This is a genomic window from Streptomyces sp. NPDC087844 (assembly GCF_044742785.1).
Classification (GTDB): Bacteria; Actinomycetota; Actinomycetes; order Streptomycetales; family Streptomycetaceae; genus Streptomyces.
Genome location: NZ_JBIUVD010000012.1, coordinates 1 through 230,686, shown reverse-complemented (window position 1 = coordinate 230,686; position 230,686 = coordinate 1). Strand labels below are relative to the sequence as shown.

Below are 230,686 nucleotides of genomic sequence, written 5' to 3'. Positions count from 1 at the left end.
CTGGTCGGTGACGCGGACGCGTACGGCACGCTGCGGGCGTTCACCGGTTCGGTGCCGCCGATCGCCCCGGAGCAGCTCGTGCTGCCGGCCGGCGCGGGTGCTCCCGTCCAGCTAGGCCCGTCCTCCCTGCCGGACGAGGCGATCATCTGCTCCTGCCACAACGTCACCAAGGGCGCGATCCGCGGCGCGGTGACCGAGCACTCGTGCACGACGGTCCCGGAAGTCAAGAAGTGCACCAAGGCCGGTACCGGGTGCGGCAGTTGCGTCAAGGTGCTCGGTCAGCTCGTCACCTCCGAGCTGGAGGCGAGCGGCGTCGAGGTCGACAAGGGCCTGTGCGGCTGCTTCTCCCAGACCCGCGAGGAGCTGTACGAGATCGTCCTCGCCCTGCGCATCTCCTCGTACCGGCAACTCCTCGACCGGTACGGCCGCGAGGACGCGCGGGGCGGCGACGGCTGCGAGGTCTGCAAGCCCACGGTCGGCTCGATCGTCGCGTCCCTCGCGCCCACGATCGGCGCCGAGAACTACGTCCTGGGCGGTGAGCAGGCCGCCCTCCAGGACACCAACGACCACTTCCTCGCGAACCTGCAGAAGAACGGCTCGTACTCGATCGTGCCGCGCATCCCCGGCGGCGAGATCACCCCCGAGAAGCTCATCGTGATCGGCGAGGTGGCGCGGGACTTCGGCCTCTACACGAAGATCACGGGCGGTCAGCGGATCGACATGTTCGGCGCGCGGGTCGAGCAACTGCCGTTGATCTGGTCCCGGTTGGTGGACGCGGGCTTCGAGTCCGGGCACGCGTACGGGAAGTCGTTGCGGACGGTCAAGTCGTGCGTGGGGCAGACCTGGTGCCGTTACGGCGTCCAGGACTCGGTGCGCATGGCCATCGACCTGGAGCTGCGCTACCGGGGCCTGCGGTCCCCGCACAAGCTCAAGTCGGCGGTGTCCGGGTGCGCCCGCGAGTGCGCCGAGGCCCAGTCGAAGGACTTCGGCATCATCGCCACCGCGGCGGGCTGGAACCTGTACGTGGGCGGCAACGGCGGCGCGACTCCGCGCCACGCGGACCTGCTCGCGCAGGACCTCTCGGACTCCGAACTGATCCGTCTCATCGACCGGTTCCTGATGTTCTACATCCGTACGGCCGACCGCCTTGAGCGCACCTCGACGTGGCTGGAGCGGCTTCCCGGCGGCCTTGACCACGTCCGCGACGTGGTCGTGGAGGACTCGCTGGGCATCTGCGAGGAGTTGGAGTCGCTGATGACCGCGCATGTCGCCGCCTACCGCGACGAGTGGGCCGAGACCATCAACGACCCGGAGAAGCTGTCCCGCTTCGTCTCGTTCGTGAACGCGCCGGACACGCCCGACCCGGTCGTCGGCTTCGTCCCGGAGCGCGACCAGATCAAGCCCGACCTGCCGCTGCTGACCATCGGCACCCGTCCCCTGGAAGGAAGCGCCCAGCGATGACGCTCGCACCGGAGACCACGACGCTCAGGGTCCAGCTGCGGCTGGCCGAACCGAACGACACGGCCGGGACCGCCGCTACGGCCGGTACGGCCGCCGCCGACGACTGGTTCGCGGTGTGCGACCTGTCCGTGCTGCTTCCCGGGCGGGGGGTGGCGGCGCTGCTGCCGGACGGGCGGCAGGTGGCGGTCTTCCTGGACCGTACGGGCCGCATGTACGCGATCGACAACCGCGATCCGTTCTCCGGGGCGGCCGTGCTGTCCCGCGGGCTGACCGGCTCCCACCAGGGGCGGCCGTTCGTGGCCTCGCCACTCCTGAAGCAGCGGTTCGACCTGGCGTCGGGGGTGTGCCTGGACGACGAGTCGGTGCGGGTGACGACGTACGAGGTACGGGCGCACTGAGGTTCTGACCTCAGTGCGGGTGGGGGGCCGTTCGCGCAGTTCCCCGCGCCCCTGAAGGGCCGGGGCCCGGGTTCGTCCCACGACTGCGGGCCGTGGGGGTTGCCCGCGCAGTTCCTCGCGCCCCTGCAAGCGGGGGTCCCGCTCGACCGACAACGTGCGGGTCGCATGTGGTTGCCCGCGCCGTTCCCCGCGCCCCTGAAAGCGGGGCTGCGCCCCTGCTTTCGTCTTTTGGGGGCGCGGGGAACTGCGCGGCCGACCCCCACCGGCCCGCAGAGGCCCGTAAGGGGCGCGGGGAACGGCGCAATCGGCCCCCATCGGCCCGCACGGCCCTCCGCGACGCCCGCCCGCCCGGCAGCCAGGGCCGGCCCCGTAAGGGGCGCGGGGAACTGCGCGGCCGACCCCCACCGGCCCGCAGAGGCACCCGCGCCGCAGGCAGCCCCTCCCGGTGGGCGGCGCGCCGCGCGTTGTGGTGGGACGCTCGGGCGTGACGCGCACACGTCACCACGCGGCCACGGCACGTCCACCCCGCACTTCTAAGCTGCCGACGTTGCGCGACCCCGTCCCCGACCGGCGGACGGGGCAGCCCCGGCACCCCTTGGAGCGACAGTGGAACGTCGTACTCTCCTGCGCGCGGCCGTACTCGGTGGTTCAACGGCCGTCCTCGGCGGAACCCTGTGGCGCGGCGCCGCGTACGCCGCGCCCGCCCAGCCCGGCACGGGCCCGTACGGGGCACTCGGCCCGGCGGACGCCAACGGCGTCAGGCTGCCGAGCGGCTTCACCAGCCGGGTGATCGCCAGGTCGGGCCAGACGGTCACCGGTACCGCGTACACCTGGCACAGCGCCCCCGACGGCGGGGCCTGTTACGCCGACGGTACGGGGTGGATCTATGTCTCCAACTCCGAGATCAACCCGTCCGGCGGTACGAGCGCGGTGAAGTTCTCGTCGGCGGGCACCATCACGGGCGCGTACCGCATCCTGTCCGGCACCCGGCAGAACTGCGCGGGCGGCAGGACGCCGTGGAACACCTGGCTCTCCTGCGAGGAGGTGTCGCTCGGATACGTCTACGAGACCGACCCGTGGGGTGTGAACGCCGCGGTGCGCCGGGACGCCATGGGGCGGTTCAAGCACGAGGCCGCGGCGGCCGACCCGGTGCGCGAGGTGGTGTACCTGACCGAGGACGAGACGAACGGCTGCCTCTACCGCTTCGTGCCGACGACCTGGGGCAGCCTCTCCGCCGGCACCCTCCAGGTCCTGGTCGCCGGAACGGCCACCTCGGGCTCCTTCACCTGGGCGAACGTGCCAGACCCGGACGGCTCCCCCACCACGACCCGTACGCAGGTCTCCGGGTCGAAGAAGTTCAACGGCGGCGAGGGCTGCCACTACGCCGACGACACGGTCTGGTTCACCACCAAGGGCGACAACCGCGTCTGGCAGCTCAACCTGAGCAGCAACACCTACGAACTGGCCTACGACGACTCGCTCGTCACCTCCGGCACCGCCCCGCTGACCGGCGTCGACAACGTCACCGGCACCGCATCCGGCGACCTGTTCGTCGCCGAGGACGGCGGCACCATGGAGATCTGCGTGATCACGCCCGACGACGTCATCGCCCCGTTCCTGCGCGTCGACGGCCAGTCCGCCTCGGAGCTCACCGGCCCCGCCTTCTCCCCCGACGGCACCCGCCTCTACTTCTCCAGCCAGCGCGGCACCAGCGGCAGCTCGTCCGGCGGCATCACGTACGAGGTGACGGGTCCGTTCCGCGCGTAACCCCGCCCCGAAGCTCCCGAGGCTTCATGGACGACGGGCCCGTGAGCGGAGGGCTGTGAGCGGAGAGCTACTGTCCGGTCACGTCACGTTCGCATCACGGGTCCGTCGATCCGCCGCAGCACCGTGAGCCCCTCCCATACTTTCGTCACCTCACATCCGACTGATCACCTTCGTGATCATGCATACGGATATCGACAGTTATCTGGGGACTCACCGTGAACCTGTTCCGCAAGTCCGCCTCCGCGGCCGTCGCCGCGCTGGCCCTGGCCGCCCTCTCCGTCACCACCGCCGAGGCCCACGACGGCCTGCACCCGTTCAAGAACTGCACCGAGGCGTACGAGAACGGGTACTCGAACATCGTCAGGGGCGACGACCACTACGGCGAGCACCTGGACCGCGACAAGGACGGCATCGGCTGCGACAAGCCGCCCGCCGGCTTCGTCCCCGCGAGCGACCAGGACAAGAACACGGACGGCGAGGGCGCGGCCGACAAGGGCGCGCGGGACGAGGGCACGGACACCGGACAGCGGAACCCCGACCTCGCGGAGACCGGGGGCAGCGGCGCCACCCCGTACATCGCGGCCGGCGGCGCGGCCGTCCTGCTGGCCGGGGGCGGCGTGCTGTTCACCCTGCGCAGGCGCCGCGACACCCGCTGACGCACGGGCCCACCGGCACACCGGCACACCACGGAGAGGCGGTACCCCCGCACAGGGTGCCGCCTCTCCGCTTTCGCGCACCGGGTCCGTCGGCCGCCGGTGAGGGTGGGTGACGGATGACGGGCCCGGAGCCCCGTGGACCGTGGTTCATGGCCCGTGGACCGTGGACCTAGCCGTGGACTGGACCTAGCGGTGGTCGCTGCCCGTCGAGGACGAGGCCGCCCGGCCCGCCTCAAGCCGCGCCACCGGGATGCGGAACGGCGAGCAGGAGACGTAGTCGAGTCCCACCTCGTGGAAGAAGTGGACCGACTCCGGGTCACCGCCGTGCTCACCGCAGACACCGAGCTTCAGGTCGGGCCGCGTCTCACGGCCGGCCTTCACCGCGTCGCGTACGAGTTTGCCGACGCCGTCCCGGTCGATCGTCTCGAACGGGGAGACCCCGAAGATGCCCTTCTCCAGGTAGGCCGTGAAGAAGCTGGCCTCCACGTCGTCCCGGCTGAAGCCCCACACCGTCTGGGTCAGGTCGTTCGTGCCGAAGGAGAAGAACTCGGCCGCCTCCGCGATCTGACCGGCGGTCAGCGCGGCCCGCGGTAGCTCGATCATCGTGCCGAGCGCCAGTTTGAGGTCCACACCGGTCTGTTCCCGCACCTCGGCGATGACCTGCTCGGCCTCGTCCCGGACGATCTCCAGCTCCTGGACCGTGCCCACGAGCGGGATCATGATCTCGGCGCGCGGGTCGCCCTTGGCGTTCTTGCGCTCGGCGGCGGCCTCCGCGATGGCCCGTACCTGCATGGTGAACAGGCCCGGGATGACAAGGCCGAGGCGTACGCCGCGCAGGCCGAGCATCGGGTTCTGCTCGTGCAGCCGGTGGACGGCCTGGAGCAGCCGCAGTTCGTTCTCGTGCGGGTCCTGGCGGGCCTCCGCGAGCGCCACCCGGACCGACAGCTCGGTGATGTCGGGCAGGAACTCGTGCAGCGGCGGGTCCAGGAGGCGGACGGTGACCGGCAGGCCGTCCATCGCCTCGAAGAGCTGCACGAAGTCCTGCTTCTGGAGCGGGAGAAGCCCCTTCAGCGACTCCTCGCGCTCGGCGTCCGTGTCCGCGAGGATCAGCCGCTCCACGAGCTCGCGCCGGTCGCCGAGGAACATGTGCTCGGTGCGGCACAGGCCGATGCCCTGGGCGCCGAAGCGGCGGGCGCGCAGCGCGTCCTCGGCGTTGTCCGCGTTGGCGCGCACCCGCAGGCGGCGCTTGCGGTCGGCGAAGGCCATGATCCGGTGGACGGCCTCGACCAGTTCGTCGGCGTCGTCGGCGCCCGCGTGCATCCGGCCCTCGAAGTACTCCACGACGGGGGACGGCACGACCGGGACCTCGCCCAGGTAGACCTTGCCGGTCGAGCCGTCGATGGAGATGACGTCACCCTCCTCCACCACGTGCCCGCCGGGGACGGTCATCCGGCGCCGCTTGGTGTCGACCTCCAGCTCCTCGGCGCCGCACACACAGGTCTTGCCCATGCCGCGCGCCACGACGGCCGCGTGGGAGGTCTTGCCGCCGCGCGAGGTGAGGATGCCCTCGGCCGCGATCATGCCGTCGAGGTCGTCGGGGTTCGTCTCCCGGCGGACCAGGATGACCTGCTCGCCGGAACGCGACCACTTGACGGCCGTGTACGAGTCGAAGACCGCCTTGCCGACCGCGGCGCCCGGCGAGGCGGCGATGCCCCGGCCGATCTGCGACACCTTCGCCTCGTCGTCGAAGCGCGGGAACATCAGCTGGGCGAGCTGGGCGCCGTTGACACGCTGCAGCGCCTCGGCCTCGTCGATGAGGCCCTGGTCGACGAGCTGGGTGGCGATACGGAAGGCGGCACCGGCCGTCCGCTTGCCGACGCGGGTCTGGAGCATCCACAGCTGCCCGCGCTCGATGGTGAACTCGATGTCGCACAGATCCCGGTAGTGGTTCTCCAGGGTCTTCATGATCTGCATGAGCTGGTCGTACGACGTCTTGTCGATCCGCTCCAGGTCGGCGAGCGCCACGGTGTTGCGGATGCCCGCGACGACGTCCTCGCCCTGCGCGTTCTGCAGGTAGTCGCCGTACACGCCCTGGTGCCCGGAGGCCGGGTCGCGGGTGAAGGCGACGCCCGTGCCCGAGTCGGGGCCGAGGTTTCCGAAGACCATGGAACAGACGTTGACGGCGGTGCCGAGGTCGTGCGGAATGCGCTCCTGGCGGCGGTAGAGCTTGGCCCGCTCGGTGTTCCAGGAGTCGAAGACCGCGTGGATGGCGAGGTCCATCTGCTCGCGCGGGTCCTGCGGGAAGTCCCGCCCGGCCTCGGTCTTGACGATCTTCTTGAACTTGGTGACAAGCTTCTTCAGGTCGGCCGCTTCGAGATCGGTGTCGACCGCGACCTTCTTGGCGTGCTTGGCCGCCTCCAGCGCGTCCTCGAACAGCTCGCCCTCGACGCCGAGGACGGTCTTGCCGAACATCTGGATGAGCCTGCGGTACGAGTCCCACGCGAAGCGGTCGTCCCCGGCCTGCTTGGCCAGGCCCTGCACGGACCTGTCGGAGAGGCCGATGTTCAGGACGGTGTCCATCATGCCGGGCATGGAGAACTTGGCGCCGGAGCGGACCGAGACGAGGAGGGGGTCGTCGGCCTGTCCGAGTTTCTTGCCCATCTTCGCTTCGAGGGCGTCGAGATGCGCACTCACCTCGTCACGCAGTGCCGCGGGCTCGTCGCCGCTGTCGAGGTAGGTCTTGCAGGCCTCGGTGGTGATGGTGAAGCCGGGAGGGACGGGAAGGCCCAGGTTGGTCATCTCGGCGAGGTTGGCACCCTTGCCGCCGAGGAGGTCCTTGAGTTCCTTGTTGCCTTCGGTGAAGTCATAAACGAACTTCACGCTCGCGCCGACGCTCTCGACGCTGCCGCCGACGCCGCTGTCGCCGTTCGCGGCTACGTGGGGATCTTTGTTTTCCGACACGGGTCTCGACTCCTCGACGACGCGGTGGCTGCCCTGACGACGGGGAACATACCCAGATCGAAGGCGTCTGGGTACGTCCACTTGCGTGTCATGCGGCTGTAACCAGGCGTCCGCCAGCAGATCGAAAGTCAAGGGATGGTAAGCCGATGCGGCATACAGCGTTCACTTCTTGAAGGAGTCGGCGCGCACAGCCTCGGCAATACGCTCACCTGAGCGGCCATCGGCACGTCTGAGTTCACGTCGTAAATGACTAAAGGGTGGCACTGAGTGCCACCCTTTGAGAAGTGCAGTCGCTCAAGATCCGCTCATCTGAGCGAAACCTCGATCAGGCGTGGCGAGAATCACGCCGTTTCCGGCGCCCGGATTTCACCATGCGGACGCGTTCCCCGACCGGAAACACCACCGTCACACCGCCTCGCGCGCACGCCTGTCGCCTCACACGCCCATGGCGAGCAGGCGCTCCTCGATCCGCTCGGGCGCGTACAGGTGCTCCACCACCAGCGCACCGGCTCCGACCAGGGCCGCCCGGTCGCCGAGCCGGGACGTGACCACCTCCAGGTGCGCGGTGGAGCGGGGCAGGGCCCGCTGGTAGAGCAGTTCGCGGACGCCGGTGAGGAAGGCGGTTCCGGCCAGATCCCCGGCGATCATCAGGACCCCGGGGTTGAGCAGGGTCACCACCGTGGCGAGGACGTCACCGACGTGCCGCCCCGCCTCCCGCGCGAACGCCGCCGCGCCGGGGTGCCCCGAGGTGAGCAGATCGCGCACGTCCGAACCCGACGCCGCCGGAACCCCCGCCTCCGCCAGTCTGCGCGCCACGGCGCCCCCGCTGGCGACGGCGGCGAGACAGCCGTACGACCCGCATCTGCACAGCGCGTCGGCGCCCTCCGGGACCCGGATGTGCCCGATGTCCCCGGCTCCGCCGTCGATGCCCCGGTAGATCGTGCCGCCGACGACCACGCCCGCGCCGATACCGGTGGAGACCTTCACCAGGACGAAGGCCGAGCAGTCGGGGTGGGCGGTGCGCTGCTCCCCGTACGCCATGAGGTTGGCGTCGTTGTCGACCAGGACCGGGACCGGTCCGGCGCCCGTGTGCTCGGTGAAGGCGCGGGTGAGGCGGCCTCGTATGTCGTAGCCGTCCCAGCCGGGCATGATCGGCGGCTGGACGACCCGGCCCGTGCCCGTGTCCACGGGGCCCGGTACGGCGAGCCCGATCCCGCACACCTCGGCCGCCCGGTGCCCGGCCTTCTCCAGCAGTTCCGCGAACCAGCGGCCCAGTTCGCCGAGGACCACGTCCGGGCCGTCCTCGACGAGCAGCGGCCCCGCGTGCTCGGCCAGCAGCTCACCGGTCAGGGACAGCACGGCGGCGCGGGCGTGCCGGGTGTCGAGGTCGGCGGCGAGGACGACGGCGTGGGAGTCGTCGAACTCCAGGCGGACCGAGGGGCGTCCGCCGAGCGGCGAGTCCACCGGGCCCGCGGCGCCCTCGCGCAGCCAGCCGGCCCTGAAGAGCCGGTCGAGGCGCTGTCCGACGGTGGCCCGGGACAACCCGGTGACCTGTTGCAACGCCCCGCGGGTGGTGGCGCGCCCGCTGCGCACCAGCTCCAGCAGGTCGCCGGAGCTGGCCTGACCGCCGATCCTCCCGGTCGCTCCGGCCTTCCCGGCCCTGGTCGCCATTGCGCTGCTCCTCTCTCCGGTCCCGGCCATGCGGACCGGCGGACCCCTTGCGTTCCTCAACTCTGCATTACATATTGGGTTCTGCGTGTTAAATAGACGTAACTCAACGGTGGTTACTGCCGAACTGATCGGCCGCATGTCTTCGGGGAGACCTGAGTGGACCGCACGACCCAGCTCACCGCCCGTCCTACCGCCCGTCCTCCCGCCCGCCGCACCGTGCACCATGGTCCCGGCCGGGCGGGAACCGCCGTATACGACCCGGCCGATCCGCTCGATCCGGTCCGCCCGGCGGAGTCGCTGCACGCCAGGGCGGCCCGGGTGCTGGCCAGCAACTGGACGGGCACGTCCACGGTGCCCTCGCGCAGCCTGTATCCGCACCAGTGGTCCTGGGACTCCGCGTTCGTCGCGATCGGGCTGCGGCACCTGTCGCCGCTGCGGGCCCAGACCGAGCTGGAGACGCTGCTCGACGCGCAGTGGGGCGACGGCCGGATCCCGCACATCGTGTTCAACCCCTCCGTCCCCCTCGACGCGTACTTCCCGAGCCCGGACTTCTGGCGCTCCTCGACCGCGGGGCGCACCGCGGGCGCCCCCGGCACCGTACAGACCTCGGGCATCGTGCAGCCACCGGTGCACGCGCTCGCCGTGTGGCTGGTGCACGCCGCCGACCCGGGGCTGTCCCGGTCGCGGTCCTTCCTGTCCCGGATGTACCCGCGCCTCGCGGCCTGGCACCGCTATCTGCTGCACCGCCGGGACCTGGGCGGCGGAGGCCTCGCCTCGGTGGTCCACCCCTGGGAGCAGGGCATGGACAACGCACCGAGCTGGGACGCGCCGCTGGCCCGTGTCACACCGGCACCGGCCCGCTCCTTCCGCCGCGCCGACCTGGACCACGGCGCCGCCGAGGACCGGCCGACCGACCTGGACTACGGCCGGTACGTACGGCTGGCGACGGACTACCGGGACGGTGGCTACGCGGACGGCGGTCGCGGGGATCACGGTCGCGGGGGCGGTGGTCGCGGGGGCGGCGGGCGTCCCGGGAGCGGTGCCGGTGAATTCGCCGTGGAGGACCCGGCGTTCAACGCGCTGCTGATCGCCTCCGAGCACGCGCTGGCGCGGATCGCCCGGGAGCTGGGCGCGACGGGCACCGCCCGCTCCGCGCGCGCGGAGCGGCTGACTGCGGCGCTGGTCGACCGGCTGTGGGATCCGGTGGAGGGCATGTTCTTCTGCCGGGACGTGCGCACGGACGAGCCGATCCCGGAGCGCGGCGTCTCCGGTCTCGTCCCGCTGATCCTGCCGACGCTGCCACGCGAGACGGCCGCGACGCTCGTACGGACCCTGCGCGGGCCGCACTTCGGGCTCGGCGACACGACTCGGCTCGTACCGAGTTACGACCTGACCGGGCACGCCTTCGACCCGCACCGGTACTGGCGGGGACCTGCCTGGTTCAACACCAACTGGCTGGTGGAGCGGGGGCTCCGGCTGCACGGGGAGCTCTCGCACGCGGCCGAGTTGCGCGGCGCGCTGCTGGAGACGGCGGACACGTCCGGGTTCGCCGAGTACGTGGACCCGTACACCGGTGAGGCCTGCGGGGCGCTCGGTTTCAGCTGGACCGCCGCGCTGACGCTGGACCTGCTGCACGGGACGACACCGAAGGCGGCGATCGGGACGCCCGAGGCGGCGAACGAGAAGGCCGACTCGGTGCGCGGCACGACCGAAGAGTTCGGCGCGGACGCGGAGTTCAGCGCGGACGCGGAGTTCAGCGCGGACGCGGAGTTCAGCGCGACGGAGAAGTTCGGTGAGGGTGCCTTGGGAGGGGACCTGCGATGACGGAGCGGCAGCATCTGCTCGTACACGGCGGGACGTTCGTCGCGGTGGGCGACGGCGGGGACATCAGCGGAGTACGCGGCGGGGGCGGCTCGCACTCCGCTCCCGACGGAATGTTCGTGCGCGACGCCCGGCATCTGAGCCGCTGGCAGCTGACCGTCGACGGCGCGGTGCCCGAGGCGCTGTCGCCGGTGACGGACGGCGACAGCGCCCGCTGCGTCCTCGTGCCGCGCGGCGGCCGGCAGGAGCCGCCCGCCCACACCGTCTTTCGCGAACAGGCCGTCACGGACGGCGCGTTCGTCGAGTCGCTGCGCATCGCCAGCAACCGCCCGGTGCCGACGACGGTCCGGATCGCGGTCACCGCCGACGCCGACTTCACGGACCAGTTCGAACTGCGCTCCGACCACCGGACGTACGCGAAGACCGGCGCCGTGCGCTCCCGCCAGATCCTCGACGACGGCGTGGAGTTCAGCTATCAGCGCGGCGAGTGGCGGTCCCTTACGACCGTCACCTGTGAGCCCGCGCCGGACGGCGTCGAGGAGACCGGCACGGGCGCGCGGCGCCTGGTGTGGGCCCTCGACCTCGAACCGCACGGCTCGGCCGAACTGGCCCTGCGGGTGGCGGCACGCCCGCACGGTATGCCGCCCCCGGAGGTGCCCCTCACCCCGGCCGCCGCGAACGACCGGCTCCTCGCGCTGGAGGGGGAGTTCGCGCAGGGCGTGCCCTTCCCGACCGGCTGGCCCGAACTGGCCGCGGCGTGCGCACGGGGCCTGGCCGACCTGGCCGTGCTCCAGGTACCGGCGACCGGGCCCGACGGGGAGGAACTGCGCGTCCCGGCGGCCGGAGTTCCCTGGTTCCTCACGCTGTTGGGCCGCGACGCGCTGCTCACGTCCCTGTTCGCGCTCCCCTACCGGCCCCAGCTGGCCGCCGCCACCCTGCCCGCGCTCGCCGCGGCCCAGGCCACCGAGGTCGGCGTGGGCACGGTGGCTCAGCCGGGCAAGATCGTGCACGAGGTGCGGCACGGGGAACTGGCCCACTTCGGGCAGGTGCCGTACGGCCGTTACTACGGCTCGGTCGACGCGACCCCGCTCTTTCTGGTCCTCCTCGGCGCGTACGTCGAGCAGACCGGTGACACGGCGCTGGCCCGCCGCCTGGAGCCCAACGCCCGTGCGGCGATCGGCTGGATGCTGGACCACGGCGGGCTGACCTCGCGCGGCTATCTCGTCTACCGCGCGGACGAGGGCGGCCTCGCCAACCAGAACTGGAAGGACTCCCCGGGCGCGATCTGCTCGGGCGACGGCAGCCGGCCTACCGGGCCCGTGATGGCCGCGGGCGCGCAGGGGTACGCGTACGACGCGCTGCGCCGTACCGCACAGCTCGCCAGGACGGTGTGGGACGACGAGGTGTACGCGGCGCTGCTCGAACAGGCCGCCGGGGATCTCCGGGACCGGTTCCAGCGGGACTTCTGGATGGCGGACCGCGCCTTCCCCGCGCTCGCGCTGGACGGCGACGGGAACCACGTCGACGCGCTGGCGTCCGACGCGGGGCATCTGCTGTGGTCCGGGCTGCTGGACAAGGAGTACGGGGAGCTGGTGGGGCGGCGCCTGCTGGAGCCGGACTTCTTCTCGGGATGGGGTGTACGGACGCTCGCCTCGGGCCAGCCCGCGTACCATCCGCTCTCCTACCACCGGGGTTCGGTGTGGCCGCACGACAACGCGCTGATCACACTGGGGCTGGCGCGGTACGGGCTGCATGACGAGGCGCGGACCGTCGCGCACGGGCTTGTCGATGCGGCGACTGTCGCGGGGCACCGTCTGCCGGAGGTGCTCGCCGGGTACGGGCGCGGCACGCACGCGGAGCCGGTGCCGTATCCGCACGCGTGCGTGCGGGAGTCGCGGTCTGCGGCCGCACCTTTGGCGTTGCTGACCGCCGTCGGGGGGGCTTGACGTTCCACTGGGGGGAGGGACGTTTTACTGGGGGCGTGATTTCGGGTGCGGGCCGGTGGGGGTGGGCCGCGCAGTTCCCCGCGCCCCTCAAAAGCGCGGCTGCGCCCCGGCTTTGAGGGGCGCGGGGAACGGCGCAGTCTTTCGTCTTTTAGGGGCGCGGGGAACAGCGCAATCTTCTGCCTTTTCAGGGGCGCGGGGAACGGCGCGGCCAACCCCCGCCGAACCGCACCCGCCGAGCGCCGCTCACCCCCCGGACGTGTCCGACTCCGCGTCCTCGCTCACACCCGCACAGTCATACGGATCCTTCAACCACCCGTCCGGCAGGACAACCCGGCCATTGCCGGACGTACGCCCACGCGGCCCGTCCGCCCCCACCGGCCAGGGCTGGTCGAGTTCCAACTCCTCCAGCCCCTCCGCCAGTTCACTCAGCGACGAAGTGACCGCAAGGCGCCGACGCATCTCGGAGCCGACCGCGAAACCCTTCAGATACCAGGCCACGTGCTTGCGGAAGTCGATCACCCCGCGCGCCTCGTCCCCGATCCACTCCCCCAGCAGGGTCGCGTGCCGCACCATGACGGCCGCCACCTCGCGAAGGGACGGCTGGGCGTACTGACCGCCCCGCCCCTCGAACGCGGCGACCAGATCAGCGAACAGCCACGGCCGCCCGAGGCACCCCCGGCCCACGACGACCCCGTCGCACCCGGTCTCCCGTACCATCCGCAGCGCGTCGTCGGCGGACCAGATGTCCCCGTTCCCGAGAACGGGAATCTCCGGCACATGCTCCTTCAGCCGCGCGATGGCATCCCAGTCGGCCGTCCCGCCGTAGTGCTGCGCGGCGGTGCGCCCGTGCAGCGCGATCGCCGTCACCCCTTCCTCGACCGCGATACGACCGGCGTCGAGGAAGGTGATGTGGTCGTCGTCGATGCCCTTGCGCATCTTCATGGTGACCGGCAGGTCCCCCGCCCCGGCCACCGCCTCACGCAGGATCGCCCGCAGCAGCGGCCGCTTGTACGGGAGGGCCGAGCCGCCGCCCTTGCGGGTCACCTTGGGGACCGGGCAGCCGAAGTTCAGGTCGATGTGGTCGGCGAGGCCCTCTTCCGCGATCATGCGGACGGCCTTGCCGACGGTCGCGGGGTCGACGCCGTACAGCTGGATCGAACGCGGGGTCTCCGACGCGTCGAAGCGGATGAGCTGCATCGTCTTCTCGTTGCGCTCGACCAGCGCCCGCGTGGTGATCATCTCGCTGACGAACAGCCCCTTGCCCCCGCTGAACTCCCTGCACAGTGTGCGGAACGGCGCGTTCGTGATGCCCGCCATGGGGGCGAGCACGACGGGCGGCCGGACGGTGTGCGGGCCGATCTGCAGAGCGGTGTTCACCGCGGACGTGAGCGTGGGCATGCCCCCATTGTCACGTACGCCGGGCCATGACGGTAGTCGTTAGTTAGGCACACTACCGACACGGGCGTAACCTGGTGGGCATGCCTGAGCTCAGTCCCCGCCGGCGCCAGCTGGTGCTCGCTATCTGCTGCATGAGTCTGCTGATCGTGAGCCTCGACAACACCGTCCTGAACGTCGCGCTGCCCTCCATGCAGAAGGATCTGCACGCGAGCCTGGCGGGCATGCAGTGGACGATCGACGCGTACACGCTGGTGCTCGCCGCGCTGCTGATGCTCGCGGGCTCGACCGCCGACCGCATCGGCCGCCGGAAGGTCTTCATGGCGGGTCTGGTCGTCTTCACCGTCGGCTCGGTCCTGTGCTCGCTCGCACCGAACCTCGAATCGCTCGTGGCCTTCCGCATGATCCAGGCGGTCGGCGGCTCCATGCTCAACCCGGTCGCCATGTCGATCATCACCAACACCTTCACGGACCCGCGCGAGCGTGCCCGCGCGATCGGCGTCTGGGGCGCGGTGGTCGGCATATCCATGGCCGCGGGCCCGCTGGTCGGCGGCCTCCTGGTGGACTCGGTCGGCTGGCGTTCGATCTTCTGGGTCAACCTGCCGGTGGGCCTGGCCGCGCTCCTGCTCACCCTGCGGTACGTGCCCGAGTCCCGCGCCCCGAAGGCCCGCCGCCCCGACCCGGTCGGCCAGCTCCTGGTGATCGCGCTGCTCGGCTCGCTGACGTACGCGATCATCGAGGCGCCCAGCTCGGGCGCCGGCAAGATCCTCGTCTTCGGCGGAATCGCCCTCGCCGCCCTCGTCACCCTCCTCTGGTACGAGCCGCGCCGTGACGAACCCCTCATCGACCTGCGTTTCTTCAGGTCCGCGCCGTTCAGCGGGGCCACGGTGGTGGCGGTCAGCGCGTTCGCGGCGCTGGGCGGTTTCCTCTTCCTCTCGACCCTCTACCTCCAGAACGTCCGGGGCCTGAGCGCGCTCGACGCGGGCCTGTGGATGCTTCCCATGGCGGCCATGACCTTCGTCTGCGCGCCGCTGTCCGGACGGCTGGTCGGCAACCGGGGGCCGCGGCTGTCCCTGCTCGTCGCGGGCACGGCGATGACGGTGAGCGGGGTGCTGTTCGCCGCGCTCGAGGCCGAGACGGCGAACGTGACGCTCGTCATCGGGTACGTGCTCTTCGGGCTCGGCTTCGGTTTCGTGAACGCGCCCATCACGAACACGGCGGTGTCCGGGATGCCCCGGGCGCAGGCCGGGGTGGCGGCGGCGGTGGCGTCCACCAGCCGTCAGATCGGGCAGACGCTGGGCGTCGCGGTGATCGGCGCGGTTCTGGCGTCGGGCGTCGGCACGTCGTCCTACCGGGGCGCGTTCGTCTCGGCGGCCCGCCCCGCCTGGTGGATCATCGCGGCCTGCGGCCTGTCGGTCCTGGTCGTCGGCGCGGTGTCGAGTGGGCGCTGGGCCCGCCGGACGGCCGAACGCACGGCGAACCGCCTGTCCGCCCCGGAGGTGCAGGAGTCGGCGAAGGCCGCGTGACCTCGCGGACCGGCGGGGGCAGATCGCGCCGTTCCCCGCGCCCCTCAACGACCGCGCCGTTCCCCATGAGACGCGCCCGCCGAGGAGACTCATCACCGGCACCAGGGCCGACTCCCCCAGGGTCGTCTCGCAGGGTCGTCTCGCAGGGGCAAGGGCAGCTTTTTTGGCCATGCCCGCACGCCAGCGCGCCCTGGCAGGCCCACAATGCGCGGAATGTGCACGGAACTCACCGGATACGCACCCCCGTTGATGTTGTTCTTGTTGCACACTCCTTAGCGCGCGCAAGCTGAGCGCGACCACCAGGAGGCGTCATGCTGCAGATCAACACCAGCAAAGTCAGCCGCTGGGATCAACACGGACGTGAGCACGTCGTACGGGTACAACGCACGGGCATGCAGCGGACGATCAGATGTGACACATGCGGCTGGCGCAAGCCGGCCCAGTTCCTGCCCTGGCTGAAGGCCGAGGAGCACCTGACAGAGGCCCACCAGGCAACAGTGGACCCGAGCTGAAGGTAAAAAATCGCGCCGTTCCCCGCGCCCCTGGAAAGGGGCGCGGGGAACGGCGCGATCTTCTGCCCACTAGCAGCCGATGAGCCGACTGGCCAGGTACCCCTCGATCTGGTCGAGCGAAACCCGCTCCTGCTTCATGGTGTCCCGCTCACGAACCGTGACCGCGTTGTCGTCGAGCGTGTCGAAGTCGACGGTCACACAGAACGGCGTACCGATCTCGTCCTGCCGCCGGTAACGGCGACCGATCGCCCCGGCGTCATCGAAGTCGATGTTCCAGTTCTGCCGCAGGGCGGTGGCGAGACCCTTCGCCTTCGGGGACAGCTCCGGGTTCCGCGACAGCGGCAGTACGGCCACCTTCACCGGCGCGAGCCGCGGGTCGAGGCGCAGGACCGTCCGCTTCTCCATCTTGCCCTTGGCGTTGGGCGCCTCGTCCTCGACGTACGCGTCGAGGAGGAACGCCAGCATCGCGCGGCCGACACCGGCCGCGGGCTCGATGACGTACGGGGTCCAGCGCTCGCCGGCCTCCTGGTCGAAGTAGGACAGGTCCTGGCCGGAGGCCTTGGAGTGCGCGGAGAGGTCGTAGTCCGTGCGGTTGGCGACGCCCTCCAGCTCACCCCACTCGTTGCCGCCGAACTGGAAGCGGTACTCGATGTCGGCGGTGCGCTTGGAGTAGTGCGAGAGCTTCTCGGCCGGGTGGTCGTACCAGCGCATGTTCTCCTCGCGCATACCCAGGCCGGTGTACCAGTTCCAGCGCTCCTGCATCCAGAACTCCTGCCACTTCTCGTCCTCGCCCGGCTTGACGAAGAACTCCATCTCCATCTGCTCGAACTCGCGGGTCCGGAAGATGAAGTTGCCGGGCGTGATCTCGTTGCGGAAGGACTTGCCCATCTGCGCGATGCCGAACGGCGGCTTGCGGCGCGAGGTCTGCTGGACCTGGGCGAAGTTGGTGAAGATGCCCTGCGCGGTCTCGGGGCGCAGGTAGGCGACGGAGCCGCTGTCCTGCGTGGGGCCGAGGTGCGTGGAGAGCAGGCCGGAGAACTGCTTGGGCTCGGTGAACGTGCCCTTGTTGCCGCAGTTGGGGCAGTTGAGGTCGGCGAGCCCGTTCTCGGGGAGGCGGTTGTGCTTGGCCTCGTACGCCTCCTCAAGGTGGTCGGCGCGGTACCGCTTGTGACACGAGGTGCACTCGGTGAGCGGGTCGGAGAACGTGGCGACGTGACCGGAGGCCACCCAGACCTCGGTCGCCAGGATCACGGACGAGTCGAGACCGACGACGTCCTCACGCGACGTCACCATGTAGCGCCACCACTGACGCTTGATGTTCTCCTTGAGCTCGACACCCAGCGGCCCGTAGTCCCAGGCGGCTCGCTGGCCGCCGTAGATCTCACTGCACGGATAGACGAAGCCACGGCGCTTGCTCAGGCTGACGATGGAGTCGATCTTGTCGGCGGCCACGGTGCTCTCTTCATTACGACGACGGGCGTTGAAGCGATTGCTTCACAGCGATTGCTTCAGAGCGAATGCTTCAGATTACCGGCGGCCCCGCCCCTCGGATCAAATCGGTTGGGGTGCGGGCCGGACGCCGGTCCTCCACTCACCGTCACACCCCACGCATACCGGGATGAAGTCCAGATCACAGGGCAGCTTATTGACAATCGTTTCCACATCAGCTGAAAATGACTGTCATGAACGTACGACGACGCCACATATCCGCCGGCGTGATCGCGGCGACCACCGCCCTCACCCTCGGCTCCCTCTCCGCCTGCTCGTCCGACTCCGACTCCGGCGCGGCCGACGGCGAGGGCGGCGGCAAGCTCGACGTCGTGGCGTCGTTCTACCCGCTGCAGTTCCTCGCCGAGGAGATAGGCGGGAGCCACGTCAGCGTGAGCACCCTGACCGAGCCCGGTCAGGAGCCGCACGACCTGGAGATCAGCGCCAAGCAGACCGCGCAGCTCCAGGAGTCGGACGTGGCTCTCTATCTGAAGGACCTCCAGCCCTCCGTCGACGAGGCGATAGCCCAGTCAGAGGTGAAGACGAAGGTCGACGCGGCCACCCTCACCAGCCTGGAGAAGCACGGTACCGAGGTCGGCGGCCACGCGGCCGAGCACGAGGACGAGCACGGCCACGAGGACGAGGAAGGTTCCGGCCTCGACCCGCACATCTGGCTCGACCCCGTGAAGTACGCCGAGGTCGCCGAGGGTGTGGGCAAGGCCTTCGAGAAGGCCGACCCGGACAACGCGGCGACGTACAAGAAGAACACCGCGGCGCTGGTGGAGAAGCTGGACGGACTCGGCACCCGCTTCGAGGACGGCCTCAAGAACACGAAGACCAAGGTCTTCATCACCACCCACGCGGCCTTCGGTTATCTCGCCGAGCGCTACGGCCTCACCGAGGAGGCCATCAACGGCCTGGACCCGGAGAACGAGCCCAGCGCCAACCGCGTCAAGGACCTTGAGAAGATGGCCAAGGCGGACGGCGTCTCGACGGTCTTCTACGAGACCCTCGTCAGCGACAAGACCGCCAAGACCATCGCCGCGGACGCGGACCTCAGGACCGATGTGCTCGACCCGATCGAGGGCATCACCGAGAAGTCCAGGGGCGACGACTACATCCAGGTCATGGACGCCAACCTCAAGGCGCTGCGGACGGCCCTGGGAGCGAAGTGACCGCGAAATGACAGCAATATGATCAGTCCCAGCCTCAGCAGTTCTCGGAGGACGTCGGCATGACGAACGAGCCCGGCACACCGGCCGCCACCCCGCGCCCGCCTGTCATCTCGCTGCGCGGTGTGACGGCCGAACTCGGCGCACGCCCCGTCCTGCGCGGCATCGACCTCACCGTGCACCGCGGTGAGGTCGTCGCGCTGCTCGGCGCCAACGGCTCCGGCAAGTCGACGGCCATCCGCACGATCATCGGCCAGGTCCCGGTCACGGGCGGCGAGATCGAGCTGTTCGGCACTCCCCGGCGCCGCTTCGGCGACTGGGCGCGCGTGGGCTACGTACCGCAGCGCACGACGGCCGCAGGCGGAGTACCGGCCACGGTGACCGAGGTGGTGTCCTCCGGGCGGCTGTCCCGCGCCCGCTTCGGCGTCCTGCGCAGGGCGGACCGCGAGGCCGTACGGCACGCCCTGGAGCTGGTGGGCCTCGCCGACCGTGCCAAGGACTCCGTGGACGCCCTCTCCGGCGGCCAGCACCAGCGCGTCCTCATCGCCCGCGCGCTGGCCTCCGTACCCGAACTGCTGATCATGGACGAGCCGATGGCGGGCGTGGACCTGGCGAGCCAGGAGGTCCTTGCCGCGACCTTGCGGGAGCAGGTCGCGGCAGGCACCTCCGTCCTCCTCGTGCTGCACGAGCTGGGCCCGCTGGAGCCGCTGATCGACCGCGCGGTCGTCCTGCGCGACGGCTGCGTGCTGCACGACGGCCCGCCCCCGCGGGCGCTCGGCCAGCACGCGCTGCCCGGCCACGACCACGTACACCCCCACGCGGCCCACGACGCCGAACCGATCCGCACAGGACTGCTGAGCTGACCGCCATGAACCTCGCCGCGAACCTCGAAATCCTCGATTACGCCTTCATGCAGCGGGCCCTGCTCGCCGCCGTCCTCGTCGGCATCACCGCACCCGCCGTCGGCATCTACCTGGTCCAGCGCCGCCAGGCCCTGCTGGGCGACGGCATCGGCCATGTCGCGATGACCGGTGTCGGCCTCGGTTTCCTGCTCTCCTGGTCCCCGGTCTGGATGGCGACGGCCGTCTCCGTGGTCGGCGCGGTCCTGATGGAACTGATCCGCTGGTACGGCAGGACGCGCGGCGACATCGCGCTGGCGATGCTCTTCTACGGGGGCATGGCGGGCGGTGTGATGTTCATCAACCTCGCGCCCGGCGGCTCCAACGCCAACCTGACCTCGTACCTCTTCGGCTCGCTCTCGACGGTGTCGGAGTCGGACGTGACGGCGATCTGCCTCCTGGCCGCCTTCGTGGTCCTCGTGACGGTCGGTCTGCGCAGGCAGCTGTTCGCGGTGAGCCAGGACGAGGAGTTCGCGCGGGTGACGGGGCTGCCCGTACGCGCCCTGAACCTGCTCACAGCGATCACGGCCGCCGTCACGGTCACGGTCGCCATGCGGGTCGTCGGCCTGCTGCTTGTCTCCGCGCTGATGGTGGTCCCGGTGGCCGCCGCGCAGCAGCTGAGCCGGAGTTTCGCCGCCACGTTCGCGATCTCGGTGGCGATCGGCGTCAGCGTGACGATCGGCGGCACGGTGACTTCTTACTACCAGGACGTACCGCCCGGCGCGACGATCGTGCTGCTGACCATCGGGGCGTTCATGCTGCTCACGGTGGCGGCGACGCCGCTGGCCAGGCGGCGTGCGCGGGCCGCCGCGCAGGTCGCGGCGGCCGAGGCGGGCGACCCGGCGGAGTGTGTCATTCCCGGCACACGCAACCCGACCGGAAAGGTCGGCGTCTGACCGGGCCCAGCTCGGGCTGGCACAATGGCCCGGCAAGCCGCAGACGCTTTGGAGGCAACGGTGACGACCGCTGGACCGCCCGTTCGGGGCCGTTCCACCCGCCAGCGTGCCGCCGTGGCGGCGGCGCTCGACGAGGTGGACGAGTTCCGTAGTGCGCAGGATCTGCACGACATGCTCAAGCACAAGGGCGATTCTGTCGGGCTCACCACGGTGTACCGCACGCTGCAGTCGCTCGCGGACGCGGGTGAGGTGGATGTGCTGCGCACGTCCGAGGGTGAGTCGGTGTACCGCCGCTGTGCGAGCGGGGACCATCACCATCACCTGGTGTGCCGGGTGTGCGGCAAGGCCGTGGAGGTGGAGGGACCGGCGGTGGAGAAGTGGGCCGAGGCCATCGCCGCGGAACACGGCTACGTGAACGTCGCCCACACGGTGGAGATCTTCGGCACCTGCGCGGAGTGCGCCGCGCGCGGCCAGGGGGTATGAACCTCGGCCTGAGGCCAACGATTGCGCAGTTCCCCGCGCCCCTAGGTTCTAGGGGCGCGGGGAACTGCGCAATCGTTGACGTCAGCCAGCGTCGGGCCGCCCCCGCATGTCCGCCTCCATCGCGAGAAGGTCCTCGTTCGGGACAGCCCCCCCGAACCGCCGGTCCCGCGACGCGTACTCCACGCACGCCCGCCACATGTCCCGCCGGTCGAAGTCCGGCCAGAGCACGTCCTGGAAGACCATCTCCGCGTAACTGGACTGCCAGATCAGGTAGTTGGACGTCCGCTGCTCCCCACTGGGGCGAAGGAACAGATCCACGTCAGGCATGTCCGGGTAGTACAAGTACTTCTGGATCGTCTTCTCGCTGACCTTCTCCGGGTCGAGCTTCCCCGCGGCGACATCCAGAGCCATCGCCTTCGCCGCGTCGGCCAGCTCCGCCCGCCCTCCGTAATTCACGCAGAAGTACAGGGTCATCGCGTCGTTGTCCTGCGTCTGCTCCTGCGCGACCTGCAGCTCCTGCACGACGGACTTCCACAGCTTGGGCATCCGCCCGACCCACCGGATCCGGATGCCGAGGTCGTTCATCTCGTCGCGCCGGCGCCGGATGACGTCCTTGTTGAAGTTCATGAGGAAGCGGACCTCCTCGGGCGACCGCTTCCAGTTCTCCGTGGAGAAGGCGTACAGGGACAGGTTCTTGACGCCCAGCTCCAGGCAGCCCTTCAGGACGTCCATGACGACGCCCTCCCCGACCCGGTGCCCCTCGGTACGCGGCAGACCGCGCTCCTTGGCCCAGCGCCCGTTCCCGTCCATCACGCACGCCACGTGGTTCGGGATCAGCTCGCCGGGAAGCCTGGGCGCGCGGGCACCGGACGGGTGCGGCTCCGGCGTCTTGTACTCGCGGCGCTGGCGCCCCAGGATCCCGCGTACCACCATCTGCTTCTCGTCTCCTCAGATCTCGTACAGCCGGTTGTTACCGCTTCTGCTGCCGCTCACGTGCTTTTCTCGACGTACCGCAGCGAGCGCAGTCCGCGCTCCAGGTGCCAGTGCAGGTAGGCCGACACCAGGCCGCTGCCCTCCCTGACGTACCGCGGCTCGCACGCGTCCGCGAGCGCCCAGTCCCCCGTCAGCAGCGCGCCGAGCAGTTCGAGGGCCCCCGCCGAGGGTACGACGCTGCCGGGCACCCGGCAGTCGACGCAGACGGAACCTCCCGCGGCGACCGAGAAGAAGCGATTCGGTCCGGACATGCCGCATTTCGCGCAGTCGTTGAAGCTGGGCGCGTACCCGTTCACGGCGAGGGAGCGCAGCAGGAACGCGTCGAGGATGAGGTGCGGCGCGTGCTCGCCCTGGGCGAGGGTGCGCAGCCCGCCCACGAGCAGCAGGTACTGCTGGACGGCGGGCTCGCCCTCGTGGTCCGTGAACCGCTCGGCCGTCTCCAGCATGGCCGTCCCGGCGGTGTAACGGGCGTAGTCGGTGACGATCCCGCCGCCGTACGGAGAGATCGTCTCGCTCTGGGTGCACAGCGGCAGCCCGCGTCCGATCAGCTCGCTCCCGCGCGCGAAGAACTGCACGTCGACGTGGGAGAAGGGTTCGAGCCGGGCTCCGAACTTCGACTTCGTCCGGCGCACCCCGCGGGCCACGGCCCGTACGCGCCCGTGACCGCGAGTGAGCAAGGTGATGATCCGGTCCGCCTCGCCCAGCTTCTGGGTGCGCAGCACGATGCCGTCGTCGCGGAACAGGCTCATGGCCCCATTCTCGCGTACGTTCGGGGCGCCCTTGCCGAAGGCCCCTTCAGGGGACCTCCCCACGACTGCGGGCGTTGGTGTACGCGGTCGCCGCGCTCAGCCGTTCCGCCATGGTGGCTCCCCGCACGGCGTCCGGCAGGCAGTCCCACTCCCGGCCGCCGCCGTACGGTCTCAGCTGTACGTACGGCCCCTCGTGGCCCATCACCCTGCCGACCCGCCCTGTTCTCGTATCGACGACGTACGAGCCGACCACCGGCTTCACCGGAGCACCGCCGCGAGTCGGGCCGCCGTCTCGACGGAACACCGGCCCAGTTCCACGAGGGGGCACGGCGACTCCCGCGCCAGAGTCGCCGGGTCGATCCGGAGTGTCGGCAACTTAATTCCTGCCGTTGCGAGTGCTTCACGCAATTCCTTCACCGTTTCCTCCGCTTGTTCGACGCAGGCCGTCGAGTGCAGCGCGTTGGTTTCTTGCTGGGCAGACCTCACGGTGTTCCCCTTCGCTTTGGTGTTTCACGCTTTTCGTCTACACCGTGACACCTGACACCTAGACTCCGGAAGACCCGCACACTCAGCAACACCGGTGCAGTACAGGGGGTTTTCCATGGCCAATGGTTCACGGCAAGCGGCTTGGGAGTTCTTCGGAACAGAGCTGAAGAGACACCGGGAGGAGGCGGGGCTGACGCAGGCGGAGTTGGGTTATCGCGTTTTTGTGTCGGGCGGCTACATCGGGCAATTCGAACAGGCAATTCGTAAACCGCAGTTGGATGTGGCGGCGCGTATCGACGAGGTCCTACAAACCGCCGGCTTTTTCGAGCGAACATGGCGAAAGCTGATCGATGACCGTCGGTACGCGGACTATTTCGCCGACGTGGTGGAGCTTGAGCGGACGGCGACGAAGATCTGCGAGTTCGCACCGACGCTGGTGCCGGGGTTGCTGCAGACGGCCACGTACACGCGAGCGGTGACGTTGGCCGGCAACCCGTTCGCCACTGACGCCCACATCCAGGAGAAGGTCACCGCTCGCATCGAGCGTGCGCAGATCCTGGCCAGCGCTGCCCGGCCCGCGTATTGGGTGATCCTGCACGAGCAGGTGCTGCGTATTCCGGTCGGCGGCGGGTCGAACATGGTCAAGCAGCTGGAACATATCGCGGGGCTCGCGCAGCAACGCAAGGTACTGGTGCAGGTGCTGCCGACCTCGGTTGGGGCGTACCCGTTGATGGGCCGCATGGTCAGGCTCTTCGAGTTCGAGGACGCGCCGCCAGCCGCCTATACAGAGGCCGTGTATTCGGGGAATCTGCTGGACGATCCGGCCCTGGTGAAGCGCGTGCAGGGGACATACGATCTGCTTAGGGCCGCCGCGCTGCCGCCGGAGGCGTCCCTGGCCCTGATCGCATCGGCGGCGGAGGACCACAGACGATGCGCGAGTTCGACTTGAGTAACACCCGCTGGCGCAAGAGCAGCTACAGCGACGACAACGGCGGCGAATGCGTCGAGGTCGCCTACGACTTCGTTGGCGCGGCCCGCTGGCGAAAAAGCACCCACAGCGACGACAACGGCGGCAGCTGCGTCGAAGTCGCGTACGACTTCGTCGGCGCCGCCCGCTGGCGCAAGAGCAGCTACAGCGACGACAACGGGGGCGACTGCGTCGAGGTAGCCGACGGAGTCCCCGGCATCGTCCCCGTCCGGGACAGCAAGGTCGCCGCGGGACCCGTCCTCCTCATCGGACCCCGCGCCTGGACGCAGTTCATCGGCACCGTGGCGGCCTGACGCCCGCACCACCCCCCTTCACTGAGCGGCGGCGCCCGGCGCGGGCGGGTCGGCCGCAGGCAGGACCGTCCGTGGCGCGGTGCTCGTGAACAGCCGGTGCCGCGGCAGGCTCTGGCGAGGCGGCCGGGTCATCGTGATCTGCCGGACGAGCTGCTGGAAGCACGCGAGGGCCGCCACGGCCGGCAGGACCGCCGCGGCGATGCCGGTGAACGTCCGGTCGGCCTGCGCCGCGCAGAGCGCCATCGCGACGGAGGAGAACAGCAGGACGACGACCCAGGAATGCGCGGCCCGGCGCTGGTGCAGTGCGGCGCGCAGAACGGAGAGCGAGGCCACCGTCCACGGCCCGTAGACCAGCAGGGGCCACCAGACGGCCGTGCCGCTCTGCGTGTCAAACGCGACGTGGCGCAGGGGGATGTAGGACACGATCCCGCCGAAGACGCTCACCATGGACACGACCGCTGCCGCCAACGCGGCGATCAGGAAGCTGACGGTCTGCAGCCAGGTGAAACGCACCTTGCGGACGCGTACTTTCCGATGCCCGGCAGGATGGGATCTGATGGCCGGCAGTTCGGCGGTGATGGTGGCCAGGTTGTCCATCGGGTCGCCGGTGAGAGCGACGCGGGGCTCGCTCTCACCGCGGGGCCGCGGCACGGTCATGGGCTGCTCCGGCACGACGGCGTCCTGACGGCGGTCCTGACGGCCGTCCTGACGGGCATCCTGACGGGCGTCCTGGACGGCGTCCTGGAGGAGGTAGGTCATCTCCTCGACCGGGTCCCAGGCCGAGTCGAGGGGGTCCGCGGGAGGGCCCGCGTGCCGCATGTCGACGGGACCGCGGTGCCGCCCGCCGCCGACCCCGGCCTGCCGTGCGGCGGGATAGTCGCCGGGCACGAAGAAGTCGGCGTAGTCGTCCATGGAGTGCCTGCCCCGGTCAGACACAGGCCACATTCCCGTTGGACTGCTCCTGGGCGCCCCATCGTCGGTCGAGGTCGTTCTGCGCCCTGCTCAGGCATTCCAGGAATTCACCCAGTAGTGGCTCGGTAACGAACAGTTCGACCGGTTTGCCCTCCCCGTGCAGAGTGCCCCGGGCGCCGGGGGCCGAATAGGCGGCGGCAGGGGTGAAGATGTACCGCCCCATCACCACTGCAGGGGTTCCCATGGCGTTTCCCAGCATCATGCGGACCGCGGGGGACGTGTCGACCGGCTTTACTTTCTTCATACGTCACTAACGCCGTAATCCTTACTCGGGTGCGCGGCAAAGGAGTGAGCATAAAGCCACCAAAATCATTGACGGAGCATTTGTAATTCAGACTCCACACTGCCCGAAGAAAAGGTTTTGTTACTGGATATATAAACTCCGTCGATCGCGTTCTCGTCGAACATCCGACTGATGACGGTTCGGGGCAGGGTCGTTGATGAGTCAAGTACCGGACTGAGTACCCGTACCTATGACGGCTGCGCTGTTCGACTCTGGTGGGACCGGCTCGCGTACCCCAGCATCGGGTGCTCCTACATCGAGAGAGGTCCCTATGGGCTGTGCCCCGCTCCAACTCCGTACCGCGACGCCGGACGACCTTGAGTGGATCTTCGAAGCGCGTCACCGGGTGTACGCACAGGAACTGGGTCAGCACGCGGTGGACCCGACGGGGCGGCTCAGCGACGGGCTCGACGGGGACAACGTCTACCTCGTCGCGGCCAGAGGGCCCGATCGCATGGGTTTCGTGAGCGTCACTCCGCCCTGGCTGGGGCGTTACGCGCTGGACAAGTACCTGACCCGTGACGAGCTGCCGGTGTTGAACGACGACGACCTGTTCGAGGTACGCATCCTCACCGTCGAACCGCGCTGGCGGGCCACCGCGGCGGCCCCTTTGCTGATGCACGCGGCGCTCCGCTGGATCGCCGCCCGTGGCGGCCGCAAGGTCGTGGCGATGGGCCGCACCGACCTGCTCGACATGTACCTGGCCGTCGGCCTGCGCCGGGCCGGCCGTACCGTCCGCAGTGGTGCCGTGACGTTCGAGGTCCTGACCGGTCGCGTGACCGAGCTGACGCAGCGCGCGATGAGCCGGTACGGCACCACGCTGGAGCGGCTGCGGTCCGAGGTCGACTGGCGACTCGACATGGCGTTCGCGCCCCGACCGGACGGCTGCGAACACGGTGGCGCCTCGTTCACCGCCATCGGCACGGATTTCCGTACATTGCACCGGCGCCGGCAGGTCGTGGCCGCCGATGTGCTGGACGCCTGGTTCCCACCGGCCCCCGGAGTGCGTGCGGTGCTCGCGGAGGACCCGGCCTGGATGGCCCGTACTTCGCCGCCGACCGGTGCCGAGGGCCTGCTTTCGGAGATCTCCGCGGCCCGTGCGCTGCCCACGGAGACACTCGCGCTCGGCGCGGGTTCATCCGACCTGATCTTCAGAGCGTTCGGCCACTGGTTGACCCCGGAGAGCAGGGTGCTTCTGACCGATCCCTGCTATGGCGAGTACGCCCATGTCACGGAGCGGGTGATCGGGTGCCGGGTGGACCGCTTCCGGTTGCGCCGCGAGGAGAACTGGCGGATCGATCCGGGCCGGCTGTCCGCCGCCGTCGAATCCGGCCGGTACGACCTCGTGGTGATCGTCAATCCGAACAACCCGACGGGACGCCACGTCCGGGCCGCGGAGCTGCGCTCGCTGGTCGCCGCCGCGCCTTCCCGCACTCGCTGGTGGGTGGACGAGGCGTACCTGGGCTATGCGGGGCCGTCCGAGTCACTCGCCGGCCTGGCTGCGACGAGCGAGCGCGTGGTCGTCTGCACCTCACTGTCCAAGATGTACGCGCTGTCCGGCATGCGGGCCGCGTACCTGGTGGCCGAGCCGGACGTGGCGGCGCGGTTGCGCCGACGGACACCGCCCTGGCCGGTCAGTCTGCCCGCACAGCTGGCCGCCGTGGCAGCCCTGCGCGACCCGGCCTACTACGAGGACCGCTGGTCGCGTACCCACGTACTGCGGAGCGAACTCGCGGCCGCCCTTGCGGAACTGGATCCAGAGGTGGAGGTCGAGGAAGCCGTGGCGAACTTCCTCACCCTCACCTTGCCGCCGGGTGGGCCGAGTGCCGCGCGACTGGTGACCGAGTGCCGGCGCCACGACGTCTACCTGCGTGACCTGTCGCCGCTGTCACCCCTGTATCAGGGGCGTGCCGTGCGCATCGCGGTGAAGGACACCGCTGAGAACGCACGGATCGTCGCCGCGTGCCGGGCCGCCCTGGCGGTACTGCGGCCGGGCCCGGCCCCGGTTCGGTCGACGCGTGCGAGCGTGCACGCCCGATGATCACGGTGGCCTCCCTGGCTCCCCACCTCGGGGGCGCACTGGTGCTGAGCGGTGTCGCGGTGATCGCGTCCCGGCGCCGCGAGCTGCTGATCCGATGGTGTGCGTGGGCGATCGGGGTGCCCCTGGTCACCGCCGCGTTCTGGTGGGGGCGCCCGGGCGCCGCTGCCGCCGCCGTCGTGGTCGGGGTGATCGCGGCGATGGAGTTCGGCGAGCTGATGCGGCTGGGCCGGCCGGACCGCCTGGTGCTGGCCATGGGGGTCACCGGGGTGGTGCTGACCGTCTGGTTGTCGCCCGGCCAGGTGCTCCGGGTGCTCGCCGTCTCGGCGCTCGCGCTGGCCGTGGTGCCGCTCCTGAGCGGTGACGTCGACCATGGCGGACGTCGGCTGGGCGCCGGCCTGCTCGGGCTGGCCTGGCTGAGCGTCCTGGCCGGACTCGTGCCCCTCGGAGCGAGCGGGCTGGCGCTGTTCGTGGCGGTGTCGGTCGCCGACATCGTGGCGTACTTCACCGGTCAGAGGTTCGGCGGGCCACCACTGTCGCCCCTGTCGCCGGCCAAGCGCTGGAGCGGGACCTTGGCCGGAGCCGCCGCCGGGTTGGCCGCGCTCGCCCTGCTGTCCGCACTGAGCTGGCCGATGGCGGTTGCGGTGGCGGTCGGGGGCCCGGTCGGCGACCTTCTCGAATCCATGATCAAGAGGGGTGTGCAGGCGAAGGACTCCGGCCGGTGGCTCGCTGGATCCGGTGGCCTGCTGGACCGGATCGACTCACTGCTCATCGCGCTGGCCGTCCTGCTGCTCCTGCGCTGACCCTGCGCTGACTCTTGCCGGACCGGCCCGGCCTGAATGGCCGTCCGGGTTGCGGGCGTTGTGCCGCCGAGCGCTGCAGAGCAGCCGCCGAGCAGCCGCATGGCTCCGGTCAAGACGGTCCCCGAACCGACTGGCGAAGCAGCTCCGACGTCCCTCCTGTTCACTCCCCGAACTTGCGTACGTACGTGCGCTGCCACGGTGTCTCCGTGGCATGGCGGTCGTAGTTCCGTCGTACGAACTCCACGGCCTCGCCGGACGGCACCCCGTCCAGGACCGCAAGACAGGCCAGAGCCGCGCCCGTGCGTCCCCGGCCGCCGCGGCAGGCGACCTCGACTCGTTCGGCGGGGTCCGCGGCTCGTTCCCAGACCTCCGTCAGGATCCTCCGCGCCTGGCTCCGGTCGGCGGGCAGCCGGAAGTCGGGCCACTTCAACCACCGTGCCTCCCAGGGGACTTCCGGCGGCTCATGGCCGAGGAGGTAGACGCCGTACGTCGGACGCACCCACTCGGGATCCAGCTCCCCGCGCAGCCCTCGGCCCCGTACCAGCCGCCCGGACGGCAGCCGGAGCACTCCCGGCGCCCGCTCGTCCCACCCCGTGCTCATAGGCCCCTCCCGACTCCGTACGCGGACCTCGCCTCCGGCCCCGGGAAATGATCCGCCATCCCTCTCCGTTTCTCCACGGTGCCGGTGGTTTGGGCCGCCGGGCCCGGATGGCCCTCCGGCCTGCGTGCTCCCTTGACCACCCCCACGGCCCCTCTTATCGTCACGCTGCACCTATGACGTAGGACGTCGTATCTCCTATTTCTTGCTGGAGGAACCGTGCGCGACGCGACCCCCGCACCGGCGCCGCACCGTCGGTCGTTCCTGAAGTACACCGGCGCGCTCGGCGCCGCCGCCACGATCACCTCCACGCTCTCCGCCTGCTCCTCGGGCCCTGAGTCCACGAACGAGACGGGCGGCGAGGGCGAGGGCGCCGACCGGACGCTCACCGCGGTGATCGGCTACGGCAACGACCAGAGCTGGGACCCGCTGATGACGGCCTCGGCCTTCGCGATGGCCGGAAACCATCACATCTACGAGGGGCTGCTCGACACCGACCCGATCAGCCGTGAGCCGTACGCGGCGCTGGCGACCGCCGTTCCGGCGGATCTCGGGGCGACCACCTGGACGTTCACGCTGCGGGAGGGCGCGAAGTGGCACGACGGGCAGCCCGTCACCGCCGACGACGTGGTCTTCACCTACGGCCGCGTACTGGATCCGAGGACGACGACCCTCGCCAAGAACTTCTTCGCGTCCTGGTTGAAGGAGGTGAAGAAGGTCGACGGGAATTCCGTGGAACTCATTCTCAGATTCCCGTTCCCGGACGGGGTCCAGCGGCTCACCCTCGCGAAGATCATGCCTGAGCACGTGTTCGGCGAACCGGGTGCGCTGGACGAGGCGACGACGGGAAAGGCGGTCGGCTCGGGCCCTTACCGGCAGACCGCCCATCACCCGAAGTCCAACACCACCTTCGCCGCGTTCGCCGAGTACAACGGGCCGCGAAAGGCCGCGTTCAAGAAGATGAACTGGCTGACGATGGTGGACGCCGCGCCACGGGTGGCGAAGATCTCCGGTTCCAGCGCGGGAGCACAGATCTCGGACAACATCCCGTACGCCAATATCGCCCAGTTGGAGAAGGGCGGCCTGAAGGTCGAGGGCGGCGCGGGAATGAACCATCTGTTCCTCCTTTTCAACACCGCCCACACACCGTTCGACGACGTACGGGTGCGGCAGGCGCTGCATTACGCGATCGACAAGGAGAAGCTGATCCGGGCCGCGCTGCGCGGACACGGAAAGGCGGCCTCTTCGTTCCTCAACGAGGGCAATCCGACGTACCGCAGGGCGAAGCCCGTCTACGACTACGACCCGGACAAGGCCAAGGCGCTTCTGAAGGCCGCCGGGGTCAGCGGGCTGAAGGTCACGCTGATGGCGGTCAACGTGAGCTGGATCGTGGACTGCCTGCCCACGGTCAAGGCGTCCTGGGACGCGATCGGCGTCGAGACGACGCTCGAACCCCAGGAGACGGCCGCGCTCTTCACGAAGCTCGACCAGAAAAAGGACTTCCAGGTCGTCGCCGCCGCGTCCAACCCGAATCAGTTCGGACTCGACGCGGATCTGATCATGCATTACAACTACGGGCCCGGGAACACCTGGATGCGGTATGCGCGCTGGGAGGGGAGTTCCGTGGCCAAGGATCTCTTCAAGCGGATGGATGCGGCTACTAGGGAGCCGGATTCGGAGCGGAAGAAGACGATGACTCAGGACTACATCGATGTCGTCGCCGAGAACACGGTCATCTATCCGGTGGTGCACAACGAACTGATCACCGCGTGGGATTCCGGTGATCTTACGGGAGTTCGGGCGCAGCCTTATCCGGGGATAAACGTACTTCAGGCGAAGTGGGTTTAGGGGTTGTGTGGAGTCTGCGGGTCGGCTGTGGCTGGGCGCGCCTCGCGGCGGAGCCGCAGATCGACACAGCCCCGCGCCCCTGAAGCCGGCCGCTTGCGCATCAGCCGGATTCACAGGGACAGCCAGTTGGGGCGAGGAGAGGCAGAGTCTTGGTCGCGGTCGTTCGGATTCTGATGCGCCGGGTCGTGCTGCTTGTTCCGCTGATGCTCGGGATCATCATGTTCGTGTTCGTCGTGATGCGGTTCTCGGACAGCGATCCGGCGTCCGCGTACTTCCAGGGCGCGAACCCGACCGAGCGGCAGCTGCACGACTTCAGGGAGCGCAACGGGCTGCTGGACCCGTTTTTCGTGCGGTACTTCGACTTCGTCGGAGATCTGATCCGGGGTGACATGGGGGTCAGCGCGCTGACGCGGGCGCCGGTCGTCGACCAGGTCACCACCGCGCTGCCGCTCACCATGCAACTGACCTTCCTGGGCCTGGGCATCGCGGTGGTGCTGTCGCTGCTCGGCGGTGTCACGGCCGCAATCCACCGGGACCGCTTCCCCGACCAGCTGATCCGGGTCGTCTCGCTGACCGGGGTCGCGGCCCCCGGTTTCTGGCTGGCGCTGCTGATGATCCAGTACCTCGCCGTGGACGCGGGCTGGTTCCCGACCAGCGGATACGTCAATCCGGCCGACTCGTTCACCGGCTGGCTGAAGACCATGACGCTGCCCGCGCTGGCCCTGTCGCTGCCGGTCGCCGCCCAGCTCACCCGGATCGTCCGCACGGCCGTGGTGGAGGAGCTGGACCGGGACTACGTACGGACCGCGATCGGCAGCGGGCTGCCCCCGGTGGTCGTGGTCGGCCGGAACGTCCTGCGCAACGCCCTGATGAACCCGCTGACCGTGCTCGGTCTGCGCGTCGGCTACCTGCTCGGCGGTGCGGTCGTCATCGAGACGATCTTCAACCTGCCGGGGATGGGAAAGCTCATGATCGACGCCGTGAAGAACGGTGATCCGGCCGTCGTGCAGGGCGGCGTCCTCACGATCGCCTTCGGGTTCGTCGTCGTGAACCTCGTCATCGACATCCTCTATCTGCTGGTCAACCCGCGTCTGAGGAGTGCCGAGGCATGATGCTGATGTACCGGAAGCGGCTCACCGACGCCCTTTCCCTGCCCGGCCTCCGCCTCAGGGGGTTCACCCGGCTGCCCCTGATCTCCCGGATCGCCGTCGTCGTCATCGGGGTCGTCGTCCTCACGGCCCTGCTGGCCCCGCTGATCGCCCCGCACGACCCGCTCGAACAGTTCCCGCTGGTCGAGCGGGGGAACGGCGAGGGCGCCCCCTCGACCGAGCACTGGATGGGCCAGGACAGCCTGGGCCGGGACATCCTCAGCCGGCTGATGTACGGGGCCCGCTGGTCCCTCGCCATCGGCCTCGGCGCGACCGCGCTCGCGCTGGTCGTGGGCGCGGTCGTCGGCGCGGTCGCGGCGACCTCCCGCAAAGCGGTCGACGAGACGCTGATGCGCTGCCTGGACATCGTCATGGCCTTCCCGGGCATCGCGCTCGCGGCCGTCTTCGTCGCGGTGTTCGGCGGCGGCATCCCGATCCTCATCGGCGCGATCGCGTTCCTGTACATGCCGCCGATGGCCCGGGTCGTGCGGGCCAACGTGATGGCCCAGTACGGCGAGGACTACGTGACCGCCGAGCGGGTCATCGGGGCGCGTACCCCGCACATCGTGTGGCGGCACGTGGCCGTCAACTGCGCCGCCCCGGTCCTGGTCTTCTGCACGGTGCAGGTCGCCGAGGCGATCGTCTTCGAGGCGTCGCTGTCCTTCATCGGCGCGGGTGTGCGGCCACCGGACCCGTCCTGGGGCAGTGTCATCGCGGACGGCAAGAACATGGTGCTGACCGGCGGCTGGTGGGCGACCGTGTTCCCGGGCCTGCTGATGCTGGTCACCGTGCTGTCCCTGAACATCCTCTCCGAGGGCGTCTCGGACGCGTGGGCGGCGCCCGCGGCCCGCGATGTGCCCACACGGGAGGCGGAGGACCGGCTGGAGACGCCCGAACCCGGCAGCGGGAAGGTCCTGGAGCTGCCCGGCCTGACCGAGGCGGCCCAGCGGCTGCGCGGCCGGGCCCGCCCCCTGCCCCAGGGACAGCGACCGGTCCTCAGCGTCGAGAACCTGGCCATCGGCTTCGACGCCCGCCACGGGGGCGTGGACATCGTCGACGGCATCAGTTTCGACGTACAGCCCGGTGAAGTCCTCGGCCTGGTGGGCGAGTCCGGCTGCGGCAAGTCGCTGACCGCGCTCACGGTGATGGGCCTGGAGCCGAAGGGCGCGCGGGTCCGCGGACAGGTGCGTTTCAAGCAGCGGCAGTTGGTCGGTGAGCCGATGAGCGTACGGCGCAAGCTCCTCGGCCACGAGATGGCGATGATCTACCAGGACGCCCTGTCGTCGCTGAACCCGGCGATGTCGATCCGCTCCCAGCTCAAGCAGGTGATCCGAAGGGGCGGCACCCGCACGGCCACCGAGCTCCTCGAACTGGTCGGCCTGGACCCCGAGCGCACCCTGCGCAGCTACCCGCACGAGCTGTCCGGCGGCCAGCGCCAGCGCGTACTGATCGCGATGGCGCTCTCCCGCGGCCCCGGGCTGATCGTCGCCGACGAACCGACGACCGCCCTCGACGTCACCGTGCAGGCGCAGATCATGGAGCTGCTCCTGCGGCTGCGGACCGAGCTGGAATTCGCGCTCGTCCTCGTCTCGCACGACCTGGCGCTCGTCGCGGACGTCACCGACCGGGTGGTCGTGATGTACGGCGGCCAGATCGTCGAGTCGGGCGTGACGGCGGACCTGGTGGAGTCGCCGTCCCACCACTACACGCGCGGCCTCCTCGGCAGCGTCCTGTCCCTGGAGTCGGCGGCCGAACGGATGACGCAGATCAAGGGAGTCGTGCCGTCCCCGGCGGACTTCCCGGCGGGCTGCCGCTTCGCCGACCGCTGTCCGATGGCCACGGAGGTGTGCCGCACGACGGCTCCGCGCCTGGCGGGCCCGCCCGGCCACCACGAGGTGGCCTGCCACCATCCGGCGATCCCCCTGACGACGACCACGGCACCGACCACGACCTCGGCCGGCCCGGCCGAGCCGACGGAAGCGAGGCCGTGACATGAACGGTGGCACGAGCGGTGACATGAGCGGTGGCACGAGCGCACCGGCCGGCCCTCTCGTGGAGCTGAACGACGTGCACGTCGTCCACAGGGCGCGCACCGGCGGCCTGTTCTCCCGCGACCGGGTGTACGCCCTGACAGGCGCCGATCTCACCATCGCGCCCGGCGAGACGGTGGGCGTCGTCGGCGAGTCCGGCTGCGGCAAGTCGACGCTCGCGAAGGTCCTGGTGGGAGTGCAGAAGCCGACCTTCGGGACGGTGACCCTGCGGGGCGGTGACCTGTGGACGATGGCCCCGGCGCTGCGCCGGACGACGGTGGGCGCGGGCACCGGCATGATCTTCCAGGACCCGTCGACGGCCCTGAACCGCCGGCTGACGGTACGGCAGATCCTGCGCGACCCCCTGGACGTGCACAGCCGGGGCACGACCGCACAACGCGAAGACCGAGTACGCGAGTTGATGTCCCTGGTCGGACTCCCCAGGGCGCTGGCGGACGGCCTCCCCGGCCAACTCTCCGGCGGTCAGCGCCAACGGGTCGCCATCGCACGGGCGCTGGCCCTCGATCCGGACCTGGTGGTCGCCGACGAACCGACGAGCGCGCTGGACGTCTCGGTCCGCGCCCAGATCCTCAACCTCCTCCTCGACCTGAAGGAACGGCTCGGTCTGGCGCTGGTCTTCGTCTCGCACGACATCCAGACCGTACGGAGGATGAGCGACCGCGTCATCACGATGTACCTCGGCCGGATCGTCGAGGAGTCCCCGGCCGGCGAGGTGACCGACCGGTCCAGGCACCCGTACACCCGTGCCCTCTTCTCCGCGACGCCCGGTCTGCTGGACCCCATCGACCCGATCCCGCTCGTCGGCCCCGTCCCGTCGGCCACCCGCCCGCCGAGCGGCTGCCCCTTCCGGACGCGCTGCTGGAAGGCGGACGGGGTGTGCGCCGGGACGATGCCCGGCTTCTCGGCCGCGTCGACCCCCGGGCACCGCTTCCGCTGCCACCATCCTGTGGAGGACGGCCTGTCGACCCGGGACCTGGTCGCACAGGCACTCACCGCCGTACCGCAGGCCACGGCCATGGCCGACACTCGCGCCGACACCTTCGCCGACACCTTCACCGACAAGCAGAACAAGCAGAACAAGCAAGACAGTCGAGTCAGTCAAGCCAGTCGAGACAAGCAAGACAAGCAAGACAGACCAAGGGAGCCTTGATGACCCTTCCCGCCCCGCTGACCGGTGTCGTACCGCCCGTCTGCACGCCCCTGACACCGGACCGCGAGGTGGACGTCCCCTCACTGATCAGGCTGGTCGACCATCTACTGGAAGGCGGGGTGGACGGCCTGTTCGTCCTCGGAACGTCCTCCGAAGCCGCGTACTTGACGGACCGTCACCGGCGGCTGATCGTCGAGACGGTGGTCGGCCATGTGTCGGGCGGGGTGCCCGTCCTCGCCGGGGCCATCGACATGACGACCCCGCGCGTCCTCGACCACGTCCGGTACGTCACGGACGCGGGCGCGGACGCCGTGGTCGTGACGGCGCCCTTCTACACGCGCACCCATCCGGTGGAGATCGCCCGCCACTACCGTCTCGTCGCCGCCCGTTCGCCGGTGCCGGTCTTCGCGTACGACCTGCCGGTCGCCGTCCACTCCAAGCTGAGCGCGGAACTGGTCCTTGAGCTGGCGGCCGAGGGGACGCTGGCCGGGCTCAAGGACTCCAGCGGGGACGAGGGCGGGTTCCGGGCGGTCGTGACCGGAGCCCGGGCACACCCCGGCGTCACCGGCTTCAGCGTGCTGACCGGGTCCGAGCTGGTCGTCGACTCCGCGCTGGCGATGGGGGCGGACGGGGCGGTGCCGGGGCTCGCGAACGTCGACCCCGCCGGGTACGTGCGGCTGTACCGGCTGTGCCGGGAGGGGGAATGGGCGTTGGCGCGGGCCGAGCAGGAACGGCTGTGTTCGTTGTTCGGGATGGTTCGGGTGGGGGACGGGGGGCGGATGGGGAGTTCCTCGGCGGCGCTGGGCGCGTTCAAGGCGGCGCTGCGGTTGCGGGGGATCATCGCGTGCGCGGCTGTGGCGGAGCCGCAGGTGCCGCTGTCCGCGGAGGAGGTCGGAGGGGTGGGGAAGTTTTTGGCGGGGGCCGGATTGTTGTAGGGGGTTTCTCGCCCCCGCCTATCGCGCTGCGCGCTCGTCCTCAAACGCCGGACGGGCTGAATGCGTTTCAGCCCGTCCGGCGTTTGAGGACCGGGGGTTCGGGGGCGGAGCCCCCCGAGGAAAAGACCTACAACTCCCCCAACCCCACCCGCCGGAAGGCGATCGTCTCGTACGGACCCGCTGTACCCGTCTCGTACAGCACCCCCACCCGCCCCGCACCGAGCTGCACAAGGTCCGAGTACGCCGCCGGCAGCGAAGACAACGTCAGAGCCCTGCTGAAGCTCCCCCCACCGTCCCCGCTCCGCCACACGGCCATCGCCTGCCGAACCGTCGGCACGGACGGCCCTGAGAACAGCAGCGGAGCACCCGCACGGCCCCGAACCTGCAGCACACTCCCCTGCACGACGGGCACATCGGACAGCGAAGGCTGCACCCGGAAGGGCCGGTCGAGCGTGACACCCCCGTCACTGGAGTAGCTGTCGAGCCGGTTCCCCGCACTGCTCCCGTTCTGGTCCCGCGAGCTGACGTACAGCCGTCCGTCGGGCAGTTGCGCCACAGCGCTCTCGTTCGCGTTGTCGACCCCGTCGTACGAGTCGTCCACGAACCCGATCCGCCACGTCACCCCGCCGTCGTCGCTGTAGAGGGCGTGCGCCCGTAGTACTTGGGCTCCTGCCCGCTGTCGGTGGAGCCGTCCGGTGGCGCGGCCGAGTGGTTGGCGGGCACGACGAGCCGCCCGGCGTGGGGCCCCCGGGTCAGCGCCACCGCGTGCCCGGGTCCGGTGGCGTACCACCGCCATCCCGGCGGTTTCACGGCGGTGGTGACCTCCCGGGGCGCGCCGAAGCGACGCCCGTCGTCCCGGCTCGTCTGCACGAAGACCCGCCGGCTCTGCTCGGCCGTGACCTCGCCCCGCATTATCCGCGCCTCGGTCACAGCACCGCTGTTGTAGGACGTGAGGAGGACGACCTTCCCGGTACGGGGATCGACCACGGGCGCGGGGTTGCCGCGCGTGTCGCCCTCTCCCGCGGCGACCACGGTCAGCGGTCCCCACGTACAGCCGCCGTCGCCGGACCGCCTGAGGACGACATCGATGTCCCCGGTGTCCCCGGCGCCGTTGTGTCTGCCCTCGGCGAAGGCGAGCACCGTGCCGGCCCTGGTCATGACGGTCGCGGGGATGCGGTAGGTGTCGTAGCCGTTCTCCCCGGCCGCGAAGGGAACGGAGGAGACGCACCCCCTGACCGGCCGTTCCGCGGCGCTCGCCGCGTTCGCGGTCCCGGGGGACGCGAGCGCGGCGACGACAGCGGCGAGGGCGCTCGGACGGAGACAACTCTTCGAGAACACGGCTCACCCTTACTGAAGCACGAGACAGCGAGACGCAGGACAGAGGACATGGGACGTGGGATGTGCGGTGTCGGCGGTGAAACTAGTGCGCTTGGAAGGGCAGGGCAATGCCCCTGCACCGCTCAAGCCGCCGTTCAAGCCCCCGCTCAAGCCGCCGCTCAAGCCGCCCCGGGTATCACAAGCCCCGACTCGTACGCCACGATCACCAGTTGCGCACGGTCGCGCGCCCCCAACTTGCCCATGATCCGGCTGACATGGGTCTTGGCGGTCAGCGGGCTGAGCCCCAGTGCTTCGGCGATCGCGGTGTTGTTGAGCCCGCGCGCGACGAGGGCGAGCACCTGCCGCTCCCGTTCGGACAGCCCGTCGGGACCGCCCACCGCGGACGTCACCGCGTCGGGTGCGCGCAGGAAACGGGCGATGAGCCGTGCGGTCGGGCCCGGCGAGAGCAGGGACTCCCCCGCGGCCACGGTCCGGATGGCGTCGAGGAGTTCGGCCGGACGGATGTCCTTGACCAGGAAGCCGGACGCCCCGGCCCGCAGCGCGTCGACGATGTGCTCGTCGGTGTCGTACGTCGTCAGGACGAGCACCTTCACCCCCGCGAGATCCTCGTCGGCGGCGATGAGCCGGGTCGCCTCGATACCGTCCAGGTCGGGCATGCGGATGTCCATCACGACGAGGTCGGCCCGCGCGGAACGGGCCAGCTCCACCGCCTGCCGCCCGGTACCCGCCTCGGCGACGACCTCCATGTCCCTGGCCGACGCGACGAGCATCGCGAACGAGGCACGTACGAGGGTCTGGTCGTCGGCGAGCAGTACGCGGATCGTCATCGGGGCTCCTCCTGGTGCGGCGGAAGCGGTGGAAGCGGCAGCGCGGCGGTCACCTCGAAGCCCACCGTGGGGCCCGGTCCGGCGTCCAGTGTGCCGCCCACGCTACGGGCCCGCTCGCGCATCCCGACGAGTCCGAACCCCGGCGTGCCGTCGGCCGGCCGCAGCCCGTGGCAGCCCGCCCCGTCGTCCGTGACACGCACCCGCAGGGCCCCTTCCCCCGTCCGCAGCCCCACCCGGACGGTGAGGTCGTCCCGGCCGCCGTGGCGCACGGCGTTGGTGAGCGCCTCCTGCACGATCCGGTAGGCGGCGGCGCCCACGGAGGGCGGTACGCCGTCCGCGTGGACGTCCAGTTCGACCTCGGCCCCGGCCGTCCTGGCCGCGTCCGCGAGCGCGGCCAGCCCGTCGAGCCCGGGCAACGGCCCCCGCCCGCCCACGCTCGTCTCGTTCGCCCGCAGCACCTCCAGCGTCGTACGCAGCTCTCCCCTGGCCGTCCGGCAGGTCTCCGCGATGCCGTCGAGCGCCTGGGCGACGGCACCGCGGTCGAGCCGCTCGGGATCGACGGTGAGGACGTGGGCCGCCACCGACGTCTGCACGCCGATCAGGGTGATGCTGTGCGCGAGCAGATCGTGCAGGTCACGTGCGATCCGCAGGCGTTCCTCGGCGACGCGGCGCCGGGCCTCCTCCTCGCGGGTGCGTTCGGCGCGTTCGGCCCGCTCGACGATGGAGGCGACGTACTGGCGGTAGAAGCGGGCGTCGACGCCGAAGAACAGGACTGCGATGATCCAGCCGGAGATCCGCAGGAACTCCAGTGCCCCGTCCGGGTTGGTGAAGCTGTTGATGAGAAGCGTCGGGCCGAGGACGGCGACAGCGATGAGCAGCGTGCGGCGCACCGTGCCGGTCGCCGCGACCGTGTAGAGCGCCAGGAGGGTCGCGGGGATCGGTACGGCGTGCTGGAAGTCGAGGCCGTGGTACGGGGCGACACAGGCCGCCACCGCGAGCAGGACGAGCAGGGGACGGCCGCGCCGCCACACGAGCGGCACATGGGCGCCGAGCAGCAGGGTCCAGCCGAGCGGGCCGAGCGGGCGGCCGTCGCCGACGGACAGCGCGAGACCGGCGGCGAGCACGGCGACCCCGGCGGCGAGGAACGCGTCGTTGCGGGTGCGGTGCGGCGCGGTGAGCGGGTCGCGGTTGACGACCGCCATGAAGCGCTCGATCCGGCGAGGCCGCGCGTCACCTCGCACGGCTTCACCGCGCACGGCTTCACCGCGCACGGCTTCACCGCGCACGGCTTCACCGCGCACGGCTGTGGTCGCTCCCCGTTCCCGCACGGCTCCATCTTCCGGTATGGGGGCGCCCCTGCGGCAAGAAGCGGGAGAGGCGCCCGGTCGGACGGCACGTCTGGTCAGGGCGAGCCGACCCGTTCCGGCTGCCGGGGCGGTTCGGTCGGTTCGCCGGGTCCGGCCGGTCCGGGTTCGCGGGAGAGCGCGCCCGGCCACCACACCTTTCGCCGCAGGGCGACACTGGCGCTGGTCACCAGGTACGTCCGTACGAGGAAGGTGTCGAGGAGTACGCCGACGGCGATCACGAAGCCGAGTTCGACGAGTGGCACGAGCCCCATGTTCGTCAGCACGGCGAAGGTGGCGGCGAGGACCAGGCCCGCCGAGGCGATGACTCCGCCGGTGGTCCGCAGGGCGGTGAGCGCGGCGGCCACCGGTTCGGCCCCGGCGAGGGACTCCTCCCGCATCCGGTGCATGAGGAAGATGCCGTAGTCGACGCCGAGGGCGACGAGGAACACGAAGGACAGCAGCCCGAGCCCCGGGTCGGTTCCCTCGAAGCCGAGGACCGGCCCGAAGACCAGGCCGCCGATACCGAGGGCCGCGCCCCAGACGGCGACCACGGCGGCCACCAGGAGGAGCGGCGCGACGAGACTGCGCAGCAGTCCGAACAGGATGAGCAGCACGGAGACGAGGACGAGCGGTACGACGATCTTCGTGTCCCGGCTGTTGGTGTCCTCCAGGTCGATCTGCTGGGCACTGGCCCCGCCGACGTGGGACCCCTTCAACTCGTCGCGCAGGGCCCTGATGGTGGCGGTCTCCTGCGCCGACTGGGGTGCGTCCCGGGCGATGACGGAGATCTCCGTCCAGCCGTCTCCGGTACGGCCCTTCTCGGCGCTCTCCACGCCTCGCGTGTCCCGGATCGTCGTGAGCGCCCGGTCCGCGCGCCCCGCCGGGGTGATCACGTCGATGGGCTGGGTGCCGTGCCCGGGGTAGGCCCCGGCGAGGGTCTCCATGGCGGTGACGGCCTCCGGCTTGTCGACGAAGGAGTCCTCCTGCTTGACCGGTCCGGGGAGGTTGAGCGTGCCGAGGGCGAGTGCGCCGAGCAGGACCGCTCCGGTCGCGAGCACGGTCAGCGGCCTGCGTCCCGCGGAGCTGCCCATCACGGCGAAGAGGCTGCGGCGGCGCTGTTCGGGCTCGCTGCCGAAGGCGGGTACGAGCGGCCAGAACACACGCCGTCCCAGCAGTACGAGGACCGCGGGGAGCAGCGTCAGCATCGCGAGCAGCGCGCAGAGCACCCCGACTGTGCCGAGGGGGCCCATGCCCCGGCTGCTGTTGAGGTCGGCGGCGAGCAGGCACAGCAGGCCGACGGCGACGGTGCCCGAGGAGGCGAGTACGGCGGGCCCGCAGCCGCGCAGGGCGGTGGCCATGGCCTCGTACGGGCGCTCGATGCGCCGCAGCTCCTCGCGGTAGCGCGCGACGAGCAGCAGGGCGTAGTCGGTGCCCGCGCCGAACACGAGGATCGTCATGACGCCCGAGCTCTGGCCCGAGACGGTGGTCCCGAAGGCCTGGTGGAGCCCGTACGCGACGCCCATCGACAGATAGTCGGCGATCCCGGCGACGGCGAGCGGGACGAGCCACAGCACCGGGCTGCGGTAGATGAGGATGAGCAGGAGGGCGACGACGGCGACGGTCGTGTAGAGCAGGGGGCCGCCGAGTGCGTCGTAGACCTTGCCGGCGTCGGTGGCGAGCGCGCCGGTGCCGCCGACCTCCACGCTCAGGCCGTCCTCGTGGTCCTTGGCGTCCTTGGCGTCCTGGCCGTGGGCGATGTCCCGGACGTCCTCGACGAGTGCGTCGCGCAGTTTCTCGTCGGTGCCGGGTTCGTTGCTGACGAGCGGGTACATCAGGGTCGTCCCGTCGTCGGACGCGATCCCCTCGGGGACGCGGGCCCCGCCGACCAGTTCGTGCTTCTGGGCGATCTCCCCGACCTGTCCGGCCGCGACCTCGCGGTCGGCCGCGCTCAGGCCGCCCTCCCGGTGGTACACGAGCACCAGCTCGGTGCTCTCGCCGCCGGGCAGCCGTTCCTGGATCTTCGCCACCCGGGTCGAGTCGGCACTCGCCGGCAGGTAGTCGGTGACGCGGTCGTGCTGCACGTCGGTGAGCTTCGCCGCGAACGGTCCGGCCAGGGCGAGCAGGGCGATCCACAGCCCCAGCACCGCCCAGGGGACGGCTCGCGCGCGCCGCTTGCCCGTCGTGGTTGCTTTCCCTGCCCCCATGGACGATCTCCCTCTTGACGCTTCCGCTGCCGCTTCCGCTGCCCCTTCAGCCTTTCGGTACGGGGGGTGACATGCGTCGGACGGGAGGGGGAGCCTGCGGCTACTGCCGGGGGTGGTGGGGGGTCGGGATTACTCCCGCGGGAGTAGTGGCGGGCGGGTTCGTGGACGGGTGCGGCCCGGTGGGGGTGACCCGCGCCGTTCCCCGCGCCCCTCAGAAGCGGGGCTGCGCCCCACGCCCTTCAGGGGCGCGGGGAACGGCGCAGTCTTTTCGCGTTTCAGGGGCGCGGGGAACCGCGCGGAGTAGCGGTCAGGATGGTGTGCGGGCGGCTGTGAGCAGGCGTGTCACGTCGTCCGCGCAGATCGTGAGCGCCGCACCGACCGTCGTGAGCGCCTCCCGCTCAGCGGGCGTGTACGGCCCGTCCGCGAGGGCGATACGCGCGCCCTGGAGGAGGATCGCCTCTCGGCCGGCGGGGGCGAGGTGAGGCGCCAGCGGGTCCAGGGCCTCGTGCAGCTCTATGGACAGCCCCGGCCCGCACGGCTCGCCGAAGATCCGCCCGGTGTCGGCGGCGAGCGCCTCCACGAGCGCGGCCAGTTGCTCCTCCGTGCAGTCGTCGAAGCCCGCCGAGCGAACCGCACCCGCGGCCGTCTCCAGTGCCGTACGGGCGCACGTACCCCCCGCGGCGAGCACGGCGAGCGCGACCGTGTGGACGGCGTCACGGAGCATCGCCGAGAAGCGGGTGGTCGTCGGATGGTCGAGGACGTCCGCGCTGTAGTGGTTCCCGCAGGCCGCGCACTCGACGACGGGGCCGGTCTCGCCGCGCGGCATGACCGGGACACCGAGGCAGGTGAAGCGGCGGCGGCCGGTGAGGCGCTGGTAGTTGCGGTCGCCTCCGCAGCCAGGGCAGAAGAACTCGCCGTCGCCGACGGTGGTCCACGCGGTCCTGGTTCCGAGGATGCGCGAAACGCCCATGGCGCCGACACGGACAAACCGGCCGTTTCGTCCCCATCCTGGCAGCACGTTCGCACCTCCGTAACCCCACGGCAACATCGCCGCGTTGGCGTGATGTTAGCCACATTGTTGATGCGGAGTCAGTACCCCGGGGGAGGCCACTCGTCGACATGGCTGGATCAACGCAGTGGTCCCGCCCGCCTGTGAGGCGGACGGGACCACAGAAACGCAGGTGAACGGCCTTATCGTGTGGCGCGGTTGACGGCGGAGACGACAGCCTTCAGTGATGCGCGTGTCGTATTCGCGTCGATGCCGATTCCCCACAGGACCTTGTCGCCGATCGCGACCTCGATGTACGAGGCAGCCACCGCGGAGGCGCCCTCGCTCATCGTGTGCTCCTGGTAGTCCAGCAGGCGGGCGTCGACGCCGATGCCCTGCAGCGCGTGGAAGAACGCGGAGATCGGGCCGTTGCCGCTACCGACCAGGGTGGTCTCGGCGCCGTCCACCTCGGCCTCGACGGTGAGCGTGTCCACACCGTCCTTGTCCGTCGTGGACTGGCCGTTGCGGACCTGGACACGGCCCCAGGGGTTCTCCGGGTTCGGCAGGTACTCGTCCCGGAAGGCCGCCCAGATGTCCTTCGGGGTGACCTCGCCGCCCTCGGCGTCCGTCTTCGCCTGGATGATCCGCGAGAACTCGATCTGCATCCGGCGCGGCAGGTCCAGCTTGTGGTCGTTCTTCAGGACGTATGCGATACCGCCCTTGCCGGACTGCGAGTTGACCCGGATGACGGCCTCGTACGAGCGGCCGACGTCCTTGGGGTCGATCGGCAGGTACGGGACGGCCCACTCGATGTCGTCGACCGTGACGCCCTTGGCGGCGGCGTCGGCCTCCATCGCGTCGAAGCCCTTCTTGATGGCGTCCTGGTGGGAGCCGGAGAAGGAGGTGTAGACGAGGTCGCCGACGTACGGGTGGCGGGCGTGGACCTGCATCTGGTTGCAGTATTCGGCGGTGCGCCGGACCTCGTCGATGTTCGAGAAGTCGATCTGCGGGTCGACGCCCTGTCCGAACAGGTTCATGCCCAGGGTGACCAGGTCGACGTTGCCGGTGCGCTCGCCCTGGCCGAACAGGCAGCCCTCGATGCGGTCGGCGCCGGCCATCAGTGCCAGCTCGGCGGCGGCGACCGCCGTACCGCGGTCGTTGTGCGGGTGGACGGACAGGCAGACGTGCTCGCGGCGGGACAGGTTGCGCGACATCCACTCGAAGCGGTCCGCGTGCGTGGAGGGGGTGGAGCGCTCCACGGTGGCGGGCAGGTTCAGGATGATCTCGCGGTCCGGTCCTGGCTGCCAGACGTCCATGACGGCCTCGCAGACCTCCAGGGCGAAGTCCAGCTCGGTGTCGGTGAAGATCTCAGGGCTGTACTGGTACCCGAAGGTCGTCTCGGGGCCCAGCAGCTTCTCCGCGTACTCGACCACCAGACGGGTGCCGTCGACGGCGATCTGCTTGATGTCGTCCCTGGAGCCGCGGAAGACGACGCGGCGGAAGACCGGCGCGGTGGCGTTGTACAGGTGGACGTTGGCGCGCTTGGCGCCCTTCAGCGACTCGACGGTCCGCTCGATCAGGTCCTCGCGGGCCTGGGTCAGTACGGAGATCGTCACGTCGTCGGGGATCGCGCCCTCTTCCTCGATGATCGAGCGCACGAAGTCGAAGTCGGTCTGTCCCGAGGCCGGGAAACCGACCTCGATCTCCTTGTAGCCCATCGACACCAGCAGGTCGAACATCTCACGCTTGCGCGCGGGCGACATGGGGTCGATCAGGGCCTGGTTGCCGTCACGCAGGTCGGTGGAGAGCCAGCGGGGGGCGGTGGTGATCCGGTTGTCCGGCCACGTACGGTCGGGGATGTCGACCTGGTCGTACGGGCGGTACTTGTGGATCGGCATGGTGGTGGGCTGCTGGCGGTTCGCCATGATGCGTGGGCTCCTCTGGGTCCGTTCGATCCTCGGGACCGAGCGGATTCGGTCCTGAGGGACGGCCGACGGCGCAACGCCAGAACTCCGCGGGGAGGGGGTCGGCCTCGACTACAGGCCCTCGCCGCGGCAGCTAAGGAGAAGCAGCCCGAAACGCATGATGCTCCGCATGCTAGCGGAGCGACGCGGCGCCCGAGCCCCCGTATCACTATGCGGGACGCGACACCGCTCCCCCTGAGCGGCGGCACGGACGACAGCACAGGGCCACACACCCCAGGGACGCGGGGAACGGCGCAGTCTTGCTGCTGCTAGGGGCGCGGGGAACGGCGCAGTCTTGCCTTCAGGGGCGCGGGGAACGGCGCAGTCTTGCCTTCAGGGGCGCGGGGAACGGCGCAGTCTTTTCGCTTCTAGGGGCGCGGGGAACTGCGCGGCCAGCCGCGGCGGACCCGCACCCGCTCACCCACTCGCCCGTACACGAAACCGGACCCCCACACCCCCCTTATCCCCTCATTTCACCAATCATGGTTGCCCCTAGTGACAGTCACGTCACACAGTGCAATGGTGCCGAGCATGACGACACACGGGGGCCACGAGCCCGTCTTCTGCACCATCATTCCGCCCCACGTCCTCGACACCCTCTCCCGGGCGGAGGACCGAGCGCTCGCCGGCAAGGCCCGCCGCACCCTGGAGCGGGACGCCCAGGAGCGCACCCGCCGCCGACTGACGACAGTCCTCGGCGCACCCGCCCTCGCCCCGCCCGGCGGCGCCGCCGAGGACAAGCCCCACCGCACGATCTACGACGCGAAACACAAGCAGGACCTGCCCGGCAAGAAGGTGCGCGGCGAGGGCGACAAGCCCGGCAAGGACGCCACGGTCAACCGCGCCTACGCCGGCCTTGGCGCGACCTTCGACCTGTTCCTGAAGGCGTACAGGCGCAACTCGATCAACGGCGAGGGGCTGCCGCTGAACGCGACCGTGCACTTCGACGAGGAGTACAACAACGCCTTCTGGAACGGCGAGCAGATGGTGTTCGGCGACGGTGACGGCGAGATCTTCCTCGACTTCACCATCCCCGTCGACGTCATCGGCCACGAACTCACGCACGGCGTCACGCAGTACACGGCGAACCTCACGTACTTCGGCCAGCCGGGAGCGCTCAACGAGTCGATGTCCGACGTCTTCGGCTCGCTCATCAAGCAGTACACGCTCGGCCAGAGCGCCACCGAGGCCGACTGGCTGATCGGCACGGGCCTGCTCGCCCCGCGCGTCACGGGTACGGCCCTGCGCTCGCTGAAGGCCCCGGGCACGGCGTACGACGACGACGTGCTCGGCAAGGACCCGCAGCCCGCCACGATGGACGACTACGTCCGCACCGGCCGCGACAACGGCGGGGTGCACATCAACTCCGGCATCCCCAACCACGCCTTCTACCTGGCCGCGACCGCGCTGGGCGGGCAGGCCTGGGAGCGGGCCGGGAAGATCTGGTACAGCGTGCTGACCGGCGGCGAGCTGGACTCGAAGGCGAGCTTCTCGGACTTCGCGAAGCTGACCCTGGCCCAGGCACGCGCCCTGTTCGGCGAGGGCGAGGAACTGCAGGCCGTCAGCAAGGCGTGGGAACGGGTCGGGGTACCGACCGGGTGAGCGTGGCTCGGGCCCGCGATTCGTACTAGACAGGGACCCATGCGTATTCAGGTACGACGCACAGGCGGATTCGCGGGCATCGAGCGGCGTGCCGAGGTGAACACCTCGGGCCGCGCCGATGCCCAGGAATGGCACGCCCTGGCCGAGCAGGTGGTCGCCACCGGCCGGGGCACGCCCCCCACAGGCGTCCCGGACGGCTTCAGCTACCGGATCACGGTGGACGGAAAGACGGTCTACTGCGCGGACCCGCGTCTGACGGACGAGCAGCGAAAACTGATCTCAAGGGTCTTGAAGGAGGGCGCGTGAACACCCCGGCGGGACCAGTACGGGCCCGGTAACGACCGGTACGGGTCCAGTAACGGCCAGTTCGCGCAACGCCGTTGACTTCGCTCACCGCCGGTACAGATGATCGCGCGCATGGCGAACACGGTGAACGCGGCAGGCACGGCGAAGACGGCGGCGACGGCGGCGACCACGGACCCGATACCCCGGTTTCCCGCCGGGTTCCTCTGGGGGGTTTCCACCTCGGCCCATCAGATCGAGGGCGCGGCCGACCGCCGGGAGCGCTCCGTGTGGGACGCCTTCGAGGCCGAACCGGGCCATGTGAAGGACGGTTCGACGGCCGCGGTGGCCTGCGACCACTACCACCGCTACCCCGAGGACGTGGCGCTCCTGCGCGACCTCGGGGTGGACGCGTACCGCTTCTCCGTCTCCTGGCCGCGGGTGAACTCCCCCGGTGGCCTGGACTTCTACGACCGGCTGGTGGACGAGCTGTGCGCGGCGGGCGTACGCCCGGTCCCGACCCTCTTCCACTGGGACCTGCCGGTGTCACAGGCCGAGGCGGGCGGCTGGCTCGAACGGGACACGGCCGGACGGTTCGCCGAGTACGCCGCGCTGGTCGCCGCCCGCCTCGGCGACCGGATCAGCAAGTGGATCACTCTCAACGAGCCCGCCGAACACACCCTGCTGGGCCACGCCCTGGGAGCGCACGCGCCCGGCAAGCGGCTCCTCTTCGACGCGCTGCCCGCCGCCCACCACCAGTTGCTGGCCCACGGCCTCGCCGTACAGGCCCTGCGGGCGGCCGGGGTCACGGACGTCGGGATCGCCAACTCGCACGGCCCGACCTGGCCCGCCTCCCGGGAACCCGCGGATCTTGAGGCGGCCGGCTTCTACGACCTGCTCCTCAACCGGCTGTTCGCCGACCCGGTGCTGCTCGGGCAGTACCCGGAGGGCATCGGCGAACTGATGCCCGGTGACGCCGAGGACCTCGCGGCGGACCTGAAGATCATCGGACAGCCGGTCGACTGGTACGGGATCAACTACTACGCGCCGACGAGGGTGGGCGCGCCGCAGGGCTCGGAGATCGAGTTCGGCGGACTGACCATGCCCGCCGAACTCCCCTTCTCGGTACGGGAGATCGAGGGCTACCCGGTCACGGACTTCGGCTGGCCGGTGGTGCCGGAAGCGCTCACCGAACTGCTGGTGGACTTCCGCGGGCGGTACGGCGACCGGCTCCCGCCCGTCGTCATCACGGAGAACGGGTGTGCGTACGAGGGGCTCGACGACCAGGACCGGATCACGTACCTGGACGGCCACCTGCGGGCGCTGCACCGGGCGTCGGAGCAGGGGGTGGACGTCCGCGGGTACTTCGTGTGGTCGCTCCTCGACAACTTCGAGTGGGCCGAGGGGTACGCGCGCCGCTTCGGCCTGGTGCACGTCGACTTCGAGACCCTGGAGCGGACCTCGAAGGCGTCGTACCGCTGGTTGCGGGACGTACTGCGGGCGCAACGGACCGGGCCGCGGGTCCAGGGGTGACGGCGTCCGCGCACGGGCCCGCGCCCGACCTGGCGCTCTCCGAGCCCGTCGAGCGGGTGGGCCGGGGCTGGACGGCGACCCTCTCGCTCGCCAACTGGGCGATCTGGGTGGGCTGGTTCGGGCCGCTGCAGATCCTCCTCGCCTCCCAGGCGGAGGACTTCGCGCCCGGCACGGGCATGTCGAAGGAGGCCGTCCTGGCCTGGGTGACGGGCGCGGGCGCGGTGGTGTCGCTGCTCGTGAACCCGGTCTTCGGCGCGCTGTCCGACCGTACGACGTCCCGCTGGGGCCGCCGTACCCCGTGGATCGTGGCGGGTACGGCGGGCGGCGCGCTGTCGCTGCTGCTCCTCGGGACGGCGGGCGGCCCGTGGACCATGGCCCTCGGCTGGTGCCTGGCGCAGCTGACCCTGAACGCGGCCTGGGCCGCCGTGACGGCCGCCGTGCCGGACCGGGTGCCGCGGCGGCAGCGGGGCGCGGTGGGCGGCTGGTTGGGCGCCGCGCAGATCCTGGGCGTGGTCGGCGGGACGGGTCTGGCGACGCTGGCCGGAGGTGTCACGGCGGGCTACGCGGCCTGTGCGGCCTTCACCGTGCTGGGCGTCCTGCCGTACGTGCTGCGCCACCGGGACATCAGGCTGCCCCGCGCGGCCCGCCCGCCCTGGTCCTGGCGCGGCTTCCTGGGCTCCTTCTGGCTGAGCCCGCGCCGCCACCCGGACTTCGGCTGGGCCTGGCTGACGCGGTTCCTCGTCAATCTGAGCAACAGCATCTGCGTCCTGTATCTCCTCTACTACCTGCGGGACCGTCTGCATCACTCCGATCCCGAGCGGGGTGTCCTGATCCTGACGGCGGTGAACGCGGCGATGCTGCTCGCCACGGTCGTCGTCGCGGGGATGTGGTCGGACCGGGTGGGGCGCCGCAAACCGTTCGTGACCTGCTCGGGCGTCGTCATGGCGATCGCGGCCGGGGTGATCGCGGCCTGGCCGACGTGGACCGGCACGGTCGTCGCCGCGGTGCTCCTGGGCCTGGGCTTCGGCGTCTTCGCGTCGGTGGACTTCGCGCTGATGACCGACGTCCTCCCGGAGGCCCTGGACCGCGGCAAGGACCTCGGCGTGATCAACGCCGCCAACGCCGTTCCGCAGGTCGCCGCGCCGGTGCTGGCCGCACCGATCGTGACGTACCTGGGGGGCTACCGGGTGCTCTACGCGGTGGCGGCGGTGATCGGGTTGGCGGGGGCGGTCCTGGTGAACCGGATCAAGGGGGTGGAGTGACGGGGGCGCTGCCCCCGAACCCCCGGTCCTCAAACGCCGGACGGGCTGGAAATCCAGCCCGTCCGGCGTTTGAGGACGAGCGCGCAGCGCGATGCGGGGGTCTGGGGGCGGCAGCCCCCAGGGAAAGGGACGCCCTCAGAAACCGAGCTTGCGGAGCTGGCGAGGGTCCCTCTGCCAGTCCTTCGCGACCTTCACATGCAGGTCCAGGAAAACCGGCGTACCCAACAACGCCTCGATCTGCTTGCGCGACTTGATCCCGACTTCCTTCAGCCGCTTCCCCTTGGGACCGATGATGATCCCCTTCTGGCTGGGCCGCTCGATGTAGACGAACGCGTGGATGTCGAGCAGCGGCTTGTCGGCCGGCCGGTCCTCGCGCGGCAGCATCTCCTCGACGACGACGGCGATGGAGTGCGGCAGCTCGTCCCGCACCCCCTCCAGCGCGGCCTCCCGGATCAGCTCGGCCACCATGACCTGCTCGGGCTCGTCGGTGAGATCGCCCTCGGGGTAGAGGGCGGGGCCCTCGGGCAGCAGCGGGACCAGCAGGTTCGCCAGCAGGTCGACCTGCTGGTCGGCTACCGCCGACACCGGCACGATCTCGGCCCACTCGAAGCCCAGCTCCTTGCCGAGCTGGTCGACGGCGATGAGCTGCTCGGCAAGCGTCTTGCTGTCGACGAGGTCGGTCTTCGTGACGATCGCGATCTTCGGCGTCTTCTTGATGGACGCCAGTTCCTTCGCGATGAAGCGGTCGCCGGGACCGAGCTTCTCGTTCGCGGGCAGGCAGAACCCGATCACGTCGACCTCGGCCCACGTCGTGCGGACGATGTCGTTGAGCCGCTCGCCGAGGAGCGTGCGGGGTTTGTGCAGCCCCGGGGTGTCCACCAGGATCAACTGGGCGTCGGCCCGGTGCACGATGCCGCGTACCGTGTGCCGCGTGGTCTGCGGCTGGTTCGCGGTGATCGCGACCTTCTGGCCGACCAGAGCATTCGTGAGGGTGGACTTGCCCGCGTTGGGGCGGCCCACGAAGCAGGCGAAGCCGGCGCGGTGGGGTGCCCCCGAGGATTCCGGCGGCTCGGATGACTGGGTACGAACGCTCATGGCGCCCATTGTCCCTGATCGTCGGGGCCCCGCCGTACCAGGATTCCGGCCTCACCGCCGATCGACGGCCGGCCGGGCTCCCCGTGAGCTTCCGGAAACCCCCACGCAACACGAAACGTGACGGAAACACACCTGTACGCGACCGGAAACGCGGAGCCGTGACGCGCTGACGAGCTCCCACCAGCCAGCCCCCACCAGCCCCATCTGTTGGAGACCCCGTGACCCTGGCCGCCGCGTCGCTCGACACCGGTGACACCGCCTGGCTGCTAGGGGGTGTTTCAGAAGTCCCGCACAGCACCCACGACGCCCGGCACGCGGGCATGGCGGGCCTCGGCCCGGACAGTGTCCAGGGCACGGTTCCGACCCTTCTCTTCGCCACCTTCCAGCTGACCTTCGCGATCATCACGGCGGCGCTGGTCGGCGGTGCGGTCGCGGACCGCGCGAAGTTCGGGGCGTGGCTGGTATTCGTCCCACTGTGGGCGCTGCTCGTATACGTTCCGGTCGCCCACTGGGTGTGGGGTCCCGGCGGCTGGATCCTGAAGGACCTGGGCGCCCTGGACTTCGCGGGCGGGCTGCCCGTCGAGATCGTCTCGGGGGCCTCCGGACTGGCGTTGTGCCTGGTCCTGGGCTCGCGGCTCGGTTTCAAGAAAGACGCGATGCGCCCGCACAACCTACCGATGGTGATGCTGGGCGCGGGCCTGCTGCGGTTCGGCTGGTTCGGCTTCAACGCGGGTTCGGCGTCCGGCGCGGTCGCGGGACTGGTCGCCATCACCCCGTCCTGCGGTTCGGTCTCGCTGCTCGGCGCGCTGGTCATCGGCCTCGCCGCCGGTGTCGTCTGCTCGTACGCCGTGGGCTGGAAGTTCCGGTTCGGCTACGACGACTCGCTGGATGTCGTCGGCGTGCACCTGGTCGGCGGTGTCATCGGCACCCTGCTCATCGGGGTCTTCGCCACCGGGACCATGACCGGCGGCGCCGAGGGCCTGCTGTACGGCGGCGGGCTCGGGCAGCTCGGCAGGCAGCTGGTGGCGATCCTGACCGTCGGCGCGTACGCCTTCGCCGTCACGTACGGCGTCGCCGAGCTGATCGACAGGGTCGTCGGACTGCGGGCCGACGAGGAGCACGAGCAGACCGGCCTGGACCTTACGGTGCACGCCGGGACCGCTTACGATCACGGTGTCCTGGGCCATGGCGCCCCGGTCTCCGCCTCCGTCCTCCCCACCGCGCAGAAGGCCAGGCCCCAGGCATGAAGCTCATCACCGCGATCATCAAGCCGCACCGCCTCGACGAGGTGAAGACCGCTCTGCAGGAGATCGGCGTGCACGGGCTGACCGTCACGGAGGCCAGCGGGTACGGGCGTCAGCGCGGCCACACCGAGGTGTACCGCGGCGCCGAGTACCGCGTCGACCTCGTACCGAAGGTCCGTATCGAGGTCGTCGTCGGGGACGCGGACGCCGAGCCCGTCATCGAGGCGATCGTGAAGGCCGCGCAGACGGGGAAGATCGGCGACGGAAAGGTCTGGGCGGTTCCGGTGGAGACGGTGGTCCGGGTGCGGACGGGCGAGCGCGGCCCGGACGCTCTCTGATCCCGCCCTCACCCCTGCTTCTGCCTCTCCCCCTGCCCCTGACCCTGATCACCACCACCGCTGCCGCGATGCCCGCTCCCAGCACCACCGCGAGCAGCCACGGCAGGGCGAAGAACGACGTGCTCGCCGACTCGCGGGTGTCGCGCGCACTGGCGGTCAGCGTCACATCTCCCCAGTCGAGTTGGGGCGCGCCGCGCCACTTCGCGCTGAGCCGCACCCGCTGGCCGGGCAGCAGCTCGGAGGGGATTCCGGCCAGGTCGCGGGAGAGCAGCGTCCGGCCGAAGAGCCCTTCGGCCGTCAGCCGCACCTTGGGGTCCAGGGTGACGTTGCCGGTGTTGTGGAGGGTGTACGAGACGGTGGCGGTGCTGTCGCCTGCGCCGGGGAACAGGGGCTGGTGGTGGCTGACGCGGACCTTCTCCACGGCGACGGCCGGTACGGTCGGCCCGCCCACCCGCAGATAGATCCGGGCGCCGACGGCCCGCTGGACACCGACCTCGACCGCGCCCTCCCCCGTGTCGATCCGCTCGTCCAGGGCGACCAGGGCACCCGGATGATCACCGGGTTCGGCCGACTCGGGCACCCTCAGCGTGAACGGCACGGTGACCTTGCCGTGCGCGGGAACGGTCACCCGGTCCTCGGCGGGCTTCGCCCAGGCGCCCACACCCCGCTGCCTCTCCTGCCAGGTCCGCACGGCGAATCCGCCGTCCCTCGCCGTGTTGTACGCGTCGGCCGCGTAGAGCCGGAACGTCAGCGGCCGCCCGGTCCTGTTGGTGACGGCGACCTCGTCCTCGATGGTCGTGCCCGGGTCGGCGGAGAGATGGAAGTACGGCCGCGAGGCGAGTTCCGACGCGACGGGGAAGACCGACCAGCTGCCGTTGTCGGCGGCGCGCGCGGGTGTTCCGGCCAACGCGGGGAACAGCAACAGCGGCAGGAGGAACAACCGGCGGGGCAGCGGGACGGAGAAGAACGGCTTGCGCATGGGTGCGGACCCCCGGTGGCGGGCGGGACGGACGAGGAGGCCGGGCGGGTGCGCGCCCGACCTCCGGTCCCATTGACGGATACGGACATGCTGATGAGCCGTCGACCACGTCGACTACAGCGTCAGGTGAGCGTGAGCGTCAGCACGCCGGAGTACGAGCCGGGCGGGGTGAACGCCGGAACGTTCAGCGAGAGCCGGGCGTCGACGGTGAACTCACCGCCGGTGAGCGTGCCGTTGGGCGTGGACGCCAGCGTCGCGCCCGCGCTGCCGACCGAACCGGGCGAACCGGCCCGGCAGGTGCTGGGGCTGCCGGTCTTGGTGAGGCAGACCGGGGTCCAGCCCAGCTTGGCGGCGTCGATCTTCGCCCCCGCGGGGCCGGTGAAGTCGGTGACCTTGCCGGTCAGGGACCAGCCCGCGGGTCCGCCGCGGAAGTCCTTGACGGTCACCGTCTGCAGCGAGCCGCGGGAGAAGCCGCCCTTGCCGTAGTCGACGGCCGCGAGTTCGACGGTGTCGCCGGCCTGGGTCATGGACAACGTCCCCGCCTTGACCGAGGAGTTGAGCTGCTGGCTGTCGGCGGGCAGGGGCGTGTCGTCGATGACGACGTAGGCGGCGGGACCCGCGCCCTTGTCGTCGCTCCAGGCACTTCCCTCGTACGCCACCACTCCGGTGGTCGCCTTGTCGCTGACGGCCAGGCTGCCGCTGAAGGACCCCTGGGCGTTCGCGGTGACGGTCGCCTTGTCGGCCGTCTGGGCGGCACCGGCCCGTCCGGCGAGGGTGACCGCCGCGCCCGGAGCGAAGTTCGACCCTGTGACGGTCACGCTGTCACCGGGCTTACCGGAGGCCGCAGCGAGGCTGATGGCCCGGTTGTCGGTCTGGCCGCCACCGGTCGCGGTGATCGTCTCGGAGACGGGGGCGGGTGGGGTGCTGACCGTGCACGGGGTGTCCAGCTCCAGGAGGTAGCTGGTGTGGATGTTGTAGTCGCCGGGCGAGAGGGTGATCGCGCCGGGCGCGGTGACCGTGAAGGTGCCGGTCATCGAGAACGACGGGAAGGCGCCCTTCCCCGGGACCGGGTCGTTCTTCTTGGGACCCGCGACCGTGAGGTCACCGTTCTGCGCGCCGCCCAGGGTCACCTTGCCGGTGGGCGTCATGATGTCGGCGGGCAGGGCGATGTCGACGGGGTTGCTCGCGGCGGGCTTGACCACCGTGTACGTGACGGTGACCGTGTCACCCACCTTGGGTGCGGCCTTGTCCACGGTGATCTTGGCGGTGGTGGTGCCGTCGATCGGGGGAATGCCCGCGATGGGCGGCGGGACGCAGTGCGTGGCGAAGTCGACCTGCTGCGGATCCGCGTTCGCGGGGCAGGCGAACGCGCCTCCCGCGGTGACCGCGAGTGCGGCCGTTCCGAGAAGTGCCGTCCAACGACGGCGTCTTCGGGTTCCTGAACCCATGGGTGCCCCTCCTGTGGATGTGGGCGCTGTGCGCCGACAGGAGGTCATTGATGTGCGGGCCGTGCGAGAAGTCAATGGAACCCTGAAACATTAACTGATGACCCATCAGCTTCTGTCAACTTGCCACGCACACATGTGAGTTGGTGACAGAACAGCGGACGGACCGGTGCCGCCGCGCGCCGGGCGGCACCGGTCCGTACCGGGCCACTGCCCGTGGGGGGACTGTGCGCCTGACGCGGCTACGTTCCGGTGGTCACTCGAACACGAACGGACCGGGCGACTGGGGCCCGTCCGCCGTGCACGTGATGGTGATACCGAAGACCACCATCTGCAGGGAGCCGCCGAAGGCCTCCAGGCTGTCGCCGGCCGCGACGGTACCGGGCAGCGGGCCGACCGTGACGCCGTCACCGGCGGCGATCGCGGGGTTCTCGGTACCCGTGAAGACGGTCGTGCCGCCGCCCGCCTTCGCCAGGGTGAGGGTGGAGGCGATCGAGTCCTCGCCGAGCGCGAGCGGGGCGGTGATCTCGGAGGAGCTGACGGTGAGGGTGGCGGCGGTGCCGTCCTGGGTGGCCGTGAGGGTGGCCTCGCCACCGCCGTAGAGACCGCAGTCGGCGACGATCGTGGCGGTCTGGGGGACGACGGCCGCGGCGCCGGGGGCGAGCGCGAGACTGGCGGCGAGGGTGCCGGCGGCTAACGCCGCACCGATTCCGAGTCGCTTACAGATCATTGGATTCCCTTCCCTAGTACGGGAATTGCCGTGTGGGGACGGCCGACGGGCGTCTCGTCGACGACGAATCTGACGGTCCGTCGGAAGAGCTGGCGTCCATTGAGACGCGGGTACCTCACGATTGCAAGAGAAACGGTGGTGATTCTTCCACTCACCGTCCGGGCCCCTGCGCCCCCAACCGATGAAAGCCGGGGCGCGGCCCCGCTTTCAGGGGCGCGGGGAACGGCGCAGTCCTTCGGTCCTCAGGGGCGCGGGGAACGGCGCGGCCGGCCCCACCGGGCCCGCGGACGAAACCCCTCAGCCCGCGGTCACCACGGACCGCACCACCCCGTCCGTCCCCGCGACGAACACCGGTGTGGCGGCATCGCCAAGGTCCCGCACCGCCGCGAGGTCGTCGTCCGCCAAGGACAACGAGTCACCCACCACCGCCGCCGCTTCCAGCGACCGCGCCCCGGAGGCCACAGCCATCGCCACCGCGGTCCGCAGGGCGCTCAGCCGCAGCGAGGGCAGTGCGACGGTGCCCGCCACATACGTACGGCCGTTGTCGTCACGCACGGCCGCCCCCTCGGGCACGCCGTTGCGGGCCCGGGCCGCACGGGCCAGGGTGACGATCTTGCGGTCCTCGGGATCGAGCGCGGTGCTGTCGGTCATGCCCAGAGCATACGTACGACGGCTCAGGGCCGGTCCAGCCGCAGCCGCTCCGCCCGCGGCAGACCCGCCACCACCAGGTCGTACGAGTCCTCGACCAGTTCCCGCACGAGCCGGTCGGGCAGCGAGCCGTCCACGGTCACCGTGTTCCAGTGGCGCTTGTTCATGTGCCAGCCCGGGATGATCAGCCCCTCGTGCTCGCCGCGCAGCCGCACCGCGTCCTCGGGGTCGCACTTCAGGTTGACCGTCAGCGGATTGGCCCGCAGGGAGCTGAGCGCGAACATCTTCCCCAGCACCTTGAAGACCGAGATCTCCGGGTCGAAGGGGAACTCCTCCACGGCGGCGTTGAAGGACAGGCAGAACGTGCGCAGCTCCTGCGGGGTCACTCCGGCTTCTCCTCCGGGGCGTCGGAACCGGCGTCGGCCGGGACCACGGGCTCGACCAGCACCGTGACGATCTTGTTCCGGCGCCCCGCCGAGGTCTCGGCCGTCAGCAGCAGCTCACGGCCGTCGGGCAGTTCCACGACCGAGGACGCCCCGGCGATGGGCACGCGGCCGAGCGCCTTGGCGAGCAGTCCGCCGACCGTCTCCACGTCCTCGTCGTCGTACGCCTCGAAGCCGTACAGCTCACCGAGGTCACCGATGTCGAGCCGGGCGGTCACCCGGTAGCGGTCGTCGCCGAGGTCCTGCACGGGCGGCAGCTCACGGTCGTACTCGTCGGTGATCTCGCCGACGATCTCCTCAAGGATGTCCTCGATGGTGACGATGCCGGCCGTGCCGCCGTACTCGTCGATGACGACGGCCACGTGATTGCGGTCCTGCTGCATCTCGCGCAGCAGGTCACCGGCGTTCTTCGTGTCGGGGACGAACGCGGCGGGCCGCATGGCCGTGGACACCAGCTCGCTCTCCGCGTCCCGGCTGATGTGCGTCTTGCGGGCCAGGTCCTTCAGGTACACGATCCCGACGATGTCGTCCTCGCTCTCCCCGGTGACGGGCACGCGCGAGAAACCGGAGCGCAGGGCGAGGGTCAGCGCCTGCCGGATGGTCTTGTACCGCTCGATGACCACCAGGTCCGTACGCGGGACCATGACCTCACGGACCAGCGTGTCGCCCAGCTCGAAGACCGAGTGCACCATCCGGCGCTCCTCGTCCTCGATGAGCGACTCCTTCTCCGCCAGGTCGACCATCGCGCGCAGCTCGGCCTCGGAGGCGAAGGGCCCGCGCCTGAAACCCTTGCCGGGCGTCAGCGCGTTGCCGATGAGGATGAGCAGGGGCGGGATCGGCCCCATGATCCTGGCCAGCGGCAGCAGCACGTACGCGGACGCCGTGGCCGTGTTCAGGGGGTGCTGGCGGCCGATGGTGCGCGGCGAGACACCGACGGCGACGTACGAGACGAGGACCATCACCCCGATGGCGACGGCCAGCGCCTGCCAGGTCTCGGTGAACTCCTTCAGACAGGCGTAGGTGACGAGGGCGGCGGACGCCATCTCGCACGCGACGCGCACCAGCAGCGCCACGTTCAGATAGCGGGTCGGGTCCGCGGCGACCTGGGCGAGTTTGGCGCTGCCGCGGCGGCCGGACCGTACCGCCTCCTCGGCGCGGAAGCTGGAGACGCGCGCGAGACCGGCCTCCGCGCAGGCGGCGAGCCAGGCGACGACGACAAGGGCGATGGCGCCCAGGACGAGTTGCGGGCTCATGAGACGGTCGGAGCAGGGGAGGGGCCTTCGAGGCCCTTCTCCGCACGCCAGCCGTCCACGATGGCGGCCTGCAGACCGAACATCTCGGCCTTCTCGTCGGCTTCCTCATGGTCGTAACCGAGCAGGTGCAGCACCCCGTGGACGGTGAGGAGCTGGAGCTCCTCGTCCATGGAGTGCTGCGTCTCGGCGTCCTTGCCCTGCTGCTCGGCGACCTCCGGGCACAGCACGATGTCACCGAGCAGCCCCGGCGGCGGCTCGTCGTCGTCCTTGGTGGGCGGCCGCAGCTCGTCCATCGGGAACGACATGACATCGGTGGGACCCGGCAGGTCCATCCACTGGATGTGCAGCTGCTCCATGGCGTCGGTGTCCACCACGATCACCGACAGCTCGGAGAGCGGGTGGATACGCATCCTGGCGAGGGCGTAGCGGGCGATGTCGAGGATCGCCTGCTCGTCGACCTCGGTTCCGGACTCGTTGTTGACGTCGATCGACATGGTCGCGCTGGTCTACTTCCGTTTGGTACGGGCGCCCTTGTGGGTGCCGTTCTCCGTGTCGTTCTGGCTGTCGTACTTCTCGTACGCGTCGACGATACGGCCGACCAGCTTGTGCCGGACGACGTCCTGGGTGGTGAGCCGCGAGAAGTGGACGTCGTCGAGGCCCTCCAGGATGTCCTGGACCTGACGCAGACCGGACTTGGTGCCGCTCGGCAGGTCGACCTGCGTCACATCACCCGTGACCACGATCTTCGAATCGAAACCGAGCCGGGTGAGGAACATCTTCATCTGCTCGGCGCTGGTGTTCTGCGCCTCGTCCAGAATGATGAAGGCGTCGTTGAGAGTGTTGTGCGTGAGCAGGTAGTCCTGCGTCACGTACAACGAGTCCTCCGCCGCGACCTGGATGCAGACCGCTTCCTCACGGCCCGCAGGTTCGATGCTGTCGATGAAGCGCATCGGGCGTCCGCCGCCTCCTGCCGCCAGGTACTTGTCACGCTTGCGGGCGAGGCGGAAGGGTTCGATGCCTTCGGGGAGACGGATGTCGATGACGTGGGCGTCACGGTTGTGGCTGACATCACGGCCCCTGACCTTGCCGGGCTTGCGCCCTTCAGCGACGCGTCGGCGGGTGTACGCCACACCGCCCAACGACTGCACCAGAGCGATGACGTCATCGCGGAGCAGGATCGATGTCGTCGAGTACTGGATCCGGCACGTGCGGTCCGTCTGGGTGACGGGGCCACCGTCCGAATCGAGCAGGCCTTGAAGGACTGCCAGTCGTACTTCGGCGGAGTTGTTCAGGTAGTCGTCGGGGACGAACTTGGAGTGCGAACGGCTCCGCAGCAGATCCAGCTCGCGCAGGATCCGGGTCACCGGATTCTCAAGAGTGACCACGTCGCCAGGGCTCTTGATTCGGTTGAGGACGTAGTCGGGTCCGCCGCGGTGGCGTAGTACGACACCCGGAAGCGCGGCTTCCAGTGCCTCGGCCAGTTCCGGGTCCTCCGTCGCGAAGGAAGGCGTGGTGGAGCCTGTCAGGCAACCGTCGCCGAGAAGAAGCCCCAAAGCGTACGGATCCATAGGGATCTCGCGCTCGGGTAGGGAAACCGGAGCGGTGAGCATGGGCAACTCGTACCGACGGGCGTGCGCAGCGCGAAGGTTGCCGATCATCTCCTTCGTCTCCAGCACCCGCCACGGCTTGTCGCGGCGCTTGTCCGATGCGGTCCGGACGGTCCACAGGTGCTCGTCACAGCACAGGGTCCAGGAGCCGTCCTGGGCAGTGACGCGGTAGATGTCCTTCTCACCCTGCGGGTAGACGCCGAGGACCGGGGTCGGCTCGCCGTTCGAGCCGATGACCAGGTCACCGACTTCAAGGTCACCGATAGGGCGCCAGCCGTCGGGCGTCAGCACGTTCGTGAACACCGGTTGGCTGCGACCACGCATATACGCCAGCGGCGCCACCTCGATCGTGCCCGCCGCCATCAGGCGCGGGATCGAGTCCGGGTCGAGCATGTCGTGCAGGGCGTCGTACAGCGGGCGCAGATAGGGGTCGATCTTGTCGAAGAGCGTGCCGGGCAGGAAGCCGAGCCGCTCTCCGGCCTCCACCGCGGGGCGGGTCAGGATGATACGGCTGACCTGCTTGGCCTGCAGGGCCTGCACGGCCTTGGCCATGGCGAGGTAGGTCTTGCCCGTACCGGCGGGGCCGATGCCAAAGACGATGGTGTGCTTGTCGATGGCGTCGACGTACCGCTTCTGGTTGAGCGTCTTGGGGCGGATGGTGCGGCCCCGCGAGGACAGGATGTTCTGCGTGAGGACCTCGGCCGGGGTCTCCGGGCCGTCACCCTCCCCGTTCTCGCTCGCCCGCAGCATCGCGATCGAGCGTTCCACCGCGTCCTCCGTCATCGGCTGTCCGGTGCGCAGCACCAGCATCATCTCGTCGAACAGGCGTTGGACGAGGGCCACTTCCCGGGCGTCGCCGACGGCGCTGATCTCATTGCCCCGGACGTGTATGTCGGCCGCCGGGAAGGCCTTCTCGATCACGCGCAGGAGGGCGTCCCCGGATCCCAGAACGGTCACCATGGCGTGCGCCGCGGGGACGGTGAACTGTGCTCGGGACTGCCCCTGCGCGGGGGTGTGAGCTGTGGGTGTCTGAGTCATGGGCCGGCTCTGTAGGCCTGCTCATCCTCCTCGGTGAGACACGCTTGCCGGTACGGCAGCCTGGTGTCTCCAAGAGTACGTCGGGGCACCGACAACCCCGTAGGACTTTTCCACCGCACCTGTGGCCCCACGAGTGTCTCCTCACACGAATCAGGCGGATCAGGCGGATCAGGCGGATCTGCGGAATCCGATCGTCGGTACGGCCCTTCTCAGGGGCCAGGCCCGGGCGCTCTCCGGAAGCAGCGGTTCCAGGAAGGCGTACCGGCCGAGCGCCGCGGGGTCCTGGTGGTCGTAGGACTGCACGCGGCGCCACCAGGCGGCGATCTCCGACCAGCCGGGCGCGGACAGCGATCCCCCGAACTCCTGGACCGACAGGGCCGCGGTGAGGCCGGCGAAGGCGAGGCGGTCGGCGAGCGGCCAGCCGGCCAGCGTGCCCGTCACGAACCCCGCGACGAAGACGTCCCCGGCGCCGGTCGGATCCATCGCCTCGACCTCGATGGCCGGAACCTCCGCGGTCTCACCGGTCCGGCGGTCCACGGCGTACGCGCCCTCGGCACCCAGGGTGACGACGGCGAGCGGTACGTACTCGGTGAGCGCGTGCGCGGCGGCGCGGGGACACGAGGCGCCCGTGTACCGCATGGCCTCCTCGGCGTTCGGCAGGAACGCCTCGCAGTGCCGCAGGTCGGGGAGCCCGGCGAGGTCCCAGCGGCCCGTGTCGTCCCAGCCGACGTCGGCGAAGATCCGGGTGCCCCGCTTCGCCGCCCCGGCGATCCAGTGCGCGCTCGCACCCGGCGTCAGCGAGGCGACGGCCGCCCGCGCGCGGGGCGAGCAGTCGGGCGCGAGCTCCTCCGGGGGCGGCTCGTGGCCGTGGCTGACCATGGTCCGCTCTCCCTCGTACGCCATCGAGACGGTCACCGGGGAGTGCCAGCCGGGCGCGGTGCGGGACGCGGAGAGGTCGATGTGCTCGCCCTGCTCCAGGGCGTCCCAGCAGTACTCCCCGTAGTGGTCGTCCCCGAAGGCCGCCGCGAGTGAGGTCTTCAGGCCGAGCCTGGCCAGCGCGGTCGCCATGTTCGCGACGCCGCCGGGGCTTGAGCCCATGCCGCGGGCCCACGACTCGGTCCCGCGGACCGGGGCGGAGTCGAGCCCGGTGAAGATGATGTCGAGGAAGACGGTGCCGGTGAGATAGACGTCCCAGGGCGGGTCGTCGGAGCGGCGCAGTTCGGCGAGTGGGTCGAACTGGGCCTGTCGGTACGGTCCCTTCCCGTTGGACGCGGTCACGGTGCGCTCCCTGAGTGGTGCGGATTCAGGCCAGTGTGCACCAGACGCTCCGCTGAGGCCCTCAGGGTGACGTGTCAGCCGTGGGGGCAAACCCCCAGGGACGGGTAGGGGTGGCGGGGGCGAAGATACCGGGCGTCCCCGGTCACGGGAACTCGTACGCCTCCACCTCGGCGATGTACCGGGCCCGCCGCTCCTCGTCGTGTTCGAGGAACGACGCGACGAACGAGTTCCGGGCCAGTTCGCGCAGCCGCTCCGGAGAGAGCCCCAGCACCGTACGCACCGCGTCGAAGTTGTCCCCGGCGTACCCGCCGAAGTACGCGGGGTCGTCGGAGTTGACGGTGCACAGCAGTCCCGCGTCGAGCATCGCGGGCAGCGGGTGGTCCGCCAGCACGTCGACGGCCCTCAGCCGCACATTGGACAGGGGGCACAGCGTCAGCGGCACCCGGTCCCGCACCAGTCGGGCCACCAGCTCCGGGTCCTCCATGCAACGCAGTCCGTGGTCGATCCGCTCGGCCCCGAGGAGGTCGAGCGCCTCGGTGATGTACGCGGGCGGCCCCTCCTCGCCCGCGTGCGCGACCCGTCGCAGGCCGAGTGCGGCGGCGGCCTCGTACACCTCGCGGAACGTGGCCGGCGGGTGGCCGACCTCGGCCGAGTCGAGTCCGACGCCGACGATCGGGCCGCGCGGCGCCAGGTACGGCCTCGCGGCCTCCAGGGTCTCCAGCGCGGAGTCGGCGGACTCGTCCCGCAGGAAGCACATGATCAGCTGGGTGGAGATGCCGTGCGCGGCCTCGCCGCGGTCGAGCGCCCGCCCGAGCCCCTCCACCACGGTGCCGATCCCGACGCCCCGCGCGAGGTGCGCCTGCGGGTCGAAGAAGATCTCGGCGTGCCGCACCCCCTGGGCGGCGGCGCGCGCGAGATACGCGTCGGCGAGGTCGGCGAAGTCGTCCTCGGTCCGCAGCACGGCCATGAGCCCGTAGTACAGGTTCAGGAACGACTGCAGATCGGCGAACTCGTACGCCTTGCGCAGCTCGTCCGTGTCCGCGTACGGCAGCGTGATCCCGTTGCGGGCGGCGAGGGCGAACGCAAGCTCGGGCTCCAGTGTGCCTTCGATGTGCAGGTGCAGTTCAGCTTTGGGGATGGGCATCGAAGCATGGTACGGGTGTTTCACCGACGCTTCGGAACCGGCACTCTCAGCAGATCGTGCGCCACGGTCAGCTCTCCCTCGAACCCGGCGGCCCGCGCCTGCCGTTCGAATTCCCCCGGATCCGAGTACCGCTGGCTGAAGTGCGTGAGCACCAGATGCCGTACGCCCGCGTCCCGCGCCACGGTCGCCGCCTGCCCGGCGGTGAGGTGTCCGTGGTCGACGGCGAGCCGCACGTCCTCGTCCAGGAACGTCGACTCGATGACCAGCAGGTCGCAGCCCTCGGCGAGCGCGTACACCCCGTCGCACAGCCGGGTGTCCATGACGAACGCGAACCGCTGCCCGCGCCGCACCTCGCTGACGTCGCCGAGCAGGACGTCCCCGAGCACGCCCTCCCGCTGGATCCGCCCCACGTCGGGGCCCTTGATCCCGTGCGCGGCGAGCCGGTCGCCCAGCATCCGCCGCCCGTCGGGCTCGACGAGCCGGTAGCCGTACGACTCGACGGGATGGGAGAGCCTGCGGGCTTCGAGCGCGTACGTCTTCGAGGACGCGAGGACCCCGTCGGCGTCCACCGGCGCCTCGGTGAGCGCGACCGTCTCGCGGTAGGCGGTCGCGTACCGCAGCCGGTCGAAGAACTTCTGCCCGGAGCGCGGGTAGTGCGCGCTGATCTCGTGCGGCACCCGGTCGAGGTTGATCCGCTGGATCACCCCGGCCAGGCCCAGTGAGTGGTCGCCGTGGAAGTGCGTGACACAGATCCGGTGCAGGTCGTGCGCGGCCACCCCGGCACGCAGCATCTGCCGCTGCGTGCCCTCGCCGGGGTCGAAGAGGATGCCCTCGCCGTCCCAGCGCAGCAGGTAGCCGTTGTGGTTGCGGTGCCGGGTGGGAACCTGGCTGGCGGTCCCGAGGACCACCAATTCACGTACGGACACGTCGGATCGTCCGGTTTCTCGTTATCCGGGAGGCCACTGCAGACCGCGGCCGCCCAGCACATGGGCGTGCGCGTGGAAGACGGTCTGGCCCGCGCCGCTGCCGGTGTTGAAGACGAGGCGGTAGCTGTCGAGCTGCTCCTCGGCGGCGACCTCACCGGCCTCGCGCACGACGTCGGCGAGGATCGCCGGTTCGGCGGCGGCGAGGGAGGCGGCGTCCGGGTGGTGGACCTTCGGGATCACCAGGATGTGGGTGGGCGCCTGCGGGTTTATGTCCCGGAAGGCCAGAGTCGTCTCGGTCTCACGAACGACGGTCGCCGGAATCCTGCCCCCGACAATCTTGCAGAACAAGCAGTCGTCCTGCGGTTCCCCTGCCATTGCGCGGCCTCCTCAGCCCGAGTTGATCGATGCCCCGGCATGGTACCGACCGGGAGTGCCCCGTCAGGGGCGCGGGGAACGGCGCAGTCTTCTGCCTTTCGCCTTCAGGGGCGCGGGGAACGGCGCGACCAGCCCCCACACACCCGCGCCCGACGACCGCCCCCTCACGCCCCCGGCAACTCCGGAGCCGCCTTCGACGGGTTGTCGGCAAGTGCCTCCAGCGCGATCCGAACAGCCGCGTCGAGCTGGACATCCCGCCCGGCGGCATGATCGTGGGGCGCCTGGACGACCTCGACGTCCGGATCGACGCCGTGGTTCTCCACCCCCCACTCGTACCCCTCAAGCCAGAACGCGTACTTGGGCTGAGTGACCAGCGTCCCGTCGACCAGCCGGTACCGGCTGTCGATCCCGACGACCCCGCCCCACGTCCGCGTACCGACGACGGGCCCGATCCCCAGCGCCTTGATCGCCGCGTTCACGATGTCCCCGTCCGAGCCGGAGAACTCGTTGGCGACGGCCACGACGGGCCCGCGAGGCGCGTCCTCCGGATAACTGGTCGGCCGCATCCCCCGCGCGAGGTCCCAGCCGACGATGCGCCGGGCGAGCTTCTCGATGACCAGCTGGGAGGTGTGCCCGCCGCGGTTCTCGCGGACGTCCACGACTAGCCCCTCGCGCGCCACCTCGATCCGCAGATCGCGGTGGATCTGGGCCCAGCCGGGCGCCTGCATGTCGGGCACGTGCAGATACCCGAGCCGTCCGCCGGACTTCTCGTGCACGTAGGCACGCCGGTCGGCGACCCACGCGTGGTAGCGCAGCGGCTCCTCGTCGGACATCGGCACGACCACCGCGTGCCGCGGATCGCCGCCGCCCGCCGGGGAGACGGTCAGCTCGACGGGTTTGCCCGCCGTGCCGACGAGCAGCGGCCAGGGTCCCGCGACCGGGTCGACGGGCTGCCCGGAGACGGCCACGATCGCGTCGCCCGCGCGCACCGCGACACCGGGCGCGGCGAGCGGCGACTGCGCGTCGGGGTCGGAGGTCTCCGACGGCAGGATGCGGTCGATACGCCACAGCGGCGCCCCCTGCGGGCCGTCCTCGTGGCGGGAGATGTCGGCGCCGAGCAGCCCCTGCCGTTCCCCGTGCCCGAATCCGCCGCGCGGCATGACGTACGCGTGCGAGGTGCCGAGTTCCCCCTGCACCTCCCAGAGGAGGTCGACCAGGTCGTCGTGGGTGGCGACCCGTCCGAGGACGGGCCGGTAGCGGTCCAGTACGCCGTCCCAGTCGGTGCCGCCCAGGTCGGGGCGCCAGAAGTTGTCGCGCATGAGGCGGCCGGCCTCGTCGTACATCTGGCGCCACTCGGCGGCCGGGTCGACGCTCTGGCGGATGCGCGACAGGTCGACGGTGATGTTGGTGTCGCTGTCGTCGTCGTTCGAGGCGCGCCGGTCGCTCGGTACGACCTTCAGTTTGCCGTCGGTCCACAGCAGGATCCGCTTGCCGTCGCCGGTGACCATGAAGCCGTCGGCGTCCGAGGCGAGGTGCTCGATGCGCTGCTGGGCGAGGTCGTAGCGTTCCAGGTCGGTCTTGGGGTCCGGGTCGTCGGGGGTGGCTCGGGAGGCGCCCAGCACACCGCGCACGGGGTGCCGCAGCCACAGCAGTCCGTCCTTGGCGGCGCGCAGCCCGGTGTAGCGGGCGGCCTCGACGGGGAACGGCACGATGCGGTCGCCGAGCCCGTCGAGGTCGATCCGGGTGGCCGGGGAGCCCTCGCTGTCGGGCGTCTCGTCCTTGTCGGGCGCCTCGAAGGGCCGCCCGTGCCGCTGTGGCCCGAAGGGCGAGGGGGTGGTGGCGGCGAGGGTGATGAGGTGCGGCCGGGAGCCCCCGACGAAGGCGAGGTCGAAGACGTGCTCGTCGTAGACGGGGTCGAAGGACCGCGCGGACAGGAAGGCCAGATGCTTACCGTCGAGGGTGAACGCGGGCGCGTAGTCGCGGAAGCGCAGCGGTGTCGCCTCGGTCACCGACAGGTCGGCGGTGTTGGCGAGCTTGAGCTGGCGCAGCGGGCGCGGGCCGGGGTGCGACCACGCCAGCCAGGCGGAGTCGGGTGCGAAGACGAGCCCGGTGACCTCGCCGTCCTCGCTGCGGTCGACCTCACGGACCTCGCCGGTCTCGCGCTCGACGAGCAGCACGCGTCCGTCGTGCGAGGCGACCGCGGCCCGGCTGCCGTCGGGTGCCATCGCGAGTCCGAGGACGCGGCCGAGCTGTCCGGCGGCGAGCCTGCGCGGGGTCGCGCCGGTTGCCACGCCGGTCGCCGGGGCGAACTCCAGCGCGTCGTCGCCCTCCGCGTCGGTGACCCACACCACGTGCTCCTCGCCGTCGGCGCGGAAGGTGCGGGGCAGCCTGGCCCGTACGCCCTGTTCGGCGGCGAGCGCCCGGGCGGGTCCTGAGCGGTGGGTGACCCAGTGGACGGCTCCGCGCACGGCGACCGCGCTGCCGCGTCCGGTGTGGTCGGGGGCGGCGGCGCCGAACCAGCGGGCCGCGTTCACGGGATGGGGCTGCAGATCGACGCGCTGGCCGCCGAGCCGGATGTCGAGCCGGCGCGGCTCGGCCCCGTCGAGGTCGTCGAGGATCCACAGTTCACCGGCGGAGGCGTACACGACGCGGGTCCCGTCGGTGGAGGCGTGCCGGGCGTAGAAGCCCTCGATCCCGGTGTGCCGTCGCAGGTCCGATCCGTCGGCGAGGGACGAGTACACGGCTCCCACGCCTTCGTGGTCGGAGAGGAAGACGACTCGCTCCCCGACCCACGAGGGGTACTCAAGGTTCCCGTCGAGGTCGGCGTGCAGCCGTACGAACTCCCCGTTCTCCCCGTTCTCCCCGTTCTCCCCGTTCTCCCCCTCGCCCTCGCGGTCGATCCACAGCTTGCCCGCGGTACCGCCCCGGTAGCGCTTCCACCAGGCGGCCTCGCGGCCCATGGGCGCGGACAGCAGAACGACGCCGCCGGGCCCGTGGGCCACATCGCCGACGGGCCCGTACGGGAGGGTGGTCGCGGGTCCGCCGTCGAGCGGGATCGCGCGGGCCCAGCTGCGGCGCAGGCTCGCCTGGCCCTGTGTGCTGAGCGCGAGCACCTCCCCACCGGGGGTCCAGCCGCGCACCTGGGTCTTCCAACTGCCCCAGTAGGTGAGGCGTTTGGCGGGGCCTCCGTCGACGGGGGCGATATGCACCTCGGGGGCGCCGTCGCGGGTCGAGGTCCAGGCGACGGTCGCCCCGTCCGGGGAGATCCGTGGATGGTTCACGGGAACGTTGTCGGCACTGACCCGCCAGGCGCGGCCGCCGTCGAGCGGCGCCACCCAGACGTCGTCCTCGGCGGTGAAGGCGATCAACTCACCGTGCAGGTGCGGATACCGGAGGTACGCGGAGGTCGCGGCGGATGCGGATGCGGCGGATGCAGGCTGTGTCACCCGATCACCCTATGCAGCCGCCCCGGCGCGCGACCAGAGCTTTCGATCACTTCACCGGGCCGGGCGCTTCGTCGCATTGATCACTTTCCCGAGATGCAGGAGCAACTCGGGTTCGGATACACGGTCACGGTCCGGGTGACGGTGACGGTCGCCCCCGGCTGGTCGGGCGGCGGAGTCGTCCTGTTGTCGACGGGCGGCGTATCGGCCCGGCAGTTGCCGAGGACGTTCGCCCGGAACGCCTCCTTGCCGCCCACCGTGGCGGTGAGGTCGCCGCGTACGCAGGTGCCGTTGACCTCCTGTGTCACCTGGCCCTTGATGCTGATGTCCTGCCCGTCGCCGGTCTCGCCCACGCAGTCGACGGACGCCACGTCCCGCACGCTCGCCGAGGGCGTGGACGCGCTCTTCTCGCCGTACGAGGCGGTGCAGGTGAGCCACCGCACGTCGACGCCCCGCTCCTCCAGCTCGCTCGTGCCCTTCTGGTCGGTGGTGATCGCGACGGCCGCGGTGCTCAGGCCGTCGCCCGGTTCACACGCGACCAGCGCGAACACGGCCGAGACGGCGGCCAGGCCGATCGCCGGGCCGCGGTGCCGTATACGCCTCAGTGCGCCCATGCACGGCAGCGTGCCACTGGTCGCCCGCGCGCGGTAGACCCCATGCGGCCACGCGCACGCACTCGGGGCCCGGCCCCCGAACCCCCGCTGCGCAGTTCCCCTGTCTCAGCCCGTCCGGCGTTTGAGGACGAGCGCGAAGCGCGACAGGGGGTCTGGGGCGCAGCCCCAGGGACGGGACGGGTAGGGGCGGCGGGGGCGAGAGAAGCTACGACCAACGCCCCGTCCGCCCGAGCAGCAGCGCCACCGCCGCCGTCCCCGCCGTGGACGTCCGCAACACACTCCGCCCCAGCCGACAGGCCTCCGCCCCGGCCTGGGCGAAGGTCGCCAACTCCTCGGGGGACACGCCCCCTTCGGGCCCCACGACGAGCACGATCTCCCCCGCGACGGGCAGCTCGACCGTGGCGAGCGGCTCCCCCGGGTGTCCCCTGTCCTCGTGCAGCACCGCCGCGAACTCCGCTTTGGCGAGAAACGCGGCAACCTGCTTGGTCGTCATCGCGTCCGCGACCTCCGCGAACCGCGCCCGCCGCGACTGCTTGCCGGCCTCACGGGCGGTGGCCCGCCACTTCGCCAGCGCCTTCAGCCCGCGCTCGCCCTTCCACTGAGTGATGCAACGGGACGCCGCCCAGGGGACGATCGCGTCGACGCCGGTCTCCGACATGGTCTCGACGGCGAGTTCACCGCGATCACCTTTGGGCAGCGCCTGCACGACGGTGATACGGGGCGCGGGCACGGGCTCCTCACGTACCTCGTGGATCTCCGTCACGACGAGCCGGTCCTTGCCCTCGGCCGTCCTGACGACGCCTTCGGCCCAGCGGCCGAGCCCGTCGGTGAGCACCACGTCCTCGCCGGCCCGCAGCCGCTTCACGGACACGGCGTGCCGCCCCTCGGGCCCGTCGAGCACGAACTCGGGCCCGCCGGGCACCTCGTCCACCACGAACACCGGCGCGGTCATCGCCCGACGCCCCCGCCCTGCTCGGCCGACAACGCTGTCCTGGCCGCGGCGAGTTCGGCCGCGAGCACCTCCACCAGCTGCCCGGCGGGCAGTTCGCGGGCGAGCCGGTGCCCCTGCCCCGCCCACAGCGCCATGCCCTGCGCGTCCCCCGCCTTGGCCGCCGCCTTGCGCAGCGCGGAAGTGAGGTGGTGCACCTCGGGGTAGGCGGCGGGCGCGTACGGTCCGTGCTCGCGCATGAAGCGGTTCATCAGCCCTCGCGCGGGCCTGCCGGAGAACGCCCGCGTCAGCTGCGTACGGACGAAGAGGGGGTTGGTCAGCGCCTGCTTGTGCAGGGCGTTGGCGCCGGACTCGGGGGTGGCGAGGAAGGCCGTGCCCAGCTGGGCGGCGCTCGCGCCGGCTGCCAGCGCCGCGGCGATCTGGCTGCCGCGCATGATGCCGCCGGCCGCGATGATCGGGATCTGCACGGTCTCGCGGACCAGCGCGACGAGCGACAGCAGTCCGATGCCGGAGCCGTCCGCCTCCGGGTTGTCGCGGTGGGTGCCCTGGTGGCCGCCGGCCTCGACGCCCTGCACGATCACCGCGTCGGCGCCCGCCCACTGCACGGCCTGCGCCTCCTCGGCGGTGGTCGCGGTGACCAGGGTGAGCGTGCCGGCCCGGCTCAGGGAGTCCAGGACGTCGCGGGTGGGGCAGCCGAAGTGGAAGGAGACGACCGGCACCGGGTTGTCGAGGAGGACGGCGAGCTTGGCGTCGTAGCCGTCGTCGCGTCCGCTGTCGGGGTCGCCCAGTTCGGTCTCGTACCAGGAGGACTCACCGGCGAGCTGGTGGGCGTACACCTCGACGGCCGACCGGTCGGCGTACTCGGGCTGCGGCATGAAGAGGTTCACGCCGAACGGCCGGCTCGTGGCCCCGCGCAGCTGCTTGATGTCCTGGTACATGCCGTCGGCCGTCTTGTAGCCGGCGGCGAGGAAACCGAGCCCCCCGGCCTCGGACACGGCCGCGGCGAGCTGCGGCACGGAGACGCCGCCCGCCATCGGGGCCTGCACGATCGGGAGGGGGAAAAGATCGGTCAGCGCGGAGGACATGACGGCATGTTGTCACGTCCTCCGTACAAGTCCGAATCCGGCCGTCCGCCGGGCATAAGCCACAGGAATCATCCTGCGACCCGCCCGGCGGTCACCAGCGGTCCACCCGTCACGTACGGCCGTTGAAGGCGTCCTTCAGCCGGGAGAACAATCCCTGCTGGCCGGGCTGGAACTGCCCGGTGGGCCGCTCCTCGCCCCGCAGCACGGCCAGTTCGCGCAGCACGCGCTCCATCTCGGGATCGAGTTTCGTCGGCGTCATGACCTCGACGTGCACGATGAGGTCGCCGCGCCCGCCGCCCCGCAGATGGGTGATCCCGCGCCCGTGCTTCGGAATCGACTGCCCGGACTGCGTTCCGGGGCGGATGTCGACCTCTTCGAGCCCGTCGAGTGTCTCCAGCGGGACCTTGGTGCCGAGCGCCGCCGCGGTCATCGGGATGGTGACCGTGCAGTGCAGATCGTCGCCGCGCCGCTGGAACATGTTGTGCGGCAGCTCGTGGATCTCGACGTACAGGTCACCGGCGGGGCCGCCACCGGGGCCGACCTCGCCCTCGCCCGCGAGCTGGATCCGGGTGCCGTTGTCGACACCGGCCGGGATCTTCACCGTCAGGGTCCGGCGCGAGCGCACCCGTCCATCGCCGGCGCACTCGGGGCACGGCGTCGGAACGACCGTCCCGAAGCCCTGGCACTGCGGACACGGCCGGGACGTCATGACCTGGCCGAGGAAGGACCGCGTGACCTGGGACACCTCGCCGCGACCGCGGCACATGTCACAGGTCTGCGCGGAGGTGCCGGGCGCCGCGCCCTCACCGCTGCAGGTGGTGCAGACGACGGCCGTGTCGACCTGGATGTCCTTCGTCGTACCGAAGGCCGCCTCGTCGAGCTCTATCTCCAGCCGGATCATCGCGTCCTGGCCGCGCCGTGTGCGCGACCGGGGGCCACGCTGCGACGCCGTGCCGAAGAACGCGTCCATGATGTCCGAGAAGTTGCCGAAGCCACCGGCTCCGAAGCCTCCCGCGCCACCGCCGCCCGCCTGGGACAGCGGGTCGCCGCCGAGGTCGTAGACCTGCTTCTTCTGCGGGTCCGACAACACCTCGTACGCGGCGTTGATCTCCTTGAAGCGCTCTTGCGTCTTCGGATCGGGATTGACGTCCGGGTGCAGCTCGCGGGCGAGCCGCCGGAATGCCTTCTTGATCTCGTCCTGGGACGCGTCGCGGCGCACGCCGAGTACGGCGTAGTAGTCCGTGGCCACTTACGACTCCGCCAGGATCTGTCCTACGTACCGTGCCACCGCTCGTACCGCTCCCATCGTTCCGGGGTAATCCATGCGCGTCGGTCCGACCACGCCGAGTTTGGCGACTGCTTCGCCGCCCGAACCGTAGCCGACCGACACCACAGACGTGGAGTTGAGTCCCTCATGGGCGTTCTCGTGACCGATCCGTACGGCCATGCCCGAATCGTTGACCTCACCCAGGAGCTTGAGGAGCACGACCTGCTCCTCCAACGCTTCGAGCACCGGACGGATGGTGAGGGGAAAATCATGTCCGAAGCGCGTCAGATTGGCGGTGCCGCCGATCATCAGCCGCTCCTCGGTCTCCTCGACAAGAGTCTCCAGGAGGGTGGAGAGCACGGTCGCGACCGTCCCCCGGTCCTCCGACTCGAAGGCGTCGGGGAGATCCTGCACCAGTTGGGGCACATCCGCGAAACGGCGCCCCGTGATCCGGCTGTTGAGCCGCGCGCGCAGATCCGCCAGGGACGACTCCCCGAAGGGGGCCGGGCAGTCCACCATGCGCTGCTCGACCCGCCCGGTGTCCGTGATCAGTACGAGCATGACGCGGGCCGGGGCCAGCGCCAGAAGCTCCACGTGACGCACGGTCGAGCGGGTCAGTGACGGGTACTGGACGACGGCCACCTGCCGGGTGAGCTGCGCGAGGAGCCGCACGGTCCGTCCCACGACGTCGTCGAGGTCGACGGCGCCGTCCAGGAAGTGGTGGATCGCCCGCCGCTCGGGCGCGGTCATCGGCTTGACGCCCGCGAGCTTGTCGACGAAGAGGCGGTATCCCTTGTCCGTGGGGATGCGCCCCGCACTGGTGTGCGGCTGCGCGATGTACCCCTCGTCCTCCAGGACCGCCATGTCGTTACGGACGGTCGCCGGTGACACGCCCAGCCGGTGGCGCTCCGTGAGCGCCTTCGAGCCGACCGGCTCCTCCGTGCCCACGTAGTCCTGGACGATGGCGCGCAGCACTTCGAGCCTGCGTTCACTGAGCATCGCGCACACCTCCCGTGGTCTTCCGCGCGGTCATCGGTCGTCTTCGGTGGCCTCACCTGGCACTCAGCGCGCGCGAGTGCCAGCATCCCCGCGCCAAGTGTACGGCCGGTGGGTACGGGCCGGGCAAGGGCGGGCCTGCGAAGTCGTGACGCCGGACACATCGAACGGGCAACGTGTACGAGGGTGTCCCGCTCTGTCGGGAACATGCGGGCGCATCCGACAGCGTTAGCGTCGGCACATGAACGTGACATGGGAAGGGTCCGGGCACGACGGGTCCGGCTGGGAGAGGCTGTCCCCGTACGTGGGGCGTTGCCGGCTCCCTGTGTGGGACTGCACGACCGGGCTCGTGGTCGGCGAGGACGCGGCGCTCATGATCGACGCGGGATCGAGCGTGCGGGAGGGCGCGTGGCTGCGCACGCGCGCGCGACGGCTGCTCGGGGGCGGGCGCGTCACGCACCTCGCGCTCACGCATCCGCACTTCGACCATGTCTTCGGGGCGGCGGCGTTCGCGGGGGCCGAGGTGTTCGGCGCGGTGGGTGCCATGGAGGTCCCCCCGGTCGAGCGAAGCCGAGACTGGGGGAGGGTGCTCGGCGACGGCCGGGAGGAACTGCTCGCGGACGCCGTACGCAACGGCGCCGATCCGGCCGAGGCGGCCGAGGCGGCGGACGTTCTGGTGCGGCCCCGGCATCTCGTCTCCGGCGAGTGGACGCTCGACCTGGGCGGCGGCCCACGGGTCCTGCTGGCGAACGTGGGCCCCGGGCACACGGGCCACGACCTCGCGGTCCTGGTCGCCGGGCCCGGCTCCCCGGAGATCGTCTTCTGCGGCGACCTGGTCGAGGAGTCCGGCGAACCCCAGGCCGGGCCGGACGCCGTGCCCTCCCACTGGCCCGCGGCACTGGACCGCCTGCTGGCCCTCGGAGGCGAGGACGCGCTGTACGTACCCGGGCACGGGGCGGTGGTGGACGCGACCTTCGTACGGGCCCAACGGGACGCGCTGGCCCGGCGTTTCGACGTGCCGTGACCGGTGTTCGGGCCTGCCGAGGGGGTGTCGGTGCACCTGCCGGGACCGGGTTTCTCCTATCGTCATCCGAATGCGCCAGTACTCAACGGATCTGACCCCTCCGTGGAAGAAGCCCAAACCCGTGCCCGAGGTCGCGGCGGAGCCGGGACTCGTGGTCGAGGAGCCCGGAACGGGGTTCTGCGGTGCCGTGATCCGCTGCGAGGCGGGGACGGTCACGCTGGAGGACCGCTTCGGCAAGCACCGGGTGTTCCCGCTGGAACCGCGCGGCTTCCTGCTTGAGGGGCGCGTGGTGACCCTCGTACGCCCGTCCGCCACGCCGGTACGCCCCACGCGCACGGCGTCGGGGTCGGTCGCCGTGCCGGGCGCGCGGGCCCGGGTGGCCCGTGCCGGGCGCATCTACGTCGAGGGCCGCCACGACGCCGAACTGGTGGAGCGGGTGTGGGGCGACGACCTCCGCGTCGAGGGCGTCGTCGTCGAGTACCTGGAGGGCATCGACGACCTGCCCGCCATCGTCGACGAGTTCGCCCCCGGGCCGGACGCGCGGCTCGGGATCCTGGTGGACCACCTGGTCCCCGGCACGAAGGAGTCACGTATCGCGCAGGCCGTGACGAGCGAGTACGCGCTGGTCGTGGGCCATCCGTACATCGACGTCTGGGAGGCGGTGAAGCCGGCGTCCGTGGGCATTCCCGGCTGGCCCCGGGTACCGCGCGGCCAGGACTGGAAGACGGGCGTCTGCCGTTCGCTCGGATGGCCGGAGAACACGGGGGCGGCGTGGCAGCGGATTCTTGGCTCCGTGCGCTCCTATCGCGACCTGGAGCCGGAGCTTCTTGGCCGGGTGGAGGAACTGATCGACTTCGTCACGGCACCGGAGTAGAGGCGCACCTCGGGGGCGCTGCCCCCGAACCCCCGGTCCTCAAACGCCGGACGGGCTGAAGGATTCGCGGACCGTCCGCGACTCTTCAGCCCGTCCGGCGTTTGAGGACGAGCGCGACAGGGGGCGAGGGGGCGCAGCCCCCATGCGTGATGGGAACGGGTAGGGGCGGCGGGGGCGGAAAACCCTTCAGTCCACCAGATCCCGCACAATCCCGTCCGCCAACAACCGCCCCCGCAGGGTGAGCACAGCCCGCCCCTCCCCATAAGGACCGGCCTGAAGCAACCCCTCCCCCACCGCACGCGAAGCCGCCGCAAGCCCCTCCGGCCGCAGCAGCGACAACGGGCACCCCTCCACCAGCCGCAGCTCCAGCAGGATGCGCTCCACCCGCCGGTCCTCCCCCGACAGCAGCTCACGCCCCGCCCCGGGCGACCGCCCACCCGCCAGCGCCCCCGCGTAGGCCCCGGGATGCTTGACGTTCCACCACCGCACCCCGCCCACATGACTGTGGGCACCGGGCCCGGCCCCCCACCAGTCGGCCCCACGCCAGTACAGCTCGTTGTGGAGGCACCGCCCGGCTTCCGTGGTGGCCCAGTTGGAGACCTCGTACCAGGAGAAGCCCGCCCGCGACAGGCGATCCTCGGCCATCAGGTAGCGGTCCGCGTGGACGTCGTCGTCGGTCATCGGCACCTCGCCGCGCCGGATGCGCCGAGCGAGCTGCGTCCCCTCCTCGACGATCAGCGCGTACGCGGACACGTGGTCGGGCCCGGCGCCGATCGCCGCGTCGAGCGAGGCCCGCCAGTCGTCGTCGCTCTCGCCCGGCGTGCCGTAGATGAGGTCGAGGTTCACATGGTCGAAGCCGGCCGCACGGGCCTCGGCGACGCACGCCTCGGGCCGGCCGGGGGTGTGGGTGCGGTCGAGGATCTGCAGCACGTGCCGGCGCGCGCTCTGCATGCCGAAGGAGATCCGGTTGAACCCGCCGGCCCGGAGCGTGGCCAGGTACTCGGGTCCCACCGACTCCGGATTCGCCTCCGTGGTGATCTCCGCGTCGTCCGCGAGCCCGAACTCGTCCCGGACGGCCCCCAGCATCCGTACGAGATCGTCGGCGGCCAGCAGTGTGGGCGTACCGCCGCCGACGAAGACCGTGCGGACGGGCCGCGGGTCGTCGCCGAGGACCTTCCGGGCGAGGCGGACCTCGTCGATCAGGGTCGAGGCGTAGTTGTCACGGGAGGCCAGCACGCCCCCCGAGCCGCGCAGCTCCGTCGCCGTGTACGTGTTGAAGTCGCAGTAGCCGCAGCGCGTCGCGCAGTACGGGACGTGCAGGTAGAACCCGAGCGGGCGGTCGGCCGCGTCGGCCAGGGCGTGCGCGGGCAGCGCCCCGTCGTCGGGGACGGGCTCGCCGTCGGGGAGTGCGGAAGGCATGTCCTCCATTGTCCCGCACCCACGGACGTACCCGTACGCACGGTTGGGCGGCCCCGCCCGCCTACTCCGCCTGCAGCACCAGCAGCGCCAGGTCGTCCTCCGGCGGCTTTCCGCCGAACTCGTGCACGAGTCGCCGGATGCGCTCGGCGATCAGGGCGGCGTTCAGCCCCGCGCAGCCGGTGAGCGCGGCGGCGAGTCCGTCCTCGTCGTCGAACTGCCGGTGTCCGTTGCGCCGCTCCGTCACGCCGTCCGTGACGCACAGGATGCTGTCGCCCGGCCGCAGCTCGAAGGTCCCGCAGCGGTAGCTGGCGTCCTCGAAGACCCCGAGGAGGGTCTGCGGCTGGGCCACCTCGCGGACCTTCCCGGAGGGCTCCAGGAGCAGCGGCAGCGGGTGCCCGGCGGAGGCCATGGTGCAGCGCACCCCGCCCTCGACGGGGACGAGCTCGCCGTAGAGGAGGGAGAGAAATCGGTTCTGCGGGCCCTCGTCGGCGAGGCCCCGGCCGCCGGCCGCCACGAGGGCGCGGGCCGCCGCGTCCGCGGTCTCGGTGGCGTCGTCGAGGAGCAGCTGGTTGAGCCGGTCCAGGACGTCCGGCACCGCGTATCCCTCGCGGGCCAGCAGCCGCAGCCAGGGCCGGGCGAGGCCGATGACGACGGCCGCCTCGGGCCCTTTGCCCTGGACGTCGCCGAGGGCGAAGCACCAGCGTCCGTCGCCGGCGGGGAAGAGGTCGTAGAAGTCGCCGCTCGGTCCGCCCTTGTCGCAGGGCTCGTAGACGAGCGCGCTGCGCACGCCGGGGATCTCGGCGACCGCCCCGGGCAGCAGTCCGCGCTGCAGTACCCGGCTGATGGTGGCCTGGCGGGCGTACTGGCGGGCCGCTCCGATGGCCAGCGCGACACGGCGGCCGAGGTCCTCGACGAGTCCGGTGATCTCGTCGGGGAAGTGGTCCTGTCCGGCCCGTCCGATGACGAGGGTGCCGAGCGGTCTGCCACCCGCGATCAGCCGGAACGCGAGTGCCGATCCGTCCTCCGCCTTCGCGCCCAGGGCCTCGGCGGGCCAGGGCATCGGTACGGGCCCGGAGCGCGGCGACTCGGGCAGCTCGGGCGGGTCCTTCTCCAGGAACCGGCGCAGTTCCTCCATGCGGTTCTCGCTGCCGTGCCAGACGCGGGCGAGGCGTGGTCCGCCGACGAGGCCTCCGTCGGAGCGGCCCGGCGCCTCGTCCTCCAGCCACACCGCGCACCAGTCGGCGAGCCGCGGCACGACCAGCTGTCCGGTGAGGGCGGCGACCAGGTCCTCGTCGAGCTGTCCGCCGAGCAGGTCGGAGGCCTCGGCGAGGAAGGAGAGGGCGCCGCGGTTGAGCCAGTCCTGGTCCTGCACGGTGCGCCGGGGCGCGGGGGCAAGGATGTCGGCGGCCCGCTGCCTCCGCCGCAGCGCGTGCTCGCCCTCGTAGGCCTCCGCCGCCTCGGCGGTCGGGATCATCTCCGCGGGCAGTCGCGCCCACACGGTCTTCATGCCGGTGCGGTAGGTGATGCCCCAGGCGTCGGAGAGCGCGGAGACCAGCCGCAGACCACGGCCGTACTCGACGGCGTCGTACGGCCGCCCGGCACTGTCGTCGCGCACGACCCGCTCGGGATGATGGTCCGAGACCTCTATGACGAGGGCGCTCCGGCGGGCCACGTACGGCGACGCCTTCCGGTCCTCTGCGACGTCACCCGACGCTGCGCCTGGCAGAACACCTGCCACAAGCCCCGGCACGGCACCCACCACGGCTCCCCGCACACTGTCCGTCTCGGGGCCCGGCACGAGGTCCGGTACGAGCTCCGGTACGAGGTCCGGCGCGGTTCCCGACACAAGGTCCGGCGTGCGGCCCGGCTCGGTTCCCGGCGCACGGCCCGAATCGAGGGCCGACACAACCTCCGGCGAGGCACCCGGGACAAGGCCCGGCGCGACGCCAGGCGCGGTTCCCGGTGCACGGCCCGGCGCGGTTCCCGGCCCGGACCCCGGTACAGGGCCCGGCGCGCGGCCCGAAGCGGAAACCGGCACAACCTGCGGCGAGGCACCCGGGACAAGGCCCGGCGCGACGCCAGGCGCGGTTCCCGGTGCGCTGCTCGGTGCCGGGACCGGCCCGCTGTCCGGCACTGCACCGGGCGCCAGGCCCAGCACGTGGCCCGGTGCGGGGGCCGACGCGGCACCCGGCACGTGGCCCGGCGCGACACCCGATGCAGGGGTCGGCGCGGCACCCGATGCGGGGGCCCGTGCCGAGCCCGCCGCGGGAGCCGCGCCGCCCGGGACCCCCACCGCGCAGTCCTCCGTGCAGTTGTCGAGGCGGCACAGCAGTTCGACGTCCGTGCCGGCGTGCACGACGGCGTTCGTCACGAGCTCGCTGACGACCACCATCGCGTCACCGACGAGCTGTTCGGTGACCAACTCGGCGCCGGGCAGGTCGAGTTCGGCCCAGCCGGCCAGCGTCGCGCGGACGAACCTGCGAGCCGCACCCGGTGCGAGGGAGTTGCCCGGCAAGGACGTACGAGCCACCGTGTGTGGGCGCGCCGTGGCCCCGGCAGCACGGGACGCGGACTCCCGTTGCGTCGGAATGGCCCCCACAGTGCGGCTCCCTGAGCAGTTCGGACGAATACGCCCCAAGCAATGCAGACAGAGTGACAGACTGGCTACGCCCATAAGCACCGAGTTACCGAAGTGGGCCACCATGAGTGAGAACAGTGCTATGCATGTGCTCGGAGACGGACAGATCCGCGCTTCGGATCTGCGTCCCCTCCTGGCCGCCATGACGTCCGCCCGGGACGGCGACTTCAGCAAGGTGCCCGAGACGACGGGGCACGGCATCGTGGCCGAGCTGGGCATGGTGTTCAACCAGATCCTGGACCGCAGTACGCACTTCAACGCGGAGGCCCAGCGGGTCCGTCGTGAGATCGTGCGCCACGGCCGGCTGGACGAGCGGCTCGCCGCGAGCCCCGGCCAGGGCCACTGGACGACCCGGATCAATGACGTGAACCAGTTGCTCGACGCCCTGGTGGCACCGGCCGCCAACGCGACGCGCGTCCTGGACGCGGTGGCGGGCGGTGATCTGACCCAGCGCGTCGATCTGCACGACGGCAACCGTCAGCTCCGGGGCGATCTGCGGCGCCTGGGACGGGCCGTCAACAAGATGGTCGACCAGCTGTCCCTCTTCACGGGCGAGGTCACCCGGGTGGCGCGCGAGGTCGGCACCGAGGGCCGTCTGGGCGGCCGGGCCAAGGTGACCGGCCTGTCGGGCAGCTGGCGGGACGTGACCGAGGCGGTCAACACGATGGCGTCCCGGCTGACCGCTCAGGTCCGTGACATCGCCCTGGTGACCACGGCGGTGGCGCGCGGCGACCTGACCCGCACGGTGACGGTCGAGGCGACCGGTGAGCTGCTCGAACTGAAGCTGACCGTGAACACGATGGTCGACCAGCTCTCCGCCTTCGCCGACGAGGTCACCCGGGTGGCGCGCGAGGTCGGCACGATGGGCGAGCTGGGCGGCCGGGCCCAGGTCCGCGGCGTGTCGGGGGTGTGGAAGGACCTCACCGACAACGTCAACTTCATGGCTTCGAACCTGACCTCGCAGGTGCGCAACATCGCCCAGGTGACCACGGCCGTCGCCAACGGCGATCTGAGCCAGAAGATCACCGTCGGCGCCCAGGGCGAGATCCTGGAGCTGAAGAGCACCATCAACACCATGGTCGACCAGCTCTCCGCCTTCGCCGACGAGGTCACCCGCGTCGCCCGCGAGGTCGGTACCGAAGGCAACCTCGGCGGCCGGGCCCAGGTCCGCGGCGTCTCCGGCGTGTGGAAGGACCTCACCGACAACGTCAACTTCATGGCGGACAACCTCACCTCGCAGGTCCGCAACATCGCGCTCGTGTCGACCGCCGTGGCCCAGGGCGACCTCGGCAAGAAGATCACGGTCGAGGCGAAGGGCGAGATCCTGGAGCTGAAGTCGACGATCAACACGATGGTCGACCAGCTCTCCGCCTTCGCCGACGAGGTCACCCGCGTCGCCCGCGAGGTCGGCACCGAAGGCAACCTCGGCGGTCAGGCCCAGGTCCGCGGCGTGTCGGGGGTCTGGAAGGACCTCACCGACAACGTCAACTTCATGGCGCTGAACCTCACCTCGCAGGTCCGCAACATCGCCCAGGTGACCACGGCCGTCGCCAACGGCGACCTCTCCAAGAAGATCACTGTCGACGCGCGCGGCGAGATCCTGGAACTGAAGGACACCGTCAACACGATGGTGGAACAACTGCGCGCCTTCGCCGACGAGGTGACGAGGGTGGCCCGCGAGGTCGGCACCGACGGCCGCCTCGGCGGCCGGGCCCGTGTGCTGGGCGTCTCCGGTGTGTGGCGCGACCTCACCGACAACGTCAACTACATGGCGGACAACCTCACCTCGCAGGTCCGCAACATCGCGCAGGTCGCCACCGCGGTGGCCCAGGGCGACCTGTCGAAGAAGATCGACGTCGACGCGCGCGGCGAGATCCTGGAACTGAAGAGCACCATCAACACGATGGTGGACACGCTGTCGTCGTTCTCCTCCGAGGTCACCCGCGTGGCCCGCGAGGTGGGCTCCGAGGGGCAGCTCGGCGGTCAGGCGCGGGTCGAGGGTGTGTACGGCACCTGGAAGCGTCTGACGACGAACGTGAACGAGCTGGCGTCGAACCTCACCACCCAGGTCCGCGCGATCGCCGAGGTGGCGTCCGCGGTGGCCCAGGGCGACATGTCCCGCTCCATCACGGTGGAGACCCAGGGCGAGGTCGACGAGCTCAAGGACAACATCAACCTGATGGTGGCCAACCTCCGTGAGACCACTCGCGCCAAGGACTGGCTGGAGTCGAACCTCGCCCGCCTCGCCGCCCTCATGCAGGGCCACCGGGATCTGATGGAGGTCGCGGACCTGATCCTGCGCGAGCTGACCCCGCTGGTGAACGCGCAGTACGGCGCCTTCTTCCTGGCCGACCCGGAGATGGACAAGACGACCCTGCAGACGGCCATGCCCATCAAGGGACTCGCCTTCATCGCCGGATACGGGTCGGCGCAGAGCGCGACGGTCGACACGGTCAGCATGCCGGTGCACGGGCTCGTCCGGCAGGCCGCACGCGAAAGGAAGCGGATCCTGGTGGAGGAGGCCCCGCCGGACTACATCAAGATCAACAGTGGTCTGGGCGAAGCGGCCCCCGCGAGCGTCGTCATCATCCCGATCCCCTTCGAGGACAAGTTGCTCGGCGTGATCGAGCTCGCCTCGTTCTCCCGCTTCTCCGACGTCCACCTGGCGTTCTTCGACCAGTTCGTGAACACCATCGGGGTCGCGATCAACACCATCATCGCCAACTCCCGTACGGAGTCGCTGCTCGGCGAGTCCCAGCGGCTGGCGATCCAGCTGCAGGACCGCTCCGACGAACTCCAGTCTCAGCAGGCGGAGTTGCGCCGCTCGAACGCCGAGCTGGAGGAGAAGGCGGCACTGCTGGCGACGTCCTCACAGTACAAGTCGGAGTTCCTGGCGAACATGTCGCACGAGCTGCGCACGCCGCTCAACTCGCTGCTGATCCTCGCCCGGCTGCTCTCCGACAACCCGGACGGCCATCTCTCCGACCAGGAGGTGCAGTTCGCGGCGACGATCCACCGCTCGGGCTCGGACCTCCTCCAGCTCATCAACGACATCCTCGACCTCTCGAAGATCGAGGCCGGCCGGATGGACGTACGCCCCAAGAAGCTGCCGCTGATCAAGCTGCTCGACTACGTGCACGCCACGTTCCGCCCGCTCACCATCGACCGGGGCCTGGCCTTCGAGGTGGCGGTCGGCGAGGACGTACCGCGGGAGATGTTCTCGGACGAGCAGCGGCTCCAGCAGATCCTGCGCAACCTCCTGTCGAACGCGATCAAGTTCACCGCGTCGGGCCGGGTCGAGTTGCGCGTCAACCGCGTCCAGGCCCCCGAGCCCCACTTCACCCGGGACGCCAGCGACAACGTGATCGCGTTCACGGTCTCCGACACCGGTATCGGCATCGCGGCGGAGAAACTGCCGGTGATCTTCGAGGCGTTCCAGCAGGCCGACGGCACGACGAACCGCAAGTACGGCGGCACGGGCCTCGGCCTGTCCATCAGCCGGGAGATCGCCGGCCTGCTGGGCGGCCGCATCATCGCCGAGAGCGTGCCCGGCGAGGGTTCCACCTTCACCCTGTACGTGCCGGTCGTCAGCCCCGGCCACCTGCCGACCGGTCCCGACGCCGAGGACCAGGACGAGGACCCGACGCTGCCCGAGCAGTTGTCCACCGAACCCTTCACCGTCCACGACCAGGACGACAGCTGGCCGGCGCTCACCAAACTGGAGGCGTGGAAGGCGGGCCGTGCGGGCCAGGTCCTGCCGGGGCGGCGGGTGCTGATCGTGGACGACGACATCCGTAACGTCTTCGCGCTCACCCATGTACTGGGCCGGGTCGGAATGACCGTCCTGTACGCGGAGAACGGCCGCGAGGGCATCGAGGCCCTGGAGCGCAATCCCGACGTGGGACTCGTCCTGATGGACATCATGATGCCGGAGATGGATGGTTACGAGACCATCTCCGTCGTCCGACGCACTCCGCGCTGGGCCGGACTTCCCATCGTCGCCCTCACCGCCAAGGCGATGCCGGGCGACCGTGAGAAGTCCATCGCGCGCGGTGCGAACGACTACGTACCCAAGCCGGTGGACGTCGACCAGTTGCTGACCGTCGTCTGTGCCCTCCTGGACCCCGAGGGCGCGGACGACCAGGAGCAGGAGGGCTCCGCCACCACCGTCACCGGGGGGACCGGCACACCAGAGGAACCCGCCGTCCCGCCGACGACCGAATGAGGCAGGCAATCGATCACCATGATCACTGAGGCATCGACCGACGAGCGCGCCAGCATCCTCCTCGTGGACGACATGGAGGACAATCTGATCGCGCTGGAGGCCGTCCTGGGGTCCCTCAACGAGCCGCTCGTACGCGCCCGTTCGGGCGAGGAGGCGATGAAGGCTCTGCTGCGGCAGCGGTTCGCGGTCGTCCTGCTCGACATCCGTATGCCGGGCATGGACGGGTTCGAGACCGCCGCGAACATCAAGCGGCTCGACCAGACGAAGGACGTACCGATCATCTTCCTGACCGGCACGGACTCCGACGCGGGCTACGCGTTCCGCGGGTACGCCACCGGAGCCGCCGACTATCTCACCAAGCCGTTCGATCCCTGGGTGCTGCGCGCCAAGGTCACCGTCTTCCTCGATCTGCACCGCAAGAACCAGCAGCTGGAGCGGATGCTCGCCCACGAACAGGCACAGTTCGACGAACTCGCCCAGCGGCTGCACTCGATCGAGACCACCATGTCGGCCGACGGTCTCACCGACATGGCCGAACTGCGCCGGCACGTACGCCAGATGGAGGAGCTGCTGCGCGAGATGGGGAGGAGGCGGGGCCTGTGACCCCGCCCCGCCCCCGTCGCACCACAGCGGCGACTACGCCTCGCGCGTACCCGCGTACATCTCGTCGATCAGGTGCTGGTACTCACGCTCCACGACCGGGCGCTTGAGCTTGAGGCTCGGGGTCAGTTCGCCGTGCTCGATGTCGAGGTCGCGCGGGAGGAGCTTGAACTTCTTGATGGTCTGCCAACGCTGAAGACCCCCGTTGAGCGTCCTGACGTGCTCGTCGATCAGCTTGACCGTCGCGGGCGCGGCGACCACCTCGGCGTACGGCTTGCCGCCCAGGCCGTTGTCCGCGGCCCAGGCGAGGATCGACGGCTCGTCGAGGGCGATGAGCGCCGTGCAGAAGTTCCGGTCGGCGCCGTGCACGAGGATGTTGGAGACGTACGGGCAGACCGCCTTGAACTGGCCCTCGACCTCGGCGGGCGCGATGTACTTGCCGCCGGACGTCTTGATGAGGTCCTTCTTGCGGTCGGTGATGCGCAGATAGCCGTCCGGGGACAGCTCGCCGATGTCACCGGTGTGGAACCAGCCGTCGGACTCCAGGACCTCGGCGGTCTTCTCGGGCAGCCCCTGGTAGCCCTCCATGATGCCGGGGCCGCGCAGCAGGATCTCGCCGTCGTCCGCGATCCGCACCTCGGTGCCGGGCAGCGGCTTGCCGACCGTGCCCGTGCGGTACGCCTCACCGGGGTTCACGAAGGAGGCCGCGGACGACTCCGTGAGTCCGTAACCCTCCAGGATGTGGATGCCGGCGCCCGCGAAGAAGTAGCCGATGTCGGGCGCGAGGGCGGCGCTGCCGGAGACGCAGGCGCGGAGGTTGCCGCCGAAGGCCTCGCGGATCTTGGCGAAGACGAGCGTGTCCGCGACCTTGTGCTTGGCCGCGAGGCCGAAGGGCGCGGAGGCGACACCGGTACGGCGGAAGTTGTCCTGCGTGGCCTTGGCGTACTCGCGGGAGACCGCGGCCGCCCACTGGAAGATCTTGTACTTGGCGCCGCCGCCTGCCCTCGCCTTCGCCGCGACCCCGTTGTAGACCTTCTCGAAGATCCGCGGCACGGCGGCCATGTACGTCGGCTGCACGACCGGCAGATTCTCGATGATCTTGTCCACGCGGCCGTCGACGGCGGTGACGTGCCCGACCTCGATCTGGCCGGACGTGAGCACCTTGCCGAAGACATGGGCGAGCGGCAGCCACAGGTACTGGACGTCGTCCTTGCCGACCAGGCCGGTCGAGGCGATGGCCTTCGCCATGTACGACCAGTTGTCGTGCGGCAGCCGAACACCCTTGGGGCGGCCGGTGGTACCGGAGGTGTAGATGAGGGTCGCGAGCTGGTCCTTGGTGATCGCCCCGACCTTCTCCTTGATCAGGTCAGGGTTCTTCTCCAGGTACGCGGCACCGCGCTTCTCCAGCTCCGCGAGGCCGAGCACCCAGTCGCCCTCGTCGCCGGTGGCCTCGACGCCCGCTGAGTCGATCACGACGACATGGCTGAGGCCGGGGAGCTCGGCGCGCTTCTCACGCGCCTTGGCGAGCTGTTCCGCGTCCTCCGCGACCAGCACCTTGCTGTCGGAGTCGGAGAGGATGAACGCCGACTCGTCGGACTTGGTCGACGGGTACACGGTCGTCGTCGCCGCGCCGGCACACATGATGCCGAGGTCGACGAGGATCCACTCGACGCGGGTGGAGGAGGCGAGCGCGACGCGCTGCTCCGGCCGTACGCCCAGCTCGATCAGACCGGCCGCGATCGCGTAGACCCGCTCGGCCGCCTGAGCCCAGCTCAGCGACCTCCACTCGTCCGGCCCCTCGCCCGAGGCCGCCGGCACCGGGTAGCGGTACGCCTCGGCGTTCGGCGTGGCCGCCACGCGCTCCAGGAAGAGGGCCGCCACGGACGGCGGACGGTTCTCGATCAGGGTCTGTGTGTCGCTCACGACATCCTCCGGGGCCCGCGACAGTGCGTGACTGGCTCGTTGCGGTTAGCTCAGTTGCGGTCGTTGTTTAACTCGCGAGTAACGTCGAGTGGTGATCAGAGTAAAGCCCGCCCGCCCGGTGCGTAAGAGGCGGCGGCCTGTCACTTCCCACAGAGCGAGGGCGGAATACGGCAGTCCGTGGACGACGTGGGCCCGCCGCGCGACAGCACGACGGGCCCACGTTCTCGGGCTCGACCCGATGGTTGCTGACGGCTACTTCTTCCCCTTGCCGCTGCCGGCGTTCTCGTCACTGGACAGCACGGCGATGAAGGCCTCTTGCGGAACCTCCACAGAGCCCACCATCTTCATCCGCTTCTTGCCCTCCTTCTGCTTCTCAAGGAGCTTCCGCTTACGGGAGATGTCACCGCCGTAACACTTGGCGAGGACGTCCTTGCGGATGGCGCGGATGGTCTCGCGGGCGATGACCCGGGAGCCGATGGCCGCCTGGATGGGGATCTCGAACGCCTGGCGCGGGATGAGCTCGCGCAGCTTGGCGACGAGCCGCACTCCGTACGCGTACGCCGCGTCCTTGTGCGTGACGGCCGAGAAGGCGTCGACGCGGTCGCCGTGGAGCAGGATGTCGACCTTCACCAGCGAGGCGTCCTGCTCGCCGGTGGGCTCGTAGTCCAGGGAGGCGTAGCCGCGGGTCTTGGACTTCAGGTTGTCGAAGAAGTCGAAGACGATCTCGGCGAGGGGGAGCGTGTAGCGGATCTCGACGCGGTCCTCGGAGAGGTAGTCCATGCCGAGGAGGGTGCCGCGACGGGTCTGGCACAGCTCCATGATCGAACCGATGAACTCGCTGGGAGCGAGGACCGTGGCCCGGACGACCGGCTCGAAGACCTTGTCGATCTTGCCCTCGGGGAACTCGCTCGGGTTGGTGACCGTGTGCTCCTTCCCGTCCTCCATGATCACGCGGTAGACCACGTTGGGCGCGGTGGCGATGAGTTCGAGGTTGAACTCGCGCTCCAGGCGCTCACGGATGACGTCGAGGTGCAGCAGGCCGAGGAAGCCGACGCGGAAGCCGAAGCCGAGGGCCGCGGAGGTCTCGGGCTCGTAGACCAGGGCGGCGTCGTTGAGCTGGAGCTTGTCCAGCGCCTCACGGAGGTCGGGGTAGTCGGACCCGTCCAGCGGATACAGACCGGAGAAGACCATCGGCTTCGGGTCCTTGTACCCGCCGAGGGCCTGGGTGGCGCCCTTGTCCTTGCTGGTGATCGTGTCACCGACCTTGGACTGACGGACGTCCTTCACGCCGGTGATGATGTAGCCCACCTCGCCGACACCGATGCCGTCGGAGGGCGTCATCTCGGGGGACGAGACGCCGATCTCCAGCAGCTCGTGTGTGACGCCCGTCGACATCATCTTGATGCGCTCGCGCTTGTTGAGCTGGCCGTCGATGACACGGACGTAGGTGACCACGCCCCGGTACGAGTCGTAGACCGAGTCGAAGATCATCGCGCGGGCGGGCGCGTCCGCGGCACCGACCGGCGCCGGCACGTCCCTCACGACCCGGTCCAGGAGCGCGTCCACGCCGATGCCGGTCTTCGCCGAGACCCTGAGCACGTCCTCGGGCTGGCAGCCGATGAGATTGGCCAGCTCCTCGGAGAACTTCTCGGGCTGGGCGGCCGGCAGGTCGATCTTGTTCAGCACCGGGACGATGGTGAGCTCGTTCTCCATCGCCAGGTAGAGGTTGGCGAGGGTCTGGGCCTCGATGCCCTGGGCCGCGTCCACGAGCAGGACGGTGCCCTCACAGGCGGCGAGCGACCGCGAGACCTCATACGTGAAGTCGACGTGCCCGGGGGTGTCGATCATGTTGAGGATGTGGGTGTTGCCCGGATCCTCGGTCGGCGCCCAGGGCAGCCGCACCGCCTGGGACTTGATGGTGATGCCGCGCTCGCGCTCGATGTCCATGCGGTCGAGGTACTGGGCGCGCATCTGCCGCTGGTCGACCACCCCGGTCAGCTGGAGCATCCGGTCGGCGAGCGTGGACTTGCCGTGGTCGATGTGCGCGATGATGCAGAAGTTGCGGATCTGAGCCGGGGCGGTACGGCTCGGCTCGGGCACATTGTTAGGGATCGCGGGCACGCAGGGTCCTGTCTCTTGAGGCGCCTGTCGCCTCGGGTCGGATCGATACGTAGGTTCCATGGTCCCACGGGCGGCGAGGTGCGACCGGTTTGGGCCGTCAGCGGGGCGACTGCTAATCTGGGCAGCTGTGTCTCCTGCCCTCTCTGCAGGGGACACGCAGGACACGCAGGAAATTCAGAAGAGAAATCACCGGCGCGTGAGACCCACTGTCGTGAGACGTACCGTCTCGTGCGCCTGAACCTGAGAAGGCTCATTCGTGGCGAACATCAAGTCCCAGATCAAGCGGATCAAGACCAACGAGAAGGCTCGGCTGCGCAACAAGGCCGTCAAGTCTTCGCTGAAGACCGCGATCCGCAAGGCCCGCGAGGCCGCTGCCGCGGGTGACGTCGAGAAGGCCACGGCCGCGCAGCGCGAAGCCTCGCGCAAGCTGGACAAGGCCGTCTCCAAGGGCGTCATCCACAAGAACCAGGCCGCCAACAAGAAGTCGGCGCTTGCTTCGAAGGTCGCCTCCCTCCAGGGCTGAACCTCTGCCGAGTACTGGGCCACGGCCCCGCACTCACTTGATTCGAAGTGATTCGAAGTGATTCGAAGTGATTCGAACGCCGGAAGGACCTGAGCGGGCCCTCTCTCATCCGCTCCCGACCGGCACCCCGACTCGTACGCGACTGCGTTCGCCACGCGGGTACGAGTCCCCAGCATGAACCGGGCCCCGGCCCTCACCCTGAAAGGGGCGAGGGCCGGGTTCTGTGTTTTCGGCTGGTTACCTTTCAACCCGTCCGGCGTTCGAGAACAAGGCCTGCCCTTTCAGCCCGTCCAGCGCTTGAGGACAAGACCCGCCCTTTCAGCCTGTCCGGCGCTTGAGGACGAGGCCGTCCAGGCCGATGGGGGCCTGGGGGCGCAGCCCCCAGAACAGGGACGGAAACTACCCCCGCCGCATCCGCGCCGCACGAGCGACCGTGACGACCGCCTTCTCCAGCGCGTACTCAGGATCATCCCCACCCCCCTTCACCCCCGCATCGGCCTCGGCGACGGCCCGCAACGCGACAGCGACCCCGTCCGGCGTCCACCCCCGCATCTGCTGCCGAACCCGGTCGATCTTCCACGGCGGCATCCCCAGCTCCCGCGCCAGATCGGCCGGTCGCCCACCCCGCGCGGAGGAGAGCTTCCCGATGGCCCGCACCCCCTGCGCCAGCGCGCTGGTGATCAGGACGGGGGCGACCCCGGTCGACAGCGACCACCGCAGCGCCTCCAGCGCCTCGGCCGCCCGCCCCTCGACCGCCCGGTCCGCCACCGTGAAGCTGGAGGCCTCCGCCCTGCCGGTGTAGTACCGCCCGACGACAGCCTCGTCGATCGTCCCCTCGACGTCCGCGACCAGCTGGGTCGTCGCCGAGGCCAGCTCCCGCAGGTCGCTCCCGATCGAGTCGACGAGCGCCTGGCACGCCTCGGGCGTCGCGGACCGCCCCAGCGCCCGGAACTCGGCACGCACGAACGACAGCCGGTCCGCCGGTTTCGTCATCTTGGGGCACGTGATCTCGCGCGCCCCCGCCTTGCGCGCGGCGTCGAGCAGCCCCTTGCCCTTGGCACCACCCGCGTGCAGCAGCACGAGCGTGATCTCCTCGGCCGGAGCGCCCAGGTACGCCTTCACATCCTTGATCGTGTCCGCCGACAGATCCTGCGCGTTCCGCACCACGACGACCTTGCGCTCGGCGAAGAGCGACGGACTCGTCAGCTCGGCGAGCGTGCCCGGCTGCAGCTGGTCCGACGTGAGATCCCGTACGTCGGTGTCCGCGTCGGCGGCGCGCGCGGCGGCCACCACCTCCTGCACGGCACGGTCGAGCAGGAGGTCCTCCTGCCCCACGGCGATCGTGACGGGAGCGAGCGGGTTGTCTTGTGCAGAGTTCCTGGCCATCGCGCCCAGCATCCCACGCACCACCGACAACGGGCCCGCTACCACCGAAGGGCTGTGCCACCCCTACGGCACGCACTCCTACGGCTCCTCGCGCCAGCCGTCCCACTCCCTCACGAACTCGTCCAGCTCCCGCGCGTCCAGCCGCCCGTTCTCGTCGCGCAGCACGAGCAGCCACTGCGCGTCCTCGGCATCGTCCTCACCGGCCAGGGCGTCCCGTACGAGCTGGGGCTCCTCGTCCAGCGCGAACTGCTCACCGAGCGCCTCCGCCGCCTCCTGAGCGGCATCGCGGTCGGGCAGCACCAGTACATGTCTCACGTCGCTCACCCGGCCATTTTCCGGCACGGGGACAACGCCTCGAACCGGGGGCACCCAGCTACCCGCTACCGACAACCAGCGACCGAAGGCGACGCCGCGGGTCCGCCGCGGGTCCGCCCCGGATCCCGGCTCAGCCCTTGGGGACGATCTGTATGTCCAGGTCGACCGTGATGCTCGTCCCGACCATGGCGATGCCCCGCGCGAGCATCGACTGCCAGCTCACCGTGAAATCGTCGCGCCGCAACTCGGTGGTGGCCCGGCAGGCCGCCCGCACCTCGCCCTCCGTGCCGTTGCCGAACCCCAGATACTCCGTGTCGAGCGTGACCGTCCGCGTCACCCCGTGCAGCGACAGCGCCCCGGCGACCCCCCACCGACTGCCACCCCGGTGCGTGAACCGGTCGCTGTAGAACTCCACCGTCGGAAACCGGTCCACGTCCAGGAAGTCCGCCGACTTCAAATGCCCGTCCCGCGTCCTGACGTTGGTGTCGATCGACCCCGCGTCGATCACCACATGCATCGCCGACTGCTCCACGTTCTCGGCCACCCGCACGATCCCCGCGAAGGTGTTGAACCGTCCCCTCACCCGAGCCATCCCGATATGCCGGGCGGTGAAGCCGATCGAGGAGTGGGTCGGCTCGATCTCCCAGTCCCCCGGCGCCGGTAACGCGGGTGGTGGCGCGGGATTCAGTGTCACGTCGCCGAGCGCGGCCACCTCGTTCGCCGGCACGGTGACATTCGCCCGGTACGGAGCGTGCCCCTCGGCCGACACCGCGAGGCGGTACTCACCGGCCGGGACCGTCACCAGGAAGGACCCGAACGGATCCAGCCCTCCGCCGACCACTCTGCGCCCCGCGGCATCCGTGACCAGGAACTCCGCGTCCGGCACCGACTGGTTCGCCGGGTCCAGCACCCGGCAGCCGAGCACACCGGCGCCCTCCGGCAACGGCACCGAGGCGAGATTGCCCGCCTGCGCCCGGTTCGTACGGTTCCCCAGCCAGCTGCCGACCATCTGCGACCCACCCTCGCGTCAACGCACGCTGTGAACACACTCGTTGTTGGAGAGGTATTCGACCACCGATGCGACTTTCGAGGCAACAGGTGACTACATCGCAGGAAACCAGCGCATGTGCTGGTACTCCGCACGAGTATCCCGAATTGGCCGTTCCGTTTATGTTTTCCCCTCAGTCGCTGCTTTTCCAGGCGACCGGGACGCGCTCCAGCACGATTCCGAACCGCTTCCGGTACGCCTCAAGTACCTCCTCGTCCGAGGCCAGATCCGCCGTCGTCTTCCCGCCGTCGGGGTCCGTGACCGTGAGAGCGCGCCCGCTGAGCGTGACCCTCCCGCCGTCCTCCGTGACCCGCGAGCAGACCGGCGACTGCGTGAAGTGCGACGCCGGCGAGGTGCTGTGCCACCAGGCCCCGGCCACGAAGTCCCCGAGCACCCGCGGCCGTGTCTCCAGCCGGTACTGGGACCTGCCGTCCCGCACCACCTCCAGGTCCCCGAACTCCCCGGCGCTGCCCCGCACCCCGGCCGGATCCGCCCCGGCCACGATCACCCGGAACGCGCCCGCCGGATCCGCCTGCTCCCCCCGCTCCCCGAAGGCCAGCGGGTAGTGGCTGTGCGCCCCGAACCCGACGTCGGCCAGCCAGTCGCCCCCGTCCACCGTCCGCACCCGCAGCGCCAGATGGCCGTACGGAATCCCGAGCTGATCCTCCTCTCCGTAGACCCGTCCCGCGAGCAGCGTCACATCGAAGCCCAGCGCCTTGAGCAGCGCGCCGAACGTCCCGTTCAGTTCGTAGCAGAAGCCACCCCTGCGGGCGCCCACCAACTTGTCCAGGAGCGGTTTCTCCTCCAGCACGATCTCCTCACCGAGGTGGATCGACAGGTTCTCGAACGGCACGGTCAGCAGGTGTCGCAACTGCAGTTCACGGAGTACGTCGGCGGTGGGCCAGGCGGGGTGGGTGACGTCGATCCGGCGGAGGTAGGCATCGACCTGTGCGGGTTTCATACCCTCAGTCTCGCGTGATCAGCAGGTGATCGTCTCCTCCTCCCACGGTTACCGCCCCGTCCACATCGGTGCGCAGCACCTGCGCGCCCCCTGCTTCCAGTGCCGCCATCGTGCTCGGTGCCGGATGTCCATAGGGGTTGTCGGCGCCGCACGAGATGAGCGCGAGGCGTGGCGCCGCCCGTCGTATGAGGTCCGGATCCTGATAAGCCGAACCGTGATGAGCGACCTTGAGAACGTCCACGGCTGCCAGGCCGATCCCGGCCGGTGATCGCAACAGGGCCTGCTGAGCGGGTGGTTCGAGATCCCCGAGCATCAGCATCGTCAGCCCGGCCGAGCGGACGAGCAGGGTGACACTCGCGTCGTTCGGACCCTCAAGCTCAGGGCCCGGCTCCGGTCCCGGGACCGGCCCGGACCCCGGAGCCCGACTCGGCGGCGGCCACAGCACCTGCCAGTCGAGCCCGCCCGTACGGCGCCGCTCTCCCGCCACCGCCCGTGTCACCGGAATGCGCCGGACCGCAGCCTGCCGATGGACGGAATCGGCCTGGTCCAGTGGCTCCTCCAAGCCCGTCGTCTCGATCGCGCCCACCGAACGCCCGCGCAGCACGCCCGGCAGCCCCGCCACATGGTCCGCGTGAAAGTGGGTCAGCACGACGAGGGGGACGCGGGTGATACCGAGCGCCTTCAGACACCGGTCGACGAGTATCGGGTCGGGTCCCGCATCCACCACCACCCCGCTGCCGTCACCCGCCGCGAGCACTGTCGCGTCGCCTTGACCCACATCACACATCGCGAACCGCCAATCCGGCGGCGGCCACCCTGTGATCACCCGGGTGAGAGGCGGCGGCTGCACCATCACGAGCAGAAGCAGCACTCCGCAGGCGCCGCTCAGCCACGGATGCCGCAGAAGCCTGCGCCCGACGAACACGAGGGCGGCGATCGCACCGGCGAGCAGCAGTGCCCCCGTCCAGCTTCCCGGCCAGTCCATGCCTCCGCCCGGCAGGGCCGCACCCGCCCGGGCGATGTCCGCGATCCACCCGGCGGGCCAACTCGCGCACCACGCCAGCACTTTCGCGACCGGCATCGCCCAAGGAGCCGTGATCAGGGTCGCGAAGCCCAGCACCGTGGCCGGCGCGACCGCGAACTCCACGAGCAGATTGCACGGCACCGCCACCAGGCTGACCCGCGCCGAGAGGACGGCGACGACCGGCGCGCACACCGCCTGCGCGGCGCCCGCAGCCGCCAGCGCCTCGGCCGGCCTCGGTGGCACCCCGCGCCCGCGGAGCGCCGCACTCCACCGTGGGGCCAGCGTGAGCAGCGCGCCGGTGGCGAGCACGGAGAGCAGGAAGCCGTAACTCCGGGCCAGCCAGGGGTCGTACAGCACCAGCAGGAGCACCGCCGTGGCCAACGCCGGAATCAGTGATCTGCGGCGCCCGGTGGCGATGGCCAGCAGCGCGATCGATCCGCAGGCCGCGGCCCGCAGCACACTCGGGTCCGGCCGGCACACGATCACGAAGCCGAGTGTGAGCGCACCCCCGCACAGAGCGGTCGCCCGCAGCGGCAGACCGAGCCGGGGCGCCAGTCCACGGCGCTCGATCCGCTGGGCCCGGCCCGGCGGCCCGATGAGCAGGGCCAGCACGATCGTGAAGTTGGCCCCGCTGACAGCGAGGATGTGGGTGAGATCGGTCGCCCTGAACGCCTCGTCCAGCTCCGGTGAGAGCCGGGAGGTGTCCCCGACCACCAGTCCCGGCAGCAGCGCCCGCGCGTCCGGTTCCAGCCCGTCGGTCGCCTCCCGCAGCCTGCCCCGCAGCTCCCCGGCGAACCGCTGCGTGGCGGACGGTTGCCCGACCACCGCCGGTGGCCCGCTGCCGCGCACGCGGAGCACCGCCGCGATCCGGTCTCCGCCGCCGAGCGCGGGCGCGACCTGTGCGGTGACCCGCACCCGGGTGGAAGGCAGGAGGGAGAGCCAGGGCGAACCCGCTTTCCCACGGGCCACCCCCGGACCCGGCTCCGACCCCGGCCTCGCTACCTCCCCCAGCCCCGATCCCGGCCTCGCTCCCGCTCCCGGCTCCGACCTCGGCCTCCCTCCCGCTCCCGGACCCGCTTCCAGTCCCGCTCCCGCTCCTGCGTCCACGATCAGCAGCACCGGCGTACGGGTCCGTGCCACTGTCCCGTCCGGCCTCTCGACCCGCCTGACCTCGGCGTCGAGCAGGATCGCGGTCGGGGCGGCGTGGTTCCCCTTGATCCGGGGACGGGTGAGCCGTGGGTCCGAGGTGACCTCCACCTCGGCGGTCACCCGTTCGTACTGCCGCGCCGACTCCGGGATCGGGCCCCTGCGCAGATCCGCACCATGCAGCCCACCGGAGACAGCAGCGGCGGCGACACAGAGCAGCACGGCCGCCGCGGAGGCCTGCGACCAGGACGACCGGAGCAACCGAATCGGCCACAAGAACCAGATCTGCGGCTCCGGTGCCGGCACCGGCACCGACTGCCGCGGCCAGGCGTACCGGTGCAGACCGAAGCTGGCGATGACGTCCGGGCGGGCCCGCTGTCCGTGGTCGGCCAGGACCGGCGGCGCGCCCCGCACACGGGCGCGCCCCGCGAGCAGGAGTCGTCCGGCCATGGCCACGCAGAGCGCGGCCACGCCCGCGACCCATCCCGGCGGTGCGTCCAACGTCACCGCCGCCGTCGCCCAGGCCGCCAGCGCCGGTGGGACCAGACGCAGATCCGTCGGACCCTCCTGGCGAGGATGCGCGGCACCGAGCGGGCTGCCGGAGACCGCGTGCACGGCCGGCCGGTTCGTCGGGGTAGGGCCCCTCATGGCCGTACGAGATCGCGCAGGTCGGCGAAACGGCGGTCCCCGATTCCGTTCACCTCGCGAAGCTCGTCGACCGAACGGAAGCCGCCGTGCCGACCGCGGTACTCGATGATGTGCTGCGCCAGCACAGGGCCGACGCCGGGCAGCGTGTCCAGCTGTTCCGAAGTGGCCGTGTTGAGGGCGATCGGAGTGACCGGGGCGGGGGCGGCGCCACCGGGACCCGCGACACCCGAACCCCCCGCGGCTCCCGGGACTGCCGGCACTCCCGGTCCCACCGCCGACGGCACCCCGACCACCACCTGCTCACCGTCCACCAGGAACCGTGCGCGGTTGAGACCTTCGGTGTCCGTGCCCGGACGCACCCCGCCCGCGGCTTTCAGCGCGTCGGCGACCCGGGAACCGGCCGGCAGCCGATGGATACCCGGCTCGCGCACCTTGCCGCTGACGTCCACCACGAGTGCGGTGGGGACGGCGCCCGCGGGCGCCCGGGCGGCAGCGGAGGTTCCGGCCGGCGTCTTCTGCCCGGCCGCGCCCTCCGCCCCGTACGGAACCGCGGCCCGTACGATCTCCGGGGCCCGCACCGGCTGGGTCCGCCCCGACCAGAAGTGCTGTGCGGCGAGGACCGCCGCGACGACCAGCACCACAGCGAGCGCGGCCACGCTCCTGCGCTCAAGGCCGCACCGGGACTGGAGCCACAGCGGCATCCGCTCCCGGACGGCGAGCCCGGTCCGCCTCCGCCACGTGGGAGCGGACCGGGCCTCCCCCGCGACCCCGTCGGCGACCTCGTCGGCTTCCTCGTCGGCGACCCCGTCGGCTTCTTCAAGCGCTCCCACTCCCGCCCCGGGGCTCCGCCCCGCACCCGGCGGGGTGCGTGGTCGGCTGCCGGACGGTGGGGGCCCCTCGCGCGGTTCCTCGCGCCCGTGGAGGGCGCCGTCGCTCCGCTCCACCGGCGGCCCGTGCCGCAACTCCCCTCGCACCCTCCCCCGTTCAGGCGCGAAGAGTGTCTCCGCTCGCAGGCGCAGCGTCTCCGCCGAGGCCTCTCGGTGCCGGGACCTCCCGCGGTGGGGCCGGCGGCGGTGTCGCGTGCGAACGTCGGAGGCCGGGCCGCGGCCCGGTCCACTGGTGGCTGTCGTGGTCCGTGAAGCTGATCGAAGTGGCATGGGACGAGAATCGGGCACAGGAACCGATCCCCGATGATCTTGCTCAATTCCCGGGGATTACCACTCGGTTGTGGATAACTCCGTCACTCGCCAGGGTCCACGCAGCCACTCCGGGCCGTCGGCCCGCCCCCTCACCGAGGCGAGACGACCGCCCCCAGCAGACCCGGCCCCGTGTGCGCCCCGATCACCGCTCCGACCTCGCTCACATGCAGGTCGGCCAGCCCCGGGACCCGTACCCTCAGCCGCTCCGCGAGCGCCGATGCGCGGTCGGGGGCGGCGAGATGGTGGACGGCGATGTCGACCTGGGCGCTCCCGGCCCGGTCGGCCACTATCTCTTCGAGGCGGGCGATTGCCTTGGTGGCGGTTCGCACCTTCTCCCGGAGCTCGATGCGCCCGCCCTCCAGTTCGAGCAGCGGTTTGACGGCCAGCGCCGAGCCGAGCAACGCCTGCGCCGCCCCGATCCGGCCGCCCCGGCGGAGATAGTCGAGGGTGTCGACGTAGAAGTAGGCGTATGTGCCCGCGGCCCGTTTCTCCGCCGCCGTGACCGCCTCGTCGACCGTGCCGCCAGCCTCCGCGGACTCGGCGGCCGCCAGTGCGCAGAAGCCGAGGGCCATCGCGACCATCCCGGTGTCCACCACGCGCACGGGCACGGGCGCCTCGCGTGCGGCGAGGACCGCCGCGTCATAGGTGCCCGAGAACTCGGAGGACAGATGCAGCGAGACGATGCCGGTGGCGCCGGACTCGGCGACGCGGCGGTAGGTCTCGGCGAAGACCTCGGGACTGGGTCGGGAGGTGGTGACGGAGCGCCGCTTCTGCAGGGCCAGGGCCAGGGAGCGGGCCGAGATCTCGGTGCCCTCTTCGAGCGCCTGGTCGCCGAGGACCACGGTCAGGGGCACCGCGGTGATGCCGTGGCGCTCCATCGTCCGCGGCGGCAGGTAGGCCGTTGAATCGGTGACGATCGCGACATGGCGGGACATGAGCTGGAGATTACCTGTCAGTGGACGTGGAAGGCAGCCCGGCCCCTGCCGCCCGCTGCCGGACCGGCGGTATCAAGTCGTGCTCTCCGGGCGGGGCTTCTTCTCCCAAGGGTAGGCGGCCCGCTGCCTGGGTGCGTCGATCGCCGACCGGGTGGGTTCCTCGGCCCCGCGCGATGCGGGGTCGTCCGGCCAGGTCTGCCGGTCGGCGGCGGCGCTCGGCGCCTCCGGCCACGGCGGCGCCGACGAGGACTCCGTCGCCGGCCGAGCAGCCGAACCGGTCGAGGACCCGGCCGATGGACCGGTCGACGAGCCGGAGCCGGTCGCCGAGCCGGTCGTCCGTGTAGGAGACGGTTCCGTCGTCCAGTGCCGTAGCGCGCCCGCCTCCATGTCGATCTGCGTGCTCAGCGACTCCAGGTCGTCGCCACCGAAACGCTGGGCACGGTCGCGCGCCGCCCAGCGCAGTGCGTCGGCCGCTTTCGTTATCTGCTCGGTGCGCTCCCGCAGCGCGGGCAGCCGCTCGGCGAGGCGCGCCCTGTCCGGTTCGCGCTCCAGCCGCTTCAACTCGGCGTCCAGCTCATGGCCGTGCGCGCTGAGCCGGTTGAAGAGGGCCAGGGACTCCTTCAACGACTCGTCCTCGGTGACGCCCGCGTCCAGTGCGTCCTGGGTGGCCCGCATCGAGGTGCGCAGGGAGAGCCGCAGTTGGGCGAGCCGGCCCTGGGCTCCCGGCTGGGCGAAGGTCTTCGCCTTGAGTGTGGAGTCCTCCACCGTGCGGCGGGCCTGTGCCACGGTGCGGTCCACGCCGCGCTTCGCGGCGCCGACCACCTTCACCGTGGCGTATATGCCCAGGGCCACGAACAGCAAGAAGATCAGCGCCACGATGGCGACCACGGCTTCCATGACGGTCCTCTCGGGTGCTGCGTCCAGTGCGTGCGGGCTCTTCCACGCACTTGTGGGCTCTTTCACCGTAAACGGAGAAGGCAGGCCGAGGGTTCCAGCGGAACCCCCAACCTGCCCGTAGGGGAAGACCCCGAGCGGCGCCCCACCGGCCGCAGCCCGGCCGCAGCCCGGCCGTTGCCCAGCCGCAGCCCGGGCGTCGCCTACGCCGGAACGATGTTCACCAGCTTCGGCGCCCGCACGATCACCTTGCGGATGCCCGCCCCGTCCAGCGCCGCGACCACCTTGTCGTCGGCCAGCGCCACCTTTTCCAGCTCCTCGTCCGAGATCGACGGGGAGACCTCCAGGCGCGCCTTGACCTTGCCCTTGATCTGCACGACGCAGGTGACGCTCTCGTCGACGGCGTACGCCGGGTCGGCGACCGGGAAGTCCAGGTGGACGACCGAGTCGGTGTGGCCCAGCTTGTGCCACAGTTCCTCGGCGATGTGCGGGGCCAGCGGCGCGACCAGCAGCACCAGTGACTCGGCCACCGTCCGCGGGATGGGGCCGCCCGCCTTCGTCAGGTGGTTGTTCAGCTCGGTGACCTTGGCGATGGCGGTGTTGAAGCGCAGGCCCTCCAGGTCCTGGCGTACGCCGCCGATCGCCTTGTGCAGGGCGCGCAGGGTGTCCGTGTCGATGTCGGCGGCGCCGGTGTCGACGACGGTGACGTCACCCGTCGTCTCGTCGACCACGTTGCGCCACAGCCGCTGCAGCAGCCTGAACTGGCCCACCACCGCGCGCGTGTCCCACGGCCGCGACACGTCCAGGGGGCCCATCGCCATCTCGTACAGGCGCAGGGTGTCCGCCCCGTACTCGGCGCAGATCTCGTCCGGAGTGACCGCGTTCTTCAGGGACTTGCCCATCTTGCCCAGCAGCCGGGAGACCTTCTCGCCCTCGAAGTAGTAGGCGCCGTCGCGCTCCTCCACCTCGGCGGCCGGTACGGCGATGCCACGGCTGTCGCGGTACACGAAGGCCTGGATCATGCCCTGGTTGTACAGCTTGTGGAACGGCTCCGCCGAGGAGACGTGCCCCAGGTCGAACAGCACCTTGGACCAGAAACGGGCGTACAGCAGGTGCAGTACGGCGTGTTCGGCGCCGCCCACGTACAGGTCGACGCCGCCGTGCGGCTGGCCCTCGCGCGGGCCCATCCAGTACTGCTCGACCTCCGGGTCGACCAGCTTCTCGGAGTTGTGCGGGTCCAGGTAGCGCAGCTCGTACCAGCAGGAACCGGCCCAGTTGGGCATGGTGTTGGTCTCGCGGCGGTACGCGCGCGTGCCGCGGCCGTCGCCCAGGTCCAGGCTGACGTTCACCCAGTCCTCGTTGCGGGACAGCGGGGTCTCCGGTGACGTGTTCGCGTCGTCCGGGTCGAAGGTGCGCGGCGAGTAGTCCTCGACCTCCGGCAGCTCCAGGGGCAGCATCGACTCGGGCAGCGGGTGGGCGATGCCGTCCTCGTCGTAGACGATCGGGAAGGGCTCGCCCCAATAGCGCTGGCGGCTGAACAGCCAGTCGCGCAGCCGGAAGTTGACCGTGCCGCGGCCGACGTCCTTGCCCTCCAGCCATTCGGTGATGCGCGCCTTGGCCTCGGTGACGCCCAGGCCGTCCAGCGAGATGTCGCCGTTCGCGGAGTTGATGATCTTCGCGTCGTACGAGCCGAACGCGTTCTCCCACGTCGACGTGTCGGTGCCGCGGCCGTCGGTGGGCTCGACCACGCAGCGGATCGGCAGCTCGAAGGCGCGCGCGAACTCGAAGTCGCGCTGGTCGCCCGCGGGGACCGCCATGATCGCGCCGGTGCCGTAGCCCATCAGTACGTAGTCGGCGATGAAGACGGGGACCTGCTCGCCGTTGACCGGGTTGGTCGCGTACGCGCCGATGAAGACGCCCGTCTTGTCCTTGGCCTCGGCCTGCCGCTCGACGTCCGACTTCGAGGCGGCCTGCGCGCGGTAGGCGGCGACGGCCTCGGACGGGGTGGCGTGGCCGCCCGTCCAGACGTCGTGGGTGCCCTCGGGCCAGGCGGCCGGGGTGAACTTCTCGACCAGCGGGTGCTCGGGGGCCAGCACCATGTAGGTCGCGCCGAACAGGGTGTCCGGGCGGGTGGTGAAGACGGAGATGGCTTCCCCGTCGACGGGGAAGTCGACGCGGGCGCCCTCGGAGCGGCCGATCCAGTTGCGCTGCTGCAGCTTGATGGCCTCGGGCCAGTCCAGCGCGTCCAGGTCACCCAGCAGCCGGTCGGCGTAGGCGGTGATCCGCATGTTCCACTGGCGCAGTTTGGCCTTGAAGACGGGGAAGTTGCCGCGCTCGGAGCGGCCGTCCGCGGTGACCTCCTCGTTCGCCAGGACGGTGCCCAGGCCGGGACACCAGTTGACGGGCGCCTCGGACGCGTACGCCAGGCGGAAGTCGCCCAGGACGTCGGCGCGCTCGACGTGATTCAGCTCACTCCAGGAGCGCCCGCCGGGCACCGGGCGTTCGCCGCTCTCGAACAGGGCGACCAGTTCGGCGATCGGACGGGCCCTGTCGGCGTCGGCGTCGTACCAGGAGTTGAAGATCTGCAGGAAGATCCACTGGGTCCACTTGTAGTAGTCCGGGTCGATCGTCGCGAAGGACCGGCGCTTGTCGTGTCCCAGGCCCAGGCGGCGCAGCTGGACCTTCATGTTCGCGATGTTGGCCTCGGTGGACACCCGCGGGTGCGTGCCGGTCTGCACGGCGTACTGCTCGGCGGGCAGGCCGAAGGCGTCGAAGCCCAGCGTGTGCAGGACGTTGTGGCCGGTCATGCGCTGGTACCGGGCGTAGACATCGGTGGCGATGTAGCCCAGGGGGTGACCGACGTGCAGGCCCGCACCCGAGGGGTACGGGAACATGTCCATGATGAACTTCTTGGGCCTGGCCGCCAGCTCGGGGTCGCCGGCCAGGTCACCCTTCGGGTTGGGTGCCGCGTACGTGTTCTCGGCGTCCCATACGTCCTGCCAGCGTGCCTCGATCTGCTCGGCCATGGCGGCCGTGTAGCGGTGCGGCGCTGCCACCTCGGAGGCAGCGGTGTTCGTCTCGCTCATGATCCTCAAAGCTCCATCGATCGTCTCTGCCAGCGGCTCAGGAAATGAAAAAACCCCTCGCACAGGAGGGGGCGCCGCGCCGATGCCGGTCGCGGTTTTCCGACGACCGGAATTGATCAGCGCGGCTCACTAAGCAGAAGGCGTACGGCACGCATGACGTCAGGGTACCGCAGCGGCCGAGCGGGCCGCGACGCGCTTTCGGCTACGCTCCGGCACTGAGTGCCGCTCCCCGCGCCGCGTCGGCAAACGCCGGACAACGGTCAAAGGTTACTTCGCGTAAGGGCCGCTAAGGGACATCACAACTCCCTCGCCACCCTTTGATAACAGCGATATAACTCAAACCTCGTACTCCTCGGTATGGCTAGACCTAGAGTGCGGCAGCGGGACCGCTTTCCCGAACTGTTCGGAGTTGCCCCATGAACTCTCGCCGCAACAACAGCACGCTCTCCCGGCCGAGTCGCTCGGTCCAGGGTGGAGTGATGGCTGCCGTTCTGCTGCTCATACCCGTCAGTGTCGTGGTCGGAGGTGACGCGTTCCGCGACTTCGTCAACTTCGGCGCGGGCGTGCTGTCCCTCGTCGCCCTGACCTGCTCGGTCCTGTGGGGACTCGTCGCCACCGACCGGGTCTTCCTCAACACCCGTCAGCGCCTGATAGCCCAGGCCGTGCACCGGACGACCGCGGTCGGTTCGGTCGGCTTCCTGGTGCTGCACGTCACGGTCAAGCTCTTCCTCGACCACGTCTCCGCGATCGCGGTCTTCGTCCCCTTCGGCCTGGGTGTCACCGGCACCGGCCAGCTCATCGGATTCGGCTCCCTGGCCGGCCTGTTGATGATCTTCACCGCTCTCACCGGCGCACTGCGCAGCAGGTTCGCGTCCCCCGCCGAGGTCGCCGCCCGCTGGCGCGCGGTGCACATGCTGGCCTACCCCGCCTGGTGCGCGGCCCTGGTCCACGGCCTCTTCGCGGGCCGCGAGGCGGCACCGGTCTTCGTGATCCTCTACAGCCTCGCCCTGGTCGCCGTCATGGGAGCACTGGGCCTTCGCGCGGCCCCCCTGTCGTTCAAGCGCAAGTTCGCCAAGCGCGTCCTGGCCCTGCTCGACAACGGCAGCAACAGGTCCTTCCGCGAGGAGCCCGAGGCACGCCGCGCCCCGGAGGCTCCGCGGGGCGGCGGCCGGCCCGGCTTCCCCGACCAGCCGGTCCCCCAGCAGCGGAACGGCTCCCCCCAGCGCTCCGCCTTCCAGGACACCGGGGCCTCCTTCACCGGGGCCTCCTTCACCGACACCGGGTCGCTCACCGACACCGGTGGCTTCGCCGCCGCCTACCGGGCCACGTCCAGCACACCGCGCGCCCAGGAGCCGATGATCCCCGAGGCGACGCGGCCCATGCAGATGCCGATCGACATGCAGCCCACCGAGGCGATGCCGCGTGCCGACGGCAACACCGGCACCCGGTGGCCGACCCCGTCGCCGCCGCTCTACGAGGCCCCGCCGCGCACCGACGGACCCAACTACGACACGGGCGCCTTCAGTCCCGTGTCCTACGACACTCCCCCGCCGGGCGCCTCGTACGGAAGTGACGTGTACAACACCGGTGAGACGAACGACCCTCTCGGTACGTACAACCCGAACGACACGTACAACAGCGGTCCCGCCACTGAAACGCTGCCCGGTTCCTTCGACGCACCGAGCAACGGCGAACCCTGGAACGCGCCTTCCGGAGGCTATTAGTGAACGAGGCCCTTCCCGACGTCCCCGAAGTCCGAGTGGTGGGCCTTCCCCAGCTCACCTCCGGTTTCGATCTCGTCGAGAGACTCGACCTGCCCATGCACCTGAAGGTGCACGGGCCGCTTGAGCCCATGGGCGGTGAGCAGCTCGCGCAGCTCTCCGAACGGATCAACCTGAAGGGCCGCGGTGGCGCGGGCTTCCCGTTCCACAAGAAGCTCAGGTCGGTCGCCGAGGCGGCGATCCGCCGGGGCGTACGGCCCGTGGTCGTCGTCAACGGCAGCGAGGACGAGCCCGCCTGCCGCAAGGACACGGTGATGATCAACCGTGCCCCGCATCTGATCCTGGACGGTGCCCTGCTGGTCGCGGAGGCCCTGGGCGCCCGCACCCTGGTCATCGGAGTGACACGTGAGTCCACCCAGCGGTCGATGGAGGCCGCGCTCTCCGAGCGCGGTCTGACCAACCGGCGCAACGCGACCATCCGTGCGCGGGTGCAGCGCAACCCGGTGCGGATGGTGACCGGAGCGGCCGCCTCCCTGGTCCGCTCCATCGACGGCGGCCCCGCGATCCCGCCGGGCCGCAAGACCAGCGCCTCGCAGAACGGTGTCGGCGGCGCCCCCACGCTGCTGTCGAACGCCGAGACCTTCGCCCAGCTGGCGATCGCCGCCCGCATCGGCGCCGAGCGCTACGGGAACACCGGCCTGTACGACGAGCCCGGCACCGTCCTGCTCACCGTCTCCGGGGCGGTCGCCCGGCCCATGGTGATCGAGGCCCCGACCGGCGTTCCGCTGCGCTACATCCTGCAGCTGGCCGGTGCCCCGCCCGTCCCGCAGGGCGTGCTGACCGGCGGCTACCACGGCAAGTGGCTGGACTCCGCGACGGTCAACGAGGCGATCGTCTCGCGCAACTCCCTGGACGCGGTGGGCGGCGCCCTCGGCGCCGGCGCGATCCTCCCGATCACCCAGTCGACCTGCCCGCTGGGCGAGTCGCTGCGCGTGGCCCAGTGGCTGGCCGAGGAGAGCGCCGGCCAGTGCGGCCCCTGCTACCTCGGACTGCCGGCCGCGGCCCGCGGCATGGAGGACATCCTCAACGGCGGCGGTCCGGCCGCCCTGGAGGCGCTCAAGCAGGTCGCCAACTCCGTGAAGAGGCGCGGCGCGTGCTCGCACCCTGACGGCTCCGCGATGTTCCTGGAGTCGACCATCAAGGCGTTCACCGACGACCTGGCCGCCCATGTCCTCGGCAACGGCTGCGGACGCCCCGTGGAGGGTGTTCTGCCGCTCTTCGAGGGCGGCCAGCAGCCCACCGGCATCCCGGGCGGCGGCCAGCCGGAGGAGGAGCAGGGCGCACCCCGCCAGAAGATCTTCGTGGACTGGACGCTGTGCCGCGGGCACGGCCTGTGCGCGGACATCCTCCCGGAGGTCTTCCAGCTGGGCGCCGACGGCTTCCCGACGGTCGCGCAGGCGGGCGTGCCCCGGTACGCGGAGGCGAAGGCGCTGCGGGCCGTACGACGCTGCCCGGCGCTCGCCCTGCGCCTGGAGGAGGACACCCGCGGAGCGGCCCCCCGGCAGAACCTGCCCGCCGTGCGCGAGGGCGGCGGGGGCGGCCGTCGCGCGCTGGGCCGCGGCCGCTGAGTCCACCGGCGGCCCGGCAGCATCCGGGCCGCCGCACCGTACGCCTCTGTACGCCGGTACACCGAGACGTCACGACACGAAGAAGCGGGCCATCCTGATCGGATGGCCCGCTTCATGTGCTGTGGAGCTGTATGTGCTGTGGAGCTAAGGAGAATTGAACTCCTGACCTCCTGCATGCCATGCAGGCGCTCTACCAACTGAGCTATAGCCCCTTGTGGTGCCCCACCGGGTCTCCCCGGCGGCGACGCCAACATTACCGGTCCCTCCGCGCACCACCAAATCGTTTCCCGGTCGCGGTCCCGGCCGGGGACGCCCCGGCCGGATCAGGGGCGGATCAGGCCGTAGCGAACGAGTAGAAGCGCTTGAGCGTGCAGTGCTCGTCGAGGAGCCGGCCGTAGATCGGCTCGCCCTCAAGCTCGCGGTACGTCTCGATGGGGTCGCCTTTTATGATCAGCGCCCGTGCGCATTCCTCGCACCAGTACTGGTAGTCGTGGTTGACCGGTTCCATGTCGCGGACGATCGGCGTACCACTGCCGCACCAATCGCACTTTCGCCTGTGCGCACCCATCGATCAGCTCCAGCTGTGGCCGCAGGCCGTGCACACGTAGGGAACTCCTCCGTTGTCGCCGAGGACTTGAGCAACGTGGGCCGAAGCGCGGGGAGGGCGGTCGAGGCGCGTGATCGGGTCCCGTACCACCTCGGCTTCGGGAAGGTCGTCGACCTTCCCGAGGATGCTCGCAGGCATCGCCACTCCCTCCCGTCGGGTCGCGCCCCCTTCCGGCCGTTTGATTCTGCCACGGCCGGAGCAATACGGTCAGCGACGCCTTCGTACCAGTCAGGACACGGGACCCGCCGCAGTGGTCGCGGCCAGCGCAAACGACGGGTAATGCGTCCGAAGAGGTATACGCCTGGGGAGGCCCAAGTGACTCAACACGCGGGGAAGAACAGGTCAACGAAAGATCCCGCCCCCTGACGGGGACGGGATCATCTTCCTGTGGAGCTAAGGAGAATTGAACTCCTGACCTCCTGCATGCCATGCAGGCGCTCTACCAACTGAGCTATAGCCCCTTGCGGTGTCCCAGCCGCTTTCCCGGCGGCGGAACAAGAGAAACTTTAGCCTGCGACCAGCCGGAAAGCGAAATCCGGAGCCGACGGGCACCGGGGCAAGATCCTCCGGCCTGCGCGGGCGGACCCACGCGTGCCGGCCGGAGGTTCTAGTCGTCGTCGCCCAGCACCGGCTCCGGCAGGGTCCCCGCGTTGTGCTCCAGGAGGCGCCAGCCGCGGGCGCCCTCACCGAGGACGGACCAGCAGCAGTTGGAGAGGCCGCCGAGGCTTTCCCAGTGCTGTGATTCCAGACCGAGGAGGCGGCCGATGGTGGTGCGGATGGTGCCGCCGTGGCTGACGACCACGAGCGTGCCGTCGTCGGGCAGCTTCTCGGCGTGCCGGAGCACCACGGGGGCCGCCCGGTCGGCGACCTCGGTCTCCAGTTCGCCGCCGCCCCGACGGACGGGCTCGCCGCGCTTCCAGCCCGCGTACTGGTCGCCGTACCGCGCGATGATCTCCTCGTGCGTCAGGCCCTGCCAGACGCCCGCGTAGGTCTCGCGCAGGCCCTCGTCGTGCGTCACGTCGAGGCCGGTGAGCGCGGACAGCTCACCCGCGGTGTCCGCCGCCCGCTTCAGGTCCGAGGCGACGATCGCGTCGGGCTTCAGGGACGCGAGCAGGCGGGCGGCGCGGCGGGCCTGGCCCACGCCGGTCCCGGTCAGCTCGACGTCCGTGGTGCCCTGGAAACGGCGCTCCACGTTCCACAGCGTCTGGCCGTGGCGCCACAGGATGACGCGGCGCCCCCGGCCCGCCTTCCGGCCGGCGTCCGACAGCGGCTTGTCGTCCGCCGCCGGAGGCCCGTCGCCGGCGGTCATCGAAGTTCTCCGCGCAGCTCTGCGGCCACCTCCGCGTCCCGCAGTTCGGCGTGCTCGGCGGCCTTGCCCTGCGTGGCCTTGGCATCGGCGGGCAGGTCGATCTCGGGGCAGTCCTTCCAGAGCCGCTCCAGCGCGTAGTACACGCGCTCCTCGCTGCGCTGGACGTGCACCACGATGTCGACGTAGTCCAGCAGGATCCAGCGGGCGTCGCGGTCGCCCTCGCGGCGCACCGGTTTCGTGCCGAGTTCCTTGTTCAGCCGCTCCTCGATCTCGTCGACGATCGACTTGACCTGGCGGTCGTTGGGCGCGGAGGCCAGCAGGAAGGCGTCCGTGATCGACAGCACGTCGCTGACGTCGTACGCGATGACGTCGTGCGCGAGCTTGTCGGCGGCCGCCTGCGCGGCGGTGGTGATGAGCTCGATAGAGCGGTCAGTGGCGGTCACTACAAGGCTTTCCGTAGGCGGTCAGGAACCCCGGGGGGTCATACCCCAAGGGTCTCACGGACCGCCGACGGCACCCCACGCGATAGACGATCACTCCACGGGTCCGGCGGGTCGGTCTACTCGCTCACCTGGTAGTCCTGGCCCAGCAGTACCGACACGTCCGCGTTCGAGGTGACCTCGCCCTTCTTCACGGAGGCCGCGGGCAGGCCCAGTGTCTTGGCGACCTCCACCGCGTCCTCCTTCTTCGCGGCGTCGGCGTATGTGATCTCGGACACCGCCTGCGCGGCGTCGGCCGTACCGCCGTCGACGAAGGTGTAGCCGCCGTTGAGCAGCACGACCCTGGCCTTCTCGGTGGCGTCCTCGTCGGCCGTGGCGTTGCGGATGCCGACCTGGACGGCGGCGCCCTTCTCGGGGCTCCTGGCGGCTCCGCCGAGCACGTCCTTGACCACGCTGTCGCTCGCCTGCGTGCTGAGTCGGCCGTCCGTCTGGACGGGCAGCAGGGCGGTCTTGAAGTCGCCCTCCTTGGCGCGGTCCGCGAGCTTGGCGAGGAACACGCCCAGGTCCTTGTCGGTGAGCGAGGGGTCGAGGATCTGCGCGAGCGTCTGCACGGTGGTCGTCGCGGCCTGCGAGTCGGACGACAGCTTGCGCAGCACGCCCTGCATGACCTGCCCGAACCGCTGCAACTGCGCGTTCTGCGACTCCCCCGAGGCGCGGTACGTGGCGTACGCGACGGCCATCTTGCCGCTGAGCGTCTGCTGCTCGCCCTTCTTGACGAGGGGCGCCTCGCTCTTCTTCTTCGCCTCGGGGTCCGGCACGTCCGCGTCGGTGTCGATGTCGATGTTGCCGACGAGCTCGACCAGGTTGTCGAGATACGGGGTGTCGAGGCGCCAGGTGCCCTCGATGTCCGTCCCGAGCACGGTGTCGAGCTCGTCGAGCGTCCCCGAGGAACCGTCGTCGTCGACCGACTTGGAGAGGGTGGTCGCGCCGCCGTCGTCGTCCGTCAGCGCCAGGGAGTTGGGCAGCAGGACCGTGGTGCCCTGCTCGGTGGTGGTGTTGTTGACGAGCAGGGCCGTCGAGGTGCCGCTGCCCTTGGTGTTGTGCAGGTGGACGACGATCACGTCGCGCTTCTGGGCGCCCGCGGCGGCGGTCGTGCCGCCCTTCGCGTCCGGCGAGGACCCGGGCAGCTTCCCGGCGAACCAGAGATAGCCCGCCCCGCCCACCACGACCATCGCGAGGACGACCACGAGGGCGACCACCCGGCCGCGCGCGCGGCGCTTGGCCTCCTCGCGCCGCTCGGTGCGGTTCTCGGTGAACTTGAGCCAGTCGATGACGTCCTCGGACTGCTCGGGCTGCTCCTCGACGAACGCGAACTGCTCGGTGCGGTAGTCGGGTTCACCCGGCCGCTCGTCACCCTCCGACGGTACGGGGGCCGGTGCGGGGGCCGGGTCCTCGGCGGGGCCCGCCTGCTGCGGGATGTAGGCGGTCTGCTCGGCGACCTGGGGCTGCGGCCGGCCCGCCTGCTGCCCGGCCTGCTGTTCCGTCTGCTGCCCCGTCGCGTACGGGTCGTAGCCGTAGCCCTGCTGGTACCCCTGCTGCCCGTAGTCCTGGTGGTAGTCCTGCCCGTAACCCTGCGCGGGCGCCTGCCCCGGAACCTGTCCCTGCACCTGCCCGCCATAGGGGTCGTACGAGCCGTACTCGTCCTGTTGCGGAGAGTACTGAGGGTGCTGCGGAGACTGTCCCGGCTGAGGTACCTGCCGGTACACGGGCTGCCCGAACTCGTCGTAGCCGACGAGTTCGTACTGGTCGCCTCCGTACCCAGCGTCGTATCGGTCGTTCACCGGTGCCCCTCTCGGCTCACTCGCCGCGGTACAGCTCACGCTTGTCGATGTAGCGCACCACACCGTCCGGCACCAGGTACCAGACCGGGTCACCCTTCGCGACCCGGACCCGGCAGTCCGTGGAGGAGATGGCGAGCGCGGGAACCTCGACGAGCGAGACACCGCCCTCCGGCAGACCGGTGTCGGTCAGTATGTGGCCGGGCCGGGTGACCCCGATGAAGTGCGCGAGGGAGAACAGTTCGTCGGCGTCCCGCCAGGTGAGGATCTGGCCGAGCGCGTCGGCGCCGGTGATGAAGAAGAGGTCCGTGTCGGGGTTGAGCATGCGCAGGTCGCGCAGTGTGTCCGTGGTGTAGGTGGGACCGCCGCGGTCGATGTCGATGCGGCTCACGGAGAACTGCGGGTTCTCAGCGGTCGAGATGACCGTCATCAGATAGCGGTCCTCGGCCGGCGAGACCTTGCGGTCGGTCTTCTGCCACGGCTGGCCGGTCGGCACGAACACCACCTCGTCGAGGTGGAAGCGCGCGGCGACCTCGCTCGCGGCCACGAGGTGTCCGTGGTGGATCGGGTCGAACGTTCCGCCCATGACGCCGAGGCGGCGCTTGCCCGGGTTCGACGGTCCGTTTCCCGTGCCACGCCGTACGTCGTGTGCCACGACGCCCGCCGGACCGGTAGGCATGTCCTGCTCTCCCATGCGTGCAGACCCTACCGGCCCGAACGGCGGGCTCTGTCGCGCGGGCGTCAGCGGTCCCGGTTGAAGCGGGTGGTGATCCACAGCAGCAGCAGGAGGGCGAGAAAGGCTCCACCGCCGACGAACAGGGGGTTCAGGCTCTCGTGGTTGCCGCCGTGCTCCTCGCCCTCGGCGGCGAGTGTGACCAACTGGGCAGCGGTGCTGTGGAAGCTCATCTTCAGCAGGACCTATCCGATGGGGGCGGGACAAAGACTTCCGCACATCGTAAGCGGGTGCCCTCTCCTCCATCACTCCGACTCCGCCGTTGGGGAGTTCGGCTCCGCCGGACCGGGAACCTTCCGCGGGGTCTCAGTCGTCCCGTTTGTAGCCGCGCAAGAGGAACCAGGCGCCCAGCGCACAACCGACGACCATCACGATGAGCACGATGCGGAGAAGATTGCCCGCCCCTTGCTCCTGGGCGGCACTCGCGGCCTCGACGAGCCACGATCCGGGGGAATGCTCCATGACGTACTACTCCTTGACGTACTGCTCCTTCGCTGTACTGCCCGTCCAAGGTATCTCCGCCTAGGCTGGTCCCCGCCTTGGGGGCACAGAAGGCAACCAAACGCATGGGGGACCACATGCCAGAAGAAAGCCACGAGAACGTACCGAGCAGGCAGCGCAGGCGCTTCGAGGGGATCTCCTCCCGGGCGTACGAGCACCCCGCGGACCGCTCGGCCCTGGTCGCCCTGCGCAAGCTCACCGGCTTCGACACGGTCTTCAAGGCGCTCAGCGGCCTGCTCCCGGAGCGCAGCCTGAGGCTGCTGTTCCTGTCGGACTCGGTGCGCGTCTCGGACGCCCAGTTCGCCCACCTGAACGTGATGCTGCGCGACGCCTGTTACATCCTGGACCTGGAGAAGGTCCCGCCGATGTACGTCAACCAGGACCCGCAGCCGAACGCGATGTGCATCGGTCTGGACGAGCCGATCATCGTCGTCACCACGGGACTCGTCGAGCTGCTCGACGAGGAGGAGATGCGGGCGGTCATAGGCCACGAGGTGGGCCACGCGCTGTCCGGCCACTCCGTCTACCGCACGATTCTGCTCTTCCTCACCAGCCTCGCCCTGCGCGTGGCGTGGATCCCCCTCGGCAACCTCGCGATCATGGCGATCGTGACCGCCCTGCGCGAGTGGTTCCGCAAGTCCGAGCTGTCCGCGGACCGTGCGGGCCTGCTGGTCGGCCAGGACCTGCGGGCCTCGATGCGCGGCCTGATGAAGATCGCGGGCGGCAACCACCTGCACGAGATGAACGTGGACGCGTTCCTCGCCCAGGCCGAGGAGTACGAGGCCGGCGGCGATCTCCGCGACTCCGTGCTCAAGATCCTGAACGTGATGCCCCGCTCCCACCCGTTCACCACGGTCAGGGCGGCCGAGCTGAAGAAGTGGGGGGAGTCCCGCGACTACCAGCGGATAATGGACGGCCACTACCCGCGCCGCGACGAGGACGGGAACACCTCGGTCACGGACTCCTTCCGCCAGTCCGCGGCCAGTTATGCCACCGACATGAAGAACTCCAAGGACCCGCTGATGAAGCTGGTCAGCGACATCGCGGGCGGTGCGGGCGACCTCGGCGGCCGGGTGCGACGCGGCTTCGGCGGCTTCGCGAGCGGCAGCAGCACCGGGAGCGCCGGCGGCGGCGGTTCCACCAACACCACCAAGGACCACCCGCACACGGACGGCCCGGAGGACACCCCCCCAAACGGCAACGCCTGACAACCGGCCACCCGCGCCCCACCCCGCAAGGGGCGCGGGGAACTGCGCGCCAAGCCCCCTCCGGGCCCGCAGGTCATGGCGATGCCCCCACCCCCTCAGCGGAGCGCAGCGCTCAGGTCACAGCTTCGGCTGCGCGCTGGCCGCCAGCGACCCGCACAGCGCCGTGGCGCTGCCCGTGGCGAACGGATCGGTGCCGGCCGGCCCACCCGCCCTGGCCGTCTCTCCCGCGAGCAGCGGACGCAGCTGGTTCGTCGCGTCCTCGGCACAGGCCAGCGGCCCGGCCTGGACGTAGGAGACGAGCAGTTCGGCCTGGTGCATGCGCAGGTCGTCGCGGTCGAACCGGAAGTGCAGCTCGCGCCGGACGGTGAACAGCGAGGCCTCGGCCTTCTCGTCGGAACCGGTCGGCCGCAGCGCGTAGACGAAGGTGTGGTCGGCGCTGACCTCAAGGGTGTCGGAGTCCGTCTCGGCGGCGGTCAGGGTGCCCTGCACCCTGACCTTGGTGTCGGCCAGCTCGGTCCGCGCCGGGTCGAAGCGGACCAGCCAGCCGGTGGGCGCGTGCCGCCCGTCCGCGGTGGGGCTCCGGAAGCTCTGGTCGAACTGGTCGAGCTGCTGCGGGTCGAGCAGTATCCGCACCGACCTGCTGGCACCGCCGGTGAGGACGTCCGGGTCGAGCGCGGACTCGACGAGGTAGTCCTTCGCCGTGGTCAGCGCGGTGACGATCTGGCTGTCGGAGAAGTGCGCGGTGCGCCGGGAGGCGGGCAGTGTGATGCCGTCGGCGCCTATGCGGAACTGGTCGGCGGGGCTGTGCGCGTACAGCGCCTCCACATCGGCCGAACCGGGTACGCGGCTCTGTGGCGCGAGCGGTATCACCGTCATGCGCAGTGGTTCGGGATGCTTCGCGGCGGGGGTCTGGTACGGATGGCGTACGCCCATGTAGATCGCCGTGCCGAACGCCACGGCGATCAGGACGACGAGGACCAGGGCCTGCCGGGAGAGACCTCGGCGCATCGGGGGGCGGCGGCGGACGGCCGGGGTGTGGTCGCCGATCCGCTCCTGCGCGGAGAACTCCTGGAGGCGGGCAGCGCGGACGAACGATTCGTCGAAGACGACGGATCGGTACTCCTCCTCGCCACCGCCGGGTACACCCTCGGATGTCCCCTCCGGTGGGTCTCCAGGACTGCCCATACTTTCAGAGTAGGTCTCCTGGACCTCAGGTAAACGCCCTGCTGCACGACAACTTCTGACAGGTTCTCACCAGGTTCACCATCAGCTCCCGGAGCGCCCCCGCGGGTTGCGGCGGCCACTCCTCAAACCTGTTGGGGCCCTGTTCCGGCCCTGGTCCCCGCGGAACGGTCCACCGGAACCGTCACGGGGTGCGGGGCACCGCCGAGGCGGCCGGCGGGGAGTGGTCGGCGGAGGCCGAGGGACCCACACCCCCGCCCTGTTCGAGTCCGGTGGAGGCGGGCGGCGGGACCTGGTCCCCGCTGCTCGACGAGGCGCCCCGGTAGACCGCCGCGAAAGCCAGCGCGACCATGCCGATGCCCATCACGAGGGCGAGCAGCCAGGCCACGGGACGGTGCCAGCGGGTCTGCTTGCCGTAGGTGCCGGGGTGGCCGTAGCCGCTGTGCAGGACGTCCCGGTCGTCCAGGTCGTCCAGACCGGGGCCGTGGCCGAAATCGCCCGGCCCGTCGGGGCCGAACCCGTCCTCGTAGAGCTCGTCGTCCCCTCGCAGGCCCCGGGTGTGCGCCCGGCGGGCCTCGGCCTCGGAGGCATCCGCTCTCGCCTGCGCGGCGGCCAGGAGACGCTCCACGGCGGTCGGCTCGTGCACCTTCGCCGCCCGCACGAAGGCCTCGTCGAAGACCACGGAGGCGAACTCTTCGTCCGCACCCCCGCGGTCGCGGTCGTCGTCGGGCTCCCAGCCGTCAGGGAACGGCGTGCCCCCCACGTCCTCCGGCACGGATCCAGAGTAGACCGGGGTGGGCGATTTGGGCAGACCGTGCGGAAACTCATCCACCTGGCGAGACGGCCGGCGCCGGACCTGTCCGGGCCGGACGGGTCAGCGCCGGATGTGCCCGTCGCCCGTGACGATGTACTTGGTGCTCGTCAGCTCCGGCAGCCCCATGGGCCCCCGCGCGTGCAGCTTCTGCGTGGAGATCCCGATCTCGGCGCCGAAGCCGAACTGGCCGCCGTCCGTGAAGCGCGTGGAGGCGTTCACGGCCACCGTCGTCGAATCGACCAACTGGGTGAAGCGGCGGGCCGCCTGCTGCGAGGTGGTGACGATCGCCTCGGTGTGCCCGGAGGTCCACAGCCGGATGTGCTCGACGGCCCGGTCCAGGGAGTCGACGACGGCCGCCGCGATGTCGTACGACAGGTACTCGGTCTCCCAGTCCTCGGTCGTCGCCTCGACGACGGTGGCCTTGGAGTCCTTGCCGTACGCGAGGACGCGCTCGTCGCCGTGCACGGTGACCCCGGCCTCCGCGAGGGCGTCGAGCGCGAGCGGCAGGAACCGGGGCGCGATGTCCTGGTGGACGAGGAGCGTCTCGGCGGCGTTGCAGACGCTGGGGCGCTGCGCCTTGGAGTTGATCAGGATGTCGATCGCCATGTCGAGGTCGGCGTGCGCGTCGACGTAGACGTGGCAGTTGCCGGTGCCGGTCTCGATGACCGGGACGGTGGACTCCTGGACGACCGTGCGGATCAGTGAGGCGCCGCCGCGCGGGATGAGCACGTCGACGAGGCCCCGGGCGCGCATCAACTCGCGTACGGACTCGCGGTTGTCGCCCGGCACGAGCTGCACGGCGTCGGCGGGCAGGCCCGAGCCTCCGACGGCGTCGCGCAGGACGCGGACGAGGGCGGAGTTGGACTCGTACGCCGAGGACGAGCCGCGCAGCAGCACCGCGTTCCCGGACTTCAGGCACAGGGCGGCCGCGTCGACCGTCACGTTCGGGCGGGCCTCGTAGATGATGCCGACGACACCGAGCGGGACGCGGACCTGGCGCAGGTCGATGCCGTTGGGGAGGGTCGAGCCGCGGACGACCTCGCCGACCGGGTCGGGCAGCGCCACCACGTCGCGTACGTCGGAGGCGATCGCGCGGATCCGTTCGGGGGTGAGCGTGAGCCGGTCGATGACGGTCTCGCTGGTGCCGGCCGCGCGGGCGCGCTCGACGTCCTTGGCGTTGGCCTCGACGATCTCGCTCGTACGGACTTCGAGGGCGTCCGCGATCGCGAGCAGCGCGTCGTCCTTCTCGGCCCGCGGCAGCGGGGCGAGGTCGGCGGCGGCGCCCTTGGCACGGTAGGCGGCCTGGGTGACCGGGGACATCGAGTCGTACGGCGAGAGCGTGGTCATAACCCGCAGGGTAATGCGCCCGTGAGAGCTGTTCAGCCGTTGTCCCACACCGCGAGACACCGCGAGACAGGTCCTGAAATGGCCGTAGAAAGCGTGTGCCCGGGGATCACCGCGGTCAGAACGGGTGTACGCCCACCGGGGTGGCCGGCAGCGGCCCGTAGCCCTCCGCGATCCGCTGGTGGTAGGTCTCGCGGTCGATGACCTCCAGGCCGACGATCTCCCAGGGCGGAAGTTTCGCGGTCTGGCGGTGCTCGCCCCACAGCCGCAGCGCGACCGCGGCCGCGTCGTGCAGGTCGCGGGCCTCCTCCCAGTAGCGGATCTCCGCGTGGTCGTTGGCGTACCGGCTGGTCAGCAGAAAGGGGTGGTCGTGGGCGAGCTGTTCCAGGCCGCGCCTGACCTCTTTCAGCGGGGCCTCGCCGCCCGAGACGCTCAGCGTGACGTGCCACAGCCGTGGCAGATCCTGCGGCTGCGGCTGCGGCTCTTCCGCCTCGTACATGTCACCGGCGGTGACGCTGGTGAGCGCCCGCTCCTCGCCGGCCGCGCGCGAGCCGCCAAGACTGCGGGACGCCGCCGCCCCAGGGCGCACTCGTCTCACGACGGCCTCCTTCACGCAATGGGTCCGCTCGGACTGTCGACTGATCGGACTGAGGGGGTCTCCCTGAGACAAAGTTGAGCAGGTGGGGAGGCGCCGCGTGGCGCTTTTACCGAAGGTCCACCTCCGGGCAGGAGCTTTGTACGGCGTTCCCCACTCTTTTCGGCCGGGGCCCTGTTGACGGGCACGGCGCGGGGCGTACGCCGGTGGACGTCCGGTGGACACCGCTCCGGGTCCCCTCCGCCCCCTTCGGGCCGCCCGGTTCACGAATTCAGCAACACCAGGTCGTCCCGGTGCACGACCTCGCGTTCGTACGCGGGTCCCAGCTCGCGCGCCAGGTCGCGCGTGGAACGCCCGATCAGCTGCGGGATCTCCTTGGCGTCGAAGTTGACCAGCCCCCGGGCGACCGCCCGCCCCGCGCTGTCACGCAGTTCGACGGGGTCACCGGCGGTGAAGTCGCCCTCGACGGCCGCGATGCCCGCGGGCAGCAGGGACGTGCGCCGCTCGACGACCGCGCGCACGGCCCCGTCGTCCAGGACGAGGGCGCCCTGCGGGGTCGACGCGTGCTGGAGCCACAGCAGCCGGTCGGCGGAGCGGCGGCCGGTGGCGTGGAAGTACGTGCCGGTGTCCCGTCCGGCGAGGGCGTCCGCCGCGTGCACCGCGCTCGTCAGCACCACCGGGATGCCGGCCGCGGCGGCGATCCTGGCCGCCTCGACCTTGGTGACCATGCCTCCGGTGCCGACACCCGCCTTGCCCGTACTGCCGATGTCGACGTGCGCGAGGTCGGCCGGAGTGCGTACTTCCGCTATCCGCGACGTACCGGGTCTGCTGGGGTCGCCGTCGTACACGCCGTCCACGTCGGAGAGCAGGACGAGCAGGTCCGCGCGGACGAGATGGGCCACGAGGGCCGCGAGGCGGTCGTTGTCGCCGAAGCGGATCTCGTCCGTGGCGACGGTGTCGTTCTCGTTGACGACAGGCAGGGCGCCCATCGCGAGGAGCTCGTCGAGGGTGCGGGAGGCGTTGCGGTGGTGGGCGCGGCGGCTCATGTCGTCGGAGGTGAGCAGCACCTGGCCGACCCGGACTCCGTACCGGGCGAAGGAGGCGGTGTAGCGGGCGACGAGGAGGCCCTGGCCGACGCTGGCGGCGGCCTGCTGGCGGGCCAGGTCCTTCGGGCGGCGGCGCAGGCCCAGCGGGGCGAGACCGGCTGCGATGGCGCCGGACGAGACGAGGACGACCTCGTGCTCGCCGCCGCCACGGCTCTTGGCGAGGACGTCGACGAGGGCGTCCACGCGGTCGGCGTCGAGGCCTCCCGCCGCGGTGGTCAGGGACGAGGAACCCACCTTGACGACGATCCTGCGGGCGTCCACGACGCCCTGCCTGCTTGCCGCCCGCCCAGCCGCTGACACGCTGTACCCCAATGTTTCCCACGTTCCCCACGGTCCGACCTGCGACCTGTCCGGTTCGTGCAATCTACGGGACGCAGGGCGGCGGACGCCCGCGTGTTTCGAGGGGCGGACGCGGGGAGGCGGGTCGGCGGGGGCGCGCGCGGAGGGCGGGAAGGGAGCGTCACGGCTTCTCGTCGTTTTAAACCCAAATCCGGTGATAGTTCTCACGCAAGATTGCTAGGCGACCCGCAGAGGTCATACGGTCAGGGATCGGCCTCTCCCGTACGGCCTTCAGGGAGGTACGGCGAGGCCCGACCTCCACGCCTCCCCCCATCCGCCGCACCCCTCGCAGGAGCCCATTCCGTGCCCTCCGCCGGACTCGCCACCCGCCGCATCGTGCAGCTGTCCGCGCTGCTCTTGATGTTCGCGCTCTTCACGGCTCAGATCGTCTCCGCTCTGCTGCCGAACGTCCCGGTGTTCGTCGCCGTGAGCGCCGCCGGCCTCGCCCTCGACGTGTTCCTGCAGTACCGGGATCCCGGGCTGCTCTCGCTGCTCGGCAAGGTCCGCTTCGACGCCACGGTCCGGCAGTTGCTGCGCGACATGATCATCCTGGTAGGGCTCCTGCGGATCGACGGCATCAGCCCGACGCGCGAGCAGGCGCCGCTGATGGTCGGGCTGTGCGTCTTCTACGCCCTGCACTTCGCCTGCCAGGCCGCCGCCGTGATGGTCCGCCGCACTCGTACGCTGCCGATCGTCACCCGCAACATCGACGCGTCCGCGCTGCGCCTCACCGCCGCTCCCCCGCGCATCCTGGCCCGCCGCCCCGGTCACCGGCTGCTCACCTTCTCCGTCCCGACCACGATCGGCCTGATGGTCACCGCGGCCACCGAGGACGCCCTGTGGGGCGCCCTCGGCCTCGGTGTCGCCCTCGTGCTGATCGGCGGCGGCACCGCGTACCTCGCCACCTGGCTGCTGCCGAAGAAGCGCGCCCTGAGCGAGCAGAAGGTCATGGAGTGGCTGGACAACTGGCTGGCCGACTACCGGCCGACGGTCGCCATGTACTTCTCCGGCGGCACGACCTCCGCGTACCAGGCGAACATGTGGCTCTCCACGGTCTCCGCGGTCGACGCGAAGCCGCTGATCGTGCTGCGCGAGCGGTTCATGGTGCAGAAGATCGACGCCACCGACGTGCCGGTGATCTGCTTCCCGAAGGTCTCGACGATGTTCTCGCTGGAGAACTCGACGCTCAAGATGATGCTGCACCCGGCCAACGCGGCGAAGACCTCGCAGGTCCTTCGCATTCCCACGGTGAAGCACGCCTTCATCAACCACGGCGAGAGCGACAAGCTGTCCTCCTGCAACCCGTACGCGAAGGCGTACGACGAGGTGTGGGTGGCCGGTCCCGCGGCCCGCGAGCGGTACGCGCTGGCCGAGGTCGGCGTCGAGGACAAGGACATCGTGGAGGTCGGCCGCCCGCAGCTCGCGCCGATCCGCCCCTACTCGGGGGCGCCGACGGGCGCGTTCACGACCGTGCTGTACGCCCCCACGTGGGAGGGCTGGGACGGCAACCCCGGCAACACGTCCGTGGTGCTGGCCGGCGAGAACATCGTCCGGCAGTTGCTGGCCGACGACGGTGTACGGCTCCTCTACAAGCCGCACCCGATGACCGGTTCCGTCGATCTGCGCGCGGGCGCCGCGAACGAGCGCATCAAGGCGATGATCCGCGAGGCCGCCGCGCTGCGCTCGGGCGCTCGCCCCGAGGCCGGTGCCGCGGCCGAACTGGCGCGTCGTACGGCCGAGTTGGACAAGCTGACGTCCACCGACTTCCGGGCCAGCGCCGACGAGATGGAGCGGATGCTGCTCCAGGGCGTGCCCCGGGGTGACCGCGAGGCCGCCATCGCCGAGGCCACGCTGGCCTGGGAGAAGGCGTACTGGGCGTCCTTCCCGGAGTGGGAGCACCAGATCATCACGGACGCGCGGCCGGGTATCTTCGCCTGCTTCAACCAGGCGGACCTGCTGGTCAGCGATGTGTCGTCGGTGGTGTCCGACTGGCTGTCGAGCGAGAAGCCGTACGCGGTGGCGAACACCTCGGGGATGCCCGAGGCGGCGTTCCGCACGGGGTTCCCGACGGTGTCGGCGGGAGTTGTCCTCTCCCCCGGCGCGGAGGGGGTGCCGGCGCTCCTGGAGTCGGTCCGACGGCCCGAGAAGGACCAGTTCACGGCGGCCCGTGCCGCGCTGAAGGAGCACCTGCTCGGTCCGTCCGACCCGCCGTCGATGGTCCGCTTCAACGGCGCGATCGACGACCTGTGCACGAAGGCCGACGAGCGGCGGGTGCGGATGGAGTCGCGGCTCGCGGCCGAGATCCCTTCGCCGCGGTCGGCGTCGGAGGACGCGGCGGACGAGGGTTCGCAGGACGCGAGCGAGGCGGAGGACTCCGTCAACGCGTGAGCGCAGAACGAAGGCGTGGGGCCCGGAGTCACCTCCGGGCCCCACGCCTTTGTTCTGCAGGGGTACGCCTTCGACTACGGGCCGGTGGTGGCTTGTCGCGCCGTTCCCCGCGCCCCTGAAGGGGCGCGCCCCAGGCGTCTCATTTCAGGGGCGCGGGGAACGGCGCCGGCAACCCTCACCCACCCCGGCAACACACCAACCTCCACCCCCACCCACCTCAGGGGCGCGAAGAACTGCGCGGGCAACCCCCACTCACCCTCAGGGGCGCGGGGAACGGCGCAATCAGCCCTCCCCGGGCCGCGGTGCATCCACACACCCCGGCCCGGAGGGCGGACCCGCTAGAACGGGTTGAAGTCGTCGAACTCCTGGTCCGACTCGTCCCGCTCCGCCTGCTTGTCGCGACGCCGCTGCGCAGCCGGCCGCGGCGGCTCGAAGCGGTGGTCCTCACCACGGCGCCCGAGCATCTCGGCACCGGCCAGGACCGAGGGCTCCCAGTCGAAGACGACCGCGTTCTCCTCGGGACCAATGGCGACGCCGTCACCCGAGTTGGCGCCGGCCTTCATCAGCTGTGCCTCGACGCCCAGACGGCTGAGCCGGTCGGCGAGGTAGCCGACGGCCTCGTCGTTGCTGAAGTCGGTCTGGCGGATCCACCGCTCCGGCTTCTCGCCACGCACGCGGTAGAGCCCGTCGTCCTCGCGGACCACGGTGAAGCCCGCGTCGTCGACCGCCTTCGGGCGGATGACGACGCGGGTCGCCTCTTCCACGGGCCTCGCCGCACGAGCCTGCCCGACCAGTTCGGCGAGGGCGAAGGAGAGCTCCTTGAGGCCCGTGTGGGCCACGGCCGAGATCGCGAAGACCTGGTAGCCGCGCGCCTCCAGATCCGGGCGGACCATCTCGGCCAGGTCCTTGCCGTCCGGCACGTCGATCTTGTTCAGGACGACCATGCGCGGCCGGCGGTCGAGGCCGCCGCCGTACTGCTTCAGCTCCTCCTCGATCATGTCGAGGTCGGAGACGGGGTCACGGTCCGACTCCAGGGTCGCCGTGTCCAGGACGTGGACCAGCACCTCGCAGCGCTCCACGTGACGCAGGAACTCAAGACCCAGGCCCTTGCCCTGGCTGGCTCCCGGGATCAGTCCCGGCACGTCGGCGATCGTGTAGACCATCGAGCCGGCCGTCACCACGCCGAGGTTGGGGACGAGGGTGGTGAAGGGGTAGTCGGCGATCTTGGGCTTCGCGGCCGACAGGACCGAGATCAGCGAGGACTTGCCCGCGCTCGGGTAGCCGACCAGCGCGACGTCCGCGACCGTCTTCAGCTCCAGGACGATGTCCTGCATGCCACCGGGAACGCCCAGCAGCGCGAAGCCGGGCGCCTTGCGGCGGGCCGAGGACAGCGCGGCGTTGCCGAGGCCACCCCTGCCGCCCTCCGCGACCACGTACGTCGTGCCCTGGCCCACCAGGTCGGCGAGTACGTTCCCGTCCTTGTCCTGGACGACGGTCCCGTCCGGCACCGGCAGGATCAGGTCCTGGCCGTCCTTGCCTGACCGGTTGCCGCCCTCACCGGCCCGGCCACTGGTGGCCTTGCGGTGCGGGGAGTGGTGGTAGTCGAGGAGCGTGGTGACGGACTGGTCCACGACCAGGCTCACGTCACCGCCACGGCCGCCGTTGCCGCCGTCCGGGCCACCGAGGGGCTTGAACTTCTCCCGGTGTACGGAGGCACAGCCGTGACCTCCGCTACCCGCGGCGACATGCAGCTCGACGCGGTCCACGAAGGTGGTCATGGGATGTGCCTCCAGTTACGTACGGAAATCTCTCATCGATGATCAACGCGCGGACGTCGACGGTCTTCGCCGATCGTCGCCGCTCGATGATCACTACTCAGTTGAAACACGCGAAAGGCGGACCCGCTTCCCGTACGGGAAGTGAGGTCCGCCTCGCGAAAGATCCGGTCAGACGACCGGAACGATGTTCACGACCTTGCGACCACGGTGCGTGCCGAACTCGACCTCACCGGCGGCCAGCGCGAACAGCGTGTCATCCTTGCCACGGCCGACCTTCACGCCGGGGTGGAAGTGGGTGCCACGCTGGCGGACCAGGATCTCACCGGCGTTGACGACCTGACCGCCGAAGCGCTTCACGCCGAGCCGCTGAGCATTTGAGTCGCGACCGTTCCGGGTGGACGATGCGCCCTTCTTGTGTGCCATCTCTCCTCAGTCCCTTACTTCGCAGCCGCGGGGATCTCAGTGACCTTGATCGCCGTGTACTGCTGGCGGTGGCCCTGACGACGGCGGTAGCCGGTCTTGTTCTTGTAGCGAAGGATGTCGATCTTCACACCCTTGTGGTGATCCACGATCTCGGCCTGGACCTTGATGCCGTCCAGCACCCACGGGTCGCTGGTGACGGCGTCGCCGTCGACAACGAGCAGGGTCGAGAGCTCGACCGTGTCGCCAACCTTGGCAGTGGAAATCTTGTCAACCTCAACGATGTCGCCGACAGCAACCTTGTGCTGGCGACCACCGCTGCGCACGATGGCGTACACGCGGATCTCTCTCTCACTCGAAATCGGAATCCCCGCAGTCCAGCCACCGAAGAAAGCGAAGCAGGCAGCCTCTCCCGGGGCGCGAGCCACCAGGAGGAAGAGGTTTACGGGAATGCGGTGCATCAAGAAACACACCGAGGGTCAAGGCTACGGGGCCCCGACGTGGGGGTCAAACCGGGCCCCGACCGCACCCCGAGCGGGCAACCTACGTGGGCTCGCCGTCCGCCGGCAGCGGCTTCACGCCCTTGCACAGATCCGTGCTGTCCGCGGTGCCCGGGTAGGCGACCTTGGTCACCCGGTCGAAGTGGATCCTGTACATGTCGTGCACGGCGTCGTCGTCGACCTTCACGATCGACTCGTCGTTCTCGCGCAGCGCGGGGCCGGTGTAGTTGCCCGAGCCGGTGAAGCTGATCTTGTTCTTCACGCCGTCGTACATGCCGTCGACGAGGATGTACTTGGAGTGGATGATGTACGGCGTGACCAGCTTCTTGCCGGGGTTCAGCGGGTCCCGGTCGTCGTTGTAGCAGCGTACGGTCGGGCCCCCGGTGGTGTGCATCTTCTCCCAGGTGCCCTTGGTGCCGCCGCTGCTCTTGGCGCTGTCCGACTCCGCGTAGACGATGCTCACGGAGCAGCCCGCCTTCTTCAGGTCGACCAGCTTCTCCGCGATGGCCAGCCGCGTGATCTTGAAGATCGCCACCCGGACCTTGGTCGACCGGGTGACCCCCGCGGTGTCCTTGTACTTGCAGGTGACGTTGTTGAGGGTCGAGTACACCGTGTCGGTGGCCCGCGTGTTGCCCGCCCGCGGGAAGAAGTACGCCTTGTAGAGGCCGTTGCTCACCGTGCGGTAGTTCCAGGACTCCCAGTCCTGCGCGACCATCGTGTCGAAGTAGTCGGCGTACGCGTCGTACATCGTCGGGTTGTTCGGCAGCAGCAGCGCGTCGTTGAAGAAGCGCGTGTGCGCGGACGGCGTGGAGTTCGAGGTGGTCTCCACGACCACGTTCGTGGCGCCCTGCACCGCTGAGAACAGCCAGAACTTGTTGTGCATGATCGACTGCCCGAACCTCGGGTCGCCGAGGCACGACTTGCTCTCCGGACACGTCGAGACGTACGAGCCCTGCGTACGGTCCGTGCCGAGACCCGAGGCGAGCGTCCCGTAGGCGGTGTTCGTCGGACGGTCGCTGATGCTGGACTCGTCGAGCAGCACCTGTACGCGCACACCGCGGTTCTTGGCGGCGACGAGCGCGTTGACGACGCCGGCCTCCCAGACGTGGTAGACCGCGACCTTGATCGTGGAGCCGGGCAGCGCGGAGTTCGTCAGCTCGATCAGCCGGGTGCGGATCGCGTACTGCTGGTCGGTCGTGCCGAGCGGGTCGTTGAAGATCGGCCCCTCGGTCCACGTCGGGTTGTCGACGGCCTGCGCCGTACCCGCCGACGTGCCGGCCTGGACACCCGCCGCGGACAGCACGGTCGCCAGCGCGACGGCCTGACGGCTTCCCCTGACCGGCTTCACAGCGCGGTGCCGCCCCGTGCCCTGCAGGCGCACGCGCGCCATGAGATCCCCTCCCCTGACACGTGTGAGCGTCCTCCCCGACGCACACCCGTGTATGTGTAATCAATGACCGCCCGATTTTTACAGGTGCGGAAGCACGTTCCAAGGGCGGGGGGTGAATGTGATGTCCGTGATGCTTCCCAAACCGCGTCACGGTATGTCAGACCGGGCGCTCGGAACGGCAGTTCGGGTGACCGCGCGGGTCGTACGGGTGACGGCGGCGGCCCACACGCCGACCGCTGCCGCGCCCCCGCCGGGCACGACGACGCCCCCCGACCGGCGCGGTGACCGCCGGTCGGGGGGCGTCGTGCCGAGGCTCGCGCCTCCGCCGCTGCTGGTCCTCGTCAGTCCTCGTCGGTGGAGGCGGTGACGGTGGACGGCGTCTGCTGCTCCGCCGCCGCGGTCTTCTTGGACGTCGACTTCGCGGCCGTCTTGGCGGTCTTCGTCGCCTTCTTGGCCGTGGTCTTCTTGGCGGCCGTCTTCTTGGCCGCCGTCGTCGTCTTCTTCGCGGCGGCCTTCTTCGCGGGCGCCTTCTTGGCCGCCTTGCGGACCGTCTTCTTGGCCGGCTCCCCGGCGTCCTCGCCGGACGAATCAGCGGGCGCCTCGGCGGCCTGCGCCGGGGCTTCCGGCTGCGCCGACGGGACGACCACGACTGCGGTCTCGGCGGACGAGGTCGGCGCGGTGGCCTTACGGACCGCACGACGCCTCGGACGGGCCGGGGCAGCGCTGTCGGCGACGGGCTGCTCACCCGTGGAGACGGCCTCGGCGGCCTGCTCCACGGGCTCGGCGGGCGGCGCGGCAGGCGCGGCGGCCGGTTCGGAGACCGTCACCACGGTCTCCTCGGCCGCCGTGGGCGAACCTGCGGGCGCGGACACCTTGCGGGTCGCCCGACGGCGCGTACGGCCCTTGGGAGCCGCGTCGTCGACGGCCGGTGCCTCGACCACCGGGTCCTCGGCGGCGACGGGCGCCGTCTGCGCGACCTCGGCCGGCTCCTGCTGAACCGGACGCGCGACCTCTTCCTCCGGCGTCACGGACTGCGCGGTCGGAACCTCGGCCTGCTCGGCCTGCTCCGCCCGCTCCGCTCGCTCGGCCCGCTCGGACCTGCGGGACTCGGACCTCGGCGCACCCGCCGGGGCCGACGCCCGCCGGCTCGACCGGCGACGCGAACGGCCACCACGGGTGGCCGCGGCCTCCGCCTCGGCGGCGCTGCTGTACAGATCCTCGTCCGGTACGAACTCGGGCTCGGGAAGCGCGACGGGCTCGGCGACCTCCGCCGCGACCTCGGCAGCCGTCTCGTACGGCTCGCCGGCCTCGGCCGTCTCCGTCTCGTACGTGTGCTCGTGCGTGTGCTCGTTCTCGTGGGTCTGCTCGGCGCCGCCGCGACCGCGCTTCTTGCGCTTGCCGCCGCCTCCGGCGGAGGTCGGCTGCTCCATGTGCACGATCACGCCGCGGCCGTTGCAGTGGACGCAGGTCTCCGAGAACGACTCCAGCAGGCCCTGGCCGACCCGCTTGCGGGTCATCTGGACGAGGCCCAGCGAGGTGACCTCGGCCACCTGGTGCTTCGTACGGTCGCGGCCCAGGCACTCCAGAAGGCGCCTGAGCACCAGGTCCCGGTTGGACTCAAGGACCATGTCGATGAAGTCGATGACGACGATGCCGCCGAGGTCGCGCAGCCGCAGCTGGCGCACGATCTCCTCGGCCGCCTCCAGGTTGTTCCTGGTGACCGTCTCTTCGAGGTTGCCGCCCTGACCGGTGAACTTGCCGGTGTTGACGTCGATCACGATCATCGCTTCGGTCTTGTCGATGACCAGCGAACCACCGCTGGGCAGCCAGACCTTGCGGTCCAGCGCCTTGGCGAGCTGCTCGTCGATCCGGTACGTCGCGAAGACGTCGACCTCGGAGGTCCACCTCGACAGCCGGTTCGCCAGGTCGGGCGCCACGTGGGCGACGTAACCGTGGATGGTGTCCCACGCCTCGTCGCCGCTGACGATGACCTTGGTGAAGTCCTCGTTGAAGATGTCGCGGACGACGCGGACGGTCATGTCCGGCTCGCCGTACAACAGGGTCGGAGCGTTGCCGCTCTTCGCCTTCTTCTCGATGTCCTCCCACTGGGCCTGCAGCCGCTCGACGTCACGGCGCAGCTCGTCCTCGCTCGCGCCCTCGGCGGCGGTGCGCACGATGACGCCCGCGTCCTCGGGGACGATCTTCTTGAGGATGGTCTTCAGACGCGCGCGCTCGGTGTCGGGCAGCTTGCGGCTGATGCCGGTCATGGAGCCCTCGGGCACGTAGACCAGGTAGCGGCCGGGCAGCGAGACCTGACTGGTCAGGCGGGCGCCCTTGTGGCCCATCGGGTCCTTGGTGACCTGCACGAGGACCGACTGGCCGGACTTCAGGGCGCTCTCGATGCGGCGGGGGCCGTTGGCCATGCCCAGCGCCTCGAAGTTGACCTCACCGGCGTACAGGACCGCGTTGCGGCCCTTGCCGATGTCGATGAAGGCGGCCTCCATCGACGGCAGCACGTTCTGGACCTTGCCCAGGTAGACGTTGCCGACGTACGAGGTCGACTGCTCCTTGTTGACGTAGTGCTCCACGAGCACGTCGTCCTCAAGGACGCCGATCTGCGTGCGCTCGCCGCTCTGGCGGACGACCATCACGCGCTCGACGGCCTCACGGCGGGCCAGGAACTCGGCCTCGGTGATGATCGGGACGCGGCGGCGGCCCTGCTCGCGCCCTTCGCGGCGGCGCTGCTTCTTGGCCTCAAGCCGGGTCGAGCCCTTGATGGACTGCACCTCGTCGCTCGGGTGCTCGTCCTTCTTGCGGGGCTCGCGGACCTTGACGACCGTGCGCTCGGGGTCGCTGTCGCCTGCCTCGACCTCACCGGAGGAGTCGGAGGAGTCACCGGCGCGACGACGGCGACGACGGCGACGACGGCTGCTGCTTGAGCCACCGGCGTCGTCGTGGTCGTCGTCCGCGTCGGCGGGGTCCTCTTCGGCCTGCTCGGCGGTGTCCTCGGTGTCGTCGGAGGTCCGGGCGGCCTGCTCACCGCGCTCGCCCCGCTCGCCCCGCTCGTTCTGCTCGCCGGCGAAGTCGTCGTCCGCGTCGGCGGACTCGCCACGGCGGCGGCGACGGCCACCGCGGCGGCGACGGCGACGCGAACCGTTCTCCTCGCTGTCGTCACCGTCGGCGGCGTCCTCGGCGGACTCCTCCTCGGCGGGTTCCTCGTCGACCGGCTCCTCGGCCTCGGGGGCACGCTCCACCGGGGCCCGCTCGACGGGGGCGGCGGGCTCCTCGGCCTTGCCACGGCGGCGGCGACGGCGCGAACCGCCAGCCTCCTCCTCGGCGGCGGCCACGGGGGCGGCCTGCTGGACCGGCTCCGCGACCTCCTCCACCTCTTCGGCGGCCTCGGCCGCGGCGGCGGCAGCCGCACGCTCCGGCGTCTGGAACATCGGCTCGGCGAAGACCGGCGCCTGGAAGACGGCGACGGCGGGGCGCGCGGGGCGCCGGGCCGAGCCCTCCTCGGCGGTCTTGCGGGGCGCGGGCGCGGAGAAGCCTCCGGCCGCCTTGCGGGTGGCCCTGCGACGGGCGCGACGCGGGGTGGCGTCCTCGGCGTCGGCGGGGGTCTCGGTCTCGGCGGACCGGTCGTTCCTGGCAGCGGCCACGGGGGCCTCCCTGCGCTCGTCGCGAGCAACGGCCTCGGTGGGCCCGGTCGCGGTGGGGGTCTCGGCGCGCTCCGCCTTCTGCCGGGCGGCGCGACGAGTGGGCTCGGCGGCGGCCTCGGCGGGCACCGGCTCGGGCGTCTCGCCCTCCGCCTCTGCCTCCGCCTGCGGCGCACCGGCGGGCGCGGTGGCCCGGCGCGTGGCACGACGACGCGCACGCGGGGCAGGAGCTGCCTCAGCCTCGACCTCGGCAACCGGCGTCTCCTCGACAGCCGACGTCGCCTCGGTGACTGTGACCGGGGCGGCAGCCGGAGTCTCGGCGACCGGAGCGGCCTCAGCGGTCTGCGGCGCACCCGTGGGCGCGGTGGCCCGGCGCGTGGCACGACGACGCGCACGCGGAGCAGGAGCTGCCTCAGCCTCGACCTCGGCAACCGGCGTCTCCTCGACAGCCGACGTCGCCTCGGTGACTGTGACCGGGGCGGCAGCCGGAGTCTCGGCGACCGGAGCGGCCTCAGCGGCCTGCGGCGCACCCGTGGGCGCGGTGGCCCGGCGCGTGGCACGACGACGCGCACGCGGAGCAGGAGCTGCCTCAGCCTCGGCCTCGGCCTCGATCTCGGCGGGCGCTTCGGGCTCCGCCGCCACGGCCGGCGCGGCGGTCTCGACGCTAGTGGCCTCGGCGGTCTCGTCGTCCTCGGCGCCCGGTACCGCGGTGGCGTCCGCGGTCTCGGCTGCCTGCGGAGCTCCCGCGGGGGCGGACGCCCGGCGGGTGGCGCGACGGCGCGCACGGGGGGCGGGGGCGGCCTCGTCGGCCGGTGCCTCCGCGGATTCATCCGGGGCGGCCTCCGGCGCCTGTGCCGCGGCCCTCTTCTCGGGAGCGGCGGTTTCAGCCGGTACGGCCGGCGCCGTGGTCTCCGCCACGGCCGTGCCCTCGGCGTTCGCCGACGGCGAGCCGGCGGGGCGCGAAGCGGCACGACGACGCCGGCGTGGCGGCAGCGTGTCGCTCGGGGTGCTGTTGTCGGAGCCCGTGGAAGGCTCGGTGGAGTCGGTCGGCTCAAGCATGCGGGTGGATCTCCCGTCAGGCTCCCGGGCGCCGCGGATCCGGTGACGTCCGCGGCTCGCGCGTTGCGCGGTGCCGCCGTCCGGGGCGCGGGCGCCGCACGGGAGCTCTCTGTGTCCTGTCTCGCCGGTTCCGTATGCTCTGTGTGCGTACGGCCTGGCGAAAGTCTTCTGGTCGGTGCGCTGCCCGACCCAGGTGGCTCCCGGATACGAGGGCGGCGCTTCGACGTCCGTCCCTACGCGGGACCTTCCTTACGCCAGCGCCTTCGCGGCGGCAGCTGCGGTGTCCCCGGAGACTTCCGGAGAAGGTGCTGCTGCCTCGCGGTCGGGCGCGAGCGGGTCGGTCACCGTGCCGGTCTCTTCATCGAAAAGCCCCTGCGCCAGCCTGGTCACCGCTGCGGGGACCGGCGGCGCCAGGTCGGCCACGGCTCGAAGACCGGACAGGACGTCGTCAGGTCGAACGGCAGGCGTCACGTGCCGAACAACCAGCCGCAGTATCGCACAGGCCTGGTCGGTAGGCCTATCAGCCTGTGGACCGTGTGCCTCCGACCGTGCGCTGTGCGCCTCCAGACTCGCGACGGCGCCGCGGGCGTCGAAGGTGCGCATACCGTTTTTCGCCTTGCGCTGCACCTCGACGGTCTCGGCCGCCGTGAAGGCGTCGACCGCGCGCCGCGCGTCCTCGGGTGACACGCCGTCGAGGCGCATCTCCCATACGGACGCGGTGAGCCGGTCGGCGAGACCCGAGGTACGGGCCTCCACGGCGTCGATGATGTCGAGGCCTGCGGGCATCGACTCGTCGAGGAGTACGCGCAGCTTGCCGGGATCACGCGCGTCGGTGAGCGCGATCTCCAGGTACTCCGCCTCACTGCCCGTGCCGGTGGGTGCGGCATTGGCGTACGACACCTTCGGGTGCGGCGTGAACCCCGCCGAGTACGCCATGGGCACCTCGGCTCGGCGCAACGCGCGCTCGAAGGCACGCTGGAAGTCACGGTGGCTGGTGAACCGGAGGCGGCCGCGCTTGGTGTAGCGCAGTCGGATGCGCTGCACCGCGGGTGCGGGCGGCGGGCCTTCGGGCTGTCGCTTGCCCAGTGTCGTTCAGTCCTTCGTGAGTGCGGTCGTACTACTACCTAGAGTACGTGTGTCGGCGCCCGTGTGTTCCCTTCGGGAGGGGCCGGGCGTGCTCCGCAGGGGCCCACCGGGCTCGACCAGGCGTACCGGCTCCGGCTCGGAGCGAGGTCCTGCCAGTGGTACGGGCCCGGGTTCGCGCGGTGCGCCGAACAGCGCGCGCCGGATGTCGGCCCTGGTCTGCCGTGCCGTCTCCCGGGCGCTCGTCAGGGCCTGCCGGGTGACGCGGCCCACGCTCCGCGCGGCCTGAGCCGCGGGCTTGAAGAAGACGTCACGCACGAAGTGCCCCATCGGAGTGAGAACACTCCCGTACGCCCACCGCACCGGCTCCACGAAGATCCACCGGAGGAGTCGTCCGAGGAAGCGGCCGACGGCGAGGGACACGTGTCCGGCGACGCGCCACGCGTGCCCCAGGGCCTCGCCGATCTCCCGCGCGATGACGGCGATGCCTCGTCCGACCGGTGCGAGGACCCAGCGCCACAGGGCGACGGCGGGTACGACGAGGATCCACCGCAGGAGGGTCCCGACGGCCTTGCCGAGCCAGACCACCACGGCCCACAGCCCGCGGCCGACCCATGTCATGCCGGCCCACAGCCCTCGACCCACCCACGTCACGGCGGCCCACAGTCCCCCGCCGACCCAGGTGATGCCCGCCCACAACCCGCGGGCAATCCACACGACTCCCGCCCACAGTCCACGCGAGACCCACACCAGCCCGGACCACAGCCCCGCGGCGACCCACGCGACACCTCGCCCGGTCGGCGCGAGCAGGGCCCGGTACAGCCAGCCCGCCGGGGTGAGCACCGCCATCCGCCACAGCCAGGCGCAGCCGGCTCCGAGCCCCCGCAGCGTCCACACGATGCCGTGGCCGAGGGGCGTCAGCAGCCGCTCGTACAGCCAGCGGGCGGGGACGACCAGCAGCACGGGCCCGAGCCAGGCCAGTGCCCGGCCCACCGGCACGGCCACGTAACGCCACAGCCCCACCCACGGCCAGACGAACAGGAGCATGCACAGCCACTTCAGCGCGTACCCGAGGCCGGTGAACAGCCATGCGACGAGGGTCGCGACGCCGTCCAGCAGCCACACGAGGGCCCGTCCGACCGGCGCGAGCACCCACATGAGCGCGCGGCCGAGCGGCCGGAACAGCGTGTCGTCGAGGAGCCGGCCGCAGACGACGAGCGCGTCCCAGGCCATCCGTACGGGCACGATCAGCACGAACACCACGATCCGCACCGGGATGCGGACGGCGACGGTGAGACATCCCTCAGGAGCGGCGTCCCGCTGCCGCGCGGGCATCACGGGCGGCGCGGGCTGCGGCGACTTCTCCAGGTCCATACCCATACGGACGCGTCAACTGTCCGTATGGATGCACGAACGGTCCGGGAACGAAGCGTTCGTGCATGCTCGCCCCGGATCACGCCCGTCCCGGATCACGCCCGTGTTCGAACCCGTTTCAGTGGCTGTGCCCGCCGGCCGTGGCGGTCGCGGCGTTCTTGACCGTCAGCGGCAGCAGCTTCTTGCCGGTCGGGCCGACCTGGATGTCGAGGTCCAGTTGCGGGCACACCCCGCAGTCGAAGCAGGGTGTCCAGCGGCAGTCCTCGACCTCGGTCTCGTCGAGCGCGTCCTGCCAGTCCTGCCAGAGCCACTCCTTGTCGAGGCCCGAGTCGAGGTGGTCCCAGGGCAGGACCTCCTCGTAGGTGCGCTCGCGGGTGGTGTACCAGTCGACGTCCACACCGAAGGCGGGGAGCGTCTTGTCGGCGCACCGCATCCAGCGGTCGTACGAGAAGTACTCGCGCCAGCCGTCGAAACGGCCGCCGTCCTCGTAGACGGCGCGGATGACGGAGCCGATGCGGCGGTCGCCGCGGGAGAGCAGGCCCTCCACGATGCCGGGCTTGCCGTCGTGGTAGCGGAAACCGATGGAGCGGCCGTACTTCTTGTCGCCGCGGAGCTTGTCGCGGAGCTTGCCGAGCCGTGCGTCCGTCTCCTGCGCCGACAGCTGCGGGGCCCACTGGAACGGCGTGTGGGGCTTGGGGACGAAGCCGCCGATGGACACCGTGCAGCGGATGTCGTTCTGGCCGGAGACCTTGCGGCCCTCGGCGATCACCCTCGTCGCCATGTCGGCGATCTGGAGAACGTCCTCGTCCGTCTCCGTCGGCAGGCCGCACATGAAGTACAGCTTGACCTGGCGCCAGCCGTTGCCGTACGCCGTCGAGACGGTCCGGATCAGGTCCTCTTCGGAGACCATCTTGTTGATGACCTTGCGCAGGCGCTCGGAGCCGCCCTCGGGGGCGAAGGTCAGGCCGGAGCGGCGGCCGTTGCGGGTCAGTTCGTTCGCCAGGTCGACGTTGAACGCGTCGACCCGGGTGGACGGCAGGGAGAGGCCGACCTTGTCCTCCTCGTACCGGTCCGCGAGGCCCTTGGCGATGTCGCCGATCTCCGAGTGGTCCGCCGAGGACAGGGAGAGCAGGCCCACCTCCTCGAAGCCCGTCGCCTTGAGGCCCTTGTCGACCATCTCGCCGATGCCCGTGATGGAGCGCTCACGGACGGGGCGGGTGATCATGCCCGCCTGGCAGAAGCGGCAACCGCGGGTGCAGCCGCGGAAGATCTCCACCGACATGCGCTCGTGGACGGTCTCGGCGAGGGGCACGAGGGGCTTCTTCGGGTACGGCCACTCGTCCAGGTCCATGACCGTGTGCTTGGACACGCGCCACGGGACGCCCGACTTGTTGGGGACCATGCGGCCGATACGGCCGTCGGGGAGGTACTCGACGTCGTAGAACGCCGGGATGTACACGCCGCCCGTCTTCGCGAGGCGGAACAGGACCTCCTCGCGGCCACCGGGCCGGCCCTCCGCCTTCCAGGCGCGGATGATCTCGGTCATGTCCAGCACGGCCTGCTCGCCGTCGCCGATGATCGCCGCGTCGATGAAGTCGGCGATTGGCTCGGGGTTGAAGGCGGCGTGGCCGCCGGCCAGCACGATCGGGTCGTCGAGACCGCGGTCCTTCGACTCCAGCGGGATGCCGGCGAGGTCGAGCGCGGTCAGCATGTTCGTGTAGCCCAGCTCCGTGGAGAAGCTCAGCCCGAACACGTCGAAGGCCTTCACGGGCCGGTGGCCGTCGACCGTGAACTGGGGGACGCCGTGCTTGCGCATCAGCTCCTCCATGTCCGGCCAGACGCTGTACGTGCGCTCGGCGAGGACGCCCTCACGCTCGTTCAGGACCTCGTAGAGGATCATGACGCCCTGGTTGGGCAGTCCGACCTCGTACGCGTCCGGGTACATGAGCGCCCAGCGGACGTCGCAGTCCTCCCAGGGCTTGACCGTGGAGTTGAGCTCTCCGCCGACGTACTGGATCGGCTTCTGCACATGCGGGAGCAGAGCTTCGAGCTGTGGAAAGACCGACACAGCGGTTTCGGCAGACATCTCACGAACCTTTGCGAGCCGACAGGGGATGACTTTCCAGCCTAACGTGCCTGCGGGCACGCCCCGCCCGGCCGCCCGAGCACTCCACTGGACGTGCCGCAGCGGGCCGTGGCGCGTCCGCGGGTCCGTTGTGGCCGGCCGCGCAGTTCTCCGCGCCCCTCGGAGCGCCCTTGGCGGGCGCCCCTTGCGGGGGCTCCCTAGACGGTCGTCCCGTTCCTGATCGTCTCCCACGTCCCCGGCAGATCGGCCTCCGCCGATGCGGCGACGCGCTCCTCGCGGCCGTACAGGACCCCGTATGTGAAGGCGTTCTCGGCTGCCTCGTGGGCCTGGGCCGCCAGGTCGCGCAGGGCCTGCCTGGCCATCACGCTGTCCTGGTGTCCGCCGAGCAGGCCCTGGAGGGACTTCATGTCGCTCACCAGGCTCTTCGCGGGTTCTCCGAGGACGGGAGCGGCGAGTTCGGCCGCGTAACGGGTGCGCTTGGTCTTCTTGCGGGCCTCGTGGACCGCGAGGTCGCGGTCCTCCCCGGGCGGCAGGTCGACGGCCCGCCCGACCAGGCCGGACAGCTTGTCGAAGTCCTTGCGCACCGCCTTGGTGACCGCCTTCCCCGTGGTGTCCGCGGCGGCCTCCCGCAGCGGCGGGGTGGCGAGCAGCGCGTCGAGGGAGACGAGGAGGTTCAGATAGCGACCGCCGTCGAGGACCGCGATCAGGCGGCGCCGGGAGCCGGACCGGCGGGCGTGCGCCCAGGTGCGCAGCCGGCCGCGGACGGGGCCGGCGAGCAGGGCGCGCGGCAGTCCGGCGAGGGCCGCCGTCAGCCGCTCGGTCAGGACCTCCTGGTCGCGGTCGACGCCCAGCTCCCCCGCCAGCCACTTCAGTTCGTCGCGGATCGGGTCGGTGACATCCCGATCCAGCACGTTGCCGTACGAGTGGAACGTGCTGCGCAGCCTGCGGGTGGCGACCCGCATGCTGTGCACGGCGTCGAAGACGTCCCGGCGGACGGCGGGGTCCAGTTCGACGATCGCGTCGCGCTGGGCACGGACGTACGCGAGGACGTGGTCGCCCGCGGTGACCGGTGCCGCCGCCACGACGGCCTCCTTGCGCGCCTTGCGGCCCGTCTCCCCCAGCGCCCTGACCAGCTTTGACGCCGACTTGGAGCGGGAGACGCCGGCCTTGCGCAGTTTCTTCTCGACCTTGTCCAGGAAGGCGGGGTCGCCGTCGTCCGCCAGCTCGACCTCGATCTCGGTCCACCGGGCGGTGCCGTCGCCGCCGCTGAGCCGCTCGGCCCGTACGCGGTCGACGCTGACCTCGGCGAGCAGGCCCCCGGACCCGTCGACGAGGTGGCGGACGTCCCGGGCGGACAGCAGCCGTACGACGGGGACCAGTTCGGCGTCGCGCACCCGGGAGCGGACCAGTCCGGCGAGGGCAGGGGGCACGGTGTCGGACAGCGGGGCGCGGACCTCGTCCCGTACGCCGTCGGAGACGGGGAGTTTCAGATGCCAGCCCGCGTCGTCGCCGCCGGTGCGGCGGCGCAGGGTGAGCGACGCGGCGGCGAGGCGTTGGTCGGCCGTGTCGTAGTAGGTGGCGTCGAGTTCTGCGACGCCCTTGTCGATGACGGCCGAGACGCCCGGCACCCGCGTCAGATCCGGCAGATCCGACAACCCGGCATTCTCATCGGCTTCGTACTTACGCTCGATCTCACGCTTGATGTCCGCCATGACCTGAATTTAGGCCCCGTAAGGGGTGCGGGGAACTTCGCGCTCAGTCAGGAACGACCCGCACGCGAATAAACCACCGCGCCCCTCCGGCTCGACCCGGTGGAACGGCTACGCCGACATGGGCCGCTGCACCCTGATCGACTGCAACAGACCCACCGCCACCCACACCGCGAACATCGACGACCCACCGTACGAGACGAAGGGCAGCGGCAACCCCGCCACCGGCATGATTCCGAGCGTCATCCCGACGTTCTCGAACGACTGGAAGGCGAACCACGCGATGATCCCGGCGGCCACGATCGTCCCGTACAGCTCCGTCGTCTCGCGGGCGATGCGGCAGGCCCGCCACAGGACGACGCCCAGCAGGACCAGGATGAGCGCGGCGCCGACGAAGCCGAGCTCCTCGCCCGCGACCGTGAAGACGAAGTCGGTCTGCTGCTCGGGCACGAACTGGCCGGTGGTCTGCGAGCCCTTGCCGAGGCCGGTGCCGAACAGTCCGCCGGAGCCGATCGCGATGCGCGCCTGGTTGGTGTTGTAGCCGACACCCGCCGGGTCCAGCGCGGGGTTGGCGAACGCGGCGAAGCGGGCGATCTGGTACTCGTCGAGGATCTTGAGCTGCCAGACCGCGATCGCCCCGAGCGCGCCGGCCCCGATCAGGCCGAAGATCCAGCGGTTGGAGGCGCCGGAAGCGAGCAGCACACCGAGCACGATGATGACCATGACCATGACCGAACCGAGGTCGGGCATGAGCAGGACGATCAGTATCGGTACGACGGCCAGGCCGAGCGCCTGCACGACCGTGCGGTGGTCCGGGTGCGGTTTGTCGCCCGCGTCGACCCGGGCCGCGAGCAGCATCGCCATGCCCAGGATGATCGTGACCTTCACGAACTCGGAGGGCTGGAGCGAGAAGCCGCCGCCGACGATGATCCACGCGTGGGCGCCGTTGACGGTCGCGCCGAGCGGGGTCAGCACCAGCAGCACGAGGAAGACGGAGAGCCCGTACAGGATCGGTACGGCCGTGCGCAGGGTGCGGTGGCCGAGCCAGACCGTGCCGATCATCAGGCCGAAGCCGATGCCCGTGTTGAGCAGATGCCGGAACAGGAAGTAGTACGGGTCGCCCTGGTTGAGCTCGGTGCGGTTGCGGGTCGCCGAGTAGACGAGGGCCGCGCCGATGAGGGAGAGCGCGATGGCCGCGAACAGTATCGGCCAGTCGAGCCTGCGGGCCAGCGAGTCACGGGCGAACACCCGTGTCCAACTGGCGCGCTCGGGCCCGTATCCGGAGACGGAGAAGCCGCTTCCGCCGGTCATACGAGCGACCTCCGCCTCTTCTTCGAGCGGCGCGCCGAGCGCCTGCGGGTGTCCCGGTTGGTACCGGTGCCGGTGTTCGGCACGGTGGCGGCCGGGTTGTCGCCCGCCACCTGCTGCTGCCCTTCCCCGGTCGCCTGCTCCTCCGCCTTGGGCGGGTACACCTCGGCCTTCGGGGAGTCGATCGACCCGTCCTTCTGGACCTTCGGCAGGTTCTTCTGCGGCGTGTAGAGCAGCGCCTTCTTCTTGTCGATCTCGCCGTCCTCGGAGACCCCGTACAGCGCGTTGTAGATCTTGCGCACGGCGGGGCCCGAGGCGCCGGAACCCGTACCGCCCTGGGAGATGGTCATGATGACCGTGTAGTCCTTGGTGTACGTGGCGAACCACGAGGTCGTCTGCTTGCCGTAGACCTCGGCCGTACCCGTCTTGGCGTGCATCGGGATCTCGTCCTGCGGCCAGCCGCCGAACCTCCAGGCGGCCGTACCGCGGGTCGCGACTCCCGCGAGGGCACCGTCTACCTCGTCGCGGGTCTTCTTCGTCATCGGCAGCTTGCCGTGCGACGTGGGCTCGATCTCCTGGACGGTCCTGCCGTCCGGGCTGACGATCGCCTTGCCGACGGTCGGGTTGTACAGCGTGCCGCCGTTGGAGATGGCCCCGTAGATCGTCGCCATCTGTATCGGTGTGACGAGGGTGTCGCCCTGGCCGATCGAGTAGTTGACGGAGTCACCGGCGCGCATCCGGTTGCCTTCGAGGCAGTTCTCGTACGCGATCTGCTGGGCGTACGAACCACCCTTCTTGCCGTACTTGCACCAGGCGTCCTTGTTGGCCTTCCAGTAGTCCGACTTCCACTTGCGGTCGGGGACGCGGCCGGCGACCTCGTTCGGCAGGTCGATGCCGGTCTCCTTGCCGAGGCCGAACTGGTGGGCCGTCTTGTAGAACCAGTCCTTCGCGTTCTTGTTCGGCTTGATGCCGCCGTCCTTCTTCCACTCGGCGTGGGAGAGGCCGTAGAAGACGGTGTCGCAGGAGACCTCAAGGGCGCGGCCGAGGCTGATCGGGCCGTATCCCTTGGACTCGAAGTTCTTGAAGACCTGGCCGCCGATGGAGTACGAGGCGGCGCACTGGTAGGGGCCGTCGAAGGAGTAGCCCGCGTTTATGGCGGCGGCCGTCGGGATGACCTTGAAGATCGAGCCGGGGGCCGACTGGCCCTGGATCGCGCGGTTCAGGAGCGGGTAGTTGGAGGCCTTGCCGGTCAGCTCCGTGTAGTCCTTGCCGGAGATCCCGCCCACCCAGGCGTTCGGGTCGTAGGACGGGTTGGACGCCATGGACACGACCCGGCCGGTCTTGGCCTCCATGACGACCACCGCGCCGGAGTCGGCCTTGTAGTTCTCGCCGGTGTTCTTGTCGAACTCGGTGCGGGCGACCTTCATCGCCTCGTTCAGTTCGTACTCGGCGACGCGCTGGACGCGGGAGTCGATGCTGGTGACGACGTTCGCGCCGGGCTGGGCCTCGTCGCTCTCGGCCTGGCCGATGACCCGGCCGAGGTTGTCGACCTCGTAGCGGGTGACGCCGGCCTTGCCGCGCAGCTGCTTGTCGTACTGGCGCTCCAGGCCGGAGCGGCCGACCTGGTCGGAGCGCAGATACGGCGAGTCGGTGTTCTCGGCCTTGGTGATCTCCTCGTCGGTGACGGGCGAGAGATAGCCGAGGACCTGGGCGGTGTTGGCCTTGCCGGGGGCGGCGTAGCGGCGCACGGCCTGCGGCTCCGCGGTGATGCCGGGGAAGTCCTCGGCGCGCTCGCGGATCTGCAGGGCCTGCTTGGGCGTGGCCTCGTCGGTGATGGGGATCGGCTGGTAGGGCGAGCCGTTCCAGCACGGCTGCGGCGTCTTCGCGTCGCACAGCCGGACCTTGTCCCGTACGTCCGCGGCCTTCATGCCGAGGACGCCCGCGAGCTTGGCGAGGACGGCGTCGCCGTCGTCCTTCATCTTCAGCAGGTCGGTCCGGGAGGCGGAGACCACGAGCCGGGTCTCGTTGTCGGCGATCGGCACGCCCCGGGCGTCCAGGATCGAGCCGCGCACGGCGGGGCTGACGACCTGTTGGACGTGGTTGCCCGACGCCTCCTTGGCGTACTCGTCGCCGTTGCGGATCTGGAGGTACCAGAGGCGTCCGCCGAGGGTGCCGAGGAGGGACAGTACGAGGATCTGGATGACGATGAGCCGGATCTGGACCCGCGGGGTCCGGCCGGTCTCAGGAATGTTGGTCACAGTCGCTTGACCCCCTTGATGCGTCCCGCCCGGGCCATCCGTGCCCTGGCGGCCTTGACTCTCAGTCCGCCGCGCTGGCTGCCGATGCGCAGGCCCGTGCCGGAGCTGATCCAGCCCGCGGCGACGTCGGTGGACTTGCCGGAGCCGCCGGTGTCGGCGAGCGGATCGCTCTCGGCGCGCCGGGCCAGGGCCATGATGCCGGGGACCACGAACGGGGCGAGCAGCAGGTCGTACAGGGCGGCCGTGAAGAGCAGGCTGCCGAGGCCCACATGGCGGGCGGCGGTGTCGCCGACGAGGGCGCCCACTCCCGCGTACAGGAGGGTGGAGCCGATCGAGGCGGCCACGACCACGGCCATGGGGCCCGTGGCGGACTTGAGTTGGCCGTTGTCGGGCTTGGCGAGTCCGGCGAGGTAGCCGATGACGCACAGCACGAGGGCGTAGCGGCCGGCGGCGTGGTCGGCGGGCGGGGCCAGGTCGGCGAGCAGGCCCGCGCCGAAGCCGACGAGGGCGCCTCCGACGTGGCCGTAGACCAGGGCGAGGCCGAGGACGGTGAGCAGCAGGAGGTCCGGCACGGCGCCCGGCAGGTGCAGCCGGGCCAGGACACTGACCTGGACCACCAGGGCGACGATCACCAGTGTGGCGGAGAGCAGCATTCGGTTGAAGCGCATGGGGAAGTCAGCTCCTACTGCTCTTGCTGCAGGCCGTCGGCGGGCACGTCGGCCGAGGGTGTGACCGTCACCGTCACGGTCGGCCTGGGTGTTGGCTTGGGTTTGGGCGGCAGCACCTCGTCGCGCGGGTCCTTGCGCGGGGCCTGGACGACGACACCGACGACATCGAGCTTGGAGAAGGAGACGAACGGCGTGACGTAGATGGTGCGGGTCAGGTCGCCGCCGGACGGGTCGACGCGGGAGACCAGGCCGACGGGCACGCCGGGTACGAACGGCTTGTCGGCCTGGGAGCCGAAGGTGACAAGACGGTCGCCCTTCTTGATCTTGGCCTTGCCGTTGAGCAGTTCCACGCGCAGCGGGCGGTCGCCCTGGCCCGAGGCGAAGCCGAGTTCGTCGGTGGACTCCATGCGCGTACCGACCGTGAAGTCGGGGTCGTTGGCGAGCAGGACCGTGGCGGTGCCGGGGCCGACCGTGGTGACGCGCCCGACCAGTCCGTCTCCGTTGAGGACGGTCATGTCGCGCTTGATGCCGTCGTTCGCGCCGACGTCGATGGTGACGGTCCAGGAGAAGCCCTGGGCCGCTCCTATGGCGATGACCTCGGCGCCCTTGATGCCGTACTGCCCGGCGCCCGCCGTCTTGAGCATCTTGTCGAGTTGCGCGCCGCGGCTGCGGTTGCGGTCGTCGCTGCCCAGTCTCGCCTTCAACTCGGCGTTGTCGCGCTCCAGTCGCGTGACGCGGTCGTGGCGGTCACCGGAGTCCTTCACGGCCTGGATCGCGTTGCCGACGGGGTCGACGGCGGTCGACACCCCGTCCTCGATCGGGCCGAAGACCGTGGCGGCGCCACGGCGGGCGCCGTCGACCGGGGAGTCCTCGCCCCCGCGGATGTCCACCGTGATCAAGGCGAACGCGATGGCGATCAGCAGCACCAGGAGCAGCCGGCTCTCTCGTGTGTCCCTCACGTGCGACGGCCGTGCCTTCCTCGTCGGAATTCATGTATGGCTCACCCAACAGGGCCCCGAGGGCCCTGAAGGTCCTGGGGAACCCCGGAAAACCCCGGAAACCCCGAAGAACCCCAGAGCGCCCGACCGGCGCCCGACCGGGCGGAACCCGCGGATGGTATGGGGGAGCTTATGCCTCGATATCGACGATCCGCCGTACGAGAAGGGCTCATCTCGTACGGCGGAATCGAAGAGTTACGTCATCTGCGCGGCTGGGCGTCCAGCACCTGCTGGAGCGCCTCGAATTCCTCCACGCACTTGCCGGCCCCGAGCGCCACGCTGTCCAGCGGGTCCTCGGCGATGTGGATCGGCATGCCCGTCTCGCGCCGCAGCCGCTCGTCGAGGCCGCGCAGCAGGGCGCCGCCGCCGGTGAGCACGATCCCGCGGTCCATGACGTCGCCGGACAGCTCGGGCGGGCACTTGTCGAGGGTGGTCTTGACGGCGTCGATGATCGAGTTGACCGGTTCCTCGATCGCCTTGCGGACTTCGGCCGCCGAGATCACGACGGTCTTCGGAAGGCCGGAGACCAGGTCCCGACCGCGGATTTCGGTGTGTTCGTCATTGTCGAGGTCGTACGCGGAACCGATCGTGATCTTGATCTGTTCGGCCGTCCGCTCACCGAGGAGGAGCGAGTACTCCTTCTTGATGTGCTGGATGATCGCGTTGTCCAGCTCGTCGCCGGCGACCCGGATGGACTGTGCCGTGACGATTCCGCCGAGCGAGATGACCGCGACCTCGGTGGTGCCGCCGCCGATGTCCACCACCATGTTGCCCGTGGCCTCGTGGACCGGCAGGCCGGAGCCGATGGCCGCGGCCATGGGCTCCTCGATGATGTGCACCTGGCGGGCGCCGGCCTGGGACGACGCCTCGATGACGGCACGGCGCTCGACGCCCGTGATACCCGAGGGCACGCAGACGACGACGCGAGGACGGGCAAGGTAGCGCCGCTTGTGGATCTTCAGGATGAAGTAGCGGAGCATGCGCTCGGTGATCTCGAAGTCGGCGATGACACCGTCCCTCAGCGGCCGCACGGCAACGATGTTGCCCGGCGTCCGCCCGATCATCTTCTTCGCTTCCGCGCCGACCGCGAGGATGCCACCGGTGTTGGTGTTGATCGCGACGACGGACGGCTCGTTGAGTACGATCCCGCGACCCCTGACGTACACCAGCGTGTTGGCGGTCCCGAGGTCGACAGCCATGTCACGGCCGATGAACGACATTGAGTTCCCCATCAGGATTCGTCTGGCCTTCCCAAGTGGAGCTTTTGATGGCTTTTCAGGATGGCGAGGGTGAGCGCTGTGACGTGAAGGCTTCCATCGTAGTCTCGCCTGCACGAACACTGCGCGAGGGTCTTCGCCATTGTCAGCAGATGACGCGCCGCCTCGCTTCTGGAGACGGGCCATCGGGGGCACGCGTTCCCCCGATCGGCACGCATATGCCCGCAGACGGCCCTCATTGTGCGTCCCATGGTGTGCGGGCCGCAGGTCAGACGCTACCTGCCTGACAAAACTTCAGGGCATTTTCGCTTCACAAGATTTTCACCACGGACCGGGTCGCCGCGGCCCGGAGGGGGAAGCCGCCTCCGAATGAGACGGCCCCGCCCGTCGGACCGGTGCCGGCCGCGCGCCTACACCAGACCGGGGAAGAAGATCTTCAGCTCGCGCTCGGAGGACTCCTCGGAGTCCGAGGCGTGGATCAGGTTCTCGCGGACGATCACACCGAAGTCACCACGGATGGAGCCCGGGGCGGCGGCGATCGGGTCGGTCGGACCCGCGAGCACCCGTACACCCTCGATGACGCGCTCGCCCTCGACGACCAGCGCCACGACCGGGCCGGACGCCATGAAGGTGACCAGCGGCTCGTAGAAGGGCTTGCCCTTGTGCTCGCCGTAGTGCTGCTCCAGCGTCTCCTGGTCCAGCGTGCGCAGCTCCAGCGCGGTGATCTGCCAGCCGGCCTTGCGCTCGATACGGCTGATGATCTCGCCGGTCAGGCCGCGACGGACCGCGTCGGGCTTGAGAAGGACGAGGGTGCGCTGGCTCACGGTGGTGGCTCCTTCAGGTCACAGATGTGCGGATGACGAGGCTACAGGGCGTGTTCCTGGGGGCTCCGCCCCCGGCCCCCTTCGCGCTCGCGCGCTCGTCCTCAAACGCCGGACGGGCTGAAAGACAGCGGACGCGCTGAAGGATTCCGGCCGGGCGGAGGATCCGCGGCCGGGCTGAAGAGACGGCGTGGACCCAGACCCGCCACTTCTCAGGGGCGCGGGGTAGCGAGGGCGCAGCCCCCCGCCACTTCTCAAGGGCTCGGGGTAGCGCGGGCGCAGACTCCCGCCTCTCTTCAAGGGCTCGGGGTGGCGCGGGCGCAGCCCCCCGCCTCTCTTCAAGGGCTCGGGGTGGCGCGGGCGCAGTCCCCCGCCTCTCTTCAAGGGCTCGGGGTGGCGCGGGCGCAGCCCCGCCGCTCAGGGGCGCGGGGAACTGCGCGACCAGCCCTCACCGGACCCGCACCCGTGAGGCCCGGGGAACCAAAGGGCCCGGTAAACCAGGGCCCCGGGAATCTGGGGCCCTGCAATCTGGGAGCCCGGAGAACCACCAGAAGGCCCGGGGTATCAGGGGCCCGGGGGACCAGGGGGACCAGGGGGTCCGGGGGGTCCGGGGGGGGGACCAGGGGGTCCGGGGGGGCCGGGGGGACCGGGGGGACCGCCCCGAGGCAGCGACGGAACCCCGGACTACCCACCCACCCCCGCCTGCGCGGCGAACCGCGCCTTCGCCTCCTCCACCTTCCGCCCGTAGTGCACCGAGGCCCACCACAGCGCGGCGAAAACCGCGCCGAGGAAGAACATCACCGGCACCACGAACCCACTCGCGATCAGCAGCACCTGCAGACCCCAGCCCAGCTGGACACCCCCCGGCCGCGTGATCACCCCGCACAGGAGCAGACACAGCACCATCGCGATCCCGCTCACCGTCCAGACCGTGGTCATGGACAGATCGGGATCCTTCATCGCCACGAGTCCGGCGAACCCGACCACGAAGAACTCACCGATCAGCGTCGAAGCACACAGCGTCCGCACGGCTCAGCCCCTTCCCAGCAGCAGCCGGGCCTCGCCGACCGTGATGACGGAACCGGTCACGAGGACGCCGCCGCCCGCGTACTCGGCCTCTTCCTCGGCCAGCGTGATCGCGGCCTCAAGCGCGTCGTCCAGCCGGGGCTCGACCTGCACGCGGTCGTCCCCGAACACCTCGACGGCGATACCTGCCAGCTCGTCCACGTCCATCGCGCGATGGCTGGCGTTCTGTGTCACGACGACCTCGGTGAGGATCGGCTCGAAGGCTTCGAGCAGCCCCCGTACGTTCTTGTCGCCGCTCGCCCCGACGACGCCGATCAGCCGGCTGAAGTCGAAGACCTCCTGCACCGCCTCGGCGGTGGCGCGGGCGCCCGCCGGATTGTGCGCGGCGTCCAGTACGACGGTCGGCGACTTGCGCACGACCTCCAGCCGTCCCGGCGAGGTGACCGACGCGAAGGCCTTGCGGACCGTGTCGATGTCGAGCGCCTCGGGCCGCTGCGACCCGACGCCGAAGAACGCCTCCACGGCGGCGAGCGCCACGGCCGCGTTGTGCGCCTGGTACGCCCCGTGCAGCGGGATGTACACCGCTTCGTACTCCCCGCCGAGACCGCGGAGCGTCAACAGCTGCCCGCCGACCGCGACCTGCCGGCTCATCACGCCGAACTCAAGCCCTTCGCGGGCCACGGTGGCATCGACGTCGACGGCTTTCTTCAGGAGCACCTGCGCGGCGTCGACGGGCTGCTGGGCGAGGATCACCGTCGCACCCTGCTTGACGATCCCGGCCTTCTCCTTGGCGATCTCCCCCGGGGTCTCGCCGAGCCGGTCCGTGTGGTCCAGATCGATGGGGGTCACCACGGCGACATCCCCGTCGATCACGTTGGTGGCGTCCCAGCTGCCGCCCATCCCGACCTCCACGACGGCCACGTCGACGGGCGCGTCCGCGAAGGCCGCGTACGCCATGCCCGTGAGCACCTCGAAGAAGGAGAGGCGGAACTCCTGGGCCGCGTCGACCATCTCGACGTACGGCTTGATGTCCTGGTACGTCTCCACGAACCGCTCGGCCGGGATGGACGCCCCGTCCAGGCTGATCCGCTCGGTGATGGACTGGACGTGGGGCGAGGTGTACCGGCCGGTGCGCAGCTCGAAGGCGCCGAGCAGGGCCTCGATCATGCGGGCGGTCGACGTCTTGCCGTTGGTCCCGGTGATGTGGATCGAGGGGTACGCGCGCTGCGGCTCCCCCAGTACGTCCATGAGCGCGGAGATCCGGGCCACGGAGGGCTCCAGCTTGGTCTCGCCCCACCGCGTGGCGAGCTCGGTCTCGACCTGGCGCAGCGCCTTGTCGGCCTCCGGGTCGTCCGGGCGCCCGGGAATGTCGGACTGCGGCGCCGGGCCCTGCGTACGCAGGGTGCGGCTGCCGGCCTCGATCACGGCGAGATCGGGATCGCGCTCCGTCTCGGCCTCGACGATCGCATCGAACGGATCGGACCCACTGCTGTCCTGCGGAAGCTCACTCACCCCCCCAGTCTACGGAGCCCGTCGCCCACTCCTTTCAGAGGCGCAGCCCTTGCCAGGGGCGCGGGGAACTGCGCGACAAGCCCCCACCGCCCGGTAGCCGACGAACGCGGCCCGCCGGAAGGGCGCAGCCCTTCCCAGGGGCGCGGGGAACTGCGCGAACGCCCCACCGGCCCGCACCCGGCAGAAAACCGAGGGCCCCGGAACCGCACAGGCCAGTTCGGTTCCGGGGCCCTCGAAAACACCTACGCCTGCGGCAACGCGTCCAGCTGAGCCGAAAGCCGCACGATGTCCTCCTCGGCCTTGGCGAGCCGCCCCCGGATCTTGTCCACCACCTGATCCGGCGCCTTGGCGAGAAACGCCTCATTGCCCAGCTTGGCGTTCGCCGCGACCTTCTCCTTCTCGGCGGCGGCCAAGTCCTTCGCGAGCCGCTTCCGCTCAGCCCCCACATCGATCGTCCCGGACAGGTCGAGCGCGACGGACGCCCCAGCGACCGGCAACGTCGCAGTCGCAGAGAAGTCGTCCCCCTCCGGCTGCAGCCGCAACAGCTGCCGGATGGCGGCCTCGTGCGGAGCGAAAGCGGTCCCGTCGAGGCTCAGCCTCGCCGGCACCCGCTGCCCCGGCTGCAGCCCCTGATCGGCACGGAAGCGACGGACCTCCGTGATGACCTGCTGCAGCGCCTCGATCTCCCGCTCCGCACCGGCGTCCCGGAAACCGCTGTCCGCGGGCCAGTCGGCGATCACGACCGACTCACCGCCCGTGAGGGTCGTCCACAGCGTCTCCGTGACGAACGGCACGACCGGGTGCAGCAGCCGCAGTGTGACGTCCAGGACCTCGCCGAGGACCCGCTTGCTGACATCGGCCGCGGCCCCGCCCGCCATGAACGTCGTCTTCGACAGCTCGACGTACCAGTCGAAGACCTCGTCCCACGCAAAGTGGTACAGCGCGTCGGAGAGCTTCGCGAACTGGAAGTCCTCGTAGAACGCGTCGACTTCCGCGACGGTCTCGTTGAGCCGGGACAGAATCCACCGGTCCGTCGCCGACATCGCGGACGCGTCCGGCAGGGGCCCTTCGACCGTCGCGCCGTTCATCAGCGCGAACCGCGTCGCGTTCCAGATCTTGTTGGCGAAGTTACGGGCCGCCTGGACCCAGTCCTCACCGATCGGCACGTCCGTACCGGGGTTGGCACCCTTCGCCAGGGTGAAGCGGACGGCGTCCGAGCCGTACTTGTCCATCCAGTCGAGCGGGTCGACGACGTTGCCGAACGACTTCGACATCTTCTTGCCGCGCTCGTCACGGACCAGACCGGTCAGCGCGATGGTCTTGAAGGGGGCCTCGCCGTCCATCGCGTACAGACCGAACATCATCATCCGGGCGACCCAGAAGAAGATGATGTCGTGGCCGGTGAGCAGGACGTCGGTCGGATAGAACTTCTTGAGGTCCGGGGTCTGTTCGGGCCAGCCGAGCGTGGAGAACGGCCACAGGCCGGACGAGAACCAGGTGTCGAGGACGTCCGTGTCCTGCTTCCACCCCTCGGCCTCGGTGCCGGGCGGCTGCTCGTCGGGGCCGACGCAGACCGTCTCGCCGTTCGGGCCGTACCAGATCGGGATGCGGTGGCCCCACCACAGCTGACGCGAGATGTTCCAGTCGTTGAGGTTGTCGACCCAGTCGAAGTACCGCTTCGACATGTCCTCGGGGTGGATCTTCACCCGGCCGTCGCGGACCGCGTCACCGGCGGCCTGCGCGAGCGGGCCGACCTTGACCCACCACTGCAGGGACTGCCGCGGCTCGATGGTGGTGCCGCAGCGCGAGCAGTGCCCGACGCTGTGGACGTACGGACGCTTCTCGGCGACGATCCGGCCCTGCGAGCGCAGCGCGCCGACCACGGCGGAACGGGCCTCGTAGCGGTCGAGTCCCTCGAAGGGGCCGTGGACGGTGATGACCGCCCGCTCGTCCATGATCGTGAGTGGCTCCAGGCCGTGGCGCTGCCCGATGGCGAAGTCGTTCGGGTCATGGGCCGGGGTGACCTTGACGGCACCCGTGCCGAACTCGGGGTCGACGTGGCTGTCCGCGACGACCGGGATGGTGCGGTCGGTCAGCGGGAGCTTGATGCGCTTGCCGACGAGGTGGCGGTAGCGCTCGTCGTCGGGGTGGACGGCGACGGCGGTGTCACCGAGCATGGTCTCGGCGCGCGTGGTGGCGACGACGAGGGTCTCGTCACCCTCCCCGTACGTGATGGAGACGAGCTCGCCGTCGTCCTCCTGGTGGTTCACCTCGATGTCGGAGATGGCCGTCAGACAGCGGGGACACCAGTTGATGATCCGCTCGGCGCGGTAGATCAGCTCGTCGTCGTACAGCTTCTTGAAGATGGTCTGGACGGCCTTGGACAGCCCTTCGTCCATGGTGAACCGCTCACGGTCCCAGTCCACACCGTCCCCGAGCCGGCGCATCTGGCCCAGGATCTTGCCGCCGTACTCCTCTTTCCACTGCCAGACGCGCTCGACGAACTCCTCGCGCCCGAGGTCCTGCCGCGACTTGCCCTCCTCGGCGAGCTGCTGCTCGACCTTGTTCTGCGTGGCGATACCGGCGTGGTCCATGCCGGGAAGCCACAGCGCCTCGTACCCCTGCATGCGCTTACGCCTGGTCAGCGCGTCCATCAGCGTGTGCTGGAAGGCATGCCCCAGGTGCAGGGACCCGGTGACGTTCGGCGGCGGGATGACGATGGTGTACGGCGGCTTGTCGCTGTTCGCGTCGGCGGCGAAGTAACCCCGTTCGACCCAGCGCTCGTACAGCTTCCCCTCTACCTCGGCCGGCGCGTACTGGGTCGGCAGTTCGGGGGTGTCGGCTGGCGGCTGCTGCTGAGCGTTGTCGGTCACCCGGTCAGTTTAGAGGTGTCACAGGCTTGCTCCGAAACTCGATTACTTGGTAACGGTGCGGCCCCCGCCGCTCCGACGCCCCCCGGCCTGGGTGAGGATGTTCGGAACACATAAGTACCTGGAGGGGAACCCAGATGAGCTACAACCAGCCGGGCCCGTACGACGGGCAGCCGCAGCAGCCCGGACCGTACGGTCAGCCGGGTCCTTACGGCCAGCAGCCGCAGGCCCCCCAGCCCGGCTACGGCTACCCGCAGCAGGCTCCTGGGCAGCAGCCCGGCTACGGGTACCCCCAGCAGGCCCCTCCCGGAGTCCCGCCGCAGCAGCCCGGCCACGGCCAGCAGCCGCCGTACGGTCAGCAGCCGCCCGGCGCCCCCTACGGAGCCCCGATGCCGCCGGCGCCCGGCGGGGGCAAGAAGAAGACGGGCCTCATCGTCGGCGCGGTGGCGGTCGTGGCCGCGATCGCGGTCGGCGCGTACTTCATCATCGGCGGCAGCGGCGGCGGTTCCGCGGACGTCACGGACGACGGCCCGCACAAGCTGACGACGCCGGCGACGGTGCTCACCGAGTACAAGAAGAGCAAGTCGGCCGACAGCGGCGGCTTCGACGAGAGCGACATCAAGAAGGCCGAGAAGCACGGCGTCAAGGGCGCCAAGGACGTGAACGCGGGGTACCAGGCCGGGGACGAGAACAACCCGCTCGCCCTGCAGATGATCCAGTTCATGGGCGTGTACGGCGAGATCGACGACCCGGAAAAGGTCGTCGACGCCATGTTCGTCGACATGAAGGAAGGCTCCGAGAAGGACGACGCGGACGAGGGCGAGGTCGTCGGCAGTCCCAAGAGCTACTCGCCCAGCGGTCTCGACGGCGCGGTCCTGAAGTGCCAGGAAACCAAGATCACGAACGACGACGCCACGGGTGACGCGGCCTCCGGTCCGTCCTCGATCAGCATGCCGGTGTGCATCTGGGGCGACCACAGCACGCTCGGCGTCATCATCAACATCGACATGGCCAACGCCATGGCGGGCAAGGGCGCCGACCTCCAGGCCGCCGCGGAGCTGACGGCCAAGTTCCGCAAGGAAGTCCGCGTCAAGCTCTGAGCGACGCGACACGCGCGACGGCGAAGGGCCCCGGTCATCGACCGGGGCCCTTCGCCGTGACTCGCGTTCGTGCGCGCCGCCTACGCGGTCTTCTGCTCGCCCGGTCCCCGGCCCCGCGCGTCCCGCGGAATGAGCGTCGGGTTCACGTTCGAGCGGACCACCTCCGAGGTGATGACGACGCGGGCCACGTCCTTGCGGGACGGGACCTCGTACATCACCGCCTGCAGGACCTCTTCCATGATGGCGCGCAGGCCGCGCGCGCCGGTCTGGCGGAGGATGGCCTGGTCCGCGATGGCTTCGAGGGCCTCGCGCTCGAAGTCCAGCTCCACGCCGTCCAGTTCGAACAGCTTCTGGTACTGCTTCACCAGCGCGTTGCGCGGCTCCACCAGGATCTGGAGGAGGGCCTCGCGGTCGAGGTTGTGGACCGAGGTGATGACCGGGAGGCGGCCGATGAACTCGGGGATCATGCCGAACTTCACCAGGTCCTCGGGCATGACGTCCTCGAAGCGGTCCTTCGCCTCAAGTTCCTTCTTGGAGCGGATCGTCGCGCCGAAGCCGATGCCCTTGGCACCCGCACGGGACTCGACGAGCTTCTCCAGGCCCGCGAAGGCGCCGCCCACGATGAACAGGACGTTCGTCGTGTCGATCTGGATGAACTCCTGGTGGGGGTGCTTGCGTCCGCCCTGCGGAGGCACGGAGGCCGTGGTGCCCTCCAGGATCTTGAGCAGTGCCTGCTGGACGCCCTCGCCCGACACATCGCGCGTGATCGACGGGTTCTCGCTCTTACGAGCCACCTTGTCGATCTCGTCGATGTAGATGATGCCGGTCTCGGCCTTCTTGACGTCGTAGTCCGCCGCCTGGATCAGCTTCAGCAGAATGTTCTCGACGTCCTCGCCGACGTAACCCGCCTCCGTCAGCGCCGTCGCGTCCGCGATGGCGAACGGGACGTTCAGCATGCGGGCCAGCGTCTGGGCGAGCAGCGTCTTGCCCGAGCCCGTGGGGCCGAGCAGGAGGATGTTGGACTTCGCCAACTCGATGGCGTCCTCGCGGTTCTGACCCGCGGTGTGCTCGCCGGCCTGGACCCGCTTGTAGTGGTTGTACACCGCCACCGAGAGGGCCTTCTTGGCGGACTCCTGGCCTACGACGTACCCCTCAAGGAACTCGTAGATCTCGCGAGGTTTGGGAAGTTCCTCCCAGCGCACCTCGCTCGTCTCCGCGAGCTCTTCCTCGATGATCTCGTTGCAGAGATCGATGCACTCGTCGCAGATGTACACACCAGGGCCTGCGATGAGCTTCTTGACCTGCTTCTGGCTCTTGCCACAGAACGAGCACTTGAGCAGATCGCCGCCGTCACCGATGCGTGCCACGGTGTGCTTCCCCTTCGCCTGGGAGACGCCTGGGTACAGCGGCTCCTGGTGCTGCCTTATGTCCGACGGTACCTTGCCGAGCCCTCCGTTCGGGCCCCCCTTGGCGCGGTTCACTTTGTCGCGAACCGCGTCAAGGAGCAGCAGACGATACAGCGATGCGTCACGCGACCGCGGCGGTGTTCATCTTCCGGGTCGAGATGATCTGGTCGATCAGGCCGTACGCGAGGGCGTCCTCGGCCGTGAGGATCTTGTCGCGCTCGATGTCCTCGCGGACCTTCTCGATCGGCGTCGTCGAGTGCTTGGCCAGCATGTCTTCCAGCTGACCGCGCATCCGGAGGATCTCGTTGGCGGCGATCTCAAGGTCCGACACCTGGCCGCGGCCGGTCTCGCTGTAGGGCTGGTGGATCAGCACACGCGCGTTCGGAAGTGCCATGCGCTTGCCCGGCGTACCGGCCGCCAGGAGGATCGCGGCGGCCGAGGCGGCCTGACCCATGCAAACAGTCTGGACGTCCGGCTTCACGAACTGCATCGTGTCGTAGATCGCGGTGAGCGCCGTGAAGGAGCCGCCGGGGCTGTTGATGTAGACCGAGATGTCACGGTCGGGGTCCATCGACTCCAGGCACAGCAACTGCGCCATGACGTCGTTGGCGGAGGCGTCGTCGATCTGCACGCCGAGGAAGATCACGCGCTCCTCGAACAGCTTCGCGTACGGGTCGTACTCACGCACGCCCTGCGAGGTGCGCTCGACGAAGCGCGGGATGACGTAGCGGGACTCCGCGCGAGGACCCGTGTACTCGGCCTGCGCGCGGGCGTAGATCCCGCTGCCGGGGAAGTCGTTCACTGTGTCTCCTGAAGAGCCTGATAAGGGCTGGGGCGGTCGGCTGGGTGCTCGGAGGGGCTGGTGCCGGCCTGCGCCGGCGCCGGTCGGCGAGAGGCCGCCCTACGCCGCTCCGGTGCCGCCGCCGCCCGGCATCGCGGAAGCGGTGGGCATGATGTCGTCGATGAGGCCGTACTGCTTGGCCTCGACCGGGTCGAACCAGCGGTCCCGGTCCGAGTCGCGCGTGACCTGCTCCACCGTCTGGCCGGTGTGGAACGAGGTCAGCTCCGCCATCCGCTTCTTGGTGTGCAGCAGCCGCTCGGCGTGGATCTTGATGTCCGACGCGGAACCGGCGAGACCGGCCGAGGGCTGGTGGATCAGGATCTCCGCGTTCGGCAGCGCGAAGCGCTTGCCCGGAGTGCCCGCGCTCAGCAGGAACTGGCCCATGGAGGCCGCCATGCCCATCGCGATCGTCACCACGTCGTTCTTGATGTACTGCATGGTGTCGTAGATCGCCATGCCGGCGGTGATCGAGCCGCCGGGGCTGTTGATGTAGAGGAAGATGTCCTTCTCCGGGTCGGAGGCAAGGAGCAGCAACTGCGCGGTGATCTTGTTGGCGATGTCGTCGTCGACCGCCTGGCCGAGGAAGATGATCCGCTCGCCGAGCAGCCGGTTGTAGACCTGGTCGCCGAGGCCACCACCGATGGGGTCGCCGGCGGCTGTGGGCATCAGATTCGTCACGTATCCACCTGCTCGTCTTACGACGGCGCCGGGCCGTCTACACGTCTTCTGCTGGGGGCGTGGGACCCCGTGTGCGTGCCGTGTCGGACGGCTCCGGGGACTCCCCTGCCCTCGTACTCATGGACCCTAACGCGCGGGTCCCTCCGGGGAATCCCGCAGAAGGAACTGTTCGCTGTGAGCGCATGCGCTCCGCCGGGTGAGCAGGGGTTACGGGTAGCCCCGTGGGGGGCGCGGGGAGCTGCGTGGCCCGCCCCCACCGGGCCGCGGACGCGTCTGCGTCCGGCGGCGGAGCGGCGGGTGCGGGTCGTGGTGGGTCGCCCGCGCGGTTGTCCGCGCCCCCTACGGGGCCCGTGGGCCCCAGGGAGGGCGCGGACCCGGGCCGCGGGGCCGGGAAGGGGCTACGGGCCCCCAGGACGTGTCCTGGGGGCCCGTAGCGCGTACTGCGAGGCCGGTTCAGGCCTCGGTCTTCTCCGGGGCCTCGGAGGCGGCCTCGGCCGCTTCCTCGGTCGAGTCCTCGGCGGAGGCCTCCGTGGAGGTCTCCGTGGAGGTCTCGTCCTCGTCCTCGTCGTCGAGGTCCACGACCTCGCCGTTCGTGTCCTTGACGGTGGCGGCCTCGACGACCACGGCAAGAGCCTTGCCGCGGGCGACCTCGCCGACCAGCAGCGGAACCTGGCCGCCTTCGACGACCTGCTGGGCGAACTGGTCGGGCGACATGTTGGAGGAGGCCGCACGCCGCATGAGGTGCTCGGTGAGCTCCTCCTGGTTGACGTTCAGCTTCTCCTTGTTGACGAGCTCGTCCAGGACGAACTGCGTCTTGATGCCCTTGACCGCGGCTTCCTTGGTCTCGGCGTCGAACTCCTCGGCCGTCTTGCCCTGGATCTCCAGGTACTTTTCGAGGTCGAGGCCCATCTGGCCGAGCTGGTGGTGCTCCAGGTTGTGCTTGCGGGTGTTGATCTCGTCCTCAAGAAGCTTCTCGGGGACGGGCACCTCGACGAGCTCCAGCAGCTTCTCCAGGACTCGCTCCTGGGCCTGCGTGGCCTGGTCGTACTGCTTCATGTTCTCAAGGCGCTTGCGGCTGTCGGCGCGGAGCTCTTCGAGGGTGTCGAACTCCGACGCGAGCTGCGCGAAGTCGTCGTCCAGCTCGGGCAGTTCGCGCTTGGCGACCTGGGTGACCTTGACGGTGACCTCGGACTCCTTGCCGGCCGCCGAGCCGCCCTTGAGCTCGGAGGCGAAGGTGGCCTCGCCACCGGCCTCCAGGCCCTTCACGGCCTCGTCGATGCCGTCCAGCAGCTCACCGGAGCCGATGGTGTAGGAGACGCCGCTCGCGACGCCGTCCTCCAGGACCTCGCCGTCGACCTTGGCCTCCAGGTCGAGGGTGACGACGTCACCCTCCTCGGCGGCACGCTCGACGGGAGCGGTCGAGGCGAAGCGCTCGCGCAGCTCCTCGACGGCCTTGTCGATGTCCTCCTCGCCGACCTCGACGGCGTCGACCTCGACCTCGATGCCGGAGTAGTCCGGGATCTCGATCGTCGGGCGCACGTCGACCTCGGCGGTGAAGTTCAGCGTCTCGCCGTCCTTCAGCTCCGTGATGTCGACCTCGGGCTGGCCGAGGACGTTCAGCTCGGCTTCGTTGACCGCTTCGGTGTAGAGCTTCGGAAGCGCGTCGTTGACCGCTTCCTCAAGAACCGCACCGCGGCCGAACCGCTGGTCGATGATGCGGGCCGGAATCTTGCCCTTCCGGAACCCCTTCACCGTGACCTGCTGGTTGATCTTCTTGTACGCCGCGTCGAGGCTGTCCTTGAGCTCCTCGAAGGGCACCTCGATGCTGAGCCGAACCCGAGTCGGGTTCAGGGTCTCCACGGCGCTCTTCACGGTTCGGTCTCCTTGGGGGCTGACTTCTTTGGGTTCTACTGACGGTCTCCGCCGGATACGGCGGAGCCTCAGCGGACTGGCGGCCCTTGAGGGACGTAAAAATGCAGACACACGGGCGCGCAGTTTGCATACTAGCCGCAGCCGGTACACGCCCCAAAAAAGGTCATCTCGCCGGTGGTCCGGCACGGTGGTCGGGGTGGCGGGATTTGAACCCACGGCCTTCCGCTCCCAAAGCGGACGCGCTACCAAGCTGCGCCACACCCCGTCTGGTGCGACACGTAGGGTACATGCCCGCGGACCGTGCCACGCCCGCATTTCCCGGGGGCGTCGCCGCCCACCGGAACGGGGTGTGCGGCGAAGGGGTACGACCCGCTACGATGCTCCAGTGCCGCGGGTCACTGACCTGCGGGGCATGCTGTGCGGGCGTAGCTCAATGGTAGAGCACTAGTCTTCCAAACTAGCTACGCGGGTTCGATTCCCGTCGCCCGCTCTCACGGTTCAGGGCCAGCCGGAGGTTCATTCCTCCGCCTGGCCCTGACGCGTTTCCGATCGCCGGTCACTCGCCGGTCACTCGCCGAGGAACGTGAGCAGGGCCGCGAGGAGCCGGGCCGGAGCGTCCAGGGGGACGAGGTGGCCGGCGTCCGGGATCGTGCGCAGGCGGGCGCCGGGGATCAGGGAGGCCAGTTCCTCGCCCTTGGCGGGCGGGATCCAGGTGTCCCGCGCGCCCCAGCAGACGGTGACGGGCAGGTCCATCGAGGCGTACAGACCCTGGATCTCGTCGGTGTGGGCCTGGTCGGCCTGGGCGATCTGGCGGTAGAAGGCCGCCTGCCCGGCCTCTCCCGTCCAGGGGGCGACCAGTGCCGCCAGGACGTCGGGCCGTAGTCCGCGATGGCTCGCGGAGCTCACGTACTCACGGACCAGGGCCTCGTGCAGCGGGGGCGGGAGCTGTCCGAAGACGTCGGCGTGCCCGGCGACCAGGCGGAAGAAGGGTGAGCCCCAGGGCGCCAGCGCGACCGCGTCGACCAGCGCGAGGCGCCGGTACTCGGCCCCGTGGAGCAGGTGCGCGCGAAGGGAGACGCAGCCTCCGAAGTCGTGCGCGATCACCGAGGGCCTGGTGAGTCCCCAGACGTCGAGGAGCCCGGCGAACACCTCTCCCTGTGCCTTCAGTGAGACGTCCTGGCCCTCGCTCTTCGCGGAGCCGCCGTAGCCCGGCATGTCCCAGACATGGACCCGGTGTCCCTCGGCGGCCAGCGCCGGGGCGATCTCGTGCCACACGTACGACGAGAACGGGGTGCCGTGCAGCAGCACCACCGGAGGGCCGTCCTCCGGTCCGAGGCGGTCCCACCGGAGGGTCCCGATCGGGCTGTCCCACCTCTCACGCAACCGCCAGGCGGTCTTCCCGTCCACCCCATCCATACCGACGTGCTCCTTCGCTGGATTCCCGTGAGCCCTCAACCGCGCGCGCCATGACCCGTCAGAAGCCGTAAGGGGCGTACGAGGGGGATGTTCCGCGTTCCGCGCGCCGGGCGCCCGGTGCGGGGGCCCGAGCCCAGGCACGACCGCGGCAGTAGCAGAAGCAGAAGCGGTGGCAGTAGCGAAGACGGGGTGCCGATTCCGGGGTCGTCGGCGGGCCGGCCGTGCGCGGGTTCCGCCGGGCAACGGGTCCGGGCAGTCCCGCCCGTCCGCTCCCGCGCCGCGCGCCCATGGATCGCCGGGCCCGTGCACCCGCTCAGAACTGGATCGAGTTGATGGTCTCCGCTATCGAGTTGAGGAAGCGCTGGATGTCGTCCGCCATGCCTGTGGAGGCAAGGAAGAAGCCGAAGAGCACGGCGACTACCGCCGGCCCCGCCTTGATCGATCCACCCCGTATCAACACCACCAGGACGATCGCCAACAGCAGCACCACTGACAGCGAAATGGCCACAACTGATCACACCCTACGGTCGGTCCGCTCTCCCGGCCCGGAGGTGCAACCCCGCACACCCCCGCCAGAACCATCGTGCCACCAACAGGGCCGCCGTATGCGGCGGGTGAGGCATCCATCGGTCACCGGCGCGAACGGCCAGGCCCCGAACGGCAATTCGAGGTACCCCTCTCACGGGAAATATAGAAAGATCGTTTCCATGTCCACACACCTGTACACACAATCCGTTCGCAGGTAATTCGAATTGTTGGCACAGGCACACCCGCACCCCGCCGGACAGGGCACCAACAGGGCACTAAAGCCGACTCGATCGGACATTCCACCAGAGTCGCCCGCGGGTGGTATGCGACGTTTAGTCAGGATGAGTCAGGACGTAACGACCATGCCGAATGTGGCGCTCGCCACAGTCGTTGCCATGTCAACTTCACCAAATCCTGGGTAGCAGAGGGACGATAAGCAGGAATCGACTCAGGGGTTCCACGGAATCCCACAGACAACGCTAGGGTGTTTCAGATGTCCTACGCCGCCTCGTCCCCCGCATGTGCGGCGAGGTCGCGGATCATCTCCCCCGGCTCCTGGTGGGAGGGTCTGTGACGAACTCGCTCCGTCCGCACGGCCAGCAGAGGGCTCCGCTCCCACCGGCACAGTCACCGGCCCCGGGAGTACCGAGCCCGCGACCACCAGGAACGCCGCACGCGAGCACCGCCGCCGGGCCGGACGCCAGACCCGTCAAACAGCGTGACGCGTTCTTCGACAACGCCAAGTACCTCGCCATCGTCTTCGTCGCGATGGGCCACGCCTGGGAACCGCTGACCGACCACAGCCGCGCCGCCGAGGCGCTCTACATGGTCGTCTACACCTTCCACATGCCGGCCTTCATCATCATCTCCGGCTACTTCTCCCGCAGTTTCGACATGCGCCCCGACCGGCTGCGCCGGCTGATCACGGGTGTCGTCGTGCCGTACGTCCTCTTCGAGGTGGCGTACTCGCTCTTCAAGAGGTGGGCCGACGACGATCCGAGCCATCCGATCAGTCTGCTGGACCCCTGGTATCTCACCTGGTTCCTGGTCGCGCTGTTCGTGTGGCGGATGACCGTCCCGCTGTGGAAGGTCGTGCGCTGGCCCGTACCGCTCTCGCTCGCCATCGCCGTCCTCGCCTCCGTCTCCCCCGACATCGGCGACGACCTGGACCTCCAAAGGGTCCTGCAGTTCCTGCCGTTCTTCGTCGTGGGCCTGTTCATGAAGCCCGAGCACTTCCAGCTGATGCGGCGCCGCGAGGTCCGGATCCTGTCGGTGCCGGTCCTCGCGATCACGCTGGCCTTCGCGTACTGGGCGGGGCCGCGGATGAACTCGGCGTGGTTCTACCACCGTGACAGCGCTCAGGAGCTGGGTGCGCCCTGGTGGGCCGGTGTCGTGATGACGCTCGCGATGTTCGGCTGCTCGATGGTGCTCACGTCGTGCTTCTTCGCGTGGGTGCCGCGCCGCAGGACGTGGTTCACGGTCCTCGGCGCGGGCACGCTGTACGGCTACCTGCTGCACGGCTTCCTCGCCAAGGGTTCCCGCTTCTGGGGCTGGTACGACGACTACACCTGGCTGAACCATCCGGTCGGGGAGGTTCTCGTGTCCGTCTTCGCGGCGGCGGTCATCACCGTACTGTGCACACCTGTGGTGCAGCGGGTGTTTCGCTTCGCGATGGAGCCGAAGATGGAGTGGGCGTTTCGGCGGGACGCGACGGAGCTCGCCCGCGAGCGGGCCAAGTCCTGACGGGGCGACCCGAATAGGGCCCTGACGGCCCGCCGGCCTGGGGTATCGACGAACCCGCGGGCCGGACGCGGCCGGCCGCGCAGTTCCCCGCGCCCCTTTCGGGGCGCTCAGGGCTGAACCAGGCCCAGAAGCGCACGCATCGTCTTGTACTTCTCCGTCAGGCGCGTGCGGGTCGGGGTGTCCAGGGTCGCGAGTCTTGCCGGGTCCGTGTTGTGGGCCAGGTCCGACTCCTTCACCAGGAGGGCGCCGGACACGGCCAGGACGCGGGTGGCGTACGCCTGCGGGGACTCGCCCGGCCGCTTGGTGACGGCCAGCACGATGGCCTTCGTACGGGCGGACAGCGCGGCCTCGCGCAGCCAGTCCTCGGAGAGTGCGTCGTCCTCCACGGAGTCGTGCAGCCAGGCGGCGGCGATCTGGTCCTCGTCGCCGCCGCGGGCGCGTACCCCCTCGGCCACCGCCCGCAGATGCTCGGCGTACGGGCGGCCCGCCTTGTCCCGCTGGGCGGCGTGCGCGTTGCGCGCCAGGGCCTCGACCTCGGTGAGGGTCAGCAGCGGGCGGCGCTCGTTGTCGGTCATGTGTCGAGTGTGCCCCGTAGTGCCGCCCTGGCCGGTGCGGTCACCGCCGTCAGGCCGAGGACCACCACGGCCGCCGCGAACTATCCGTACACCAGCGGCGGTACGTACGGTGCCTGGCCCGTCAGGCCGTTCATCGTCATCGGGACGGGGGTGGCCGGCGCGATGGCCGCGCCGAGGGCGATGCCGGCCAGTGCGACGAGCAGCGCCTCCCGGCGGATCATGCGCATCACCTGGCGGCGGGTGGAGCCGATGAGCCGCAGGGTGCCCAGTTCCCGGCGGCGGTCGAGCACGGTCATCCACTCGTTCAGTTCGAGGTCGAGGGACCGGGCGGCGGTGTGGTCGCCACGGGCCAGGACCGCGCCCGTCCTCCCCGACACCTTGGCCAGGCCGTCGACGGTCCCGCCCTTCGTCCACCCCCCGGCGGCGAAGGCGAAGGCGGATCTGTCGCGGGGTCGTCCCGATGGCGCGCAGCAGGGCGAACTCGCGGGCGCGCTGGGCCACCGGCAGCGCCACGGTGCCCATGGCCGTGAGGACGGCGCCCTTTCGTCGTCCGTCGTGTCCCGCTCGTGGTGGCCATCGCCGCCGACGCCTCGACGCTGCGGATCCGGGAGCACTCGGGGCCGTCAGGACGGCCGCCGGGTCCGGGTAGGGAGAACCCCGCCCTTATCGACACCCCTTAATCGTTTGGTAAACTAAGTACTGACGCTTTCTTGACGTTCTCTTGACCCATCTGTGCATTCAGCCGACCATCCCCTCGACCAAGGAGGAACGGGCCCATCGGACACGCAGAGCTCCTGATCGCCATGGGCGGTGCCTTTCTGGCCGCCGCCGTTCTCGCCCGCGCGGGTGCCCGGATCGGGCTTCCCACCATTCCCCTCTTCATCCTGGCCGGGATACTCCTCGGCCCCCACACACCCGGCTTCGTGCTCGTCTCGGACCCGCACGACATGGAGATGCTCTCCGCGCTCGGCCTGGTGCTGCTGCTCTTCTACCTCGGCCTCGAATTCCACCTGGACGACCTCAAGGCGGGCGGGCGCCGCATGGCACTCGCCGGCGGGACCTACCTCGCCCTGAACGTCGGCGCGGGCCTGGGTTTCGGATTCGCCCTCGGCTGGGGTACGTCCGAGGCGCTGGTGCTCGCCGGTGTGCTCGGCATCTCCTCGTCGGCCATCGTCACGAAGGTGCTGGTCGACACGGGACGGCTCGGCAACCCCGAGACCAAGCCGATCCTCGGCATCATCGTCGTCGAGGACATCTTCCTCGCCCTCTATCTGGCGGCCCTCCAGCCGATCCTGTCCGGCGCCGACTCGCTCGGCTCGGCGGTCCTGGACGGCGGCAAGGCCTTCGCCTTCCTGCTGCTGTTGGCGCTCGCCGCGCGCTTCGGTACGCGGATCGTGGGGCGGCTCTTCGACACCAGGGACGACGAGTTGCTCGTCATCTCCTTCCTCGGTGCGGCCGTGTTCATGGCGGGGGTCTCGGAGTGGTTCGGGGTGGCGGACGCGATCGGGGCGTTCATGGTCGGTCTGATGCTCGGCAGCACGACGTCGGGCCCGCGGATCCTCAAGCTGGTGCATCCGCTGCGGGACGCCTTCGGCGCGATGTTCTTCTTCGCGTTCGGACTGTCCATCGACCCGGGGGATCTGCGGACCGTGCTGTGGCCGGTGCTGGCGGCGGTCGCTGTGACACTCGTCATGAACGTGCTGGCGGGGTTGGGGGCGGCGCGTATCTACGGGTTCGGCCCCGGGCCCGCCGCGAACATCTCGACCACGCTGCTCGCTCGGGGGGAGTTCGCGCTGATCCTTGCGACGATGGCCGCGGTGGCGGGGCTCGATGAGCGGCTGTCGCCGTTCATCGCGGGGTATGTGCTGGTGCTGGCCGTGCTGGGGCCGTTGGCCGCGGGGCGGGCGGGGTGGTTGGCTCGGGTCCTGCCTGGGGGGAGGGCCGAGCGGGCCGCTGAGCCACGGGAGCCAGCGCCGGTCGGTTGAGTGCTATTCCTCGGGGGCGCTGCCCCCGAACCCTCCGTTCTCAAACGCCGGACGGGCTGAAAAAAGTAGGGGCGCGGGGAACTGCGCGGCCCGCAGCCGAAGAAGCCCGCATGCGAGCGGCAGTTCAGAGCGTCGCAGGCCCCGTCGTGGCGCCCTCGCGACAGATCAGCAGCAGCGCCCGGTCGTCGTTCACGTCCTTCGCGACCGCTTCGATCAGGTGCCAGGCCGCCCCGTGGAAGCCGCCCGCCACATAGCGGTCGGCTTCCCCGGTCAGCCGGTCGATGCCCTCGACGATGTCCCGCTCGGACGTCTCCACCAGCCCGTCCGTGAACAGCATCAGCACGTCGCCGGGGCGCAGTGACCCCTTGACGGAGTCGAACTGCGCCCCGCCGTACACCCCGAGCAGCGGTCCTTCCGCGACCTTCTCCTCCCAGCGGCCGTTGCCCGCGCTGAGCTGAAGGCCCGGCGGATGTCCGGCGGAGAAGAGTTCGTAGTCACCCGAGTCCAGGTCGAGGACCAGGTGGATCGAGGTGGCGAAGCCCTCGTCCCAGTCCTGTCGGAGCAGATAGCCGTTGGCCGCGGGCAGGAAGGCGTGCGGCGGCAGAGACCCCAGCAGGCCCCCGAACGCGCCGGACAGGAGCAGCGCGCGCGACCCCGCGTCCATGCCCTTGCCGGAGACGTCCGTGAGGACGACCTCCAGGGTGCGCCCGCCGTTCGTGCGGGCCGCGACGACGAAGTCGCCGGAGAACGACTGGCCGCCGGCCGGCCGCAGCGCCATCTCCCGGTGCCAGCCCATCGGCAGCTTCGGCAGCTTGCTCTGCACCCGGATCCGCTCGCGCAGGTCGAACAGCATCGTTCCGCCGCGCCGCCACGGCACCCCGACCCGGCTGCGGAACTGGGCGATCAGCAGCCCGAAGAACCCGCACGCGGCGACCACGAGCACGATTCCGGGCGTCACACGGGACGGACCCTCGGTGTAGGGGCCGAGTCGCACGGACTCCACGATCAGCGCGGTGGCGGCAGCGGCGTAGAGGCTGAGCAGGCTGGAGGGGCGCAGCAGCAGGCCGCCCGCGACGATCGGCAGGACGAGCATCGCCGGCGAGCACCAGACGGAGTTCATGAGTGTGACGAAGGCGATCACGGGAATGGTCATCAGGAGGCCGGCGAGCGCGACCCAGTCCGAACCGTCGCCGCGGAAGTAGTCGACGGCGGATCTGCGCAGCCCTGTGCGGACCCGGTGTACCTGCTTCTTCAACCGGGCCGTGAACGTATCGGCTTCGGCGCGCCGCTCTCGTCCTGCTGCCATTAGTTCGGGACCCTATCCATCGGACCAGGTGCTTGGCACGGGAGGTCCCACTTGTCCCCCGTCCGGGGACGGAAGTCACAGGGAAGCCCGGTCATCGCAGAGCGTACGGCCGGATGAGGACCCGGCACCGCCCGCCCAGGAGAAATCCGGTCGCTCATCCCGGATTGCCCTGATAGGCATAGGGACATGACGACAGACTTGCGCGTGCTGCGCCCGGCCGACTGGGACGCGTGGTACGGGAAACTGGAGCTCGCGTTCGGCGGGGTCGCGGAATCGGCCGAGGAGCGCGCTCTGTGGAGCGACCTCACGGAGCACGACCGTTCCCTCGGGGTCTGGGACGGTGACGAGTGCGTGGGCACGGCCGGCGCCTTCACCTTCCGGCTCACGGTGCCGGGCGGCGCCTCCGTACCGACCGCCGGCGTCACGATGGTGAGCGTCGCCTCGACGCACCGCAGGCGCGGGGTGCTCACCTCGATGATGCGGCGCCAACTGGACGACATACGGTCCTGGGGTGAGCCCCTCGCCGCCCTGACGGCGTCGGAACCGGCCATCTACGGCCGTTTCGGCTACGGCATCGCGACCCAGCAACTGCGTGCCGAGATCGACACGGACCGGGTGCGGCTGTCGGTGCCGGACGGCACGGACGACGTACGGCTGCGGCTGGTGAGGCCGGACGCGCCGGGTGTGCCCGAGGCCTGCGAGGCGGTGTACGCGCGGCACGTGGCGGTCCGGCCCGGGATGCTGGCGCGGCGGCCCGGCTGGGAGCGGCTGGCGCTGCTCGACCCGGAGAGCGACCGCAAGGGCTCCTCGCCCCTGCAGTGCGTGCTCGCGCGGCGGGGCGACGAAGTCGTGGGCTACGCGCGCTACTTCACCAAGCCGGACTGGGACGCGGCCGGGCCGAAGGGCACGATCGAGCTGCGCGATCTGGAGGCGCTGGACCCGGCTGCGTACGCGGCGCTGTGGCGGCACCTCTTCGGTATCGACCTGACCTCGAAGGTGAAGCTCTGGAACAGGCCTCTCGACGACGCCTGGCAGCACCTCGTCTCCGACACCCGGCGGTGCGACCTGGCACCGCGTGACTCGCTTTATCTGCGGCTCGTCGAGGTCGGCGCGGCGCTGGAGGCGCGGACGTACCAGGCGCCGGTGGACGTGGTGTTCGAGGTCGAGGACGCCTTCTGCCCCTGGAACGAGGGGCGTTGGCGGCTGTCCGGCGACTCGAAGGGCGCGTCCTGCGCACGGACCTCCGACACGGCCGACATCGGCCTGTCCGTACGGGACTTGGGGGCGGCCTATCTCGGCGGGATGTCCCTCGCCTCGCTGGCCGCGGCGGGACGGGTGCGGGAACTGCGCCGTGGCGCCCTCGCGGAGGCCTCGCTCGGCTTCGCCTCCGTCGTGGCGCCCTGGCTGCCGCACGGCTTCTGACAGGTGGGGCACCAGAAGAGGTTGCGGGCGGCGAGAGGGGCGGTGCGGATCTCGCCGCCGCAGATGTGGCACGGCATGGTGGCCCTGCGGTACACGTAGACCTCGCCGCCGTGGTCGTCCTTGCGCGGCGGGCGGCCCATCGCCTCCGGCTCGTGCTCCGGCCGGACCGTGTCGATGCGGTTGTTGCGGACCCCCTCGCGCATGAGCGCCACCAGGTCAGCCCACATCGCGTCCCACTCGCCGCGCGTGATGTCCCTGCCGGGCCGGTACGGGTCGACGCCGTGCCGGAAGAGGACCTCCGCGCGGTAGACGTTCCCCACGCCCGCGATGACCTTCTGGTCCATGAGCAGGGCGGCGATCGTCGTACGGCTGCGGGAGACGCGCTCGTACGCGCGGGCCGGCTCGGCGTCCTCGCGCAGCGGGTCGGGGCCCAGGCGGTCGTGTATCGCCTGCTTCTCCGCGTCCGCGATGAGGGTGCAGGTGGTGGGGCCGCGGAGGTCCACGTACGCGGTGTCGTTCCTGAGCCTCAGGCGGACCGTGTCGGTGGGCGGGGGCGCGGGGGCTGCGCCGAAGTTCACCTTGCCGAAGAGGCCGAGGTGGATGTGGATCCAGTCGTCCGTCCCGAAGCGGAGGAAGAGGTGTTTTCCGTGGGCCTCGGCCGCGGTGAGGGCTGTGCCGTCCAGGAGGGCGGCGGCGTCCGCGAACTTGCCCTGGGGGCTGGTCACGTGGGCCTTGCGGCCACCGAATCCGCCGAGGTAGTCCTCGGCCAGCCGGTGGATGGTGTGCCCCTCCGGCACTGGTCCTCCTAGCGGGTTTCTTTCCCCGGCCCCGCCCCTTCCCGAAACTGGGGGCTGCGCCCCCAGGCCCCCCTGTCGCGCCTGCGGCGCTCGTCCTCGAACGCCGGACGGGCTGAATGCTTCAGCCCGTCCGGCGTTCGAGGACGGAGCCCCCAGGCAGTGACGGGAGAGGCCTAGCCCTGCGGGTGGTGGGCCGGGATCGGCGGGAGTTCGCGCGTCGTCTCGTACGCCGACAGCATGTCGATCCGGCGGATGTGCCGCTCATCGCCCGAGAACGGCGTGTTCAGGAAGGTCTCGACGAACTTCGTCGCCTCCTCCTCGGAGTGCATCCGCGCCCCGACAGCGACGACGTTGGCGTCGTTGTGCTGACGCCCGAGCGCCGCGGTCTCCACGCTCCACGCGAGAGCCGCCCGCACCCCCGCGACCTTGTTGGCGGCGATCTGCTCGCCGTTCCCTGACCCGCCGATCACGATGCCCAGACCCTCGGGGTCGGCCGCGGCGCGCTCGGCGGCGCGCAGGCAGAACGGCGGGTAGTCGTCCTGGGCGTCGTAGATGAGGGGCCCGCAGTCGACGGGCTCGTGCCCGGCGGACTTGAGCCACTCGACGAGGTGGTTCTTGAGTTCGAAACCGGCATGGTCGGAGCCGAGGTACACGCGCATGGTCCGAGTGTGACACGGCTGTTTCGGATCGGCCCCGTCGGGGCAGGCGCAGGAAACGCTCCAGGGTGATTGCCGGAAAAGGGCAAGTAAAACTATCGAACCTCAGAGAAACCTCAAGTAACAATTTGGATTCAAAGGTTCACGAATCTATTCACCTGGGATTCACTGGACCGGCTCGCCGAGCCCCGCCACTCCCCATTCCCCCCATTCTCCCCACTCCCCACAGTCCCCGGCGTAAAGGAATCCCCCCATGACCTCGCAGCCGACTCTGTCGAAGGCCGGTAACGGTCCCGAGGACCCAGGAGCCCCCGGAGGGCCCGGAAGCCCCGGAGAACCCGACGGCGGACTCCAGGCAGGGCTCAAGAACCGGCACCTGTCGATGATCGCGATCGGTGGGGTCATCGGCGCCGGCCTCTTCGTCGGCTCCAGCTCCGGTATCGCCACCGCCGGCCCCGGCATCCTGCTCTCGTACGCCCTCGTCGGGACCATGGTCGTCCTCGTGATGCGGATGCTCGGCGAGATGTCCGCCGCGAATCCGACCTCGGGCTCGTTCTCCGCGCACGCCGACCGGGCGCTCGGCCGCTGGGCGGGCTTCTCGATCGGCTGGCTGTACTGGTTCTTCTGGGTCGTCGTGCTCGCGATCGAGGCCACCGCGGGCGCGGTGATCCTGGAGAGCTGGGTCCCGGCCGTGCCGCAGTGGGGCTGGGCGCTCATCGTCATGCTCGTGCTGACCGCGACGAACCTCGGCTCCGTCGGCTCGTACGGCGAGTTCGAGTTCTGGTTCGCCGGGATCAAGGTCGTCGCCATCGGCGCCTTCATCGTCATCGGCGGGCTCGCGGTCTTCGGCGTACTGCCGGGTGCCGACACGGACAGCGCCGGGCTCGGGAACCTCACGGAGCACGGCGGTTTCCTGCCGCACGGACCCGGCTCGATCCTCACCGGCATCCTGCTCGTCGTCTTCTCCTTCATGGGCAGCGAGATCGCCACCCTCGCGGCCGGCGAGTCCGAGAACCCGCAGCGCGCCGTCACCAAATCCACCAACAGCGTCATCTGGCGGATCGGCGTCTTCTACCTCGGCTCGATCTTCGTCGTCGTCACCCTGCTGCCCTGGGACTCCGAGTCCATCCAGAAGGACGGTTCGTACGTCGCCGCCCTGAACTCGCTCGGCATCGCCAACGCCGGCGAGATCATGAAGTTCATCGTGCTGACGTCCGTCCTGTCCTGCCTGAACTCCGGCCTCTACACGGCCTCCCGCATGGCGTTCTCGCTCGGCCGGCGCGGTGACGCGCCCAAGGCCTTCGCCCGCACCACGAGCCGTGGCGTCCCGATGCCCGCGATCCTCGCGTCGGTCGCCTTCGGCTTCGTCGCCGTGTTCTTCAACTACGAGTTCCCCGACTCGGTCTTCCTCTTCCTCGTCAACTCCTCCGGCGCCGTCGCCCTGTTCGTCTGGCTCGTCATCTGTCTCTCGCAGCTGCGCATGCGGAAGATCATCGAGCGCGAGACGCCGGAGAAGCTGGTAGTACGGATGTGGCTGTACCCGTATCTGACGTGGGCGACGATCGCGCTGATCGTCTTCGTCCTCGGCTACATGCTCACCGACACCGAGCACGACGGCCGCCAGACCGTGCTGCTGTCGCTGCTGGTGGCGGCCGTGGTCGTGGGCATCTCGCTGGTACTGGAGAAGGTGCGGCGCGGGAGGAGCCGGGTGCGGGAGGCGTCGGACGCGCCCGGCGCGTCGGACACCGGGCAGGTCTGACGGCTGCCCCCGCGACAACCGCTGTTCCGTACGACGCCTCCGTGGCCCCTTGCCGCGGAGGCGTCGCCGTGTGCGGGTACGGGGGGTGGGGTGTGGGGGGTGTGGGGTGTGGGGTCACAGGGGGGTGAAGCTGTTCTTGACGTTGCCGTAGACGCGCAGTGCCCGCTCCTCGACGTCCGGGTGGTACCAGGTCGTGACCTCGTACGACGTGCCGTCGGCGTCGAAGCCGAGCAGCCGGGCGTGCCAGGGCAGGCCCTTGGCCGTGACCGTGTACTCCCAGACGACCGCCGGCGCCCCCCGGAACGTGGTCTCCTCCAGCCGGATCCGCTGGTAGTCCAGGCCCTTGCTGGTGGTCAGCTCCGCCTTCTCCCACTGTTCCAGCAGATCGCCAAGGGCCGGTGAGGCGTTCGCCAGGATCTCCTGTTTACGGTCCGGTGAGGTGTAGTGGACCTCGGCGCCGCTCTGCACGACCCGTTCCCAGCCGTCGGGCGGCGCCCAGGCGTACATGCCCGCCTCCGTGCGGGAGCCCGCCGGGAGGCTCGGCGGGCGGGCGGTGCCCGCGACGGTGGGGGACGAGGACGGGGACGCCTTGTCCTTGTCGTCGGGTGAGCCGCCGAGCATCGGGACGAGCAGGGCGGCCAGCGCCCCGGCGACGACCACGCCCACGGCGGCGATCAGGCCCTTTCGGCCTTGGAGGACATGGCGGCCGTGGGGCCGGTCTCCGGCGCGGAGTGGTGCGGACGGGACGGCAGGGTCCGGTGGTTCGCCCTGCGGCGTCGGTGACTCCTGCCGCTCCGGCCGGACGCCGGGCGCGTTGAACGCCTGATTGGGTGCCGCGCCCTCGGAGGGGAGTTCGGGGGTGCCCTCGGGTGGGGCTTCCGAGGACGTGTTCTCCACGTCGGGGGGTGGTTCGGGGGTGGGTGCCTCTGGAGCCGGGGTGTGCCCGGTCGGTACGGCGTCCTCCACCGGCGCCTGGGGTGGGATGCGTACGTACAGGGGTGTCGGGCGCTCGACCGGCGGGGGCTCGGCCGGCGGGGGCTCGGGGGCGGCCGGTTCGTCGGGCTCGGGGATCGGCTCCGGCTTCGGCTTCGGGGGTGCGAGCCCTGATTCCGGTGTCGCTTCCGGGGCGGCTTCCTCGTCGTCGGGGACGGTGACCGTGGCCGTGGCCGTGGCCGTGAGCGCCGCCGTCCCCGTGGTGCCGTCCGCGGCCGGGCCGAGGAGCGCGGCCAGTTCCTCCAGCGCGGGGCGGTCCGCGGGGTCCTTCTGGAGCAGGGCCGTGAGCGCGTCCCGCAGCTCCCCCGCCGCGGACGGGATCTCCGGCTCCTCGTACAGCACCGCGTGCAGGGTCGCGAGGGTCGTCGCGCGGGAGAACGGGGACCGGCCGCCCAGTGCCGCGCAGAGGGTGGCGCCCAGCGACCAGAGGTCGGAGGGCGGGCCCTGCGGGCGGCCGGAGACGCGCTCGGGTGCCATGTAGTCGGGGGAGCCGACCAGCATGCCGGCCATCGTGAGCGCTTCCGCGTTCTGGATGGCGGCGATGCCGAAGTCGGTGAGGACGACCCGGCCGGCCCGTCGTTCGATCAGGACGTTGCCCGGTTTGATGTCCCGGTGCAGGACACCGCCCGCGTGCACCTGGTCGAGCGCCGCCACCAGTTCGAGCCCGATACGGGCCGTCGCTCGCGGGCTCAGGGGCCCGTCCTCCGCCACGACCCCTTCGAGGGAGCGGCCGTCGACCAGTTCCATCACGATCCACAGGCGCTCGCCCTCGTCCACGACGTCGTACACGCGCACCACATTGGGATGGTCGATCCGGGCGGTGGCCCTTGCCTCGCGCAAGGTCCGTTCGCGGCGGGTCCTGGCGTCCTCCTGGTCCATGCCGTCTATGCGCATCTCCTTGACGGCGACCTGCCGGTCGAGCGTTTCGTCGGCGGCCCGCCACACCCGCCCCATTCCTCCTTGTCCAATACTCTCGACCAGCCGGTACCGACCTGTGACCAGCAATCCCGGAATACCGCCCCTCGTTATTTCCGGCACCCCCATGCCCCCCTTCAACTCCTGCCACAGAAGAACCGCAAAGAAGCACAATGGCCACAACTTTGCGCCGCACCAGCATAGTGGGGAGAAATCTTGTGGTACCTCTTCAAGTACTGCGAATTCAGGCGCAGTCACGGGGTTACAAGGGGGACGAACATGAGTTCTCGTCGCAGGACGATCGCCACGGGATCGCTGCTCACCGCATCTTTCTCGGCGGTGATGATCTTTTCCTTCTCCGCCGGGGCGGACGATCCGGGACCGATGAGCGACAAGGGGGGAAAGGCCGTTGACAAAGCGCCGGCGGGTGTCGAGCTGACAACCTCGCTGCCCGAGAAGATCAGCGTCGACAACGGTTCCCAGGAGACGGCGATCACTGCCACGGTGAAGAACGGAGGAACAAAGGAGAGCGGCGCAATTCGACTGCTCGTGGTCGGTTTTGACGGCCTCTCGGTCAAGAGCGTCAAGGGATGTTCGGAAATCGCCGAGAAGGATCTACCCGAGGGATCGAACAGCGGCTTCGTCTGCGCCATCGACGGTCTGGCCGCCGGCAAGTCGAAGTCGTACGCCGTGGACGCGACGTTCGATCTGAAGACGGCGGGCAAGATCTGTCTGCCCGTGCAGGACGCCGACGGCAAGAAGACGTTCTGGCAGCAGGGGCCGGTCCCGTTCGGCGCCAACAACCCCTCGCCGAACGCTCCGGCGACGCCTCTCCTGCTCGGCACCGACAACAGCCCCGTCACCCCGGGCGGGGACACCCCCGGTGACGACTCCTCGGGTGACACGTCGGGTGACGAGTCGGGCGACAAGTCCGGTGGCGAGGAGCTGCCCAGGACCGGTCCGGCCGACCGGGTGCTGCCGCTCGGCGCGGCGGGGGCCGCGCTCATCTCCGCGGGAGTGGCGGGTCTGTGGTGGACGCAGCGGCGCGACGGGCGGAGCGAGTCCTGACGGAGTCGTTCTCACGGGAGATGCTGACGGCGGGTGTCAGGTGATCCCGTCAGCAGGACGTCCGCCGGCGAACGGCAGCGCCTCGACCGCGCTTCGACCGCGCTTAAACCGCGCTTCGACCGCGCTTCGACCGCGAAGGACGGGTTCTCGGGGGCGTCGGGGGCTGCACGACCGTGAACGCGCGAAAGGCTCGCCGGGCTGAAGTCGGCGTACGACCCGGCGAACCTTTTGTGCGGGAACTACGGCGTGGCGGCGGTCAGTTCTCGCGCCTGACCAGCTTCCAGGCGGCCGGGAGCACGCCCATCGCCAGGGCGGCCTTGAGTGCGTCGCCGATGAGGAACGGGGTCAGGCCCGCCGCCACGGCCTGGGCCGTCGTCATGTCGGCGACGACAGCCAGGTACGGGACGCCGATCGCGTAGATGATCGCCTCGCCCAGCAGCATCGCACCCGCCATGCGGAGCACCGAGCGGTCGGCGCCGCGGCGGGCGAGGGCGCCCACGGCGGCCGCGGCGAGCAGCATGCCGAGGATGTAGCCGAAGGAGGCGGTGGCACCGGAGGAACCCCCGGCGAACCACGGCAGACCGGCCAGGCCGAGCAGCGCGTACAGGGCGAGGGAGGCAATGCCGCGGCCGGCGCCGAGCGCGGTGCCGACGAGAAGGGCGGCGAAGGTCTGGCCGGTGACCGGGACCGGGGAGCCCGGGACGGGCACCGCGATCTGGGCGGCGAGGCCGGTGAGCGCGGCGCCGCCCGCCACCAGTGCGATGTCCCTGACGCGGGAGGCGGGGAGGAGGTCTGCGAGGACCTGGCGCGGGGTTGTCTGGGCGACGGCGGTGGTCATCGGGGCTCCGGCGAGGGGTGAGGGCGGGGGACGTTTGTGACGCTATCCCAGGGGGGTGGTGCCGATCTCCGTCAGTGGTCGACAAGAGGGCTGCCGGGGGTTGGTGCAGCTCCGACAAAGGGTGGCCTGTACACCCGTGGGGGCGTGATGCTGGTCACTGGGGTGATGTGATCCCGCCGGAGGTTTTTCGCCCCCGCCGCCCCTACCCTCCCCCATCGTCACGCATGGGGGCTGCGCCCCCTCGCCCCCCTTTGTCCTCAAACGCCGGACGGGCTGGAGGTGTCCGCCGGACGGGCTGAAGGCGTTCGCCGGACGGGTTGAAGGTGTTCGCCGGACGGGCTGGGGGTGTCCGCCGGATGGGCTGAAGGTGTTCGCCGGACGGGCTGGGGGTGTCCGCCGGATGGGCTGGAAGTCCTGGCCCGGCGGGGCCGTAGCCCTTACTCTCGACGCATGGTCCCCCAAGCCGAGAACTTCGCGTCGCGTCGCTACGTCGACCTGCGACGCCAGGGCACGGCCACCTGTCGCCGGCGCTGAGGCGAGCGCGGAGGCACCCGCTCGCCGAGACGAGACAGACGTAACACGTCAGATGTCGGACGTCGGCGCAGTGTCGGACCCTCCCCGAGGAAGTTCTCCATGCCCAGCTCCTCCCTAGCCCTCGTACGTCCCGGTGCCGTCGACAGCGACCGGCGCAGGACCAGTGCCAGCGCCGTCCTGCGGTCGGTCCTGGACCACGGCCCGGTGGCCCGCAGCACCGTCGCCCGGCTGACCGGCCTCTCCCCGGCCTCGGTCACCGACCACTGCGCCCGGCTCACCTCGCTCGGCCTGATCCGGGAGGCGCCCGGACCCCGCCGGTCGAACGGGGTCGGCCGCCCCCACGTACCGGTCGACCTGGACGGCTCCCGGTTCGTCGTGGGCGGCGTACACGTGGCGGTGCCGTACACCACGGTCGCCCTGCTGGACCTGCGCGGCCGGGTCGTCGCCGAGCGCCGGCTGAGTCATGACGGTGTCGCCGCCGAACCGGCCCGGGTGCTCGCGAACGCCGCCGCCGGGCTGCGGGCCCTGCTGACGGACGCCCGCGGCCGTATCCCCCTCGCCGTGGGCATCGCGGCCGGCGGCTGGGTGGACCGGGACTCCGGGACCATCGTGGAACACCCGCTCCTCGGCTGGCGCGACATCCCCGTACGGGAGGTGATCCGCGCGCAGACCGGTCTGCCGGTCCATGTGGACGGCCACGCGCGGGCGCTGGTCAACGGGGAGCGGCTGTTCGGAGCGGTGGCGCGCGAGGGCCTGAGCGTGCTGCATCTCTTCGCGGGCAACGTCGTGGACGCCGCGTTCGCCACCCACGACGAGGTCCATCACGGTCCCCGTTCCCAGGCGGGATCGATCGCCCATCTGCCGCTCGCGGGCGGCACGGAGCGCTGCGACTGCGGCCGGACCGGCTGCCTGCAGGCGGAGTTGAGCGAGCGGACCCTGTGCCGGCGGGCACGGGAGGCGGGGGTCGTCCGTACCTCGAACCCCATGCACGTGCTGGCCGCCGCGGCGGGCGGCGACGCGAACGCCGTACGTCTGCTGCTGCACCGCTCGCGGATGACCGGGCGGGCCGTGGGGCTGCTGATCGACGTGCTCAACCCGGACACGGTCGTCGTCACCGAGGTGGGCGCCATCCACCGGGAGGACTGCCTCGCCGCGCTGCGCGCGGAGGTCGGGTCCGACCGGGCGGCGGCCGTCGCGCCGACCAGTTTCCCGGATTCGGTGCTGGCCGTCGCGGGCGGCTCGGTGGCCCTGGACGTGCTCTACCGCGATCCGCTCGGCATGTCGCCGGGCAGGCTCCGGGCGTCCTCGGCCTCTTGAGCCTTCTGAGCTTCTTCGGCCTCCTCACCGGGGCCTATTTAATTCAGAAAATCCGAATGTTGACAGGCGTGTCACCAGGCCAGGAGCATCGTGTCCATGAGCTGCCGCACCTTCTGTTGTTGACCCACCGAAGCGTGGACACACCGAAGCGTTGACACGTCGACGCGCTGACGATCCGTTCCGTCCGCGTCCGTCCGTGGCCGTCCGCCTCCGTACGTCGCCTCCCGCCGCGTCCCGCGCGCGTGTGTCCTTCCGCTCCCGCGCACCTCTCCTCCGCGTCCGACACCCTCCCCGGCCGCACCGCGCCGGGTTCTTCGCGCACCCTCCTGCCGTCCGCCGCAGCACGGCCCCGTGCACCGCCCCATGAATTCAGGGAGTCCTCCCATGCCACCTCTGTCCGCGTCCGGAGTCGACCGGCGGCTCTTCCTCTCCTCCCTGCTCGGCGCCGCCGCCGCTGCCGGGCTCAGCGGTTGCGCGGGCAGCAGCGCCGCCGACACCGGGACCAAGGGATCGGCGACCGCCCCACCGGCCGACAAGGTCCCCTCGGGCACGAGCCTCAAGATCTCCTCCTACCAGGGCGTCCAGCAGCTGCAGTTCAAGCTCGCGGGACTGACCGACCTGCCGTTCAAGGTGTCCTCGTGGGCGAACATCGGCGCCGGTCCCGACGTCATCAACGCCTTCCGCTCCAAGTCCCTGGACGTCGCCAACAACGCGGGCATCCCGCCCATCCAGGCGCACTACCAGGGCTACGACGCGAAGATCGTCGCGGTCAACCTCACCCGCAGGCCCAACTACCTCTTCGCCACCAAGCCCGGCAGCGACATCCGGTCCGTGAAGGACTTCAAGGGGAAGAAGCTGGCCTTCTCGCAGGGCCAGGCCCAGGGAGTCGTCCTGCTGCGGGCGCTCAAGCAGGCCGGGCTGGCGTACGACGACGTGGACCTGGTGCCGTTGACCAGCAACCAGTTCCTCACCGCGCTCCAGGCGGGCCAGGTGGACATCGCCCCGCTCGCCAACAGCCAGTCGCCCGCCTACCTCAAGCAGTACGGGTCCAAGGGCGCCCGCACCATCCCCACCGACGTCGTGGACCTCCTCAGCCTGCTGTGGGCGCCCGCCTCCGTGCTGGCCGACAGGGCGAAGGCAGCCGCGGTCGCCGCGTACATCCCGCGGTGGGCCAAGGGCCAGGTGTGGGCGTACGAGCACCCCGACGCATGGAACAGGGAGTTCTACGTCAAGACGCAGAACCTGAGCCTCGCGCAGGCGGAGGCGATCACCGAGCTGGCCAACAAGCCGCTCTTCCCGCCGAACTGGGACGAGGCCGTGAAGTGGGAGCAGGAGACCGCGGACCTGCTGGCCGAGGGCGGCTTCGTGAAGGGGTTCGAGGTCGACTCGCTCTTCGACCGCCGCTTCGAGGGCATCGCGGCGAAAGCCGTCTCCGCCGAGTACCGGAAGTGAGCCCGATGACCACCACCGCGGCCACCACCACGGCCACCGCCGCCGCCACGACCGCCGTGCCCGGGGACGGCGACACCGGCAGGACCGACGAGCCCTCCGGAGCCACCGAAACCGCCGCCCCGGCGCGGCGGGCGACCCGGCGGCGCCGCGCCCTCTCCCCCGGCAAGCGCCTGCCCGCCTCCCGGCTGATCGGTCCCGTGCTGTTCTTCGCGCTCTGGGCCGGCGCCTCCGCCGCCGGGCAACTGGACACGAACGCGATCCCCGCGCCCTGGACGGTCCTGAGCACCGCGGGCCGGCTGTGGAGCGACGGCACGCTCTCCACCGACATCCTCACCTCGCTGCAACGCGCCGGCTCCGGCTTCGCCCTCGGGCTGACCGCCGGAGTGGTCCTCGCACTGACGGCCGGACTCAGCCGGGTCGGCGAGGCGCTGATCGACGGAACGGTCCAGCTCAACCGGGCGATCCCGACCCTCGGTCTGATCCCGCTGTTCATCCTCTGGCTGGGCATCGGCGAGACCTTCAAGATCGCGATCATCGCCATCGTCGTCTACATCCCGATCTATCTGAACCTCTACTCCGCGCTGTCAGGCATCGACCACCGGTTCGTCGAACTCGCCGAGGTGCAGGGGCTCTCCAAACTCCGGTTCATCCGGGAGATCGTCATTCCCGGCGCGCTGCCCGGGTTCTTCGTGGGACTGAGGCTCGGCGTCACCGGCTCCTGGCTCGGTCTGGTGGTGCTGGAGCAGATCAACGCCACCAGCGGCCTCGGTTACCTGATGTTCCAGGCCCAGAACTACGGCCAGACGGATGTGATCCTCGTCGGCCTGCTCATCTACGGGATCTTCGGCCTGGTCTCCGACAGCGCGGTCCGCCTCATCGAACGGAGGGTGCTGTCATGGCGACGCACACTGAACAGCTGACGTCCCGGCCGGCCCCGGCCACCCCGACGGCTCAGGCGGCTCCGGCCGTCCGGCTCAGGGGCCTGACCCGCTCCTTCGACGGGCGGACCGTCCTCGACCACGTGGACCTGGACCTGCCGGCCGGACAGCTCACGGCCCTGCTCGGGCACAGCGGCTCCGGCAAGAGCACCCTGCTCCGCGCCATCGCCGGTCTCGACCACGAGGTCGTCGGCAGCGGCGAACTGACCGCCCCGGGGCGGGTGTCCGTCGTCTTCCAGGACTCCCGGCTGCTGCCCTGGCGCCGCGTCCTCGACAACGTCCTGCTCGGCACCGACGGCAAGGAGGCGGCGGAGCGGGGCCGCGCGGCGCTCGCCGAGGTGGGCCTCGCCGGACGCGAACGGGCCTGGCCCAACGAGTTGTCCGGCGGCGAGGCCCAGCGTGCCGCCCTGGCCCGTTCCCTGGTGCGGGAGCCCGAACTCCTGCTGGCCGACGAACCGTTCGGCGCCCTGGACGCCCTCACCCGGATCAAGATGCACGGTCTGCTGCGCGAGCTGTGGGAGCGCCACCGGCCCTCCGTGCTCCTCGTCACGCACGACGTGGACGAGGCGATCGTGCTGGCCGACCGGGTGCTCGTACTCGACGAGGGCCGGATCGGCCTCGACCTGACCATCGACCGCGCGCATCCGCGCTCGTACCGCGATCCGCTGCTCGGCGAGTACCGGGAGCGGCTGCTCGCCGCGCTCGGCGTGACGGAGGACCACGCGAGCCACGATCCGGCGGACAGCACCACCGCGAAACAGGAGAACCACAAGAACCAGGAGAACGACCAGTGACCCGGCGACGGCTGCACCTCAACGCCTTCCTCATGAACACCGGCCACCACGAGGCCTCCTGGCGGCTTCCGGACAGCGATCCGTACGCCCATGTGGAGCTGGGCCACTACGTCCGGCTGGCGCGTACCGCCGAGCGCGGCACCTTCGACTCGCTCTTCCTCGCCGACGGACCGCAGCTGTGGAGCAACCTCGCGCAGCGGCCGGCCGGCGCCCTGGAGCCGCTCACGCTGCTCACCGCGCTGGCGACGGCCACCGAGCACATCGGTCTGATCGCCACCGCCTCCACGTCGTACAACTCGCCCTACAACCTGGCCCGCAAGTTCGCCTCGCTGGACATCATCAGCGAGGGCCGGGCGGGCTGGAACATCGTCACGACGGCCGGTGCCGAGGCCGCCCGCAACTTCGGTCTCGACGCGGAGCCCGCGCACGCCGAGCGGTACGCCCGTGCCGCCGAGTTCCTCGATGTGGCGCTCAAGCTCTGGGACAGCTGGGAGGACGACGCGATCGTCGCCGACAAGGCGGCCGGCGTCTGGGGCGACGACACGAAGATCCATCCGCCCCGGCACCGGGGGAAGTACTTCGGCGTCGAGGGCGCCCTGAACGTCCCGCGCTCCCCACAGGGCTACCCGCTGCTGGTGCAGGCCGGCTCGTCGAAGGACGGGAAGGCGTTCGCGGCCCGGTACGCGGAGGCGGTGTTCACCGCCCAGCAGACCCTGAGGGACGCGCAGGACTTCTACACCGACCTCAAGTCACAGACGGCGGCGGCCGGCCGGAACCCCGACCACCTCAAGGTGCTGCCCGGAATCGTCCCGGTGATCGGCTCCACGGAGGCGGAGGCACGCGCGAACGAGCAGGTGCTGGAGGACCACATCGTGTACACGCACGGGGTGGACCGGCTGGAGGGCCTGCTGCAACTCCCCTCCGGAACACTCGAGTTGGACGGTCAGCTGCCTGCCGATCTGCCGCCGGAGAGTTCCATCGAGGGCGCCAGGAGCCGCTACACGCTCGTCGTGGAACTCGCCCGGCGCGAGCGGCTGACCGTGCGGCAGCTGATCGGCCGGCTCGGCGGCGGGCGCGGGCACCTCACCTTCACCGGGACGCCCGAGCAGGTCGCCGACGCCGTCGAGGAGTGGTTCACGCTCGGCGCCGCCGACGGCTTCAACATCATGCCCGCGGTCCTGCCGTCCGGCCTCGACGCGTTCGTCGACCACGTCGTCCCGCTCCTGCGCGCCCGCGGTCTGCTGCGCGAGGAGTACGGCCCGCGCCAGACCCTGCGCGAGAGATACGGCCTCCCCCGACCCGCCAACCAGCACGCCTCCCCGGCACCCGGTCCCCCGGCACTCGCCCGCACCTGAGAGGAACCCCCATGCCCGACATCGAGATCCAGAAGGTCACCGCGAGGATCGGCGCGCGGATATCCGGCGTCGACATCGCCAAGCCGCTCGACGAGGAGACCGTCACCGCCCTGCGCGGCGCCCTCGACGAACACAAGGCGCTGGTCTTCGACGACATCGACCTGGACGACGAGGGCCAGCAGGCCTTCGCCCGGCACTTCGGCGACCTCACCACCGCCCATCCGACCGTGCCCGCCGTCGAGGGCGCCCCGAACGTGCTGCCCGTCGACAGCGAGCGCGGCCGGGCCGCCAACCACTGGCACACCGACGTCACGTTCGTCCTCAATCCGCCGCAGGCCAGCACCCTGCGCAGCATCACGCTCCCGCCGTACGGGGGCGAGACGCTGATCGCCAGTTCGGCCGCCGCCTACCGCGATCTGCCGGAGCCCCTGCGGCGGCTCGCGGACACGCTGTGGGCCGAGCACACCAACGACTACGACTACGCGGTGCCGGACGAGGAGATCGACGCGGCGCACGCCGCCCAGCGCGCCCAGTTCACGTCCATCAAGTTCCGCACCGCCCACCCCGTGGTCCGGGTCCACCCGCTGACCGGTGAGCGCGGACTGTTCATCGGCGGTTTCGCCCAGCGGATCGTGGGGCTGTCGGTGAGCGAGTCCCGCAAGGTCCTCGACCTCCTCCAGGCCTATGTCGTGCGGCCCGAGAACATCCTGCGGCACCGCTGGTCGCCGAACCAGCTGGTGCTGTTCGACAACCGGATCACCCAGCACTACGCCATCGACAACTACGACGGTCTGCCGCGCCGGCTGAACCGGGTGACGGTCGCCGGTGACGTGCCGGCCGGCATCGAGGGCAAGGAGAGCTACTCGATCACGGGCGACGCCTCGCACTACACCCCGGTCGCGGTTTGACGGACACACCGATCCGCCCTCTTGCCACTCGTCTGCATTTGCAATACACTTGCAACAACAGCTGGCCTCGTGATCGTCTTCTCACCTTTCACGCGGGCGGGCGATGGAACGGAAGGCCCCCGCGAGAACGTGACTCGCGGAGGCCTTCCGGTACGGCGGGCTCCGGGTGATGGTGAGGGATGCCGATGAGGAGTTGCGTCACCTGCAAGAGCCCTGAAGAGGAGCACCGCTTCCTGGAGCCCGAGGAAGCGGCCTGGCTCAAGAAGCGCCTGGACCTGAAGAACGTGGACGAGTTCTTGGTGTGCCTGGCCCCGCTGGGCGACGGGTCCGAACAGTGCCGCAACGTTCGTAAGTACTACGTCGAGAAGCCCTTCAGGGAGCCCCTGCGCATGCCGGGGACTACAGGTCGCTGAAGTCCGGGCCCTTCGTGCGGGAGCGCTTCAGTTCGTAGAAGCCCTGCACCGAGGCGACGAGCAGGGTGCCGTCCCACAGCCTGGCGGCGTCCTCGCCCTTGGGGGCCGGGGTGACGACCGGGCCGAAGAAGGCGATCTGCTCGCCGTCGGCCCCGGGGACCGCGATGACGGGCGTGCCGACGTCCTGGCCGACCTTGTCGATGCCCTCCTTGTGGGAGGCGCGCAGCTCGGTGTCGAACTCGAAGTCCTTCCGGTCCGCGTAGTCGATCAGGTCCGCGGGGAGGCCGACCTCGTCGAGCGCCCCGGCGATCGCCTCCCTCGTCGGGCCCTGGCCGTCGTTGTGGATGCGGTTGCCGAGCGCGGTGTAGAGCGGGCCGAGGACGTCGGCGCCGTGCTTCTGCCAGGCCGCGGTCACCACGCGGACGGGCTCCCACGCCGAGGTGGACATCATCTCGCGGTAGTCGTCGTTCAGCTCGTCGAGCTTCGGCTCGTTCAGCACCGCGAGGCTCATGACGTGCCAGCGGACCTCGATGTCCCGGACCTTCTCCACCTCCAGGACCCAGCGCGAGGTCATCCACGCCCATGGGCACAGCGGGTCGAACCAGAAGTCGACCGGAGTCTTGGCGGAAGTCTGCTCAGACATGGTTCTCCTCGTTGGGGGACGCCGGCGCCCGGCACCTCGGGGTGGCCGGGTTCATGTGCAACGCGATCGGTTGCTCGTGCCATTCCCGGATGCCCGGCGTCAGGGGCACATGGCAGGATCGGTCCTGTTCACACGTACCCATGACGCCACTAGGGAGTGCCGCCCGTGCCCGGTGAGAATCTGTCCCGCGACGAGGCCCGCGAGCGGGCAGCACTGCTGTCCGTCGAGGAGTACGAGGTGGCCCTGGACCTGCGCTCCGCGGTGGGCGGGACGGACACAGGGCCGCGTACGTTCCGGTCGGTGACGACCGTCCGGTTCCGCAGCGCGGAGCCGGGTGCCACGAGCTTCGCGGACCTGATCGCGCCGAGCGTGACGGCCGTCTCGCTGAACGGCAGGGACCTCGACCCGGGCGCGGTCTTCGACGGCTCGCGCATCCTCCTGGAGGACCTGGCCGAGGACAACGAACTGGTGGTCGACGCCCAGTGCGCCTACAGCCGCACCGGTGAGGGCATGCACCGCTTCGTCGACCCCGAGGACGGCGAGGTCTATCTCTACACGCAGTACGAACCGGCCGACTCGCGCCGGGTCTTCGCCAACTTCGAGCAGCCCGACCTCAAGGCACCGTTCCGCTTCGAGGTGCGGGCCCCCGAGGACTGGGTGGTGTGGAGCAACGGCGTCGGTGAACTGGCCGACGGGGTCTGGAAGTTCGCCGGGACCAAGCCCATCTCGACGTACATCACGGCCTTCGTCGCCGGGCCGTACCACTATGTGACCGACTCCTACGAGCGGGTCCTGGACGACGGCACGCGGCTGGAGATCCCGCTCGGTGCGCTCTGCCGCAAGGGTCTGGCCAGGCACTTCGACGCCGACGACGTCTTCCTCGTCACCAAGCAGGGCCTCGACTTCTTCCACGACCACTTCGACTACCCGTACCCGTTCGGGAAGTACGACCAGGCGTTCGTGCCCGAGTACAACCTCGGCGCGATGGAGAACCCGGGCTGTGTGACCTTCCGCGAGGAGTTCATCTTCCGCGGCAAGGTGACACAGGCGTCGTACGAGCGCCGGGCGAACGTGATCCTGCACGAGATGGCCCACATGTGGTTCGGCGACCTGGTGACCATGGTGTGGTGGGACGACCTGTGGCTCAAGGAGTCCTTCGCGGACTTCATGGGCACGTTCTCGATGGTCGAGGCGACCCGTTTCACCAACGGCTGGGTCACCTTCGCCAACAACCGCAAGGCGTGGGCGTACCGCGCCGACCAGCTGCCCTCCACGCACCCGGTCACGGCCGACATCCGCGACCTGGAGGACGCCAAGCTCAACTTCGACGGGATCACGTACGCCAAGGGGGCGTCCGTCCTCAAGCAGTTGGTCGCCTACGCCGGACGGGACGCGTTCCTGGAGGGCGCCCGCCGCTACTTCAAGCGGCACGCTTACGGGAACACGCGCCTCGGTGACCTGCTGTCGGTGCTGGAGGAGACGAGCGGGCGGGACATGGCGGCCTGGTCGCGGTCCTGGCTGCAGACCGCCGGCGTCAACTCCCTCACACCGCAGGTGCTCCTCGACGCTCAGGGCCGTGTCAGTGAGCTGGCGGTCCTCCAGGAGGCCGCCGAGTCGCATCCCGAACTGCGGCCGCACCGGATCGCGGTGGGTCTGTACCGGCGGGAGGGCGCGGACGGGTCGGGCGAAGGGTCCGGCGGCGGCCCGCTCGTGCGGTACGCGCGTGCCGAGGTGGACGTCGACGGGCCGCGGACGGTCGTCGGTGAGCTGGCCGGCGCCGGCGCCCCCGAGCTGGTCCTCGTCAACGACGACGACCTCACGTACTGCAAGATCCGCTTCGACGAGGGATCGCTGGACACACTGCGGGCCCGTCTCGGTGACCTCACCGACCCGCTCGCCCGTGCCCTGTGCTGGTCGGCCCTGTGGAACCTGACCCGTGACGCGCTCATGCCCGCGCGGGACTTCCTCGACCTCGTACTGCGCTTCGCGGGCCGCGAGTCGGACATCGGCGTGCTCCAGACCCTCCACGCGTGGGCGAACTCCGCGCTCACCTTCTACGTGGCACCCGAGTGGCGGGCCACCGGCGGGCGGCTGCTCGCCGAGGGCGCGCTGCGGGAACTGCGGTCCGCCGCGCCCGGCAGTCAGCACCAGCTGACGTGGGCGCGGTTCTTCGCGGCGGTCGCCTCCGGCGAGGACGATCTGCGGTTGCTGCGGGAGCTGCTGGAGGGGACGGAGAAGGTCGACGGCCTTGAGGTGGACCAGGAGCTGCGGTGGGCGTTCCTGGAACCGCTCGCCGCGCACGGGGTGGCGGACGAGTCCGTGCTCGCCGCGGAGCTGGCCCGCGACGACACCGCGTCCGGCAGGCGGCATCAGGTGCGGTGTCTGGCGGCCCGGCCGTCCGCGGCGGTCAAGGCGCAGGCCTGGGCCGCCGTGGTCGAGTCGGACTCGCTGTCCAACGCGCTGGTGGAGGCGACGATCGGAGGGTTCGCGCAGGCGTCCCATCGGGAGCTGACCGCTTCCTACGCGTCGAAGTACTTCGATGTGATCGAGCGGGTGTGGGAGGAGCGGTCCATCCAGATCGGGATGGATGTGGTGCGGGGGTTGTTCCCTGCGTTGCAGGACTCTGCCGGGACCGTGGCGGCTGCCGATGCGTGGCTTGCCTCCCGGGGGTCGGCTGCGCCCGCGCTTCGGCGGTTGGTGCTTGAGGCTCGGGATGATCTGGGGCGCGCCTTGCGGGGACAGGCCTGTGATGGTGCTGCCGCGGGGTGAGTACCTGAAAGCAAGAAGATCGCGCCGTTCCCCGCGCCCCTGAGGGGCTCCCCCAAAGGGGGACGCCCCCGCGGGTGTTGACCTTGGCGGCGTCCACAACAGTTACGGAATCCGGGTGGTCGGTGCCGTGACCCCCTTACGGACCAGGGGGTTTCGGTAGTCCGCGGGGTGGACTTTAGGGCGGGGTTGTCCGGTTTCGGCGACGGGCTTGTAACAGCGGTTAGGCAGCGGACCAGGAACGGCAGATTCGAGGTCATGAACCACAACACCCCGCTCTCCCCCCGGCCCCTCCGCCACCTGTCCGACGTCCAGCAGCGCGTCATGACCACCGCGCACCTTCGGTCGCGGGGGGTGAGCACCGCCGACATCAACACGCAGTGCCGGCCGGGCGGTTCCTGGCAGCAGCTCCTGCCAGGGGTGTACCTGCTCCGCCCGGGACCCGCCACCGCCGAGGAGCGGCTGCACGCGGTCCTGATGTACGCGGCCCGCTGCCCCGTCGCGGAACCGGCCGTCCCCGCCCAGCCCTGCGCCGGTGAACCGCACCCCCCGCAGGGGTACGCCGACGCGATGATCACCGGCCTCGCGGCGCTCACCCTGCACCGCTTCGCGTCCGCTCCCCCGCTGCTCTCCCTGGACCGCGTCGACGTCCTCGTCCCGCGGCTGCGCCGGCTGCGTTCGACGGGCTGCGTCCGTATCGTCCGTACGCCAGGGATGCCGAAGCCCGTGCAGCTCGGCGGCATCCCCGTGGCGCCCGTGCCACGGGCACTGGCCGACGCGGTCGCCGACATCACGGACGCGGGAGTCGTACGCCGGCTGCTCACCGAGGCGGTGCGCGGCGGGCACTGCGAACCCGCCGCGGTCGTCAGGGAGTTGACCCATGCCCGGCTGCTGAGCCGGCCGCATGTGGTGGACGCCGTCGACTCCCTCCTCGCGGAGGGCCGGGCCATCGCCGAGGACCGGCTCTACCGTCTGGTCACGGAGCACGGTCTGCCCGACCCGGTCTGGAACGTGGACCTCCGGCTGCCCGGCGGCCCGCTCCTCGGCGGCCTCGACGCGTACTGGCCCGACCACGCCGTCGCCCTCGAACTCGACACCCGGACCCCGCGCCAGGACGACGACGCGATGTGGTCCGAGTACGCCCGCAAGCGCGAGCACCTGGAGCGCCTCGGCATCACGGTCGTCCACATCACGCCGAAGAAACTGCGGGACTCGATGGAACAGCAGGCGACCGTCGTACGTACGGCTCTGATGGCGTCGGGTGACCGCGATCCGGCGGCGTACGTCGTGGTGCTGCCCCGGTAGGGGGAGGGGCCGCCGGGTGGGCCGGCGGCCCCTCTTCCTGTCCGCCGGCTACCTCGGCTTCGGGCAGTACTCCGCCTCGATCACCGCGTCGGTGTCTCCCGACCAGTCGCCGTTGAAGTTGAAGGCGAGCGAGTGGCGGCCGTCCGCCGTCGTGACGGCCTCCGAGCTGGAGCCGTACATGCCTCCGCCGTGGCCCCAGACGACGACACCGCAGCTCAGCTCGCGTTCGATGAGGCCGAGGCCGTAAGCGGCCTTCGGGATCGCGGAGACCTCGACGGTGGTCTTCATCTCGGCGAGCTGCTTCCTCGGCAGGAGCTCGCCCCGCAGCAGCGCCGAGTAGAAGCGGTTCAGGTCGCCCGCGTCGGAGATCATCTCCCCCGACGCGGAGGCGAGACCGGGATTCAGCTCCGTGACGTCGTAGGTCGGGCCGGTGGTCGTCTCGGCGAGTTTTGCGTACGTCCGGCTGCTGGGGCCCGGCACCTTCGGGTACGTGCCCGGGACGAGGGTGGCGCCCAGTCCGAGCGGCTCGATGATGCGCTGCCGGACCTCGTCGCCGTAGGCGTGGCCCGTGGCCTTCTCGATCACCAAGCCGGCCAGGACGTAGTTGGTGTTGGAGTAGTTCCACGAGGTGCCCGGGGCGAAGTCCGGCTCGTGGGACGTCGCGATGCGCACGAGTTCCCTGGGCGACAACTCGTCGAAGCGGTGCTCGAAGAAGCCGTCCTTCAGATAGTAGGTGCGGGCGAAGGTGTCGTCCGCCGTGTAGTTGAAGATCCCGCTCGTGTGGTTGAGGAGTTGGCGGAGGGTGATGCGGCGGCCGTCGTGGCCGTGGCCGTCGACCAGGCCCGGCAACCACTTGTCCACGGTGTCGTCCAGCGAGAGCCGGCCCTCTGCCTCCAGCTGGAGTACGACTGTCGAGACGAACGTCTTGGTGATGCTGCCCACGCGGTAGTGGTCCTTCGCCGAGCGGGGCTTCTTCGTTTGGAGGTCGCCTACTCCCGCGGTGGCCTTCCAGGTGCCGTGGATGTCCTTGGCCTGGGCTGCCACGCCGGGGACTCCGTCCTGGACTGCCGTGTTCATCGCCCGCTGGGTCGCGGAGTGGGCTCCCGCCGGGGTCGGGGAGTCGGCCAGGGCCGCTGGGGCCGTCAGCGTGGTTGCGGCGAGTGTGGCTATGCCTGTCAGGGCGAGGCGGCGCAGGTGCCGGGTACGGGTACGGGGTGCCATGTCGGATGCCTTCCGTCGTGGGTGTCGGCGGGAGGGGGACCCTGCGAGGGCTGGAGGGGTTGCCTTTGTCTGGGCGGTTGAGTGGGTTTCGGCCCCTTTTCGGGGGAGCGTCGGGTGCGGGTGTGGGGAGCTTGTCGCGCCGTTCCCCGCGCCCCTCAAGGCGTCTGCCTCGAAGGGTGGTTCTTGTTCGGCGGGTTCAGGGCTTCTTCAGGAGGAGTTCTGTGTTGCGGTCCGTGGGGGTGCCGCTCAGGTCCGTTCGGGCGCCCGGGGCGTTGTAGGAGAGCTCCCGGTACAGGGCCGCCAGGCTTGTCTGGGAGAGGTCCGTGAAGTCCGTTTCGTGGGGGGCCGCGGACTCGATCAGCGTGGTGAAGAGGGAGATCGTGCCGTCGTGGTTGTCGGCGATCTCGATCACGCGGGCGAGCTGCGGGAAGTCGACGTGGGAAGCGGTGGAGACCTCCCAGAAGGAGCGGCCGTCGGGGGCGGAGTGCGGGGTGATGTTGTTCTTGTGGCTGTGGCCGTTCACCCAGGCCAGCACCGAGCGGTGGGCGCCGAGCACGGAGAGCACCTCGTCACCGCCGTGCCGCCGCTCCCCCGGGTGCGACGGGTCCTCGCGCAGGTTGCGCATCGATGTGCTGGTGTGGTGGCTGAAGACGACGACGTGTTCCTTGTTCTTGTCCGCCGCCTTCAGGGTGCGCTCAAGCCACCGCAGTTGGGCCGTGCCGAGCGAGCCCTCGTAGTGGCCGCCCGGGTCGGTGGTGTCGAGGCTGATTCCGAGGACGTCGTCGGCGACACGGAACGTGTAGTACTGGGTCTTCGCGGCGAGGTTGGCCTGCGAGTAGCCGTGTCCGACCGGGCCCGTGCCGGTGTGCGCGGGGTCGAGGTGGGCCTGGAGGTACTCGGTGGGGGTGAAGGGGGCGCGGGCCTCGTCCGGGGTGACCGCACGCATCCTGCGGGCCTGGGACCTGAGCATCGCCTTGAAGCCGGCACCCTTGGGGTCGCCGCCCTTCTTGACGTTCTTCCAGATGGCGACGCCCTCCGACTCGTCGAGCGTCATCAGCTTCCTGCCGCCGACCGCGAACTCGGTGAAGAAGGAGTCGCCGGGCGCGTAGCAGCCGCCGGGCAGCGAGTCGTGGTTGCCGACCGTGGAGTACCAGGGCAGGTTGAGGCCGGGGCTGCGCACCTCGCGGATCGCGGCGGCGAGGAAACCCTCGATACGCGGGAAGCCGAGCTGCTTGTCGGCGTCGCGCAGGGCCGCGTCGGGCTGCCAGTACAGCTTGAGGTCGCTGTTCTGGACGCCTTCGTAGCGGGCCGGGTCACCGGAGTTGGGGGTGATGCGACCGCCGCTCATCACCTTCAGGAACCAGTCCAGTTCCGTCTTGGCGTTGTTGTCGGTGTTGTCGCCGGTGGTCATCACGAAGTGCAGCGGGGAGCCGGTGACCGGGGCGCCGCGCAGTGCGTTGACCCGCTCGACGAGCGAGACGGCGCCGGCCACCGACAGGGACTCCTGAGGGCGCCAGGCGCTGGCGGTCTGGGCGCGCAGGTACTCGTAGCGCAGTGGGTGCTGTACGTCGACCAGGTGCAGGTCGGTGAACTGTACGAACGCGGCGAGCGCGGTGCGCCGCTCGGCGCGGCCGGACGTGGGGGCGGCCAGGTCGCCGCGGACGGCACGGGACCAGGCGGGCCCGTCGCCGAGCCGCCGGTACCCGGAGCCCGGGCGTGCGGCGGCGATGGCCGAGAGGGTGGTGCCCCGCGTGTAGGGGGCCAGGGGCGCGGCCGGCGCCCTGCGGGAGACGGCGATGGGCTGCCCCTGGGTGGCGGCGCTGTGGGTGGCGGCCTCACTGGTTCCCGGGCGCAGCGCGAAGCCGATGCCCGCGGAGAGGGACACCGCCCCGGTGGCGGCCAGGAAGGCGCGGCGGTCACGGGCGGCGGTGGCGACAGAGCGTATGCGCGACATGGCGCGGTCTCCCCGAGTGCGAACGCGTCGGCAGTGGTCGCGGGCGGTTCACTCACGCGAACTTCCCGCTCGTACCTGATGGTTGGCACTGGGGGTGACCTGCGCGTTAACTGGACGGCAACGGGCAGCGCCGATCACCGTACGTCGATCTTGGACTACCCTCCGCGTCCACCGAGCCCTCCTCGAACGGAGGCGAGCCGGTCACTCCACGTTCATCTGGCGGGGTAGGGACCTGATTCCAGGTGTCCGCGGGATGCTCGGAGACCCCTGTCACGCGTCCGACCGCGGGCCGGTCCCGCCACAGTGCGAGTCCGACGTCGACAAGTCCCACCCGGTCCAGCGCGGGCACCTCGTCCAGGGGGTGCCAGGCTGCCATGTCGGTGGAGCCGCCGGTCTCGTGGCAGAGTTCGCCGCCGGTGATCCTGGCCTCGTAGACGATCCTCAGACCATGGAAGTCGACGTCGGCGCCGAGGCGGCGCGGGTGGGTCTGCCGCATCGAGTCGACGCCGAGCAGGGCGACCGGCTCGACCGTGTACCCGGTCTCCTCCTCGGCCTCCCGGACGACGGTGTCGTACGGGTCCTCGCCGTGGTCCATGCCGCCGCCGGGCAGCGTCCAGCGCCGGCTGCCGTCCCTCGCCACCCAGCGGGCGAGGAGCATCCGTCCGTCCCGCACGCACACGGCGTAGGCCGCCACCCGCAAGTCCTCACGCATGGCCAGACGTTACGACGGGAACATCACCCGCACGTCCCGGTTTGGCCGGAGATCGGCTCCATGACGTATGGCGGAATTACGCCATGAACAGTTCACGTCACGGTCAGCTCTCCCCAAACTTCCGTTTCTCGCGTAAAGCTGAGCGGTCATCCGGGTTCACATTCCGGACTGACGCGATCGGTCCGATGTCGATCCGATCGTGAACGGACTTTTCCTTTACTCACAAGGATGCTGATGACCCTCCACTCTCAGCGCGCTCCGATCGGCGGGGCGAGACGCGCGGCACGCATAGCCGTCGCCGCCGGACTCGTGGCCGCTCTCTCCGCGGCCGGTCCGATACCCATGGCCTTCTCCGCGGACGACCCGGGCACCCCCGCCGGCACACCGGTCAAGTCGGACGGCGGCAAGCTCGGTTCGGCCGACGCCGACCTCCTCGCACAGGCGCAGGCGTCCGGCGACAAGAACGTCACGATGATGATCGCCACCGCTCCGGGGCAGACCGAACAGGTCGCGGGGCAGCTCGACGCGGTGACGGGCGGCTCGGTCGGCCGCACCTACGACAAGCTCGGCTACGTCCGCGCGACCGTCCCGACCGCCAGGGCCGAGTCGGCCATCGCGGCGGCCTCCAAGCTCTCCTCCGTGCACGGCATCGACCTGCGCCAGGAGATCGCGCTGGACGACCCGACCCCGTCCGCGGACACGGCCAAGGGCGCCAAGAAGGGCGCCACGGCTGCCGCGTATCCGGCGCCGGGGAAGAACACTCCCGCCGAGAACCCGTACAACCCGTCCTTCGAGACGGGTGCCGTCGACTTCGTGAAGAAGAACCCGAAGGCGGACGGCCGGGGCATCACCATCGGCATCCTCGACTCCGGTGTCGATGTGGCGCACCCCGCGCTGCAGAGGACGACGACCGGCGAGCGCAAGATCGTCGACTGGGTGACGGCGACCGACCCGCTGGTCGACGGCGACGCGACCTGGCGCGCGATGGTCAACGCCCGCTCGGGCCCGGCCTTCACCTTCGACGGCGAGAGCTGGAAGGCCCCGGCCGGGAGCTACGCGGTCAGCCGTTTCCGTGAGTCCGCGTCCACCGGCGGCGACGCCAACGGTGACCTGAACCGCGACGGCGACACGACCGACAGCTGGGGCGTCCTGTACGACGCCGCCGCGGGTACGGTCCGCGTCGACCTGAACGACAACAACGACTTCACGGACGACGCGCCGATGAAGCCGTACAAGGACGGCTACCAGATCGGCTACTTCGGTACCGACGACCCGGCCACCGAGATCGTCGAGCGGGTGCCGTTCGTCGTGGAGATCCGCAAGGACGTCCCGATGGACCCGCTGGGCGGCGACTGGGTCGGCAAGAAGTCCGACTTCGTCAACATCGGCATCATCGAGTCCGAGCACGGCACGCACGTCGCCGGCATCACCGCCGCCAACAAGCTGTTCGGCGGCAGGATGAACGGCGCCGCGCCCGGCGCCAAGCTCGTCTCCTCACGCGCCTGCACCTGGAGCGGCGGCTGCACGAACGTCGCCCTCACCGAGGGCATGATCGACCTCGTCGCCGACCGCGGCGTCGACATCGTCAACATGTCGATCGGCGGCCTGCCCGCCCTCAACGACGGCAACAACGCGCGCGCCGAGCTGTACACGCGCCTCATCGACACCTACGGCGTGCAGCTGGTCATCTCGGCCGGCAACTCAGGCCCCGGCGCCAACACGATCGGCGACCCCGGCCTGGCCGACAAGGTGATCTCGGTCGGCGCGTCCATCTCCAAGGCGACCTGGGCTTCCAACTACGGCTCGGCCGTGGAGAAGAAGTACGCGATGCTGTCCTTCTCCTCGCGCGGCCCGCGTGAGGACGGCGGCTTCACGCCGACGCTGACCGCGCCCGGCGCGGCCATCAACACCACGCAGACCTGGTTCCCCGGCGGCCCGGTCGCCGAGGCGGGCTACTCCCTGCCGCCCGGCTACTCGATGCTGCAGGGCACCTCGATGGCGTCCCCGCAGGCCGCGGGCGCGTCCGCGCTGCTGCTCAGCGCCGCGAAGCAGAAGGGCCTCGACCTGACGCCCGCGAAGCTGCGCACCGCGCTGACCTCCACCGCCGACCACATCAGCGGCACGCAGGCGTACGCGGAGGGCGCGGGCCTCATCGACATCCCGGAGGCCTGGGACTCGATCCGTGACGGCGCCACCGCCCATGAGTACGGCGTGAAGGCCCCGGTCGACACCGCGATCGACTTCGCGCTGGAGACCCCGGGCTTCGGCACCGGCCTCTACGACCGCGAGGGCGGCCTGAAGGCCGGGCAGAAGAAGACGTACGACGTCACCGTGACCCGTACCACCGGCGCGGACCGCGCCATCCGGCACGAGCTGCACCTGGCGAACAACCGGGACAAGACGTTCCGGATCGTCGGCAAGGACGAGGTCTCGCTGCCGCTGAACAAGCCGGTGACGGTCAAGGTCGAGGCCAGGCCTACGAGCGCCGGGCTGAGCAGCGCGATCCTGGAGGTCGACGACCCGCGCACCGAGGGCGTCGACAAGCAGGTCCTCACCACCGTGGTGGTCTCCGCCTCGCTGTCCGCCCCGCAGAAGTACGCCTACTCGGCGTCCGGCAAGGTGCTGCGCAACTCCAGCACCTCGTACTTCGTGACCGTCCCCGAGGGCGCCAAGAACCTTGAGGTCGCGATCGGCGGGCTGAAGACCGGGAGCCAGACCCGGTTCATCGCCATCCACCCGTACGGCGTCCCGGTCGACAACACGTCGACGCCGTACTGCTACAACAACTACCTCGACGGCAACGGCTGCCGCCCCGACCTGCGCTCCTACAGCGATCCGCAGCCGGGCGTCTGGGAGATCGAGGTCGAGTCGCGCCGTACGTCGCCGCTGCTCGACAACCCGTACAAGCTGAACGTCGAGGTGCTGGGCGCCGACTTCGACCCGGCCGTCGTGACCGTCCCCGACGCCAAGGTCGGTACGCCGACCCCGGCTTCCTGGAAGGTGACGAACAAGCTCGCCGCGGTCGACGGTTCGCTCAAGGGCGGTCCGCTCGGCTCCTCCAAGAGCACGCGGCCGACCATCGCCCAGGGCGCCACGGACACCGTGACGGTGGACGTGCCCGCGGGTGCCGAGTCGCTCGACGTGAGCATCGGCGACGTCTCCGACGCCGCCGCCGACCTCGACCTGTCCGTCTACGACGCGCAGGGCACCCTGGTCGGCTCGTCCGCGGACGGCGACTCCGAGGAGGCCGTCTCCGTCCCGTCGCCCGCGGCCGGCACGTACACCGTGCTGGTGGACGGCTACTCGGTCCCGGCGGGCACCACCGCGTACGACTACCTGGACGTGTACTTCGCGCCCTCGCTCGGACAGGTGGAGGTCGCCCCGACGCCCGTGAAGCTCGCCACCGGCGCTTCGACGTCGGTCACCGCGCAGGTCGTCGCGAACGCGGCGCCCCCGGCCGGCCGCACGTTCTTCGGGCGCGTGCAGCTCGTGAACGCGCGCGGCACCGCGGCCGGCACGGGCAGCGTCCTGATCGAGAAGGTCACGCCGTAGCCTCCGGCAGGCACTGACACAAGGGGCGGGCGTCCGGTTCGACCGGGCGCCCGCCCCTTCCGTTCCCCCTCGCCGGCCCGCTCAGCCCCGGTCTCCCTCCGGGCCCGCGCACTCCATGCCGCGCGCTCCCGGCAGGGCCTTGAGGATCTCCTTGCGGGCGTCGCCGACCCCCCGGCCGGTCTCGTAGTCCAGCCGGCCCTGCGGATACAGCGGCACCGTCACCAGGGTGTACGTGCCGGTCCTCAGGTCCTCCCGCGCCTCCTCGGGCAGCGTGACGGTGACCGTCGGGTGGTCCGCCGCCGACTGCTCGGGCCGGTAGTAGCGCTTCACCTTCAGTACGACGCGTACGTTCCCGTCGCCCGTGGACGTGATGCTCCGCACGGTCCCCTCGACGAGGACCTTGGCGCACGCGAGGCGCATCTCGGGCGAGTACGACGACGTGTCGTCCCCGCCGCCTTCGGTCTTCGCGGCCGACGAGTCGCTGCTGCCGCCCGCGTCGCCGTCCGCGCCTCCCTGCACGCCGAGCCACACCAGCCCGCCGAGCAGCGCCGTGCCCGCCGTGATCACGAGGGCGCCCATGACCGCTCCCGCGTAGCGCCGGTAGCGGCGCGGCTGCCGGGGCCTCGGCTCCTTCTTCGCCGCTCCTGGCGGCCCGAGCGGCGCGGACGCGCGGGACGGCCTCGCCTTCCGGCCGGCACCCGGCCGCCCGGAGGACGGGGCCCCCGCGGCCGGTGGCCCGTCGGCCAGGGTGTCACCCATGATCCGCAGTTGTTCCCTGAGCAGGGCCACGTCCGCGACCGCCGACCGGTGCTCCGCCATGAACCGCGCGTCGTCCCGGGCTCCTTCGGGCAGGGGTTCGTCCGTGATCGCGGCGAGCAGCGCGTCGATTCCCTCGTACGCGGCTTCTTCGTACGCGGCTTCTTCGTACTCGGCTCCTCCGTGCTCGGGCATGTCACACCACCTCGTCCTCGTGCAGGCGGGTGCGCAGCGCGCGGACCGCCGAGTGCAGCCTGCTCTTGACCGTGCCCTCCGGGATGCCGAGCTCCTCGGCGATCCCCCGGACGGGCAGGTCGGCGTAGAAGCGCAGCACGAGGATCTGCCGCTGGGCGTCGGGCAGCTCGTCCAGGCCCTGGGCCACGGCGAGCGACAGGACCTTCGTCTCCTCGCCGGAGTCGTCCACCGTGTGCTCCGCGGGCCGCAGCGAAGCCAGCCGTTCGCCGATCCGCTCCTGCCTGCGCCTGGCCCGGTGCCAGTCCATGGCCAGGTTCGAGGCGACGACCGCGGCCCACGCCGACACGTCACGCGGCGCCTCGGCCCCGCTCGCCGCCCGCTCCAGCAGCCGCAGACGGACCTGCTGCACCCCGTCCGGCAGGTCCGTCTGCGGCACCCCACCGAGCGCGAGCACCGCACGCACCCGGCGCTCCTGTGCCGCGTCCAGGGGGTCGTCGAGTGCTCCCTGGGCCGATTCCTCGGCCCCCTGGACGCGGCGGGTCTTTCTGCGCAGCACAGTGCCCCTCCCCTCACCGCGTTTCCTCTAGGACGCGGGAGGCGTACGAAACGTTCAGCCGACTTCGACCGGCTTGCTTCGACCGGCCTGCTCCGACCTGCCTGATCCGACCGGCGGAGGCATACGTCACACCGTCTCAGTGCGCGGGCAAAGGATTGGACACATGGGCCCGGGTGAGACACATGATGGAGACTCGGCCATGTACCGGCCCATAGTGAGCAGGCAGAAGGAGTCGCTGTGAAGGTAGGAATCGTCGGAGCCACCGGTCAGGTCGGCACTGTCATGCTGAGGATCCTCGCCGAGCGCGAGTTCCCGGTGGAGACGCTGCGTCTGTTCGCCTCGGCCCGTTCGGCCGGTTCGACGATCGCCTACAAGGACAAGGCCGTGACGGTGGAGGACGCCTCGACCGCCGACTACTCCGGCCTCGACATCGTGCTGTTCTCCGCGGGCGGCGCCACGTCCAGGGCCCTCGCCGAGAAGGTCGCCTCGCAGGGTGCCGTCGTGATCGACAACTCCTCCGCGTGGCGCAGGGACCCCGAGGTTCCGCTGGTGGTCTCGGAGGTCAACCCGCACGCCGTGGCGGACCGGCCCAAGGGGATCATCGCCAACCCGAACTGCACGACCATGGCCGCGATGCCCGTGCTGAAGCCGCTGCACGCGGAGGCGGGCCTGGAAGCCCTCGTCGTCGCCACCTACCAGGCCGTCTCCGGCTCCGGTGTCGCCGGTGTCGCCGAGCTGCACGGCCAGGCGCAGAAGGTCGTCGCCGACGCGGACAGGCTGACCCACGACGGTTCGGCGGTCGACTTCCCCGAGCCGCAGGTCTACCGGCGGCCCATCGCCTTCAACGTCCTTCCGCTGGCCGGGTCCATCGTGGACGACGGCCTGAACGAGACCGACGAGGAGCAGAAGCTCCGCCACGAGTCCCGCAAGATCCTGGAGATCCCGGACCTCAAGGTCTCCGGGACCTGTGTCCGCGTGCCGGTCTTCTCGGGCCACTCGCTCCAGGTCAACGCGCGGTTCGCGCGGCCGCTGAGTGCGGAGCGGGCCACGGAGCTGCTGGGCGGTGCGCCGGGGGTCGCGCTGTCGGACATTCCGACTCCGCTGCAGGCCGCCGGGCAGGATCCGTCGTTCGTCGGCCGGATCCGCGCCGACGAGACCGTTGAGCACGGTCTCGCGCTCTTCGTCTCCAGCGACAACCTCCGCAAGGGGGCCGCGCTGAACGCGGTTCAGATCGCGGAACTGGTGGCGGCGGAACTCAGCTGACCGCTGCCGCGGGGGCCGAGTGCCGGGTGCGGCCCGGCGGGGGTCGCCCGCGCTGTTCCCCGCGCCCCCCGTCCGGGGGCGCGGGGAACGGCGCGATCGTCTGGGCCGTCAGGCCGTGCCGTTGGACTTCGCGGCGTCGGCGAGCTTCTTGGTGACGTCGACCGTGTCGGCCGCGGCCGGCGCCTCGACGTCGGCCTCCGTGCCGAAGTCGGTGAACTTGAGCGTCGTGGTGCTGGTGACCGTCTGGTCCTTCTGCCCCTCGCCCTCCTGGGGGCGCAGGGTGAGCTCGATGGTCTCCTGGCGCAGCCGGCCCTCGTCGTCGACCCACATCTCCAGGGGCAGCGTCGAGGTGCCCAGCTGCTTCTCCAGCTGGTCGGCCTTCGCCCGGTCGCCCTTGGCGAGGTCCTTCACGGCGACCTTGACGCGGTAGTGCGTGGTGCGCGCCCCGTCGATCGTCTCCGTGCCGACCTTGGTGACGTCGCCGTCGTTCACGCCCTTGGTGTACGCGAAGGACTCAGCCGGATCGTTGACCTGGCCGCCCGCGCCGTCCAGCCTGGCCGGGTCGATCTTCATCCAGGTCTTGCCCTTGGGCAGTTGGAGCTGGGCGCGCTGCTCGGGCGGGGCCTTCTGGTAGACGACGCCGTCGAGAACGCGCTGTTCGATCTTCTGCCCCTGGGACGTCATCGTCATGGTGCTGTCGCCGTCTTCGAGGTCCATCACGCCGGTGCCGCGGACGGTCACCGTCTTGCCGGCCGCGGCCGCCTCGGTGGCGAGCGTCATCTTCGCCGAGTCCGCCGCGGTCGTCTTCTGGTGCGCCGCCCGCACCACCTGGGACTCGGACGCGCCCTTGGTCGAGGACGCCCCCTTCGCCCCGTCCTTCTTCCCGTCCGCACCGTCGTCCCCGCCGGAACAGGCCGACACCCCGGCGGTGAGTACCAGCACGGTCGCAACTCCTAGGACGCGCTTGCCTGCCATGGGAATGTTCCCCCTCAACTCGGGTCAAAGATGGCCTACTTGACTCGAACCCGGGTTCCCAGTCCTTTACCTGCCACTCCTCCCTGCCCACATCCGGCGTCAGGGGCGGCGGATCTCGTAGAGGAAGCAGCCGTACTCGACGGCCCTGATGTGCACGAGGGCCACCTCGGAGTCGGCGAAGGCCTCCGTGAGAGCCGCGTCCAGGGCCTCGTCGGGCGAGTCCCGGCCGGTCGGCTCAGGGATCTCCAGGAGGCGGCCACCGAGGATGTGGCCCTCGGCGGAGTACCGGCGCAGGGTGCGCAGGACGCCCGGCCGGGCGAAGGGATACCCGGTGGGGCCGGGGCCCGGGCACTCCTCGGCGTGGACGAAGACGGGGCCCTGTTCGTCGTACGCGCCGGGTCGCGCGCCCGTCCGCGCGGCCCAGCGGCGCAGGGGCGCGTACGAGACGAGGGCGATGCGCTCCCCCGGTTCGCCGCGCCTCAGACAGCAGCGGAGCGGAGCCCCGCCCTCCTGGTCGACGACGGGAACGCACGGAAGCCCGGCGTCGTCCGTCGCTCGGAGTTCCTTCAGCGCCTGCGGTTCGATGGGACGTGCGTGATGGCTGGTCATGACTTGAGGGTGGCCAGGCGCCCTCGCGCACACCGGCGGGAAACGGACATCGCACTCGCGCAGCCGCCGTGGAAGGATGACGCAACTGACCCATCACGAGGAGATGACCGCGTGCCTGGCACAAACCTGACCCGCGAAGAGGCGCAGCAGCGGGCGAAGCTGCTCACCGTTGACTCGTACGAGATCGATCTCGATCTCTCCGGCGCGGTGGAGGGCGGCACCTTCCGGTCCGTGACCACGGTGCGCTTCGACTCGGCCGAGACCGGCGTCGGGTCCTTCATCGATCTGGTGGCCCCGGCCGTCCAGGAGGTCGTCCTCAACGGTGACTCCCTCGATCCCGCCGAGGTCTTCAAGGACTCGCGGATCACGCTCCCGGGCATCCTGGAGGGCCGCAACATCCTGCGGGTCGTGGCCGACTGCGCGTACACGAACACCGGTGAGGGGCTGCACCGGTTCGTCGACCCGGTCGACCAGCAGGCCTACCTCTACACCCAGTTCGAGGTGCCGGACGCCCGCCGTGTCTTCGCGAGCTTCGAGCAGCCGGATCTGAAGGCCACCTTCCAGTTCACCGTGAAGGCGCCCTCCGGCTGGACCGTCATCTCCAACTCGCCGACGCCGGAGCCCAAGGACGACGTCTGGGAGTTCGAGCCGACGCCGCGGATCTCGACGTACATCACGGCGCTGATCCTCGGCCCCTACCACTCGGTGCACAGCGTGTACGAGAAGGACGGGCAGAGTGTGCCGCTGGGCATCTACTGCCGGCCCTCGCTCGCCGAGTTCCTCGACTCGGACGCGATCTTCGCGGTCACGCGGCAGGGCTTCGAGTGGTTCCAGGAGAAGTTCGACTACGCGTACCCGTTCAAGAAGTACGACCAGCTCTTCGTGCCGGAGTTCAACGCGGGCGCGATGGAGAACGCGGGCGCGGTGACCATCCGCGACCAGTACGTCTTCCGGTCGAAGGTGACGGACGCCGCGTACGAGACGCGCGCCGAGACCATCCTGCACGAGCTGGCCCACATGTGGTTCGGCGACCTCGTGACGATGGAGTGGTGGAACGACCTGTGGCTCAATGAGTCCTTCGCCACCTACACCTCGATCGCCTGCCAGGCGTACGCCCCGGACTCCCGCTGGCCGCACTCCTGGACCACGTTCGCCAACTCCATGAAGACCTGGGCGTACCGACAGGACCAGCTGCCCTCCACGCACCCGATCATGGCCGAGATCAACGACCTCGACGACGTGCTCGTCAACTTCGACGGCATCACGTACGCCAAGGGCGCCAGCGTCCTGAAGCAGCTCGTGGCGTACGTCGGCGAGGACGAGTTCTTCCGGGGCGTGCAGGCGTACTTCAAGGCGCACGCGTACGGGAACACCCAGCTGTCCGACCTGCTCGGCGCGCTGGAGGAGACCAGCGGGCGCGACCTGGGCACCTGGTCGCAGAAGTGGCTGCAGACGGCCGGCATCAACATCCTGCGCCCGGAGGTCGAGACGGACGGGGACGGTGTCGTCACGTCCTTCGCGATCCGCCAGGAGGCTCCGGCGCTGCCCGCCGGCGCGAAGGGCGAGCCGACCTTGCGCCCCCACCGCATCGCGGTCGGCCTGTACGACCTGGACGACGACAGCGGCAAGCTGGTGCGCGGCGAGCGCATCGAGCTGGACGTGGACGGTGAACTGACCGAGGTAACCGCGCTGGTGGGCAAGCGGCGCGCGGCCGTGATCCTCCTCAACGACGACGACCTGTCGTACGCGAAGGTCCGTCTCGACGAGCGGTCCCTCGCGTTCGTCACCGAGCACCTCGGCGACTTCGAGGCCTCCCTGCCGCGCGCCCTGTGCTGGGCCTCGGCCTGGGACATGACCCGCGACGCCGAACTGGCAACCCGCGACTACCTCTCGCTCGTCCTGTCCGGCATCGGCAAGGAGTCGGACATCGGCGTCGTGCAGTCGCTGCACCGCCAGGTGCTGACGGCGGTCGAGCTGTACGCCGACCCGAACGCCCGCGAGGCGCTGCTGACCCGCTGGACCGACGCCACGCTGGCCCACCTGCGGTCCTCCGCGGCCGGCGGCGACCACCAGCTGGCCTGGGCGCGCGCGTTCGCGGCCACGGCCCGTACGCCGGAGCAGCTGGACCTCCTGGAGGGTCTGCTCGACGGCCGGGAGAGCATCGAGGGCCTGGCCGTCGACACCGAGCTGCGCTGGTCGTTCGTGCAGCGGCTCGCGGCGGTGGGGCGCTTCGACGACGCCGAGATCGCGGGCGAGTACGAGCGGGACAGGACCGCCGCCGGTGAGCGTCACGCGGCGACCGCGCGGGCCGCCCGCCCCACCGAGGAGGCGAAGGCGGAGGCCTGGGCGTCGGTCGTCGAGTCCGACAAGCTGCCGAACGCCGTCCAGGAGGCCGTGATCGGCGGCTTCGTGCAGTTCGGCCAGCGTGAACTGCTCGCGCCGTACACGGACAAGTACTTCGAGGCGGTCAAGGGCGTCTGGGACTCGCGTTCGCACGAGATGGCCCAGCAGATCGCGGTCGGCCTCTACCCGTCGGTCCAGGCCTCCGCGGACACCCTGGCGAAGACGGACGAGTGGCTGGCCTCGGCCGAGCCGAGCGCGGCGCTGCGCCGGCTGATCTCGGAGTCCCGCTCGGGCGTCGAACGCGCCCTGAAGGCCCAGGCGGCGGACACGGCGGCCTCGGCGTCGGCACCGACCGGGGAGTAGCCGGACCCCGCCCACCCCATACGGAAGCGGCGCCTCCGACAGGCCCTCGGCCTGGGAGGCGCCGCTTCCGTATGGGGGCGAGGGCGCCCCCGGAAGAGAGGCACAGGGAGAGGAGCCGCAGCCATAGGGCGCCGACCCCGGACGCGCCGAGGGCACCGTCCTCGCCCCCGTACGGCATCAGTCGCGTACGGGTGCGAGGACGGTGCCCTCGAAGGAGAACCCCGAATCCCGGCGGGGACCGAGGTCAGGAAGCGCGTACCTGGTCCGGGCCCTGCATCTTGCCCTGGCCCTTGCCTCCCGGCTTGCGCCTCGGCTGGCGGTCCGTCGAACCGTCGAGCACCCAGACCAGTCCGGCGATCAGCGCGAACAGACCGATCGGCGCCACGACATAGAGCCCCAGCGTCTCGATGACGCTCAGCCTCTGCGCGGGGTCGTCGCCGTCGTCGCGCGTCAGCGCGAGCGCGGGGGACGACATCATCAGCATCATCAGCGTCGTACCGGCAGCCAGGGCGCCGGCGCGCAGGGCGTTCTTCTTGTCCACGGTGCAAACGTAGCGAACTCCTGTCGAGCCCGCGCGCCCGGGGGTGCCGTACGGGGTGCGGGGCGGGGTGCGGTACGGGGTGCGGTACGCGTTCCGGAGCCTCACGCGGAGGGTCCGTGGTCGCCGGTGGCCCGGCCCGCCCGGTCTTCGCGCAGCACCTCGATGAGGGCGTGCAGCCGGGGCGAGGCGGCGAGTTCCTCCAGGGTGACGGGGTGGCCCTCGGCGTCCGCGACGGGCAGGCGCCAGTTCGGGTACTGGTCCCAGGTGCCCGGCAGGTTCTGCGGGCGGCGGTCGCCGACGGCGTCCGGGAGCCAGACTCCGACGAGCCGGGCGGGAGTGCGCAGCAGGAAGCGGTGCACGGCCTGGATCTCCGCCTCCTCCGAGACACCCCCGGCGGCCCCTTGCAACAGCCCGAGCCGGGCGAGCAGCGCCAGCCACTCCCCCACGTCCGCCGCCGCCGCGGCCCGCTCCTCCCCCATTGGGCGGGTCAACAGGCCCAGCCGGTCGCGGAGTTCGACATGGTCGCCGGTGAGGCGGGAAGCGGTGGGCGGCAGGTCGTGGGTGGTGGCGGTGGCGAGACAGTCGGCGCGCCAGCTCTCCGGGGGCAGCGGCAGGCCCGTACCGTCCCAGTCCCGTTCGAACCAGAGGACGGAGGTGCCGAGCACGCCGTGCTCCTGGAGGGTCTCGCGCACACCCGGTTCCACCGTGCCGAGGTCCTCGCCGATCACCAGGGCTCCGGCGCGCGAGGCCTCCAGGACGAGGATCGCGAGCATGGCCTCGGCGTCGTAGCGGACGTAGGTGCCCTCGGTCGCCGGGCGGCCCTGCGGGACCCACCAGAGGCGGAAGAGGCCCATGACGTGGTCGATGCGCAGGGCGCCCGCGTACCGGAAGAGGGCGCGCAGGAGGCGGCGGTACGGGGCGTAGCCGGACTCGGCCAGACGGTCCGGGCGCCAGGGCGGCAGCCCCCAGTCCTGGCCCTGGACGCTGAACGCGTCCGGGGGCGCGCCGACCGACATGCCGGCCGCGAAGACCTCCTGCTGCGCCCAGGCGTCGGCACCGCCCGGATGGACCCCCACGGCGAGGTCGTGCACGAGCCCCACGTCCATGCCGGCGTCGCGGGCGCTGCGCTGGGCGGCGGCGAGCTGGGCGTCCGTCAGCCAGGCGAGCCGGCTGTGGAAGTCGACGCGGTCCATCAACTCGGCGCGGGCGCGGGCGGTTTCGGCCGAACGGGGGTCACGCAGGCCCTGCGGCCACCGCGTCCAGTCGGAGCCGTACACCTCCGCGAGGGCGTACCAGGTGGCGTGGTCCTCCAGCGCCTCGCCCTCCTCGGCGAGGAAGTCGCAGTAGGCGGCCCGGCGCCCGGGTCCGAGCGGCACCTCCCGCACCAGCTCAAGGGCCTCGCGCTTCAGCTCCCACACGGCGTCGCGGTCGATCAACGCGCCCTTGTCGAGCACGGATTCGCGCAGGCGGCGGGCCCGCGTCAGAAGCGCGAGCAGTCGTTCGCGGTCACCCTCGTCGACGTACGCGAACTCGGGGATGTCCTCGACCCGCAGGTGCACGGGGTCGGGGTAGCGGCGCGAGGACGGCCGGTAGGGGGAGGGGTCGGTGGGTGCGCCGGGCACGGCCGCGTGCATCGGGTTGACCTGTACGAATCCGGCCCCGAGCGCCCGTCCCGCCCAAGCCGTCAGTTCGGCGAGGTCCCCGAGGTCGCCCATGCCCCAGGAGCGCCGGGACAGCAACGAGTAGACCTGCACGAGCAGCCCGTACGTACGTCCGGGGGGTGCGGGCAGCTTCGTCGGGGCGACGATGAGGTGGGCCCGCGCGGTGCGTCCGCCGGGGGCCGTGGCGGTCAACTCGTGCACCCCGAGCGGCAACCGATCGACGGACTCCCGGATCTCCCCCTGCTCGGTCCGGACCCGCAACCGGGTTCCGCGGGGCAGGGCGGCGAGGGCGGCTCCGAGCGAGGAACCGCCGAGCGGGGCCCCGCTCGGAACTCCACTCAGGCCGCCACTCGGGCCACCGCTCGGAGCTCCGCTCAGGCCGCCGCTCGGGCCACCGCTCAGGGCTCCGGCCTGCGCGGCGGTTCCCGGCCGGCGTTCGGCGGCGGTCGCCGGGTCGTCTTCCGCGGCGGCCCCGCCCCCGCCGAAGGCGGCTCCGGGGCCGTGGTCGGCGGGGGCGGGCGCGGAGGCGGGCGCCGGACCGCCGTCGGCAGGGGCGGGCGCTGGGCCGCCGTCTGTGGACGCGGCTCCTGACCCGCCGTCGGCGGACGCGGCCCGCGAGTCACCGCCACCGGCCTCGGGACCCAAATTCGCGTCACCGACTTCGGGGGCCGGATTCCCGTCACCGAACTCGGGGGCCGGATTCCCGTCGTCGATCCCGGCGCCCCGGGAGCCCGCCGCAGCCGCAGAATCCGTCGCGGTCGCGGCCGCGGCCGGGGATGCGGGCTCGGCCGGGGACGCGGGCGCGGATGCGGGCTCGGGCGCTGACGCTAGCTCGGGAGCGGGCGCTGACCCGGGCTCGGGCGCGGGCTCAGGCTCAGGCCCGGGCGCGCGCGCGGCGTCGGCCCCGGTCCCGGGCGCGGCCCCGGTCCAGCACACCACCGTCGGCGGCAGCAGCCGTCCTCGGAGTTCCGTCTCGCGCGCGGTGAGGGAGTCGCGGACGGCGTCCGGCGTGCCCGCGGCGACGCCCAGCGCGGCGAGCGCGGCGACGACCGCCGTCTCCGAGGCCGCGACCGTGTGGTCCGGGGACGGACTGTAGGACGTGGCGACGCCGTACAGCGCGGCGAGCCGGGAGAGCGGCATCAGACCCCCGACGGGTCCAGGCCGGCGGCGGCACCCAGGGGAGTCGGCTCACTCGTCAGGGGCGCGGCGTCGGCGAGCGGAGGTTCACTGGTGAGGGGCGCGGCAGCGGCCAGCGGCGGCTCGCTGGTCAGCGGTGCCTCGGCGCAGGAGCCCTCGGCGCCGGCGTTGAAGATGCAGTAGAGCGGGTGGGGGTCGGATCCGGGGTCGGCGGGCGCGTCCGCCGGGCGTTTGGAGAGGGCCGAGAGCAGAAGCTGTGCCGATGCGGCCACGGAGGCCTCCTTGGGGGTCGTGCGGGCGGGGTCAGGCAGCCCCTACCCAGCGGGCGGGCCCGCAGACGTCACGGCCGGGACATCGTGCTCCTCTTCACATTCTGTCCCGGACGGGCGAGATCACCAAGAGCGCCCGCGCGGACACACTGAGCAACCTGGAAATAACTATTCACTCGCTACATATATTGAGTACATAATGAGGCCCATGAGCACCCGTCACATCCTTCTGGGGCTGCTCGCAGGAGGGCCGCGCCATGGCTACGACCTCAAGCGACGCCACGACGAACGCTTCCCGCAGGCACGCCCGCTGGCCTACGGCCAGGTCTATACGACGTTGCAGCGCCTGGTCCGCGACGGTCTCGCCGAGGTCGACGGGACCGACTCGGACGGCGGTCCGGAGCGGACGCTGTACCGGTCCACCGCCGAGGGCGCGAAGGAGCTGGCCGGCTGGGCGGCCGAGATCACCCCGCCCGCGCCCTTCGTGACGAACGAGATCTTCGCCAAGGTCGTCTGCGCGATCCTCGCCGCGGCCGGCCCGGCATCCGCCTCTGGCCCGGCGTCCGCGGCCGACCCGGCGTCCGCGGCCGACCCGGCCCGCTATCTGATCGCCCAGCGTGCCGCGCACATGACCCGGATGAGGGAACTCACGGCCGTCAAGACCGCGCCGGGTGCCGACCTCGCGTCGGTCCTCTCGGCCGACTACGCCCTCAACCACCTCGACGCCGATCTGCGCTGGATGACCACCACCGCGGCCCGGCTCACCACTCTGACCGCGGAGGTCGACCCGTCATGAGTCCCGACATGAGCAGTACGCACCAGGCCGCGCCGGTCCTGGCGGCCCGCGGCCTCGCCAAGGCGCACGGCGGGACCCGTGCCCTGCGCGGCGCCTGCGTCGAGCTGTACGCGGGAGAGATCCTCGCGGTCACGGGCGCGAGCGGCAGCGGTAAATCCACGCTGCTCCACTGCCTCGCCGGGATCGTCCGGCCCGACGAGGGCTCGGTCGTCTACGCCGAGCAGCGCCTGGACCAGTTGCCGGAGGAGCGGCTGAGCGAGTTGCGGCGTACGGAGTTCGGGGTGGTGTTCCAGTTCGGGCAGCTGATCCCCGAACTGACCGCGCTCGACAACGCGGCGCTGCCACTGCTCCTCGCGGGAGCCTCCCGCAAGGACGCCCACGAACAGGCGGGCGAGTGGCTTGAGCGCTTCGGCGTACGCGGCCAGGAGGGGCTGCGGCCCGGCGAGATGAGCGGTGGCCAAGCTCAACGGGTGTCACTGGCACGGGCGTTGGTGACAGGCCCGAAGGTCGTCTTCGCCGACGAGCCCACCGGCGCGCTCGACTCCCTGGCGAGCGAGCAGGTGATGACGGCACTGGTCCACACGGCCCGGGAGACCGGCACGGCCGTGCTGCTGATCACGCACGACGCACAGGTGGCGGCGTACGCGGACCGCGAGGTGTGGCTGCGCGACGGGGCCGTCTCCGAGGACGCGACGGCCCTGGAGGCGACCCGATGATGACCGGGGACCTCAGGCTGGCCTGGCTGCTGACGCGGGGTTCGGACCGCCGGGAGTGGTGGCGGGTGACGCTGACGGCGGTGGGGGCCGCTCTCGCCACCGGCCTCGGGGTCGCGGCGGTAGCGGTCGCCTCGGTGGACGGACAGGTGTCCGCCTCGTACTTCCACGGGCTCCTGAACCAGCCCTCGCAGCGCGCCGGCGTGATCGTGACACTGCTGCTCCTGTGGGTGCCGGTGCTCGGCTTCCTCGGCCAGTGCGCGCGTATCGGCGCCGTGCACCGTGACCGCAGGCTGGCCGGGCTGCGCCTCGCCGGGGCGACGCCGAGGCAGGTGCGGCGCGTCGCGGCCCTGGAGTCGGGCCTGGCCTGCCTCCTGGGGGCGGCGGTCGCCGCGGTGTTCTGCGCGCTCCTCATGGTGAGTCTGTTGCGGCGAGGGCTTCCGCTGCAGGCCTGGGCGGGCTTCGTCCTGGTGACGCTCGCCGTGCCGCTCCTCGCCGTGCTGGTGAGCGTGGTCGCGCTGCGCCGGGTCGTGGCCTCGCCGCTCGGCTGGGTGCGCCGGGTCCGGCCGGACCACGGCCGGACCGCCACGCTCGCCCTGGTGGTACCGGCGGTGCTGGTGGGGCTGGCCGCGCTACTGATCGTGATGCGGAACACCGGACCGGGGGCCACCTCGCTGCCCCTGCTGGTGTTCGCCGCGGTGGCGCTGACCGGTACGGGAGCTGTGGCGGTCGCCGGGCTCACCGCACGCGCCGTCGGCGGGCGGCTCGCCGCCCGGACCGGCAGCCCCGCGGTCCTGCTCGCCGCCGAACGGCTCCGGAGCGACCCGTGGGCCACCGCGCGCACCCACGCCGCGGTGCTCCTGGTGGCTGTCGTGGGCGTCGGCTTCACGGGCGTACGCGAGGTGTTCCTCGACGCCGTGCGCCATCCGCGGGAGGGCCTGCCGCACGACGCCTACGACGTGGCGTTCTACACCACCGGCGTCGACCTGGCGGGCGCCGCCGTCCTGCTGGCGCTGCTGATCAGCCTGGGCGGGCTCGCCGTGGGCACCGCCGAGTCGCTCGCCACCCGGCGCCGGGGGCTGGCCGCGCAGACCGCCGCGGGCGTACCGCGCAAGGTGCTCGGCCGGGCGCTGCTCCTGGAGACCGCGCTGCCGCTGGCCCCGGCGATGCTGCTCGCGGGCGCCGGCGGCACGGCGATCCACCTCGCGTACGGGATGGCGACGGACGCCGTCGTCGTACCGGTGCTGCTGCCGCTGCTGGTCCCCGTGGGCGTGTACGGGGCGTGTCTGCTCGCCGCGGCCACTTCCCTCCCGCTGCTGCGCCGCACGGTCCGCCCGGCGGAGCTGCGCTACACGTAGCCGGCGCGGCTCGGAGCGGCGGACGCCACGCCATGCCGCGCCACGCCATGCCATGCCGCGCCACGCCATGCCGCGCCGCGAGGGATCGGACCCCGGGACGGCCGGTCGCGGGCCGGCCCGGGGCAAACCAAAGGCCCGGATCGTCAGGCGGAGATGCCGTCGATCCGAGCCATCGCGTCCTCCGCGCCGTACGGCTGCAGGTAGGGCAGCCAACGCGGATCCCTGTGCCCGGTTCCGATGATGCGCCAAGCGAGCCCCGATGGCGGGGCCGGTTTATGGCGCAGGCGCCAGCCGATCTCGACCAGGTGGCGGTCGGCCTTGGTGTGGTTGCAGCGGCGGCAGGACGCCACCACGTTGTCCCAGACGTGCTGACCCCCGCGGCTGCGCGGGATGACGTGGTCGACGCTGGTTGCGACGCCACCGCAGTACATGCACCGGCCGCCGTCCCGGGCGAACAGCGCCCGGCGGGTCAGCGGAACGGGCCCCCGGTAGGGGACCCGCACGAATCTCTTCAGCCGGACCACGCTGGGCGCGGGGACAGTGACGGTGGCGCTGTGCATGAACGCGCCGGATTCCTCAAGAGAAACTGCCTTGTTCTCAAGAACCAGGACGAGCGCGCGGCGGAGCGGTACGACGCCGAGGGGCTCGTACGACGCGTTGAGGACCAGGACATGCGGCACGGATGGCCTCCTTGTACGCCGGCGGCGCGTGGCTCGCGCCGGGACGATCTGCAGTCAGTCTCCCCTCATGCCTGGTGGAAGCGCCACCATGTCCCGGTAACGGGCTGGGAGTGTTTTCGACCACATCTCCTTCATCCCCACGTGAGCACAGTCTCTCCCTCGAACATTGCAACGATCCGCACACGGTGCCCCGTTAGTGTGGTGTTTCCGCCCGTCGGGATTCCACCAAATGTCCCCTGCCACGGGCGGGCCGCTACGCCTGGAGGTACCTGCCGTGTTCTTGTCCGTCCTGTCGGCCGCCGATCCCACCGAGGAACCGACGTCACCGACGCTCCAGGACGCCCAGGAAGGCGCCACCAACGCCGCCAGCTGGGTGGAGCAGAACTGGTCCACCTGGCTCAGCATCGGACTGCGGGTACTGCTCATCCTGGTCATCGCCGTGGCGCTGAGAATCGCCGTCCGGCGGACCATCACCAAGCTCATCGACCGGATGAACCGAACGGCCCAGGCAGTCGACGGCACGGCACTCGGCGGCCTCCTGGTCAACGTCGAACGCCGCCGCCAGCGCTCCCAGGCCATCGGCTCGGTACTCCGCTCGGTCGCCTCCTTCACCATCATGAGCACGGCCGCGCTGATGATCCTGGGCACGTTCCAGATCAACCTGGCACCGCTGCTGGCCTCGGCAGGTGTGGCGGGTGTGGCGATCGGTTTCGGCGCCCGCAACCTCGTGACGGATTTCCTCTCCGGCGTCTTCATGATCCTGGAGGACCAGTACGGCGTAGGGGACACGGTCGACGCGGGGGTGGCCTCGGGCGAGGTCATCGAGGTGGGCCTGCGGGTCACCAAGCTCCGGGGCGACAACGGCGAGATCTGGTACGTCCGCAACGGCGAGGTCAAGCGCATCGGCAACCTCTCCCAGGGCTGGGCCACGGCCGGCGTCGACGTCACGGTCCGCTCGGACGAGGACCTCGACCGCGTCCGTTCGGTCCTGGCCGAGGTCGGCGAGGCGATGAGCAAGGCCGAGCCCTGGAACGAGCGCCTGTGGGGGCCGATAGAGGTCCTGGGCCTCGACAGCGTCGTCCTGGACTCGATGGTCGTCCGCGTCAGCGCCAAGACGATGCCGGGCAAGGCCCTCACGGTGGAACGCGAACTGCGCTGGCGCATCAAGCGCGCCTTCGACGCCGCGGGCATCCGCATCGTGGGCGGCCTCCCGGCACCGGCGGAGGAGACCCCGGCCCCCGACCCGACGGCGGGCATGGCGGCCCCGTCGGCGTACTCGAACAGCTCGTCCCCGCAGTCGCAGTCGGCGTCCCCACTGACGCCTCCGGCGGTCGTACCGTCGAATGTGGCGAAGTAGCGGCGAGACCTTTCTCATACGCGTTTCGCACGTTTCGTGCACGCGGGGCGGCATCCGAAGCGACCGGGATGCCGCCCCGCACGCGTTTACGACGCGGCGCGACAGCCGTACCGCTTCGGCACGCTCGTCCGAGTGAACGCCCACAGCATTCCCAGGTCACATGGGGTCCGGGTGCCTCATGGTTCTACTGGGGCACCCAGGACGGGCACGGCCTGGGGACAGCGCGGCGCAGGAGGAGCATCGATGCAGGACCCTGCCGATCTGCTGATCGCGTTCGAGAAGGCATCCGGGACCCCGATTCGACCCGAGTACGTCGAGGGGACGGTCATCGTGCCGTCGAGACCGACCGACGCCCACAACCACGGCGCGGAGGAACTGTCCTACCAGTTCCGCATCGCCGGACTCCGCCTGGTGGGCATGGGCAACGGCTACCGGGCAGCGCACAAGGACGGCCGCACCATGGCCCTGCTCATCCCGGACTTCTATGTACGCCGCCGCAAGGCGACAGAGCTGGACGAGTCCTACCGCAAGGCCCACAAGGGCTGGTACCCCGTCGACATGATCGCCCTGGTCGGCGAGGTGACCTCCACCAACCACGAGACGGACACCGGCCCCAAGCTGCGCACCTACGCCGCCGCCGACGTCCCTCTCTACGTCCTGACCAACCGGCACCAGAAGACGGCCCACTGCTACTCCGACCCGATCACCCCCGGCGACGACCCCACCGAGGCGTACTACGCCACCGAGGTCAAGGCCGAACTGGGCCGCGCGCTCCCGCTCCCGTCCCCGTATCCGACGCTGGGGACGGCCCCTTTCCTGGAGCCGACGGAGTAGTTGAGCCGGTCGGCAAAGGCAGCACCCGACGCGCAACTCCGCATGGTTCACCAACTGCCGCCCGTCGCGATCAAGCAGGCTTTCAGCCGAACCAGTTCACCTGCACCACCACGATCCGCTCGCCTCGCACATCGGTGAGAAAGGTGAGCATGACCAGCCCCCGGCTCTCAGTCCGTACGCCTGGACCGGGCCCGGTGTAGGCGGCTCCCTCCAGAAAAACCATGGATTCCCGTACGGCGATCTCGTTGGCCAGCCGCTCGGTCTCGCCGCGTGCCGCCGTCGGTAGTCCGTCCAGCAGATCGTCCTGGAACAGTTCCCACCGCCAGTCAGCCACCCGCGACCTCACGGTGCGCCGCGCGCACGATGCCCCCGGCCTCCCGGATCGCGCGCTCGCGAGTCGCGGGGTCAGGGCTGCTGAGCGCCTGCTCGGCGGCGTGCAGACTGCGCGCGGTCGCGGGGTGCCGCTCGATCTCCACGACGACGCCCCACTGCCGGTAGAACATCCGGATCGGTACGACGCTGTCCTCGTCCCCGGCCCGGACGAACGCCCTCTGGAGATCCTCGAAGAATTCGGGAAGCCGCGACGGGACAACGGTGGCCACGGCCTGGCGCAGCGCCGGAAGCGTCAGCTCGGGCCGGGGAATGAGCGGACCGTCCCCGTCCGCGTACGGCATGGTCATCGGCCGCCCCTTCTGCTCGGCGAGCGCCCCTGTGGCACACGCCCACGCTAGCGCCATTCCTGTCACTTCTTCCCGCACACGAGGTGATCGGCAGCCGCCGTGGTGAGGTTGAGCGCCCACTCCGCGTACACCGTCTTGCCGACGCTGCGCGGCTCGACGCCCCAGCGGTCGGCCAGGGCCGCGACAAGCAGTAAGCCGCGCCCGAACTGATCCGTGTCCTCCACCGGACGGGGCCACGGCAGCCGCTCCCCGCGCGGGTCGCTGACCTCGACGCGCAGCGCGGCGGCGGTGAGTGAGATCCGTACGCGGATGAGCCGGTCCCGGAGGCTGCCGTGCAGCAGGGCGTTGCTCAGCAACTCCGAGACGACGACCGCGACATCCCCGGCGAGGGCCGGATGCCCCCACTCGGCGACGAGCCGTGCGGCTCTGCGGCGGGCGAGCGTGACGCTGCGGGCGAGGGGGGTGTAGTCGAGGGAGTCCTCGCGGAGTACGGGTGGGACTTCGGCCATGGGACACGCACCTTTCCGTGCGGTCGGGTTCACCAAATAACGCCGCTACGTGTGCGGCTGAGCGCCGACCGTAGCCAAGTCGCAGCTCTGAGTGCAATCAACATGCGGAAGTTCTTCCTGGGAGAGTGAATTTCGTGGACACGGGTGACGCCAGCGGGACACACTGTGACCGTGATGCGATCAACTCAGTCCCGGCAGGGCCAGGTATCAACTGTTCTGGCGCGCAGGCTTGGTGGCGAACTACTGCGCCTGCGTGACGCTGCGGGAAGGACACAGCAACAGGCCGCCGAGTCCATCAACGCGACCGGCACCAAGATCGTGAAGATGGAGCGTGGGTGGGTGCCTATGCGGGATCCGGACATTCGGGTGCTGTGCGAGTTCTACGGCCTGGATGACCGCAAAGCCGTAGGCCGCCTACTGGAGTTGGCCAAGCTCGACCGCGAGCGCCGCAAGGCCAAGGGATGGTGGCGTGATTCGCTGGCCACAGGCGGGATGGCCGAGTACGCCGCCATGGAGGACATCGCCAGCCAGATCCGCAACTGGCAGACCTCACTGGTTCCAGGCCTGTTCCAGACTCCGGAATACACTCGCGCACTCGGCGTCAGCGAAGGTTCCTGGGATGATCCGGACGACATCGAACGCATGGTCCAGGTCAAACAGATGCGCAAGGAACGACTGTTGGGCGAGCGCCCCCTCCGCTTGTACGCGGTGGTCTGGGAAGCCGCACTACGTCAGCAAGTCGGCGGACCCGACGTCATGCGCGCCCAGTTGGAACGTCTCCTGGAACTCGCCGAACTGCCGAACGTACGATTGCAGGTGCTTCCTTTCCGAGCCGGCGCACATCCCTGCATCGGGGGCCCGTTCAGCATCATCTCCTTCGCAGAGGACGAGGCCCTCGACGTGGTCCAGAGCGACACCGTCACAGGCATGACCTGGGTGGAGAACGAGATGGAGAGCAACACCTACAGTGTGCTTTTCGACCGCACTGCCCGACTCGGCCTGGCTCCGCGCGACTCCCTCACACTCATCGACAGCCTGCGCAAGGGAATGTGACCCATGCCCGAGTTCGACTTCGTGAAGTCCAGCTACAGCACATTCGCTAACGAATGCGTCGAAGTCGCCCGCAACGTCCCGGACACCGTCGCCGTCCGCGACTCCAAGGACCTCGACGGCCCGATACTCCGCCTCTCCCCCACCGCCTGGGCGGAGTTCACCACCGCACGAGCACTCGACGGCGCACGGCAGCAGTGAGCCGCGTCAGCCATCAGGTTCGACGAGGGCCGGGCCGTAGGCCGAGCCACTGCTCGGCGTCCCAGGCCCGGAACCGCTCCGCCTCGGTGAACCCCAGTTTCGCCGCGAGGCGCATCGAGGCGACGTTGGCGGTCTGGGTGGCGAGCACCACCGGCTCGCCGGGAAGGACGCCGTCGAACCAGTCGAGTGCCGCCGCGCACGCCTCGGCGGCGTACCCGCATCCCCACGCTCGCGGCAGGAACAGATAACCGAGATCGGCCTTCCCCGCCGCAGCCGGGCGATGGTGCTCCGGTGCTCTCCTGAGCAGGATCTGGCCGATCATCGACCCGTCGAGTTCAACGGCGAAACTCCCCGGCCACCGCTCGGGCACCTCGGGCATGTCGCGCTCAAGCTCCTCACGCGGCCGGGGGCCGCCGAGGTACTTGTGCACCTCTGGCGACGCCAGCAGCTCAATGAACGCCGCACGGTCCTCGGCCTCGGACTCGCGGAGCACGAGCCGCTCGGTCCTGACCGGGGCGGGTGGCCAGACGGCGGACACTGGTTCGGTCATGGCGGGCAACCTACCGCCCGCGCGACGAAGCACGGCCGTCTGGTGGGGCAGCACCACCTACAGCCGCGCCAACGTCCCCGGCGCCCCCACCAACACCGGGTACAGCCTCAAGTTCTTCGAGTGAGCCCCGCACCCGCGAAGACGATGACAACCACGCCCCCGCAGGTAACGACTCCGTTGCCGCGGGGGCGACCTGTTGACGCCTCCCCCGCCCCCGGCCTACCTTCCTCCCACAGATAGGAAAGTTTCCTAACAGTGTTCCCTCGCGGTGATCCCTAACAGTGATCGCTCGCGGTGACCCCTCGGTGGACTTTCCGGTAATCACACTGGGAAGCTGGGCAGCCGAAAGGCAGGTGTCGACAGTCATGGCAGCACCATCCGGTACCCCGGGCACCCCCCGCGTGCTGCGCGCCATGAACGACCGCGCCGCGCTCGATCTCCTGCTGGAGCACGGCCCGCTGTCCCGGACCCGGATCGGCAAGCTCACGGGGCTCTCGAAGCCGACCGCCTCCCAGCTGCTCGCCCGGCTGGAGGCGGCGGGACTCGTCCTCGTCACCGGCACCAGCGAGGGGCGGCCCGGTCCCAACGCCCAGCTGTACGCGGTGAATCCGGCCGCCGCGTACGCCGCCGGGCTCGACGTGACCCCCGAGCGGATCCTCGCCGCCGTCGCCGATGTGACGGGAAGGACGGTGGGTGAGTACGAGCTGCCCACCCCCGGCCGGCGCCCGGCCCACACCGTCGTACGGCAGGTCACCGACGCCCTCGACGGCGCGGTGAAGGCGGCGGGGCTGGTCCGGGCCGACGTCCAGCGGCTCGTCATCGGCACCCCCGGCGCCTTCGACCCGAACACGGGCCGGCTGCGCTACGCCTCCCACCTGCCCGGCTGGCACTCCCCCGCCCTGCTCGACGAGCTCGCGGCAGCGCTGCCGATGCCCGTCGAGTACGAGAACGACGTCAACCTCGCCGCCGTCGCCGAACAGCGGCTCGGCGCCGCCCGGGGCCACGAGGACTTCGTCCTGCTGTGGAACGAGGGGGGTCTGGGCGCCGCCCTCGTGCTCGGCGGACGGCTGCACCGCGGCTGGACCGGCGGCGCGGGCGAGGTCGGCTTCCTGCCCGTACCCGGCGCGCCGCTCGTACGGCACGTCACCAAGGCCAACAGCGGTGGCTACCAGGAACTGGCCGGTTCCCAGGCCATCCCGAAGCTCGCCCGCGACCTCGGTATCCGGCCCATCCCCACGGGCCCGTACAGCGAGGTCGCCGCCGCCCTCGTCGAGCAGGCCGCGGACATCAACGCCGGCCCTCACCGGGAGCTTCTGCAGACGTACGCGACCGGTCTCGCCACCGGTCTCGCCTCGCTCGTCTCCGTCCTCGACCCCGAACTCGTGATCCTCAGCGGCGCCTCGCTCAGCCGGGGCGGCGAACCCCTGCGCGCGCTGGTGCAGGCCGAACTGGAGGAGCTGGCCGCGTCCCGGCCGCGCCTCGTCGTCGGCGACGTCCGTGAACAGCCCGTGCTGCGCGGCGCGCTGGAGAGCGCGCTCGCCGCCACCCGCGACGAGGTCTTCGACACCTCGGCCCACTGAACAGCCCACCGAACAGCCCACCGAACGGCCCGCTGAAGGGCCACTGAACAGCCCTTCCTCTCGCACCGCTCTCTTCCCCCGTCCAGCCCGCCCTGCTCATAGGGAGACCCCGCCATGCCCGGAATGCCCCGTAAAGCGGTGCTCGCCGCCGCGTCGATAGCCCTCCTCGCCACCGGCTGTACCGGCCAGTCCGGCTCCGGTGCCACGGACGACCCGAACGCCAGGACCACGATCACGTTCTGGCACGGCTGGAGCGCGCCCGCCGAGGTGAAGGCGGTCCAGGAGAACATCGCCCGCTTCGAGAAGGCGCACCCCAACATCAAGGTGAAGGTCGTCGGCAACATCAACGACGACAAGCTCAACCAGGCGCTGCGCGCGGGCGGTTCGAACGGACCCGACGTGGTGTCGTCGTTCACCACGTCCAACGTCGGCAAGTTCTGCTCGTCCGGCGCCTTCGCCGATCTGCAGCCGTTCATCGAGAAGTCGAAGCTCGACCTCGACGCGATCATCCCGAAGCCGATGCTGGAGTACACGCAGTTCGAGGGCACCCGGTGTGCGCTGCCGCTGCTCGGCGACGCGTACGGCCTCTACTACAACAAGGACGCCTTCGAGGCGGCCGGCATCAAGACGCCCCCGAAGACCTGGTCGCAGTTCGCCGAGGACGCGAAGAAGCTGACGAAGGGCAAGGGCGACTCGTACGCGCGGCTCGGTTTCATGCCGAACTACCACGGTTACGAGACCGTCGTGGACCACTACATGTCGCAGTGGGACCACTCCTACTTCGACAAGGACGGCAAGTCGAACATCGCGAAGGACCCCGCCTTCGCCGAGATGTTCACATACCAGAAGAAGCTCGTCGACGATCTCGGCGGTTTCCAGAAACTGGAGAGGTACCGCAACACGTTCGGCGACGAGTGGGGCGCCAAGCACCCCTTCCAGACCGGCCAGGTGGCCATGCAGCTCGACGGCGAGTGGCGGCTGGGAATGGCCGAGGACGCGGGGGTGGGGTTCGAGATCGGCACCGCCCCGATGCCCGTCGCCGACGACGAGGTGGACGAGTACGGCAAGGGGTTCCTCTCCGGCACGATCATGGGCATCGCGCCGCAGAGCAAGAAGCAGAACGCGGCCTGGGAACTGATGAAGTACATGACGACCGACACCGAGGCCGTCGTGTCGTTCGCCAACGCCATCCACAACGTGCCGTCCACGTTCGACGCGCTGAAGTCGCCCGACCTGAAGGTCGAGGACGGCTTCAAGACCTTCGTGGACATCGCTCAGCACCCGCGGTCGAACACCCCGCCGGCCTCCGTCAACGGCTCGACGTACCAGACGACCCTGCAGGACTTCGGCTTCCAGTACGAGTCCGGCAAGGCGAAGGATCTGCAGGCCGGTCTGAAGAGGACCGCCGACCAGATCGACCGTGACATCGAGCAGGCGAAGTAGCGCCCGATGTCCACCATTCCCCCCTCCACGTCCACGCTCACACTGCGTGCGAAACACCGCGGACAGGCGCTGCGCACGGCCGCCTTCATGTCGCCGTGGCTGATCGGCTTCAGCGTCTTCTTCGCGTACCCGCTGATCTCGACCGTGTACTTCTCGTTCATGAGGTACGACGGCTTCGGCGTCCCGGAGTTCCGGGGTCTGGAGAACTGGAGTTACGTCTTCAACGACTACCCCATGTTCTGGCCGGCGCTGCGCAACACCGTGTGGCTGGTGCTCGTCATGGTCACCTTCCGGGTCGCCTTCGGCCTCGGGATCGGCCTGCTGATCACGAAGATCAGGACCGGCACGGGCGTCTTCCGCACGCTGTTCTATCTGCCCTATCTCGCGCCGCCGGTCGCCGCCACGCTGGCCTTCGTGTTCCTGCTCAACCCGGGTACGGGGCCGGTCAACTCGGTCCTCGGCGACCTCGGCCTGCCGACGCCCGGCTGGTTCACGGACGCCGCCTGGTCCAAGCCCGCCCTCACCATGCTCGCCCTGTGGGGCGTCGGCGACCTGATGGTCATCTTCATGGCCGCGCTGCTCGACGTACCGAAGGAGCAGTACGAGGCGGCCGAGCTGGACGGCGCGTCGGCCTGGCAGCGGTTCCGGTTCGTGACGCTGCCGAACATCTCGCCGATCGTGATGTTCGCCGTGGTCACGGGGGTCATCCAGACGATGCAGTACTACACGCAGCCGCTGGTCGCGGGGAAGGTCGCCTCCGGGATCATCGGCGGCTCGGGCCAGCAGTTCGAACCGGGATACCCCGACAAGTCGACGCTCACCCTGCCGCAGCTCGTCTACAACCTCGGCTTCCAGCGGTTCGACTACGGCTCCGCGTGCGTGGTCGCGCTGGTGCTGTTCGCACTGTCCATGGCGTTCACCGCGTTCCTGATGCGGCGCCGCGGCGGTCTCATCCAGGCAGGTGACTGACCATGGCCCGAGCGACCGGAACACAGGTACGGGAAAGGGCGCCCGAGTCGAGGACAGCGCCCGTCACGCCCGCCGAGCGCACCGCCCGCCGCAAGGCGCTCCTGGAGTGGATCGCCGTGCACGCGCTCGGCGTCGCCGCCGCGCTGTTCTTCGTGCTGCCCTTCGTGTTCGTCGTCCTGACCTCGCTGATGAGCGACGACCAGACGCTCACCAGGGACCTGGTCCCGGACACCTGGGAGTGGGGCAACTACACGAAGGTCTTCGACACACCCGGATTCCTGACGTGGTGGCGCAACACCCTCCTGTACGCGGGCGCCGGCACCGCGCTGACGGTCGCGTCCTCGATCCCGGTGGCGTACGCGCTCGCCAAGTTCCGCTTCCGTGGCCGGAACCTGTCGCTGATGCTGGTCATCTCGATGATGATGCTGCCGCCGCAGGTCGTCATCATCCCGATGTACCTGTTCTGGGCGAAGCAGCTGGATCTGTCGGGCACGCTGTGGCCGCTGATCATCCCGATGGCGTTCGGCGACGCGTTCTCCATCTTCCTGCTGCGGCAGTTCCTGATGACGATCCCTAACGAGTACCTGGACGCGGCGAAGGTCGACGGCTGCGGGGACCTGAAGACCCTGTTGAAGGTCGTCCTGCCGATGGCGAGGCCCGGGATCGCGGCCGTCGCGCTCTTCCAGTTCTTCTACGCCTGGAACGACTACTTCGGGCCGCAGATCTACGCGTCCGAGAACCCCGGCGCCTGGACCCTGAGCTACGGCCTGGAGTCCTTCAAGGGCGCGCACCACACCGACTGGAATCTGACGATGGCCGCGACCGTCCTGGTCATGGCACCCGTGATCCTCGTGTTCTTCTTCGCACAGAAGGCGTTCGTCGAGGGCGTCACGCTCACCGGAGTGAAGGGCTGAGAATGAAACTCGCAGTAGTGGGCGGAGGTTCCACCTACACCCCTGAACTCATCGACGGGTTCGCGAGGTTGCGCGACACCCTGCCCGTCGAGGAGCTGGTCCTCGTCGACCCGGCGCTCGACCGTCTGGAACTCGTGGGCGGGCTGGCCCGGCGCATCTTCGCCAAGCAGGGGCACCCCGGGCGGATCACCACGACCGACGACCTCGACGCGGGCGTGGACGGCGCCGACGCCGTGCTGCTCCAGCTCCGCGTCGGCGGCCAGGCCGCCCGCAACGAGGACGAGACCTGGCCGCTGGAGTGCGGCTGCGTCGGCCAGGAGACCACCGGCGCGGGCGGCCTCGCCAAGGCGCTGCGGACGGTCCCGGTGGTGCTCGACATCGCCGAGCGCGTCCGGCGCGCCAACCCGGACGCCTGGATCATCGACTTCACCAACCCCGTCGGCATCGTGACCCGCGCCCTCCTCCAGGCCGGTCACAGAGCGGTCGGACTGTGCAACGTGGCGATCGGATTCCAGCGGAAGTTCGCCGGACTGCTCGGGGTCGACGCCACCGATCTGCATCTGGACCATGTGGGCCTCAACCACCTCACCTGGGAAACCCATGTGCGACTGGGCGGCCCCGAGGGCGAGAACGTCCTGCCGAAGCTGCTCGCCGAGCACGGCGACGCCCTCGCCGAGGACCTGCGCCTGCCGAGCGGCGTCCTGGACCGCCTGGGAGTCGTCCCGTCCTACTACCTGCGCTACTTCTACGCGCACGACGAAGTCGTACGGGAGCTGGGTACGAAACCCTCGCGGGCCGCGGAAGTGGCCGGGATGGAGCGGGAGTTGCTGAGGATGTACGGCGACCCGGCGCTCGACGAGAAGCCGGCGCTGCTGGGCGAGCGGGGCGGGGCCTACTACTCGGAGGCGGCCGTCGACCTCGCCGCGTCCCTGCTGGGCGGGGGTGGCAGCCCGTACCAGGTGGTGAACACGTACAACCGGGGGACGCTGCCGTTCCTGCCCGACGACGCCGTGATCGAGGTGCAGGCGGCGGTCGGGCACTCCGGCGCCGCCCCGCTGCCCGTGGCGCCGGTGGACCCGCTGTTCGCGGGGCTGATGGCGAACGTGACCGCGTACGAGGACCTGGCCCTGGAGGCCGCTCTGCGCGGGGGCCGCGAGCGGGTGTTCCGGGCGCTGCTCGCCCATCCCCTGGTCGGCCAGTACGCACTCGCCGACGGCCTCACCGACCGGCTGATCGCGCACAACCGGGAGCACCTCGCGTGGGCATGACCGCGTCCGTCCCCAGCGCCGGCACGGGGCCCGAACACACCGTCCTCGCCGTGGACGCGGGGAACAGCAAGACCGACGTCGCGGTCGTGGCGGGCGACGGGAACGTGCTCGCCACGGCGCGCGGCGGCGGGTTCCGGCCTCCCGTCGTCGGCGTCCGGGAGGCGGTGGACACGCTCGCCGACGCCGTCGGACGGGCCTTCGCCGCGGCGGGCGTCACCGCCGTCGGCCATGTCTCCGCGTGCCTCGCCAACGCCGATCTGCCCGTGGAGGAGGAACAGTTGGCCGCCGCGCTGCACGCGCGCGCGTGGGGGACGACCGTGGACGTCCGCAACGACACGTTCGCGATACTGCGGGCCGGTGTCGAGGAGCCGCGGGGTGTCGCCGTGGTGTGCGGCGCGGGTATCAACTGCGTGGGCATGCGGCCCGACGGCCGGGTCGCCCGCTTCCCCGCCCTGGGCCGCCTGTCCGGTGACTGGGGCGGCGGCTCCGGCCTGGCCGAGGAGGCGCTGTGGCACGCGGCGCGCGCCGAGGACGGGCGGGGCGCCGCGACCGAACTGGCCCGCGCCCTGCCCGCGCACTTCGGCCTGAGCACGATGTACGCGCTGATCGAGGCCCTGCATCTCGGTCACATCGAGGACGTGCGGCGCCACGAGCTGACGCCGGTCCTGTTCGCCACGGCCGCGGACGGCGACCCGGTGGCCCGCGCGCTCGTCGACCGGCTGGCGGACGAGGTGGTGTGCATGGCGGTCGTCGCCTTGACCCGCCTCGACCTGCTGGGCGAGGAGGCGCCGGTCCTGCTCGGCGGGGGTGTGCTGGCCGCCCGCCACCCCCAACTCGACGACCGCGTACGGCAGCTGCTGGCCGAGCGTGCCCCCAAGGCCGTGCCCCGGGTCGTCACCGCCCGGCCGGTCCTGGGAGCCGCGCTCCTCGGCCTTGACCGCCAGGGCGCCCCGGCTCGGGCGCACGCCCGCGTGAGGGAGTTCTACGAGAGGGTCTGAGCACGCCGGGAACCGAACAGTTCGGGTTGGCGTATTCATGAACAGGGGTGGTGCGGGATCTTCGCCGGGCCGCAATCCGACCAAGATCGCGTCAAGGCCTGTTCGGATGTCGGCCCCGGCGGCGATACTTGCGGCCGTGCGTCTCTTCCCGTGCTCCCCGGCGCCGGGCGGAGGTGACCGGCGACGACCATGGGGGAGGTCAGGTGACACACCAGCAGCAGAGCACCGCGGCGCCACCGCGGGGGCGGGCGGGCGCGTCGCCCGCGGTCCCGCCGCAGGTCCCGCCACCGGGGCCGCAGGGCCGGCCGGGGGTGCCCGGGGCCGGGCCCCCGCGGCGCACGGCATGGGCGGAGGGCGTCGACCGGCTGCGGGCCGGGGCGACCACCGAGCCCGGGCGGCTGCGCATCATCGGCGCCGTGCTCGCCGTCCTGGTGGTCGCGTTCGGCGCGGTCACCGCCTGGGAGATGACGGAGCGTTCGGCCGCCGCGGACGACGTGCTGCACAGCAGCCAGCCGCTGAGCGCCGACGCGGCGGACATCTACCGTTCCCTCGCCGACGCCAACACGGCGGCGTCCAGCGGCTTCCTCGCGGGCGGCCAGGAGCCGGCCAAGACCCGCAAGCGGTACGAGGACGACATCAGCCTGGCCGCGGAGAAGCTGGTGACCGCGGCGGCCAACTCCGAACCGGGTTCCACCTCGGCGAAGACCATCACCGAGCTCAACACGATGCTTCCCGAGTACAAGGGCCTGGTCGAGCGGGCCCGCGCCAACAACCGGCAGGGCTACCCCCTCGGCGGCGCCTACCTGCGGTACGCGAACGCGAAGATGCAGATCATGCTCGCGGACGCCGAGCGCCTCTACAAGGTGGAGAACCAGCGGCTGCGCTCCGACTACGACGACGCGACGCCCTATCCGTGGATCGCGATCGGCGCCGGTGTCGTGGCCGTCGGCGGCCTCGTGTGGGCCCAGCGGCGCAACTACCGCCGGACCAACCGCGTACTGAACCACGGCCTGGCCGCCGCCACCGCGGCCACCACGGTCGTCCTGCTCTGGCTGGTCGTCGGCCACACCGTCGCCCGCGCCGGGCTGAACGAGTCGTACGACCACGGTGTGCGCTCGATGAACACGCTCAACGACGCCCGGCTCGCCTCGCTCAAGGCCCGCGGCAACGAGAACCTGACGCTGGTCTCCCGCGGCGCGGAGACCAAGGACGTGGTCACGGAAGGCGGGAAGAAGACCGTCGACACGTTCGACTGGGACTTCGAGCAGCAGATGAAGGACCTCACCACGAAGCTGGCCGCCGCCGAGGACCTCGCCGACGACAGCGCGGGCGTGAAGCCGGTCGAAGCCGCGACGGGCAACATGAAGGTCTGGAAGGAACGGCACGCGGAAGCCCGCGCGCAGGACACGCTGGGCAACTACCAGGGAGCGCTCGACAAGGTCATCGGCTCCAGGGCGGACAAACCGACGGGCGAGTGCTTCGACAGCGTGGAGACGAACCTGAAGGCCGCGCTCACGCACGAGCGCGCCGAGTTCGAGCAGGCGGCCGGTGACGGCCGGAGCGCGCTGAACGGCCTCGTGGTGGGCGCCGCGGTGCTCGCCGTGCTGGCCGCGGCCGGCGCGGTGCTGGGCATCGGGCGCAGGCTGTCGGAGTACCGGTGAGAGGGGGCATGACGATGAACGCGCGACGTCTGCGAGCCAGCCTGAGGGGCTGGGGCGGAGTGGGGGCCATGGCGGTCGTCTGTGCCCTGGCGGCGGTCTTCGCGCTGCTGCTGCCGGTCGCCCAGTCACGCGAGAACGACGCCGAGGACCTCGCCGGGCAGGGCACGGCCAACGGCGACCGGACCAGGGCTCCGAAGTGCGAGGATCCCGAGAAGCAGAGCCTGTCACCGTCCTCGGGCGACCAGAACGGCGAGACGGTCGAGCAGATCAAGAAGCGCGGCTTCCTGATCGTCGGTGTCGACCAGAACAGCTACCGCTTCGGCTACCGCGACCCGAACAGCGAGTCGGACGACGCCGAGCTGGAGGGTTTCGACATCGATCTCGCACACGAGATCGCGGACAGGATCGTCGGAGCGAAGCCGAACAACGTCCGCTTCCGGGCCATCCCCACCGATCAGCGCATCCCGGCGATCCAGGACGGCAAGGTCGACATGGTGGTGCGCACCATGACGATCAACTGCGACCGCCTGGGCCAGGTCGCCTTCTCCTCGCCGTACTTCGAGACCGGCCAGCAGGTGCTCGCCCCGAAGAAGTCGGACATCACCGGGCTCGACAAGTCCCTGGCGAAGAAGAGGATCTGCACGGCGAAGAGCTCGACCGCCTGGGACTCACTGGACGCGGCCGAGAAGGCTGGCACCCTCCCCGCGTCCGCCGACTTCAGGGACCGCACCGTGCCGAACCAGCTCGACTGCCTGGTACGGCTGCAGCTCGGCGAGGCCGACGCCGTGGTGACCGACGGGGCGCTCGCCGCGAGCCAGGCCGCACAGGACCCGACGGTCGGGCTCAAGGGCAAGCCGTTCACGGACGAGTTCTACGGCGTGGCGATGAAGAAGGACGCCGACGACCTGGTGCGCCGGGTCAACCAGATCCTGGTCGACTACCGCAAGGACGGCTGGCAGAAGTCGTACGACAAGTGGCTCGCCGAGAGCCTCGGCGAGTCGGCCGGGCCGCCCCCGGTCCAGTACAAATGACCACGACACTCCCGTAGTTCCGCAGGTGGTCCCGCACCGGGACGGCAACCGGGCAGCACGGGACGGGCGGCGCGGGACGAGCGGTACAGGACGAGCGGTACAGGGCAGACCAGCGCGGGCAACAGGAAACGAGGGGTGATCGATGGGCGTCGCGGGACCATCCGGGCCGGTACTGGACCGGGACGAGGTGGACCGTGCGCTGGCGCGGCTCGGCGCGGAGCACGAGGCCATCGAGACCTCTCTCCTCGCCCTCCAGGACCATGCGGGCCGCAGACTCCTCGAAGGTGCCGAGCTCACGGGCACGACCAAGGAGCGCTGGGGAACCGCCGAGGCGTCGATCACCCTGCTCTGGTCCTACTTCGACGCGTACGCCGACGCGCTGCGCTCCGCCCGGGGAATCCGCTCCCGCAGACGCTGGTCGAGCCGCGACGACCTGGTGGAACTGACGGAACTGCTGCGCGGCGAGAGCGTCACGGTGGCCGGCAGCGCCTCCGCCACGGCCGCCGCGCCCACGATGGCGGGCACCGGCCGGCTGAGCGAGCGCTTCACCCTCGCCGAACTCGTCGAGCGGATGAACGAGTTGTACGCGATCTCGCTGGACATGGTCGTCACGGCCGACGCCGTCTGGTCGGCGCTGCCCGCGCGGATAGATCTACTCGCCGCTGAGCTGCAGCGCACCCGCAGGCTCGCGCACTCCGTGGGCGTACGGCCCGGTGAGCATCCGGCGGGCGACGACCTGGAGCGGATCACCCGCGCGCTGACGTCGTTGCGCGAGCAGGTGGTGTCCGACCCGCTGGCCTTCTGGGCGCCCGCGCAGGGGAGTTCGGCGCCGGGCGGCGGCCGTCCCGACACGACGCGCTACGACCGCGAGGCGCGCGCCCTGGAAGAGGTGCGCCGCGAGATCGACGCCGTGCTCACCGTGCGGCAGGACGCGGAGGCGCGGCTGGTGCGGCTGCGGGACGTGCTGAGCCGCGCGGACCGCACGCTGGCCGAGGCGAGGAGCGCGCGCGGCGAGGTACTGGCGAAGATCGCCGCCTCCGAGGTGCCCGCGGTCGGCGGCCCGCCGACCGCGCTGCAGGAACAGCTGGCCATGGCCTCCGAGTACCGCAGGCACGCGCAGTGGCACCGTCTCTCGCCCCTGCTGGAGTCGCTTGAGGACAAGGCCGAGGACGAACTGCTGCGCGCCCGCGAGTCGTTGACCGCGGTCACCGCGCCGCTCGCCGTCCGCGCGGAGCTGCGCGGCCGGCTCGACGCGTACAAGGCGAAGGTCGCACGGCACGGTTTCGCCGAGGATCCGCTGCTGGTGGAGCGGTACGACGCGGCGCGCCGCATGCTGTGGAGCGCGCCCTGCGACCTGCGCGTGGCGGAACAGGCGGTGCTGCGCTACCAGCAGGCCGCCGCCGAAGCACTGGTGCCGAGGGTCCCCGGGGACGGCGGACCACAGGACCGGAGGGGGGAGTCATGAGTCAGCCGAACGAGAGCCGGCCGAGTCAGCAGAGCCAGCAGAGCCAGCAGAAACAGTGTCAGCGGCCCGGCTGCCCCGGGTCGTACGAGGACATGGGCGGCGGCGAGCTGTACTGCGACACCTGCGGTCTGGCGCCGGTCGTCTCGTCGACCAGCATGGTGGGTTCGCCACCGACCGGGATCACGGCGGGCGGCAGGAACTCGCGCGGTTCCGGCAGCGGGAGTGCACGCTCCGGCTCCCGTGCGTCGGCCCGCTCCTCGTCGCGCTCCGCGCAGTCCCGGCGTTCGGTGTCGGGCCGCCTCTCGCGGGCCGTCTCGGGGCGGTCGACGGGCCGTTCGGTGTCGGTGCGCAGCTCCGGTTCGGCGGCCGGGTCCTCCAGCCGCGGCCGGCTCGGCGTCGGCCTCGTACAGGTGCCGGGCGTGCCGCGGCCCGACCCGCACGCGATGGTGCAGGAGAACCCCGAGGTTCCGGAGCGGAAGCGATTCTGCTCGCGCTCCGACTGCGGGGCGCCGGTGGGGCGTTCGCGCGGGGAGCGGTCCGGACGCACGGAGGGTTTCTGCACCAAGTGCGGCCACCCGTACTCGTTCGTGCCGAAGCTGCGGACCGGCGACATCGTGCACGGCCAGTACGAGGTCATGGGCTGTCTCGCGCACGGCGGGCTCGGCTGGGTCTATCTCGCCGTCGACCGGGCGGTGTCCGACCGCTGGGTGGTCCTCAAGGGCCTCCTCGACACGGGCGACCAGGACGCCATGGCCGCCGCGATCTCCGAGCGCCGCTTCCTCGCCGAGATCGAGCACGCGAACATCGTGCGGATCTACAACTTCGTGGAGCACCTCGACCAGCGCACCGGCTCCCTCGACGGCTACATCGTCATGGAGTACGTCGGCGGCAAGTCCCTCAAGGAGATCGCCAACGACCGCCGCACCGCGGGCGGCAAGCGTGACCCGCTGCCGGTGGAGCAGGCCTGCGCGTACGGCATCGAGGCGCTTGAGGCGCTCGGCCATCTGCACAGCCGCAACCTCCTGTACTGCGACTTCAAGGTCGACAACGCCATACAGACCGAGGACCAGCTCAAGCTGATCGACATGGGCGCGGTGCGCCGGATGGACGACGACGAGTCGGCCATCTACGGCACGGTCGGCTACCAGGCCCCGGAGGTCGCCGACGTGGGCCCCTCGGTCGCCTCCGACCTGTACACGGTCGCCCGCACCCTGGCGGTCATGAGTTTCGACTTCCAGGGCTACACGAACGTGTTCGTGGACTCCCTGCCCGACCCCGACAACATCGAGGTCTTCCGCACGTACGAGTCGTTCTACCGGCTGCTCGTACGGGCCACCGACCCCGACCCGGCCCGCCGGTTCGCCTCCGCGCAGGAGATGGCCGAACAGCTCACGGGTGTGCTGCGCGAGGTCGTCTCCGTGCAGACGGGCCGGCCGCGGCCCGCGCTGTCCACCCTGTTCGGACCCGAACTGAAGGTCACGGACACGGAGTTGTTCGGCAAGCTGAGCGGCGACGTGTCGCGACTGGGCGTACGGGTGGAGCCCGTACGGGAGAAGCGGGGCAGACGGGGGAAACAGGAGAGAAGGGGCGCTCCGGCCGTGACGGCGGGGGCGAACGGATCACCGGAGACGCGGGCGGGGACGGGGACGGGGACGGGACCGAACGGTTCTCCCCTCCTGGTGCCCGCTCCGGCCTCCCTCGTCAAGCCGCTGAACACCTCGGCCGCCTCGCTCGCGCTCCCGGTCCCCCATGTCGACCCCGGCGATCCGAACGCCGGGTTCCTGGCCGGCCTCATGACGTCCGCGCCCGGGGAGCTGATCAGCGCCCTGCGGTCGGCGCCCGCCGGCTCCCCGGAGCTGCGGCTGCGCGAGCTGCGGGCCCGCCTGGAGCTGGGCGAGCTCGACCAGGCGACCAGGGCGCTCGAAACGCTGGAGACGGACCAGCCCGACGACTGGCGGGTGGTCTGGTACCGGGGCGTGGCGGCGCTGGCGGCCCGCGACCACGAGGTGGCGGCGGTTTCCTTCGACGCGATTTACGACGCGTTCCCGGGTGAGCCCGCGCCCAAGCTGGCCCTCGGCCTGTGCGCGGAGGTCCTCGGACAGCTGGACAACGCCGCCGAGTACTACCGGCTGGTGTGGACGACCGACCCGAGCTATGTCAGCGCCGCGTTCGGCCTGGCCCGCGTCCAGCTCGCGGCGGGCGACCGCTCCGGCTCCGTACGGACGCTGGAGTCGGTGCCGGAGTCCTCGATCCACTACACGGCGGCGCGGGTCGCCGCGGTCCGGGCGCGGCTGAGGCAGCGCCTGGCCGAGGCCGTTCCGCGCCCACCGGAAGCGCCGGGGGCTCCGCCCGGGGCCCCGGGGAAGTCTGTGGCCCCTGCTGCTTCCGGGAGCCCTGTGACGCCGTTCCTGGACGATCTGACCTCGGCCGCGGCCCAGGTCGAGGCGCTGGACGGGTACGGCCTTGACGCGGTGCGCCGCGAGCAGTTGTCCACAGAGGTCCTTGGCTGTGCCCTGGACTGGGTACTCTCCGGTATCCAGGGTTCCGCCCCGTCGAACACCGGTGCGCGGACCGTACTGCTCGGCAGTGACCTGGACGAGCGGGGCCTGCGCTTCGGACTTGAGCGTTCGTACCGGACACTGGCCCGGCTCGCCCAGGGTGGCGAGGAGAGGATCGATCTGGTGGAGCGCGCCAACCGCTACCGCCCCCGGACGTGGGTGTAATTCATGTCGCAGATGCCCCAACTGGCCGCCTGCCCCAGCTGTGAGGAACCGCTGGAGTCGGGAGACCGCTTCTGCGGTGCGTGCGGTTACGACCTGTCGGCCGCACCGGCGCCGCCGGACGACAATCCCACGATCACCATGAACGGCTCGGCGCCACGGCCTCCTTCGGCCGCGGCCGGGGTGGCTCCCGCGGCCCCCGTGGCCCCCGTGGCCCCCGTGGCCCCCTTGACCGCCGTGGACTGGCCTGTCGCGCCCGAAGTCGGCAGCTCGGGCACCCCGGCGGCCGTGGTCCTGCCCGCGGACATCGAGGGCCGCGAGTCGGGCGGCTCCGACAGCCCCGGCGTACGGTTCGACCGGCCCGACGGGTCGCCCGTCCAGCCGCAGGCCCAGTCGCCCGCCCTGCCGCCGGAGCGGGCCCCGTCGCCCACCCGGCCGCACGAGCAGCCGCAGGCCCAGGGGCATGCCCGGCCACCGGCTCACGGGCCGGGGCAAACGTCGGCCCACGCGGCGGGCCACGGGACCGGTCACTCGGCGGCGGAGCCGGACGAGTACCCCCTCGCCGCTCCACTGCCACCCGAGGTTCCGGCGGCCGACGTACCGACGGTCGAGGTGCCCACGGTCGAGGCACCGCTCGCCGACCCGCGGACGGCCGACCTCGCGACGCCCACCGCGGGCCTGAAGGTCTGCGTGGCGTGCCGCGCGGGCCAGGTCGACCGGGACGGCTACTGCGAGAACTGCGGCCACGCGCAGCCGCGCGAGCGCGACCACATGGAGCAGGAGCTGGACGCGGTCGCCGCGGTCAGCGACCGCGGTCTGCGCCACCACCGCAACGAGGACGCGTTCACGGTGTCCGCGACCGCGCTGCCCGACGGTTCGCCCGCCGTCGTCGCGATCGTCTGCGACGGCGTCTCCTCGGCGACCCGTCCCGACGAGGCCTCCCTGGCCGCCTCCCGCACGGCGAACGAGTCACTGCTCGCGGCCCTGCCCTGCGGCACGCACCCGCAGCAGGCCATGCACGACGCGATCCTCGCCGCCGCCGAGGCGGTCAACTCCCTCGCTGACCCCGCCACCTCGGCCCACGAGCACCAGCCGCACGTGAACGCCCCGGCCTGCACGTTCGTCGGCGCCGTCGTCACGCCCAGCCTGCTGGTCGTCGGCTGGGTCGGCGACAGCCGCGTCTACTGGGTGCCCGTGGACCGGTCGGCACCGCCGGCCCGGCTCACGGAGGACGACTCCTGGGCGGCCCAGATGGTCGCCGCGGGCCTGATGAGCGAGGCGGAGGCGTACGCGGACGCGCGCGCCCACGCCATCACGGGCTGGCTCGGGGCGGACGCGTACGAACTGGAGCCGCACACCGCTTCCTTCAAGCCGGACCGGCCGGGTGTGGTCGTGGTGTGCAGCGACGGGCTGTGGAACTACGCGGAGGGCGCCGAGGAAATGGCCGAGGTCATCCCGCCCGACGCCGCGGACCGGCCGCTGCACAGTGCCCAGGTCCTGGTGGGCCACGCCCTGGACGGCGGGGGCCACGACAACGTAACAGTGGCCGTCCTTCCGTTCCCCGCGCCGCAACAAGGGGCAGGATCGGCCTAAGAGGCCCAAGCGGTACGAAACGGTTGAGACGACAGAGACGACAGAGACGACAGTGGCGGTAGGGGCGACAGGGACGGCGAGGGCCGCGGCCCGGTCGGGGCCGGAGGGGACCGGTCCGCCCGCCGGCATCACCCACGGCATGTGGGAGTCCTGAGGGGGAGCAGAGAACGCATGGCCAATTTCTCGAAGTCGAACGTGCCGCAGTTCTCGGTGGAGGTCTACCAGAACGAGTACCTGCCGGAGGGCGGCCGCGAGGTCAACGCGATCGTGACGGTGACCTCCACCGGCGGCGGCACGGTCGGGAGTGCCGTCGCGGCACCCCACCTGTTCACACCGGGACAGAGCCCGGACGCGGCCGTGGCGATCATGGTCGACTGTTCCGGCTCCATGGACTACCCGCCGACCAAGATGCGCGGCGCCAGGGACGCGACGGCCGCCGCGATCGACGCCCTGCGGGACGGCGTGCACTTCGCGGTGATCGGCGGGACGCATGTGGCCAAGGAGGTCTACCCGGGCAACGGTGAGCTGGCCGTCGCCGACGCGCGGACCCGCGAGCAGGCGAAGCAGTCGCTGCGCAAGCTCAGCGCGGGCGGCGGCACCGCGATCGGCACCTGGCTGCAGCTGGCCGACCGGCTGCTGTCCTCGGTGGACGTCACCATCCGGCACGGCATCGTGCTCACCGACGGCCGCAACGAACACGAGTCGCCCGAGGACCTGAAGGCCGCCCTGGACGCCTCCGCCGGCCGCTTCACCGCCGACGCCCGGGGCGTCGGCACGGACTGGGAAGTGAAAGAAGTCACCGCCATCGCGTCCGCGCTGCTCGGCACCGCCGACATCGTGGCCGATCCGGCGGGCCTGTCCGCCGACTTCACGCAGATGATGGAGACGGCCATGGGCAAGGAGGTCGCGGACGTCGCGCTGCGGCTGTGGACCCCGGTCGGCACCTCCATCAAGTTCGTCAAGCAGGTCGCGCCGACGGTCGAGCCGCTGACCGACCGCCGCACCGAGGCGGGCCCGCGCGCCGGGGACTACCCCACGGGCTCCTGGGGGGACGAGTCCCGCGACTACCACGTGTGCGTGGAGGTGCCCGAGGCCGGCCTCGGGCAGGAGATGCTCGCCGCCCGGGTCTCCCTGGTGATCCCGCACGGCGACGGCACCGCCCAAACCCTGGGCGCGCAGGGGCTCGTACGGGCCGTGTGGACCGACGACATGACGGCGTCCACGTCGATCAATCCGCAGGTCGCGCACTACACGGGTCAGGCGGAACTGGCGCAAGTCATCCAACAGGGCCTGGATGCGCGTAAAGCGGGAGATGCCGACGGGGCAACGGCCAAACTGGGCCGCGCGGTTCAGCTCGCGAGTGCCTCCGGAAACGCGGATACGGCGAAACTGCTTGCGAAGGTGGTGGACGTGGTCGATGCCGCGGCGGGTACTGTGCGATTGAAGGCGAAGGTCGCGGAGGCCGACGAGATGACTCTCGAAACACGGTCCACAAAGACTGTTCGTGTAAAGAAGTAGAGCAGTGCGCAAGCACTACGCACACGGTACGTAGCAGTACGCGAGCAGTACGCGAGCAATACGCGAGCAGCACGCACGCGGTTTGCACGACTTACGGTCCCCGGTGGGCCGGACATGAGAGGGGGAAGCGCCGACATGCCGACCTGCCCGAACGGACACCAGTCGGGTTCCGACGACTGGTGCGAGGTCTGCGGTCACCGTATGGCCGGTGCCGTGCCCCCGCCACCTCCACCGCCGCCCCCGGCGGCCGGTTACGGCTATCCGCCGCCCGGTTCGCAGCCGCCGCCCGGTCAGGGTGGCCGGCCGCACCTCTCCGCGGTGCCCGACCCGGCGCCCGAGGCGGAGCTGTGCCCGCAGTGCCGTACTCCGCGCGAGGGCGGAGCACCGTTCTGCGAGGAGTGCAGGTGGAACTACCTGACGAACACCGCGACCTCGTACACTCCGGCCGCGCCGCGTCCCCCGGGGCCCGGTCCCGGTGGTCCCGGGCCTGGCGGTCCGGGGCCCGGTGGGCCCGGTCCGGGTGGTCCCGGCGGGCCCGGCGGTCCCGGCGGGCCGAACCCCGCGCTCCGCTTCCAGCAGCAGCCGCCTCCCGGGCAGTCCGGCCCGACCCACGGCGGCTTCGACTACCAGGGTTCCCGGCCCTCGCAGATGAACCGGCCCGCGGAGCCGATCCCGCCCTACGGCGAGGACCCCTCGGGCTTCCCCGGTGATCCGTCGCGACCGGTACCGCCGCCGCCGGGCCCTGGGGGCCCTGGCCCCGGAGGTCCTGGCGGGTACGGCGGGCCTGGTCCCGGCGGACCTGGCCCCGGCCCCGGCGGGCAAGGTGGGTACGGCGGTCCCGGCGGTCCCGGCGGCGTCGGCGGTCCGAACGGACTCGGGGGCCCGAACGGTCCCGGGGGCCAGGGCGGTCCCGGCGGCCCGGGTGCCCCGCAGGGGTTCCAGCAGCCCGGACAGTCCGGCCCACCCGGCCAGCTCGGACAGTCCGGCCAGCTCGGACAGTCCGGTCCGCCCGCATATCAGCAGGAGACCGCGTATCCACAGGAGACCGGGCGTCCGCAGGCGCCGGGCGGTCCGTCCTTCGGGGGTGGCGCGGACGACTGGGTGATCTCACCGCCGGCGCCCGGCAGCCCCGGCGGCCCACCCGCACCTGGTGGCCCGCCCGGACCCGGTGGCGGCTACGGCTACCCGCAGTCCGGCTCGACGCAGGCGCCCGCCGGGTACCAGCAGCAGCCGCAACAGCCGCAGCAGTCGTTGTCGTGGAGCATCACCATCGGGCCCGACCGTGAGTACTTCATGGCGATGATGCAGCGCTCGGGACCGGAGGCCGCGGGGCTGAACCTGCCCGCGTACTCGCCGGAACAGCAGCGTCCGCTCGGTGGCAACCAGATCACGATCGGCCGCCGCCGCCACTCCACGGGCGACACCCCGGACATCGATCTGTCGGTGCCGCCGGAGGACCCGGGCGTCTCGCACCAGCACGCGGTGCTCGTGCAGCAGCCGGACAGCAGCTGGGCGGTGGTCGACCAGAACTCGACCAACGGCACCACGGTCAACGGCGCGGAGGAACCCATCCAGCCGTTCGTCCCCGTCCCGCTCCAGGACGGCGACCGGGTGCACGTGGGCGCCTGGACCACGATCACGATCCGGCGGGGCTAGGCGCTTCGCCGGGGCCACGATCCGGCGGGGCCAGGCGCCTCGCCGGGAGCACGGTCCCGGCCCGCGGGCCGGTGCGGGGCCGGTGCGGTCCGGTGCAGGGCCGGTGCGGGCCGGTCGCGCGGTTCCCCGTCCCTGACGGGCGCGGTACGGCCCCGCGCAGCGGTTACGGCAGCGGCCAGGTGTACGGCCCCTCGGGGTCGTCCAGCCACGCCCACGCGCGGTCGCCGGTGACAGTGATGCCGTACCGCTCGCGCGCCGGCCAGGCATCGTGTTCCCACAGCGCGTGCGCCTCGTCCGAGGTGAGGCCGTCCGCGGTCAGGGTCAGCAGGAAGCGGAACAGCTCGTGCTCCCTGGCCCGCCGCGGCAGGCCGGCGAGCTGCACGTCCGCGGCCTCGCGCCCGGTCCGGCTGCCGCCGCGCAGGGGCACGAAGTACGCGGACGTGTGCAGGAAGCGGCCTTCGGCGTGCCCGGCGTCCCTTACCCGCAGGGCGATCAGGCCGGTGGCGAACGGGGCGAGGATCCGGGCGCCGGGGCGGCACTGCGCGAGCCAGGGACGCGGGACCGAGTTCAGCGCGCAGGTGGCGACGACACGGTCGAAGGGGGCCCGCTCGGGGCAGCCGCGCGCCCCGTCGCCGGTCACGACGGCGGGCCGGTGACCCGCGGCGGCCAGATGCCGCCGGGCGGACTCCGTGATCTCCGGGTCCAGGTCGACCGTGGTGACCAGCTCGTCACCCAGCCGGCACGAGAGCAGCGCCGCGTTGTAGCCGGTGCCCGCGCCGATCTCCAGGACCGCGTCCCCGTCCCGTACCGCCAGCTCGGCCAGCATCTTCGCCATCAGGGAGGGCTGGCTGCTGGACGACAGCAGCTCGCCGTCGCGCATGCGCGTGGCCAGCGGGGTGTCCGCGTACGCCCCGCGCAGCCACTCCTCGCGTCGGCGCGGGCTGGGGTCCTCGCCCCATCTGCGCTCGTAGCCGCCCTGTGGGCCCCCCGCGCCCACGTAGTAGTACGGCACGAAGAGGTGGCGGGGGACGCTCTCGAAGGCCGACCGCCAGACGGGGTCGGCGTCCCAGGCACCGCTCTCGTCGATCTCGCGCACCAGCGCCGCCCGCGCCGTGGCGGCGAGGTCGTCGAGTCCGTGGTCGACCGCGTACGCGCTCATACCCCCACTGTGCTGCGGGACGGGCCGGGAGGCGAGCGCCGGGGCCGCCCGATCCGGAACCGGCCCCCTCGGTCCGGCAGATCCCTCGGACGACTCTCCGGCTGATTCTTCGGGGGCCCTGGGTCCCGAGTCCTCGGTCGGCCCGTCCGAGACCACGTCTGAGACCATGGACGGTGTGAAAGAGATTCGGCGCGGCACGCTTCAGGAGCAGACCTTCTACGAGCAGGTCGGCGGCGAGGAGACCTTCCGGCGCCTGGTGCACCGGTTCTACGAGGGTGTCGCCGAGGACCCGCTGCTGCGGCCCATGTATCCCGAGGAGGACCTGGGTCCGGCCGAGGAGCGCTTCACGCTGTTCCTGATCCAGTACTGGGGCGGTCCGACCACGTACAGCGAGAACCGCGGTCATCCCCGGCTGCGGATGCGGCATGCCCCCTTCGCGGTCGACCGGGCGGCTCACGACGCCTGGCTGAGGCACATGCGGGTCGCCGTCGAAGAGCTCGGCCTCTCCGAGGAGCACGAGCACACACTGTGGAACTACCTGACGTACGCGGCGGCTTCGATGGTGAACACCGAGGGATGAACAACCCTGGCTGACGCGCGCATTCCGGTCGTGCGTCGCCGGATTCCGGTCACGATCCGGTCAAACCCGGTCCTCAAGCGCTTACCCGTGCCCTCTCACCTCTGACAACATCGCCAGAGATCCGGGGTGTCCGGCGATACGGCGGAGGGCCGGGTGACGGGGTTCGTCCTCCTGCGTGTGCGAGCGCATCGTTTACTGCTGACCGCCGCGCTGCTCACCGTCCTGCTGACGACGGCTGTCCTGGCGACCCTGACCGCGTACTCGGGTGCGATCGGCGACGCGGCACTGCGGCACTCGCTCCTCGACACCTCGGCGACCACGACGGGCACGACGCGCAGGGCGGGCACAGCGGGCACAGCGGGCACGGCGGGCAGGGCGGGCAGGGCGGATACGCAGAGCGCCGCGGCCACGACGCTGGTCGTCAAGGCCGATGTTCCCGCGGGGGACCGCGAGGCCGCCGAGCAGGCCGTACGGGACGGGGCCCGGCGCACCTTCGACGGGCTGCCCGTGACGCTGCGGACGCTGACCCGGTCCGGGCCCTACGCCCTGCCGAGGTCCCCGCAGGAGCCCGCCGCCCGCTCGAAGGACCCGGATCTCACGCACTTCGCGACGCTGGACCCCTCCCAGGTGCGGACGGTCGAGGGACGCGCGCCCCGGGCCCCGGGCGACCTTGCCGGCGGCCACGAGGTCGAGGTGGCCCTTCCCGAGACCGCCGCCCGCCGGCTGGCGGTCGAACCGGGCGCGCGGCTGACACTCGTCGACCGGTTCGACGGCCCGAAGGTACGGGTCCTGGTGACCGGCCTCTACCGGCCCGTGCGCGTCACCTCGCCTTACTGGCAGTTGGACGACCTGCACGGACGCGGGGTCAGCAAGCTCGACTTCACGACGTACGGGCCGTTGCTGGCGGACCCGTCGGTGCTCGCGGCCACCGGAAGCGGGCGGCGGGTCAGCTCAGGTCCGACCGCCTGGCTGGCGTCCGCCGACTTCTCGGCACTGACGACCGGACGGATCGCCACCCTGCGGGAGGCGGCCACCGCCGGGCCCCGCTCCCTGCTCCCTGCTCCCTGCTCAAGTCCCCCGCGCTGCGCGGTACCACGGCCGTCACGACATCGTTGCCCGAGGAACTGGAACGCGTGGAGCGGTCGTTGCTGGTCGCCCGTTCGACGCTGCTGATTGTCGCGCTCCAGCTCGCGCTGCTCGCCGGCTATGCGCTGCTGCTCGTGGCCCGGCTGCTGAGCGTCGAACGATCCGGTGAGACACGGCTGTTGCGGGCGCGTGGCGCCTCGCGCGGGCGGGTGGCCGCCCTCGCCGCGCTGGAGGCCTCGCTCCTCGCCCTGCCGGCCGTCGTCTGCGCGCCGCTGCTCGCCGGGCCGCTGCTCGCCGGGCCGCTGCTCGCCGGGCCGCTGACGCGGCTGCTGGCCGGACAGGGGGCGCTGTCGCGGATCGGGCTGCGCCTGGACACCTCGGCGGCGGCCGGCGCGGTGTGGGCGACGGCGGTCGCGGCCGCCCTGGGCTGCGCGCTGGCGGTGACCGTACCCGCGCTGACCGTACCCGCGCTGACCGGGCGGGAGGAGACCGCGGAAGGCGGCCGTGCCCGCTCGCTCCCCGCGCCGGTACGGGCGGGTGCGGACGTCGGCCTGCTGGTCGTCGCGGCCGTCGCGTACTGGCAGTTGAGCCGGCAGACCTCCGGTGCCGTCACCTCCACCGGCCCCGGCCGGCCGGCGGCGACGCCCACGGACACGCTCGGCATCGATCGGCCTTACGGCACAGCTCCGCTCGGCGCCCGGCGTACGTGAGGTCACCCCTCTGAGCGTCGGCTACCAGGCGAAGCCGGGGACCGGCGTGGAGACGGTACCCCTGGTCGGCGTGGAGCCCGAGGGTACGCCCGGCTGGCGCGGAGCACACACCTCGGGGCCTTCCTCGCGGGCGAGTTGAAGGCACCGGCGGACGCCAAGCCCTCGACGCCTACGAAGCTCACGAAGCCCTCGGAGCCCTCGGAGCCCTCGGAGCCCTCGAAGTCCTCGAAGGACGGCGCGTCGGACGGGTCCCCGCTGCCCGCCCTCGCCTCCCCCACCGTCCCGCAAGGACCGTCGCGCGCAGGCCCAACGTGCCCTGGAGCTGCTGGAGTTGCTGGAGGTCGCGGAGTGCCGGGGCCGGCGCCCGTTCCAGATGTCCGGCGGTCAGCAGCAGCGCGTCGCCATCGCCGTGGCGCTGGCCAACGACCCCTCCGTCCTCCTCGCCGACGAACCCACCGGTGAACTCGACTCACACACCGCCGAGCAGATCTTCGCCGCCTTCCGTACCGCCAACGAGCGTCTCGGCACGACCATCGTGATCGTCACGCACGACCAGGCGGTCGCCTCCGAGGTCCGCCGGACGGTCGCCATCCGGGACGGCCGTACCTCCACGGAGGTCCTGCGCCGCACCGAGGTGGACGCCACGACCGGCCACGAGACGGTGGTCGCCCGCGAGTACGCGATGCTCGACCGGGCCGGCCGGCTCCAGTTGCCCGCCGAGTACACCGAGGCCCTCGGCATGCGCGACCGTGTCGCCCTGGAACTCGAACATGACCACATCGGCGTATGGCCGGACGACAGCGAACACCGCTGACGCCTACCCCGAGCCGGCTGCCGACGCTCAGCGAACGCTGACGTCCAGCGACCCGAGCCCCGCCTTGCGCACGGCGATCGTCCCGTACGGCGTCTGCAACCTGAGCCACGCGCCCGACGAGAGCAGTCGCAGCGGGGCCTCGTCGGGTGCGCCGGGTGCGGTGGGTGCGGTGGGCGCGGTGGGCGCGGTGGGCGCGGTGGGCGCGGTGGGCGCGGTGGGCGCGGTGGGCGCGGTGGGCGCGGTGGGCGCGGTGGGCGCGGT

181 protein-coding genes, 4 tRNA genes and 7 pseudogenes (1 of these 192 cut by a window edge) are annotated in these 230,686 nt (G+C 70.7%); 79 read left to right on the top strand and 113 right to left on the bottom strand.

What is annotated here, in order from left to right; all coding sequences use genetic code 11:
* The 4 genes from nirB to ACIOKD_RS24050 form a co-directional block, all read left to right on the top strand.
* Nucleotides 1-1,461: the 3' portion of a nitrite reductase large subunit NirB gene (gene nirB / locus ACIOKD_RS24065; protein WP_402087489.1), read on the top strand. It extends 1,176 nt beyond the left edge of the window; the window shows 1,461 of its 2,637 coding nt (coding positions 1,177-2,637); the start codon falls outside the window, past its left edge; the stop codon is at nt 1,459-1,461.
* Nucleotides 1,458-1,859 carry a nitrite reductase small subunit NirD gene (gene nirD, locus ACIOKD_RS24060; RefSeq protein ID WP_402087487.1) on the top strand — a complete coding sequence of 134 codons (402 nt, stop codon included), beginning with the start codon at nt 1,458-1,460 and terminating at the stop codon, nt 1,857-1,859. The genes nirB and nirD overlap by 4 nt, the downstream gene beginning before the upstream one ends.
* A gap of 606 nt (nt 1,860-2,465) precedes the next feature.
* Entirely contained in the window at nt 2,466-3,626 is a 1,161-nt protein-coding gene (locus ACIOKD_RS24055; RefSeq protein WP_402087485.1) for an alkaline phosphatase PhoX, read from the top strand.
* Between the two features lie 215 nt (nt 3,627-3,841).
* On the top strand, nt 3,842-4,282 hold the full coding sequence (locus ACIOKD_RS24050; protein WP_402087482.1) for an LAETG motif-containing sortase-dependent surface protein: 441 nt from the start codon (nt 3,842-3,844) through the stop codon (nt 4,280-4,282).
* 186 nt (nt 4,283-4,468) lie between these two features.
* Here ACIOKD_RS24050 and ppdK read toward each other — a convergent pair whose 3' ends face one another.
* Nucleotides 4,469-7,243: a pyruvate, phosphate dikinase gene (ppdK, locus tag ACIOKD_RS24045; protein WP_402087479.1), complete on the bottom strand. Its 2,775-nt coding sequence runs from the start codon at nt 7,241-7,243 to the stop codon at nt 4,469-4,471.
* 435 nt (nt 7,244-7,678) lie between these two features.
* Nucleotides 7,679-8,914, bottom strand: a complete 1,236-nt coding sequence (locus tag ACIOKD_RS24040) for an ROK family protein (protein ID WP_402087476.1) — start codon at nt 8,912-8,914, stop codon at nt 7,679-7,681.
* 156 nt (nt 8,915-9,070) lie between these two features.
* Between ACIOKD_RS24040 and ACIOKD_RS24035 the strand changes: the two genes are divergently transcribed.
* Nucleotides 9,071-10,738 carry an MGH1-like glycoside hydrolase domain-containing protein gene (locus ACIOKD_RS24035; protein WP_402087473.1) on the top strand — a complete coding sequence of 556 codons (1,668 nt, stop codon included), beginning with the start codon at nt 9,071-9,073 and terminating at the stop codon, nt 10,736-10,738.
* A complete protein-coding gene (locus tag ACIOKD_RS24030; protein ID WP_402087470.1) occupies nt 10,735-12,681 on the top strand; it encodes a glycogen debranching N-terminal domain-containing protein in 1,947 nt (648 codons plus the stop codon). The genes ACIOKD_RS24035 and ACIOKD_RS24030 overlap by 4 nt, the downstream gene beginning before the upstream one ends.
* A gap of 243 nt (nt 12,682-12,924) precedes the next feature.
* Here ACIOKD_RS24030 and dusB read toward each other — a convergent pair whose 3' ends face one another.
* Nucleotides 12,925-14,079, bottom strand: coding sequence for a tRNA dihydrouridine synthase DusB (dusB, locus tag ACIOKD_RS24025; RefSeq protein WP_402087468.1), 1,155 nt, complete (start codon nt 14,077-14,079; stop codon nt 12,925-12,927).
* 80 nt (nt 14,080-14,159) lie between these two features.
* On the opposite strand from dusB, the gene ACIOKD_RS24020 reads away from it, so the two are divergent.
* A complete protein-coding gene (locus tag ACIOKD_RS24020) occupies nt 14,160-15,602 on the top strand; it encodes an MFS transporter (protein ID WP_402087465.1) in 1,443 nt (480 codons plus the stop codon).
* Nucleotides 15,603-15,913: 311 nt separating this feature from the next.
* The gene (locus ACIOKD_RS24015) at nt 15,914-16,114 is read left to right on the top strand and encodes a hypothetical protein (RefSeq protein WP_189775877.1); all 201 of its coding nucleotides are present in this window, start codon (nt 15,914-15,916) and stop codon (nt 16,112-16,114) included.
* A 69-nt stretch (nt 16,115-16,183) separates the two neighbouring features.
* On the opposite strand, the gene ACIOKD_RS24010 is transcribed toward ACIOKD_RS24015, so the two are convergent.
* A complete protein-coding gene (locus ACIOKD_RS24010) occupies nt 16,184-17,566 on the bottom strand; it encodes a glycine--tRNA ligase (RefSeq protein ID WP_402087462.1) in 1,383 nt (460 codons plus the stop codon).
* Nucleotides 17,567-17,796: 230 nt separating this feature from the next.
* Here ACIOKD_RS24010 and ACIOKD_RS24005 point away from each other — a divergent pair, with 230 nt between their 5' ends.
* The 4 genes from ACIOKD_RS24005 to ACIOKD_RS23990 are packed head-to-tail and all read left to right on the top strand — an operon-like array spanning nt 17,797 to nt 21,052.
* On the top strand, nt 17,797-18,777 hold the full coding sequence (locus ACIOKD_RS24005) for a metal ABC transporter substrate-binding protein (protein ID WP_402087459.1): 981 nt from the start codon (nt 17,797-17,799) through the stop codon (nt 18,775-18,777).
* Nucleotides 18,778-18,836: 59 nt separating this feature from the next.
* Nucleotides 18,837-19,637: a metal ABC transporter ATP-binding protein gene (locus ACIOKD_RS24000; RefSeq protein WP_402087456.1), complete on the top strand. Its 801-nt coding sequence runs from the start codon at nt 18,837-18,839 to the stop codon at nt 19,635-19,637.
* Between the two features lie 5 nt (nt 19,638-19,642).
* Nucleotides 19,643-20,569, top strand: coding sequence for a metal ABC transporter permease (locus ACIOKD_RS23995; RefSeq protein ID WP_402087454.1), 927 nt, complete (start codon nt 19,643-19,645; stop codon nt 20,567-20,569).
* 60 nt (nt 20,570-20,629) lie between these two features.
* A complete protein-coding gene (locus tag ACIOKD_RS23990) occupies nt 20,630-21,052 on the top strand; it encodes a Fur family transcriptional regulator (protein ID WP_402087451.1) in 423 nt (140 codons plus the stop codon).
* Between the two features lie 81 nt (nt 21,053-21,133).
* On the opposite strand, the gene ACIOKD_RS23985 is transcribed toward ACIOKD_RS23990, so the two are convergent.
* The 3 genes from ACIOKD_RS23985 to ACIOKD_RS23975 are packed head-to-tail and all read right to left on the bottom strand — an operon-like array spanning nt 21,134 to nt 23,056.
* Nucleotides 21,134-21,985, bottom strand: a complete 852-nt coding sequence (locus ACIOKD_RS23985; RefSeq protein WP_402087448.1) for an isoprenyl transferase — start codon at nt 21,983-21,985, stop codon at nt 21,134-21,136.
* A 56-nt stretch (nt 21,986-22,041) separates the two neighbouring features.
* The gene (gene recO, locus ACIOKD_RS23980) at nt 22,042-22,794 is read right to left on the bottom strand and encodes a DNA repair protein RecO (RefSeq protein ID WP_402087445.1); all 753 of its coding nucleotides are present in this window, start codon (nt 22,792-22,794) and stop codon (nt 22,042-22,044) included.
* A 46-nt stretch (nt 22,795-22,840) separates the two neighbouring features.
* On the bottom strand, nt 22,841-23,056 hold the full coding sequence (locus tag ACIOKD_RS23975; RefSeq protein WP_402087586.1) for a hypothetical protein: 216 nt from the start codon (nt 23,054-23,056) through the stop codon (nt 22,841-22,843).
* A gap of 339 nt (nt 23,057-23,395) precedes the next feature.
* Between ACIOKD_RS23975 and ACIOKD_RS23970 the strand changes: the two genes are divergently transcribed.
* Together ACIOKD_RS23970 and ACIOKD_RS23965 are read left to right on the top strand one after the other, a co-directional pair.
* Nucleotides 23,396-24,229: a Scr1 family TA system antitoxin-like transcriptional regulator gene (locus tag ACIOKD_RS23970; protein WP_402087443.1), complete on the top strand. Its 834-nt coding sequence runs from the start codon at nt 23,396-23,398 to the stop codon at nt 24,227-24,229.
* Nucleotides 24,211-24,561 (top strand): DUF397 domain-containing protein, encoded by a 351-nt coding sequence (locus ACIOKD_RS23965; protein WP_402087440.1) that lies wholly within the window; start codon nt 24,211-24,213, stop codon nt 24,559-24,561. The genes ACIOKD_RS23970 and ACIOKD_RS23965 overlap by 19 nt, the downstream gene beginning before the upstream one ends.
* Nucleotides 24,562-24,579: 18 nt before the next feature.
* Here ACIOKD_RS23965 and ACIOKD_RS23960 read toward each other — a convergent pair whose 3' ends face one another.
* Nucleotides 24,580-25,506 (bottom strand): DUF2637 domain-containing protein, encoded by a 927-nt coding sequence (locus ACIOKD_RS23960; protein WP_402087437.1) that lies wholly within the window; start codon nt 25,504-25,506, stop codon nt 24,580-24,582.
* Nucleotides 25,490-25,717: a hypothetical protein gene (locus ACIOKD_RS23955; protein WP_402087436.1), complete on the bottom strand. Its 228-nt coding sequence runs from the start codon at nt 25,715-25,717 to the stop codon at nt 25,490-25,492. The genes ACIOKD_RS23960 and ACIOKD_RS23955 overlap by 17 nt, the downstream gene beginning before the upstream one ends.
* A 370-nt stretch (nt 25,718-26,087) precedes the next feature.
* Between ACIOKD_RS23955 and ACIOKD_RS23950 the strand changes: the two genes are divergently transcribed.
* Nucleotides 26,088-27,857, top strand: coding sequence for an aminotransferase class I/II-fold pyridoxal phosphate-dependent enzyme (locus ACIOKD_RS23950; RefSeq protein WP_402087433.1), 1,770 nt, complete (start codon nt 26,088-26,090; stop codon nt 27,855-27,857).
* A complete protein-coding gene (locus ACIOKD_RS23945) occupies nt 27,854-28,657 on the top strand; it encodes a phosphatidate cytidylyltransferase (RefSeq protein WP_402087430.1) in 804 nt (267 codons plus the stop codon). The genes ACIOKD_RS23950 and ACIOKD_RS23945 overlap by 4 nt, the downstream gene beginning before the upstream one ends.
* 160 nt (nt 28,658-28,817) lie before the next feature.
* Here ACIOKD_RS23945 and ACIOKD_RS23940 read toward each other — a convergent pair whose 3' ends face one another.
* On the bottom strand, nt 28,818-29,258 hold the full coding sequence (locus tag ACIOKD_RS23940; RefSeq protein WP_402087427.1) for a protein-tyrosine phosphatase family protein: 441 nt from the start codon (nt 29,256-29,258) through the stop codon (nt 28,818-28,820).
* A gap of 216 nt (nt 29,259-29,474) precedes the next feature.
* Here ACIOKD_RS23940 and ACIOKD_RS23935 point away from each other — a divergent pair, with 216 nt between their 5' ends.
* The 5 genes from ACIOKD_RS23935 to ACIOKD_RS23915 all read left to right on the top strand — a co-directional run bounded on the left by ACIOKD_RS23935 (nt 29,475) and on the right by ACIOKD_RS23915 (nt 36,387).
* On the top strand, nt 29,475-31,103 hold the full coding sequence (locus ACIOKD_RS23935; protein ID WP_402087424.1) for an ABC transporter substrate-binding protein: 1,629 nt from the start codon (nt 29,475-29,477) through the stop codon (nt 31,101-31,103).
* 149 nt (nt 31,104-31,252) lie between these two features.
* A complete protein-coding gene (locus ACIOKD_RS23930) occupies nt 31,253-32,215 on the top strand; it encodes an ABC transporter permease (protein WP_402087421.1) in 963 nt (320 codons plus the stop codon).
* Nucleotides 32,215-34,242: a dipeptide/oligopeptide/nickel ABC transporter permease/ATP-binding protein gene (locus tag ACIOKD_RS23925; RefSeq protein WP_402087583.1), complete on the top strand. Its 2,028-nt coding sequence runs from the start codon at nt 32,215-32,217 to the stop codon at nt 34,240-34,242. The genes ACIOKD_RS23930 and ACIOKD_RS23925 overlap by 1 nt, the downstream gene beginning before the upstream one ends.
* A gap of 1 nt (nt 34,243) precedes the next feature.
* Nucleotides 34,244-35,452 (top strand): oligopeptide/dipeptide ABC transporter ATP-binding protein, encoded by a 1,209-nt coding sequence (locus ACIOKD_RS23920; protein ID WP_402087418.1) that lies wholly within the window; start codon nt 34,244-34,246, stop codon nt 35,450-35,452.
* Nucleotides 35,452-36,387 carry a dihydrodipicolinate synthase family protein gene (locus tag ACIOKD_RS23915; RefSeq protein WP_402087415.1) on the top strand — a complete coding sequence of 312 codons (936 nt, stop codon included), beginning with the start codon at nt 35,452-35,454 and terminating at the stop codon, nt 36,385-36,387. Before ACIOKD_RS23920 ends, ACIOKD_RS23915 begins: the two co-directional genes overlap by 1 nt.
* 127 nt (nt 36,388-36,514) lie before the next feature.
* Here ACIOKD_RS23915 and ACIOKD_RS23910 read toward each other — a convergent pair.
* The 6 genes and pseudogenes from ACIOKD_RS23910 to leuA form a co-directional block, all read right to left on the bottom strand.
* Nucleotides 36,515-37,725 (bottom strand): annotated as a pseudogene (locus ACIOKD_RS23910) (exo-alpha-sialidase).
* Between the two features lie 158 nt (nt 37,726-37,883).
* Nucleotides 37,884-38,552 carry a response regulator gene (locus ACIOKD_RS23905; protein ID WP_402087413.1) on the bottom strand — a complete coding sequence of 223 codons (669 nt, stop codon included), beginning with the start codon at nt 38,550-38,552 and terminating at the stop codon, nt 37,884-37,886.
* Nucleotides 38,549-39,754, bottom strand: coding sequence for a sensor histidine kinase (locus ACIOKD_RS23900; protein ID WP_402087580.1), 1,206 nt, complete (start codon nt 39,752-39,754; stop codon nt 38,549-38,551). Before ACIOKD_RS23900 ends, ACIOKD_RS23905 begins: the two co-directional genes overlap by 4 nt.
* A 200-nt stretch (nt 39,755-39,954) precedes the next feature.
* Complete coding sequence (locus tag ACIOKD_RS23895; RefSeq protein ID WP_402087410.1) at nt 39,955-42,102, bottom strand: MMPL family transporter; 2,148 nt, start codon at nt 42,100-42,102, stop codon at nt 39,955-39,957.
* Nucleotides 42,103-42,409: 307 nt separating this feature from the next.
* Complete coding sequence (locus ACIOKD_RS23890; protein ID WP_402087407.1) at nt 42,410-43,120, bottom strand: TerB family tellurite resistance protein; 711 nt, start codon at nt 43,118-43,120, stop codon at nt 42,410-42,412.
* Between the two features lie 173 nt (nt 43,121-43,293).
* Nucleotides 43,294-45,015: a 2-isopropylmalate synthase gene (gene leuA, locus ACIOKD_RS23885; protein WP_402087404.1), complete on the bottom strand. Its 1,722-nt coding sequence runs from the start codon at nt 45,013-45,015 to the stop codon at nt 43,294-43,296.
* 570 nt (nt 45,016-45,585) lie between these two features.
* On the opposite strand from leuA, the gene ACIOKD_RS23880 reads away from it, so the two are divergent.
* The 4 genes from ACIOKD_RS23880 (at nt 45,586) to ACIOKD_RS23865 (ending at nt 49,733) form a co-directional block, all read left to right on the top strand.
* Nucleotides 45,586-46,656, top strand: coding sequence for a M4 family metallopeptidase (locus tag ACIOKD_RS23880; protein WP_402087401.1), 1,071 nt, complete (start codon nt 45,586-45,588; stop codon nt 46,654-46,656).
* A 39-nt stretch (nt 46,657-46,695) separates the two neighbouring features.
* Complete coding sequence (locus tag ACIOKD_RS23875; RefSeq protein WP_402087398.1) at nt 46,696-46,962, top strand: protealysin inhibitor emfourin; 267 nt, start codon at nt 46,696-46,698, stop codon at nt 46,960-46,962.
* A gap of 111 nt (nt 46,963-47,073) precedes the next feature.
* Complete coding sequence (locus ACIOKD_RS23870) at nt 47,074-48,471, top strand: GH1 family beta-glucosidase (protein ID WP_402087395.1); 1,398 nt, start codon at nt 47,074-47,076, stop codon at nt 48,469-48,471.
* The gene (locus ACIOKD_RS23865) at nt 48,468-49,733 is read left to right on the top strand and encodes an MFS transporter (RefSeq protein ID WP_402087392.1); all 1,266 of its coding nucleotides are present in this window, start codon (nt 48,468-48,470) and stop codon (nt 49,731-49,733) included. The genes ACIOKD_RS23870 and ACIOKD_RS23865 overlap by 4 nt, the downstream gene beginning before the upstream one ends.
* A gap of 135 nt (nt 49,734-49,868) precedes the next feature.
* Here ACIOKD_RS23865 and era read toward each other — a convergent pair whose 3' ends face one another.
* Nucleotides 49,869-50,828, bottom strand: a complete 960-nt coding sequence (era, locus tag ACIOKD_RS23860) for a GTPase Era (protein WP_402087389.1) — start codon at nt 50,826-50,828, stop codon at nt 49,869-49,871.
* A 218-nt stretch (nt 50,829-51,046) separates the two neighbouring features.
* Here era and ACIOKD_RS23855 point away from each other — a divergent pair, with 218 nt between their 5' ends.
* Together ACIOKD_RS23855 and ACIOKD_RS23850 are read left to right on the top strand one after the other, a co-directional pair.
* Nucleotides 51,047-52,075, top strand: coding sequence for an ammonium transporter (locus ACIOKD_RS23855; RefSeq protein WP_402087386.1), 1,029 nt, complete (start codon nt 51,047-51,049; stop codon nt 52,073-52,075).
* Entirely contained in the window at nt 52,072-52,410 is a 339-nt protein-coding gene (locus ACIOKD_RS23850) for a P-II family nitrogen regulator (RefSeq protein WP_210882736.1), read from the top strand. The genes ACIOKD_RS23855 and ACIOKD_RS23850 overlap by 4 nt, the downstream gene beginning before the upstream one ends.
* Nucleotides 52,411-52,441: 31 nt before the next feature.
* Here ACIOKD_RS23850 and ACIOKD_RS23845 read toward each other — a convergent pair.
* The 18 genes and pseudogenes from ACIOKD_RS23845 to hrcA form a co-directional block, all read right to left on the bottom strand.
* A pseudogene (locus ACIOKD_RS23845) lies at nt 52,442-53,389 on the bottom strand (WxL protein peptidoglycan domain-containing protein); the annotation flags it as partial.
* A gap of 122 nt (nt 53,390-53,511) precedes the next feature.
* Nucleotides 53,512-54,837 (bottom strand): beta-xylosidase, encoded by a 1,326-nt coding sequence (locus ACIOKD_RS23840; protein ID WP_402087383.1) that lies wholly within the window; start codon nt 54,835-54,837, stop codon nt 53,512-53,514.
* Nucleotides 54,838-55,090: 253 nt separating this feature from the next.
* Nucleotides 55,091-55,564 (bottom strand): hypothetical protein, encoded by a 474-nt coding sequence (locus tag ACIOKD_RS23835; RefSeq protein ID WP_402087380.1) that lies wholly within the window; start codon nt 55,562-55,564, stop codon nt 55,091-55,093.
* A gap of 297 nt (nt 55,565-55,861) precedes the next feature.
* Nucleotides 55,862-56,215, bottom strand: a complete 354-nt coding sequence (locus tag ACIOKD_RS23830; RefSeq protein ID WP_402087377.1) for a cytidine deaminase — start codon at nt 56,213-56,215, stop codon at nt 55,862-55,864.
* Between the two features lie 23 nt (nt 56,216-56,238).
* Nucleotides 56,239-56,598, bottom strand: a complete 360-nt coding sequence (locus ACIOKD_RS23825; RefSeq protein ID WP_402087374.1) for an MmcQ/YjbR family DNA-binding protein — start codon at nt 56,596-56,598, stop codon at nt 56,239-56,241.
* Complete coding sequence (locus ACIOKD_RS23820; RefSeq protein WP_402087371.1) at nt 56,595-57,908, bottom strand: hemolysin family protein; 1,314 nt, start codon at nt 57,906-57,908, stop codon at nt 56,595-56,597. The genes ACIOKD_RS23825 and ACIOKD_RS23820 overlap by 4 nt, the downstream gene beginning before the upstream one ends.
* Nucleotides 57,905-58,402, bottom strand: a complete 498-nt coding sequence (gene ybeY, locus ACIOKD_RS23815) for an rRNA maturation RNase YbeY (protein ID WP_402087369.1) — start codon at nt 58,400-58,402, stop codon at nt 57,905-57,907. Before ybeY ends, ACIOKD_RS23820 begins: the two co-directional genes overlap by 4 nt.
* Before the next feature lie 12 nt (nt 58,403-58,414).
* Complete coding sequence (locus ACIOKD_RS23810; RefSeq protein WP_402087366.1) at nt 58,415-60,553, bottom strand: PhoH family protein; 2,139 nt, start codon at nt 60,551-60,553, stop codon at nt 58,415-58,417.
* 168 nt (nt 60,554-60,721) lie between these two features.
* Nucleotides 60,722-61,831, bottom strand: coding sequence for a carbohydrate kinase family protein (locus ACIOKD_RS23805; RefSeq protein WP_402087363.1), 1,110 nt, complete (start codon nt 61,829-61,831; stop codon nt 60,722-60,724).
* Nucleotides 61,832-61,973: 142 nt separating this feature from the next.
* Nucleotides 61,974-62,975: an adenosine deaminase gene (locus tag ACIOKD_RS23800; protein WP_402087361.1), complete on the bottom strand. Its 1,002-nt coding sequence runs from the start codon at nt 62,973-62,975 to the stop codon at nt 61,974-61,976.
* A 20-nt stretch (nt 62,976-62,995) separates the two neighbouring features.
* On the bottom strand, nt 62,996-63,901 hold the full coding sequence (locus ACIOKD_RS23795) for a ribonuclease Z (RefSeq protein ID WP_402087358.1): 906 nt from the start codon (nt 63,899-63,901) through the stop codon (nt 62,996-62,998).
* Nucleotides 63,902-63,922: 21 nt separating this feature from the next.
* A complete protein-coding gene (locus ACIOKD_RS23790) occupies nt 63,923-64,276 on the bottom strand; it encodes a histidine triad nucleotide-binding protein (RefSeq protein ID WP_402087356.1) in 354 nt (117 codons plus the stop codon).
* A gap of 164 nt (nt 64,277-64,440) precedes the next feature.
* A complete protein-coding gene (locus ACIOKD_RS23785) occupies nt 64,441-67,722 on the bottom strand; it encodes a S41 family peptidase (RefSeq protein WP_402087353.1) in 3,282 nt (1,093 codons plus the stop codon).
* A gap of 80 nt (nt 67,723-67,802) precedes the next feature.
* A complete protein-coding gene (locus ACIOKD_RS23780) occupies nt 67,803-68,333 on the bottom strand; it encodes a hypothetical protein (protein ID WP_402087350.1) in 531 nt (176 codons plus the stop codon).
* Between the two features lie 205 nt (nt 68,334-68,538).
* On the bottom strand, nt 68,539-69,285 hold the full coding sequence (locus tag ACIOKD_RS23775; protein WP_402087347.1) for a 16S rRNA (uracil(1498)-N(3))-methyltransferase: 747 nt from the start codon (nt 69,283-69,285) through the stop codon (nt 68,539-68,541).
* Nucleotides 69,282-70,367, bottom strand: coding sequence for a nitronate monooxygenase (locus tag ACIOKD_RS23770; RefSeq protein ID WP_402087344.1), 1,086 nt, complete (start codon nt 70,365-70,367; stop codon nt 69,282-69,284). Before ACIOKD_RS23770 ends, ACIOKD_RS23775 begins: the two co-directional genes overlap by 4 nt.
* Before the next feature lie 109 nt (nt 70,368-70,476).
* Nucleotides 70,477-71,616, bottom strand: coding sequence for a molecular chaperone DnaJ (dnaJ, locus tag ACIOKD_RS23765; RefSeq protein WP_402087341.1), 1,140 nt, complete (start codon nt 71,614-71,616; stop codon nt 70,477-70,479).
* Nucleotides 71,617-72,633 (bottom strand): heat-inducible transcriptional repressor HrcA, encoded by a 1,017-nt coding sequence (hrcA, locus tag ACIOKD_RS23760; protein ID WP_402087338.1) that lies wholly within the window; start codon nt 72,631-72,633, stop codon nt 71,617-71,619.
* Between the two features lie 238 nt (nt 72,634-72,871).
* Here hrcA and ACIOKD_RS23755 point away from each other — a divergent pair, with 238 nt between their 5' ends.
* Both ACIOKD_RS23755 and ACIOKD_RS23750 read left to right on the top strand, forming a co-directional pair.
* Nucleotides 72,872-73,654, top strand: a complete 783-nt coding sequence (locus tag ACIOKD_RS23755) for an MBL fold metallo-hydrolase (protein WP_402087335.1) — start codon at nt 72,872-72,874, stop codon at nt 73,652-73,654.
* 70 nt (nt 73,655-73,724) lie between these two features.
* Nucleotides 73,725-74,528, top strand: coding sequence for a DUF3097 domain-containing protein (locus ACIOKD_RS23750; RefSeq protein ID WP_402087333.1), 804 nt, complete (start codon nt 73,725-73,727; stop codon nt 74,526-74,528).
* A 186-nt stretch (nt 74,529-74,714) separates the two neighbouring features.
* Here the strand turns inward: ACIOKD_RS23750 and hemW are convergent, their stop codons facing one another.
* Nucleotides 74,715-75,947 (bottom strand): radical SAM family heme chaperone HemW, encoded by a 1,233-nt coding sequence (gene hemW / locus ACIOKD_RS23745; RefSeq protein ID WP_402087330.1) that lies wholly within the window; start codon nt 75,945-75,947, stop codon nt 74,715-74,717.
* 61 nt (nt 75,948-76,008) lie between these two features.
* Entirely contained in the window at nt 76,009-77,793 is a 1,785-nt protein-coding gene (locus tag ACIOKD_RS23740) for a SpoIIE family protein phosphatase (protein WP_402087577.1), read from the bottom strand.
* A gap of 856 nt (nt 77,794-78,649) precedes the next feature.
* Here ACIOKD_RS23740 and ACIOKD_RS23735 point away from each other — a divergent pair.
* Both ACIOKD_RS23735 and ACIOKD_RS23730 read left to right on the top strand, forming a co-directional pair.
* Entirely contained in the window at nt 78,650-82,810 is a 4,161-nt protein-coding gene (locus tag ACIOKD_RS23735; protein ID WP_402087327.1) for a HAMP domain-containing protein, read from the top strand.
* 18 nt (nt 82,811-82,828) lie between these two features.
* Complete coding sequence (locus ACIOKD_RS23730) at nt 82,829-83,413, top strand: two-component system response regulator (protein WP_402087325.1); 585 nt, start codon at nt 82,829-82,831, stop codon at nt 83,411-83,413.
* A gap of 33 nt (nt 83,414-83,446) precedes the next feature.
* On the opposite strand, the gene ACIOKD_RS23725 is transcribed toward ACIOKD_RS23730, so the two are convergent.
* Nucleotides 83,447-85,333 (bottom strand): AMP-dependent synthetase/ligase, encoded by a 1,887-nt coding sequence (locus tag ACIOKD_RS23725; protein ID WP_402087323.1) that lies wholly within the window; start codon nt 85,331-85,333, stop codon nt 83,447-83,449.
* 252 nt (nt 85,334-85,585) lie between these two features.
* Nucleotides 85,586-87,454, bottom strand: coding sequence for a translation elongation factor 4 (gene lepA / locus ACIOKD_RS23720; RefSeq protein WP_402087318.1), 1,869 nt, complete (start codon nt 87,452-87,454; stop codon nt 85,586-85,588).
* A gap of 256 nt (nt 87,455-87,710) precedes the next feature.
* Here lepA and rpsT point away from each other — a divergent pair, with 256 nt between their 5' ends.
* Nucleotides 87,711-87,977: a 30S ribosomal protein S20 gene (gene rpsT, locus ACIOKD_RS23715; RefSeq protein WP_328496414.1), complete on the top strand. Its 267-nt coding sequence runs from the start codon at nt 87,711-87,713 to the stop codon at nt 87,975-87,977.
* Nucleotides 87,978-88,376: 399 nt separating this feature from the next.
* Here rpsT and holA read toward each other — a convergent pair whose 3' ends face one another.
* From holA to leuS, 9 genes are all read right to left on the bottom strand, one after another.
* A complete protein-coding gene (gene holA / locus ACIOKD_RS23710) occupies nt 88,377-89,363 on the bottom strand; it encodes a DNA polymerase III subunit delta (protein WP_402087315.1) in 987 nt (328 codons plus the stop codon).
* Between the two features lie 78 nt (nt 89,364-89,441).
* A complete protein-coding gene (locus ACIOKD_RS23705) occupies nt 89,442-89,687 on the bottom strand; it encodes a hypothetical protein (RefSeq protein ID WP_107016307.1) in 246 nt (81 codons plus the stop codon).
* 121 nt (nt 89,688-89,808) lie between these two features.
* On the bottom strand, nt 89,809-90,687 hold the full coding sequence (locus ACIOKD_RS23700; protein ID WP_402087311.1) for a YceI family protein: 879 nt from the start codon (nt 90,685-90,687) through the stop codon (nt 89,809-89,811).
* A gap of 172 nt (nt 90,688-90,859) precedes the next feature.
* A complete protein-coding gene (locus ACIOKD_RS23695; RefSeq protein WP_402087308.1) occupies nt 90,860-91,687 on the bottom strand; it encodes an arylamine N-acetyltransferase in 828 nt (275 codons plus the stop codon).
* A gap of 4 nt (nt 91,688-91,691) precedes the next feature.
* On the bottom strand, nt 91,692-94,505 hold the full coding sequence (locus tag ACIOKD_RS23690; RefSeq protein ID WP_402087305.1) for a ComEC/Rec2 family competence protein: 2,814 nt from the start codon (nt 94,503-94,505) through the stop codon (nt 91,692-91,694).
* Nucleotides 94,502-95,335 carry a helix-hairpin-helix domain-containing protein gene (locus ACIOKD_RS23685; RefSeq protein ID WP_402087302.1) on the bottom strand — a complete coding sequence of 278 codons (834 nt, stop codon included), beginning with the start codon at nt 95,333-95,335 and terminating at the stop codon, nt 94,502-94,504. The genes ACIOKD_RS23690 and ACIOKD_RS23685 overlap by 4 nt, the downstream gene beginning before the upstream one ends.
* Before the next feature lie 458 nt (nt 95,336-95,793).
* The gene (locus tag ACIOKD_RS23680) at nt 95,794-96,639 is read right to left on the bottom strand and encodes a DegV family protein (protein WP_402087300.1); all 846 of its coding nucleotides are present in this window, start codon (nt 96,637-96,639) and stop codon (nt 95,794-95,796) included.
* A gap of 72 nt (nt 96,640-96,711) precedes the next feature.
* Complete coding sequence (locus ACIOKD_RS23675) at nt 96,712-97,536, bottom strand: hypothetical protein (protein ID WP_402087297.1); 825 nt, start codon at nt 97,534-97,536, stop codon at nt 96,712-96,714.
* A 200-nt stretch (nt 97,537-97,736) separates the two neighbouring features.
* Complete coding sequence (leuS, locus tag ACIOKD_RS23670) at nt 97,737-100,619, bottom strand: leucine--tRNA ligase (RefSeq protein WP_402087295.1); 2,883 nt, start codon at nt 100,617-100,619, stop codon at nt 97,737-97,739.
* 416 nt (nt 100,620-101,035) lie between these two features.
* On the opposite strand from leuS, the gene ACIOKD_RS23665 reads away from it, so the two are divergent.
* Entirely contained in the window at nt 101,036-102,343 is a 1,308-nt protein-coding gene (locus ACIOKD_RS23665) for a cytochrome b/b6 domain-containing protein (RefSeq protein WP_402087292.1), read from the top strand.
* Entirely contained in the window at nt 102,343-103,968 is a 1,626-nt protein-coding gene (locus ACIOKD_RS23660; RefSeq protein ID WP_402087290.1) for an NADH-ubiquinone oxidoreductase-F iron-sulfur binding region domain-containing protein, read from the top strand. The genes ACIOKD_RS23665 and ACIOKD_RS23660 overlap by 1 nt, the downstream gene beginning before the upstream one ends.
* 139 nt (nt 103,969-104,107) lie before the next feature.
* On the opposite strand, the gene ACIOKD_RS23655 is transcribed toward ACIOKD_RS23660, so the two are convergent.
* The 10 genes from ACIOKD_RS23655 to ACIOKD_RS23610 all read right to left on the bottom strand — a co-directional run bounded on the left by ACIOKD_RS23655 (nt 104,108) and on the right by ACIOKD_RS23610 (nt 109,357).
* A tRNA-Ala gene (locus ACIOKD_RS23655) sits at nt 104,108-104,180 on the bottom strand.
* 122 nt (nt 104,181-104,302) lie between these two features.
* Nucleotides 104,303-104,536 carry a hypothetical protein gene (locus ACIOKD_RS23650; protein WP_010986886.1) on the bottom strand — a complete coding sequence of 78 codons (234 nt, stop codon included), beginning with the start codon at nt 104,534-104,536 and terminating at the stop codon, nt 104,303-104,305.
* A gap of 3 nt (nt 104,537-104,539) precedes the next feature.
* Nucleotides 104,540-104,713: a hypothetical protein gene (locus ACIOKD_RS23645; RefSeq protein WP_402087288.1), complete on the bottom strand. Its 174-nt coding sequence runs from the start codon at nt 104,711-104,713 to the stop codon at nt 104,540-104,542.
* Between the two features lie 250 nt (nt 104,714-104,963).
* Nucleotides 104,964-105,036: transfer RNA gene (locus tag ACIOKD_RS23640), tRNA-Ala, on the bottom strand.
* Between the two features lie 146 nt (nt 105,037-105,182).
* Nucleotides 105,183-105,884, bottom strand: a complete 702-nt coding sequence (locus tag ACIOKD_RS23635; protein WP_402087286.1) for a histidine phosphatase family protein — start codon at nt 105,882-105,884, stop codon at nt 105,183-105,185.
* The gene (gene rsfS, locus ACIOKD_RS23630) at nt 105,881-106,327 is read right to left on the bottom strand and encodes a ribosome silencing factor (RefSeq protein ID WP_402087284.1); all 447 of its coding nucleotides are present in this window, start codon (nt 106,325-106,327) and stop codon (nt 105,881-105,883) included. Before rsfS ends, ACIOKD_RS23635 begins: the two co-directional genes overlap by 4 nt.
* Nucleotides 106,328-106,443: 116 nt before the next feature.
* Nucleotides 106,444-108,165, bottom strand: a complete 1,722-nt coding sequence (locus tag ACIOKD_RS23625) for an LCP family protein (protein ID WP_402087282.1) — start codon at nt 108,163-108,165, stop codon at nt 106,444-106,446.
* A gap of 16 nt (nt 108,166-108,181) precedes the next feature.
* Complete coding sequence (nadD, locus tag ACIOKD_RS23620) at nt 108,182-108,856, bottom strand: nicotinate-nucleotide adenylyltransferase (protein WP_402087280.1); 675 nt, start codon at nt 108,854-108,856, stop codon at nt 108,182-108,184.
* A gap of 47 nt (nt 108,857-108,903) precedes the next feature.
* On the bottom strand, nt 108,904-109,068 hold the full coding sequence (locus ACIOKD_RS23615; RefSeq protein ID WP_199854695.1) for a hypothetical protein: 165 nt from the start codon (nt 109,066-109,068) through the stop codon (nt 108,904-108,906).
* A 133-nt stretch (nt 109,069-109,201) separates the two neighbouring features.
* On the bottom strand, nt 109,202-109,357 hold the full coding sequence (locus tag ACIOKD_RS23610) for a hypothetical protein (protein ID WP_402087277.1): 156 nt from the start codon (nt 109,355-109,357) through the stop codon (nt 109,202-109,204).
* Between the two features lie 116 nt (nt 109,358-109,473).
* On the opposite strand from ACIOKD_RS23610, the gene ACIOKD_RS23605 reads away from it, so the two are divergent.
* Nucleotides 109,474-110,604, top strand: a complete 1,131-nt coding sequence (locus tag ACIOKD_RS23605) for a M48 family metallopeptidase (protein WP_402087274.1) — start codon at nt 109,474-109,476, stop codon at nt 110,602-110,604.
* A gap of 117 nt (nt 110,605-110,721) precedes the next feature.
* Here ACIOKD_RS23605 and ACIOKD_RS23600 read toward each other — a convergent pair whose 3' ends face one another.
* The 5 genes from ACIOKD_RS23600 to proB all read right to left on the bottom strand — a co-directional run bounded on the left by ACIOKD_RS23600 (nt 110,722) and on the right by proB (nt 115,906).
* Nucleotides 110,722-111,789: a hypothetical protein gene (locus ACIOKD_RS23600; protein WP_402087271.1), complete on the bottom strand. Its 1,068-nt coding sequence runs from the start codon at nt 111,787-111,789 to the stop codon at nt 110,722-110,724.
* 181 nt (nt 111,790-111,970) lie between these two features.
* Entirely contained in the window at nt 111,971-112,561 is a 591-nt protein-coding gene (locus ACIOKD_RS23595) for a hypothetical protein (RefSeq protein ID WP_402087269.1), read from the bottom strand.
* Nucleotides 112,562-112,660: 99 nt separating this feature from the next.
* Nucleotides 112,661-113,947, bottom strand: a complete 1,287-nt coding sequence (locus tag ACIOKD_RS23590; RefSeq protein ID WP_402087267.1) for a glutamate-5-semialdehyde dehydrogenase — start codon at nt 113,945-113,947, stop codon at nt 112,661-112,663.
* A 115-nt stretch (nt 113,948-114,062) separates the two neighbouring features.
* Nucleotides 114,063-114,533: a hypothetical protein gene (locus ACIOKD_RS23585; protein ID WP_402087575.1), complete on the bottom strand. Its 471-nt coding sequence runs from the start codon at nt 114,531-114,533 to the stop codon at nt 114,063-114,065.
* Between the two features lie 269 nt (nt 114,534-114,802).
* Nucleotides 114,803-115,906 carry a glutamate 5-kinase gene (gene proB / locus ACIOKD_RS23580; protein WP_402087263.1) on the bottom strand — a complete coding sequence of 368 codons (1,104 nt, stop codon included), beginning with the start codon at nt 115,904-115,906 and terminating at the stop codon, nt 114,803-114,805.
* A gap of 381 nt (nt 115,907-116,287) precedes the next feature.
* Between proB and ACIOKD_RS23575 the strand changes: the two genes are divergently transcribed.
* Nucleotides 116,288-118,372 (top strand): hypothetical protein, encoded by a 2,085-nt coding sequence (locus ACIOKD_RS23575; protein WP_402087260.1) that lies wholly within the window; start codon nt 116,288-116,290, stop codon nt 118,370-118,372.
* A gap of 338 nt (nt 118,373-118,710) precedes the next feature.
* Here ACIOKD_RS23575 and obgE read toward each other — a convergent pair whose 3' ends face one another.
* The 18 genes from obgE to ACIOKD_RS23485 all read right to left on the bottom strand — a co-directional run bounded on the left by obgE (nt 118,711) and on the right by ACIOKD_RS23485 (nt 146,105).
* Nucleotides 118,711-120,150, bottom strand: a complete 1,440-nt coding sequence (obgE, locus tag ACIOKD_RS23570; protein ID WP_402087257.1) for a GTPase ObgE — start codon at nt 120,148-120,150, stop codon at nt 118,711-118,713.
* Between the two features lie 168 nt (nt 120,151-120,318).
* Nucleotides 120,319-120,573, bottom strand: a complete 255-nt coding sequence (gene rpmA, locus ACIOKD_RS23565; RefSeq protein WP_402087255.1) for a 50S ribosomal protein L27 — start codon at nt 120,571-120,573, stop codon at nt 120,319-120,321.
* Between the two features lie 14 nt (nt 120,574-120,587).
* The gene (rplU, locus tag ACIOKD_RS23560; RefSeq protein WP_402087252.1) at nt 120,588-120,908 is read right to left on the bottom strand and encodes a 50S ribosomal protein L21; all 321 of its coding nucleotides are present in this window, start codon (nt 120,906-120,908) and stop codon (nt 120,588-120,590) included.
* Nucleotides 120,909-121,113: 205 nt separating this feature from the next.
* Complete coding sequence (locus tag ACIOKD_RS23555; protein WP_402087250.1) at nt 121,114-122,460, bottom strand: phospholipase D-like domain-containing protein; 1,347 nt, start codon at nt 122,458-122,460, stop codon at nt 121,114-121,116.
* A gap of 341 nt (nt 122,461-122,801) precedes the next feature.
* Nucleotides 122,802-127,172, bottom strand: coding sequence for an Rne/Rng family ribonuclease (locus ACIOKD_RS23550; RefSeq protein WP_402087248.1), 4,371 nt, complete (start codon nt 127,170-127,172; stop codon nt 122,802-122,804).
* 249 nt (nt 127,173-127,421) lie between these two features.
* Nucleotides 127,422-128,216, bottom strand: a complete 795-nt coding sequence (locus ACIOKD_RS23545) for a TIGR03936 family radical SAM-associated protein (RefSeq protein WP_402087246.1) — start codon at nt 128,214-128,216, stop codon at nt 127,422-127,424.
* 48 nt (nt 128,217-128,264) lie between these two features.
* Nucleotides 128,265-129,629, bottom strand: a complete 1,365-nt coding sequence (locus ACIOKD_RS23540; protein ID WP_402087572.1) for a hypothetical protein — start codon at nt 129,627-129,629, stop codon at nt 128,265-128,267.
* 118 nt (nt 129,630-129,747) lie between these two features.
* Nucleotides 129,748-131,715, bottom strand: coding sequence for a TIGR03960 family B12-binding radical SAM protein (locus tag ACIOKD_RS23535; protein WP_402087243.1), 1,968 nt, complete (start codon nt 131,713-131,715; stop codon nt 129,748-129,750).
* Between the two features lie 197 nt (nt 131,716-131,912).
* Nucleotides 131,913-133,427: a CHAD domain-containing protein gene (locus ACIOKD_RS23530; RefSeq protein WP_402087240.1), complete on the bottom strand. Its 1,515-nt coding sequence runs from the start codon at nt 133,425-133,427 to the stop codon at nt 131,913-131,915.
* 108 nt (nt 133,428-133,535) lie between these two features.
* Complete coding sequence (gene rodA, locus ACIOKD_RS23525) at nt 133,536-134,735, bottom strand: rod shape-determining protein RodA (RefSeq protein WP_402087238.1); 1,200 nt, start codon at nt 134,733-134,735, stop codon at nt 133,536-133,538.
* A complete protein-coding gene (gene mrdA, locus ACIOKD_RS23520) occupies nt 134,732-136,990 on the bottom strand; it encodes a penicillin-binding protein 2 (protein ID WP_402087236.1) in 2,259 nt (752 codons plus the stop codon). The genes rodA and mrdA overlap by 4 nt, the downstream gene beginning before the upstream one ends.
* Nucleotides 136,987-137,658, bottom strand: coding sequence for a rod shape-determining protein MreD (gene mreD / locus ACIOKD_RS23515; protein WP_402087234.1), 672 nt, complete (start codon nt 137,656-137,658; stop codon nt 136,987-136,989). The genes mrdA and mreD overlap by 4 nt, the downstream gene beginning before the upstream one ends.
* Nucleotides 137,659-137,672: 14 nt before the next feature.
* Nucleotides 137,673-138,617, bottom strand: a complete 945-nt coding sequence (mreC, locus tag ACIOKD_RS23510; RefSeq protein ID WP_402087231.1) for a rod shape-determining protein MreC — start codon at nt 138,615-138,617, stop codon at nt 137,673-137,675.
* Between the two features lie 239 nt (nt 138,618-138,856).
* The gene (locus ACIOKD_RS23505; RefSeq protein ID WP_383684754.1) at nt 138,857-139,876 is read right to left on the bottom strand and encodes a rod shape-determining protein; all 1,020 of its coding nucleotides are present in this window, start codon (nt 139,874-139,876) and stop codon (nt 138,857-138,859) included.
* Nucleotides 139,877-140,283: 407 nt separating this feature from the next.
* On the bottom strand, nt 140,284-140,697 hold the full coding sequence (gene ndk / locus ACIOKD_RS23500) for a nucleoside-diphosphate kinase (protein ID WP_402087226.1): 414 nt from the start codon (nt 140,695-140,697) through the stop codon (nt 140,284-140,286).
* Between the two features lie 681 nt (nt 140,698-141,378).
* Nucleotides 141,379-141,723: a DUF4233 domain-containing protein gene (locus tag ACIOKD_RS23495; protein ID WP_402087224.1), complete on the bottom strand. Its 345-nt coding sequence runs from the start codon at nt 141,721-141,723 to the stop codon at nt 141,379-141,381.
* A 3-nt stretch (nt 141,724-141,726) separates the two neighbouring features.
* A complete protein-coding gene (locus ACIOKD_RS23490) occupies nt 141,727-143,232 on the bottom strand; it encodes a bifunctional folylpolyglutamate synthase/dihydrofolate synthase (RefSeq protein WP_402087221.1) in 1,506 nt (501 codons plus the stop codon).
* Nucleotides 143,233-143,474: 242 nt separating this feature from the next.
* Nucleotides 143,475-146,105 (bottom strand): valine--tRNA ligase, encoded by a 2,631-nt coding sequence (locus ACIOKD_RS23485; protein WP_402087218.1) that lies wholly within the window; start codon nt 146,103-146,105, stop codon nt 143,475-143,477.
* A gap of 134 nt (nt 146,106-146,239) precedes the next feature.
* Between ACIOKD_RS23485 and ACIOKD_RS23480 the strand changes: the two genes are divergently transcribed.
* Nucleotides 146,240-147,202: a hypothetical protein gene (locus ACIOKD_RS23480; RefSeq protein ID WP_402087215.1), complete on the top strand. Its 963-nt coding sequence runs from the start codon at nt 146,240-146,242 to the stop codon at nt 147,200-147,202.
* A gap of 80 nt (nt 147,203-147,282) precedes the next feature.
* Here the strand turns inward: ACIOKD_RS23480 and clpX are convergent, their stop codons facing one another.
* The 5 genes from clpX to ACIOKD_RS23455 all read right to left on the bottom strand — a co-directional run bounded on the left by clpX (nt 147,283) and on the right by ACIOKD_RS23455 (nt 152,264).
* On the bottom strand, nt 147,283-148,569 hold the full coding sequence (gene clpX / locus ACIOKD_RS23475; RefSeq protein WP_402087213.1) for an ATP-dependent Clp protease ATP-binding subunit ClpX: 1,287 nt from the start codon (nt 148,567-148,569) through the stop codon (nt 147,283-147,285).
* Nucleotides 148,570-148,729: 160 nt separating this feature from the next.
* Nucleotides 148,730-149,410: an ATP-dependent Clp protease proteolytic subunit gene (locus ACIOKD_RS23470; RefSeq protein ID WP_402087211.1), complete on the bottom strand. Its 681-nt coding sequence runs from the start codon at nt 149,408-149,410 to the stop codon at nt 148,730-148,732.
* Nucleotides 149,411-149,509: 99 nt separating this feature from the next.
* On the bottom strand, nt 149,510-150,115 hold the full coding sequence (locus ACIOKD_RS23465; protein ID WP_402087569.1) for an ATP-dependent Clp protease proteolytic subunit: 606 nt from the start codon (nt 150,113-150,115) through the stop codon (nt 149,510-149,512).
* 465 nt (nt 150,116-150,580) lie between these two features.
* Entirely contained in the window at nt 150,581-151,999 is a 1,419-nt protein-coding gene (gene tig / locus ACIOKD_RS23460) for a trigger factor (RefSeq protein WP_402087209.1), read from the bottom strand.
* A 188-nt stretch (nt 152,000-152,187) separates the two neighbouring features.
* Nucleotides 152,188-152,264, bottom strand: a tRNA-Pro gene (locus ACIOKD_RS23455).
* Between the two features lie 154 nt (nt 152,265-152,418).
* Here ACIOKD_RS23455 and ACIOKD_RS23450 point away from each other — a divergent pair.
* Nucleotides 152,419-152,489 (top strand) — tRNA-Gly (locus tag ACIOKD_RS23450).
* Nucleotides 152,490-152,566: 77 nt separating this feature from the next.
* On the opposite strand, the gene ACIOKD_RS23445 is transcribed toward ACIOKD_RS23450, so the two are convergent.
* On the bottom strand, nt 152,567-153,415 hold the full coding sequence (locus ACIOKD_RS23445) for an alpha/beta fold hydrolase (RefSeq protein WP_402087207.1): 849 nt from the start codon (nt 153,413-153,415) through the stop codon (nt 152,567-152,569).
* 313 nt (nt 153,416-153,728) lie between these two features.
* Nucleotides 153,729-153,923, bottom strand: coding sequence for a hypothetical protein (locus ACIOKD_RS23440; protein ID WP_107016269.1), 195 nt, complete (start codon nt 153,921-153,923; stop codon nt 153,729-153,731).
* Nucleotides 153,924-154,513: 590 nt separating this feature from the next.
* On the opposite strand from ACIOKD_RS23440, the gene ACIOKD_RS23435 reads away from it, so the two are divergent.
* Nucleotides 154,514-155,686 (top strand): acyltransferase family protein, encoded by a 1,173-nt coding sequence (locus ACIOKD_RS23435; protein ID WP_402087204.1) that lies wholly within the window; start codon nt 154,514-154,516, stop codon nt 155,684-155,686.
* Between the two features lie 107 nt (nt 155,687-155,793).
* Here the strand turns inward: ACIOKD_RS23435 and ACIOKD_RS23430 are convergent, their stop codons facing one another.
* Nucleotides 155,794-156,261 carry an HD domain-containing protein gene (locus ACIOKD_RS23430; protein ID WP_402087201.1) on the bottom strand — a complete coding sequence of 156 codons (468 nt, stop codon included), beginning with the start codon at nt 156,259-156,261 and terminating at the stop codon, nt 155,794-155,796.
* A gap of 80 nt (nt 156,262-156,341) precedes the next feature.
* Nucleotides 156,342-156,638 (bottom strand): FtsX-like permease family protein, encoded by a 297-nt coding sequence (locus ACIOKD_RS23425; protein WP_402087198.1) that lies wholly within the window; start codon nt 156,636-156,638, stop codon nt 156,342-156,344.
* 426 nt (nt 156,639-157,064) lie between these two features.
* Here ACIOKD_RS23425 and ACIOKD_RS23420 point away from each other — a divergent pair, with 426 nt between their 5' ends.
* On the top strand, nt 157,065-158,246 hold the full coding sequence (locus ACIOKD_RS23420) for a cation:proton antiporter (RefSeq protein WP_402087195.1): 1,182 nt from the start codon (nt 157,065-157,067) through the stop codon (nt 158,244-158,246).
* Between the two features lie 124 nt (nt 158,247-158,370).
* On the opposite strand, the gene ACIOKD_RS23415 is transcribed toward ACIOKD_RS23420, so the two are convergent.
* A complete protein-coding gene (locus ACIOKD_RS23415; RefSeq protein WP_402087192.1) occupies nt 158,371-159,552 on the bottom strand; it encodes a PP2C family protein-serine/threonine phosphatase in 1,182 nt (393 codons plus the stop codon).
* A 186-nt stretch (nt 159,553-159,738) separates the two neighbouring features.
* On the opposite strand from ACIOKD_RS23415, the pseudogene ACIOKD_RS23410 reads away from it, so the two are divergent.
* Nucleotides 159,739-160,911, top strand: a pseudogene (locus ACIOKD_RS23410) (GNAT family N-acetyltransferase); the annotation flags it as partial.
* Here ACIOKD_RS23410 and ACIOKD_RS23405 read toward each other — a convergent pair.
* On the bottom strand, nt 160,842-161,771 hold the full coding sequence (locus ACIOKD_RS23405) for an Fpg/Nei family DNA glycosylase (protein WP_402087190.1): 930 nt from the start codon (nt 161,769-161,771) through the stop codon (nt 160,842-160,844). The pseudogene ACIOKD_RS23410 and the gene ACIOKD_RS23405 overlap by 70 nt on opposite strands.
* A gap of 173 nt (nt 161,772-161,944) precedes the next feature.
* Complete coding sequence (locus ACIOKD_RS23400; RefSeq protein ID WP_402087188.1) at nt 161,945-162,430, bottom strand: ribose-5-phosphate isomerase; 486 nt, start codon at nt 162,428-162,430, stop codon at nt 161,945-161,947.
* Between the two features lie 250 nt (nt 162,431-162,680).
* Between ACIOKD_RS23400 and ACIOKD_RS23395 the strand changes: the two genes are divergently transcribed.
* Nucleotides 162,681-164,186 (top strand): amino acid permease, encoded by a 1,506-nt coding sequence (locus tag ACIOKD_RS23395; protein ID WP_402087185.1) that lies wholly within the window; start codon nt 162,681-162,683, stop codon nt 164,184-164,186.
* 114 nt (nt 164,187-164,300) lie between these two features.
* Here the strand turns inward: ACIOKD_RS23395 and ACIOKD_RS23390 are convergent, their stop codons facing one another.
* Nucleotides 164,301-166,133, bottom strand: a complete 1,833-nt coding sequence (locus ACIOKD_RS23390; protein WP_402087183.1) for a protein kinase — start codon at nt 166,131-166,133, stop codon at nt 164,301-164,303.
* Between the two features lie 240 nt (nt 166,134-166,373).
* Between ACIOKD_RS23390 and ACIOKD_RS23385 the strand changes: the two genes are divergently transcribed.
* Nucleotides 166,374-167,162 carry a hypothetical protein gene (locus ACIOKD_RS23385; protein WP_402087180.1) on the top strand — a complete coding sequence of 263 codons (789 nt, stop codon included), beginning with the start codon at nt 166,374-166,376 and terminating at the stop codon, nt 167,160-167,162.
* A 256-nt stretch (nt 167,163-167,418) separates the two neighbouring features.
* Here ACIOKD_RS23385 and ACIOKD_RS23380 read toward each other — a convergent pair whose 3' ends face one another.
* Nucleotides 167,419-168,000: a biotin transporter BioY gene (locus ACIOKD_RS23380; RefSeq protein ID WP_402087178.1), complete on the bottom strand. Its 582-nt coding sequence runs from the start codon at nt 167,998-168,000 to the stop codon at nt 167,419-167,421.
* A 633-nt stretch (nt 168,001-168,633) separates the two neighbouring features.
* Here ACIOKD_RS23380 and ACIOKD_RS23375 point away from each other — a divergent pair.
* From ACIOKD_RS23375 to ACIOKD_RS23345, 7 genes are all read left to right on the top strand, one after another.
* On the top strand, nt 168,634-169,851 hold the full coding sequence (locus tag ACIOKD_RS23375; RefSeq protein ID WP_402087175.1) for an ROK family protein: 1,218 nt from the start codon (nt 168,634-168,636) through the stop codon (nt 169,849-169,851).
* A 384-nt stretch (nt 169,852-170,235) separates the two neighbouring features.
* Complete coding sequence (locus ACIOKD_RS23370) at nt 170,236-171,303, top strand: ABC transporter substrate-binding protein (RefSeq protein WP_402087172.1); 1,068 nt, start codon at nt 170,236-170,238, stop codon at nt 171,301-171,303.
* Nucleotides 171,304-171,308: 5 nt separating this feature from the next.
* Nucleotides 171,309-172,223: an ABC transporter permease gene (locus ACIOKD_RS23365; RefSeq protein WP_402087170.1), complete on the top strand. Its 915-nt coding sequence runs from the start codon at nt 171,309-171,311 to the stop codon at nt 172,221-172,223.
* Nucleotides 172,199-173,035, top strand: a complete 837-nt coding sequence (locus tag ACIOKD_RS23360; RefSeq protein ID WP_402087168.1) for an ABC transporter ATP-binding protein — start codon at nt 172,199-172,201, stop codon at nt 173,033-173,035. Before ACIOKD_RS23365 ends, ACIOKD_RS23360 begins: the two co-directional genes overlap by 25 nt.
* On the top strand, nt 173,032-174,390 hold the full coding sequence (locus ACIOKD_RS23355) for an LLM class flavin-dependent oxidoreductase (RefSeq protein ID WP_402087165.1): 1,359 nt from the start codon (nt 173,032-173,034) through the stop codon (nt 174,388-174,390). Before ACIOKD_RS23360 ends, ACIOKD_RS23355 begins: the two co-directional genes overlap by 4 nt.
* Nucleotides 174,391-174,401: 11 nt before the next feature.
* On the top strand, nt 174,402-175,298 hold the full coding sequence (locus tag ACIOKD_RS23350; protein ID WP_402087162.1) for a TauD/TfdA dioxygenase family protein: 897 nt from the start codon (nt 174,402-174,404) through the stop codon (nt 175,296-175,298).
* 185 nt (nt 175,299-175,483) lie between these two features.
* Nucleotides 175,484-175,711, top strand: a complete 228-nt coding sequence (locus tag ACIOKD_RS23345; protein ID WP_402087160.1) for a hypothetical protein — start codon at nt 175,484-175,486, stop codon at nt 175,709-175,711.
* On the opposite strand, the gene ACIOKD_RS23340 is transcribed toward ACIOKD_RS23345, so the two are convergent.
* Nucleotides 175,698-176,354, bottom strand: coding sequence for a DsbA family protein (locus tag ACIOKD_RS23340; RefSeq protein WP_402087157.1), 657 nt, complete (start codon nt 176,352-176,354; stop codon nt 175,698-175,700). The genes ACIOKD_RS23345 and ACIOKD_RS23340 overlap by 14 nt on opposite strands.
* Before the next feature lie 165 nt (nt 176,355-176,519).
* On the opposite strand from ACIOKD_RS23340, the gene pepN (ACIOKD_RS23335) reads away from it, so the two are divergent.
* Together pepN (ACIOKD_RS23335) and ACIOKD_RS23330 are read left to right on the top strand one after the other, a co-directional pair.
* Entirely contained in the window at nt 176,520-179,123 is a 2,604-nt protein-coding gene (gene pepN / locus ACIOKD_RS23335; RefSeq protein ID WP_402087154.1) for an aminopeptidase N, read from the top strand.
* Between the two features lie 255 nt (nt 179,124-179,378).
* A complete protein-coding gene (locus ACIOKD_RS23330; RefSeq protein ID WP_402087151.1) occupies nt 179,379-180,425 on the top strand; it encodes a hypothetical protein in 1,047 nt (348 codons plus the stop codon).
* A 48-nt stretch (nt 180,426-180,473) separates the two neighbouring features.
* Here ACIOKD_RS23330 and ACIOKD_RS23325 read toward each other — a convergent pair whose 3' ends face one another.
* The 3 genes and pseudogenes from ACIOKD_RS23325 to ACIOKD_RS23315 all read right to left on the bottom strand — a co-directional run.
* A complete protein-coding gene (locus ACIOKD_RS23325) occupies nt 180,474-181,646 on the bottom strand; it encodes a serine hydrolase domain-containing protein (RefSeq protein WP_402087149.1) in 1,173 nt (390 codons plus the stop codon).
* Nucleotides 181,647-181,842: 196 nt separating this feature from the next.
* Complete coding sequence (locus ACIOKD_RS23320; protein ID WP_402087146.1) at nt 181,843-183,600, bottom strand: TIGR03767 family metallophosphoesterase; 1,758 nt, start codon at nt 183,598-183,600, stop codon at nt 181,843-181,845.
* A gap of 271 nt (nt 183,601-183,871) precedes the next feature.
* Nucleotides 183,872-184,312: pseudogene (locus ACIOKD_RS23315) on the bottom strand (NUDIX hydrolase); the annotation flags it as partial.
* 234 nt (nt 184,313-184,546) lie between these two features.
* Between ACIOKD_RS23315 and ACIOKD_RS23310 the strand changes: the two are divergent.
* The gene (locus ACIOKD_RS23310; protein WP_402087143.1) at nt 184,547-187,864 is read left to right on the top strand and encodes a S8 family serine peptidase; all 3,318 of its coding nucleotides are present in this window, start codon (nt 184,547-184,549) and stop codon (nt 187,862-187,864) included.
* An 81-nt stretch (nt 187,865-187,945) separates the two neighbouring features.
* On the opposite strand, the gene ACIOKD_RS23305 is transcribed toward ACIOKD_RS23310, so the two are convergent.
* Both ACIOKD_RS23305 and ACIOKD_RS23300 read right to left on the bottom strand, forming a co-directional pair.
* Nucleotides 187,946-188,815 carry a hypothetical protein gene (locus tag ACIOKD_RS23305; protein ID WP_402087140.1) on the bottom strand — a complete coding sequence of 290 codons (870 nt, stop codon included), beginning with the start codon at nt 188,813-188,815 and terminating at the stop codon, nt 187,946-187,948.
* Nucleotide 188,816: 1 nt separating this feature from the next.
* Complete coding sequence (locus ACIOKD_RS23300; RefSeq protein WP_402087137.1) at nt 188,817-189,371, bottom strand: RNA polymerase sigma factor; 555 nt, start codon at nt 189,369-189,371, stop codon at nt 188,817-188,819.
* Between the two features lie 237 nt (nt 189,372-189,608).
* Between ACIOKD_RS23300 and ACIOKD_RS23295 the strand changes: the two genes are divergently transcribed.
* Entirely contained in the window at nt 189,609-190,634 is a 1,026-nt protein-coding gene (locus ACIOKD_RS23295; protein ID WP_402087135.1) for an aspartate-semialdehyde dehydrogenase, read from the top strand.
* Between the two features lie 108 nt (nt 190,635-190,742).
* Here ACIOKD_RS23295 and ACIOKD_RS23290 read toward each other — a convergent pair whose 3' ends face one another.
* Both ACIOKD_RS23290 and ACIOKD_RS23285 read right to left on the bottom strand, forming a co-directional pair.
* Nucleotides 190,743-191,609, bottom strand: a complete 867-nt coding sequence (locus ACIOKD_RS23290; RefSeq protein ID WP_402087133.1) for an LppX_LprAFG lipoprotein — start codon at nt 191,607-191,609, stop codon at nt 190,743-190,745.
* 99 nt (nt 191,610-191,708) lie between these two features.
* The gene (locus ACIOKD_RS23285) at nt 191,709-192,218 is read right to left on the bottom strand and encodes a DUF1203 domain-containing protein (protein WP_402087130.1); all 510 of its coding nucleotides are present in this window, start codon (nt 192,216-192,218) and stop codon (nt 191,709-191,711) included.
* A 111-nt stretch (nt 192,219-192,329) separates the two neighbouring features.
* Between ACIOKD_RS23285 and pepN (ACIOKD_RS23280) the strand changes: the two genes are divergently transcribed.
* Nucleotides 192,330-194,924 carry an aminopeptidase N gene (pepN, locus tag ACIOKD_RS23280; RefSeq protein WP_402087128.1) on the top strand — a complete coding sequence of 865 codons (2,595 nt, stop codon included), beginning with the start codon at nt 192,330-192,332 and terminating at the stop codon, nt 194,922-194,924.
* 244 nt (nt 194,925-195,168) lie between these two features.
* On the opposite strand, the gene ACIOKD_RS23275 is transcribed toward pepN (ACIOKD_RS23280), so the two are convergent.
* The 3 genes from ACIOKD_RS23275 to ACIOKD_RS23265 form a co-directional block, all read right to left on the bottom strand.
* Nucleotides 195,169-195,465, bottom strand: a complete 297-nt coding sequence (locus ACIOKD_RS23275; protein ID WP_402087126.1) for a hypothetical protein — start codon at nt 195,463-195,465, stop codon at nt 195,169-195,171.
* 101 nt (nt 195,466-195,566) lie between these two features.
* Nucleotides 195,567-198,266, bottom strand: coding sequence for a 4-alpha-glucanotransferase (malQ, locus tag ACIOKD_RS23270; RefSeq protein WP_402087124.1), 2,700 nt, complete (start codon nt 198,264-198,266; stop codon nt 195,567-195,569).
* On the bottom strand, nt 198,266-198,535 hold the full coding sequence (locus ACIOKD_RS23265) for a hypothetical protein (RefSeq protein WP_402087122.1): 270 nt from the start codon (nt 198,533-198,535) through the stop codon (nt 198,266-198,268). The genes malQ and ACIOKD_RS23265 overlap by 1 nt, the downstream gene beginning before the upstream one ends.
* A gap of 205 nt (nt 198,536-198,740) precedes the next feature.
* Here ACIOKD_RS23265 and ACIOKD_RS23260 point away from each other — a divergent pair, with 205 nt between their 5' ends.
* Genes ACIOKD_RS23260 through ACIOKD_RS23250 form a run of 3 tightly spaced genes read left to right on the top strand, consistent with a single transcriptional unit; the run spans nt 198,741 to nt 201,399 of the window.
* Complete coding sequence (locus ACIOKD_RS23260) at nt 198,741-199,328, top strand: PadR family transcriptional regulator (RefSeq protein WP_402087120.1); 588 nt, start codon at nt 198,741-198,743, stop codon at nt 199,326-199,328.
* Nucleotides 199,329-199,336: 8 nt separating this feature from the next.
* Nucleotides 199,337-200,044 (top strand): ABC transporter ATP-binding protein, encoded by a 708-nt coding sequence (locus tag ACIOKD_RS23255; protein WP_402087117.1) that lies wholly within the window; start codon nt 199,337-199,339, stop codon nt 200,042-200,044.
* Nucleotides 200,044-201,399, top strand: coding sequence for an FtsX-like permease family protein (locus ACIOKD_RS23250; RefSeq protein ID WP_402087566.1), 1,356 nt, complete (start codon nt 200,044-200,046; stop codon nt 201,397-201,399). Before ACIOKD_RS23255 ends, ACIOKD_RS23250 begins: the two co-directional genes overlap by 1 nt.
* Nucleotides 201,400-201,542: 143 nt before the next feature.
* Here ACIOKD_RS23250 and ACIOKD_RS23245 read toward each other — a convergent pair whose 3' ends face one another.
* Nucleotides 201,543-202,079 carry an HNH endonuclease gene (locus ACIOKD_RS23245; RefSeq protein ID WP_107016193.1) on the bottom strand — a complete coding sequence of 179 codons (537 nt, stop codon included), beginning with the start codon at nt 202,077-202,079 and terminating at the stop codon, nt 201,543-201,545.
* Nucleotides 202,080-202,308: 229 nt separating this feature from the next.
* Here ACIOKD_RS23245 and ACIOKD_RS23240 point away from each other — a divergent pair, with 229 nt between their 5' ends.
* Together ACIOKD_RS23240 and ACIOKD_RS23235 are read left to right on the top strand one after the other, a co-directional pair.
* On the top strand, nt 202,309-203,436 hold the full coding sequence (locus tag ACIOKD_RS23240) for a mechanosensitive ion channel family protein (RefSeq protein WP_402087114.1): 1,128 nt from the start codon (nt 202,309-202,311) through the stop codon (nt 203,434-203,436).
* A 243-nt stretch (nt 203,437-203,679) separates the two neighbouring features.
* Nucleotides 203,680-204,270, top strand: coding sequence for a Uma2 family endonuclease (locus ACIOKD_RS23235; RefSeq protein ID WP_402087111.1), 591 nt, complete (start codon nt 203,680-203,682; stop codon nt 204,268-204,270).
* 82 nt (nt 204,271-204,352) lie between these two features.
* Here ACIOKD_RS23235 and ACIOKD_RS23230 read toward each other — a convergent pair whose 3' ends face one another.
* From ACIOKD_RS23230 to ACIOKD_RS23220, 3 genes are read right to left on the bottom strand one after another with little or no spacing between them, the layout of a single operon-like run.
* Nucleotides 204,353-204,604 carry a hypothetical protein gene (locus ACIOKD_RS23230; protein WP_402087109.1) on the bottom strand — a complete coding sequence of 84 codons (252 nt, stop codon included), beginning with the start codon at nt 204,602-204,604 and terminating at the stop codon, nt 204,353-204,355.
* A complete protein-coding gene (locus tag ACIOKD_RS23225; protein WP_402087106.1) occupies nt 204,597-205,007 on the bottom strand; it encodes a hypothetical protein in 411 nt (136 codons plus the stop codon). The genes ACIOKD_RS23230 and ACIOKD_RS23225 overlap by 8 nt, the downstream gene beginning before the upstream one ends.
* Nucleotides 205,008-205,012: 5 nt before the next feature.
* A complete protein-coding gene (locus ACIOKD_RS23220) occupies nt 205,013-205,459 on the bottom strand; it encodes an ATP-binding protein (RefSeq protein WP_402087103.1) in 447 nt (148 codons plus the stop codon).
* A gap of 174 nt (nt 205,460-205,633) precedes the next feature.
* Here ACIOKD_RS23220 and ACIOKD_RS23215 point away from each other — a divergent pair, with 174 nt between their 5' ends.
* Together ACIOKD_RS23215 and ACIOKD_RS23210 are read left to right on the top strand one after the other, a co-directional pair.
* Nucleotides 205,634-206,512 carry a helix-turn-helix domain-containing protein gene (locus tag ACIOKD_RS23215; protein WP_402087562.1) on the top strand — a complete coding sequence of 293 codons (879 nt, stop codon included), beginning with the start codon at nt 205,634-205,636 and terminating at the stop codon, nt 206,510-206,512.
* A 3-nt stretch (nt 206,513-206,515) separates the two neighbouring features.
* The gene (locus ACIOKD_RS23210; protein WP_402087100.1) at nt 206,516-206,710 is read left to right on the top strand and encodes a DUF397 domain-containing protein; all 195 of its coding nucleotides are present in this window, start codon (nt 206,516-206,518) and stop codon (nt 206,708-206,710) included.
* Between the two features lie 13 nt (nt 206,711-206,723).
* Here ACIOKD_RS23210 and ACIOKD_RS23205 read toward each other — a convergent pair whose 3' ends face one another.
* A complete protein-coding gene (locus tag ACIOKD_RS23205) occupies nt 206,724-207,260 on the bottom strand; it encodes a GNAT family N-acetyltransferase (protein WP_402087097.1) in 537 nt (178 codons plus the stop codon).
* Here ACIOKD_RS23205 and ACIOKD_RS23200 point away from each other — a divergent pair.
* The 14 genes from ACIOKD_RS23200 (at nt 207,259) to ACIOKD_RS23135 (ending at nt 226,076) form a co-directional block, all read left to right on the top strand.
* Entirely contained in the window at nt 207,259-207,384 is a 126-nt protein-coding gene (locus tag ACIOKD_RS23200) for a hypothetical protein (RefSeq protein WP_402087590.1), read from the top strand. The two genes, ACIOKD_RS23205 and ACIOKD_RS23200, sit on opposite strands and share 2 nt — an antisense overlap.
* 241 nt (nt 207,385-207,625) lie before the next feature.
* Nucleotides 207,626-208,840 carry an ROK family protein gene (locus ACIOKD_RS23195; protein ID WP_402087095.1) on the top strand — a complete coding sequence of 405 codons (1,215 nt, stop codon included), beginning with the start codon at nt 207,626-207,628 and terminating at the stop codon, nt 208,838-208,840.
* Nucleotides 208,841-208,954: 114 nt separating this feature from the next.
* A complete protein-coding gene (locus tag ACIOKD_RS23190) occupies nt 208,955-210,283 on the top strand; it encodes an ABC transporter substrate-binding protein (RefSeq protein ID WP_402087092.1) in 1,329 nt (442 codons plus the stop codon).
* Nucleotides 210,284-210,289: 6 nt separating this feature from the next.
* Nucleotides 210,290-211,252, top strand: coding sequence for a carbohydrate ABC transporter permease (locus ACIOKD_RS23185; protein WP_402087089.1), 963 nt, complete (start codon nt 210,290-210,292; stop codon nt 211,250-211,252).
* Nucleotides 211,253-211,254: 2 nt separating this feature from the next.
* Nucleotides 211,255-212,166 (top strand): carbohydrate ABC transporter permease, encoded by a 912-nt coding sequence (locus ACIOKD_RS23180; protein ID WP_402087086.1) that lies wholly within the window; start codon nt 211,255-211,257, stop codon nt 212,164-212,166.
* A gap of 2 nt (nt 212,167-212,168) precedes the next feature.
* Nucleotides 212,169-213,434 (top strand): 6-phospho-beta-glucosidase, encoded by a 1,266-nt coding sequence (locus ACIOKD_RS23175; RefSeq protein ID WP_402087084.1) that lies wholly within the window; start codon nt 212,169-212,171, stop codon nt 213,432-213,434.
* A complete protein-coding gene (locus tag ACIOKD_RS23170; protein ID WP_402087081.1) occupies nt 213,431-214,432 on the top strand; it encodes an N-acetylglucosamine kinase in 1,002 nt (333 codons plus the stop codon). Before ACIOKD_RS23175 ends, ACIOKD_RS23170 begins: the two co-directional genes overlap by 4 nt.
* Nucleotides 214,433-214,635: 203 nt before the next feature.
* Nucleotides 214,636-216,093: a hypothetical protein gene (locus ACIOKD_RS23165; protein WP_402087078.1), complete on the top strand. Its 1,458-nt coding sequence runs from the start codon at nt 214,636-214,638 to the stop codon at nt 216,091-216,093.
* A 14-nt stretch (nt 216,094-216,107) separates the two neighbouring features.
* Nucleotides 216,108-217,124: a glutamate ABC transporter substrate-binding protein gene (locus tag ACIOKD_RS23160; protein WP_402087074.1), complete on the top strand. Its 1,017-nt coding sequence runs from the start codon at nt 216,108-216,110 to the stop codon at nt 217,122-217,124.
* Between the two features lie 142 nt (nt 217,125-217,266).
* Nucleotides 217,267-218,589, top strand: a complete 1,323-nt coding sequence (locus tag ACIOKD_RS23155) for a hypothetical protein (protein WP_402087071.1) — start codon at nt 217,267-217,269, stop codon at nt 218,587-218,589.
* Nucleotides 218,586-221,312, top strand: a complete 2,727-nt coding sequence (locus ACIOKD_RS23150) for a tetratricopeptide repeat protein (protein ID WP_402087068.1) — start codon at nt 218,586-218,588, stop codon at nt 221,310-221,312. Before ACIOKD_RS23155 ends, ACIOKD_RS23150 begins: the two co-directional genes overlap by 4 nt.
* 3 nt (nt 221,313-221,315) lie before the next feature.
* On the top strand, nt 221,316-222,902 hold the full coding sequence (locus tag ACIOKD_RS23145) for a protein phosphatase 2C domain-containing protein (protein ID WP_402087065.1): 1,587 nt from the start codon (nt 221,316-221,318) through the stop codon (nt 222,900-222,902).
* A gap of 171 nt (nt 222,903-223,073) precedes the next feature.
* Nucleotides 223,074-224,420, top strand: a complete 1,347-nt coding sequence (locus ACIOKD_RS23140) for a VWA domain-containing protein (protein ID WP_402087063.1) — start codon at nt 223,074-223,076, stop codon at nt 224,418-224,420.
* Nucleotides 224,421-224,555: 135 nt separating this feature from the next.
* Entirely contained in the window at nt 224,556-226,076 is a 1,521-nt protein-coding gene (locus ACIOKD_RS23135; protein WP_402087061.1) for an FHA domain-containing protein, read from the top strand.
* Between the two features lie 163 nt (nt 226,077-226,239).
* On the opposite strand, the gene ACIOKD_RS23130 is transcribed toward ACIOKD_RS23135, so the two are convergent.
* Nucleotides 226,240-227,235 (bottom strand): methyltransferase domain-containing protein, encoded by a 996-nt coding sequence (locus ACIOKD_RS23130; protein ID WP_402087058.1) that lies wholly within the window; start codon nt 227,233-227,235, stop codon nt 226,240-226,242.
* Between the two features lie 166 nt (nt 227,236-227,401).
* Here ACIOKD_RS23130 and ACIOKD_RS23125 point away from each other — a divergent pair, with 166 nt between their 5' ends.
* From ACIOKD_RS23125 to ACIOKD_RS23115, 3 genes and pseudogenes are all read left to right on the top strand, one after another.
* The gene (locus tag ACIOKD_RS23125) at nt 227,402-227,815 is read left to right on the top strand and encodes a globin (protein WP_402087055.1); all 414 of its coding nucleotides are present in this window, start codon (nt 227,402-227,404) and stop codon (nt 227,813-227,815) included.
* A 153-nt stretch (nt 227,816-227,968) separates the two neighbouring features.
* Nucleotides 227,969-229,590: pseudogene (locus ACIOKD_RS23120) on the top strand (hypothetical protein); the annotation flags it as partial.
* A 265-nt stretch (nt 229,591-229,855) separates the two neighbouring features.
* Nucleotides 229,856-230,425: pseudogene (locus ACIOKD_RS23115) on the top strand (ATP-binding cassette domain-containing protein); the annotation flags it as partial.
* A gap of 27 nt (nt 230,426-230,452) precedes the next feature.
* On the opposite strand, the pseudogene ACIOKD_RS23110 reads toward ACIOKD_RS23115, so the two are convergent.
* Nucleotides 230,453-230,686: pseudogene (locus tag ACIOKD_RS23110) on the bottom strand (hypothetical protein); the annotation flags it as partial.

What these genes read in the sequence shown, in the direction of transcription:
- nirD (WP_402087487.1), top strand. Translation starts at nt 1,458, where the DNA reads ATGACGCTCGCACCGGAGACCACGACGCTCAGGGTCCAGCTGCGGCTG.
- ACIOKD_RS24040 (WP_402087476.1), bottom strand. Translation starts at nt 8,914, where the DNA reads ATGGCGACCAGGGCCGGGAAGGCCGGAGCGACCGGGAGGATCGGCGGT.
- ACIOKD_RS24030 (WP_402087470.1), top strand. Translation starts at nt 10,735, where the DNA reads ATGACGGAGCGGCAGCATCTGCTCGTACACGGCGGGACGTTCGTCGCG.
- dusB (WP_402087468.1), bottom strand. Translation starts at nt 14,079, where the DNA reads ATGCCCACGCTCACGTCCGCGGTGAACACCGCTCTGCAGATCGGCCCG.
- ACIOKD_RS24020 (WP_402087465.1), top strand. Translation starts at nt 14,160, where the DNA reads ATGCCTGAGCTCAGTCCCCGCCGGCGCCAGCTGGTGCTCGCTATCTGC.
- ACIOKD_RS24015 (WP_189775877.1), top strand. Translation starts at nt 15,914, where the DNA reads ATGCTGCAGATCAACACCAGCAAAGTCAGCCGCTGGGATCAACACGGA.
- ACIOKD_RS24005 (WP_402087459.1), top strand. Translation starts at nt 17,797, where the DNA reads ATGAACGTACGACGACGCCACATATCCGCCGGCGTGATCGCGGCGACC.
- ACIOKD_RS24000 (WP_402087456.1), top strand. Translation starts at nt 18,837, where the DNA reads ATGACGAACGAGCCCGGCACACCGGCCGCCACCCCGCGCCCGCCTGTC.
- ACIOKD_RS23995 (WP_402087454.1), top strand. Translation starts at nt 19,643, where the DNA reads ATGAACCTCGCCGCGAACCTCGAAATCCTCGATTACGCCTTCATGCAG.
- ACIOKD_RS23985 (WP_402087448.1), bottom strand. Translation starts at nt 21,985, where the DNA reads ATGGTGGTACGCGGGATCCTGGGGCGCCAGCGCCGCGAGTACAAGACG.
- recO (WP_402087445.1), bottom strand. Translation starts at nt 22,794, where the DNA reads ATGAGCCTGTTCCGCGACGACGGCATCGTGCTGCGCACCCAGAAGCTG.
- ACIOKD_RS23970 (WP_402087443.1), top strand. Translation starts at nt 23,396, where the DNA reads ATGGCCAATGGTTCACGGCAAGCGGCTTGGGAGTTCTTCGGAACAGAG.
- ACIOKD_RS23965 (WP_402087440.1), top strand. Translation starts at nt 24,211, where the DNA reads ATGCGCGAGTTCGACTTGAGTAACACCCGCTGGCGCAAGAGCAGCTAC.
- ACIOKD_RS23960 (WP_402087437.1), bottom strand. Translation starts at nt 25,506, where the DNA reads ATGTGGCCTGTGTCTGACCGGGGCAGGCACTCCATGGACGACTACGCC.
- ACIOKD_RS23955 (WP_402087436.1), bottom strand. Translation starts at nt 25,717, where the DNA reads ATGGGAACCCCTGCAGTGGTGATGGGGCGGTACATCTTCACCCCTGCC.
- ACIOKD_RS23950 (WP_402087433.1), top strand. Translation starts at nt 26,088, where the DNA reads ATGGGCTGTGCCCCGCTCCAACTCCGTACCGCGACGCCGGACGACCTT.
- ACIOKD_RS23945 (WP_402087430.1), top strand. Translation starts at nt 27,854, where the DNA reads ATGATCACGGTGGCCTCCCTGGCTCCCCACCTCGGGGGCGCACTGGTG.
- ACIOKD_RS23940 (WP_402087427.1), bottom strand. Translation starts at nt 29,258, where the DNA reads ATGAGCACGGGGTGGGACGAGCGGGCGCCGGGAGTGCTCCGGCTGCCG.
- ACIOKD_RS23925 (WP_402087583.1), top strand. Translation starts at nt 32,215, where the DNA reads ATGCTGATGTACCGGAAGCGGCTCACCGACGCCCTTTCCCTGCCCGGC.
- ACIOKD_RS23920 (WP_402087418.1), top strand. Translation starts at nt 34,244, where the DNA reads ATGAACGGTGGCACGAGCGGTGACATGAGCGGTGGCACGAGCGCACCG.
- ACIOKD_RS23915 (WP_402087415.1), top strand. Translation starts at nt 35,452, where the DNA reads ATGACCCTTCCCGCCCCGCTGACCGGTGTCGTACCGCCCGTCTGCACG.
- ACIOKD_RS23905 (WP_402087413.1), bottom strand. Translation starts at nt 38,552, where the DNA reads ATGACGATCCGCGTACTGCTCGCCGACGACCAGACCCTCGTACGTGCC.
- ACIOKD_RS23900 (WP_402087580.1), bottom strand. Translation starts at nt 39,754, where the DNA reads ATGGCGGTCGTCAACCGCGACCCGCTCACCGCGCCGCACCGCACCCGC.
- ACIOKD_RS23895 (WP_402087410.1), bottom strand. Translation starts at nt 42,102, where the DNA reads ATGGGGGCAGGGAAAGCAACCACGACGGGCAAGCGGCGCGCGCGAGCC.
- leuA (WP_402087404.1), bottom strand. Translation starts at nt 45,015, where the DNA reads ATGGCGAACCGCCAGCAGCCCACCACCATGCCGATCCACAAGTACCGC.
- ACIOKD_RS23880 (WP_402087401.1), top strand. Translation starts at nt 45,586, where the DNA reads ATGACGACACACGGGGGCCACGAGCCCGTCTTCTGCACCATCATTCCG.
- ACIOKD_RS23875 (WP_402087398.1), top strand. Translation starts at nt 46,696, where the DNA reads ATGCGTATTCAGGTACGACGCACAGGCGGATTCGCGGGCATCGAGCGG.
- ACIOKD_RS23870 (WP_402087395.1), top strand. Translation starts at nt 47,074, where the DNA reads ATGGCGAACACGGTGAACGCGGCAGGCACGGCGAAGACGGCGGCGACG.
- era (WP_402087389.1), bottom strand. Translation starts at nt 50,828, where the DNA reads ATGAGCGTTCGTACCCAGTCATCCGAGCCGCCGGAATCCTCGGGGGCA.
- ACIOKD_RS23850 (WP_210882736.1), top strand. Translation starts at nt 52,072, where the DNA reads ATGAAGCTCATCACCGCGATCATCAAGCCGCACCGCCTCGACGAGGTG.
- ACIOKD_RS23840 (WP_402087383.1), bottom strand. Translation starts at nt 54,837, where the DNA reads ATGGGTTCAGGAACCCGAAGACGCCGTCGTTGGACGGCACTTCTCGGA.
- ACIOKD_RS23835 (WP_402087380.1), bottom strand. Translation starts at nt 55,564, where the DNA reads ATGATCTGTAAGCGACTCGGAATCGGTGCGGCGTTAGCCGCCGGCACC.
- ACIOKD_RS23830 (WP_402087377.1), bottom strand. Translation starts at nt 56,215, where the DNA reads ATGACCGACAGCACCGCGCTCGATCCCGAGGACCGCAAGATCGTCACC.
- ACIOKD_RS23820 (WP_402087371.1), bottom strand. Translation starts at nt 57,908, where the DNA reads ATGAGCCCGCAACTCGTCCTGGGCGCCATCGCCCTTGTCGTCGTCGCC.
- ybeY (WP_402087369.1), bottom strand. Translation starts at nt 58,402, where the DNA reads ATGTCGATCGACGTCAACAACGAGTCCGGAACCGAGGTCGACGAGCAG.
- ACIOKD_RS23810 (WP_402087366.1), bottom strand. Translation starts at nt 60,553, where the DNA reads ATGACTCAGACACCCACAGCTCACACCCCCGCGCAGGGGCAGTCCCGA.
- ACIOKD_RS23800 (WP_402087361.1), bottom strand. Translation starts at nt 62,975, where the DNA reads ATGCCCATCCCCAAAGCTGAACTGCACCTGCACATCGAAGGCACACTG.
- ACIOKD_RS23790 (WP_402087356.1), bottom strand. Translation starts at nt 64,276, where the DNA reads ATGGCAGGGGAACCGCAGGACGACTGCTTGTTCTGCAAGATTGTCGGG.
- ACIOKD_RS23780 (WP_402087350.1), bottom strand. Translation starts at nt 68,333, where the DNA reads ATGGGCGCACTGAGGCGTATACGGCACCGCGGCCCGGCGATCGGCCTG.
- ACIOKD_RS23775 (WP_402087347.1), bottom strand. Translation starts at nt 69,285, where the DNA reads ATGACCGCGCCGGTGTTCGTGGTGGACGAGGTGCCCGGCGGGCCCGAG.
- ACIOKD_RS23770 (WP_402087344.1), bottom strand. Translation starts at nt 70,367, where the DNA reads ATGTCCTCCGCGCTGACCGATCTTTTCCCCCTCCCGATCGTGCAGGCC.
- hrcA (WP_402087338.1), bottom strand. Translation starts at nt 72,633, where the DNA reads ATGCTCAGTGAACGCAGGCTCGAAGTGCTGCGCGCCATCGTCCAGGAC.
- ACIOKD_RS23755 (WP_402087335.1), top strand. Translation starts at nt 72,872, where the DNA reads ATGAACGTGACATGGGAAGGGTCCGGGCACGACGGGTCCGGCTGGGAG.
- ACIOKD_RS23750 (WP_402087333.1), top strand. Translation starts at nt 73,725, where the DNA reads ATGCGCCAGTACTCAACGGATCTGACCCCTCCGTGGAAGAAGCCCAAA.
- hemW (WP_402087330.1), bottom strand. Translation starts at nt 75,947, where the DNA reads ATGCCTTCCGCACTCCCCGACGGCGAGCCCGTCCCCGACGACGGGGCG.
- ACIOKD_RS23735 (WP_402087327.1), top strand. Translation starts at nt 78,650, where the DNA reads ATGAGTGAGAACAGTGCTATGCATGTGCTCGGAGACGGACAGATCCGC.
- ACIOKD_RS23730 (WP_402087325.1), top strand. Translation starts at nt 82,829, where the DNA reads ATGATCACTGAGGCATCGACCGACGAGCGCGCCAGCATCCTCCTCGTG.
- holA (WP_402087315.1), bottom strand. Translation starts at nt 89,363, where the DNA reads ATGGCCAGGAACTCTGCACAAGACAACCCGCTCGCTCCCGTCACGATC.
- ACIOKD_RS23700 (WP_402087311.1), bottom strand. Translation starts at nt 90,687, where the DNA reads ATGGTCGGCAGCTGGCTGGGGAACCGTACGAACCGGGCGCAGGCGGGC.
- ACIOKD_RS23695 (WP_402087308.1), bottom strand. Translation starts at nt 91,687, where the DNA reads ATGAAACCCGCACAGGTCGATGCCTACCTCCGCCGGATCGACGTCACC.
- ACIOKD_RS23690 (WP_402087305.1), bottom strand. Translation starts at nt 94,505, where the DNA reads ATGAGGGGCCCTACCCCGACGAACCGGCCGGCCGTGCACGCGGTCTCC.
- ACIOKD_RS23680 (WP_402087300.1), bottom strand. Translation starts at nt 96,639, where the DNA reads ATGTCCCGCCATGTCGCGATCGTCACCGATTCAACGGCCTACCTGCCG.
- ACIOKD_RS23675 (WP_402087297.1), bottom strand. Translation starts at nt 97,536, where the DNA reads ATGGAAGCCGTGGTCGCCATCGTGGCGCTGATCTTCTTGCTGTTCGTG.
- leuS (WP_402087295.1), bottom strand. Translation starts at nt 100,619, where the DNA reads ATGAGCGAGACGAACACCGCTGCCTCCGAGGTGGCAGCGCCGCACCGC.
- ACIOKD_RS23665 (WP_402087292.1), top strand. Translation starts at nt 101,036, where the DNA reads ATGAACTCTCGCCGCAACAACAGCACGCTCTCCCGGCCGAGTCGCTCG.
- ACIOKD_RS23650 (WP_010986886.1), bottom strand. Translation starts at nt 104,536, where the DNA reads ATGGGTGCGCACAGGCGAAAGTGCGATTGGTGCGGCAGTGGTACGCCG.
- ACIOKD_RS23645 (WP_402087288.1), bottom strand. Translation starts at nt 104,713, where the DNA reads ATGCCTGCGAGCATCCTCGGGAAGGTCGACGACCTTCCCGAAGCCGAG.
- ACIOKD_RS23635 (WP_402087286.1), bottom strand. Translation starts at nt 105,884, where the DNA reads ATGACCGCCGGCGACGGGCCTCCGGCGGCGGACGACAAGCCGCTGTCG.
- nadD (WP_402087280.1), bottom strand. Translation starts at nt 108,856, where the DNA reads ATGGGAGAGCAGGACATGCCTACCGGTCCGGCGGGCGTCGTGGCACAC.
- ACIOKD_RS23615 (WP_199854695.1), bottom strand. Translation starts at nt 109,068, where the DNA reads ATGAGCTTCCACAGCACCGCTGCCCAGTTGGTCACACTCGCCGCCGAG.
- ACIOKD_RS23610 (WP_402087277.1), bottom strand. Translation starts at nt 109,357, where the DNA reads ATGGAGCATTCCCCCGGATCGTGGCTCGTCGAGGCCGCGAGTGCCGCC.
- ACIOKD_RS23605 (WP_402087274.1), top strand. Translation starts at nt 109,474, where the DNA reads ATGCCAGAAGAAAGCCACGAGAACGTACCGAGCAGGCAGCGCAGGCGC.
- ACIOKD_RS23600 (WP_402087271.1), bottom strand. Translation starts at nt 111,789, where the DNA reads ATGGGCAGTCCTGGAGACCCACCGGAGGGGACATCCGAGGGTGTACCC.
- ACIOKD_RS23590 (WP_402087267.1), bottom strand. Translation starts at nt 113,947, where the DNA reads ATGACCACGCTCTCGCCGTACGACTCGATGTCCCCGGTCACCCAGGCC.
- obgE (WP_402087257.1), bottom strand. Translation starts at nt 120,150, where the DNA reads ATGACCACCTTCGTGGACCGCGTCGAGCTGCATGTCGCCGCGGGTAGC.
- rpmA (WP_402087255.1), bottom strand. Translation starts at nt 120,573, where the DNA reads ATGGCACACAAGAAGGGCGCATCGTCCACCCGGAACGGTCGCGACTCA.
- ACIOKD_RS23555 (WP_402087250.1), bottom strand. Translation starts at nt 122,460, where the DNA reads ATGGCGCGCGTGCGCCTGCAGGGCACGGGGCGGCACCGCGCTGTGAAG.
- ACIOKD_RS23550 (WP_402087248.1), bottom strand. Translation starts at nt 127,172, where the DNA reads ATGCTTGAGCCGACCGACTCCACCGAGCCTTCCACGGGCTCCGACAAC.
- ACIOKD_RS23540 (WP_402087572.1), bottom strand. Translation starts at nt 129,629, where the DNA reads ATGGACCTGGAGAAGTCGCCGCAGCCCGCGCCGCCCGTGATGCCCGCG.
- ACIOKD_RS23535 (WP_402087243.1), bottom strand. Translation starts at nt 131,715, where the DNA reads ATGTCTGCCGAAACCGCTGTGTCGGTCTTTCCACAGCTCGAAGCTCTG.
- ACIOKD_RS23530 (WP_402087240.1), bottom strand. Translation starts at nt 133,427, where the DNA reads ATGGCGGACATCAAGCGTGAGATCGAGCGTAAGTACGAAGCCGATGAG.
- rodA (WP_402087238.1), bottom strand. Translation starts at nt 134,735, where the DNA reads ATGACCGGCGGAAGCGGCTTCTCCGTCTCCGGATACGGGCCCGAGCGC.
- mreD (WP_402087234.1), bottom strand. Translation starts at nt 137,658, where the DNA reads ATGCGCTTCAACCGAATGCTGCTCTCCGCCACACTGGTGATCGTCGCC.
- ACIOKD_RS23505 (WP_383684754.1), bottom strand. Translation starts at nt 139,876, where the DNA reads ATGTCGTTCATCGGCCGTGACATGGCTGTCGACCTCGGGACCGCCAAC.
- ACIOKD_RS23480 (WP_402087215.1), top strand. Translation starts at nt 146,240, where the DNA reads ATGAGCTACAACCAGCCGGGCCCGTACGACGGGCAGCCGCAGCAGCCC.
- ACIOKD_RS23465 (WP_402087569.1), bottom strand. Translation starts at nt 150,115, where the DNA reads ATGCCCACAGCCGCCGGCGACCCCATCGGTGGTGGCCTCGGCGACCAG.
- ACIOKD_RS23445 (WP_402087207.1), bottom strand. Translation starts at nt 153,415, where the DNA reads ATGGATGGGGTGGACGGGAAGACCGCCTGGCGGTTGCGTGAGAGGTGG.
- ACIOKD_RS23430 (WP_402087201.1), bottom strand. Translation starts at nt 156,261, where the DNA reads ATGACCGACAACGAGCGCCGCCCGCTGCTGACCCTCACCGAGGTCGAG.
- ACIOKD_RS23420 (WP_402087195.1), top strand. Translation starts at nt 157,065, where the DNA reads ATGGGCGGTGCCTTTCTGGCCGCCGCCGTTCTCGCCCGCGCGGGTGCC.
- ACIOKD_RS23415 (WP_402087192.1), bottom strand. Translation starts at nt 159,552, where the DNA reads ATGGCAGCAGGACGAGAGCGGCGCGCCGAAGCCGATACGTTCACGGCC.
- ACIOKD_RS23400 (WP_402087188.1), bottom strand. Translation starts at nt 162,430, where the DNA reads ATGCGCGTGTACCTCGGCTCCGACCATGCCGGTTTCGAACTCAAGAAC.
- ACIOKD_RS23395 (WP_402087185.1), top strand. Translation starts at nt 162,681, where the DNA reads ATGACCTCGCAGCCGACTCTGTCGAAGGCCGGTAACGGTCCCGAGGAC.
- ACIOKD_RS23390 (WP_402087183.1), bottom strand. Translation starts at nt 166,133, where the DNA reads ATGGGGCGGGTGTGGCGGGCCGCCGACGAAACGCTCGACCGGCAGGTC.
- ACIOKD_RS23385 (WP_402087180.1), top strand. Translation starts at nt 166,374, where the DNA reads ATGAGTTCTCGTCGCAGGACGATCGCCACGGGATCGCTGCTCACCGCA.
- ACIOKD_RS23380 (WP_402087178.1), bottom strand. Translation starts at nt 168,000, where the DNA reads ATGACCACCGCCGTCGCCCAGACAACCCCGCGCCAGGTCCTCGCAGAC.
- ACIOKD_RS23375 (WP_402087175.1), top strand. Translation starts at nt 168,634, where the DNA reads ATGCCCAGCTCCTCCCTAGCCCTCGTACGTCCCGGTGCCGTCGACAGC.
- ACIOKD_RS23370 (WP_402087172.1), top strand. Translation starts at nt 170,236, where the DNA reads ATGCCACCTCTGTCCGCGTCCGGAGTCGACCGGCGGCTCTTCCTCTCC.
- ACIOKD_RS23365 (WP_402087170.1), top strand. Translation starts at nt 171,309, where the DNA reads ATGACCACCACCGCGGCCACCACCACGGCCACCGCCGCCGCCACGACC.
- ACIOKD_RS23360 (WP_402087168.1), top strand. Translation starts at nt 172,199, where the DNA reads ATGGCGACGCACACTGAACAGCTGACGTCCCGGCCGGCCCCGGCCACC.
- ACIOKD_RS23350 (WP_402087162.1), top strand. Translation starts at nt 174,402, where the DNA reads ATGCCCGACATCGAGATCCAGAAGGTCACCGCGAGGATCGGCGCGCGG.
- ACIOKD_RS23345 (WP_402087160.1), top strand. Translation starts at nt 175,484, where the DNA reads ATGAGGAGTTGCGTCACCTGCAAGAGCCCTGAAGAGGAGCACCGCTTC.
- ACIOKD_RS23340 (WP_402087157.1), bottom strand. Translation starts at nt 176,354, where the DNA reads ATGTCTGAGCAGACTTCCGCCAAGACTCCGGTCGACTTCTGGTTCGAC.
- ACIOKD_RS23330 (WP_402087151.1), top strand. Translation starts at nt 179,379, where the DNA reads ATGAACCACAACACCCCGCTCTCCCCCCGGCCCCTCCGCCACCTGTCC.
- ACIOKD_RS23325 (WP_402087149.1), bottom strand. Translation starts at nt 181,646, where the DNA reads ATGGCACCCCGTACCCGTACCCGGCACCTGCGCCGCCTCGCCCTGACA.
- ACIOKD_RS23320 (WP_402087146.1), bottom strand. Translation starts at nt 183,600, where the DNA reads ATGTCGCGCATACGCTCTGTCGCCACCGCCGCCCGTGACCGCCGCGCC.
- ACIOKD_RS23310 (WP_402087143.1), top strand. Translation starts at nt 184,547, where the DNA reads ATGACCCTCCACTCTCAGCGCGCTCCGATCGGCGGGGCGAGACGCGCG.
- ACIOKD_RS23305 (WP_402087140.1), bottom strand. Translation starts at nt 188,815, where the DNA reads ATGCCCGAGCACGGAGGAGCCGAGTACGAAGAAGCCGCGTACGAAGAA.
- ACIOKD_RS23290 (WP_402087133.1), bottom strand. Translation starts at nt 191,609, where the DNA reads ATGGCAGGCAAGCGCGTCCTAGGAGTTGCGACCGTGCTGGTACTCACC.
- ACIOKD_RS23285 (WP_402087130.1), bottom strand. Translation starts at nt 192,218, where the DNA reads ATGACCAGCCATCACGCACGTCCCATCGAACCGCAGGCGCTGAAGGAA.
- malQ (WP_402087124.1), bottom strand. Translation starts at nt 198,266, where the DNA reads ATGCCGCTCTCCCGGCTCGCCGCGCTGTACGGCGTCGCCACGTCCTAC.
- ACIOKD_RS23260 (WP_402087120.1), top strand. Translation starts at nt 198,741, where the DNA reads ATGAGCACCCGTCACATCCTTCTGGGGCTGCTCGCAGGAGGGCCGCGC.
- ACIOKD_RS23255 (WP_402087117.1), top strand. Translation starts at nt 199,337, where the DNA reads ATGAGCAGTACGCACCAGGCCGCGCCGGTCCTGGCGGCCCGCGGCCTC.
- ACIOKD_RS23250 (WP_402087566.1), top strand. Translation starts at nt 200,044, where the DNA reads ATGACCGGGGACCTCAGGCTGGCCTGGCTGCTGACGCGGGGTTCGGAC.
- ACIOKD_RS23240 (WP_402087114.1), top strand. Translation starts at nt 202,309, where the DNA reads ATGTCCCCTGCCACGGGCGGGCCGCTACGCCTGGAGGTACCTGCCGTG.
- ACIOKD_RS23235 (WP_402087111.1), top strand. Translation starts at nt 203,680, where the DNA reads ATGCAGGACCCTGCCGATCTGCTGATCGCGTTCGAGAAGGCATCCGGG.
- ACIOKD_RS23225 (WP_402087106.1), bottom strand. Translation starts at nt 205,007, where the DNA reads ATGGCGCTAGCGTGGGCGTGTGCCACAGGGGCGCTCGCCGAGCAGAAG.
- ACIOKD_RS23220 (WP_402087103.1), bottom strand. Translation starts at nt 205,459, where the DNA reads ATGGCCGAAGTCCCACCCGTACTCCGCGAGGACTCCCTCGACTACACC.
- ACIOKD_RS23215 (WP_402087562.1), top strand. Translation starts at nt 205,634, where the DNA reads ATGCGATCAACTCAGTCCCGGCAGGGCCAGGTATCAACTGTTCTGGCG.
- ACIOKD_RS23210 (WP_402087100.1), top strand. Translation starts at nt 206,516, where the DNA reads ATGCCCGAGTTCGACTTCGTGAAGTCCAGCTACAGCACATTCGCTAAC.
- ACIOKD_RS23200 (WP_402087590.1), top strand. Translation starts at nt 207,259, where the DNA reads ATGGCGGGCAACCTACCGCCCGCGCGACGAAGCACGGCCGTCTGGTGG.
- ACIOKD_RS23205 (WP_402087097.1), bottom strand. Translation starts at nt 207,260, where the DNA reads ATGACCGAACCAGTGTCCGCCGTCTGGCCACCCGCCCCGGTCAGGACC.
- ACIOKD_RS23195 (WP_402087095.1), top strand. Translation starts at nt 207,626, where the DNA reads ATGGCAGCACCATCCGGTACCCCGGGCACCCCCCGCGTGCTGCGCGCC.
- ACIOKD_RS23190 (WP_402087092.1), top strand. Translation starts at nt 208,955, where the DNA reads ATGCCCGGAATGCCCCGTAAAGCGGTGCTCGCCGCCGCGTCGATAGCC.
- ACIOKD_RS23185 (WP_402087089.1), top strand. Translation starts at nt 210,290, where the DNA reads ATGTCCACCATTCCCCCCTCCACGTCCACGCTCACACTGCGTGCGAAA.
- ACIOKD_RS23180 (WP_402087086.1), top strand. Translation starts at nt 211,255, where the DNA reads ATGGCCCGAGCGACCGGAACACAGGTACGGGAAAGGGCGCCCGAGTCG.
- ACIOKD_RS23175 (WP_402087084.1), top strand. Translation starts at nt 212,169, where the DNA reads ATGAAACTCGCAGTAGTGGGCGGAGGTTCCACCTACACCCCTGAACTC.
- ACIOKD_RS23170 (WP_402087081.1), top strand. Translation starts at nt 213,431, where the DNA reads ATGACCGCGTCCGTCCCCAGCGCCGGCACGGGGCCCGAACACACCGTC.
- ACIOKD_RS23160 (WP_402087074.1), top strand. Translation starts at nt 216,108, where the DNA reads ATGAACGCGCGACGTCTGCGAGCCAGCCTGAGGGGCTGGGGCGGAGTG.
- ACIOKD_RS23155 (WP_402087071.1), top strand. Translation starts at nt 217,267, where the DNA reads ATGGGCGTCGCGGGACCATCCGGGCCGGTACTGGACCGGGACGAGGTG.
- ACIOKD_RS23150 (WP_402087068.1), top strand. Translation starts at nt 218,586, where the DNA reads ATGAGTCAGCCGAACGAGAGCCGGCCGAGTCAGCAGAGCCAGCAGAGC.
- ACIOKD_RS23145 (WP_402087065.1), top strand. Translation starts at nt 221,316, where the DNA reads ATGTCGCAGATGCCCCAACTGGCCGCCTGCCCCAGCTGTGAGGAACCG.
- ACIOKD_RS23140 (WP_402087063.1), top strand. Translation starts at nt 223,074, where the DNA reads ATGGCCAATTTCTCGAAGTCGAACGTGCCGCAGTTCTCGGTGGAGGTC.
- ACIOKD_RS23135 (WP_402087061.1), top strand. Translation starts at nt 224,556, where the DNA reads ATGCCGACCTGCCCGAACGGACACCAGTCGGGTTCCGACGACTGGTGC.
- ACIOKD_RS23130 (WP_402087058.1), bottom strand. Translation starts at nt 227,235, where the DNA reads ATGAGCGCGTACGCGGTCGACCACGGACTCGACGACCTCGCCGCCACG.
- ACIOKD_RS23125 (WP_402087055.1), top strand. Translation starts at nt 227,402, where the DNA reads ATGGACGGTGTGAAAGAGATTCGGCGCGGCACGCTTCAGGAGCAGACC.